The organism is Sphingomonas sp. 77B (assembly GCF_056497825.1).
Map to the genome: position 1 here is coordinate 54131 of NZ_JBWMBY010000002.1, position 210742 is coordinate 264872.

Sequence of the window (210742 nt, forward strand, 5' to 3'; positions counted from 1 at the left end):
TCGATCCGGCTGATCGACGTGCTGTGGCTTGAGAAGGCCGGCGATCATGTCGCCGCGGCGTTCGAGGTGGAGCATTCGACCTCGATCTATTCGGGCATCGTCAGGATGCTCGACCTGGCCTTGAGCGGTGGCGACCTTCACGCGACCGCGGGGCTGTTCCTTGTCGCGCCCGACGCGCGCGAGACGGACGTTCGCGCGCAGTTGCAGCGGCCCGCGTTCAGCCGCGTAGCCGACCTCGACATATCCTACCTGCCCTATGGCGAGCTGGAGAAGAACCGGGAGGCCATCGCGCGGTTCGGATCGGGACTGAAAGCGATCAAGGCCGTTTCCAGCAAGCTCGCCTAGCCCGCTCCGCGCAAGGGATGATCCGGAGAGCCGCGTATCCTCTAGCATGTAGAGGAGTGCTGCCGTGACGATGCCATCCCCGGCCCCCTGGCTCGACGCCGTGCTGATCGGGTGGTTCGTGCTGACCGCCCTTTCGGTCGCTTACGTCGCGTGGGATGCCTTCACCCGCAACCCCGAGCTGCGCGTGATGAAATGGGGGTGGCTGTTGGTCACGCTCTATGGTGGCCCGATCATGGCCGCGGCCTATGTCCTGTCCTGCCAGGAGCCGGCGAACGAGCGGCACGAGGATTTCGTTCGACCGCTCTGGAAGCAGGCGTTCGGCTCGGCCATCCATTGCATGGCGGGCGATGCAACCGGCGTCATCGCCGCAGCCGCGATCACCACGGCGCTCGGCCTGCCGATGTGGCAGGACGTGATCGCGGAATATGTGTTCGGCTTCGCGTTCGGACTGCTGATTTTCCAGGCGCTTTTCATGCGCGACATGGCGGGCGGTTCCTATTGGGGCGCGCTTCGCATGTCGTTCATCCCCGAATGGCTGTCGATGAATGCCGTCATGGCCGGCATGATCCCGACGATGGTGGTGTTGATGAGCCGCGACATGGCCGCGATGCACGCCAGCTCGCTCCGCTTTTGGGGCGTCATGTCGCTGGCGACACTCGTCGGGTTCGCAGTCGCCTATCCGATCAACCTTTGGCTGGTTGGCGTGCGCTTGAAGCACGGCATGGGCACGGTGCGCGCGCTGGGGCATGGCGGACACGAAGTCGGCGCGGACCGGCAATCGGCCACGCCGATGCCGGACATGGGACACGACGCAATGGCAGGGATGAGCGGCATGGCGGCCGGCGCGCGCGTGACCGGACCTCAGATCGCCGCAATGACAGTGTTGACGCTCATCATGCTTGGCGCGGGCATCATCGTTGCGACGCTGTTCGGTCGGTGGGCCATGTAACTTGCCGCGAACGACGGAGATCGCGGCAAGGGGTGATCGCGCGGCGCGCGTATCTAGGAACAGGCGGGGGCTCATACGGAGATAATGCGATGCACCAGATCGACCCCGGCATGAAGGCGTGCATGGACGCCTGCCACGAATGCCATGTGACCTGTCTTCACATGGCGATGAACCATTGCCTCGAAATGGGCGGCCAGCACGCCGCGCCCGAGCATATGAAGATCATGGCCGACTGCGCGCAAATTTGCGCGGTTGCGATCGACTTCATGGCGCGCAAGTCCGCCCACCATCAGCATATCTGCCGCGAGTGTGCCGAGATCTGCCGGGCTTGCGCAGCGAGCTGCGAGGCCCTGGGCGGCATGGAGGATTGCGTGGCAGCGTGCCGGAAGTGCGCCGATTCCTGCGATCGGATGGCGGCATAGCGGGGCTTGCGCGGGCGGTCGCCCGCCCGCGCAGCTATCTGCATATCAACGGCCCATGCTCGCGATCACAGCGAACAGCTCGGCCGTGAACTTGGTCAGGAGCTCGGTCGCTGCGCTCCCGAAAATCACCAAACATACGCCTAGCGCGATCAGCTTAGGCACGAAGCTCAGCGTCTGTTCGCTAATCGACGTCGCCGCCTGGATGATGCTGATTATCAGCCCGACGATCATCATCGGCACGAGCAGCACCACGCAGATCAGGCCGGCCACGGCCAGCATCCTCCCCGTCTCGTCGAGCAGGATCGACTGATCCATCAGGCGCGGCCCCGTGAACGGCCGGGGACCGCGAGGGCTCCCCGGCCGCGCATCACATCGCCGATGCAGGCGGCGCGAGCGTCCCGAGCCAGGCGATCAGCCCGAGAACCGCGATGACACAGGCGGTTTCGATCGCCAGACTTGTCCGCAGCGCGCCGAGGGCGCCCTTGTGATCGTCCGCTGCGATCGACCGCTCGAATGCCGGCGTGAGCCGGAAGCGGTTGAGCGAGGCGAGCCCTAGCATGGCGACGAACAGCGCCAGCTTTGCGATCAGGAGCTGACCATAGAGCGTCGCAGGAAGCGTGGCGAGGTTGCCGATCCCGACCAGCATCCAGCCGTTGACCAGGCCGGTGACGAGGATCGTGCCGACCACAACCGTCCCGATCGCGCCGAACCCGTGCAGCGCGCGGTGCGTCAGCCCCAGATGCGCCGCGTCTACGCGCGCCGCGGGTCGGGAGACGAGCAGGAGCAGCCCCAGTAGTGCGCCAACCCAAGCGCCCGAGGCGATCAGATGGAGAATGTCGACGATGAGGTGGACCCAGCCCATCACGGCTTCGTCCATCGCGCCGTGTCCGGTCCACGCCAGCGTTGCGAGTGCCACGGCCGAGCAGAGCGCGACGATGCTCAGCCAGATGCCGCGCCCGCCCGCGACCAGCGCTGCCAGCGCCGCGAGGGCCACCATGACCATGCGCAGCTTCCATGCTGCTCCGATCGCAGAGCCGGTGAGCAGCGCGCCGACTGCTTCACGGTCGATCGGCCAGGCCGGCGTTCCGGCCATTGAGGAGGCCATCAGCACGACCCAGGCGCCTGAAAACAACAGGCTCAGGCCAGCGCTGGCGATGAACCAGGGACGCAGCGCGAGCGCGTCGCCGCGCTCGCGCGCCCGCAGCCCATAAAGGCTGAATGCGGCAAGGCCGAACAGCGCAGCCAGCGTCACGTAGAGCGCGAAGCGGACGCCGATAAGCGACCAGTCCCCCATCGCCTCACTTCACCGCGAAGACGTAGGTTCCTGCGACCTTGTGGGTGTCGGTCGAGACGACATTCCACGCGACGCTATACCGACCCGATGGGAGCGGCGATTTCGGGGTGATGACGAGGGTCCGGCCATCGGACGAGAGCGCGGAGGCGCTGGCCATCTTCATGGCTGCCATGCCGGGCATCGCTGCCATCGTGAGATCGGCCTTGGAGAAGGCTGGCATCAGCTTCTCGCTGAAATGAAGTTCGATACGAGCGGGCTTCGCGACCGTCGCATTGGCGGCCGGCGATGCCGACACCAGCTTAGGATGGGCGTTCGCCGTTCCGGCGAACATGACGAGAGCGGCAGCAGCAGTCAGAACGGATAGGCGGCGCATAGGGGGCCTTTCGACAGGAGGGTTCCTGTCCTTCATTACGCGCCCCGATCGACCACCCCTCACGGATGGATTTGAGGGATGGGCGCGTCGCTTGCGTAATCCATGCTAGAGGGGTGGAGTGAACGACATGGACCTCGACGCAGTATTGATGAGGCTGGCGCAAGCACCCGTGCCCGCGAGCCTTGATGGCATGGAAGATCGCGTGCTGGCGCGGGTCGCCGCACGTCCAGCGGCGCGCGCCGGCTTAGGCGTTGGGGCAATGACGATCGCTGCGGCGCTCGTCATGGGCATCTTCGGTGCCGGTGTGCCCGCGAAGGAAGCCAGCGCGGCTTCGCTATCGCCCTTGGGGCCGGTGTCGCCGCTCGCGCCCTCCACGCTGCTCGTCGGCGTGCAATGAGCGGCCGCATCCGCCTTCTGCTTGGCATTGTCGCGTGCTTCATCGCCGCGATCATCGGTGTGTTCGTGGGGCGGGCGCTACTTCCGCCACGTGCCCAGCCCGGCTCGGAGCTGCACGACGTGCTGCATCATAAGCTGGCGCTGGACGCCAACCAGGAAGCGCGACTTGAAGTGCTGGAGCAGCGTTTCGCCGTGCAGCGGCGCGCATTCGAGCTGGAATTGCGGGCGAACAATGCCCGGCTCGCTGAAGCGATCGAGGCCGAGCATGGCAACGGGCCGCGCGTCGCCGCAGCGGTCGACCAGAGCCACGCCGTCATGGGCGAGCTCCAGAAAGCGACGCTGGCGCACATCTTCGCCATGCGCCAGCTCTTGCGGCCCAATCAGACCGGCCAGTTCGATCAGGCCGTGGTGAAGGCGCTCACCGACGACGCACGTTGAGGTTCGGCGCGTGAGCCTCGACTGGACCACGCTTACGGACGGCGAGCTGGCGACCCTCAGCATCGCCGGGCGCGAAGCCGCCTTCGCCGAGATCATGCGCCGCCATCGGCAGTCAATCTTCCGCATGGTGCGCGCGTGCGTCGGCGAGGCCGACGAGGCGCTGGACCTTCTGCAGGAGACCTTCGTCGCGGCGCATCAGGCCCTGCCCCGCTACGACGGCGATCGATCGATGCGCGCGTGGCTATCGACGATCGCGATCAACAAGTGCCGCGATTGGGGGCGCAAGCGCACCGTGCGGCGCTTTCTGGCGTTCGCCGCACCGATCGGCCCGGAAGCCGAAGCCATTGCAGACGACCAGGTGGCGATCGACGACGCGACGGGCGACCGACAGGAACTCGACCGCGTGACGCGCGCCATTGCGGGCTTGCCGACCGCATTGAAGGAATCCTTGGTGCTGCGCACGATCGAGGGGTTGAGCCAGGCTGAAACCGCGGCAGTGTTGTCGATCAGCGAAAAGGCGGTAGAAACCCGCCTCTATCGCGCGCGATCGAAGTTGCTGGAGCGATTGGGCGGGCGCTGAGGGATAGCGCCCTGAGCTGCGTATCAAGGCTAGAGGGACACTCCCGTTCGAGAGCCTTGAGGACCGTATGAGCCGCACTATCGATCGCCGCCAGATGCTTCGCGGCGCCGCCCTTGCTGGCGGTGGCATGGCGCTGACCGCCTATATGCCCGCGTGGGCGCAGCCTGTCTCGGGCGGGATCGTCAAACCGCTGCCGACCGTCTCGGGCACTGACATCGCGCTGACGATCGACAGTTTCAGACTTCCCGTCGACGGCAAGTCGACGCCCGCAATCGGCGTCAACGGCACGGTGCCGGCCCCTCTCATTCGCTTGAAGGAGGGGCAAAAGGTCCGCCTCTCCGTCACCAACAATCTCGACGAGGACAGTTCGATCCACTGGCATGGGCTGCTCGTGCCGTTCGCGATGGACGGCGTGCCCGGCATCAGCTTCCCCGGCATCAAGGCGCGCTCGACCTTCATCTACGAGTTCCCGATCATCCAGTCGGGCACCTACTGGTATCACAGCCATTCCGGCGAGCAGGAGCAGGGCGGACTTTACGGGCCGATCGTGATCGACCCGGCCGGTGCCGATCCGATCGCGTTCGACCGCGAGCATGTGATCGTGCTGTCCGACCACAGCCAGATGACCGGCGAGCAGATTTTCCGGAAGCTGAAGCAGATGGGCGGCGCCTATTTCAACTATCAGCGGCCGACCCTCGCGGGCTTGCTCGCGGGTCGGGAAATGCCGCTCAAGGACCGGATCGAGTGGGGAAAGATGCGAATGGACCCCGCCGACATCGCCGACGTCACCGGCTCGACCTATACCTTCCTGGTCAACGGCTACGGGCCGTATGACAACTGGACGGGGCTGTTCAAGCCGGGCGAGCGGGTCCGCTTGCGGATCATCAACGCCGCGGCGCAGACCAACTTCAACGTCCGCATCCCCGACCTGCCGATGACCGTCGTGCAGGCCGATGGGCAGAATGTCCGTCCGGTGAAGATCGACGAGTTCCAGATCGGCGTTGCCGAGACGTTCGACGTGATCGTGACGCCCGAGGACCGGGCCTACAGCTTCGTCTCCGAGGCTATCGATCGCTCCGGCATGGGCCGGGCGACGCTCGCCCCGCGTGAGGGGATGGTCGCCCCGGTCCCGCCGCTTCGTCCGCGCACGCTGCTGACCATGACCGATATGGGCATGGACATGGGGAGCATGGGCGGGATGCAGGGCATGTCCGGCATGAAGGACGAGAGCCCGGTCGCCACGCGCGGGCCGGACCCCACCTTGATGCAGAACGCCTCGCGCAATCTTTGGAAGCTGACGGGCTGGAAGGGGCCGACCGATCACGGGACGGTCGCGGCAGGCGCAGCGATGGCGGGCATGTCCGGCATGTCGGGCATGGACCACAGCCAGATGGGCGGCGCTGTAATGCCCGGGATGGACCATAGCCAAATGGCAGCGGGCGGTGCTGGCATGGCCGGCATGGACCATAGTGCCATGTCGGGCGGATCGGGCCAGGCTGGCGGCATGGCCGGGATGGACCACGGGTCGGGTGGCGGCATGAACATGAACATGCGCGACCCGAAGAATGCGCCGGGCGTGAAGATGGGGCCGGGCGTGCAGACCATCTCCCCGATGCCGAAGGACCGTAGCGGTGAACCGCCCCAGGGTCTGGAGGGCCTGGATCACCGCGTCCTCACCTATCGCGACCTCGTTTCGCTCGCGCCCAACCCCGACGTGCGCGCGCCGTCGCGTCAGTTCGAGATCCATCTGACCGGTAACATGGAGCGCTACATGTGGGGCTTCGACGGGCAGAAGCTGAGCGATCCCGCCGACCCCATCCCGTTCCGCAAAGGCGAGCGGGCGCGGGTGACGTTGGTCAACGATACGATGATGCCGCACCCCATCCATCTCCACGGCCATTTCTTCGAGCTGGTGACGGGGCACGGCAATCATGCGCCGCGCAAGCACACCGTCAACGTGCCGCCTGGAGGCAAGATGACCTTTGATCTGACCGCCGATGCACCCGGCGATTGGGCGTTCCACTGTCACAATCTCTACCACATGACCGCAGGCATGATGCGCGTCGTCACCGTTCGCCCGTTCGCGGGAGAGGCGGCATGAACCGGCTGACCGCGGCGCTCGCCGCCGCCACCATGCTCGGCATCGCCGGTCCTGTCGCCGCTCAGTCGATGCAGGGCATGGATCATTCGGCAATGCCGGGCATGACCATGCCGATGCCTGCGAAAAAGAAGCCGGTGGTGAAGCCCACGGCCAAAGGCAAGCCGGCCAAGACTAGGTCAGCTCCTGCGAGGCGACCATCAGCTTCGACGACGAAACGCCGCGCCGCGCCAACGGCCGGCATGAATGGTATGGATCACGGGACCATGCCGGGCATGGATCACTCGTCTATGCCCGGCATGGACCATGCGGCTCCGCAGGGCTCACAGCAGGGCATGGAAGCCATGCCGGGGATGCAGATGCCCGGAAACGGCCAAACGGTCCCTCAGGGCTCCCAGCAGCCGATGCAGGGCATGGACCATTCGGCGATGCCGGGGATGACCATGCCAGCCGACCAGCACAGCGGCCACGACATGCAGGGCATGTCGGGAATGGCCGGAATGCCAGGCATGGCGGCCGATGGGGTGCAGCAGACTGGCACCGCGCTTCCCGCAGGAAACGCCCCCGCCCCGCCCCTGCCGACCGACCATGCGGCCGACAGCGTTTACGGCGCGGACGCGATGGCGATGGGTCGCCATCACCTTCAGCAGCATCACGGCGGTCAAAACTTCAGCCAGGTGCTATTGAACCTCGCTGAGTATCAATTCCGCAACGGTCGTGACGGCTATCGCTGGGATGGCGAGGCGTGGTTCGGGGGTGACATCAACCGCCTCTTCATCAAGTCTGAGGGCGAGGGAGCCTTCCGCGAGGGCATCGAGAGCGCCGAGGTGCAGGCGCTCTATAGCCGGACCATTGGCCCTTATTTCAATCTACAAGCGGGTGTCCGCCAGGATTTGGGGCCGTCCCCGAAACGCACCTATGCGACCGTCGGGCTGGAGGGGCTGGCACCGGGCTTCTTCGAGCTAGAGGGCGCGGTATTCCTGTCCAACAAGGGCGACCTGCTAGGGCGGCTTGAGGGCTATTACGACCAGCGCATCACCCAGCGGCTGATCCTGCAACCGCGCGCCGAGCTCAATTTCGCTGCGCAGGACGTGCCGGAAAACCGGATCGGATCGGGCCTATCCAACGCCGAGCTTGGATTGCGGCTGCGTTATGAGATCCGGCGCGAGTTCGCCCCCTATGTCGGCGTGTCATGGGATCGCCGCTTCGGCGACACCGCCCGCTACGCGCGCGCCGATGGGGATCGCGCAACGTCCAAGAGCATCGTCGCCGGCGTTCGTGTCTGGTTCTGATCGATGGAGGAACAGATGGCTCAAGACGGCAGGCGCTCGATAAGGCAGCACTTCCCGAGCCTGCCGTTCGTAGGCGCCCTGGCGATCGTCCTGGCGCTGGGCGCAGCCGCGTTTATCTACCTTGGCGTGTATAACATCGCGGCCGACGAACCGCACACGCCGGCGGTCTATTCAATGCTCGAACGCCTGCGCGATCGGTCGATTGAGGCACGCGCGCGCGGCATAACACCCCCGGCCGATCTGGCATCGGCGCAGCGCGTGTCAGTCGGCGCGGGCCTTTACGGAGAAATGTGTTCCGGTTGCCATCTCGGCCCCGGCGTCGAGAAATCCGAGATGAGCCAGGGCCTCTATCCACAGGCGCCGGAACTCGCGCGCGCTCAAGATCTCACCCCCGCCCAGCAATTCTGGATCATCAAGCACGGGGTGAAGCTCAGCGCCATGCCGGCATGGGGCAAGACGCATCCCGACCCCCTAATTTGGAATATGGTCGCGTTCGTCCGCAAGCTCCCCGGCATGACGCCCGAACAGTATAAGGCACTGGTCGCGAGCGCCCCGGCCGATCACGACGAGATGATGAAGGACATGCCGGGTATGAAGTGACCCCGGCGACGAGGTTGAGGGAGGAGTGGTTCTGAAAAGCGCGAAACTGAGGCTGCATCTACTCGCGAGCCGCACGCACAAATGGCTCGCGATCATCATCGGCGCGCAGCTCCTGCTATGGTTCGCAAGCGGCGCCCTGATGAGCTTCCTGCCGATCGATCGGGTGCATGGCGATCACCTCGTTGACCGCAAAGCCGCGGCGCCCCTTCCCCGCGGCAGCACGTTCGCCCCACCATCGGCGATCGTAGGCGCAGCAGATGCGCCCATCGAGGCCATCACCTATCGCATGTGGCTTGGCCGCCCGGTCGCCGAGGTCGCGACAGCCAAGGGAACGCGCCTGTTCGACGCCGCGACGGGCCAAGCGCTGCCAGCACCAACGGCTCGTGAGGCCGAGGAGATCGCGCGTTTGGCATGGCGTGGCGGTGCTCGACCAGCGGCGAAGGTAGAGCGGATCGAGCGCGCCAGCCCCGAATATCGCGGCACGCTCCCCGCCTGGCGCGTCGCGTTCGCCGACCTCGATTCCACCCGCGTCTTTGTCGCGGCCGACACCGGTCGGATCTCGGCTGTCCGAACCGGCACTTGGCGGCTCTACGACTTCTTCTGGGGCCTTCACATCATGGATTGGACGAATCACGAGAACTTCAACACGCCCTGGCTGCTCGCCTTCGCGATCGGTGGGCTTGCGCTTTGGTTAGGGGGGGCAGTGCTTCTCTACATGCGATGGCCCAAAACGCGGCGTCGCAACATCGTGATCGAGGCATAATATACGCGGCTCAGGAGCGTAGCCCTCGGAAATAAAGTCCTGTTTCCTGACAATTTCTCGCGCGTTCTAGCACCCCGGGTGAGGGATAGCCGCCTCGCACGCGTAGAAGTCTTAGAACCCAGGGAGATCAATAATGCGCTTCGCACCAACATTCGCAGCTTTGGCGCTGCTCGCCACGCCCGCCCTCGCGCAGCAGAGCGGCGGAATGCAGGGCATGAACCACGGTCAGATGGCCGGCATGAACCACGACGACATGGCGGGCATGATGGCCGGCAATCCCTACGGCCAGGCCGAGATGGACATGCATCAGAAGATGATGGCGGCCAAGCAGGGCGACGCGGCCGAAATGTGGACGCGCAAGATGATCGAGCATCACCGAGGCGCCATCGCCATGTCGCGCGTTGCGGTGCGTGACGCGCGCGACGCCGAGACCAAGCGCATGGCGCAGATGACGATCACGAAACAGGAAAAGGATATTGCCGAGCTGCAGGCGTGGCTCAGCAAGCACGGCAAGCGCCCGCAATAAGGGAGCGCTGCCCCGCCCTGTCGATCCCCCTACCCCCCGGCAGGGCGGGGATTTCCTTTTAGGAGCTGATGATGAAGAATGGTGTTCGTGGCGCCGTCGCCGCCTTGCTAATGACCATCCCAGCGGTCGCATCGGCCGCGGCCGACATCGCCATGCACCGCGATCCGGGTTGCGGCTGTTGCGAGAAATGGGCGGCGCAGGTGCGTCAGCAGTTCGGCCGCAAGGTCCAGATCATCGACGATGATCGCCGTGAGGTGCTGCAGCGTAAGATCGGCCTGCCCGCTGACCTCGCGTCCTGCCATACCGCGATCATCGACGGCATGGCGTTTGAGGGACATGTCCCGATCGCGGACATGAAGCGCGCGCTGGCCCAGCATCCTAAAGGCGTGCGCGGCTTGGCCGTGGCCGGAATGCCGATGGGCTCACCGGGCATGGAGGTGCCCGGCATGAGAACCCAGCCCTATGACGTCATTGCGTTCGGTGCCGCTGGCCGGCGTGTCTTTGCTAGCCACGGCGCCTAAACGACAGGTTGTCTTGTGAGCGGCAAATCTTCCCCGGCGCTTCATGCCGGCACTACGGCACCCGGCAAACCACCCGTATTGACCTCGGCGTTGACAATTGGGATAGTATCCGGGTGTTGAAAGCTCGTCTTTCTCTCTTGCTTCTTGTTGGAGCGTTGCTTGGCCTTTTGGGCCAAGGAATTGCGTATGCGGCCGGCCCATCGCTCTCACCCAAGATGGCGATGAGCCATGTCACCCCATCCCGCATGGATTGCGCGGGTATGGCGACCCCGGATCCGTCATCGGAACACCCATGCAAAGGACTGACGCTGGCGTGTATCGCCCAAATGGGATGCGTTGTTCCCATGACGTTTGAGGAGCCGGCAAGAGTGCTGAAGCGCTCGATCGCATCTCAAATCGTTATCTGGCCTGCCAGCCGGGCACTTGCCGGCCTCAACGTCGCTCCCGAGCCCGAACCGCCTACCGTTTGATCGAGTCAAGCCGTGTCAGGCTGCAGCCGTTCGCCGGTTGCGGCTCTGCCGATTTTAAATCTCGATCAAATTGGAAAGTGACATGAAAACGTTCATCTTGGCGGTATTTGCCGCTAGCCTCGCCGCGTCGGCAGCGACGGCGGCCACATCTGAAAATAAAAGCAATGGTCATTGGGAGTGGCGTTCCAATTACCAGCCGGGCCCGCGGGCGCCGCTTCAAGCCCCACGTCGCGTATGGGTTACGGACGTTCCCCAGTCGAGCGCCTGCGTGTGCCCGATGATGGAACGCGGTCGCGACGCCTGCATGTCAATGAAGGGCGGCCAGTCAACTTAAGCTGGCGAGCCTGAACAGGTGCCGGGCTCCGATCAACCATTTGGAGCCCGGCCATCATTATGACATGAAGGGACTAGAGGGATGCGCGCATCCATGATGCTCGCGGTCGCCGCGCTCACGACGAGCGCCGCGCACGCGCAGACACTTACCTATGACCAAGCGCTGCGCGATGCGGTTGCCAACGCCCCGGGAGCGGTTGCCGGTCGCGCGGGGGTCAGCGCCGCCCAAGCCGATGCACGTGCGGCGGGAAGCCTTCCGGACCCCCGTGTGTCGATCGGAATCGAGAATTATCCTGTCTCTGGGCCACCCGCCTTCTCCCTATCCAGAGACGACATGACGATGGGGCGTGTCGGTTTCCAACAGGACCTACCCAACCTTGCCAAGCGTCATGCCGCGCAAGCGCAGGCACGCGCCGTGATCGCAACGGCAGAAGCATCGCAAGCGACCAAGCTCCGGGAGGTGCGATTGGGAGCGGGGCAGGCATGGATCGACCTTGCTTATGCCGAGCGTCGACTAGCTGCCCTCGACACCGTTCTGCTATTCCTTCGATCTCTCCCTTCCGCTGCGCGGGCCGCCGTGACGACCGGTTCGGTCCGCCCTGGTCAGACACTGACGACCGATCAGGAGATCGCGGCACTCGACGACCGCCGCGACGAGTTGATGGCCGCCGTTGCGCGCGCCCGCGCGATGCTGGCTCGCTGGACCGGCGTATCGGCGCCCGAGATTGCCGGCGATATGCCCGCGATCGATCTGGCTCCGGCGCGGCTGCGGGACGCGCTCAGCCTTCACTCCGACATGGTTCTCGCCGAGGCCGGTATTCAGCGCGCCCAGGCCGACGTGGATGCGGCGCGAGCGGAGAAGCGACCCGATTGGGGGGTAGAGGTAGCTTATCAACGCCGTGACCCCCGGTATGGCGACATGGTGTCGGCGGGAGTTTCGATGAGCCTGCCGCTGTTCGCTCGATCGCGTCAGAACCCGCGCATCGAAGCCCGCAAATCCGCACAGGCGCAGGCCGAGGCCGCGCGCGAAGAAACCCGGCGCACATTGGCAGCCGATCTGGAGGCCGCGCTGGCGGACCACCAAATGCATCACAGCCAATGGCAGCGCGCGCGCGACGTGCTCCTTCCGCTCGCTCGGAAGCGAGCCGATCTGGAGATAGCGAGCTACTCTGCCGGTCGCGCGAGTCTTGCGGATGCCATCGAAGCCAAGACCGCGCTCGCCGACGCCGAGCTGACCGTGCTCGACCGTGAGGCGCTCGTCGCCGCAGACTCTGTCCGCCTCACCATTACCTTCGGGAGCGCCGATCGATGAGCGACACTACCATTACCCGCGCCCGCCTTGTCACCGCGGTAAGCGCGCTGGTGCTGGTCGCAGGGGGCGTGGGCTTCGGGCTCGCGAAACTTGGCACGTCCTCGGCTGCCGATCAAACGGCATCCCCAGCCCCGCAGAAGAAGATCCTCTACTGGTATGATCCGATGATCCCGGGGGAGCGGCACGACGGCCCGGGTCTCTCGTCGATGAGGATGAAACTGATCCCCCGCTATGCCGACGAGGGCGCAGGCGGTAGCGCCGCACCGGGCGTAGCGATCGATCCGGCCAGCCTCCAGCGGCTCGGCGCGCGGATCGTCACGGTCGAACGCGGATCGTTGTCAAACTCGGCCTCGGCAACCGGCAGCATCGAGTTCAATGACCGCAACGTTGCGGTCGTGCAGGCACGCAGCGGCGGCTTCGTTCAGCGCGTCTATGCGCGCGCGCCAGGCGATGTCGTGCCGGCAGGCGCCCCGCTCGCCGATATCCTTGTGCCCGAATGGGCGGGCGCGCAGGCGGAGTATCTCGCCGTGCGCCGCACCGGGGATGCCGGGCTCACGCGGGCGGCACGAGAGCGCCTGTTGCTTCTCGGGATGCCCGCCGGATCGATTGCATCGGCGGAGTGGCGCGGCCGACCGCAAGGTGTGACGACGATCAGCACGCCCGTGGGGGGCGTCATCAAGACGCTCGGCGTCCGACAGGGGATGACGGTCGCGCAAGGACAGACACTGGCGGAGGTGAACGGCCTCGCCACCGTGTGGCTGAACGCGGCTGTCCCTGAGGCCCTCGCAGGAAACCTGCGGATCGGCACGCCCGTCATCGCCACGCTGGCGGCTTTCCCGGGCGAAAGCTTCAGGGGCCGCATCGCTGCGATCCTGCCCCAGGCCGAGGCAGCGAGCCGCACGCTCACAATCCGCGTCGAGCTCCCCAACCGTGCCGGCCGGTTGCGCCCCGGTATGTTCGCCAGCGTGGCGCTCGACCAGGGGAGCCGCGATGCACTCCTTGTTCCGAGTGAGGCCGTGATCCGGACCGGCCGGCGCACACTCGTCATGTTGGCAGGGCCGGGTGGACGCTTTCGACCCGCCGAGGTTCGCACTGGCGCAGAAGGCGGCGGCAAAACCGAGATAGTCGCCGGCCTGACCGAGGGTGAGAAGGTTGTCGCGTCGGGCCAGTTCCTGATCGACTCCGAAGCGAGCCTCGCTGGCCTCGATGCGCGTCCGATTGGTGTCGAAGCGTCACCCGCAACAAAGCCGGCCGTGAAACCCACCGCGTCGATCTACGAGACGGTCGGCAGCATCGAGGCGATCGATCGCAGTTCCGTCACCCTGTCCCATCAGCCCGTTCCGGCGATCGGCTGGCCGGCCATGACAATGACGTTCCGCGTCGCCGATCCCGCGTTGGTGCGTGGGTATCGCAAGGGTGAGCGGGTGCGGTTCGGCTTTGATCAACCCGCCGATGGTCCAACGCTGCGCCGCATGACGCGCGAGGCTGGGCGATGATTGCCGCGATCATCCGCTGGTCGGTCGCGAACCGCTTCCTCGTCGTCCTGGCGGCCATCGCGCTCGCCATGGCCGGGGTGTTCGCAATGCGTGCCACCCCCGTCGATGCGCTCCCCGACCTGTCCGACACGCAGGTCATCATCCGCACGAGCTGGCCGGGCCAAGCCCCGCAGATCGTCGAGAACCAGGTGACGTATCCGCTCACCACGACGATGCTGTCCGTGCCTGGCGCGAAAACCGTGCGCGGCTATTCGTTCTTCGGCGACAGCTACGTCTATGTCCTCTTCGAGGATGGGACCGACCTCTATTGGGCGCGCTCACGCGTGCTGGAGTATCTGAGCCAGGTGCAGGGACGGCTTCCCCAAGGCGCGCAGGCCGCGCTGGGTCCTGATGCGACGGGGGTCGGCTGGGTCTATGAATACACGCTGTTGGACCGCACCGGCCGCCGTGACCTGTCGCAGCTCCGATCCTTGCAGGACTGGTTCCTACGTTATGAACTGAAAACGCTGCCCGGCGTTGCGGAGGTGGCGAGCATCGGCGGAATGGTGAAGCAATATCAGGTGCTGCTCGACCCGACGCGGCTCGCCGCATTCGGTGTCACGCACACTCAGGCCGTCGATGCCATTCGCCGCGCCAATCAGGAGGCCGGCGGGTCCGTCCTCGAGCTGGGCGAAGCCGAATATATGGTGCGCGCGTCAGGTTACTTGCGCACCGTCGACGATTTCCGCGCGATCCCGCTCAAGGTCGCCGGTGCCGGCGTCCCCGTTACCTTGGGCGACGTCGCGTCGATCCAGATCGGCCCCGAGATGCGCCGCGGCATCGCCGAGCTGAACGGCGAAGGCGAGGTCGCGGGCGGAGTCGTCATCCTGCGTCAGGGCAAGAATGCACGGCAGACGATCGAAGCCGTCAAGGCCAAGCTCGCGGAACTGAAAGCGAGCCTTCCCCCCGGCGTCGAGATCGTCACCACCTATGACCGCTCGCAATTGATCGACCGCGCGGTGGAGAATTTGACGGGCAAGCTGATCGAGGAGTTCGTCGTCGTCGCGATCATCTGCGGGTTGTTTCTGTGGCATGTCCGGTCTGCGCTGGTCGCGATCGTCACCTTGCCTCTGGGGGTGCTCGCGGCCTTGCTCGTCATGCGTGTGCAGGGGGTGAACGCCAACATCATGTCTTTGGGCGGTATCGCCATCGCGATCGGCGCGATGGTCGATGCCGCGATCGTGATGATCGAGAACGCGCACAAGCGGATCGAGCGATGGGAACACGACCATCCGGGCGTGGCGCTGGCGGGCGAGGAACGCTGGCGCGTCATCACCGAGGCCGCGGCCGAGGTCGGGCCGGCGCTGTTCTTCAGCCTCGTCATCATCACGCTGTCGTTCGTGCCGGTGTTCACGCTCGAAGCGCAGGAGGGACGGCTGTTCGCCCCGCTCGCCTTCACCAAGAGCTATGCGATGGCGGCAGCGGCGATCCTGTCGGTAACGCTCGTGCCGGTCCTGATGGGATGGCTGATCCGGGGACGCATTCCGGCCGAGAACGACAACATTATCAACCGCGTGCTCACCCGTGCCTATCGCCCGGCGCTCGACCGCGTGTTGGCGCGGCCTTGGGCGGCGATCGGCATCGCCGCCCTGGTACTGGCGACGACGGCATGGCCGCTGACCCGATTGGGTGGCGAGTTCATCCCGACGATGGATGAGGGCGATCTGCTCTACATGCCGTCCGCGCTTCCCGGCCTTTCGGCCGCGAGCGCCTCGGCCCTGCTCCAGCGCACAGACCGGCTGATAAAAACCGTTCCCGAGGTCAAAACCGTGTTCGGCAAAGCCGGACGCGCCGAGACCGCGACCGACCCGGCACCGCTCGAGATGTTCGAGACGACCATCCAATTCAAGCCGCGCGATCAATGGCGCGCGGGGATGACGCCGGCAAAGCTGGTGGAGGAGCTGGACCGCACAGTGCGCGTGCCCGGCCTCACGAACGTATGGGTGCCTCCGATCCGCAATCGGATCGATATGCTCGCGACCGGCATCAAGAGTCCCATCGGGGTGAAAGTGTCGGGGTCCAACCTCTCCGAGCTGGACCGCATCGCCGGCAGCATCGAACGTGTCGCCAGGACCGTGCCGGGCGTCAGCTCGGCATTGGCAGAACGGTTGACCGGAGGCCGCTATGTCGATGTCGATATCGATCGGGTGACCGCGGGGCGCTACGGTCTCAACATCGCCGATGTGCAGGAGATTGTGTCCGGCGCGATCGGCGGCGAGACGATCGGCCAGACGGTGGAGGGCCTTGCCCGCTACCCGATCAGCGTCCGCTACCCCCGCGAGCTGCGTGACAGTCTGGAGGGACTGCGAACTCTCCCAATCGTCACCGCATCGGGTCAGCAGATCACACTCGGCACCGTCGCATCCGTGTCGATCGCGGAAGGTCCACCGATGCTCAAGACGGAAAATGGTCGACTCTCGACATGGGTCTATGTCGACGTGCGCGGGCGCGACCTGGCCTCCACGGTCGCCGATCTGCGCCGTGCTGTTGGCAAAGATGTTCGGCTCAGCCCCGGCGTCTCGATCGCCTATTCCGGACAATTCGAGTATCTGCAGCGTGCCGAGGCTCGGTTGATGCTCGTCGTGCCGGCGACACTCGCGATCATCTTCCTTCTCCTCTACCTTACCTTCGGTCGCCTCGACGAGGCGGCGCTTATCATGGGCACACTGCCCTTCGCGCTGACCGGCGGCATCTGGACATTATGGCTGCTCGGCTATGCGCAATCGGTCGCCACAGGTGTCGGGTTCATCGCGCTCGCCGGCGTGTCGGCGGAGTTCGGCGTCGTCATGCTGATCTACCTGAAACACGCATTGGCCGAGCGCGGGCCGTCACCGTCGGGCGAGCAAGTATCGGAAGCGATCAGGGAGGGCGCGCTGTTGCGGGTACGTCCCAAGGCGATGACCGTCGCTGTCATCGTCGCCGGGCTGTTCCCCGTGCTGATCGGGCATGGCGCCGGATCGGAGGTGATGAGCCGGATCGCCGCGCCGATGATCGGTGGAATGCTGACCGCCCCTTTCCTCTCCATGTTCATCCTGCCAGCCGCCTACTTGCTCTTGCGGCGGCGAGCTTCAACCCGCCCCGAAAGGAAGATCTGATGAAAGCCACTTTCTCCATGCGCGCCGCATTCATGCTACTAGTCACGCCGATCGCAGCGAGCGCTCTTGCTCAAGGCAGCAGGCCGGCTGCATCGGCTGTAAAATCCGGCAGCGGATCGGGGACGATCACTGCCGTCGACGCGAAAGGTGGAACCGTAACCATCAAGCACGGCCCGATCCCGACGATCGGCTGGCCCGCAATGACGATGACCTTCCGGGCATCCCCCCCGACCCTGCTCAAGGGACTGCGGTCGGGGCAGCGGGTCGCATTCACCGCCAAGGCGAAGGGTATGACGGCAGAAGTTACGGCGATCAGCCCGCATTGACGACGCGTGCCGACCTTCGCGTCAGTGCGCCATCGCCAGCACGGGCGGCGCAGCGATCATCCACAGCGCCATCGCGACCATCATCAGGTTTTCGGTGAGCGAGATGAAGCCGAGCGGCACGTTGCTGTCCCCGCCCACGCACGCGCATTTCAGCTCACGCTTGTCGATGTAGACGGCCTTGAACACCGACACCGCGCCGATCGTACCGATAACGAGCGCGACGGGCACCGACAGCCAGGTCAACGCGCCGGCTGCCATCAGGACGCCCGCCGCTCCTTCCGCGTAGGGATAGACATAGGAATAGGGCACCCAGCGCTTCGCGAGCAGATCGTAGTTGAGGAACATGCTCGAGAAGCTCTCGACGTTCTGGAGCTTGAGCATCGCCAGAGCGCACATCGAGAACGCGATGAACCATTCACCCGCCCGCACCGTGAAGGGCGTGCCGAGTACCGCATAGCTGGCGGCGAGCGCCATCAGCGCCGTCATCGCGAACACGGCAATCACCGGGCGATAGGTGACGGCCTTGGGGTCGCGGACCATCTTGCCGAAGAAGCGGCGCAGATCGTCATAGCCGCCGACCCGCTCCCCGGCGATAAAGATCTGCGGGGTCGTCTTGACGCCGTGCTTCGCCTTGAAAGCGTCGGTTTCTTCCCGCGTCATCAGCCAATGGTCATCGACCGCATAGCCTTCCCGGCGCAGAAGATCCTTCGCCTTCAGCCCGAAAGGGCAGGTATGTTCCGGCATCACCATCCGGTAGATCGTCGCCTGTTTGGCGGGGGCGCTCGCCATGCCGCTTCTCCAATATCCTCGCCCCGCCTATATAGGGTCCGTACCATAGTACGGAGTCAAGGCATGACCGGCATGACGATCGCGGCGCTCGCGCGCGAGGGCGGCGTCGGCGTCGAAACGGTGCGCTACTATCAGCGTCGCGGTTTGCTGGACGAGCCAGACCGGCCGACCGGGGCTGGCGCCGGAGGCGGCATCCGGCGCTACGGCACCGATGACGCCCGCCGCCTTCGCTTCATCCGCTCGGCGCAGGCAGCCGGTTTCACGCTCGAGCAGATCGGTGAGCTTCTGGCGCTGGATGCGACCGACGATCGCGCGCGTGCGCGCCAGCTCGCCCATGAGCAGATGGCGGCGCTGGATGCGAAGATCGCCGAGCTTGAACAGGCGCGTGCTTCGCTGCGTCGGCTTGCCAGCGAGTGCGGCTCGGGATCGGCAGGGCCGTGCCCAATCCTGACAGCGTTCGATTCACCGACTGAGTGATCTTTGATTAGCTCCCAGGCGGTCAGCAGGAGATTTCGGATCAGGCAAATAGATCGCCGATCGCACGCATACGGAAGGCGTTGATCCACCGACGTCGGCGATGCTCGCTGGCGTCGTGGCGCATGTGGCACCGCTGGCAGAGTGCAGCGAGGTTGCGTGGTCGGTTATCGCTCGGATCATGGTTCAGATGCGCGCTAGCAAGAACCACGCGCGTGATCCGCACTTGTGAAGGTGGATCAATGCCGACGAAGCCAGGTTGCGCGCATAAGAGGGCGTCGGGCGGCGGCAGGCGGCGAACGCACCTGCCCTGCCCGTTGCGCCACCTGCTTATGTCCTCATCCCACCAAACACCATCGCCCAGATGCAGCACATGACGACCATGCGGGCGCTGACAATGTTCGCAGCGTCCTTTGGCGCGGCCAAACCGGATGAAGGCAGATAGTTCACGCCAGTCAATCGGGTAGAGCCAGCGATGTTCACGCGCGATTGGCATAACAATTCTATGATTCAGTATCGTGGAGAACGAAAGCAGAAAACAGCAGTGACTCAACTTATCCATTACGGCTAGGTCACTAAGCGATTAGCTGACTTGGCTACTCAAGGAATGGTGTCAAAACCGTTCGGTTGTGACACTGGTTAGGAAGCCGAGCGATCAGCTGCCAAGCATTTTTCCGTCAATCTCCTGACCATAATAGTCCCCTTTGGGGTGAAACTGCTTACGTGCGCTCTCGACAGTCCCGGTCTGCCGCGGATCGCGGGGTCGCTCGCGACTATCGACATAGGCGGCGACATCCCACGCCTGCTGATCCGTCAGCGTGTTGCCCTCACCATAAGGCATGTTGGCCTTGATGAACCCGGCAGCCGACGCCAGCCCGGTCATGCCCGCACCCCAATTGTAGGAGCGCGCTCCCCACAGCGGCGGGATAGTATAGCTGCCGTCCGGGTTCGCCTGCCCTTGGCCGTTCGCACCGTGGCATGATGCGCACTGGCCGGCGAACACAATCGCGCCGCGAACCGGATCGTGCCCGATCGGGGTTGTGGCGAGCTTTATGAACCCGCGACCGGGCAGCGGCTTGCCGGATGGCGCGCCGGTCGCGAGCCAGGCGAAATAGCTCTGGAGATCGCGGTAGATATCGTCGCCATAGGGCGGCGGGGCGCCGGCTTTCGAGGCGGGCGCGTTCATCGAGTAGAGGAAGCAGTCGCGGATGCGATCCTCCATCGTGTTCACCCGGCCGTTCTTCGCGCGATAAGCTGGGTAGCTGACCCAGGCCGCCCACATCGGGGACGCATCGGCCTTCCGCCCGGCATCGAGGTGACAGTTGCTGCACGTCAGGCCGTTGCCGACGTACTGGCCGGCATGAGCCGCGCTCGCGGTGAAGATCAGTCGACCGCGCCGGATCGCGTCGCCGTCCGGCCCGGCGGGGATGGTGCTTTCCGCCGGTGGCGAAAAGGCGGCGTCCGCTGCTACCTCGACGGGTGCCTGCACGGGCGCGTCAGACTGCCCTACCTTGTAGGTGACGACGAGGACGAGCAGCGCGGCGGTAATGGCGAAGATGATACGCTGGGCATCGCCATCATCACCGGGCGTTGGCGGCGTTGGTTCGGTCATTTGCCCGCGCCGAAGTGGTTGAGCGGCACCTTGAGGAACGCTGTGCCGCACGCCTCCGGCTCCGGCAGGCGACCGCCGCGGATGTTCACCTGGAGCGCGGCAAGCATCAGGTCCGGCAGCGGCAGGGTTGCGTCGCGCTTCTCGCGGGTGGCGACGAACTCGGCCTCACCGATGCCGTTGTGCACATGGATGTTGTCACGACGCTGGTCCGCCACGGTCGATCGTCCAAAGACTTCGCGCCCGTCCTTGCCGTAGTCGTGGCCGACATAGGTCGCGGTGCTGGGCGGCAGTTCGAGGATCGCCCGGATCGAGCGCCACAGCGCGCGCGCGTTGCCGCCTGGAAAGTCAGCCCGACTGGTGCCGCTGTCGGGCACCATCAGCGTGTCGTGGACGAACGCCGCGTCGCCGACGACGTAGGTGATCGAGGCGAGCGTGTGGCCGGGCGACAGCATGACGTGCGCGTCGAGCGAGCCGATCCTGAACTGCTCGCCATCGGCGAACAGGCGATCCCACTGGCTACCATCGACGGGCAGGTCGGGCAGGCAGTAGATGTCCTGCCAGAGCTTCTGCACCTCCACGACCTTGGTGCCGATCGCGGTTTTGCCCCCTGTCTTTTCCGCGAGATACGGCGCGGCCGAGAAGTGATCGGCATGGGGATGGGTATCGAGCACCCATTCCACAGTAAGTCCCTTGGCGCGGACATATTCGAGGATCATATCGGCATTGTCGGTTGCGGTCGCACCGGCACGGGGATCGAAGTCGAGGACCGGATCGATAATCGCGGCGGTCTTCGTGGCTTCGTCGACCACGACATACTGGAAGCTGCCGGTGCGCTCGTCATGGAGCGACGCAACCGTCATGCCCTTGTGATTATACTCGATCATGTTTCGTATCCTCTCGCATCGTCAGCTTTCTTCCCGCGCACGCGCGAACAGCCGTTGGAAATCGCTGGCGTCGATCGCGCCCATCACCAGCATGGGACCGGCAAGATAACCCGGGGTGCCCGCCAGTCCGATCGAATAGGCTTCCTGTCCGTTCGCCCGCAGGCGGGCTGCGACAGCGTCCGCGTGGGCGGCAAGCCAGGTCATCGCGCGCAGCCAATCGCCGCCAGCGCGCATCACGACGTCCCGCAACACGTCGTCGTCGATCGTGCGGCTGTCCGTCATCAACGCACGATGGACGGTCGGGTAAACTCCCTGTTCGGCGCACGCGAGCGCCACGCTTGCGGCACGTTCGGATGGCGGACCGAAGATGGGCCAATCCTTGTAGATGACCCGCACCTTGCCGTCGCGTTGCACAGCCTCTTCCAGGGCGGAAAATCCATGACGGCAGGCCGGGCAACGATAGTCGGTGAACACGGCAAGCCGGAGCGTAGCATCGGCAGGTCCGTCCTCGGGCGAGCCGTTACCGGCAAGGATCAGGTCGGCGGTCGGCCCGACGTCGCGCCCGATCGGGGCGGTACGCCGTAGAACCTGCCCGACTGCCCAACCACCCACGACCACCGCGCCCAAGCCGGCAAGCTGTCTCCGATTGAGCGGCCCGGGCATGGTCAGCGCGCCGCTGGTTTTTTGCGCGCTTCCGCGACGAGACGACGCAACGTCGGGAGATCGACAGCACCGGCGACGACCTGCGAGCCGACGATCAGCGCTGGTGTTCCGTTGAAACCGATCGCCTGGGCGATGCTATCGGTGCGCGTAAGCAGCGCGTCGATTTCGGCGCCACGGTTCTTCAAATCGCGTTGCAGACGGGGCCAGTCGACCTTGGCTTTGGCAGCCGCTGCCTTGACGCCCGCGCTGTCGAGCCGCGCCGGCGAGGTCATCAGGGCCTCGTGAAAGGCGGCATGCCTGCCCTGCCATTGGCTCGCGACAGCCGCGCGTGACGCCTCACGCGAGGCAGGTCCGAAGATCGGCCAGTCCCGGTACACGACCCGTACCTTCGGGTCGGAGCGAAGCAGGGCGTTCAGCACCGGCTCCATGCGACGGCAATAGGGGCAGTTATAGTCGAAAAACTCGACAACCGTGACGTCGTAGGTCCTGCCGGCGCGCTTGGGAGCCACGGGATCGTCAACGACCGCCTTGCGCGACAGATCGGGCTGCTGGGCCATGAGAGGCGTGATCGGCGCGGCGAAGGCAAGCGCGGCCAGGAGGCCCCGAGACAACAGGTTGCGACGATTCATCGGTGTTTCCTTGCTAATTCGATTCCATCGGCGAGCGCAGCGCGTGACAATTCACCGAGCTGGAGCTGTACGATCGTGCCGTCGCCCGCAACGAAGGCCGTTGCGGGATACCCCGCCACCTTCAGGGCTTGAGAAAGGCCACGATCGGGGTCGAGCGCGACATGGCGCGCTCCGATATTTTCACGGCCGAGAAAACCGCTGACGATCGCTTGCGCCTCGCCCTGATCGGCAAGAAGGATCGGGACCTCGCCAGGGCGCGACGCAACCGCATCGAGCATCGGCAGCTCACGCCGACACGGACCGCACCATGTCGCCCACAGGTTGACCACGAAGGGCCTGCCACGGAAGCGATCGAGTGGAAGCGGCGCGCCGGACGGGGTTGTCAGGTTGAGATGATAGGGGAACGGGCCGTAGGTCACGGGAGGGATCAGCGCCTGAAGCGAGAACCAGAGGCCACCCGCAACAGCCAACGCTCCCCAGCCTGCCGCCAGCGCGCTTGAGCGGCCAAGCCGGATCGCCAGCATCGCCGCAGCGCCCAGAAGCCCTGCAACGGGGGAAAAGCCACCCTGCCACACGGCAAGGATGGACAGCGGAGCGCCGGTGTAGCTCGACCAATGCGCTGCGACGTAACCGATCCGTGCCGTGACCAGTCCAGCGACGATGGCGCTGGTGGAGACCGTCGATACGCGAGGGAAGCGGAACCGACCGGCCAGTGTCGTGAGGCCAAGGAACACGACGATGCACAGCACGGCAAGCCCGCGATCGACGGCCAGCATCAGCGGCCCGATGGCAATCGCACCCGCCATCAGAGAAACGCGGCCGCGCTTTTCCAGAGCATGTAGGCCGCCACCACGAAGATCAGGACGGCGAAGACCGTGGTGAGCGTGCCGCCCGTACCGAGGCGCTTCGCGATGCGCGTGCCGATCAAGCCGCCGACAACTCCACCGGCGATGAACACGAAAGCCAGCGGCCAGTCCACCAGACCCGAAAATGCGTAATTGGCGGCCGTCGTCAGCCCGAACGCGGTGACGGCGATCAATGACGTGCCGACGGCGTTCAGGATCGGCATGCCCGTCGATCCGATCAGGCCGGGGACGATCAGAAAGCCCCCGCCGATGCCGAAGAAGCCCGAGAACAGACCGGTGCCGAGGCCGTAGCCCAGCACCTTCGGCGCCTTTTCCCGGTTGCACTCCGCCCCCGGGTTGCCCGTGTCACCGCGCCCGCGCAGCATCAGGACGCCGACGACGACCATGACCAGTGCGAACAGGAACAGGAGCTTGCCGCCGTCGACGGCCTTGCCCGCGGTAGAGCCGAACAGGGCGCCGATGACGCCGGCGGTCGCATACATGCCGCCACAGCGCCATTTGACGTTATGCGCCCTTGCATGGCCGATCAGCCCCGTGGCGGCGTTAGCCGCGACGGCGAACGCGCTCGTGCCGATGGCGAGATGGGCGTCGGGCACGCGCACCAGATAGACCATGAGTGGGACGGCGAGGATCGAGCCGCCCCCGCCGACAAGCCCGAGGGTAAAGCCCACCAGGCTGCCGGATAACGCACCCAGCAGATACTGGATCGGTTCGAGGGTCATGCCGCTTTGCCGATCTTATGCGGAGCCGCCATCCATTCATGGCCTTTCAGCATGCCTTGCCAGTAAATCGGGGGCAGCATCCGCTCCTTCAGGAACCAGGCAGCGCGCGTCGGGCGCGTGCCGTTCAGCAGCCACGACGGAAAGCTGGGGAGCAGTTTTCCACCATAGCCGAACTCGGCGAGGACGATCTTGCCGCGCTCGACGGTGAGCGGGCACGACCCATAGCCGTCATAGTCGACAACAGGAGGCTTGCCTTCGAGTGCGGCGAGCGCGTTGACCGCCACCACGGGTGCCTGCTTGCGGGCTGCCGCAGCCGTCTTCGCATTGCTCGTCCCCGCAGCATCGCCCAAGGCAAAGACGTTGTCGTATCGCTTGTGGCGCAGCGTCGCCTCATCGACCTCGACGAAGCCGTTTGCCGCCGCGAGCGAACTTTTGGCAACGACGTCATGCGACACCTGCGGCGGCACGACGTGGAGCATGTCGAACCCGCGCTCGATCCGCTCGCTGACACCGTTCTGCTTGCGCTCGAAGGTGGCAATACGCCGATCGGCGTCGACCGCGACGAGGTTGGATTCGAGCTTGAGGTTGATCCTATACTTCTCGACATATTCCATCAGCGCAGGGACATAGGTCGCGACGCCGAACAGCGCCGCACCGGCGTTGTGAAATTCGACGTCGATCGCGGGGAGAACACCGCGTTCGCGCCAGATGTCGCAGGACAGGTACATCGCCTTTTGAGGCGCGCCGGCGCACTTGATCGGCATCGGCGGTTGCGAGAACAGCGCGCGTCCCCGCTGCAATTCCTGGACAAGCTGGTAGGTGTAGGGCGCCAGATCGTAGCGGTAGTTGGACGTGACCCCGTTGCGGCCCAACGCTTCGGTAAGCCCCGCGATCTTCTCCCACGCCAAACGCAGGCCGGGGGCGACGATCAGGACACGATAGGCGATCGTATCCCCGTCGCCCAGGGTGATCGCCTGACGCTCGGGGTCGATGGTGATCGCCGGCAGCCGGATCCATTCGACGCCCTTGGGCATGACATCGGCTTCGGCCTTGCGGGTCTGTTCGGGGGTGAAAACGCCTGCCCCGACTAACGTCCAACCGGGCTGGTAATAATGGTCCCGGGCCGCATCGACGACCGCGATCGACACCTTGGCGTTACGTTTCAGGATGCTGGCGGCGGTTGCGATGCCCGCAGCTCCGCCTCCGATGATGACGATGTCGTAGGTCATTTGCCGGTTCTTTCGGACCGGCGAGCGAGCGCCGGCTTCAGATCGGCCAGGTCGTACCCGGCTGCCTTGGCCTGACCGACGATCGTTTCGGGATCGGCATGACTCGCCTCCGCCAGCGCCCATAGGGTAGCCGCCCGCGTGCCGCTTCGGCAGAAGCCGAGCGTCGGTCCCGGCAGCGCAGTCAGCGCTTCCTTCATCCGGTCCGCATCGGCATCGGTCGCCTTGCCCGGCACGATCGGGACATGGGCGAACGCAAGGCCGTGTTCTTCGGCGATCCGGGCCATCTCGTGTGCGCTCGGCTGTCCCTGCTCCTCGCCATTTGGCCGGCTCGAAACGATCGAGCGAAACCCCGCCTGTGCGGCGGCAGCGACATCATCCCGGGTGAGCTGGGGAGCAGCCGAGAAGGACGGTGTGATCTTCTTGAAGGCCATGTAATGTCTCCTGTCCGGTCACGCCGAACGGCGTGGGATGAGTGCGAAGCGGTGGATGGCTGCGCCGAGCGCCATTGCAGCGGTGAAGAGCAGCGCGGGGGCAGGCTGGATCGCGAGCGCGGCGATGGCGGGGCCGGGGCACAGGCCGACAAGGCCCCAGCCTATGCCGAACAGGGCGGCACCGCCGAGGAGGCGCGCGTCGATCGGCGACGTGGCCGGCGTATGGAATTGCTCCGCGACGATCGGCGTAGAGCGTCCACGCACGATGAGCCAGGCTATCGCCATCGGCAGGATCGCTCCCGCCATGACGAATGCCAGGGTCGGGTCCCAGGCACCGGCGACGTCGAGAAACGCCCGTACCCGCGCAGGATCGATCATGCCGGACACGGCGAGGCCGGCGCCGAACAGCGTGCCGCTGACGAGCGAAAGAAGGCTCTGGCGCATCACGATACCACTCCCGCGAGACGCATGAGGGTCACGGTGGCGATGCCGGTCGCCATGAACGTGCCGGTCGCGACGATGGACCGCGGCGACAGGCGCGACAGGCCGCAGACGCCGTGACCGCTGGTGCACCCCGCGCCGAGCCGCGTCCCGATCCCGACGATCAGCCCGGCGACGGCGATCAGCCCGAGCGACGTCGGGAAGCGAGCTTCCACATTCACATTGGCTGCGGTCAGCGCCGCGCCCAGGGGCAGCCCCGCCGTGAAAAGCAAGGCCATCATCCAAGGCGCTCCCCCTTCAGAGAGAGCGAGGACACGCGCGAACATGCCGCTGACCCCGGCGATGCGGCCGTTGCCCAGCAACATGATCGCCGCAGCGAACCCGATCATCAGGCCGCCGATGAAGCCGGCAAGCGGCATGGCATGGGGAAATCCGGGCATCACAGCGTATCCAGTGGAATCTTGAGGTAGCGGGTGCCGTTGACTTCCGGCTCCGGCAGATGGCCGCCGCGCATATTGACCTGCACCGATGGCAGGATGAGCTTGGGCATCGACAAGGTGGCGTCCCGACTGGTGCGCATCGCGACGAAGTTGTCTTCGTCCACCCCCTCATGAACGTGGACGTTGCCGACGCGCTGCGCGCCCACGGTCGTCTCCCAGACATACCGGTCGCGCCCCGCAGCCTTGTAGTCGTGGCACAGGAACAGCCGCGTCTCGTCGGGCAACTGCATCAGTCGACGGATCGAGCGGAATAGCTGGCGCGCATCACCACCGGGGAAGTCTGCGCGTGCGGTGCCGTAGTCCGGCATGAACAGGGTATCGCCGGTGAAGACTGCGTCGCCGATGACATAGGCCATATCGGCGGGGGTGTGCCCCGGCACATGCAGCGCGATGGCCTCGATGTCGCCGATCGTAAAACGGTCGCCATCGTCGAACAGGTGGTCGAACTCGGAGCCGTCCCGTTCGAAGTCGGTGCCGGCGTTGAAAATCTTGCCGAAGACGTTCTGCACGCGAATGATGTCGCGGCCGATCGCGAGCTGACCGCCCAGCGCCTTTTGCAGATAGGGCGCCGCAGACAGGTGGTCGGCATGAGCATGGGTTTCGAGCAGCCAGTCGACCGAAAGGCCGTGCTCCCGCACATAAGCGATTACCGCATCCGCCGACGCCGTATTGGTGCGACCGGCCGCAGCGTCGAAGTTCAGGACACTGTCAACGATCGCCGCCTTTCGCGTGGCGGGGTCCCAGACGACGTAGGTCGCGGTGTTGGTCGGCTCGTCGAAGAACGAGTGAACGACCGGCGCTACCGCCGCCTTCGCACGTTCAATCTGCGCAACTGCCTCATTCAACGCCGATTCCACGATCGCCTCCAATTATTGATTTCATGGTTTATGTAGTTGTGTAATCCGCTTGCGTCAACGGGCTGCCCGTGCCATCTGAAAAGCATGGAAACGATGGATGCAGACGTACCGCGCTCGTTGCGCATCGGGGACGCGGCCCCGAATTTCACCGCCCGCACGACGCAGGGCGCGATGTCGCTCGATCAGTATCGTGGTCGTTGGGTCGTGTTCTTTTCGCACCCGGCTGATTTCACGCCGGTCTGCACCAGCGAGTTCGTGGCCCTGGCGAAGGCCGCACCGCAATTCGAGGAGCTCGACTGCGCCTTGCTCGGGCTGTCGGTTGACAGCCTGTATTCGCATGTCGCCTGGTTGCGCGCGATCAAGGATGTCTTCGGTGTAGAGGTGCCGTTCCCGGTCGTGGAAGACCCGTCGATGGCGGTGGGTTACGCCTATGGCATGCTTGACGAACAGGCCGGCGACGCCTCGGCCGTGCGCGCGACCTATTTCATCGATCCTGAGGGCATCATCCGTGCGCTCAACTGGTATCCGATGAACGTCGGGCGATCGGTCGACGAGATGCTCCGCACGGTGAGGGCATTGCAGCGATCGGCCGATGGGCAGGCCTATACGCCGGCCGACTGGCAGCCGGGTGACGACGTCCTGCTCCCGCCCGCCTTGCCGTGCAGCGCCGGTGCCGACTGGTTTCATCAGTTGAAGGCCGATCGATGACGGCGATCCATCAATCCCGCGCGATCGCCGATGCGGCGGTCGAAAAGCTGCGCGTGTTCGCTCAACCCCAGCGCCTCATGATCCTGTCCTATCTGCTGGGCGGTGAGCGGCAGGTTGCGGACATAGAGGCTGCGACCGGCGTGACCCAGCCGGCCCTCAGCCAGCAGCTTGCCGAGCTGCGCCGCGCCGAGCTGGTGAAGACGAGACGCGAGGCAAAGCAGGTCCATTACCGGCTCGCCGATGACGCAGCCGCAATGTGCGTGCGCACGCTCGAGGCGATATTCGGCGCCGATGATCTAGCCGTGCATGAGGCAGCGCCCGCTTCCCGACCGTCGCGAGCGCGCGGGGCGTCGGCTGCCACGCGGCCGCAAAATATAGGCGCAGCCGTATTTGCGAGGGTCGGATAATCATTCCGGTTTCGAAAGGACAAACCAGATGCGGCTTCCCGCTATCGCAGTTGCAGGATGCTTGGCCGTCATGAGCAGTGCCGGGTCAGCAGGCGTCACCGCGCAACAACCCGTGATTGCCGGCTATGGCAGGATCACGCCGGTAGAAGGCGCGGTTGAGCGGCCGGACCACTCGCTGCGATATCGTGTGCTGTTCAGTGTGACGAAGGCGGCGTCATCTCCCGACAAGGTCAATCCCTCGCTGGAGAAGGTCGCACGCTTCCTGAACCTGCTCGGGGCGGACGGCGTGCGGCCGGCACAGGGAGATGTGATCGTGATCGTCCACGGGCCGGCGACACCGATTATTGCCGATGATGAGGCATATGCGACGAAAACCGGTGCCACGACGAACCCCAATCTTGCCTTGATAGCGGCGCTAAGGCGGGCAGGCGTGTCCGTTCGAGTGTGCAGCCAGGCTTTAGTCGGGAATGGGATCGCTCCGGTCACGGTCGATAAGGCTATCGAAGTCGATGTCTCGGCTCTCACCACAATGGCGACATTGCAGATACGTGGTTGGGCGCTGATCCCTGACTGATCGTACCGAACTTCCTGTTTTATCATTCCAGTCCGTAACGCGGCCGGTGTCACAACCGTCCGGTTGTGACACCTGCGTAGCACCCCAGCTTTTCCGCGGGTCTACAGGTGTCGGAACCCCGTGTCAGAATGGCAGGTTGGAAGCGACTATGCGCGATTATCCTGCGGTGATACCCAGGATGCCGCTCTGCTGCTCCACGCGGAGACCAATCCGCGGTGGGGTTCGGTCTGCCACGACCCGCAGGTAAAACATGTACGGTACTCAACTAGTCTTCTGCGGCTGAGCGGCCCTTGAGCGGTGGAGCGCGGTCACGCGCTTGACGTGGGCGATGCTGCACCCGGCGAGCTCCGCGGTCTTCGCGATGCTCATGCCCGCCTCGCGCAGACCTACGATGCGCCGGTGGTGGGCGAGGTCCGGCTTGCGGCCGGTGTACCGCCCCGCCCGCTTGGCAATCTCGATGCCCTCGCGTTGCCGCTCGCGCCGGGTCTCGTAGTCATCCCGCGCCGTCTGCAGCGCGACCCGCAGCAGCATGTCCTGCACCGCCTCCAGCACGATGCGCGCCACGCCTGCGCTATCAGCTACCAAGTCCGACAGGTCCACAATGCCCGGCACCGCCAGCCGAGCCCCCCTGCCCCGGATAGCATCCACCAGCAGTTCCGCTTCCTGCAGAGGCAGGCGGCTGATGCGGTCGATCTTCTCGGCCACCACCACCTCGCCCGGCTGCAGGTCCGCCACCATGCGCAGCAGCTCCGGCCGGTCCGGTCGCGCGCCCGACGCCTTCTCCCGGTATACGGCCGCGACATAAAAGCCGGCCGCCCGCGCACCAGCCACAATGCTCTCCTGCCGCGTCAGGTCCTGCTCGTCCGTGCTTACCCGCAAATACACCCGCGCCGCCCTAACCTCGCTGCCTGCCACCTGCTCATCACTCCTACTTGGCGTTGTTGGGTATACCCATACGAGCCACGGCTGCGGCAATCGGCTCAGAATAGCAAGTCCCGATCCTGTCGAGCCTAGCTCAACAAGCCAGACCTAAGTAGCTATCGGGCGCGGACATGAACGACCACTGATCACCAAAGCCGTAGAAGTGCCCTGCTTCGCGCTACCTTTCAGCGGCAAAAGCCGGTATGGGTATGGTGGTTGGGTCAGGCAAGCGAGTTTAGTGTAGATGGAAGCACAGAGGGTCAAGATTGTGGACGGCGGTAAACTCGTGATTCCGGCGGCTATGCGCCGGGAGCTCGGGATCACTACGGGTGACACCGTTCTCGTCGATGTGGACGATGGCGAGTTGCGGGTACGTTCCGTGCCGAGAGCGCTTGAACGTGCTCGCGCCATCCTGCGCAGGTATGTGCCCGAAGGCGTCGGTTTGGCTGACGAGCTGATTGCGGAGCGCCGGCGCGAGGCGGAGCGTGAGTAGCAAGGTCGTACTCGACGCCTCCGCCCTGCTCTGCCTTCTCAACGACGAACCCGGGGCGGATCGGGTAGTCGACGTTCTCACTCGTAGCATCATCGGAACGACCAACCTCGCCGAGGTCGTCTCCAAGCTTCGGGACCGAGGATTGCCGCTCGACGAGGTACGTGAGGCGCTTGGCGGGCTGCACCTCGATGTCCGGCCGCTCTCCCCTGCCCAGGCGCTTATCATAGGCGACCTTCGGCCTCCGACGAAGGCGCTTGGTCTTTCGCTTGGTGACCGAGCGTGCCTTGCCTTGGCGATCGACCTGCAGGCGGAAATGTTCACGACGGATGGCCCGTTGGCGAGCGCGGATGTGGGAATCACCATCACCAACGTACGGCCGCTTGCGGGGTGATCGCACATTCGTGCTTTTGGGTACGGTTCAGCAGGTTGCCATGCTTGCCGTAATCTCACCAGACGAGACGATGTGAACGTCCATAGGATATGTCGAACCGATGAACGAGAAGCAGGCGCGGCAACTCTTACGAACGGCCGACGAGGATGAGCCAGTCTTGTTAACGCCAGCCGTTCTTCAGAAGCTCGACGTGAGCGATGTTCAGGACGGCTGCGGGTTTCAGATTGGTCAGATCAAGGGCGGTGTCCACCACCTAGATTGGAACGGAACCGTCTACCGGCGCGGTAGTGCTCTGGTCGGGGAAGCCGATCATACATGGACACGCAAATACTGGTACTCGCCCATTGGTCTCGAGCAGTACCTCGACCTGATTAGACGAGCTGTTGAAGCCCGGCAGAAGTCTTCCGGCGATACCGAGGTGTCCTACCAAGATGATGACGGCGCGTATGTCGCGTTGCGCTTCGAAATCACCACGGCAGAGACGAACCTCTCGAAAGCCTACCTTGCAGTCCGCAGGGTCGCCGAGCAAGTAGAGGAGGCCGCTTCAGATGCAGCAGACGAGGTAGGACAGCGCATCGCTGAGATAGCGGCGCGCCTTTCCGGTTGGGGGAGCCTGTCTCTCGACGCGCTGGTAGATGCGGTGGAGAATGCATCGAACAATCAAGCTAAGGGTCGCTCGCTCGAAGAGCTGTGCGCTCGCCTTTTCGAGACTGTGGCGGGGATGACCGTCTCCCAGCGTATCCTCACCGAGACCGAGGAGATCGACATTTCTCTTTTAAACGGCAGCAATGAGACCCGGTTGAAGCGTGAGGGAGCAATCATCCTAGCCGAGTGTAAGAATTGGTCAGGCAAGTGTGGGAAGAACGAGTTTGTTGTTTTTCGATCGAAGCTTGAGAATAGGGCTCAGCGAGCGACTCTCGGGTTTTTGATTTCATGGAACGGGTTCACCGAGACCGTCACGAAGGAGATGCTGAGAGGAAGCCGCGAAGACTTGTTAATCGTGCCGCTAGCGGGGGATGACCTTCGTCGGGCTGTTCGTGACGGCGACTTCACCAACGTCATGCTTCGAGCGTGGGACGCTTCTGTCGCAATGTAACGGAATCTGGGCCGACTTCCCCACGGATGGGTCGTCGAGAGCGGCTGAGCGCAACAAACGGCTGAATGTCTGCCGTTTAAGGCGAGTATCCACCATTTTGAGGTGCCTCTGGAAGGGGCGGCCTTGTCCACTGTTTCAGGAAAACCGACAGCTGCGGATTGGGCGATTTTCACCACCTGGTGCGCGGAGCGTAGTGAATGTCCGCTGCCCGCGTCGGCCGAGCTGGTGCGGCGCTTCGTCGCTTGGGAGGCGGATCGCGGACGCTCGCCGGCAACGATCGAGCGCCGGGTGGCGGCGATCGGGCACTATCACCGTGCCGAAAACTTGGTCGCGCCGACCGCGCAGCCCGATGCCGGCAGACTGCGCGAGACAATGGCGGGGGTCCGCAACAGCCACGGCGGCAAAAAGACGCGCAAGCGCGCGGCCGACGCTAACATCCTCGAGGCGATGCTCGGCGCCTTTCCCGGCGACGGGCTGCGCGCGCTGCGGGATCGGGCGGTGCTGGCGATCGGGATGGCCGCGGCGCTGCGGCGCTCCGAGCTGGTGGCGCTCACCGTCAGCGACGTCGAGCTCGTGGCCGAGGGGCTGCGTGTTATCATCGGGCGGTCTAAGACCGATCAGGAGCAGGAAGGCGCGGAGGTGGCTGTGCTCGAAGGGTCGCGGTTACGGCCCAAGGCGCATCTTCTCGCCTGGATGGCAGCGGCCGGGCACAACAATGGGCTGCTCTTTCGCCGGCTGACGCGCGGGGATGAGCTGACGCCGGAGGGGATGAGCGATCGGGCAGTGGCGCGACTGGTCCAGGCTGCGGCGCGTAAGGTCGGGCTCGACGAACGACAGTTCGCCGGCCACTCGCTGCGCGCCGGCTTTCTAACCGAGAGCGCCGCCCGCGGCGCGACGATCTTCAAGATGCAGGAGGTCAGTCGGCACAAGACAGTGCAGATCCTTTCGGAGTATGTTCGCTCGGCCGAGCGGTTCAAGGATCATGCGGGGAGAGGCTTCTTGTGATCAGACGCCTTATTGGGATCGTGAACGATCGGCTCCCCGGTAGTTTGTTCGCGCGAGGAAGTTTACGGCTACTGGTCGGCACAGCTGTAGCGGTCCCGATCTACAACCTTCTTGTTGTGATGCCGGATAAGTCCATCTCCGACTGGTTCAAAGTGCCGCTCTGCGTCGTCTTTGCGCTCTGTGCCGCTCTGACGAGCATTCCTGCTGGTGCGTCTCTAAGGCACAACCTTGATCAAGAAACTCGGCTACATCGCGCAGTGGGCACCTACTTCCTGTTTCTGGCTCTCCTCATCTTTCAAGCTCTCGCCTTTCCGGCGCTGAAGGCTACGTGGGAATCATCTCAGCCGACTTTCATCGCGGCGGGAACTCTTGTGGCCGTTGAAGCTCTGGTTCTGTCGTACCTTAAAAAGATAGCGTGGGACCGCGCTGTCAAACTAACCGGGGACTCAGTAGCCCATGGTCAGTGAGTGACACATGATCGATGACCATGCAGGCCGCACAACATCTTTGCCTGAGCGCTTCTGCAGATCAGGCCCTTTCAGGCGGTCCCGAAAGTGCTGAGCGATTGTGGAGTGAGCATGCGTATCGACAGCTCCCCATGTGCGCCGAGCTGCTCAAGCAGCGCAATGCTGTGGTCCTCGACGTCGCCGGGATGCTCAAAGACCTCCATCGTATAGCAACCCCGCGCCATGTCGCAGCCGGGCGTGTCCCTCGCGACGCGCGAATATGGCTCCGGCCAGCGGCAGACCAGCACCCAAGGCCACCCCTCCTCCGGCGGCTCGTAGCGGGAGATCAGGACGTTGTCGGCGACCATTGCCGACGGGCGTCGATCGAGGAGGTCAGGCGCGACCACGGCTGAGCGTGGCTCGTCGAGAAAGCGGTCCAGCTCGGCGCGTTCCTCGTCGGTTTCCAGGATGATTGCATAGTAGCGGCCGAGTGCCAGCCCCGCCCCGCGGTGTCGGACGGGCATGTCGATCAACATTACGCTCGGCGCGGCGATCATCGGCGAGGGATAGAGCATGCGCTCGCGCGCGAGGGTCTGCGAAAGGGGATACATGGTGCTGATCGGCCGTTTCCAGTTTACCTGTGCGGTCGGGGAGATATGGTCGCATGATGACCGACATCGAGCAACTCTCCGCGGAGCAATGGTGCGAACGGATCCAATCGCTTAGCGACCGTGACGTGATCGCCCTGTACGAGCGGGAGGAAGGTCGGGGGCCGATCGCCGACGTCGCCGCCGATGAGATGGAGCGTCGCAATCTCGATTACTGACGCTCGGCCGACCGGCGCTGCCACAACCCTGCTCGTGATCTTCAACGCATGGCGCTGAGGTTCAATGCCCTGCTGGACGACGCCGGCGTTGCGCCGGCTGAGGTCCGGCTCCTCCGGCATCAGACCCAGGCGGGCGCGGGCCGCACGCCTTACTCGCTGTGGCGCGACGATCGAGCGGGCTTCCTGACCTACCAGAGCCTGCAGACGGCACAGAACCGGCCGCGCCTCGCCGGCAGCTACTGGGCGAGCTTTGTTGTGACGCCTGCGGCCGCGACGCTGTTCGTCGGCTTGTATGAGGTGTCGCTGATCGGGGACGCTCCTGACGATCTGGTCGACCCCTTACGTCACAAGCTCGCCACGGAAGGCGGCGCGCGGCCGCTTGATCTCTACGCGCAGCGCTCGATCGCCGCGCTCGAGAACTTGGTCGGCCGTGTGACGATCGACTGGGGTGCCGGGACCCGCAGCTGGATCCAGCGCGCCGGCAGTCAGTCGAAGCCGATCCTCGAACTGAGCCGGTCCTTTCAGGAGGAGGCATTCCCCGGCTACGTGCGGTTCCTCGGCAACTTGTCGACTCTCGAGGCGCTGCCGAAAGGGTGGATCGCGGCGCTGGCGGCCGCGCGCGGGGTGTACCTGCTGACCTGCCCCCGCACCCGCGAGCAGTATGTCGGGTCGGCGACCGGCGAGAGCGGGTTCTTCGGCCGCTGGCTGACCTATGCCGGCGACGGTCACGGCGGGAACGTCGGATTGAAGAGCCGCGACCCGAGCGACTATCAAGTCAGCATTCTCGAGGTGAGCGGATCTAGCGCCACGGGCGAGGAGATCATCGCTGCCGAGCAACTCTGGAAAGCGAAGCTTCAAAGCCGCGAGATGGGACTGAACCGAAACTGACTTCGCGCCTGGCAGCTGGGCTGCATGGGGCGCTGTGTTTGGCTGGCGCGGAGCCAGCGTGGCAGATTGTTGTTGGCCAAACGCAGAGCAGTTCCTAGAACCCCGGAAGCATGGGGGATAATGAGCATCTCGAACTGCTCCGTCTGGTCGGAGAAGCGCTTTACGGCGAGCGGTGGCAGGCGCCCATCGCCGGCGACCTCGGGGTGTCCGACCGCGCCGTGCGATACTGGATCTCGGCCGCGAACCCGTGCCCAGAGGATCTAGGTCTCCGCCTGCTCGCCATCGTGGTTCGCAAGCGGGAGTCGCTCACCGGATTGGAGAGGGTCGTACTCGAACGGCTGAAGCTCACCGGTGAGCGGTCATGATCGATCATCGGGCAGCTGCGCGAGACGCCAAGCGCCTGCTGGACGTCACCGGCATGTCCGGCGGCAAGCCGGTGCTACTCGCCGGTGACGATAACGACCGGCGCGTCACGCTCGCAGCGCTGTCGGAGCTCGTCGGCGTGCTGCCTATCAACCTCAACGTCGCGCTCGCGCAGACGCTTATCGATTCGGCCGGCACACGGGCGGACGTGGGCGCGATCATCGCCGCGATGGAGCCGGCATCCCCCGTCCTTCTGCTCGACCGCATTCAGATCCTGTTGCTGCCGCAGCTCAGGACCAACGCCATCGACGTGCTCTGCCGCGTCGCTCGACGGCGTGCGATCTGCGCCTCCTGGCCGGGCCGGCTCGAACAGGGCCGCCTGCGCTACGCCGACCCCGACCATCCCGAATGTCTCGATGAGGACGCGACACGCGCGCTGGTCCTCGACCTGTCGACCAACGAAGGCACATACGAATGAAGTACAGCGATCTCGTTAAGTTCGAGCCGATCGAATCGGTCATCCAGCTGCTCGACGCCAACAAGGCGGACGAGGGCCGTCGTCTGGTCGCCAGCTACGTCATATCGGACGCAATGGCCGACCGCATCGCCGACGTTATCTTCCCGCAGCTCGGCTTTGACCCCGCGGTCGACCACAAGGGAATCCTAGTCGTCGGCAACTATGGCACCGGCAAGTCGCACCTCATGTCGGTGATCTCCACCATCGCCGAGGACGCCGATGTGGTGCCGGAGGTCCGTAACGAGAAGGTGTGCGCCGCCGCCGCCGCGATCGGCGGAAGGTTCCAGGTGCTGCGCATCGAGATCTCCAGCCGCATGTCGCTGCGGGACATCCTGGTGCAGGAGCTTGAGGGCTTCCTTGCCGCCAGGGGTGTCACGTTCAAGTTCCCGCCCGAGGACAAGGTCACCCAGAACAAGACTGCTCTCATCGAGATGATGGACGCCTTCGAGCAGAAGTTCCCCGGTGAAGGGCTGCTCGTCGTCGTCGACGAGATGCTCGACTATCTGCGCTCCCGCAAGGACACCGAGCTAGTCCACGACTTGTCCTTCCTGCGCGAGATCGGGGAGATCGCCAAGAACACCCGCTTCCGCTTCGTCGGCGGCGTTCAGGAGGCGATATTCGACAGCGCACGCTTTGCCTCCACAGCGGACAGCCTGCGACGCGTGAAGGATCGCTTCCAGCAGGTGCTGATCGACCGTCAGGACATCGGCTTCGTGGTCGCCGAGCGGCTGCTCCGCAAGGACGAGCACCAGCGCGAGGTGATCCGCAAGCACCTGGAGCCGTTCGCCAAGTTCTACGGCAGCATGGGCGACAAGCTCGACCAGTTCGTCCGGCTCTTCCCGGTCCACCCCGACTACCTTGCCATCTTCGAGCGGATCGAGTTCGCCGAGAACCGAAACGCGCTGTCGACGCTGTCGGGGACGATGAGGAGGATGCTGGACCAGGACGTGCCGACCGACGGACCCGGCGTCATCACCTACGACAGCTTCTGGACCGACGTGCGTACCAACCCAGCGTTCCGCGCGCAGGCCGGCGTCCGCGATGTCGTGCGTATCGCCGAAACCCTGCAGGAGAAGGTCGAGACGGCGTTCCCGAAGGGGAAGGCGATGAGCCGCCCGACCGCGCACCGGATCATCGACGGTCTGGCGATCCAGCGCCTGACCACCCCCGACATCCACGTGCCAATGGGCCCGACCTCCGCCGAGCTCCGGGACCAGCTCCTGCTGATGAACCCCATGGCGGCCGAGTTCCCCTCGGACGAGCCGGCGCAGGACCTGCTCACCTTCATCGACGCCACCATCGGCGACATCATGAAGGCCGTGAACGGGCAGTTCATCACGCGGGCGACGGGTAGCGACCAGGTCTTCCTCGATGTCGCCAAGGACGTCGACTACGACGCCGAGATCGACAAGCGCGGCGAGAGCCTCGACGACGAGGATCTCGACAACGCTTATTACCAGGCCATCGCCCACCTGATGGAGCGGACCGACGAGGCGACGCACCTGCCGGGCCACAAGATCTGGCAGTATCCGCTGGAGTGGTTCGAGCGCCGGGTCCACCGCGACGGTTACCTGTTCTTCGGCTCGCCGAATGACCGGCCGACCGCCTATCCGGCACGCGACTTCTACCTCTACTTCGTCCAGCCCTACGACCCGCCGAAGTTCAAGGACGAGGAGAAGCCCGACGAGGTGTTCCTGCGCCTCGCCAGCAAGGACGAGACGCTGACCTCGATCCTGCGGCGCTTCTCGTCGGCTTCGGCGTTGGCCGGGCTCAACAGCGGCAACGCCAAGACCGTCTACACCAACAAGGCCGAAGACGCACTCAAGAGCATGCGCAAGTGGCTGCGCGACCAGCAGACCACGGCGTTCAACGTCACCTACCGGGGCAAGACCCGCACGCTCGGCGAGTGGGCCAAGAGCTTCTCAGTGCGCGAGCGTGCGGGCATCAAGGGCGACGAGACCGTCAACTTCCGCGAATACATCAACGCGTCGGCCGGCTTCCTGCTCGCGGCACACTTTGCCGAGCAGTATCCGGAATACCCGACCTTCGGCACGATCGTGACAGACGCCAACCGGCGGATGCTCTGCACGACCGCCGTGAAGGCGCTGTCCGGCCCGGCCCGACCGAAGGACGCCGTCATGATCCTCGATGCGCTGAAGCTGCTCGACGGCGAGAAGCTCGATCCGCGCCATTCCCCCTACGCCCAGGAGATCACCGCACGTCTCTCTGCCAAGGGCGCCGGTCAGGTGCTCAATCGCGGGGAGATCTTCGAGGCGACCTCCATGGCGGAGTCGTTCGCGCCGGGCCGCTTCGGACTCGAGCCGGACCTCATCGCCGTCGTTCTGGCGGCGCTGGTCCATTCGGGCGATGTGGTCGTGTCCGTCGCCGGCAGGAAGATTGACTCGTCGAACCTCGGCGATGGCTCGGCATCGCTCGTCGAGGAACTGGCGGCGTTCAAGCACGTCGAGGCGCCGAAGGACGTCAACGTGACAGTCCTGCGCGACCTCTACGAGCTGTTCGGGCTCCCGGCCGGACAGGCGCAGGCGGCGGCCAAGGGCGACGACGCCGCGGTCCGCAACCTCCAGGCCGCGCTGGAGAAGGTCGTCGCCAGCACGCTCACTCTGGGAACGGGCCTAGAGAGCTCGCTATCCTTCTGGGGTGCGTCCGTCATGTCGCCGGAGCAGGTCCAGGACGGCAGGACGCGGATCGATGCCGCAAGAAAGTTCGCGGAGTCTCACACCGCCTACAACAGCCCGGCCAAGCTGAAGAACCTGCGCACCACGCCTGCCGAGATCGCCGCGCGGGCCGACGACTTCGCCGGCTATCGCCGCGTCGCATCGCTGGTCGGCCAGATCGAGGGTGTCGCAAAGGACGCGACCTATCTGCAGCAGACCGAGATTGTCCTGCGCGACGATGATCCCTGGCTCGAGAAGGCCCGCAAGGCCCGGCACGAGATCGCTGGCCAGCTGGGCGACGTACTAGACGCTGCAGCGATGACCGCGGTCCGCACGCGCCTCGCCACGCTCAAGAAGGATTACGTCACCCACTACATGTCGCTGCACGCGAAGGCACGCCTCGGCGTCACCGAGAGCAAGACCAAGGGGACGCTGATGAGCGATCAGCGGCTCAAGACGCTCGACCAGCTCACTCGCGTGCCTATCCTTCCCGTCAACGAGCTGGAGAGCTTCCGGAATACCTTGGCCGACCTGAAGACGTGCTCTGGGCTCGTTGAGAGCGAGCTGGCTGCACGGGCGACGTGCCCACACTGCTCCTTTACGCCGAAAGCCGACCAGCTGCCGCTGACGGCACCGGCGTCCTCCGTCCTGGCCACGCTCGACGACAAGCTCGACGCCTTGTTGAAGGCGTGGACGACCCGGCTGCGTGAGGAGCTCGACGATCCCATCACGCTCGCCGAAGGTCTTCAGCTGGTCGATGCGAAAGTGCGCGACCGCATCAAGGCATTCGCGGCAGGCGGCGACCTGCCGGAGCCGCTCGATGGGGAGATCGTGGCCGGGATCCGGGACGCGCTCTCCGACCTTGCCAAGGTGGAGATCACGTCGGCTGACCTCCGGGCGGCGCTGACGAGCGGGGGCTCGCCGGTGACTGTAGACGACATCCGGAAGCGCTTCGAGAAGCTGTTGGTCGACGAACTTAAGGGCAAGGACGAGGCGAAGGTGCGCTTTGTTATCGTCGAAGGGGCGAACTGAGAATGCCAGGTCAAAAACGAATGGACCTTGAGGCGGCAGCAAAGCCGGTCTCGTGCTTGGGGCTGACGTTCGAGAATGAGAACGCTCGTCGTGAGCACTTCCGAGATCTACTGCGAGAGCATCTGTCTAACCCGCAATTTCATGCGACGCCAGGGTTCCCCAAGGCAAGCGACGACGCAATCGTCGAGCTTTCGGATCCTCCGTACTACACTGCATGTCCAAACCCATTCATGGCGCAATTGATTGAAAACGCTGCGCCCGACGACGGTAACCCATACTACCGCACTCCTCTTGCCGTGGACGTGGCTGAAGGCAAGAACGACCCGATCTATAATCTCCATAGCTACCATACAAAGGTGCCGCCACGCGCAATCATGCGCTACATCCTGCATTATACTAAGCCAGGTGATCTGGTCCTCGACAGTTTCTGCGGGACAGGAATGACAGGCGTTGCCTCCCAGTTGTGTGGCGATGCGTCGGTGATCAAAGAGCTAGGCTTTAAGGTCGACCCGCAAGGAAAAGTATTTCAGCACGGCTCGTCCGATCCATGCTCGCAGGTGGGCGCGCGGGTTCCGGTGCTGCTCGATCTGTCTCCGGCTGCCACCTTCATCACGAACGCCTACAACACACCACAGTCTGAGGCACATTGGCAAGCCGTCGAGGCCGGTGTGGCAATGATCGATGAGGATTTGAGCTGGCTATATCGGACGTTGCATGGAGCAAGTCCTGACTCCGCTCGAAAGGCCGCCCACGCTCTTCGCGACGAGGGTGAGGTCCCTAGCGGTTTTGCATATGGACGCGTTAATTACATAGTCTGGTCAGAAATCTACTCCTGCCCGCAATGCGCGGAAACCTTCGATTTCTGGACGGTCGCTGTTGATCAGGAAGAGGGAAAAGTCAGAGATGAGTTCCCGTGTCCGCGATGCGAAAAGCACCTTAGCAAAGGCGATCTTGAGTCCGTCAAGACGTGGCTCGCAGCTCCTGACGGAGGAGAGCCCCTCGCGCGCAAGGCGCAACGGCCAGTTCTGGTCAACTACACCTATGGTAAGAAGAGGTACACCAAAGAGGCGGACGAGTTCGATCAGGCGCTCTCGGACCACGTAGGCCGACTTCCCCTCGGTGGTTGGGTCCCCACCGATCCTATCGTTCCCGGCGACAAGAGCGTCGAGGCGATTAGAGCCGGTTACAAGACTGTCGATAGCTTCTACACAGCCAGGTCACTTCAAGTCCTCGCGAAACTGCGCGGTCTGGGTCTTGGGTCATGGGCTTCGTTCAGCGCGTTGACGCCCCGGGCGACCCGGATGCACAGAATCGCTGCCAGTCGGATTGGGGGAGAGAAAAAGGGTGTTGGAGGCGCTACTGTTGGCGTGATTAATGGCACGCTGTACATTCCCTCCCTATCTGTCGAAATGAACGTTCTTGATCAGGCGCGAGAGCGCGTCAGGAACTTCTCGAGAAGTCTTCATGCGAAGTGCCATGGAATTATTTCAACTCAGTCGGGAACTCATCTAGCCACTATTCCTAGCGCATCGATCGACTACATCTTCATTGACCCGCCGTTTGGGGCTAACCTGATATATTCTGATCTAAATCAACTCTGGGAGGGGTGGTTAAAGGTCCATACCGCAAACGAACACGAGGCAATCGAAAGCGCCCATCAAGATAAGACGATTAACTCCTACCGACGGTTGATGTCCTCTGCTTTTGGAGAAGCATTCCGTGTCCTGAAACCCGGTCGTTGGATAACGATCGAGTTTTCGAACACTAGGGCGAGTGTCTGGAACGCAATACAAGTCGCTCTTCAAGAAGCTGGCTTTGTTGTAGCTAATGTATCCGCTCTTGACAAAAAGCAGGGCAGCTTCAACGCGGTAACTAATCCCACCTCTGTCAAGCAGGATCTCGTTATATCGGCGTACAAGCCTAATGGCGGCTTGGAAGAGCGCTTTGAAAAGCGGAGTTCCGACGTTCAGTCGGTCTGGGATTTCGTAACGACTCACCTAAAGAACTTGCCTGTCCTACGCACCCGGGGTGACCAGATAATCACTGTTCCGGAGCGTGATCCCAGAATCATCTTCGACAGGATGGTTGCTTGGTTTGTCTCACATGGAGTGCCAATCCCTCTCTCCAGTGGCGACTTCCAGACCGAGCTAAGGGAGCGCTTCCCATCGAGGGATGGCATGATCTTTTTGCCTCAGCAGATCGATACGTATGACCGAGCTGCGCTTCAAAAAGGCGGAGCGTCGCAGATTGAGCTGTTTGTCAGTGATGAGAAAAGCGCGATCGATTGGTTGAGTGACTTCCTTCGAGCCCGACCCTCTTCAAGGCAGGAGATTACCAACGACTTCACGCAAAAGATCGGCGCTGGATGGCGCAAGCACGAATTGAAGCCGGAGTTGATCGACCTTCTGGAGCAGAACTTCTTGATGTATGACGGTACTGGACCGGTGCCGGGCCAGATCCATGCCTATCTTTCGTCCAATTGGAAGGACCTGCGCAATCTCGTTAAGGACGATCCCCGCCTAGTCGAGAGGGCTCGAAACCGGTGGTTCGTGCCGGATCCCAACAAGCAGCAGGACGTCGAGGCCCGACGCGAGAAGGCGCTGCTGCGCGAGTTCGACATCTACAAGGCCCATAAGGGCAAGAAGATGAAGGAGATCCGGCTCGAGGTCATGCGGGTCGGGTTCAAGGCGGCGTGGGCTGCCAAGGACTACCGGACCATCATCGACGTTTCGGCCAAGGTGCCGGACGAGGTGTGGCAGGAGGACGAGCGCCTGATGATGCTGCACAGCATGGCGGAGACGCGCCTAGAGGCCGAGCGGTGAGCACCGTCGCCGCGGCGGGCGCGGCGGTCGCCCAGCGCGGTGACTGGCTGTGGCACGCTCCCCTAGGCGCCGTGCAGGTCATCGAGCGGCTGGACCGCTGGGGCGTCCAGTCTCTCCGGGTGTGGTCACCCGCATCCGGCACGGTCTCCCAGATCGATGAAGCCGCGGCCGAGCCGATCGCCGCACACGCGCCCACGCTGAATACGATCGTGCACCGGGCGGCCGCGGCGCGCGTGCAGGAGGCGCTCGCCACCGAGGTCCTGCTCGCGCCCGTGCGCTCCAGCGTGACCCCGTTGCCGCACCAGCTCTACGCGCTGGAGCGCGCCACGGAGAAGGGACACGTCCGTCACCTGTTCGCGGACGAGGTCGGACTCGGCAAGACGATCGAGGCGGGGCTCGTCATCCGCGAGCTCAAGTTGCGCGGCTTGGCGAAGCGCATCCTCGTCGTCGCGCCAAAGGGGCTCACCCCCCAGTGGCAGGCGGAGATGCAGCTCCACTTCGGGGAGACGTTCCGCATCGCCGACCCCGGCGACTTCGACGCGGTGTCCCGCTGGTCGGACGACGACAACGTCTGGCGCGCCGCTGACCAGGTGATCTGTCCGCTCGATAGCGTGAAGCCGCTCGCGAGGCGCCGCGGCTGGTCTTGGGAGCGGATCGCCGCCTACAACCAGCGGCGCTTCGAGGACCTGATCACGGCTGGCTGGGACCTGGTGGTGATCGACGAGGCGCATCGTCTCGGCGGCAGCACAGACCAGGTCGCCCGTTACAAGCTAGGCGCCGCGCTCGCCGACGCGACGCCCAACCTGCTTCTGCTATCCGCGACGCCGCATTCGGGAAAGTCGGATCAGTTCCTGCGCTTGATGCAGCTCCTCGACCGCGAGGCGTTCCCCGGCGAGGACTGCATCGAACGCGATCGGGTGGCGCCCTACGTCGTCAGAACTGAGAAGCGGCTGGCCATCGACAACGACGGCAACCCGCTCTTCAAGCCTAGGCAGACCCGGCTCGTCACCGTCGACTGGGCGCCGAGGCACGACGCCCAGCGGCAGCTCTACGAGGCCGTCACCGACTATGTGCGTCACGGCTACAATCAGGCGCTGAAGAGCAAGCAGCGCCACATCGGCTTCCTCATGGTCCTCATGCAGCGACTGGTGACCTCGTCCACCGCCGCGATCGCAGCGACTCTTGGCCGCCGCCTTCAGGCGCTGGAGGATACGCCCGCGCAGCTCTCGCTCGCGCCTGACATCGATGTTGCCGAAATGGCGGACATGGACGGGCAGTCGCAGCTCGACGAGCTGGTGGACTGGCCCGGCTGGCGGTCGGAGAAGGCTGAGGTCGCTACGCTGCTGCGATTGGCCGAGCAGGCGCTCGGAGGGACGGATGCCAAGGTCGAGGCGCTGCTTGAGCACGTCTACCGGATCCAGCAGGAGGAGGACGACCCCGACCTGAAGGTGCTCATCTTCACTGAGTTTGTCCCCACGCAGGCGATGCTCGCCGCTCAGCTGCGCGAGCGCGGGTTCGAGGTGGCGACGCTCAACGGGCAGATGGCGGTGGACGAGCGCGTCGCCGCACAGAAGGCGTTCGCCGGAACGGCACGGGTACTGATCTCGACAGACGCCGGTGGCGAGGGCCTGAACCTCCAGTTCGCGCACGTCATGTTCAACTACGACATGCCGTGGAACCCCATGCGCATTGAGCAGCGCATCGGTCGCGTCGACCGGATCGGGCAGAAGCACACGGTCCGCGCCACCAACTTCGTTCTCGGCGAGACGGTCGAGCACCGCGTCCGTGAGGTGCTGGAGGCGAAGCTGGAGGCAATCGCCGAGGAGTTCGGGGTCAACAAGGCGGCCGACGTGATGGACTCCGTCGAGGCGGAGGCGATGTTCGACGGTCTCTACATCGATGGCATCCTCTCGCCCGATGCGGTCGAGCAGCGCGCCGACGCCACGCTGGAGGAGCTGCGGGCGCGGATCGCCGCCGACCGCGAACGGCGCGAGCTTCTCGGATCCCACGCCCCGCTGGATCCCAGCGCCGCACAGCGATGGCGCCGGCATCCCATCCACTTCTGGGTCGAGAAGGCGGTGACGGCCGGGCTGGTGGACGCCGGCGGCGACGCCAGACGCAATGGAGAGACCTGGCGGATCGCCTGGCCCAACGGCTCCACCGTCGATCGAGCATGCTTCGACGCCTCCGGTCTCGACGCCGCACCCGACGCGACCTGGCTGACCCTCGACAACGATGCCGTCCGTAGCGTGATCAACGATCTTCCCGCAGAGCCGCCTGGTCGCCCGATCCCGCGCGTGTCGGTGCCGCAACTGCCGGCCGGCGTGGAGGGCGTCTGGTCGCTATGGCGGATCCGGATGACCACCGTCCGGGGTGATGACCAGCGATACATGCCGCTCTTCGTGCAGAACGCGCGCGCGTTCGCGCCTACGGCGCGCAGGCTATGGGACATGATCGTCACAGGCGAACTCGCGACAGCCGGCGACTACGCTACCGGCGCGGTAGCGAATCTGGAACGGTTTGCCGAGGCGCAGGCTGAGCCGATCTACCTGGAGCTTCGCGACGGACACCTCCAGCAGCTGGAGCAGGAACGCCAGCGCATAGCCGCCGCCTTCGACGCCCGCCGACGCGCGATAGGCCGGATCGGACTCGAGAACGTCAGACGCGCCCGGCTGGGCCGCCTTGAGGAGGAGTACGCGCGACGCGTCGGTGAGCTGCAGGACGCGGCGGCGATGATGCCGAGCCTCGAGCCGGTCACCATCGTCGAGGTGGGATCGCCATGACGGCCTTGTCCGTCCACGTCACGGCTCCGTTCCAGCGCGAGTTCGCTAACCTGTGGGTCGTTAGCGATCCCGACGAGATCCTGCTCGCCCCTACGGTCGCTCCGATCCTCGCGCAGAGAGGATTCGAGCTCGTCACTTATCGGGACCCGCTCGCCTTCCGGTATCGCTACGAGACCGAGATGCGCGATGCGGCTGAGGGCAGCGCCTACATCGTCCACGTCCGTGGCGATGCAGGCATCATCGTGCCATGGGACGTGCTGAACGAGGCGCGCGTACATGCGCTGTCAATCCCGGAGCTCTTTGGCGCGTTGGACGCGAACGCGGTACGCGCGGTCGGGTCCGAACGCTACGACGACCTATGGCAGGTCACGGCGTCCCGGCCGAGCATGCCGACGATGGGCACGGTCGCGACGAAGGACTTCCTTGCGGCCAACCTCTACCGCGTCGTGCCGGACCTGCTCCGCCGCCCCACCGATCTCTGGGAGCAGGCGTTCGACCTCTTCTTCCGCGGGTCGCCCCTCCCTCTTCCCATCGCCCGCCATGTGGCCGAGCGGGCCTGCCGGCCCGACGACATGTCGGTGGAGGTGGCGGCCTCGATCCTTTCCGACCGAGCGACCTTCATCGACCGCGTCCAACAGGATTGGAACCTGTTCGCACGGGCATCGGCATGCGGCGAGGAGCCTCCGGCCGACGTCATCCCCTTCGTCCTGCCCGGCATACGCGTGAACCTCGACAGCATGGTGCTGGATGGCACCATAGCGCCCGCGAAGGTCGACCTGATCCCGCCCTCGACCCCGGGCTGGATGCTCGTCGGCATGGTGCGGGACGATGAGGCAGCCCGCGCTCTGACCGCTCAGCGGATCGACCTGCTGCGACAGGATATTCCCAAGGACGGCGCCACGCACGGCGACTGGCTGCGGTTCGCGGAACGCCACGCCGAGATCGTCGATGCTGCGCGGAGCTTGGCCACCGGCGCCATCGATGCGGATCCGATGGCCGGAATCGCGCCAGCCATCGACGCCGCGCTGTTCGACTGGCTGGATTGCGGCTTCGACGGCCTGAGCTTCAACAGCTACGCCACCGCCCCCTCCATCGTGCACCAGATCGCGCCGCACATGGCGCATCGTCGCCGCGCCGGTGAGCGGAGGCAGGCGCTGATCGTCATCGACGGTATCGCGCTCGACCAGTGGCTTATTCTGGAGCGTCGACTTCGCGCCAACCGGCCGGACATCTTCGTCGACTCCCGGTCATGCTTCGCCTGGCTACCGACGGTGACCGGCGTCTCGCGCCAGGCGATCTTCACCGGCGATCAACCGCGGGCCTTCGCCAAGACGATCGGCAGCACTTCGCCCGAACCCGCCGCATGGCGGCGCTTCTGGGTGAACGAGGGGCTCGCCGAGAACCAAGTGTCCTATGCCAAGGGACTTGGCCACCCGGGCTCCTGCGACGAGGTCATCTGCGGCCCGATCGCCGATGGTGCCGAGGTCATCGGGCTCGTGGTGGACACGGTAGACGAGCTCCTGCACGGCGAGCTGTTCGGCAAGCAGGCGCTGGTCGGCCGCGTCGAGCACTGGCTCGGGCTCGGCGAGTGGGATCGGCTCGTCTCCTCGCTGATCGATGCCGGCTACCGGATCTACGTCACCGCGGACCACGGCAACGTGGACGTGGTCGGCATGGGCCGTCCGTCGGAAGGCAGCGCCGCGGAGGAGCGTGGCGAGCGGGCCCGAATTTACGACAGCGAGGCGCTGCGGCAGAAGTCGCACGCCACGATCGCCGGCAGCCGGATACTGCAGCCCGGTGGTCTGCCCGACACCTACAAACCGCTGTTCGCCCCGCATGGACGGGCGTTCATCCCCGACGGGCGCCGAGCCGTCGTGCACGGGGGCACATCCCTGGAGGAGGTCATCGTCCCGTTCGTCAGGCTCTCGAGGAAGGAAAAGACGTGAGCACCGCACCACCCCGGATCGGTATGGATCGCTTCGTCGCTGCCGAATGGATGGAGTTGGCCGCGTCCGTCGTCCGTGGCGAGATGCAGGCTGAGGGCTTGCACGCCCGCCTCGCTGCCGACATTCCCGGCGTCCAGGTCCAGCGCAAGACCCTCGGTATCATTAACCGCATGTGGTTCCCCGACGATCAGGGCGCACGCGAGCTTGCCGTGCGTGCGGCAAGCGTCGCGACGAGTGACGAAGCCGCCCGAACAGCCGTCTATGAAGCGGTCGCGATCAGCGCATACCCTTATTTCCGACAGGTGGTGGAGAACGTGGGGCGGCTGCTTCGCCTGCAGGAGACTTGCTCGCCAGGAGAGGTCCATCGACGGATGTTTGAGCAGCACGGCAAGCGGACCACGATCGATCAGGCGACCAGCTACGCCTTCAAAACCATGGTGTCTTGGAGGATGATTCAGCGTTGCCCGGATAAGAGGATCGCCCCCGCTGCCAGTCTAAAATTGAGCCCGCCAGCCAAGCGTTTGCTCGACGATGCCGCAAACAGGTCACGGCGGAGTGTTTCCGCCCTAACCGCTTCTGACCCCCTCCTCTTTCCATTCAGCTAGCGGTGCCGCAAGCCCAGCGTCCCTCGCTTCACCTCGTCGGGTGAAGAGCGCGCCGGGCCTCGTCGGTGATGGTGTAGACCGCCTGCCGCTGTGCGCCGCGGTTGTGATGGTCGACGCGGTAGCCCTGATAGTGCCGGCGGACAAATCCCGCCCTGACCAGCTCCGAAACGGCACGGCTGACGTTAGTCCGACCGGATTGGCGGACACGCTTGCGAACCTGCGCGTCAACGACCCGGTCGGCCGCATCGGGGTCGGTCGGGAGCGCGCGCTTGGCCTCAAGCTCCTGGCGTACCTTCGCCGCGATCGCCCGCCTGCGAGGATCGCGCTGCGCGACCGGAACCAGCGCATCGCAGAGCCAGTCGCGCACTGGGATGCGGCGGCTTCCCTCCCGGATGTACGGACCTGCCGAGCCGGTCTGCGCGCTCGCTTGGGCGATTAAGTTCAGGACCATGAAGCTGTAGCGCGGCCGCTCGCAAACGACGGTCAGCCGTTCAAGGATCGCCGGCAGATCGAGCGGACGCTTCTGCACCTCCGGCTCTACCGGCCTAGCGCGCTCCTCGAGGGAGAAGAGGTCGGGCTGAAACATGGAACATTAAGAGCACAGACGACCCGACAAGTGAATCCCGCACGACGTGCCTGAACGAAGTTTGACCGCTCGCGGCACTTCACCGGACAGGCAAAGTGCCGCTCGCGAACTTGCGTTGACCGGTCTCATGATCATCGAAATCGGTGCTAATTCCGGCTGGCGCATAGTCGAACCACCGACCCCGCGTCGGGTGAAGTGCCGCGAGTGATACGACGGCGAAGCGGCCAAAAGCGATGCCAGGTGCGTCGGTCGCGACGGCGCTGAACGTGCGCTCGATGCGCCTCCGGCGAGCGAGCGGGGACGCCGCCTCGCCTATGACGGTGTTGGTTACAATATTGGCATGCTGCGGCGATGTTGGACGCACTGTCATGGCCTCCGTCACACTTTGCGCGGAGGTGTTCCGCTGTTGCTCGATGGCGAGTGGCTTCCCTTACCGTCAGGCCCCACCTGGTCGCGAACGACTGCAGATCGAGAGGAAGGAGCCACATCGGCTGGTCGCAGTAGAAGCATAGGCCGTCCTGAGAACGGAAGCTGGCGGCTCGGTGCATTTGAACGTCGGTCATCACCTTATTCCCTGCAGGGTTAAGGTGGTGCGCCGCGGCTCTCGCCGGTTGGGAGGTGAGCTTTTGCTCGCGCACAGACGGCCTTCGGCTCGTCCCACAGTCCCATGAACGTGGCTGCTGCCTGCGCTCCAGGACAGAATGTCATGCCGGGCGGATCGCTGCAAGCCACCGCTTTGCGGCAGTCCGATCGGCTACCCCGTTCCCAAAATGTTCTCATGCGCGTTATGACGGGCCGATTGCTCGCACGAGACCCGATTCATGTATGCCGTTCGCCTGACAGAGATCCCCTATGAGATGGTCCCGCGCGAGGTCCGCATCCTGCTGTGCCGGACGCCCGCCGGCTTCCCCTCCCCTGCGCAGGACGATCTGGAGGAGCCGATCGACCTGGGCGAATGGCTGATCGAGCAGCCGGCCGCGAGTTACGTGATGCGGGTTGACGGACACTCCATGACTGGCGCCGGCATCAACGACGGCGATCTGATCGTCGTAAGTCGTGCGAAGACGCCCCGGCCGGGGCACATCGTCGTCGCCCTGGTCCATGGCGACCGCACCCTGAAGCGGCTGAAGCGGATGGATGGTCGACTTTGGCTGGTCCCCGAAGCGGAAGGCTATCCGCACACCGTCGTTGACGAATACGTCGAGATTTGGGGCGTCGTCGTCGGGCTCGCGCGTCGGTATGTATGAGCACCCCGATCGCGCTTATAGACTGCAACTCCTATTACTGCTCGGCCGAACGCGCCTTTGATCCAAGGTTGAAGGGCATTCCCGTGGTTGTCGCTTCTAACAACGACGGCTGTGCTATCGCCCGTTCCGACGAGGCCAAGGCACTCGGCATTAAGATGGGTGATCCCATCCACAAGATCAAAGACAAGATCAAAGCGCACGGCATCCATGTTCTTTCGTCAAACTACACCCTCTACGGCGACATGCAGCGCCGGGTGCTTGCAGCGGTCGAGCCGTTCGCTCGGGACATAGAGGTGTATAGTATTGACGAGAGCTTCTTGGATCTTGCGGGCTTCGAGGATCGTGATCTTGTGGCGCACGCGCAGGCGATGCGCGCCCAGGTGCTGCAGTGGACCACCATCCCGACATGCGTGGGCATCGGTCCGACGAAGACGCTAGCGAAGCTCGGCAATGCGGCTGCCAAAAAGAACCCGCTGTTCGACGGTGTCGCCGACCTCCGCGACGAGCCGATCCGCGATTGGGTGCTGGAGCGGTTTCCTGTCGAGGACGTCTGGGGCGTGGGCAGCGCAACGGCGCGCAAGGTGAAGGATCTCGGCATCCACACCGCGGCGGCGCTTCGCGACATGCCGGTCAAGCAGGCCAGGAGCATGGGGACGGTCGTGTTGGAGCGCCTGGTGGCTGAGCTGCGCGGCGTGCCGGCAGCGGTGGTCGAGACGATCGAGCCCCAGCGGAAGGGGATGGCGGTGACGCGATCGTTCGGTCAGCCGGTTACGGAATTCGACGTGCTGATGGGCGCCATTGCCCAGTACGCAATGCGCGCCGGCGAGAAGCTGCGGTCGCATGGCCTGGTCGCTGGTCGACTCACGGTCCTGTTCCACACCAACCGCTTCGCCGATCGCCCGCAGTATGGAGCGTCGAGGACGCTGAGCCTCCACCCGATGACGGCCGACGGGCTGGAGCTGGTCCGTGTAGCGCGGAAGGGAGCCGAGCATGCCTGGCGGGATGGCTACGCATACACCAAGGCCGGCGTGATGTTGGAGGATCTCGTCTCGGCCGAGCTGCGCCCGCGCACGCTGTTCGAGGACGATGTCGACACAGGGCGGCGCGAGCGGCTTATGGCAGCACTTGACGACATCAACGGCAAGTTCGGTCGCTTTACCGCCGTTCCGGGCACCCAGGGGTTCAAGCGGGAGTGGCGGATGCGGGCGGCCGCGAAGTCGCCGGCATACACAACGCGGATCTCCGACGTGCCGGTGGTGCGCGCGTAGCGACCGGGCGCGAGTCCGACCGGCCCTTGACTCCGCCCGTGAAGCGCCTCGCATCGCCGCTAAAGCAGGCCGCGTCGGCCCAGTTCGTCACGGCCGACAAGTCGCGCCAAAAGATCGATGTGTCCGGCTTTGAGTTCAAATGCTTCCTTCGTGGGATCGGCACCTGGGATCAGCGTAGCCATTTGTGCTTTCACCAGATCGCGTGCGACGCCATTTTCGATGATTGCGACAATGCCCTGGTAGGAGAAGACTCGAGGGACCCTTACGCCTGGTTGCAGCTCAAGCCCGGAAGCCGTCGCACTGGCGATGAGAGCATATGCACATCGCGGGGTAGGCGAACGAGCTTGTGGATGAGGGGTGGTAGGGAGAATGCGAGCGATCTGGTCGATGGGCTTGACCGGCACACTCCCGACAGGGCCGATCCCTTGCAGGAAGCGGTTCAACACCGCTCGCTCCGGATTGTCGAGGGGTTCGCCGGATAGCGTGCTGGCGTGCCGTTCCAGGCTGAAAGGTGCAGCACCTGCCATGTTCCCCACCCCCCCGGCGAGGTTGGTGAGGCACCCGCCCTCGTGCAGACGACGATGCCGCAGGATGAGCGCCGCTTCGCGCTCCAAACAGTCCTGCTGGCACGCAGGGTCAAACACCGCGTCGATCTGATAGAGGACTTCGCCACCATCACGAATAATCTTGCGGATGACATTGCACTTGAAAGGGTTACTCTCTCCCGTCGGGTGATGGCGGCGGGCCTCTGACTCGTGTTCCAACGCACGCTTGTTGATCCCCTTCCCTACATAGAAAGGGAGGCCATCCGGCCGGCACAGCAGATAGACGTAGTAATTGCCTGCGATCGATCGCAGGTAGGACTCGGCTGCCGAGCGGTGTCCTTCAAACCGCATGGGCGCACCTCCGGCCGGTATCGCCGACATGGCACGAAGGCGCTAGAAGCGCGGGCGAGAGGGAGTGGGGATGAAGATCGTTCACGGTGGCATGGCTATGGCGCTTGCAGTCGGAGCGCCAGCCTTGGCCGAAACGAAGGTGGGGATGGAGCCCCCGGTTGGCGTCGAACGGACCGCCACCATCGGATCACCCGTGGTCGAGAAGTTTCGCTTCGATGCCGTCAAGGTGGGGATGGCGGATAGCGACGTGGTGAAGCGAACCCTCACCGGCAATATCACAATTCGAGCTGGGGAACCACTGTATCAGGTTCAGAGCAAGGCCAGGTACAAGGCATGCTCTCAGAGCGGTCCGTGCGCCTTGGACGACGACGGCGATGGAACATTCGACCGGATCGCGCTCGACGATACCGTCGCTGCATTACGGCTCAAAGAGCCCGTGCGATACCAGATCAAGGATGCTGTCGCTCCCAGCTCGAACGGCAATTTCAAGCAGGTAGTTTCTTACTTGGGCGTGAGTGGCGACACGCTCCGACTTAGTTACCGCGAATTTCTGAACGATATGGCGCGGCCCGCCTTCACCGAAGAGCTGACCTTCCCGATTACCAAGACCTACCCGCAGGGTGTCGCCTTCAAGGACGTAAAGATGACTATCCTCGGCATCAATGGCATGGGCCTGCGCTACAGGCTCGAACAGTAGAACAGACGCGGCGCGGGGGCGCCATCCAACGGGGGGCACATGATCGTATTGCTGGTATTGTTGTTGCTCGCAGCTATCGCAGGCATCGTTCGCCCCTATATCAAGGGCGTCAAGCGGTGGCAGTTCGCGATCGCAGCGGTAGTGGTCTTCTTCTCGATCGGCGTGATCGCGCCGAAGGGCAATAAGTCGCCGGAAAAGCCGACTGTGGCGGCGGCGCCCGCGACGATGCCAGCCAAGCCTTTTTTGAGCATTGAGCCGAAGGTATTGGATGCTCATCGCGTCCAGCTCACCATCGGCACGAACCTTCCCATGCCGATCAAGGTGGCAACGTCGATCGACCTGCACGGGCAAAAGCCCGACGACACCTACATCGGCTACTCGGAATTCGTGACGCTCACCGGCGCGAACACGGTAGCGGTGTTGGACACGTCCAAGGCAGATAAGCCCCTTCCCGCGGCTGAATACGACGCAACGGTCGACTTCTTCCCGAAGTGGGGCGCGGAAGGAAACGACCTCGCGAAAGGTGCGCCCCAACTTCACGCCGAAAAACAATTTCAGCTCAAAGCGTCGGGTGGCTCGGCCAAGGACGCGGTCCTCCTGAGGGATCGTCAGCGTTGGGTGATGGAGAATGTGAACGCCAAATCTCCGTGGAGCAAAGTGACGTTCGAGCGACGCCTGGGCAAATCCGAGAAGGGCCGGTCGGATTTGTCCCACCTCCACGATGCCTATTACTTCCCCGGCGCAGATATGACGCTGCTCGTGAACCGGCTTCAGAACCAGGTGACGACGTGGAAGATGGGCAATGCAATTGTCCCTCCCAACGCGAGCAAGGCAGACTTCGAACGCCGTGGTCTTAAGTGGCCGCTTACGGTCTCGGCCGGCTACCTGGGATGCGAGGGCAGCGCCGTTTGGTTCGCGACACCCGATGGGACGACCTACGCCGTCAACGGCGCCGCAAGCGGGCGCTACAAGCCGATCGAGCCGATTTGGTCTGCTGATCAGAAGATGATGGGTGAGTTGAAGGCTGCAGGCGCGGGTAGAGGCCCGACGTTGAGGATCAATATCGGCGATCTGATTGAGGAGGGTCGAAAGCTCTGCTCCTAAAAGCTCCAGCAAGCGATCGGAGGTCGGTCCCGTGATAGTCGCATTGTTGATCCTGATCGTGCTGATCATGCTGTTCGGTGCGGGAGCCGTGAAGGGCTGGATCAAGGGCGGACTGGCCTGGGGCGCGGCGCTCGTGGTTCTGTTGCTCGCGGTCGGCTTCGTTGGGAGCCGGTACAAGCGAGCAGGAGAGGCCCGCGAACACACCGCGCTGGTGGCAGCGGCGAAGCCGATGATACTCGAGGACGTCGCGACGAAGGTTGGAAAAGCCGTTGCCGCCCTCACCGACATTGTCACTTACGACCAGGATACCGAGGTCTACCTGTGCGGATCCATCATGGGCACTGCTGGCTATGGCGGTCCGGATGGACGACAGCGGTTCCTCTCGAACGGCGGCAACACCGAATTGGAGCGCCCCGGAGCACGCGCTCAGTTCGATGAGCGTAGCGCGCTCCACTGCACCATGGACGCCACTTCGGCGACTATGCGCTAGATCGGCACTCGAATCGAACCTGCCGGTCAGCACGTCGGCCGACGTTAGGCGTCGATTTCGATCAGGTCGTCGGAGGGTGTCTCGACTTGGCGGATCATCGCGCCGCCATAGGGCCGCACCAGCTCCAATGCCTCGGCCGCGCTGCCGTCGAGCCACTGCAGGAGATCGCACGGGCGCAGGATGACGGGCATTGCCTTGGGGTGCCAAGGCTTCACGAACTCGTTTGGGTTCGTGGTTGCGAACGCATACGCCTCGCCCCGCTCGGTCGGCCGCCACAGGCCCGCGAAAAACCCGATCGGCTGATCCGGCAGCGCGAACCACATCTGGCGCGGCTTGTTGTCGTCTCCCACCCCGCCCTCGGGATGCGGCTCGGCAAACCAGGTGAACGGCACGATGCAGCGACGCTCAGCGGTCGCGAGCGACGGCTTCCACATCGGCGACGATTTGAGGTTCCTCGCGTTCGTGACGTACTTGTCGAGCTTGATCTCTGGGTTCCGCTTGCTGGGCACCTTCGTCGGAAACCCCCATTCGAGGAGCGCCATTTCGAGGGGCCGGTTGCCGGCGGTGCTGCGTCGGACGATCGGGCCGTGTCTCGCCGTCTTCTTGCCCGTCGGGAAAATCTCTCGTGCTGGCGGGAACACCTCGTCGGGCGCGTATGGCGGCTCGAACCCGCACGCGCGCATGACGGCAGCCTGTTTCGCGGAGATGCGGTAGCGGTTGCACATGCTGAATGTTCTGCCACGTTCGCGCGCGACTGTCAGGCGATCGACGGCAGGGAGACACGATGAAGCTGACCAGCGATGCCGTCGAGGTGGTGAACCGCAATGCGCTCGTCACCGTGGCTCTCAACCAGGGCTACAACGCATACCTGCCGGTCTACGACAACGGGATCGACCTGATCCTGCTCAACGAGGCGACCGGCGACACCAAGCTGGTGCAGCTGAAGGGCCGGTGGACGATCGACAAGAAGTATATCGGCCGGAACATCTGGGTCGCATTCCCCGACCGCGGGGTCTGGTACGTGGCTCCCCATGACGAAATGCTGCGCCTGGGTCAGCGCCACACTGGTACGGAGAGCTGGATCAAGGGGACCTATAGCAAGAGCCCGTTGAGCAAGAGCGATCGCGAGGAGCTTGCCGCCTATCGGTTCGGCGACCCCGATGCTGTCATGGAGGATGCTGCGAAGCTAGGTATCGGCGACTGAACCGGGCCGCTGGCTAAAGCGTCAGACCGACGCATAGCAGGAGGATCGCGGCTGTTCCGGCCGCCAGCTTCCCGCCCGCGAACACCCGCGCCCCGGGTCCGGAGCGGAACCGCTTCCCCGTCTTGTCCATGCCGGTCCGCAGCCCGAGCACGCCGTCGGCCGCCAGCACGCTCCCGATGATGAAGAGAAGCACCGAGAAGCCTTTGGCGAAGGCGTGAGGCGAGAGCCCGGTGACGACGAAGGTCGCGACCAGCCCGATCGTCAGCAGGCCGTACAGAGCGAAGCCGACGTCGAGCAGCCCGCGCAATCTCTTAGGACCGTTCCAGTCGGTCGGCCACCGCAGGAGAACCATCGGACGGAGACAGAGCTGGCAGCTCTGAAGGTTCGTGTCGCGGGGCCAGTGGTCGATCAGGTGCCCACAATAGGGGCAGCCAGGGCGACGGTAGGGGAACGCGCTCGCGGGGCTCAGCATGTTGGTCTCTCCGTTTGCGGCGCCAGGTAGTAGGCAGCGATCGCCGCCCCGTTGATCGTGCCCTCGACCGTCACCGGCGTCCCGACCAGGTGCTCGGTCGTCACGTCGCCGATCAGCCGCCACCGCATTCCGTCTGCTTCGAGCAGCATCGGACCGCGTGGCGTCATCTCTACCACGCCGGCGAGCTGGGTCGGGCCGCTGGCCGTCACTCCGCTGCCTCCGCAAAGGTCGGGGTCTCTTCGGCCGACGTGCCATTGAAGCACTCCATGGGACAGTGGAGGAGAAGCCGGCCATGCGAGCGCAGCTTGCGGCCGTCCAGCCTGATCGGGTCGCGGGCAAGTCGCTGGCACGCCTTGTTCGAGCGGTTGCGGAAGCCGCAGGGCGCGGCGAGCGGCGGGAGGGTTAGCTCGACTACTTGCTCCGGCTCGGGAGGCGGTAGCGGTTCTCCGAATAGGTCGCATTGGTCCATGACGTGCTCCGTTCAGCCCCCGAGTGGGGCCGCGTTGCCGAAGCGGTTGGCTCGGCGGGTGCCAGGCTCGATGCAGAGCCACAGCTGGGCGAAGATCGAGACCGCGGCCATGCCCATCAGGAGCGGCGCGCTTGTATCGAGCGGGTCGCCGAGCAGCGCGAGGAGCGCGATCCAGATCGTGTTGAGGCCCGACCATCCGACGTCGTGGAGCCGCTTCACCATCACCGCCGAGGCGACCCAGGCCACCATCGCCATGGAGCCGAGGAGCGCCGGTTGCGATAGACCGGCAAGGAAGTGGACGAAGCGGAGGTCGTATCGGCTCGCGAACAGCATGATCCAGCAGGACAGGGTCGTCAGTACGAACGGCACCCGACCTGCGCGGCCTCTGTATGCGAACAGCACCTCGCCAATATCCATCCTCCTCTCCTTTAGCCTGCCGAGGCGCCCTGGCCCGCTGGGAAGCCGTATTGGTTCGGCTCGCGCTGCCCTGGTTCGATCGCGAGCCAGAATCGGAAGCAAACTGTGGCGACCATGACGACGGTGGCGACGAGGTTGATCGTCAGTGTCTGCTCGATGCCCACCGCCCAAGCGGTCATCGGCAGGACTTCAAGCCACAGGACGTTCCAACCTGACCAACCGAGATCGTGAAACCTCTTCACGGTTTGCGCGAGAGCGGCCCACACGGTGACGACAAACAGGGGTATGAGCCCGATGAGCGTTGTCCCTTGGCCTGCGCGAATACCGGCCGGGGTGATCTCGTCGGGGAAGCACAAGCCCACGCCTGCAGCGGCGACGAATGCTAGGGCGTAGGGGACGCGGCCGGCGCGTCCCCGGAAGCCAAAAACTGCCTTGGCTGGGTCGTCCATCTGGGTCCTCTCACTTTGGCGGGGTCGAGGTAGACGGCGACGACGCGACCGGGGGAGCGATGCGGGCCTGTGCGTCGACCGTTAGCTTCCGGAAAGAGTCGAGCAGGGCAAGCGATGTGATCTTGCCGATGTCGGTCGAGGTATAGGCACCCTTGAGCGCGCCGACCCCGAGGCTGAGCAGGAGACCCCCTCCAACGACAGTGACGTCTCGCTTGCGCGCGGCGCCGGTCGCCACGGCCGTCTGGACGCCGGTCCGCACGTTGACGAGCGTGAGCATCGTCTGGCTCTCGAGGGTCTTGGTCTTCAGCCCGACGGCCGAGCCGAAGGTGCCGCCCACCCCGCCCCCGCCACCCCGGGCGTTGCTGTCCGAGTAGAGCACCTGGGCGGTCAGGAGGTAGTCGGCCGCGCGAAGCGTCGCCTGGTTGAGCGCAGCGCCGTTGGCGACCGAGCCACCAGCCGCAAGCTGACGTTCGCGCTGCAGCGCGTCGAAGGCGCCGCCACGCTCCACGACCTCGAAGCACCCGGAACGGGCGGTCAGGAGCTTCAGGAGAGGCAGCGGGTCGACCTTGGCGGTTGAGCCCCCGTTCTGCCTTTCGGCAAGCTGGACGAGCGCGCGCATGCCCGGAGGAAGCTGATCCTCGACGCCGGCGACGCTGCGGTCCTCGACCAGCGCGACCGTGCCGAGCGGCTGCGCGCAGCGGGGCAGCTCGGACGTCTCGTCGACGCCCGTGCCGCCCTTGCCCAGCTTCTGTGCGATGGCCGTTGAAGGGGTGACGGCCGCGAGAGCGGCCGTCACGGCGAGGAGAACAGCCCGGTTAGGCACGCTTCTTTGCCGCATGCTTGGCCGGATCGCAGATGCCGCCACGGTCGTCGGCTGATGCGACGGTCTTCTTCGCGTCGTCGCAGTTTTTGCAATCGGCGCAGTCCGCGCAATCCGCGCAGTCGGGGCAGTCCTTGCAGTCGCCCTTCGCGTGCGCGGCGGCGTGTGCCTTCCAGTGCGCCTTCTTCAGGCTGACCTTGGCGACCGAGTCTTCACCGGCCTTCTCGCCGGCATAGCTCGCCATGGCGAGCAGGACGGGGCTGGCCGGCATGGCGCTGGCCGCTGCGGGCATGCCGACCGCGAGGGCGAGAGCCTCCAACGCGGCGAAACGTCGTAGCATCATGATAGTCGTTCCTTCCTTGCTCTGAAAAGACCGCGGCGCATCCGCAGCCTTGGTGGGATCACCACCATTCCCGCGAGCCAATCCTGGCCCGTCGAGCTTCTTGCCGGTGCGATCGCGCAGCCGGGCGTTTGTTGGCCGGGGATCTCCGCGCCGGATGGTTGTCGCTGAAGGCGATCCACCGACATCACAGCGGCTCCGGGCCGGAGACGTTAAGCCGTGTTTTCAGATTGCCATCCGGACGACGGCGCAGATCGATGATCTGCGTCGCCCGACGCTCGAAGGTCATCGGTTTGACGACGGTCTCGAAGCTCGTGTTCGGTCCGAAGTAGCGCTCGGTCCCATGCCACTTCTGGCCTTCGATCAACCGCATCTGATAGGTGCCACGGGGCACCGGCACGCGAACACGGTCATCGCCCGCGACGTAGATCGATATGACGTGCTCGCGGGTGTCAGGGTCGATCAGCTGAACGACAGCATTGGCGTTGCTGGTCTGTACCTCGAGCCAGCTCGTAACGCGTTTCGTACTCAGCGACCTAGCGACGGTGACGCTCCCCGATTCCGGAAAAGGTTGGGTCGATGCCAGGTCTGGGATCCACCCATTCCGCTTCGCGGCGAGGTACATCGGGATCAGCGTCAGCACGGCCGATAGACCGAGGATGAGCCCCTGAAGCGGATGTGCCTTGAGCCGGGGCCCCGCGCGATGCCGACTTTTCTGGTAATCGTGGCCGCGGTTCTTCGGGCTGAACCAAGGTTCGGTAAACTCCACCCGCGACTTGCCATCGACCCATGAGGCGCTTCCCAGCGGGACGGACTTAGCATCGCGAGCTTTTGCAGCTCGCGCATCTCGCGCGGCCTTACCAAATCCCCAACGGACCTTGCCGGCATCAACCCCCTGCCGCTGGCGATACCGCTCCCGCATGTAGTCGCGATCGTCGAGCCCCATCTCACTCCCCCTGCTTTCGATGATCGTTGCCCGGCGGGACAAAGGTGCCGCCCTCTGTATGGAGGCTGGCCCCCACGAAGCCGCACCCGATCGCCCAAGCGCCAGTGAAGGCGCCGAGGACGGCCGTACCGATCAACACGAGACGGAGCGGCGAACGGTGCCGGCGAGCGGCGCGGATCATGACGGGGCGGGCGGGCCTGCCTTCGAGGACGACACCGTCGATCGAGCGCCCGTCCATTCGGGTCACACGACCGGGTCGAGCGGCTCTCATGTAATCGCGGTCTGCGAGGCTCACGCGCCGCCCCCGGCTTGACCGCACACGCCGTGATCGCGGTGCATCGCGATCTTCAGGAACACGAGGCTCTCGACCAGCACCGCCATCAGGGCGGCGCACTCGGCCCATCCGATCGCCGGCGACGTGTCCGCCAGCCCGGCCCATGTGAGCACGGCGACGCCGGCGGCGGTTCCGAGCCGGACGCCCAGGCGCAGCCCGCCGGGGAGCTCGCAGGCGTTCGGGCGCCGCATCCACGCAGGGCCGGCGAGATTGCCGCCAAGGTACAGCAGCGCCGCGGCGTAGATCGCCAGGACGACTTGGGTGTCAAGCATGGCTCGCCTGCCGATCCGCGATCGAGACCGCACCGACGGAGCCTTCGGGATGGAGCAGCGGAGCGAGCGCCTGCCGCACGTTCGCCAGCGTCGGCTTGGTCCGGCCGGGAATGCGGAGGGTGGTGTAGCCCGCGCGTGCCGTCATCGCGTCGCGCTTCGCGTCGTGGGCGGCATTGTGCGAATAATCGTCGACTTCGATCAGCGCGACGATCGCGCCGCTGTTCCGGTCCTGAACCACGAAGTCGACGATCTTTTGCGAGAAGCTGTTGCGGTCGGCGTAGGAGGGCCTGCGGCCGAGGCGACGTGGAACCTGCAGGAGCGCGCCCATCGCCACCTGGGCGTGGATGCGGTGCGCCGGCAGGATGCGCTCGATCGCGGCGAGCATGGCCAGCTCGCGGTCTGTGAGGAAGCGCTTTGCGACAGGGGCGGGTGGCCCGCCGAGCCCGAGCGTGTTCTTCAACAGGCTGAGCAGCGCGACTGCGCAGACCATGAAGATGAGCAGGGCGAAGGGCGAGCCGGCGAGGTGGGTCATTGCTCCCGCGCCCCCGCCTTACGGACCGGAGCCAGTTCACCGTCTTGAGGGCTGACCGCCATCCACTCCCTCTGGCTTAGGCCGTGGTCGACGATCCCGTTGCCGCTGTGGGCTCGCGAGCTGAACTCGCTCGGCCACCAGAACCACGCGACGAATGCGAGTGCGCCGGCGAAGGCCGCGCGCGACAGCCATCGTCTCGAACGAACCCTGTCCGCTGCCCGGAACTCCAGGTCGGGCTCGTCCTTGATGGTGTAAGCCGGCTCTGCAGCGCGATCAGTGCTCTTGAAGACGGCCTCGACCATGTTGGGGTGGGTCGTATGACCGGCAGCGCGGTCAGCCCTCTCGGCAGCGCGAACGGTCCGCTCTGTCTCGTGGCCTGTCATCCAGACTTCGTGAGCCGTGCGCTCCCGAGACTGGCCGATGGTCTGCAGGACCCGCGAGATCCGGTAAAGTGGATCGTCGCTTCGGTATCTGGCTTGCTCGGCAAGCGCGCTGGCTAGGTCACTCAGATCGCGACCCTGGAGTTCCAGCATCGCCGCTCTCTGTCGCCAATCGAAGTTGTCATCTGAATACATGACTCGTCCCCGCAAAGGCGGCGCGGCCGGCGGACCGGGACCGCGCCGGCCTGCCTGTCACCACCCGTCGCGCCGGCCCTCTCCGCTGTCCTTCAGCTCGCGGCGGTCGAGGTTGGAGCGCCGGATCTCCAGCTCCACGCCGTCGCCGGTATCGCGGGTGCGGACGTCCCGCACGTCCACGTTGTTGCGTTTGGCGAAGTCCTCGGCCGCCTTGGCGCTGCCGAACTTGCCAACCTCGTCGAAGTCCCATCCACTCATCGTCGTCTCCTTGCGTGATCCGGCGGTCCGGCCGGGCGGTCGTCACAGGTCGAGCCCCAGGCTGCGTTCCGGCAACGGCGGCAGAATGTCGCCGCGGTCGGGCTTGAGGTCGGGCGGTGATTTCAGGTCGTCGACCTTGGGCAGCGGCGCCATGCCGTTGCCGTCGGCCGCGGGCGGGGCCGGCTCGCCGGGCAGCGGCGGCAGGTCCTTGAGGTCGATCGGGCCGGGGTCGAACTTCTCGCGCGGGCCGGAGCCGGGCGCCTGCGCGCGCTCCCGGTCGACATCGAGCCGGCCGATCGTCTCCAGCGCGGAGGTCTTGTTGCCGGCGTTGTTGTCGAGTTGCCGCTCGAGCTTTTCCTTGTCGTCGACCACCATGGTCAGCTCGTCGCGGACGCGGGTGACGCCGACGTTGAACAGGCGCTGGTTGGAGAGATTGCGCTCCTGGCTCGACATGACGGTGATCGCCTTGTCGGTCGTGATGCCCTGAGCCATGTGCATGTTGAGCGAGTAGGCGAGGTCGAGGCGCGACAGCATCGGGTCGCCCAGGTCGAGGGTCAGCCGCTCCTTGCCGGCGGTCTCGACCGTGACGCCGTTGGCGTCGATCGTGAGGACGCGCGCGAGCGCCGAGTTGTGGAGGTCGCGGTCCTTGTCGTTGGCGGTCCAGCGGATGCGGTCGCCCTCGCGGAGGTGGAGGTCCTTCTTCTCGCTGAGCTGCAGGCGGTCGCGCTTCTCGGTCGGCGACAGCTTCTGCGGGTCGAAGCGGATGCGCTTGGTGCCGAGTTTCAGGTCGACCTTGCCGTTGGGGTGGACCTTGTCGACGTCGTAGCGGCCTGCGACCAGGCCGACGTCCTGCCCGCCTCCCCTGCCCACCTCGAGCGTTTGCCCGGGCTGGTAGGTCGAGGCGTAGCGCAGCTCCTCGCGGGTGGTGTTGACGCGCTCGTAGACGGTGAGGTGGATGCCCTCGCCGCGCACGCTGCCTTCGCTGGCAAGCCCGTCCTGGATGCGCTGGTTGATGATCGCGCGCGAGGAGCGGCCGGACGCGAACACCGCGGTCGCCTCGCGCTCCTCGGGCGAGAGACCGAGCCACATCTCGGCCGCGTGGAGAGCCGGGCTCCGATGCTCGATGACGCTGTCGCCGAGCACCTTCATCGCCTGTCCCGCCTCGCCGACATTGGCGAGGGCAGCGACCGTGCGCAGCTGGTCGGTGCGCTGGCGGATATTCTCGTCCATCCGGGCCATCGTCCCGCCGCCCGCCTGGATGAGCGCGAACGACTTGCCGGCGTCGATCGAGGAGAGCTGCTGCCGATCGCCAACGAGGACGAGCTTGTCGACGCCGAGTGCGGCCGAGATCTGGTGCAGCTTCAGCATGTCGTCGCTCGACACCATCGAGGTCTCGTCGACGACGAGCATCTGGCCGGCGAACGTGGCGCGCGCCTGATCGTAGGCGTCGCTCTGCCGGTTGGTGAGGTGCCGCTCGTTGGCGAGGATGAAGGAGGCGATCGTCTGCGACTTGATCCCGGCACCCTCGGCCAGGTCGGCGACCATCTTGTTCTGGAAGGCGAGGCCGGTGACGGTGCGGCCCTCGGCCTCCGCGACGCGCGCGACCGACTGGAGCATGGTCGACTTGCCCGCGCCGGCGATGCCCTGCACCACCACAGTCCGATCCTCAGACGAGACGATCAGCGTCGCGGCCGCGAGCTGGCCGGGGTTCAGTTCGCGTTCCGCGACCGCCTGTAGCCGCTCAGGAGCCGCGCTGGCGTCGATCATGGGGGTAGCCTGCCCCCTGCCCTGTTCGACCGCCTTGAGGATGCTCTCCTCGGTCCTGAGCGCCTCTTGCGTCGTCACCACCCGAGGGCGCGTGTCGTTCTCGCGCGCCTGCCCGGCGATCAGCTGCCCGCGTTCGACCAGCTGCCCGATGCGACGCTCGACATGATCGATCGTGACGCCTTTCAACCCGAGGTCGAGGGCGGTCTTGCCGAGCAGGTTGACGTTGAAGGCCGCCTCCCGCTCCGACAGCATCCGGACGGCCGACGCGACGGCAAGCTGCGCGCGCGCCTCGGCCGGCGATTGGGTGATGCGGCCAAGGCCGCGGTCGACCAGCGGATCGTGCGGACGAAGGACCCCTCCCAGCTTGTCCCACGCGCTCGTGACCGCGTCCGTGACGGCCCGATAGCCACGCTCGAGGGCACTGCCGGGCGCCCGTTCCTGCGAGCGGGCAAGTGCCGCGTTGAGCAGCCCCTTGCCATCGAAGCCGAGCGCCGCGGCCTTCTCGATCCAGTCCCGCTGCAGTCCCTCGCGATCCTCAACGTTCAGCTTTGGATCGCGGGTGTTGGTGGTGACGCCGTCACGACCCTTGGGCGAGGTGATGCCAAGCTCGGCCGCCTTCTCCAGGATCGCCTCCCGGCGCTGGCTGAACGCTTCGATGACCGCCTTCGGCACGCCGGCGATCTCGAAGGTGCCGTGCTTGCCCTTGAGCTCCACCTGGTAGCCGAGCTTCTCCATCTCCTCGCGCAAGAAGGCGTGGTAGATCGAGCCGATCACGGAGTTGTTGCTCCAGATCTTGTCGGCATGGAGCGCCTGCCACTTGCCGTCGGGCATCTTGGTCAGGTTGGCGATCACGGCGTGGATGTGCGCCTGCGGGTCCAGCGCGCGGCTGGTGTCATGCTGGAACAGGGCGAAAACGAGGTTCCCGGTCTTCACCGGCACCTTGCGGCCCTCGACGTCCTTGCGGCCCTCCGCGAGGTTGCTTTCGATCCACCCCATTGCCCGCGCCGCGGCCTTCATGGTGGCGCCGTTCTCACCGAGGATGCGCTTGTCGCCGGTGATGTAGGCCAGCACCGATACCGACTTCGGCGCGGAGAAGGTCAGGTCGACGCCTGAGCGCCGATTGTCGACCTGAGCTACGGCCTCGCCGCTCGGCAGCACGCCGTTCAAGATGCTCTCGAACGCGTCCTTCGTGACCTCGCCCGACAGCCCCAGATCGGCCGCGCCCTCGCCGCCCCAGGCGCTGATCTCCGAGCTGCCCTCGGCCGTGTAATAGTCGTCCTTCGCGAAGTATGTCGCGGCACCGGATGCGGAGCGGACGGAAGCGACGGAGAGCACCGGCTAGATCCCCATGTCCATGCCGTCGGAGTCGCGGCCGGCGGAGAAGTCTTGGCGTAGTTCGACAATGGTCTGGTCCTCGACCTGGGGGGCGGCGTGGTGGCTCCGGGCGTCCCGCCGATCGTCGCGATCGCGGACCTGCGCGGTCTCCTGATCCGGCCCGCCACGCGCCGCCTGGGCGCGGTCGGCGGCATGCTCGCGGGGCGTGTCCCCTTCGTTCCGATCGCTGTTGTTGTCGCGGGTCCGGACGGTGCCTTCCTTTTCCTCCTCGACCTCGCTCAAGAGGATCCGGGCGGCCATGTCCTTCGCCACGTTGACCGGGTCGGAAGCCTCTTCGATCACCTGCAGCGAGCCGTCACGCCCGCCGGCTTCTTCCCCCTCCTCCCCATCGAACACCGCATCTCCGCGCTTGGACCGCACAGGCTTCATGTCGGGGCGCGGCAGGAAGCCGTCGGCGACCTGCGGGTAGTCTTTCCAGACGAGCTTGATGCGGGCGGCGGGGAAGCCGTCGGGGAACTTCACGAAGCCGTTCATCGACGGCAGGTTCGTGATGTCGTCGGCGATAACGAGTGGCTCGACCTGCTTGCGTGGGGTCAGGGTCGAGGCGTCGCGGGTGTTGTTGTAGCCGTAGCTATAGGCCTCATCCATCTGGCGGACCTCGCGGTTGCCGATGTACCGGGCGCACTGCTCGGCCGTGTCGAGATCGGCCGTCGCGAGGATGAGCTTGGAACGGGCGAGCGAAGCGAGATTTCGGGCACCCTGTTCGCCATAGACCTCGACCAGTTTCTCGAAGCTGTGGATCCCCAGGATCATGGCGCCGCCGAAGGCGCGGGCGGTCTGGAGGCCGTTCTCGATCGCGGGCAGACGGTGAAGCGCGCCGAGCTCGTCGAACATGAACCAGGTCCGCAAGGAGCGGGTCCGGGGCATGGTCATCAGGCGATTGATGGCGAGGTCCATCCAGAGCGTCAGCAGCGCCCGGTTCATCGGGAGGTCGACGTAATTGGACGTGATGAACAGGATCGAGCCGGGCTTCTTTTCGCCGGTAATCCATTCCCGGATCGAGAAGCGCGGACCCTCGTCGGGGAGGAAGCGGAGAACCTGCGCGTTGGTGTTGAAGACGGCACGGATCGACTCCGCCATCCGTGCCGCTTCGGGGGCGGTCAGCGGGTCCGCGATCGTGTTCTGGAGGTAGCGGTGGACCCGCTTCAGGTCGGCCGTCATCAGGTGCTCGGAGAGCGCCAGATTGGTGGTTTCACCCTTCTCGATCAGCTTGACGCACATCTCGATGAAGAGGGTCCGCGCGGCGAGCGCCCAGAAGGGTTCCGACGAGCCGCCATCGGACGGGATCAGCGCCGCTGCGGCGGCGGTGAACTCGCTGTGGGTCTGGCAGTCGTTGAAGATGGACCAGGCGGGGCAGCGCCGGTCCATGGGGTTCAGGATCGTGTCCCGGTCAGGGTCGTAGAACGCTTCCACATAGGCGCCGGTCAGGTCGAAGATGACGGCGCTGTCGTGGCGGTCGCGCATCTGCTTCACGAGGCTGCGCAGCTCGGTGGTCTTGCCCGAGCCGGTCGTGCCGATCAGCATCGTGTGCGACTGCTCCATCCGGTGCGGAAAGGGCACGCCGGCGAGCGTGTAGGGATGGTGGAGTCCGCCCGCCTTCCGTTCGACGAACGGCAGTTGCAGGACCCGCTTCGGCGGCACGCCCGGGAAGCACTCGCGGGCTTCCTTCTCGAAGGCCGCGTAGTTGTGCTGGGATACCTCGGCGAGCAAGACGTCGCGCTCGACCAGCATGGCTCCGCGCTCGTGCCGCTCCTGCAGGATCGACTTGCCCCGGCGGCGTGAAATATCGACGAACCAGATGGTCAGCGGAATGGTCAGGAAGATGCTGACCAGGAACGCGCCCAGCAGCCCGCGCATGGCGACGCTCCATGCCCGCTGGACGTCGGGAATGTCCTGCACGACGGCCATGATCGTGTGCCGGATTTCACCGCTCGGAAGGGTCACGTTGACCTTCTTGGTCGGGTCGAAGCCGATCCAGTCCCACAGCATCGCGTAGAGCTTCATGCAGATGAGCTGGAAGCCGTGCTCGTCGAGCTTCAGCCCCATGATGATGAACCATGCTGCGGCGAAGGCGAAGAACCAAAGGACGACGGGCATTTTCGCGCCCGAGAACCACATCAGAAGCTCGTGGGTGAGCAGCTGGCTTCCCCGGGTGAAATTGCCCGAGTTGCGCTGGATTTTGCCCCTGGCGGAGTGGTGATGAAGCGGGATCGCCCGGCCGTCGGTGCGGATGTCGCTACGCGCCATGGTACTGCTCCAGGCGCTTGTCGGCGTTGGCGATGATCCGTTCGCGGAACTCGGGATATTGCTCGCTGATGATGACGTCGAGCGCGAGCTGCATGAACTCGCTGATGCGCGCCATGCGGCGATTGCTGTTGGTGACAACGGCGGCGGTGCCGAGGTATGCCGCGACGGCCGTCCGGATCACCTCGGAGGGCTTGCAATTCTGGTTCGCCGCGAGCGCGAGGATGCGCTCATACTGCTCGCGTTCAAAGCGAACGGTGCAGTGCCGTGTCGTTGAGGACAAGCCAACCTCCTAGCAGGGAGGCTGGTGGGGATCGAAGAAAGCGGTGGCAGCTATACCCGATCGCGTGGACCGCGGCAAAGAAAATCAGTATAGGTCAGGCCGTGTGTTACGACGTGGGACGCCTAAGCAGCTGTAATCACACGACAATCGCGTCCAGCCAGAGCTGTCCCACATCGTCCCACACGTTCCGCGAACTCTAAGCCGCTGTAAACACAGGCAAAACCAGCACCTTCAGGTGCGTAGGGTGTGCATATCTTATAGGACTGATCAGTTGGTCCTGGGTCGTGTTGGTTAGCCATTCATGGGGGTCGTTCCGGGCTCCGGCTGGGCATCGTCCGCCCTGTGGGCGGAAGGGCTCGTGTCGCGATTCCGGTCGCGGAAACGGGGGCGGAGTGACCCCGTCCCGCGCGCCTGGTCGCCAGACCAAGCGCGCTCATCGAGCCCGGAGCAAGGCGACGGGATCGGCTCGGCAGGGATCGTCACCCGAAGAGCGAAGACGGCGCAAGGCGACGGCTTCGTGAGCGGGCCAGAGGCCCGCGAATAGAGCCCGTGCGGCGGACCCGGAGGGACCGCCGAGCCGCCCGCAACCTTCTCCTTCCGAACCGGCATCTCAACCGCTACAACAGCCTCGTTCGCAGCCCGATCAGCTATGAACAGCGAGGCCATCATGGCGCGTACATTGGAACAGGAACGGCAGGCGCTCGAAGAGGAAGAGCGGCGGCTCGCGGACAAGCGAAAGCTGCTCGTGAAGCGGGAGCGTGAAGAGGCGATCAAGGCCGTCGAGAAGGCGGGTTTGTTGAAGCTGGGATCGAAGCGTCTGGAGGAGCTGACGGGGCGGATCGAGTCTCTCGGAATCGAGGAAGTCGAGAAGCGCCTCGCGGCATGAACCGGGTCTGCCGCGACGTCAGTCGCGGCACGGGCATGGGGGGCTCGATGCCCCTCATGCCCGTGTACCCCGGCAGCAAAAAAAGGGAGAGGCGTTGCCGCCCCTCCCTGTCGTTCAGAACTCGTCGGACATGCCGCCCGGGACCGTGTGAACCACGCGGTCGATGATCCCCATCGGCAGGGCGTCGTAGTCCCCCTCGTCGATGGCGATGAACCCGTCGTCACCGTCCTCGATGACATGCTGGTCGAAGAAGCTGTGGAGGGCCCGGCGCTCCGCGCAGGCGACCGCGGCGAGATAGTTGGCGTGGTCGTTCATGGCGGTGTTCGTGGTGATCTGCATGGGAGCCTCCTGCTGTCTTGAGTGACAGCGGAGCGGGCGTCGGGCGTCCGAGGTCGGGTCAAGGACCGCCGGCATCGCCGGCGGCCGCGAAGCGGGCGACGGGGGTGCCGATTTTGTCGTGGTTGCCGTGGAGCGCAGCGGAGCGGCGGCCGCGGCAAAATTGGGGGGACCGTCGATCCTTGAGGCGGTCTCGGACGCCTGACAGAATTGGACGTCAGTGAGAGATATTCATTCCTCCGGCCCGGCCGATGCGTAGCGACGTGCGGCCCGGCGGGGCCGTGCGGAAGCGAGCGAGCCGGGTCGGACGCCGGACCCCGGAGCTCAAGCCTAGCTGGCATGAAAAAGGGGCGCCACGCCGATGCGCAGCGCCCCTCCGCGGTGTCGAGCGAGGGAGGCTCAGGCCCACTCGAACCGCGAGCTGTCGTCCGTCTCCGCGGTGGCGATCAGTCGCTCCAGGCGGTCGGCATAATGGTCGATGTTCTGTTCCCTCATCCGGCGTCGAACGGCGGGGTTGTCGAGGCGTTTGTGGACCTCCGCGACGGGCAGCTCCCCGACACTGTCGGGGCGCAGTCCGAGGCTCTCCAGCAGCACATGGGCATTGCCGCTGGCGAGGTCCATCTCGACGCCGAGGTCGGACGTGATGGACGGTCGCATCGCGACCGGACCATCCGGCCGGCGGCGGTAGAACGAGACGCGCCGGCTGCGGAACTGCGCCTCGTCCAGGACCGCGATCACGTCGGCGGCGAAGTCGAAAACGCGTGCCATGCTGGCGAGAGCCAGCGGGCAGACGCGAGCCTCGAAGCTGTAGGCGAGAGCCGTCTCCTCGTCGTCATCGGGGTCGATCAGCGCCAGCCCGAGACGGCTTCCCTCCGCGCGTAGCAAGGAGCGGAAGGCGGCGAGCTGGCGGGCGTTGATCGTGGCGGTCGGACCGTCGCGATCGTCGGCGGCAGTGGCAATGCGAAATACGATGGACATCTCGACCTCCCTTGGTTCGATCACATCCCTCGTTCCCCCTCCCCTTTGCTTCCCCGGGACGTCGCATTGCGGGGGTGCCGACGGGCGGGCGACGTGTGAGCCAAGCTGGCAACCCAAAGGGGTTGCCGCGATGCGAGCGAGCCCGTCCGTCGGCGGGTCAGAGGCACTGGGCGTCCGGTGTCGCCGGGCTGTCGTCACGGATCTCGATGGTCTCGCTATAGCCGTCGTCGCGCACGAGGGCGGGCTTGCCCGAACGAGCTGCGTCGACGGCGGCGTCCTGTGGCCAGGCGCCATATTCGCGCAGCACCTTGGTCATGTGCGATTCTGCGGCGAGCCGGTGCGGATGATCGGTGATGATGGTGTCGAAGGAGAGCGACTGGTGGACGGTCCGGATCGGCATGACTGGCTCCGTTGGGTGGTGCAGGAAGGATCGCCGGCGAGGCGTAGCGAGTGGCAGGCGCCGGCCTGCCGCGACGCGAGCGAGCCGGGCGATCGTGGTTGGAGCGCAAGCGCAGTCTCAGGCGGTGCGATGGGGCTCGATGCCCCGGAGCGCCGCACCGGCATGACGAAAAAGGTTGGGAGGAACGCCGGCCGAAGCCGACGTCCCTCCCGGGTTGCGCTCAGGCCTGCTTGGCAGTCGCCTGGTGCGCGAGCTTCACGATGTGCAGCGGCACCCCGCCTTGACGCAGCTTCTGCGCGAGGTTGGCCTGGATGCCCGTGCCCTCGCAGACGACGGCTTCGACCGGCTTCAGCCCCAGGATGCGCTCGTTGCGGATGAACGCTGCCCGGTTGCCCGCGCTGCGGTCCAGCATGAACTTGATGACCTTCACGCCCCGGGATGCGGCCCAGGCGTGCGCGATCGCGTCGGCACCCTTGGACTGTGCGGTGGTCGCGAGGATCATTTCCGGGATGCGCGCCTTGATCTTGTCGAGGCCGCGGAAGAGCAGGTCCGCGTCGTTCCAGTCCTTCTGGCCGCCGGAGAAGGCAACCACCGGACCCTCGGGGGCGAACTGCTCCCGGCGTTCCCGGCTGCGTGCGGCGAGATAGTCCCGCGCGTCGATCATCGAGGCGGTCAGGCCGCTCGAGACCCGGCTCCCACGGACCGGCGAGAAGGGCTTGCCCGTTTCGACGCGGTACACCTCGGCGGCATGGTCGCGCATGCACTCCATCGCCTCGCGGCAACCCTGCAGCGTCTGGCAGAGCGTCTGCGTCTCCTCCAGCTCGGTCGCGTAGATCTCGCTGGGGTCGAAGGCGCGTGCGAGATCCCGCAGCTTGTTCGCCGCGTCGTCCTCCCGTCCCTCGATGCGCTTCGCAACGACGTGGAAGCTGTTGGCGAAGCCCCACGCGAGGTCTGCCGCGAAAGGCTCCATCCGAGTGTCGCGCAGCACGTCGAACATCGTCGCCATCATCATTTCGACGGCGGCCCGCACCTGCTCCGGATCGGGCATGTCCAGCTGCTCCGGCGCGTCGACGACGCTGAGCTTGGCCATCTCGCTGTGCTCGATGAATGCACCCTCGTAGGTCTGCGTCAGGGTGTCGTTGCGGCGCTCGACGGCAACGAAGCTGGCGAGATCGGCGAAGTTCGTGAAAGTGGTCATTTGAGCCTCCAAGGCGTGATGTTCTCATCTTCTTGATGAGGCTCCTCCCCCGGCATTCGGTGGTCAGGTCGGTCAGGGACGTTAACCGGGAAGCCGGCGAGCCTCGTGCTCGCCGGACCCCGGTTAACGCCGCGAAGCGGGGCGTGGGGGAGCCGATTTTCTCGTGGTCGGCCCGGCACGGGTCGGCCGCGTGAAAATTGGGGGAACCGCGCATCCTTGACCGGCCTGAATCCCCGGATGCCAAACTAGGAGGTCAGAGAGAGAGTTATTGGTTTGAGGTGAGGTACGACGACTGCCGAGGGGACCCGGCCGCCCCAGCGGCCGGTGCCACGATGGCGTCGTCGGATGCGGTTGGCAGTTGAAGTCCTGACCAGACGCCGCCCGACGGCGAGCGGGGTGTCAGTCGCTATCGCCCCCGCAAGGGGATCGTTACCCGAATGGGCGGAAACCCGCGTGCGGGGTTCCGGTCGGCGCAGCCGACTAGAGCCCCGGTCCCGGCAACGCCGGGATGCGCCGCATCACTCCCCTACCCTTCACCCTCTCCTCGACCTGGCAGCCTCGAAAGGCCCCGGTCCTCCTCCCCTCTCAACCCCGGGGCGGCCCCTGGCCGGAGAGGTCAGACCGTTCGTGCCGGGGTGTCCTGGCGGCGACGGGGGAGGGTTCGCACGCGGAGGTAGCGGAGCAGGAGGTGGACGCCCATCCAGCCGAAGAAGGCGATGACGGCGGGCGGCCGGGCGGCGCTCTCCGGGTCGATACGCGTGATCGCGATGACGCCGAGGCAACCGAGGAACAGCATGCGGCCCGAGCTGGCGTCGCGCTGGAACAGGGTGGTGGCGAGAACCTCCAACGTGCGTCGCATGGCGAGCTCCTCCGCTTGGGACCTGTTGGCGGTAGCACCAGCGCGAAAGAGCAGCCAGCGGGTGCCTTTGCATTGCGCGAGCAAGCGGAAAGGGGCGGCTTCCGCCGCCCCCGCGGGTCAGTAGAATTCGACCCGGTCGGCGATGATCTCGCAGCCGTAGCGATCGACGCCGTTGTCCTGCCACTTCGTGTAGTGGAGCCGACCCGCGACGGCGACCAGGTCGCCCTTCTTGCGGTTGTTGGCGATCGCCTTGGCGAGGCCGTTGAAGGTCGTGACCTTGTGGAACTCGACCTCCTTCGCGGTGAAGCCGGTCTGCGGATCCTTGTAGGTCTTGCCCTCCTTGTCGAGCTTGGGGCGGTCCGTCGCGACGATGATGGTGGTGATGTCGGTGCGGCCCGCGGTACGCAGCTCGGGGTCCTTGGCGATGCGGCCGACCAGGTTCACGTTGTTCATGTAAGCCTCCTTGGGTGCCGGCGGCCTCCCCGCCGGTGCCACTGATGGGCGGCGGCCGGGATCGCGTCGCACCGCGCGGGCGCAGCCCGCGCGGGGAACCTCCGGAGCGAGCTGGCGCGGGCAGGCGCGCCGAAGGCGCGACAACACGGGCTCGTGAAGGGGGTTGCGACGCGGTCGCGGTCGCCGCAGGTGGCACTGCGAGGCGGGGCGGCTTCGCCGGCGCCTCAGAAGAGGCTGGAATGGGCAACGTGGACCGACCAGGGCGGTTCAGTCGCCAAGAGTCTCCCGGGCGATCAGCGCAGCGCGGGTCGCGCCGGCATTGGCATCTGCGCGCCGGACCGGCGAGACGAGGCAAGCCCTACAGCGAGCCGCGATCGGCCGCGACGGAGGTCGTGGGCCACTCCGGTCGCGGCACGGCCCGCCGGCGGATGCCGGCAATCGCAAGCGAGGCGCTGGCGTCGAGGGTGGCGCTCGCGAGGTGGCGACGGCGGCGCCGACTGCCGTGCGAGAGCGCCTTTGAGTCGTTGCTGACCTGCAACGGAGCCTCTGCCGTCCCGATTGTGCAGGCGAGCGTCATCACCGCAAGGGGATCGTCACCCGCATGGGCGGAAACCCGCGGGCGGGGTTCCGGTCGACGCAGCCGACTAGAGCCCCGGTCCCGCCCGGGCTGAGCGAGGCGAAGGACCGGGCGGGATGCGCCGATCAATGCGGCGTGTAGTCCCGCGGCTCGCGGGTGATGCGGAGGATCGAATCCGGGCCGGACGCGTCTGGACCGGCGTCGGCGGACCAACGGCCGAGATGGTCGATGTAGAGCCAGAGGCTCGCCAGGTCGTCGTTGATGAGGTCGTCGGTCATCGACGCTTCGCGCGCGAACTGCTCCTCGAGGGCGGTCCAGTCGAGGGCGTCGAGGAACCGCTCGCGTCGAATCGCGAAGCGGGAGAGCGCGGCGTAGTCGCGTGTCGCGATGGCGATATGGTGTTCGAGGGAGATCGGCACGGCGGCGGCTCCTGTCGGTGAGCCCGTAAGGGCGAACAAAGACAGGGCCCGCCTCGCCGGGGGAGCGAAGCGAGCCCTGTAGGTCCGCGCGCGGGGGCTTGGACGCGCGGTGGGGAGGAGAAAGCCGGGGTGGGAGGCACCCCGGCCGGTCGGTCAGACCGTCTCGGGCTCGGCCGGCTGCGCGGCGCGGCGGCGGCCGCCCTTGGCGGGCGTCTCCGGCGCGGCGCCGAAGGCGTCGCCGGCGGTGGATTCGCCGAGGCCGTCGCTGGCGGTGCCGGCGGGCTCGCCCGCGCCGGTGCCGTCCTCGGTGCCGGGGAACGGCGGCAGGCCGTCGTCGCCGCCCTTGGGCGCCATCGCGGCCGTCACGTCGCGGCGGCGCTGCGGGCGCTGCCAGACGAGGTTGTACGAGCCGTCCTGCTGGCGGAACGCCGAGATGTAGAGCGGCTGCGCCAGGCTCGGATCGTCGATCCGGCCGTTCAGGAACGCCTCGCCGGTCGCGCTGGCGGTCAGCTCGAACAGCGCACCGACCTGCACCCACGACCGCGACGCCTGGTTGAGCGCGTGGACCTCGTACTTCGGCGCCTTCGGGTTGGAGCTGCGCACCTCGCGCAGCGCGATCGTCATCACGACGGTCAGGGTCGACACGCGGCCGATGAAGATGCCGGCGTCGTTCTGCTTGATGGAACCGATGTTCATGGGGAAAACCTCCTGGTCGATGCTCTCGAACCCCTTGTCCGAGACACCTCACTCTCACCCACTCCTCTCCCCGGCCTCCGGCCGGGCAGGCGCGCAAGCGCCCTCATCGCCAGCGCACTTCGCGCGGCGATGGTCGTCGGTCCGGAAACGTCAGGGGCCGATTGGTCGGGTTCTACGGTTGCACGGATCGGCGCGAGGTGGCATATACATGGCATATCCCAGGAGATTGGCCATGGCTCAGGCAATGTCGGCTACCGGCGCTCGCGCAGCGAAGCTGTTCCGCAACAATCGTAGTCAGGCGGTGAGGATCCCGGCCGAGTTCGAGATGCCCGGAACGACTGTCCTCATTCACAAGGTTGGCGACAAGCTCGTGATCGAACCCGAACCGAGAGCGGACCTCGCTTCGGTCCTGCGGTCGCTCTCTCCTCTCGGGCCTGAGGATCAGCTTCCGGACGATTTTGACGAGGGCTTGGTGCCGTTGCGAAGTGTCGACCTGTGAGCGGTAAGCGCTACATGCTCGATACGAACATCGTCTCGGATATGGTTCGCGATCCGCAGGGCCGTGTGTACAGCAAGGTGGTCGAACTCGACGGTGAAGCGCTCTGTGTCAGCATCATCACCGTTGCGGAGCTGCGTTATGGCTGCGCAAAGAAGGGGTCGCCCAAGTTGCTCGCTCAGGTCGAGGCGATCCTCGGAGGCTTGGAGGTACTCCCGCTCGAAGTGCCGGCCGACACGGAATATGGCGGTCTGAGGGCTGAACTGGAGGCGGAAGGCAAGACGATCGGTCCGAATGATCTGCTCATTGGTGCACATGCGCTCACGGTCGGCGCAACGCTCGTCACCGACAATGAGAAGGAGTTCCGACGCATTCGGGGCCTTGAAGTCGAGAACTGGCTTGGCTGAGCTTCTCAGCGGTGGCGATCGAGCAATAAAGGGGCCGAGGCCTCTTGGATCAGCCGAGGCCGATCATCTTGAGGGCCAGCGGACCCACGGTCCCGCCGATTGCGGCGATCCCGAGAATGGCGGCCAGTTGGACCCGGCTGAGCGTGATGCGGTTCTCGAACTTGCCGTCGATGTTGTCGAGCTTGCCGTTCATCGTCTTGAGCTGCGCCACGAGATCGCGGTTCGCGGTATCGACTGTCCTCACGATGAAGTCCTCCGTGACGTCGCTCAGATGTTGCGCCTCGTCGGGACCGATACCCGCCTTTAGCGCCGCGCGAAAGAAAGTGATTTGAAAGCCAGCCATGTGAACCTCCATGATTTGATGGCGGTTCCGCCGGGGCATGCGTCTCCAGGCCGTCAGGGTCGCCGTTCGCGGCGCCGCGGAGCGGGCGGTGGGGGAGCCGATTTCGTGACCGCGCAGCGGGTGCGAAATTGGGGGCACCGCCGATCCTTGACGGCCGCCATGAGGCGCATGTCATGCTGGGCGGACCAGCGAGACCCATCCACCCTGACCTTCAGGTCGTTAGGTGAACGGCAACCTTATTTCTGTTAACCGTCCGCGCGGGCTCGAACCGATCCGTTCGTCGCGGGTTGTTGCGGCATGCCCTTCGATGGGGACCGGCGTTCCTGCCAGGGCGTCGGTCCTTTTCGCAAGCGGATCGTCACCCGATAGGGCGGAGACCCGCCCGCGGGGCTCCGGTCGGCAAAGCCGAGTAGAGCCGCGGTCCCGGTCGGCGCTTAGGCGACGGGCGGGATGCGCCGCCCTTCCCTGCTACAGGTCGCCGATCTCGGCGATCAGCGTTTCGGCATGAACCGCAGGAACGATCCAATTGCCGTATTTCGGCTTCCACGCCGCCCGGCCATCGATGATCTCGACGACGGCAGGTCCGACGCGGGCGCGATCGGGCCACCAGAGCGCGGCGTCGCCGTTGTCGAAGTGCGTTACCCAGACCTTGCCAAGGCTGGTCTCGATCGTGGACTTCGTGGTCACGCGAACAATCCTGCGACTAGGTGCCAGAGCGCGATCGCGTTTGCGTACCAGCCATAGGCGGTGAGCAGGCAGACGATGACGATGAAGATCTTGGTGCCGAGCGACATTGGCTCGGCCGGCTCGCGATCCTCGAAGTCGATCATCATGGTCAGGCGGCGTCCTCGTTGGTGATCCCGCGCCAGCGGGCGAGGAGGTCCATGACGTCGCCGCGATAACCCAGGCTGTCGGCGTAGACCGCGCCCGGGTGTCGGCCGAGAAAGCGGATAACGGCGGTGATGTCGTCTGCGATCGCGCGATCGAGACCGAAGAGGTCGGCGATCGGAAAATGGCCGAGATCGACGCCGTTCCACCATGCCAGGAGGAAGTTCGCGACGCGGGCCGACTGGCCGGTGTCGGACTTGGCGATGGCGAAGAGCCGGTCGAGCGCCGCGGTCGGGGGCTGTTCGGCGTGCGTCTTGGGATGACGGCGGAAGCTCAGGAGGTGATCGGCGCACACGCGCAGCGTGGTGTCCGAATAGTCGGTGCCGATGAGGTCGCGGAGCAGCTCGCGCGCCGCGTTTTCCGCTTCGGCGCGTTCGGCGGGATCGATCGGGATGGGTGTCGGCATGTCGGTTCCCCCTATTGGGACTGTACCGCTGAAACGCGACCGGCGCGACCCGCATCTGCGTCAGCAGTAGCGGGGCCGTTCCGCGGGGTAGGCCGGCGGTGCCGTCGTGGTGAAGACGTGCGCGCGATGGCGACCGCCCGTATAGGTGGCGGAGTGGACCGGGCGCTTGTGGCGCTGGAGACGGTCGAGCAGCCGGTTCGCGCGCGCGGCGATGGCGACGGCGGCCTCGTTGGTCGGGGCGAGCGCGAGCGGCCGGCGAAGCTCGCCGGTGTCGTACCGTAGGGTAGGCAGGGTGGCGTCTACGAGAGAACACCCCACTGCCCCCCTCCGAACCGGACGTGCAACTTTCACTGCATCCGGCTCTCCGCTCCGGGCACTGTCGAACGAAAGTCCGGCAGCTTCCCTGCATGAAGGAGTTGATGACAGGGCGCGCAAAGCGGCCTCGTCTTCCGGGCCCGTTCGGCGTGAAGCCTCCGGAACACCGGCCCATCCCTCATGCGACGCACGGGGTTGCTGTGGTGAAGATGGAACGGTCCATCGGTGCCGCCACATGCGGAGCATGCTTGGGCGAGCACTCGGTCAGTCAGGTTGGTCCTGCTTAACCGAAGAGCTTCCGTGCGAGGCGTGTTGTCGACCGACGGCCAGAACACCGGCCTACGATCGAGTTCCGCCAGTCGCCAAACCGCGATCCTCCTCTCATCCCTCCCAACGCCGATACGCACTACGTACCTGCCCGGGCCAACCCTGAGGCGCCGGAGCGAAGCCATTAGGCTTGTCCGATGCTTGTGCGCGAGCGTCTTGAACAGACTACCGCGCCAGAGAAACTCGAGCTTGTTGAGTGCGCCTTTCACATCCACGGCCAAGGCATAGTAATTTGCAAAGCCGCGAAGTTCGGCGTTGTAGACCTTGACGATCTCCGCATCATCCATGTGAAGCAGGCCCGGACGGTGCACAGCCCGTCCCAAGTCGAACTGACCATAGCCGTGCCTCTGGCTGAACGATTGCACCTTGTCGCGCGGGACCAGCAACTGAATTTGATCCGTCACCGTCCGCTTGACTGCGACGATGCCCGTCCGTGCCCGTTGTTTGACGAGCCGGTCGGACGCCGTGCGAGTGCGCACGTCGTAGCCAAGGAACCTTGCTCCCTTCCGAGCCTCGCGGATCCCGCTTTTCAACGGGGACGTTCGGAGCTCAAGCTCGCTCGCGAGGAAGCCCTCGATGGCGGCCTTGATCTCTTCGGCCTCGGCCCGGCTGCCGATAACCCCCAGAAGGAAGTCGTCGGCGTACCGGACGTAGCGAAGGCGTCGAAAGTCTGGATCGAACGGGTCCGTCGCGGGTAGCTTGCGCATCGCCGCGAGCGTCTCCTTTATTCGGTCCAGCCATGGTTGGATTTCATCAACCTGCCCTTTGTCACGCAGCGCAGCCACGCGCTTCCGGGCGTACTCGGAACGGCGCTGAAGGTGCCTGTATTCCGCCGATTTGCGACGTTGGGCACCCTTGTCGAAGCCAGCGACGAGCCCTTCCACATAATGGTCAAGCTCGTGCAGGTAGACGTTCGCGAGCAGAGGCGAGACGATGCCTCCTTGCGGCGTGCCACTATAGGTTTCGTGGAAACGCTGCTGCTCCAGATACCCTGCCTTCAGCATCGCACTGATGAGAGCGGTAAACCGCCTATCATCAATGCGACGTTCAAGCAGGCTCAACAATTTCTCGTGAGAGATGTTGTCGAAGTATCCTTCGACATCGACTTCGATCAGCCACTTCACGCCCTTCCATGTCTTGCGGACATGGTCGAGCGCCGTGTGACACGACCGCCCCCGTCGAAAGCCGTGTGACCGATCAGAGAAGATCGGTTCATAGACTTCGTTCAGGATCATCCTGACCACTTCCTGCACCAGTCGGTCGGTTGCAGTCGGGATGCCGAGCGGTCTTGTTTTACCGTTGGTCTTGGGGATGTGGACGCGCCTGACCGGCTGCGGGCGATACGTGCCCGCCGAGAGTTGCGCGATCACCGCATCGATCCGGCTTTCGTCGAGATCGGTTACGGCCTCACGGTCGATGCCGGGGGTCTCTGCCCCACGGTTCTGTTGGATGCGGCCCAAAGCTTCCACCCACAAGGAGCGGGATAGCAGCAGTCGGAACACACCGTTCACACGTTTGCCGGTCAAGGCAATCGTTCCAAGTGATTCCAGCCTTTTCAAGGCGGCACAGGGTTGCATCAGCAGACCTCCGCCCTGGTTCGATGCTGGATCGAAGCTGCCGCACTTCCCCCGCTCGGTTGCGCTTTCGCTCGGGTCACCCCGAACTTATACGGCCGACCGTCCCTCACCGAGGCAAGGGCTGTCCCGGCAATTACGCCGGGTGTTCGGGTAATATTGCGGCTCCGCCGCCATACAGGTCGATAACTCGACCAGCTACAGGCGGTCCCGTAGTTACGCGTGAAAGGAGATAAGCTAACGGTCTTAGGTGGCCTTTTCATCTCTAGTCCTCCGAAGGAGGTCACGCCGACAAGGTTGGCCGGTCAAGTCGATGGTACGGACTTGGCCGCTTCTCGGGTCCGAGCTGGTAGAGTGGACCCGACGCGTCGGTGCGGGGTTTCAGTCGCTTTCCTCGCCGCCAAGGGTTTAGGCCGCGAGAGATTGGGCTTCACGCAGTGTAGCGTTCACCATAACCGTCTTGCCCTGACCCGTTGCTTCAATGCGACTATTCACTTTGGGCCTTTTCCGAGCATGCTATGGTCCCGTTCTCCTTTCGAAGTTTCAGCCCGAGGGCACCGGTAAGCTCGGTGGGCAGATGCCATTGCCAACAAGCATCACGTCATCAGACGCACTCCTTTCTCGCGCCACAACGGCGCACACCAGCCACCTTCCTCGGGACCGCCGAAGGCACGGTCCACCTCGTACAGGGCAATAATGAAGCGCATGGTTCCGTCCTCAGGTCAGGGGGGCGGGCATGGCGAGCCATTCCGGCTCGTCGGCGGCGATCGGCTTGTCGAAGCTCGCGGCCTCGGCCTCGGTGAACACCGTCGCGTCGCGCAGCCGCCCGAAGCCGGTGTCGTTGTTCCAGAAGCTCAGGCCATATTCGGGGTGGCGTGTGGTCAGCACGAAGCCGTCGACGCCTTCCTCCTGGTCGCGCTCGAGGGCGCGCTCGAGCTGCCGGGCGGAGTTGCCGAAGCTGACGCCCGCGGGGGTGATCGCGGCGTAGCCGCCCCCGAACTCGCCGGGGCGCAGCCGATCGCAGTCGAGCGCATATTCGAACCCGCATGGCAGCGCGGATTTGCAGGCCGCGAAGATGAGGAGCGCGACGGCATCGACGCTGACCTGGTCGCCGTGGAAGAACACCTGGATCCTGCCCGCCTCGTCGGGCGTGTCGTCGACGTCGATCCGGCAACTGAACACGGGGAAGTCGGCGTCGTCGAAGAGCGCAAGGAAGCTGCCGAAGGGATCATCGTCGGTCGGCGGGAAGGCCGCGGCAAATGCCGGGCCGAGCCCGTCGAAGGCCTCGCGACGGCCGAGCGCGTCATCGTCGTGGTTCTCGAGCATGTCGCTCGCGTCCTTCGCGAGCTGGAGCAGCTCGGCCTCGTCGGGCTGTACCATCAGGAGGAAGCTGGCCTTGGTGTAGTTGTTGGACATGGGCACATCCTCAGTGGGAGGTTTCGAGGCCGGGGCTGTCGGCAGGGTTGCCGCGAAGCATCCACGGGGCGGGCTGGATCTGACGCGCCCAGTCGGCGAAGCTCGGGATGCGGCCGAGATCTTCGGTGACGTGCTGCTCGCCGATCAGGCGAACGGGCACGTCGCGGCCGTCGCTGTTGCGGATCGTCACGCCGAAGATCGTCTCCAGCATGAAGATGCCCTCGGCATGGTGGCGGAGCGCGCGGTGGCGGGGGTCGGCGATGATCATCTTGGACTCGTCGAACCACGAGTGCAGCGGGAGGTAGTCCTCCGGCTTCCCGCCCCAGCGCTTCACCGAGCTGAGCGCGTGGTAGTAGCAGTGGGACATCGCTCAGAGCTCCGATACGGTGGTATCGAAGGTCTCGATCCGCCAGTTGTGGGTGAGCGTTACCGTCTTCGGCGCGGTGAGGATCTCCAGCTCGCCGCAGGAGCCGGCGTTGTCCTCCCAGCCCATGTAGAGCGCGCAGAGCGCCTCGGTCGCGAAGCTGTCGAGCGCGCTGGCGAGGTCGGTGACGTCGCTGGCGACCGTTCCGTCGAAGCCGAGCTGGTGGCGTTCACAGTCGACCGGGGGAAGGTCGGCCTGGTCGCCGGCCTCGTCGAAGGCGGCGACGTCGTTGACCTGGCCCTCGTCGCCCTCGCCGTTGTAGCCGATGGTGACGCGCGCGATGCCGTGCGCCGCGAGAATGGGAAAGAACGCCTGCTTGCAGGCGTCGAAGGCGCTGCCGGCGGCGGGCGGCGCGGCGGTGGCGGTGTCGCTCATGCCGGCACCTGTTCGAGACGGGCCTTGGCCTCGGCCGCGATCTGCGGATACGCGGCGGCGAGGTTGCCGTTGAGCAGTTCGAAATCAGCGACGGGAAAGCTGCCGTCGGCAGCGGGCCGCGTTGTCATCATCGCGCCGAGGATCACTTCGTCGAGGCTGCGCGGGCCGGTGGCGCTGTGGCCGTCGTCATAGCGGACGGGGGCGGTGAAACCCGCCTCGATCCAGCTGCCAAGGCCGTCCTCGATCTCGGCGACATAGGCGTCCACGGCCTCGTTGCGGGCGACTTCCCAGACCTTCAGGCCGAGCGTGTAGTAGGTCCCGAAGTCGTGCCGGTTGGTCAGCACGACGAGCGTGCAGCCTTCGGGTGGCGGGCCGAACCGCCGTGATCGCGTCGCGGTAGCATTCGACCTCGAGCCGGTTGATGCGGGAGAAATCTTCGGTGTGGCCGAGCTGGGCGCACGGCTCGTTGGCGGGTGTCCCGCCGAGATCGTAGGTGTCGTACATCGTCGGACTCCACTGGTTCGCGTGATCCGAGACCCCGATCCCCCTCCCCTCGATCTTGGTCCGGAGGGACCAAGCCGGAACGAGGACAGGGCCCGCTTCGGGATGAAGCGAGCCCTGTCGGAGGGGTCGGTGGTGGCGGGGTCAGCCGGCGAACGCGCCGGCGGTGGATTCGCCGAGGCCGTCGCTGGCGGTGCCGGCGGGCTCGCCCGCGCCGGTGCCGTCCTCGGTGCCGGGGAACGGCGGCAGGCCGTCGTCGCCGCCCTTGGGCGCCATCGCGGCCGTCACGTCGCGGCGGCGCTGCGGGCGCTGCCAGACGAGGTTGTACGAGCCGTCCTGCTGGCGGAACGCCGAGATGTAGAGCGGCTGCGCCAGGCTCGGATCGTCGATCCGGCCGTTCAGGAACGCCTCGCCGGTCGCGCTGGCGGTCAGCTCGAACAGCGCACCGACCTGCACCCACGACCGCGACGCCTGGTTGAGCGCGTGGACCTCGTACTTCGGCGCCTTCGGGTTGGAGCTGCGCACCTCGCGCAGCGCGATCGTCATCACGACGGTCAGGGTCGACACGCGGCCGATGAAGATGCCGGCGTCGTTCTGCTTGATGGAACCGATGTTCATGGGGAAAACCTCCTGGTCGATGCTCTCGAACCCCTTGTCCGAGACACCTCACTCTCACCCACTCCTCTCCCCGGCCTCCGGCCGGGCAGGCGCGCAAGCGCCCTCATCGCCAGCGCACTTCGCGCGGCGATGGTCGTCGGTCCGGAAACGTCAGGGGCCGAAGAGCTGCTGTTTCAGGCGGGTCTGCCAAGGGCTGTCGACCTGGTCCGCGGTCGCGGCTCGGTCGGCGTCGAGCGTCGCTGCCATGTGCTCGGGGATCTCGGCATAGCCCGCCGCAAACGCGATCGCGGCCTCGGGCGTGGGAAGCTCGCCGGGAACGGTGCCGCGCCATTCGAGGACGCGGTCCTCGCCATCGCCGTCTGCGGTCGCGAACGCCTGAAAGAAGAAGGTTGCGAGCGGGCGGTCCCATCCGATCGCGGCCTCGGCGACGTCGGGGCGGTCGGCGCGCGGCTGCAGCGTGTGGCGGCTCATGCTGCCTGGGTCCGGCGGATGCGGTGGCGGACGTGGCGCTCGGCACCTTCGGCGCTCTTCATCGCGGTCGCGACCGCGCGCGCGGCCTTGGACGCACCGGCCTGGCGGAGCAGGTTGCGAGCCTCGCGCAGGCAATCGATCGAGGTCAGGATCGCGGTCGCGTTCTGCTCGGTGGCGGGTCGTATCGTGGACATGGGCTGCTCCTTTCGCTGATGGGACATTGCCGATGCGCGCGCCGGTGATAGGCTGAGCGTCTCAGGAGGGTGGCCATGGCGACCGATGCGATGAGCGTGCCGGGGACCGGCCGCGCGAAGCTGTTCTCGGGGTGGATCGTCGCAGGGCTTCTGGCGCTGCATCTCGTCACGTTGACGGTCGTCCACTATGTCGCCGGGCCGATGCTCGGTCTCTCGCCGGCATCGCCCGATCTGATCGCGGCGACGATCGCCATCGGCGCGGCTGTCGTTCTGGCGCTCGTCGCCCGCGACCTTGGCGCTGCCGATCGCCGGGTGCGAACCCTGGCCGTGTTGCCGAAGCCGGACGGTAGGACCGTCCTGACGACGGTCGGCGGTCTGGCGATCAGCCAGATTCCGCTCGCGATCCTCGCGCTCCAGGGCAACACGATATGGCAGATGGGCGCGGCCGAGAAGCTGGCGATCGGGAAGGCGCTCGCGGCCTCGGGCGGCGCGTCGTCGATCGGGCTGGTGGCTGCGACCGTCGTCGTCGCGCCGGTGGTCGAGGAGCTGCTCTACCGCGGCTATCTGCTCGGCGCGCTGCGCGAGCGGATGCCGGGTTTCGCCGCGGTGCTGGTGTCGGCGCTGCTGTTCGTCTTTGTGCTCCACTTCGAGCCGGCGAACCTTGTCGCGGCGCTCTGCCTGGGGCTGGCGACGGGATGGTGTGCGCTGCGGAGCGGATCGCTGCTGCCCGGGATCATCGTCCACATGGCGAGCAACGCGTTCGGGCTGTGGTATCTGTCGCTCGCGGCGGGCTGAGGTCCGCGGCCTCGAGTCAGTAATCGCGGGCGAGCATGATGGTGAGAACGCGCGTCGTGATCGAGGCGTCGGCCGGGTCCTCGGAGCCGAACTCCATCGCCCCGTCGTAATAGTCGATTTTGAAGAAGATCGTCTCGCTGTCGAGCTCGAGCGAGCCGAAGTCCCGTTCGGAGCGGTCTCCCGGCGCGAATCGATAGTCGCGCACCGCCTTCAAGAGGCGCGCCTGGGCGATGATCATGTCCATGTGCCGGTCGCCCTTGGCGATGGTGGCGAGGCAGTCGTGCGTGGCGACGATGCGTGCGGTGCGGTCCAAGCCCATCCGGCAACGATCGTTGAGGTCGGCGATGCGGGTGTTGGGCGGTGCGAGCGTTGCCATCATGCGGCCTCCTTCAGTCCGGCGTTGAAGCGGTCGAGCCAGTCCCGCATGGTCGGACGCTCCTCGAGCGGGATCGAGGCGGCGACGTCCTGGAACCGGATCAGCTCGAGCGGCGCATCGCGCTCGATCGCGTCGATCTCGGCGGCCGGGAGCAGCCCCTCCCAGCGGATGAAGTCGCTCATGCGGCCGGGACGCGCCCGGGTTGTCTTGCGCCAGAGGCCCTCGACCGTGCGGAGCCGCGGGGCGGCGCGAGCCTCCACGAGGACGATCAGGCGCAGGCACCAGCTCGGGAGCGCGCGGACTTCTTCCGGCGTCATGCCGATGCAGAACCAGCAGCTCGACTTCGGCGGCACCGGGAGGCCTTCGGCCTCGATCCGGCGCTCGCACGCGCCGCGGTCCCAGCGCCATTCGCGCAAGGGGTACTGGCAGTCGTAGAGCGGATCGTCGATCGTCGCGGCGTGGGTGTAGCGGATCGTGTCGCGCTTTCCCGCGTCGAACCCGATCAGCCGGACGACGCGCTGGCCGCGCGCCCATGCGTCGATCGCTGGCTGCCAGGTGCGCAGGAAGGCGTCTTGCGGCGCCTTCTTGTATTTGAGGCTGCAGCTTGAGCCGCCCAGCGACTTGCTCGGCAGCGTGGCGTTGGTGAGCGCCATTTCGAGCAGCGAATAATAGGGCGGCCAGTGCTTGAATCGCTTGGGCGTGTACGACACGATTTCGTGCCGGATGCCGTGCGAGCGGAGCCAGGGTCCGATTACATCGAGATAGGCGTAGGTCTCCGGCTTCTCGACACCGGTGTCTGCGGTCAGCACCAGGTCGGGAGCCTCGCCGCGGGCGACCTTTTCGACCAGCAGCGCGGTGCTGTCGACGCCGACCCCGTAGGCGAGCACGACCGGCGGAGGCGCGGCGACCATGATGATGTCGGGGTTACGGGCGGCGGTTGAGCCGTCGTTCCTGGCGTCGGGCCTCGTGCCGGAGCGGGCGTCGACGGCCGAGGCGGCGATTGCGTCGTTCGCGGCGCGAACCGCGGGCATCGTGCTGGTCGTCGGCATGGAGGCGCTCCGGGCTCTGTTCGATCACATGATCGACCAAGCCTGCGCCCCCTCCCCTTTCCGTTGGCGCGTCGAGCGCCAGGATGTCGTCCAACGTCGGTGTGGGCGTGACGCGCGTGCGGCGGCCGAAGCGGATGCCGTGGTTGGTCGCGTACTTGCTGACCGAGCACGCCTTGCGGTCGAGGGCGGCGGCAAGATCGGCGATCGCGATGCCGTGGCGGAACGCGAGATCGAGCGCTCGCGTCTCGTCGGCGCTGAACGGCCGGATATAGCCGTGGATGAGCCCGAGCAGGTTGGCTCGGCTGAACATGGCGGCCTTGGTGCGGCCGAGCTGCGCCGCCAGTGCGTCGTTCGGCATCTTGCCGTAGTGCTCGCGCAGGAGCGCCTCCTGGGCCTCCGTCCAGTCCGGACCCATGCGCCAGCCGTTCCTATTGGCGTGGGTGCCGCGCAGCCCGAGATATTCGGCGCGCCAGCGCAGCGAGCAGGCGGTACGGCCGAGCCTCGCGCGCAGCGGCGTCAGGCTCGCGGCCGCCTCGTAGGCGTGGCGCAATAGCGCATCCTCGTCGGGCGTCCAGGCGCGGCCCCAGCCGCGACCGTTGCCGAGCTTGCGAATGACCTGCCCAAAGCCGGAGAGGGTTCGGGCGGGGAAGCCCTCCGCCGCCATCATCGCGATGATCTGGGTGTAGCGATAGCCCTCGGTCGCGAGGTCGAGCGCGCGCGCCATCTCGGCCTGCCCCCAATCCGGCGGGTGGCTGGCGTGGGTGATGCCAAGGAGTCCGGCGCGACCGGAGAGACCGCTGAGCGGTCTGCCGATCAGGGCGGCGAGTTGCAGGAGCGGGACGCTGCGAGCGTAGCCGGCGCGCAGTTGGGCGTCCTCCCAAGCTGTCCATTCCGGGGCGTTGCCCTCGGTCAGGCCGAGACAGCCGGCGCGCGCGTAGATCGCGCTGCACGACCGCCCGAAGTCTAGCGCGAGGGTGGCGGTCGCCTCGGCGCCGTAGCGTCGGCGCAGCTCGTCGTCCTCGAGGTCGGTCCACGGCCTCGTCGAGTTGCGACGGAGGCCGAGCGTCGCGACCTTGTCGGCGACGCCGGCACGGCCGCGCCCGATGGCGTCGGCGATCTCTTCGAGCGAGACGTCCTGCCGGAAGAGGGTGACTAGGCGCTCGATCTCGGACGAGGTCCAGGCGTTCGCCTGGAAGGCGATCTCGCGGAGCGGGGCTGATGCGGTCCTGGGCCTCGGGCAGGGCTCCAGCTCGACGATGGTGGCGTCAAGGTCGAGCATGTCACGCCAGTCCCACGACGGCGACGTCGCTGATCTTCGCGCGAAGGCGGGCATGGAGGCGAGCGATCCGGTCGTCGCCGCGGGGCATGGTATCGACCGCGGAGAGGGCGGCGAGGATGTCCAGGCCCGCGTCGACCGCGTCGCGAGCGGCGCCGAGGTGCGAGGCGAGATCCGCGGCGGTGGTGGCGTTCGGCGCGATGCGACGGAGGACGCCGACGATGGCGGTCGCGGTCGGTGCTGCAGGTTCGAGCAGGAAGGCATCGAGCGCCCGCAGGCCCTTCATGGTGAGGCTGGAATCGCGGGCGCCCGATTGCACCTCCTTCAGGGCGGCGAGGTCGAGAAGGCGCGCGGCCTCGTCACCGTCCACGTCGGCTGCGCCCTTCAGCTCCGGCGTCGCCCCGAGGTGTTCGGTGATCGTCGGGTCGATCTTGGCGAGGAGCGGCAGCGGGGCGAGCGCCGGGCCCATGGCGAAGAACTCGCCCGGCGCGAGCTTGCGCAGCTGGTCGGCATCCTTGGCCGAGAAGCCGAGCAGGTCGGCCGCGCGCGCGATGTCGCGGTCGAACACGTTGAGGCCGACAAGGAAGTTCTGCAGTTCGGATACCACCGACGACGACAGCTTCGCGAGGCGCTGGGTGGCGATGATCGGCGCGATGCCGCGCTTGCGGCCTCGGGCCGCGAGATCGGTCAGGGTGGCGACACCGAGACGGCGGGTCTCCGCGTCGCGGGCCGATCCGGCGTGATGCGGGGCAAGGAGATGACCTTCGTCGATGCAGACGAGGACGGTGTGCGCCCAGTCCTCGCGCGGGGCGCCGATCAGGCCGGCGAAGAAGGCGGCAGCCTTGATGATCCGCTGATCCGGATCAAGGTCGGTCAGATCGAGGTGGAGGGGGAGCCGGTGGCGCCGGCCGCGCGTGGCGGCGGCGGTCAGCCCGTCGGCGGTCAGCTCGGCAGCGCGGAGCGTGGTGGCGCCGATGTGTTCGGCGAGGTTCCCGAACTCGCCCTCGGGATCGACGATCATCGTCGTCACGAAGTCGAAGGCTTCCTCGATGATGCGGCGCAGGGTCCGGCTCTTGCCCGCGCCCGAGCTGCCCTGAATGAGCAGGCGGCCCGCGAGGAGGCGATCGAGATCGAGGCTGAGCGTGCCGGTGGAATGGCTTCCGATCGGCACGCGGTTGTCGGGTTCTTGGGGATGAAGGGTGTGGACGGTGGCCATGGCGAGGCTCCTTGGCAGGCTCGGACTCCAGGCGAGCCCGAACCTCCGATCCCCCTCCCCTTTCGCCGGGTCTCAGAGCATGTAGAGGTCGGGTCGCTCCGATCGTGCGGCCGCGTCATAGCCACGCTGCCAGGCCGCCCGGAGACGGGAGCCGCGGCGGTAGCTCGGGTTCGCGTTGCCGAACACGAAGCATCGCCATCCGAGCTTCTCGGCCTCCCACTCGGGGTCGCGCGGCGCGGGCGCGAGCAGCGCCATGAGGTTCAATCTCATGCGGCGATTCCCTTGTCGATTTCGGTTGCTGCGCCCGAGAAGATCGGGAGCATCGGATGCGGCCGTGGCAGGACCTTCGGGTAGGGTAGCCGGGGAAGGTGGCGGCCCTCGCGGCGCGCGTTCCGCGTCAGCTCGAAGCAGTAGGCGTAGAGCCCGTCCTGCCGATGGCGGAGCAGCACCCGTTCGCGTTGAAGGCGGTCGAGCCATGCAGCGGCCGTCTCTTGAAGGCGCGGTCTGGGCGCTCCGAGACGAAGGAGCTGGTCGACTCCTCCGGCAGCGCCGCGTTCGCCGGTGCGGATCTTCGACAGCGTGCGGCCCGAAACCGTCGTGCCGTTCAGTCGGAGAACGATCCGGGGCTTCGTGACGCCGCGGTGCGCGCCGCTGAGGGCGGCATAGACACGGCCGATGTGTCCCGCCTGGGGGTCACTGTAGGAGACGACGGCCTCGACCGTCGGGCGCTCCCGGCGCAGCACATCGAAGGCGCGGGCGACGAAGAAGCTCTCGCCGTTCTGGGGAACGCCGTCGAGGAGCATGAGGCGCGCCAGAACGGTGCCTTTGGCCGGGTCGGTGAAGCCGGTATGCGCCGTGATGACGGCGTCGACGGCGGGGCGCGCGAATACGGCGACGCCGGCGAGCGCCCCGCGTGGGCCGAACAGTCCCACGGCGACCTGCGCCGCGGGATAGTTCGGCAAGTAATGGTGCGCGTTGATGAAGGCACTGGCGACGTCGTGCGCGATCAGGTCGACGCTGTAGGCGCGTGGGTCGATGACGGTCTCGTCATCGGTCCAGAGCGCCCGGCGCTCGCGCCAGCGCTGGCTACGGCTGGTGTCCATGGGGATGTCCTCAGGCGGCGGTTGCGAAGAGCGTCGGCGCGAGTCTCGTCGCACCACCGAAGGCGCGCAGCGCCGTTGCCATTTCCTGACGCATGCGCGACTTGTTCCCGAAGGTGATGTGCGGATTGAGCGGGCGACCATCCGCTGTGACGAAGCCGAGCGCCGGTGTTCCCGATGTTTCGACGACGATGATGTGGCCGGGATGGTCCTGGGCCTTGCCGGCGTAGCGGACGGTGACCTCGCCGAGCTTGCCGCTCAGGCCCTTGGCGAGCTTGCTCCAGCGTATGTGGCCCGCGCCGACATTGCCGTCGCCTGTCGCGGCGCGATCGAGCCACGTCCGTAGGTGGGCGCGCTGCTGCAGGATCGTGTTCCGGGTCCGCTCCATCGTCCGGCACAGCGGCAGCGCGGCGGCGTGGGCGTCGACGACGGCCATCGCATTGTCGGGCGCGGCGATCAGGATGTCGTCGATCGTCATGTCGGCGACGAGCGTCCGGAGGCGTGCCGTCTGTTGCGCGTCGCGCGCGAGGGCCTGACACCGGCCGGTGGTCAGTGGCGGCGCGTCCGGCGTGATCGTCGTGCTGAAGCCGTCGGCGGCGCTCAGCACGATGATGTTCAATCCCTCGGCCTCGGGCCTTGCGCGTATCTGGTCGACCAGCGCCGCGGTCGGCCCGTTCCCGAGCGCGGGATCGTCAGCGAGGATCAGGAGGCGGCGGGTCCAGCGTACCGGGCGCGGTTCGTCGGATGGCTTGGGCCAGCTGCTCGGAAGTGGCCGTGCGGCGAGTGCGGGCGCGAGCGGGCGCGGCTGGTTGCCGGTCCGTTCGGCGGCTACGTTGCGTCGGCGCGCGGCGTCGAACAGATCGTCCGTATCCCCCCCGCCATCGGTGAAGCCGCGGTCGTAGGCGGCGCGGTGCGCGGGCAGCCGGCTGCTGATGTCCGGTCCGCCGTGGGTCCATCCGGCGTGGGCCGCGTACCATCCCCGGCTGTAGCAGACGGCCGTATCCCAGTCGTAGCCATAGGTGTCGCGGCTGCGCAGGATCGCGAGGTCGCTGTCGCCGATCGAACCACTGGCGGCCTTGCTTTCGACGTGGAGGAAATTCCGCCGCTGTCGTTCGGCTTCCGATGCCAGCTGGATGGCGTCATTGACCGGGCGCATCGCGACCACGCGCGCGCGGGTTCGCGCCATGCGGTCCTCGAGGGCGGCAGTCGGCGGTAGGTCGGGGAAGTCGCGCCATGCCTGCGCCAGGGCTTCGGCGTGCTCGGGCGAGCGGCCGCGCGCGATCCAGGTCGCGGCGTCGCTTGGGTCGAAGCGATCGTCCATGGTCAATCTCGGCTGAACCGACGCGCCGCGAAGGCGCGGTAGCGCGCGAGGGCACGATCGAGGTGGGGGGCGGTGCGCGCGTAGAGCATGGCTGGAGTGTCGCCGGCGAGCTGCAGTTGCGAGGCGTCGAGCAGCGATGTGGCCTGGTGGCCGATCTGCCGCCCATGCTCCGCGCGAAGGACGGCGCGCAGTGGTGCGCCCTCGGGCTCGGGGTCGGATGCGATGCGCCAGAAAAGGCGAAGTTCGACGCTCAGCTGCGCAGGGGTGTCGTCGTTGCGGGGGTGCAGCCGCAGCGTGATCGGGGCGCCGTGAGCGACCGACGCGATCGCGTCGCCTCGATACCAGTGCAGGGCGAGTGGATCGACCTCCCAGCGGTGCCGCTCGGGCGGGTCGATCTGGCGGAGCAGGCGGACCATCTCGCAGAAGTCGGCCGTGATCTGCGCCTTGGCGTCGGGCGGAGTCATGCCGCGGCCTTTCGCAGCCGATCCAGGCCAAGGTCGGCTGCGGTGAGCGTATCGAGCCGTGCGGCAAGTTCGGCGAAGCGGCCCGTCAGGTCGTCGGTGCGCGTGAAGATCTGCCCGTCGTCGAGTTCCTCCAGGGCGCGGCACAGCGGCGGGACGACTGGGTAGATCATTTCGGGATAGAGGCCCGTCACCAGCAGGGCCTCGATGCGGCGCCCCACGCGATAGATCTCTCTACCCAGGCGGTGCTTCTCTAGGCCCGGCGGCAGGCGGAGATAGTCGATCGGCGCAATGACCTCGGGCAGACGCGCATGCGGACCGCCGTGGCGCTTGCCCCCGAAGTCTGTCCGGTAGTGGATGCAATCCTGCCGCTCGTAGGAGAGCTGGTCGAAGGGAACGAGGAGCAGGTACTGGTACAGGGGTTCGGCACCCGCGGAGCGGGTGCGCGTGCAGACGATCTGCATGGGGACCTCCGTCAGGCGAAGAGGCGTGCCGGCTCGGCGACCGGCGGGGTGAGGGCGAGCTCGGTGCGGATGCGTGCCGCGAACCTGTCGGGGGCGAGCAGGTCCCGGACAGACGCCCGTCGGTTCCGATCCCCCAGATGGTCGCTGCGCCCGCGCACGCGCCGGTAGATGATCTCGTTGTCCGGCCCGAGTGCGCTGAGCGACAGCTGCACCCAGACTTCCTCGCCGTGGAGCGTGATCTCTCCCGAAACCGCGGGACCGGCCTTGTTCGAGCGGATGTCGTAGCCGCCCTCGTCGAGGCAGAGCGCCTCTGCGAGGCGGCGCATCGCGGTACGTCCCTCGGCATGGAAGACGCGCTTCGCCGCCTCGTCGTAGGCGACCCCGCGATAGGCGAGCGTCCGGAGCGCCGGGAAGCGGCGTAACTCGGCGATCTCGGTCATGCAGTGTTGGCGCAGCACGGCGTCCTCGGCGCGGTCGGCGGAGACGGCGGCCAGATGACGGGTCAGCAGGATAACGGCGCTATCCGTCTCGACATCCTTGCCGGCGTTCCGGCAGTCGGTGATCGCTGCCTGGATGGCGTGCAGCGCTGTCGTGATCGTGGTCAGGGCGCTGGGATCGAGCGCCTGCTGGTGGCGGAACGCGACGTCGTAGGTCATACCGAAGCTCCTCGAGCTCCTCACGAGCTCGATCGGCCAGGCCCCCCTCCCCTTTTGGCGCGGTGTTCAGGGGAACCGTGGTAACTGAACGGGGAATGACGACGTTGTAAGTGGATTGGCGCGCGTTAAGAAGTTACATCCAATTCGGATGCTGTTGATGGGGGGTATCGATTGGCCGCGCTCAGCCTTTTGTCGTGTTGGCAAGGGGGCGTCATGGACGTCCGTTTGCCTGGGATCACCGCAGAGGGCGAGACGGCGCGAAGTCTGGGGCCTGCTGCAACGGGCATTCTGACGGTCGTCGGACCGTTCCACGTCGAGGTGGTGGCCGAAGCGCTGCAGGCGCTGGTCGTGGAAAGGATCGTGCCGCTGCGCAGCGATCCGGTATCGATCGAGGCGAAGTTCGTCCTCGCGCAGCCCTGGAACCACGACAGGATGATCCGGGCCGTCCAGCTCCGCCAGCGGGAGATTGCGGCGGGACCGATCAGGGTAAGCCGGGTGGTGATCCCCAACCTGCCCGACCACTACATCGTCGGCGAGGGCGTGCATCGGAGTTTTGCAGCGCGTCAGCGTGGCGACCTGGTCATCGACGCGATGGTGACGGCGACGCTTCACGCCGCTCCCGAGCAGTTCAGTGTCGTCGGCGACACGCTGATGCGCTGTACGTGTGACGGCACGTTCCCGGTGTCGCCGTCCGGATCTGCGGCTCGGCCGGTCGGCCGGGAGGCGGCACGTCTGTCGCGCGATGTGATCCACGTCCTCGCGGCGTTGGGGTGCGCGGTCTATCCGGAAAGCCAGTATAGGGTTGTAAGCCAGGGGCTTTGCCCCTGCTTCAAGGTGGTCGGGCTCTAGCCTGCTTCCGGGGCGTCGTCCTGGATCAGGAGCAGCTCGACGGCGCGCGTGATGACAGCCTCGTCCCCATCGTTGAGAACCTCGGCATCGGGTTTGCTTTTGCGGATCGCCGCGATAATCGCCGCGGGAGGCCTGCCCCTCAGGGGGTAGGTGTAGACCGCGCCGCTCTCGATGGTGATGACGCTGGTCCGCAGCCTCCGCCTTATGGCCTTGGTCTGCTCGGCGACGTCCATCAGATGCGCGACCTCGTGCTCGAGGTTCGGCTCGAGCGTCACGCCGCGGTAGACGCGGACGGTCCGGTTCGCCCGCAGCCAGTCGTTGACCTCGGCCTCGGTGACGGACCCGAGCCGGTGATAGTCGTCGGCACCCCCATGGCCGCGGTTGCTGGCGGCGAAGCTCCGGACGCCGTCGATCCAGATCTCGGCGGTATAGCAGGCTGTCTCTTCGGACAGGGCGGCGACGACGCGCAGCTTGCGCAATTCGATGTGCATGATGGTCTCCTTAAGGGTCGCGGATTATCGGCGACGCGGGGCCGGGCCGATGCTTCGGGCGATGTGGCCGGCGTAGACCGCGCACGCGGCCCAGTAGGCGGCGACGGGAGGCTTGCGCGTATGCCAGCTCTTGTCCGCCTTCAGGCGCGCTTCGTCGCGGATTTCCAGGAGAAGTCGCTGCAGGGCGATCCTGGCCTCGGGGTCGAGGCGACGGAGAGCCTGGACCGCGGGTAGCAGAAGAACCGGGTTGCGGACCTCGGCACGATTGCTGCGGGCGCTCATTGAAGGGTTCCCGCGAGCGTGCTGGTGTCGAACCCGTCCATCTCGAACGCGGGTTGGCGGCTGTCGATGGTCAGGGCGAGCGCGCCCGGCTTCACCCAGATGTCGCGCGCCGAGAGCGTGAAGGTCTTGCCGGTCCCGGCGAGGAGCAGCGTCTCGCCGATCGTCTCCGCCATGCCGCGCGCGGAATCCGCGGGAATGGCGTTTCCGATCCATTCGCGTCGCTGGGCGTCCGACCCGCCGAGCAGGTCGAAGAAGTCGCGCGCGCTGACGATCGCCTGCAGGGCCGCGAGTTCGAGCGTGGTGAACGGCCGATGCCAGGTCTGATCCATCGCGACGATGCGGGCGACCAGTCGGTCGTCCGGATTCGGGAGCGCGACGGGCGCCTCGTCGAGGATCGGCTCGCGCGGGTCGGCGATCGACCATGGGCCGGAGTTGTCCTTGGCGGATGCGGGCACCGCGCCGGTCGAGCCGCTCCAGCCGACCACGCCGTAGTGGCCCTGGGTCAGGTACTTGTCGCGATCGGCGCGCATCAGGCACGTCGGCCTCGGGTCCGCGACGGAGAGCGCGCCGGAGCCGACCCTGTCCGATCCCGTCACGGTCGGGCAGGCGGCGGCGGCCGATACGACGCGCATCTTGTTGGCGTGTGCGCCGAGCGAGACGCCGGCGTATTTGGGGTCGGCGACGACGAAAGCGCCCATGCCGGTGGTGCTCGCGCCGATGACGGCGTTCGCGGCCGAGCGATAGCCCGTGACGCGGTACTTGCCGTTGACGTGGCGACCCTCCGGCGCGCGCGGGTCGGCGACGGCGAGGCCTCCACCAGGTCCGCCGGGTCCGGCGATGGCCGCGGATGCGCCGTCGAAGGGGACGATGCGGAAGGTGTTGTTGAAGCGCGGCTTGCCCTCGATGCGCGGGTCCGCGATCGCGTTCGGGCCTGAGCCGACCCACATATTTCCGGTGACGACACCGGCGGGCCTCGCCCACTCGCGGACCCCGCACTGGACGCTCGACGGATGTCCGTCGATCCGGGGGTCGGCGACGCAGTGCGCGCCGCCCGTCGGCTTGGGATTGCCCGTGACCACGCCGCTCGCGGCCGACCAGGCATGGACTCCGAGAACATGACGGTGGGTGTCCGGCCCGTAGGCCGGGCGCGGGTCCGCGATCGAGAAGGTGCCGTTGGTCGACCCGCTCTTGCCCTGAACGACGCCGGTCGGCATCGACCAGGAAAGGACGCCGAGGGTACAGTCCCGCTTCTCGCCATAGCGCGGATCGGCGACGCTGAGCGCGCCCCCTGCGACGTGGACCGCGCCGCTGACGACGCGGGTCGACTGGTCGAACGACGTCACCGACAGCAGGTTGGTGTGCGTGGCGGGCCCATAGCCCGGACGCGGGTCGGCGATGGCATAGCTACCGTTGGTCGGCCCCCCGCGGCTGCTGATCGTCCCGACATGGCCGATCCAGTTGTTCACGCCGAGGAAGCCCGAGCCTTCGCGCGTCGTGAACGGCCGGGGGTCCGCGACGGAGAAGCGGCCCTGCCCCGGGGCGCGCGCGCTGGTCACGAGCGGGCCGCGGTCCTCCCAGCGGCAGACGCCATAGGCGTTCTCGCACATGTCGGGCTCGGGGACGATGCCGTAATCGGCAAGCACGCCGTTCTCGACGCGAAGCCGGTTGAGCGAGCGCCAGTCGGAGCCGGCCTCGACGAAGGCGAGGCGCACCCAGGTCTTCCACTGCAGCGCGGGAACGCGGTGCATCGAGCCTGCGCGCGGGTCGCCCGGGAGGGGCAGCTCGCCGATCACTTCACCGACGCCGCGCAGGGGGTAGAGCCGGGGCTGGTAGATGAAGGGCGGCACCTTGTCGGGATGGCGCGCGATCAGGAGGAAGCGTTTCCGGCTTTGCGCAAGGTTGCCGATCAGGCCGCAGTCGTGAACATCCTCGTTCACGCTGTAGCCGTAGGCGTGGAGCAGGGCGATGATCTGGTCGAGCAGCCAGCGCCCGCGCGTGGCGATCCGGGGCACGTTCTCGAACAGCAGGATCGGGATCGGGTCGTCCTTGTACGCCTCGAGCGTGAGCCACATCCCCCGCAAGGTCAGCGCGTTCAGCGCCTGGTACTTCGCGGTGAGGCTGACTGCTTGCGACAGGAGGGAGCTGAAGCCCTTGCAAGGGTAGGATGCGAGGCAGACGTCGACGTGGCTGAACACGGCGCGGACGTCGGCGGGGATCGCTTCCCGCCAATCGGGTCCGGGATCGCGGCCGTGGAACGCGCGGTACTGCTCCCGGTTGAACAGGTCCATGACCGTGCCCTTGACCCCGGTCAGGCGTTCGAAGTTGCGGATGGCTCCGGGATCGACGTCGATCCCGCCGGCGCATTCGAAGCGGGCGCGTAGATGGCCGACCCGCGGCTGCGCGCCGTTGAAGCCGCGCGCGCCGGAGCCGATGCCGCAAGCCATGTGCGCGTGCCGGAAGACGCGCTCTGTGACGGGAGAGAAGTGCATGGGGATCTCCTTGGGGTCCGGCGCGGGCTCATCGTCGCTTGCTCGGCCGCCCTCCCCCCTCCCCCTCGCCTCGCTCAGGCCGCCAACCGGCGGTCCCGATAGAGATCGGCCGCCCATTGCTCGACCCAGGCTTCCGTGACCCCGTCGTGGTCCAGGTCGCCGCTCTCGATCAGCGCGCGGATCTCCGCCCGAGCCGCAACGATGGCCGCCTCCCAAGGATCGCTCGTCGCTGGCACGTCGGGCGACGGTGCGATGAGGGGGAGCCGTTTCGCAGGCTCGCTGAGGCGGGCGAGCTGAACGCGGGTCCAGCGCTCCAGGTGGGTCGCCACGAGCTCATCGCTCTTGGAGACCCGCCGGCGCCGCGCGTCGTGACGGGCGGCGATGCCGTAGGCCTGGGAGTCGATCGAGGCGAGCCGATGCGCGAAGGGTGTCAGATACGGGAGCGCGGAGCCCTTCACGCCGAAGGCGTGCAGCCGGATCGATGCCGGTAAGTGGCGGTCGAGATGCTCGATAACGGCAACGAGGCCCTCGGGTCCGCTGATCTCACGTCGGCACATGCTTCCAACCCCGATCACGGTGCCGGGGACGAGCGACCAGCTCAGCGCGTCCGCGCAGCGGATGTAATCGTCGGGGCGACGGCCTTGGATCACCGGCATGAAGCGGTCGATGATGCCGAGGTCGAGCGCGCGATCGCGGCAGTCGCGGTTCGCCCGGATAGTGCGCGAGATGCGGTCGAGGACGGCCTCGCGGTCGCCGGCGAGCTCGGGTTCGACGCACCAATCGATACTGGCGAAACGGCGGAATGGATAGGAAGCGGCGAGCGCCATGTATTGATCGACGGTCCACGGCATTCCGCCATACCGGACGGCGCAGACATAACCCCCACTGTCGAGGTCTAGGCTCGGCAGTCCGTGCGCGTTGCGGAGCATCTGCGTCTGGAAGCCCTGCCAAGCGGGCCAGCCCCGCGCGCGGGACCAGCGGGACAGGCAGTTCGCGGAGATGAGCACCGGCTGCTGGAGCAGGCGCGCACGTTGCAGGATCGGCCCCTCGTTGAGGTGCGGGAGCCCGACGACAATCTCGATCGTCATGATAGCGGTTCGACGTCGAGCGCGGCGAACGCGTTGGGGCTCTTGCCGCTGTCGTAGCGATCGGCTGCTACGAGTCCGCGATGCTCCGGACCTTCGTAGGTCGGCCACCCGAGATAATCGACGGAGGCGACCTTGCGGCCGACCACGCCGACTTTCCCGTCCGGCACCCATTCCGCCCAGGAGCCGGATGCCGAGGTGACAACGACGCTGCCGATCAAAGCCTCGTAGGCCGCCCGCCTGCGCATGACGTGGCTCTCCCGCGGCTCGATGGTCGTGCCCGTGAAGGCAGCATAGGCGTCCGGCCGCCAGTTGCGGGCGATGTCGTGGGCAAGCTGGAGCATGGTACTCGTGCCGACCGCGGCGGCGTTGGCGAACTCCGACTCGAACGCGAGCACCGGAAGTGACCAGAGCACGTCTTCCTCATACTGCGGGACGTCGTGCCGGAGCGCCTCGGGCATCGCGGCTTGCCGCTCGTCGGAGAGGACCAGGCCCCCATGCGTCGGAGTCTCGACGCGCCAGATACCGGGCAGGACCTGCTCGGCGATCACGATGGCGCCCCAGAGGCTCTGGCGTGGCTGTGGTGACGTGGCGAACGGCATCTCTGCTCTCCCTTCAGGTTCGCAGCCGCCCTCCCCCTCTCCTCTGTCGGATCGCTTGACGGTTGGGTGCGTTCACGTTACGTTCTGCGCGCCAGGAGGTCCGCCATGGGTAAGTTGAAGGCTACGCGTTTCCACGACCGCTTCGATCTTGACGTGACGCTGCGCGACGCGTCGTTCGACGAGCAGCTGACGCCCACGCAGCGGATGATCGCGGGTGCGTCGATCGGTAAGCCGGTGGAGGACGCCTATTACTCGGTTCGCGAGCTGCGGGAGGCGGCCGTCTGGGTGCATGAGGGCGATCCCGACGGCAAGCCGCGCCTGGCGAGCATCCTCAGCAACGACGGGACCGACGATTACCAGCGTTGCATCTACTACTGCCTCGCGGGCCGCGGGGTGGTCGCGATGCTGGACGATCTCATGTGGCTCGAGGACCTGCTGGAGGCGCGCGGCATCGTTGCCGGCAAGCTGATGCGCGCCAAGGTGCGACAGATGCCCGCGATGGATCCTTACGTGTCGGCCGAGCCAGATGGCCCGGTCGGGGTCGTGTCGGACGATTTCAGGCAGGGTCCGTCGTGGTGGATGGACCCGACGCTGGCGGAGTGACCGGCGCCTCGAGCGCCGGCAGCTCTTCTGCCGAGAGGATCGTCCAATCGTCGGCGAACCAGTCGGCGCGGCGCGGCGAATAGGGCTGGTCGAGGATCGCGCTGCCCTGACGGTAGCGGAGCATCGGCTCGGCCATGCCCTGTCCTTCGGGCACGTAGATGTAGATGAGGCCGTTGTGCCAGGCGGGGCGACGCGCGCGGGCGCCCTTCCTGATCTGGCCGAGAATGTCTGCGAGGGTCATCGCTCGCACTCCAGTCGTTCGCCGCGCCGCCACTTCGCGGGATCGAGCCAGGTTCCGGCATGGGCACCGACATGGCCGCGCTCGGCCGCATCGTAGGCGGCCGCATAGGATGAGGCCCGTTCGGGGTCGTGGCGGAGATACTTCATCGCGGGGATCGCCAGACCGGCGCGGATCATGGACTCGCCAAGGTCCTTGCCGTCGACCATGACGGTGGCCACGGGGCGCCCGTATGTCTCATCGGGGGTCAGCGTGAACGCGACCGAGGCGTTGCGGACCTGCCGGGCGGCGAGGTCCTGCGCGGCTTTCCCGCACGCCCAGCACGCGCCGTCACGCTGGCAGAGCTGCTTGCGCTCGAAAGCATCGACGCCGAGCAGGCGGAAGTCGACGCTCACCGTGTCGCCGTCCAGCGCCCGCGCTTCGGCCTCGAAACGGGGCGCTCGCTGGTCGGCATCGCCCCGGGCCGCACCGCGGCTGTCCGCTGCGCCGCACGACGCCAGCATCCCGAGCAGGAGGCAAAGCGGGGTCAGGCGCACAGGACCATCTCCACCTCGTCGCTCCGGGTCGGCACCTCGACGGCGCGATAGGGCTGGAGCGGATGGCCGGTCCGCACGACGCAGGCACGGCGGTTCTGGTCAAAGATCTGCGCGGCGACGCGAGCGGCGTTCTCGCGGCTGCAGAGCAGCAGGCGCTTGGTCGAGAAGACCGGGATCGAAGCGAGCTGGGTCATGGGGGGTCTCATAGCCGGGGGTTGTCGCAGATGGTGAGCGTCAGGCGAAGATCGTCTTGTGGACCTTTGTCTGGGGCACGACGGTCCACGCGCGTTCCATAAAGCCGCTGATGCGATAGCCGAGCCGGCTCGTCGGATCGCGAAGCACGACCCGGCGGCCGCGCTTCTCGACGATGAACTCGTCGCCCTCATGGCCGTCGGTGAACTTCATCGGCGCGGCCAGCTTGATGCGGTCCCCATCCTGGAGCTTGCGCGATCGGCGCTGCAGGTTGGCGAGGCAGCGTTTTCGCCAGTCGAGGGCATGTTCGTTCTGGGTCGGCGTCAGCAGCTTGAGGATCGTCTCGGGGCACGATGCCTCGTTCGGCCCCATCGTCTCGTCCAGTCGGGTAGGATTGGTGCTGCTCATGGAGTCAGCCCTGATCCCCCCGCCGAACCGCACGTGCAGCTTTCACCGCATGCGGCTCTCCACTGTGACGAACCATCACTTTGCCGTAGATCGGGCAGGCGGCCTCTGTGAGTATCCCAGTGGCATTGCTCGCACAGGACCACCGTCCTGCGGGCGCGTGCCACCTTCATTCTCACGACAAAACCGCGGTGCGAAACATCGGCCATCCCCCGGATATGGTGCACCTGACACGGAACATCGGATCGACCGCAAGCCTCGCATTGCTTGGCATTCTGACGATCAACCCAGTCCGTACGTGAGTGGGTGAACACCTGCGTCCAAGGCTGGATATCAATCCTGGACGAGGTGGCCGGATCACGTTTCAGATGAGCCAGTTTCCAGACTTTGACCGATCGGGGCTGGCCATCGACGTCGTAGCCGATGGTGAATTCCTGCCCCGTCCTCATGCGGGCCACGACCGCTCGCACATTGGTTTTGTGCTTGCTGGCCAAGGTCTTGAACAAGCTCCACCGCTGGAGAAACTCAAGCCTGTTCAGCTTGAAGCTCACATCCTTGGCGAGAGCATAGTAGTTCGCAAAACCCCGCAATTCGGCGTTGTAAGCTAGGACGATCTCAACGTCGCTGCAGCTGAGCAGCAGGCTACGATGACGCGGCTTCAACACCGACAGATCACCATAACCTTTTGCAGAAGCGAACGCGTGGACCTTCTCCCAAGGGACATGCAGCTGCATCACTTCCGACGGCGGCCTACGAAGGAAGCTGACGGAACCTTGTCGGCTCCGGACAACCCGTTGGCGTGTCGTATATGTGCGGACCTCATATCCAAGGAAGGCGGCTCCATCGCTCGCCTTGCGGATACCGCTTTTCTCCTCGGACACCGCGAGCGCCAGCGCCTCGGTCAGGAATGCCCTGACTTCGGCGAACACGCTTCGTGCATCCTCCTTGCTACCGATAACCCCAATCATGAAGTCGTCCGCGTAGCGACAGTAACGAAGTCGGCGATAACCGGGGTCCATCGCGTCTCTCGACGGGATGGACCGCTTTTGCGGCAGTAAGGTTTGGATTTTGGCCAAGGAGGCCGCAACCTTCACCTCGTCGACATTGTCTTTGGCCCGCAGCATGGTGACGCGCTTCCGTTGTTTCTGGATGCGCCCAGCCAGTCGCCCATATTCCGGGTTCGTGGCACGGACCTTCCCCCTCTCGAAAGCCGCGATCCGTTCCGCCATGAACATATCGAGTTCATGGAGGTAGATGTTGGCCAAGATTGGAGAGACGATACCGCCCTGCGGAGTGCCGCTGTAGGTCCGGGTGTGAACCCGGTCTTCCATAACACCCGCCTTAAGCATGCCGCCGATCAAGCCGATGAATTTCTCGTCATCGATCCTTTTCCGCAACAGCCGCAGGAGGATGTCGTGGTCGATGTTCTCGAAGAACCCCGCGACATCCACATCTACGAGCCATTTCACCCCCGTCCATACGGCTTTGACGTGTTCAAGCGCCGTATGACACGACCGGCCCGGCCGGAATCCATGGGAGGCGTTCGAGAACACCGGTTCATAGATCCGTTCGAGCAGTTGCCGCGCCACTTCCTGAACGAGGCGGTCGTCGCGCGTGGGAATGCCCAGCGGACGCCGTTTGCCCTTGCCTTTCGGGATAAACACCCGACGCACTGGTTTGGGATCATAGGTCCCTGCCGTCACGCTGGCGATAATCGGGTCGAGGTCTTCCGGTCCGAAGTCCGCGAAGGTCTCGCCGTCAATACCCGGCGTCATCGCACCCTTGTTGGATTCGATCTTCTGGAGCCCCTCCTCCCAAAGGAGGCGAGACCCCATCAGACGATAGAGTCCATTCACCCTTTTGCCCGACGCAACGAGCGCCGGAATGGCCTCCAACCGGCCTTTCACAGTTTCTGGCAGCATCAGCACACCCCATGATCGGTGGTTGAAGAATCACAGCTGCCGCCCTTCCCCCGGTCTTCCCCGCTTTCGGCCCGATCGCTCGAGACCTTATACAGTTGCACCGCCGCCTCCGAAGAGGTCGATGTCCCGGGCATTACCCCGGGCATTTGAGTAATATGGCGGCTCCGTACCCATGCAGGCCGGCAGAAGCCGCCTGTTTAGGGCATCCCGTAGTTACGCTGAATGGAGATGCGGCGCGGTTAGGTGTCCCGTTCGTCCACTAAACCCCTCGACGAGAGGCGCACCGGATGGGCTGAGAAACAGGCGGCCAAGACATGAGACCGCTGTCATCATCCGGACCTGGCGTGACAGTCGCTTTCGCCAGTATCGCTATATAGATTGCTGCAGACTGGGATTTAAGCAGTGTAGCCTTCACCATACGCACCTTGCCCTGACCGTCATCGCCTCCATTTGCGACTAAGACGCATCTGGCCTTTTCCGAACATGCTATTGTTCCCCGTCCCTTTCGGGATTTCAGACCTTGTGAGGCCCGAGGTTAGTCCGGCGAGCAGAGGCATTCTCAACTTACCTCATCATCACTGATACTCCATTTCAGCGCCGCAACGGCGCACTGTCCTTGTAGCCGAAGATCATCCCCTCCTTGTCGTTGGGGTTCCAGCGGACGAGGCAGACGATCGCGAAGATTTCTCCGCCGATGCCGTTCGCGAGGACCTGCGCAGCGGCGTAGTAGACGCGATTGCCTGGGCAGGACGAGGCAATCACCTTCAGCCCTCGGGTCGAGCCGTCGTCCTGGTCGCGGGTGTAGGTGAACTGGTCGTCGAGATAGGCCGTCGGCGAGGCGTGCCTGGCCATCGAGCAACGCGGCATGTATAACCATCCCATGTCGGGTCTCCTGCAGGATCGGATTACCAGTCGTGCGTCGGGAGCGCGGCGATGGGCTCGCAGTCCCGGTCGAATTGAAGCCAGTCGGCGCCCGCGGCCTCGGCCGCATCGAGGCAGGCGCGCAGGGTGTCGGGCATCCGGTCGCGGCCGTCCGACCCGACCCAGATCCACCAGCCATAGTCGCGCCAGCGCTCGGCGACGATGAGGCTGTGCCAGGTCGCGTCGCCTCCGGCGATCGGCGCGATGCCGGCAACCACGCCGTCCAGCTGGCGGGCGACATCGGCGGAAAGGTGGGCGGTCGAGAGACATGCGAGCCGCTGGAGCTCGATCGTGTCCATCATGCCGCCTCCAGAAGAGCCGGCACCTCGAGGTCTTCGGCCTGGTCGGTCACGATTGCGGCGGGCTCGCCGAAGGCGCGGAGATAGTTGTAGGCCTGTTCCGCCTTCGAGGCTGCATGGATGATGGCGGTCTTGTCGGCCCGGAGGATGCCGAGCCAGTGCGCGACGTAGCTGGCGTGATTGTCGTGAAGCTCGTTGGGGAGCCCGATCTCGGCGCATGCGAGGCCAGCACCGATCTCCGCGACAAGCTCCTCGAAGGCGTAAGCCTTGTCGCCGAACCGCTTGCCGAACTTGCGGCCGAGCCGCGAAGCGTGCCCCGACCAATGGACCGTCTCGTGGAGTCGGGTGCTGGCATAATGGTCCATCGAGCGAAACGCGCTTGGCGACGGCATCTGGATGTAGTCGAAGGTGGGCGAGAAGAACGCCTCGTTACCGCCGTGGCGTACATCGGCGGGGATGGGATCGACAAAGGCGTCGATCGCCGCTTGGCGCTCCGACGGCGAGATCGGCGTCTCGATCGGCGGGGGAGCGTAGAAGTAGGCCGGCAGGCCGTCGATCTGGTCCGCGTTGAACACGATGTAATGGCGCAGGAAGCGGATGTTTTTCTCGCTCTCCTGGCCGGTGACGATGTTCGTCTCGGTCTTTTTGAACGAGGAATAGTAGACCGAGACCGCGCCGCGTTCGCACTTGCGGACGTGCGCGCCGAGCTCCTCGGCCTGGCGGAAGGTCATCCAGAAGCGCGAGCAGTAGCCGCGAACGTCGCCCAGCGCCCACAGGTAGAGCGTGTTGATCCCCGTGTACGGGGTGCCGCAGTGTCGCAGCGGGCGCAACCCGCCGCTGCCCCCACGCGAGCGCCAGGGGCGGTTCCAGGGGGCGACGCCGGCTTCCAGCTTCTCGATGATGAGGTTCGTGATTTCGGCCGCCACATCGCGGCTCGGTTTGTTGTGCCCGGGCATGGTCTGTTGTCCGATCTGGGGGCAAAAAAGAGCCGCCGACGCGGGGAAGCGCCGGCGGCTCAGTCGCCCAGGAGGAGGTAGGAGGGTCGTCAGGCCGCTGCGGCGGTCTCGCCCTCGAGCAGGTCCTCGCCGTCGCCGGCGTCGGGCGTGTCAGAGCGCTCGGCGGTTTCGAGCGGTACGCTCTCGCCGTCGGCGTCGTCGCCGGCACCGGACTGGTCGAGGTCCTCGTCATCGGCGATGGAGAGGGTGTCGTCCGTCGCATCGTCGAGGAAGCGCATCGTCGCCGGCACCCAGGCGAGCGCCGCCTCCTTCACGTCGGCCTCCACCAGCGCCTCGCCGGCGAACAGCTTGTGGCACGACGCCGAGATGTCGGGCTTCTTCGAGGCGGCGTACCGACCCGAGAGCGCGGGACCGCCGACGTCGTGCAGGAGGGTGAGCAGCGAGCCCTTAGGCACCCGGTCGAAGAAGTTCTGCGACGTGGGCCGCCACCAGGCTGCGACATCGACCTCCATGATCGAGGCGAGCCGGTTCTGGAGCGGGTTCTGCGATGGGCCGGAGAAGCCGTCCTTCGCCTCCAGCGAGACCGCGACCACATAGGCGAGCCACGCCGCCTTGCTGTCGTCGTCGAGCTCGCGGAAGGCCTCGAACCGCTCGACCGCGGTTGCGTGGCCCATCCAGTCGCTGACCAGCCCGTCGTGGCACTCGGCCAGATACTCGCGCGCGCGGGTCGACGGCATCTCGCCCACCGACGGGTCCATCGGCCCGCGGGCGCGGACGGTGGTGCCGTAGTAGGTCGAGCCGTTGTTGCGCGCGTCGATCATCACGAAGATCGCGTAATCGAGCGCGAGTCCCGGATGCTGGACGAGGTTCGCGGCGAGCACGTCGCGGCGCTGCACCGCAAGCTCGTCCTGGAGGCGGGCGGTCAGCGGCTTCCCGCCCGGGGCGATGGTCTCGGGACGGGGTGCCGGGTCGCTGCCGACAGCGCCGCTCCCGCCGGTGACGGTCGCCGTGGGATCGCCTCCTCCGGCGCCGCCTGCCTCCCCGTCGGGCGCGACGTTGCCGTCGGCGCCGAGCCGGATCGGCTTCTCGCTGTAGTAGGTGGTGTCGAGCATCATCTCGCCGCGCTGGCTGAGGGTCAGGAAGGCGCCGACCAGCGGCCGCAGCTCGTCGGTGAGGATGCTCGGGCGACTGTTGAGCGTGTTGCGCTCCTCGTCGAGGCGGTCGAACTCAGCATCCAGCTCGGCATAGGCCTCCTGCGTGATGTCCTCGTCCTCCATCTCGGACTGGATCGCCTCGAGGCGGTCCTCGATCTCGGTGACGCGCGCGTCTTCCTCCTCCGTCATGGGGACGGTCGGGAGGATCACCCGATACAGGCCAGAAGCGGCATTGTAGGTGTGGTGCGTCGCGATCGGACGGATCCAGGCCAGGCCGGTCTCCTCGCCGATGCGGGTCGCCTCGGCCTCCAGCTTCGCCGCGGCGAGGCGTTCGGCGATCTCGGGGTCGACCCAGCGGTCGCCGTCCTCGGAGAACAGGTCCGCGACGATCTTGCCGCCCGCTGCGAGATAGGCGGCGTCACCGACGAGCAGCGCGACCGGATCGGTCGCCTTCATCGTCTGGTGGACGATCGCGCGCCGGATCGTGTCGGCGTTCACGTAGCTGTGGCCGCTGTAGCTGTTCCAGACGAGCAGCTGCTTGTCCTGGCTGTCGGTCGAGGCGTAGGCCTTCGCGATCTCCAGGCTGATCTCCCCGGCCGCGAGGGCGTCGAAGATCGGCTGCGCGAGCGTGGCGAGCCGGAGACGGCCCTCGATGAAGCGGCGGGTCTGTCCGAACCGCTTGGCGACCGCGTCGATGTCGCCGTCGACCCCGAGGAAGTGCTGGAACGCGCGGCACTCCTCCGCCGGCGTCAGCTTGAGCTGGTGGAAGTTCGCCGCGAGGGAGGTCTCGCTGAGCGCCGCGACATCGGCCTTCACGACGAGGACCGGAACGTCGTACTCCTCCGGGTTGATGGCGCCGCTCTCGGCGAGCATCGACAGCGCGCGCCAACGGCGGCCGCCATCGAATACCTCGAACATGCCGCGGGGCTTGGTGACGGGGGTGACGAGGAGGTTCTGGAGAACGCCGCGCGCGCCGATGTCGGCCGCCATCTCGGGGATGCGCAGCTGGTCATCGGAAACGGTACGGACGTTGATCGGCGAAAGCCGGAGCTTCGCCAGCTTGACGGTCTGAAACATTGGGGCAACTCCTTCTGGCATCCGGTCCATCCCGGACACCCTCCTCGACCCCCCTCCCCTTTCCCTCAGGCGTCCTTGAGCACCGCGGAGAGGACGTCGGCCGCCCGGTCGACGGGCACGAAGACGCGCGTGCGGTACTGGATGATCTCGGTGAAGCAGCCCTGCGCCTTGAGCCATGCGATCTGCTCGGCCGGGGCGCCGCTGATCTCGACGCGAGGCTTGCCGTTCACGATCGCGCGCTTGACCGTCATCGGGAACGGGCGGGTGAGGTCGACGCTTCTCCCACCCAGGACGGACCCGGCGATGTCGGCGGGCGGCATGTTGTCCGCCTTGTCGATCCCGAGCTTGGTGAAGAGCGAGACGACGTGGGAGTCGAAGACGAGGCGTCCGAGCCAGGAATTGCCCTCGCCGTCGACGATTCGGTTCACGACGAGGTGATCGGAGGGGAGCGAGGACCAGATCGGCAGGAGAAGTCCGGTCGCGAGCCGGATCGTCTCGGTGTCGACCGTGTCGAGCGCCTCCGCAACCTCGGCAGTCCATAGGTCCACCAGCTCGTCATGGCTGATCGGCTCCCATGCGGATTCGAACAGGTCCTCCTCCCGGAAATACTCCTTTCGGGTTGGGCGGAGCAGTTCGACACGGGGTATCGGTGCGCCATCCTCGCTCATTCCGGCACGGGCACGGGTCTGGACGGCGACCCTTCCCGACTTGGCGTTCTTCATCGGGATCGCCGTCGCGTCCGTCTCGACGATGCGGAGGATCCGCTCGAGCGTCACCGGGTTCCGGCGTCGCTCGATCTCGATCGTCAGGAGGTGGGACGTGGCCCCGCTCACCGGGTCGGTGCGGAGCAGCGTGTCGTCGCGGACCGTCGCCCGGTCGACCATGATCGTCTCCACGCCGACATCGAGCGTGCCGGCATCCCGCGCAGCGGCGATGCGCGTCTCCACGAGCGCCAGGAACTCGTCGAAGATGCGGTTCTGCAGGTCGATCGGCAGCGCGAGGAGGCGGTTCAACCAGCGCTGTATCGGAGGCAGTTCCTCCTTCAGCACGCCATCCTGGTCGCAGAGCTCGAGGCCGGTGCGATCCTGGAACTCGCCGAGCGTGGTGCTGGTCAGCTTGCCCGCGTGGAGCAGGTGGAACCAGCTGATGAGCGCGGCGCAGGCGTACTCGCTTTCGAGGTTGTCGGCCGGGTCGAACAGGTTCTGCCCGCCTGTCTGCCGCTGGCCGCGGGTCAGCGCGCCGAGGCTGTCGAGGCGGCGGGCGATGGTGCTGGTGAAGCGCAGCTCGCCCTTGCAGTCGGTCGTGACGGGCCGGAACAGCGGCGAGCAGGCCTGATGCGTGCGGTGGGTGCGCCCGAGGCCCTGAATGGCCCGGTCGGCGCGCCAGCCCGGCTCCAGCAGGAGGTGGACGCGCTGCTGCTGGTTCTTGGCATCGAGCGAGGCGTGGTAGGACCGGCCGGTGCCACCCGCGTCCGAGAAGACGATGACGCGCTTGCGCCCTTCCATGAACGCCGATGCCTCGACCTGGCTGGTCCGCGTCGAGCGCGACTCGAGCTTCTGGCCGCCATCGCCGCGGCTGACGAGGCGCTTGGTGCGGCCCGTGATCTCGGCGACGTTGTCGTGCCCGAAATGCTCCAGCATGGCGTCCAGCGCCGACATGATCGGGGGCAACGCGCAGAGGTGCTCGATCAGGCGCTCGCGCGCCGCTTCGGCCTCCGGGTTGTAGACCGCGTTGCCGTCGTCATCGACCATCGGCATCGAGCGCGCGGTGCCGGTGTTGTCGGTGAAGACCTTCATCTGCCGGGTCGGGAAAGCCCGCTGCAGGTAGTCGATGACGTATTCCCGCGGCGAGAGGTCGATCTCCAGGTCCGCGCGCTCGTCGGGGCTGAGTTCGCCGAGACGCCGGTTGAGGATCGATTCCGCGGTGGTGACGAGCTGGAGCACGACGGACTTGTCATCGGCTAGGTGTTCCTCGACCGCGGCGATGACGGTGGGCAGCTTCAGGCTTAGAAGTACCTGGCCGAAGAAGCGCTGCTTGGTCGACTCAAACCGCGAGCGTGCCGAAGCCTTCGCCCCGCTGTTGAGCGTCGCGTTCTCGAGCGCGTCGACGACGCCGGTGAGCTCGAGCGCCTGCTCCATGTTGCGGTGGATGATCCCCCACGCATCGGCATAGGTGTCGTAGATCTTGATCTGGTCGGGGGTGAGCGCGTGCTTCAGGATGTCGTACTCGACACCGGCGAAGCTGAGCGCGCGCGCCATGTAGAGGCCGGTCGCCTTGAGGTCGCGCGCGACCAGCTCCATCGCCGCGATCCCGCCCTTGCGGATGCCGCTGATGAACTGCTCGCGGTCGGCGAAGGCGGTCTCCGGCCCCCAGAGCCCGAGCCGCACGGCGTAGGCGAGGTTGTTCACGTCGCTGGCCCCGGTCGCCGATGCGTACAGCACGCGGGCGCCTGGCAGGTGGTTCTGGAGGAGCACTCCGCAGATCCCCTGCTGCGACCCCTTCTTGGCGCCCAGCGCGCCCTCCCCGCCGGCGACGCCGCCCATCTCGTGCGCCTCGTCGAACGCGATCACGCCGTCGAAGTCCTCGCGCGCCCAGTCGATGAGCTGCTTCAGGCGGGTGTGGTCGCTCCTCGCAGATCGGAGCGCCGGATAGGTCACGAAGATGACGCCCTGGTCGAGCTTGACCACGTCGTCGATCTTCCAGTTGGTGAGGGGCTGGATGTCGGCCGACATGCCGCCCAATGCGATCCAGTCGCGCCGCGCGTCCTCCAGCAGCGGCTCGTTCTTGGTGATCCAGATGTGCCGGCGCCGGCCTTGGAGCCAGTTGTCGAGGATGCAGGCGGCGATCTGCCGCCCCTTGCCCGCGCCCGTGCCGTCACCCAGGAAGAAGCCCTTCCGGTACTCGCAGCCGTCGTCGGCAAGCTCGAGCCCGACGCCTTCCTTGCTGGGGCGGAATTTGCCCGGCAGCATCTGGGTCCAGGCGTCGCCCGCGTAGACGACGGTTTCGAGCTGCGAGGCGGACAGAAGCCGATCGGCGACGGTGCGCTCGGGCAAGCGCGGGACATGGTGGGGGACCGGCGCCGGGATCGATCCCATCGCGACGGACTCGACCAGCGCCGTCGGATGCTCTCCGGCGGTTGTGAACACGAGGCGGCTCGGACGGTACGGGAGATAGACGCCGGTCTGCTCGAGGATCGGCGCGGGGGTGTCCAGCGGCGTGAACTCGACGGGCAGGACCTCGTTGCGGGTCGGAGCGTGGAACGCGCGGGGCTCGGCCGGGCGGGTGCTCTTCACGGCCCGGAACAAGGTCGTGGTCCCGGTCTTGCGGACAGGCGGAGCCGGGACGTCCATCTTCGGCTTGAGCCGGTCGACGATCGTGAGGACGTCCAGGAACTCAGCGACGGAGGATCTCTGGATCGTGGATGGCACACTGGTCCCGGGCGCCTTGTCGATGACGTAGAGGCGCACGGCGATCGACGTGCCGTGCTTGGCGTAGCACTTCTCGAGGCGGAGGGAGGTCCGCACTGCCACGTCGCGCAGCGTCGCCTCGTAGAGATCGCGGAGGCGAGCGCTCGGGCCGAACCAGTCGGGCATGATCGCCACGAGGCGACCGCCCGTCCGGAGCCGGCGCAACGCCGCCTGCAGATGTCGCACGGCCGCGAGATCGTCGGCCCCGCGGCCGAGCGATCGGGAGAACGGCGGGTTCATCAGCACCAGTGTCGGGCGTTCGGATGCCGCCATCAGCGAAGTGATCGCCGCGCCGTCGTGCCCCGAAATCTGGGCACCGGGGAAGCTGTGGGCGAGCCGGGCGCGTCGGGCGGGGTCGAGCTCGTTCAGCTGTAGGGTAACGTCCTGGCGCAGCTGGGCCAGGAGGAGGCCGTTGCCGGCGCTGGGTTCCAGCACGACGTCGCCGGGCTGTGCATGGGCGAGGAGGACGGCGAGCGCGGCGATGTCTGCCGGCGTCGAGAACTGCTGCCATTCGAGCTGTTCTTCGCTTCTGACCGTCTGGGTCGGCAGGCTCGCCATCAGCCGGATCGGAGCGACGACGTCGGCGAATGCTTGGAGCTCATAGGGCCGTGTCCGCAGGTGGAGCGCGAGGGCGTGCTCCAGCACCTCGAAGCTCTCGCGCTGGGTCCAGCGGCCCTGCGCGTCGCTGCCGCCATAGGCCTCCGTCATCGCGGCGTTGAGAACGGCGCGGGTGATCGTCTCACCCGACCGGAATCGATCCTGCAGCAGGAGCGCGGCGCATCGGTCGGCGTTCGCTGCCGTCGAGAAAAGGTCGGTCATGGGGGTCTCCTGGATCGGCCGCCCAATCGGCAGCATCACCCACTCGACCCCCCTCCCCTTTCCCGTTCGCGTTCGAGAGCGACCGCCCAGTCCTTGATGCGCCCGGGTGGTGGCGCACGCCGGATGGCCAGGTCGGGACGTGCGTAATGCGCCTCAGCGCGGTCAGCCGCACCCTTGCCCTCGAGATCGTTGTCCTCGGCGATCAGGAGCGTCGACACGCCGGGAGGCAAGCGGAGCTGATCGAGGCGACGCGCGCCAAGGCTCGCCCAGCACGGCACGCCATGGATGGTGGTGAAAGCCGCCGCGGTCTCGAAGCCTTCGGCGATCGCTATGGTGTCGCCGGTCAGCGGGCGCCCTTGCCAGGCCCCCTGCCCCGGCTGGCCGAGCATCACCTTGCAGTCGTAGCGGCCTGTAGCGGGGTCGATGAAGATCCGCTGGAGGGCGACAAGGCGTCTGACCTCACGGACCCCGACCAGCAGTGCCGGCCGGAAGACGGTGTGCGGCTTGGGGCCGAGCGGGCATCGCGGGTGGAAGCGGAGATCGGCCGGACCCAGGTCGATATGTCGACCGATCAGGTAACGCTCGGCAAGCGTACCCTCCACTGGCCCCGCTTGATCCCAGAGCCGTTCGACGTTTTCGGTGCCGCGGCTAAGGTTCGCCTTCGGCGGCTCGAACCTTCGGGTGACGGGGACGCGCCTCAGCTCGCGCAGCACGTCTTCGGCATCACAGCCAGCGAAGCAGGTCACGAGAATGCCCCAATCGCCCTGTCGGAGGGATAGGCTCGGTGTCTTGTCGCAATGCGCGGGACACCGGCACGAGGCGACATAGCCGTGCCATGTACCACCGAGCGCGCCCACGATGTCGGCAAGTTCTTGGCTGGGTTTCAAGGCGGTATAGGGCATCCTGTCAGTTCCTTCGCAAGTCTGCACCCCCTCCCCTTCTCCCGGTCAAGTCCGGTAGCATTTGGTACCATAGGCATTCCGGGGCATCGCATTGGCATGCCAAGACCCGCACGTCATGCCGCCGAAGGCGTCGGCAACTAATGGCCGGCGTAGCAGTGGCTACCAAGGCGGGGCGATGTGTAGCGCTCTAGTGCCGGGGAATGTGTGGCACTGTATACGCCGTTCTAGGCTAGCCCCCGCGTGGCAACCAGGCGCAGCGCGGGCGTGGCATTGCGTCGCCGGGCGGTGTCTGGCATAGCAGGGCGATTGCGGGCGGTTGGTGCGCCCCGCAAGCAGGGCGGGGCGATGTTGTCGCCAGCGTACCGCAGCGATGGTTAGGAAGGCTTGCGATGCCAGTTATCACTTTTGCGAGCCCGAAGGGCGGGGTGGGGAAGAGCACGTCGGCGTTGGTGCTTGCCAGCGGGCTGAGCGTTGCTGGTGCGTCCGTCACGGTGATCGACGGTGATCCCAATCGGACGCTGGAGACGTGGGCGCGAGAGACGCGCGAACCCGGATTTGTGTGCCGCACGCTGCCCACGGACGACGTGGTGATCGACGAGATCGAGGACGCGGCTGCGGCCAGTCAATTCGTCATCGTCGACCTGGAAGGAACCGCAAACCGGGCCATGTCCCATGCGATCTCGCGCACGGACCTGGTGATCATCCCACTGCAGGCGTCGCCGGTCGACGCGCGTCAGGCAAGCAAGGCCATCAAGCTGGTGGTGGGCGAGGGGAGGGCGATGCGCCGCGAGATCCCCTACAGGATGCTATTTACTCGGGTGAACCCAGCGATCGCGACCCGGGACGAGAAGGAGATCCGGTCGCAATTCAAGGAAGCCGGTATTCCGACGTTCGAGACGGCGCTCAACGATCGCGCTGGCTTCCGTGCGATGTTCACGCACTACACTTCGCTCTGGAACCTCGGGGATGGTCAAGCGGCGGGGCTCGAGAAAGCCCGCACCAACGCATCGGCCTTTGTTCAGGAGGTCGTGACCGAGATTAGGCGGCAGCAAACCGTGGAGCAGACGGCATGAGCAGTGGGATCAACCTTGGCCTTGATGATCTCTCGGACATCAAGCCCACGGCACGGCCGGAGCGCAGTCGGTCGGAGCAGCGCCGGGAGGTGGCTGCGATCGACGACGTGGGTCGGGAGCATGGGTTCACCAAGCCCGCCGCGCCCGCAGGACCGCCCCGCCGGCAGAAGTCGGCTTATGCGGGCGAGCAGCTTCACCAGATTAGCGTCAAAGGCCCTGTGAGCGTCATGGGGCGGTTCGTTGAATATTGCGACCGAGAGCGACTGCCGTACTGGCAGGCCATCGAGAAGCTGATGGACCAGGCGGAGAGGGCAGGGGACTAGGCTCCCGGCAATGTCGCGACCACCTCTCCGATCAGGTAGAAGGAGTCGGGCAGCAGGAAGAAAGCCTCGACGCGGGCGTTGTCGCCGGCGGGAGCCTCAGTGCCGATGAGCCTCGACCATCGCTGGTCGATGTATCGAAGCAACGCGGTCCATGCGGCATCGTGATCGGCGTGTATCGACAGCTCGTCCGTTTCGCCGGCAAGGCTGATCATCAAGGGGTGAAGCGGCATAAGCGAGCTCCTGCGAGCTGCGCCTGGACTGGAGTCCCGGCAGGGGAGGGGCAGGGGGCGCGGGACGTAGATCTCGAATGCCCGCCTTTCCCGACCCTTCTCACCTTGTCGGATCGTTCCGCGCTCAGCGCAGGAGAACCGCCGCGACCTGCGAATAGTAATGAGGATGTATCCGGTCCCGTGTTTCGAACCGAGCCAGGTCAAGCGTCTCGTCGCCGAACCGCGCGGCGACAGAACTGACAGTATAGGCCTGCGGCCGGGCATAGGGCAGAAGCCAGATGACCCGGCGAAAGCACACGGTTGAGCGGATCTTCGCCAGTTTGCCGGCGAGAGCGGCGCCAGCCGGATCGTTGGAGCCCATTGCGAGGATGCAGGTCCCGTAATCCTTGCCGGTCTTGCGCCATGCGAGGATCTGCGCCGCTGTGGCGCGCTCCCCGGCTTGCACGTCGCACTGCCGAGCATAGCGATGGTTGATCGCTTGGGCCGCGCCCACGCCGGTACTGTCCCCCAGGATGAGGCACTCGAACATTGCTGGCTCCCGCTCACGGGACCTTACGACGTCTGGATATAGCAGGGGAAGGGGCGATCGGCGGTCAGGCCAAGGCGTTTTGCAGCTCGGAAACGTCGGCGTCGATGATCGCGTAGAGATCGTCCGCGTCGTTGCGGAAGAATTGGTCGGCGCGCGCCTCCGGCTCGATTGGGGAGGGGGTGCGGCCAAACCGCGCTTCCCAGCGTCGGTCGACGAATTCCATCAGCTGCCGCCATGCCTGCGCTTGCGTGGCATGGAGCGTGACCTTGCGCACGCCCTCGTAAATGATGACCAGGACGACGACGCCGGGATGCATCACCAGCCCGTGTCCGGGGCCTGGCCGCGACGCGTCGACCGCAACCCCGAATGGCTAGACATGCAGGGTCGGTTAGCGATCATTGGCTTGTGGTGTGGCGGGAACTTGCGTCACTTTCGTTGCGTGGGAGGGTTAAGTGAATCCTCACCAGCCTGTTGTAAACAGATAGGGTCGGTCCGGAACCGGCCAAGGGTCGGCGACATTATTGCACCGGGGCGGTGATGAGGCTGATCATGGCGCACCTGACCCAAGTCGAGTTGATCAACTGGATCTCACTCTACACGGCGACCGGCCTGTGCTGTGCCATCGCGATGGTCCTGTCGGTGTCGGTCGCCGGCGTCCGCCTCTATCGCGAGCAGTCCTGGCAGGAGGTCCGCACCCTTCGCGGCGCTCTGCTCTTCCTGCCGAAGACCTGGTGGCGCTGGCAGAAGCTCTACCTCTTGTCGACGCCGGTGACACTGGCGATCGTCGTCTCGTTCGGAATGAGTCTGACCTGGAGCTGAGCCGTCAGATGTCGAGCGCGCCGGCGATCTGATCGCAAACCCGCTCGCCTTCGATGTCGCTCGGCTGGATGGTCAGCAGGGGACCGAGAAGGCGCATCCGGGGGTGCGTTGTCGCCTTGGTGGCAAGATAGTCCTCGTCGCTGAACCCCATGGCCTCCACGACGAGCTGCTTGATCTCGCCCGTGACGCGCGAGCGCGCCTCAAGGAGGAAGTCCGGCCTGCAGGCGCCGTGGGTCGTGAGCCGATCGAACACGGGCTTCTCGATCGCGAGGTCGACCCCGGCCCTGTCCAGTTGCCGTCGCACCTTGAAGAGCTCGCGCAGCACCGATCGCTCGAACTGGGAGTCGACCGGGATGAAGCGCTGCCCGGACAAGATCGGCTGGGCGTAGGCGCGCAGCGGCGCGTAGCCGTGAGCCTCGGGATATTCGCCGGCGACGATCATCACCAGGAACGGACCCTTGATGAGATTGCCGCGCACGGAGGGAGACTGGACCCGGTTCGCGACGTGGATAGGCTCAGCTCCGGGGACGTCGACGACGTGGCCGCGGACGTGGGGCGAGAACAGCACCATGAAACCCTGCGGTGCGTGGCCGCTCGGCCAGCTCTTCGCGAGCTGCCGCAGCATCGCATAGGCGCGCCGGCTGTGGAGGGCGTTGGCGTGTGTCCAGAACGCTCGGCCGAGTTGGATGCCGGGGGCGATCTCGATCTTGGCGGCGGCTCGGCCGAGGGCCTCGAACTCGCGTTTGATGGAGGCCGGCTCGGGTTCCTGCTGCTCGGGCGGCACCCGGTTGGTGCCGGCAGCATCGATCAGGCGCCATAGGAGCCGCGCCAGACGTGGAACCGACGCATGGCGGGTCCGATCGTCGCTGGCGTCCTCCTCGGGCCTCTGGGCGAGCTTCTCCGGGGCAGGGCGCAGCACTTCGAAGAAGCCGGCCGGGGGGTCGGCCGGGGTCTCGCGCGAGCGGATCTCGGTGATGCGATGCGTCACCTGGTCGCGGAAGAAGGGGCACTCCTCGCGGTGTTCCGGACGCTTGGTGCTGGTGAGGCGCCGTAGATAGTAGGTTTCCGCCTCCGAGAGGAACGCCGGCGTCAGGATCGGCGGGGCCTCCTCGGCCGCCAGGCAGTCGCAGGCGATCCATTTCGCTCCGATGCGCGCGTTCTGGACGAGGGTGATGCCGGCTTCCTCGTCACCGCGGGATCCTTCGCCGACGTACCAGCGCACCAAAGCCTCCCGCAGGGGTGGGGGGAGGGGGATGCGACGTCCTCCGACGCCGTTCGTGTCGCGGTCGATGAGCCACATTTCGATCGATCCAACGGCTCGGTTTGAGACCAGTCTCACCCAGGTCGGGGGGATTGACAACCAAGAATCCGTCGATCTCACTCATCAGGAACGGGGTCGGGAGGACCAGATGCGAGCGTTTTTTCTTGCCGGAGCGGCACTGATTTCGATGATGGCGACCGTCGCGGCGGCGGGGGCGCAGCCCGCCCGATCCGTCCGGACTGTCCAGCTGATCAGCATGACGGGCGCGCCCTCGCCGGCACCGGAGGAGGCCCCGGATCGGTCGTCCCAACCGGCGCCGGCCGCTGCCCCCGCAGCCTTGCCGCCCGAGGCCGCGGCGCTCCCCGAGGCGTTCCGGGTCCACGACCTCAGCCGGCAGTGGGTCGCCTACCAGATGGCGAGCAGCCTCGCGTCGCAACCGGCGGTTGGAGGGGCAGGGTCGAGCGCGATCGGGAGCGAGGATCCCTTCGCTCCGGTCGGGGTGGCCCAGCCTGGCGTCCCGGCCTACGCCTCCGCGGTAAGCGTCGCGCCCGTCTCGGGCATTTCGGTGCCCTTGTGGATGCGTGGCGGCCAGGTCTTCGCCGCGGCGGCCAATTCCTATGTACCGGGATGCGTTCCGACCGACTACCGGCCGAGCGGGCTACTGCGCCCCGATGGCGAGCTCCGACGCCTCGGCTACTTCGCGATGATGTCGAACATTGCCTGTCAGTACGGCCTCCCGGTCGGCCTGTTCGACGCGATGATCATCCGGGAAAGCCGCTACAACGCCTCGATCTACTCGCCGAAGAACGCGTTCGGCTTGACGCAGCTGATGCCCGACACGGCCGCTGGTCTCGGCGTCAACCGCTACGATGTGGAGCAGAACCTCAGGGGTGGCGCGCGCTACCTGCGCCAGCAGCTCGACAAGTTCGGCCAGTATCACCTGGCGCTCGCCGCGTACAATGCGGGGCCGGGGAGGGTGAAGAACGGCCGTGTGCCGCGCATCGTCGAGACGCAGGACTATGTCTCTAATATCCTGTTGAACTGGTCGCGGCTGACGGGGCTCTCGCGTGTGGCGACGATCCAGTCACCCGGGAGTGCAGCGCCGGTCCCGCCCACCTTCTCGCGCGCGGCGATGGTGTCGTCCTTCTAAGGTCAGGCGATCGCTTCGAGGGTCTGCTGGACGTAGGGGCATTCGGCTTTCGGGGGCCGTTCGGAGAAGGTGACGATCGTCTCGTTGGCGCGCGCGCGGACGCGGTTCCCGTCGATCTCGTCGCGCATGGCGATGCTGTAGTGGGGCAGGGTATCAGACTGCTGAATGTCGCTGATGTGCTGCTTGAAGCGGCGTAGCGCGCTCCTGCTGCCGACCGTCTTGAGAAGCGATTCCAGGTCGACCTCGAACGGACCTTCGTCGCAGTGCGAGCGCGCGATCTCGTACAGCCGCCGCTCGATCAGGCCGAGCTTGAAATATTCGTGGTGGTACGAATACATCGACACGTCGCGCTCGATCGCGCGAAACAGGAAGTCGCAGAGGCGGATCTTCACCGCCTGGAGCCGCTCATACCCCTCGGGCATGTCGTTGTAGATGACCTGGGCATTCTCCACCCAGGAGAACCATCCACGATGGCCGGCGCCGCCCGTCTTGAGGTTGGTCTGGATCTGGGTGCCCTGGAGGCGGGACATGGCATCCGTGAAGCGCGCATAGTCTCGCTTGCCCGGGTTGGGCGTGCCGGTCGCGCGGAAGAAGTCATGCGCCGTGAAGGTGATCTCCTGCGAGAGCGCCATTCCCCGCGCTTTCTGCTCGAAGATGATCGAGGCGACGTAGAGGATGATCTCCTTGTCGTACATCGTGGCGATGCCGCCCTCGCCGGCTCGGATCGTGATCGACACGTTGCCGATCTTGTGTTCGATGATCCCGGTCTGGGGCTTCTTCTCCAGTGCGAAGAACGGGAAGTCCATGACGCTCCGGTCGCCATGAATGTCCCCCCGCAGCGGGCAGTCCAGCGCCAGCAGGCCTTGTACCTCGGTATTGGTCCGCTTTCTCGCCATCGCGTGGGGTCTCCTTGACTCGCATTCATGTTAACGCGTCGGACACTGGCAGGCCACCGGGCAGAGCCGCTTCGCACCTAAAAGCACTAGGAATCGTCGATGGATGCGCCGCGAGCTGGCAATCGCACCCGAAATCCGGCCTGGTCTAGGTGTAGCGCCTGTCGATCGCACCCGAAAACTCGCCCTTACGCTAGAAAACATCGTGCTTTTGGGTGCGTAAGCCCCACCGCTTGCCCTTGAACCGCGATTTCCTCGTGCCTTTGGGTGCGATTGCTCGTGCTTTTAGGTGCGTTCCGCCCCTGAGCTGCCGGTCGCGGCGTCCGCATCGTGCTTTTGGGTGCATAGACCGGCGGGCTCAGCAGTCGGCTGCCCGCGCTTCGCGCATGCCGTGGAACGTCTTGCCGAGGTTGAGTTCGCCAGCTGCCGCCTTTGCGGTCATGCCGCGCAGATAGGCACCGGGGGAGCGGACCTCGCCGCTGACCGACTTAGCAACGGTCGCGATCACGGCCGCCGCGGCGCCGCGCTGACCCATCAACCGGCAGGCCTCGCGCCAAGCGTGCGGGCCGATCGCGTACTGGCCTGTCAAACCCTCGGCGATGCTCACCAGTCGACCCCATGCCCGCGGTCCTGGATCAAGGTCCCAGATCAGCTCGGGCGCGGCCTTAGCGACGAACTTCGCGTCGACGCCGTGGCGCTCGAGATCGGCTTCGACGTTGCTCTGCGGGGCGAGAAGGGCGATGTCCCAACCCTCACTACTCTTTCTTGCAAAGCCTCTACCCGTAACTGCGTGAGCAGTTTTAAGTTGGGTTGTAGTTGTAGAGTGGACGAACTGAGGTTCGCCCTTGGGTGAACTATCAACAGGACAATCGACAGCACTTTCAACGTCGGAACCAGGGCTTAGCGCCTCGAGAGCCGCATCGACCTTCGCCTGAAAGGTATCGACGCGCGCCGTCACCTGGGCAAGGCAGCGGATCAGGGCATCGAGATCGCGGCTTCCCTTCACATGGTCTAGCGCCATGCGGACGAGTTCGACCTCGCGCGCTGCATCCACGTCGCCGATTTCGGCATCCAGAACCGCGTTGGCGAGCGTGCGGGTGCGGCGCCGCGCTGCCGACAGCGCGCGCTTCAAACGATCGATCTCGCGATCCTCGGCGTAGCCTTTGGCGGCGATTGCATCGAACTCGGCCGCGCGCGTGCCAAGCGGTCGCAGGTCGAAGCCATAGCCCCACAGTATGTCACCGGCGGCGTTGCGTTTGCCGCCCCGATGCCCGTTGGGGCTGTCGTGCGGGACCATCAGGCCGAACTCGATCGCCGCCCGGATCGTCTTCTGCACCTGGCGAACAGAGACGCCGAGCTTGCGCGAAAGCGTCTCGTTGCGGGGCCAGACGAGCGGCACCCGTCCGGGCAGCCAGTCCTGCGGCTTGGAGTGGGGGATGAGGGCGTCCATGAGCGCCAGCACAGCCGGGGAAATCCCGATGTACGGAGCGGCGCATTTGAGCTTCCCGAGCAGGCGCGCCGGCGAGACCTTCTCCTGCCCGACATAGCCCTTGGCGAGCCGATCCACGACAGCGTTGAACTGGTTGTAGCGGCGCATGCCGCCCGACCGCTTCGGCACATGACTTCCCATTCGTCACTCCCTGGGGGGAGTGCCGTTCGGACGAACGAAGGCGTGGCGCGAATCGCGCTTCGGCCTTGTCTGTTCAAGGGAGGTCAGCTAGAACCGGGTTTGCAGACAGGTTTAGCGACCACCCGAAAAGCCCGGCCTAGCGCCGGGTTTTTCATGTCCTCACGACATCTCCGTTCCGCACGTTGGTCCCTGAGCGATCGGCGCGGTGCGGGCGCGTCGACGCTCACCCCGCCTGATTCGCCGCTATCGTCGAATCCGCCGGGGCCGTGGGACCAGTGTTAACGGTCGTTAAATGCTGAGCGAGCGCGATTATTAGTGCTTTTGAGGACGTTTCCCCGGACGCACGAACTATTTCCAGTGCTTTTAGGGCCGCGCGTTAGTGCTTTTAGGTGCAGTGCAGGTCCAAAAAAAAAGCCACTAGGCAGTTAGAACATCGTGGCCTTGCCCGATTCGAGGTCTGATCGTCGCTGCAGGACCATGCTGATTTCGGCGACCATCTTCTTGATCACCGCCGACTGGAAATAGGTGCCCCATTCCTTGTGGACCTCGGTGCCGTCCAGTCCCTCCAGCTCGCGCAGAGCTTCGACGATACGATGGGGCAGGCCGTTGAACAGAGTGCTGAGCATCGAGACGAGGGTCGCGAACCGTTCGTCGCCCATCAGCTCGAGGTCGCGGGCCATCTCGACGCTGATGATCGCGTGCATGACGTCGATGTTGAGCGCGCGAAGAATTGACTGGAACTCGGGCAGCGTCATGGCCGAGCGCTTGGTGGGATCGCGGTGGAGGATCGTACCCAGGCGGCTCTTCTTGATGTTCACCTTGAGGGCCATTTGGCGAATGCCAAGGTCCTGGGTCTCCATGGCCCGCATGATGAGCGGCACGTAGTCCGGTTCGTCAAGTGACGCGAAATCCCTCTCGCGCTGGGTGGCGATCGTAAGCGACTCCGATTCTATCACAGCTGCGGACTGCACGGCTTTTGGCCCCCCCGAAGACCAGTTCGGACTCAGCCAGAAAACCAAACTCTTAGGAAGTTGGCAACCCTAAGTTACAACCCGTTCGGACGAATCCCCCGCCGGCTAACTACTTGAGACGCACGACGTTATCGGTTTTCTCCAAGCCGTCGCTCGGCCTGTCGCACGACTGGCTCGCCTCATCGACACCGAGCTTGGAGAGGAGCTTTGCGGCGCTCTGATCGACGACGAAATCGAACAGCAGCATCGAGATCGCGTCGCCTACCGTCAGGCTCGATCCGAGTTCCTTGGCGAGGCGCTTCTTCGCCTCGATCAGGTTGTCGGCGCTCGTTTTCGTGATGTGGAGGTGGATGCGGATCGGCCCCTTGGTTGGGATCTTGCTGAGGTGCTGGCGCAGGGTCTCGACGTCGTGCTGAGCGATCGCCTCGGCGGCCCCGGGACCGGCGAGCTGGTTCACCATGCTGGTCAGGCTGTGGTAGCGCTTGGTCTCGTTGGACAGGAGCCGCAGGCTCTCCGTGGTCAGGCGGAACAGGTACTCCGATACGTCGAGCGAATATCCGCGAGTGTCCCCGGTCATTCCTGCACGTCCCTAGCCTCGATCCCGCTTCCTCCCGGCTAAGCCGAACATCGCTGAGATGTGATGAACGCGCCCTATACGACTCAGAGGTCGCACGTCGATTCTACTCTTTTGAGAGCCGTCCGCCAATCGGGACACCTGTCCATCCTCACGGACGCCTGCCCGCGAGGGCGGACGCTGGTCCGCCCTCGCGGACATTTCCGCAGCCTAAAACGGCGGAACCCACAAATATGTTTGTCGGGGCAGATTGTTCCGACCGCATCGGATTGTTCGCCGAATCCATCTCGGCTCACCTTTCCTTGGGCGCGGACGAGCCGCGTCTCCATCGAAGGGAACTCAACATGCAGTTCGTGCTGAAAAAGAGCGGCCACATGGAGATGGCGGTTTTCGCCCTCGCCGTGCTGGCGTTCGCGCTCTTCTATTTCGCCGGTCCGGCCTTCGCCGGTGCCGACACGACGTTCGACACCGCTTTGACGAAGTTCACGGACTTCCTCGAGGGTTCGGGCGGCAAGGTCATCACCGTGCTGTCGCTCGCGGGCGGCATCGTGGCGCTGGCCTCGGGCCGCTTCTCCATGGGCCAGATCGCGATCCCGGTCGGCGTCGGTGTCGGCGCCGGCACCGGCATTCCGATCGTCACCTCGACGGTGACGGCGACGATCTGACGCAACCGTTCGGGCCGGTCGGGGTGGCAGCTCCGGCCGCGCTCGCGGGGAGGGTGGCGCAATGGCTGCAGACAAGTACGCGATCCCATCTCATCTCGACGACCCTGAGCTGATCGGGCTGTGGACGTTGGATGAGTTCCTGGCGATGGTTCTGCCATTCGTCTGGGGGATCATGACCCAGCACATCGTCATCGGCATCATCGCGGCGTTCGCGGGCTGGTGGGGATTGAAGAAAGCAAAAGCTGGTCGTGCCGCGTCTTGGCTGCTTCACTTGGCCTATTGGCATCTGCCGGCCGGTTTCACCGGCCTGAGAGCCACGCCGCCCTCATACCTTCGATTGATGGCGGGGTAACATGGATCTCTCGTACAGCCACGCGCAGAACCAGCGCGTCCTCAAGCAGCGCAACCTCCTGGTGGTTGTCGCGGCCGCGCTCGCCGGGCTGGCGGCGCTCCTCCTTACCCTCGGCATCTCGCGCGACCGCGAGGTCGTGCTGCAACCAGTGTTGCAGTCGCCGGTGACGGTCAGCAGCGCAGGTGTCTCGCGCCAGTATCTCGAGATGATCACGCGCGACGTCGTCGTCCTGACGCTCGATCGCAGCCCGCAGAACCTCGAATACTGGATGAACCAGGTCCTCGCGATCACCTCGCCCCGCGCGCAAGGCAAGATCAAGGGCGACCTGCTGAAGATCGTCAACGAGCAGCGCGGGTCGTCCATCGCGCAGTTCTTCACGATCCAGTCGATGGAGATCGACCCCAAGAACCTCCGCTCCGAGGTGACGGGCGAGTTGCACACCATCGTCGGCAACAAGGTGATCTCGAACGAGCGCCGCACCTTCCGGTACGACTGGGAGTACGAGGGTCTGTCTCTCCGTCTCGTCGGCTTCGGAATGGTCCGCACGGGCAAGGAGCTAGACCAATGACCGCTATTTACGCCGTCGGCAGCGCGGCGGTTGGTACCGTCCTGATGTCCCGGATCAGCTGCATCCTGAGCAGAATGATTGGCGCCTGCCTGTTCACGCTCGCGATCCTCTTCTTCGCGCAGCCCGCCTGGGCCGATCAGACGATCATGGCGGCCGACAACGCACAGGTCGACTGCCAGGCGTCCGCGAAGGACCTGACGCGCATCAGCCTCGTCGAGGACGAGTTCGCGAGCGTGTCGAAGATCTCGACCGGCAACCCGCAGGACGACTTCTCGGTCGTTAACGAGCCGGTGCGCGGCGACATCTACCTGAGCGTCCCCGAGGGCTACGGCCGGCAGGCGCTGTCGTTCTTCGGCACAACCAAGCGGGGCTACGTCTACAAGTTCATGTGCCGGATCTCGGGCGACGCGGCGGCGCAGGTGTTCGTGTCGAATCCGGCGATCGACAAGGAGAAGGCTGCGGAAGCCGCTCCGCAGCAGGTTGCGGCCGGGCCGCAGGACGCGGCGGTCGAGCTTGTGCAGGCGATGTATTCGAACAGCGTCGCCGACGGCTACGAGATGCGCCAGCGAGCGCTCAAGCCGGTCTATGTCGGCAAGCTCAAGGTCCAGATGATCGCCGAATATCGCGGTCAGGACCTGACCGGGAAGGTGCTGCGCATCGAGAATACGGGCGACGCTCCGACTGAGCTCACCGAGCGCACGGTGGCTCCCGCCAGCGCGCTCGCCGTCTCCATCGCCGAGCCCATGCTCGCCCCGGGGAAGGTCACGACGGCCTACCTCGTCTCCCAGAATGTGAGGTAAGCCATGGCCTTCACCGACATTTTCAAGCGCTCCCGCAAGCCTCTCGACGAGCCGGAAGGCGAGGGGGTCTCCCCGGTTGGCGGCGAGCTCGCCGGCAACGAGGCGGTGCGGCGCAGGCAGCGCATGCTCCTCGCCGGCGTGGCCGGCGTCGGGCTGGTCGTCTCCTCCATGTGGATCTTCAGCGGCGACGACGGGAAGAAGGTCGCCGACACCGACGGCGCGGAGAAGGTCGAGGTCTCGACCAAGGACATGGTCAACCGCAACCTGTCTCAGCAGGAGTGGATGGCGCTCTCCGAAAACCGCTTCCAGTCGACGGAAAACCAGCTGAAGTCGGTCAACGGCCAAACCGCGCGCGTGGACAACCTCGCCGCGCAGATCGAAGCGCTGAAGGGCCAGAACCAGGCGATGCAGGCGGACGGGCAGCGCGTCCTCTCGGCCTACCAAGCGGAGAACGAGCAGCTCCGCAAGCAGATCAACGATCGTCCCGCGGCCGTGGCGCCTGCCCCCGGGCCTGCCGCGATGTACGGCCCTCGGGGTCCGCAGGCCTATCAGCGGCCGGACGGGTCGGGGGCCGGGGGCGATGGCGCGGCGCCGGTCGGCCGCCCGGCCGAGGTCAAGATGGTCAGCTTCTCGACCACCGACACCGGCACCGCGTCGAAGGTCGCCAAGGGCAACACGGTCTATACCGACAGCCCGAATTACCTGCCGCCCAACAGCTTCGCGTCGGCGAAGGTGATCGTCGGCGTCGACGCCGCGGCGGGCGTCAACAGCCAGACCGATCCGCTGCCCGTCGTGCTTCGCGTCACCGGGCCGGCGCGGTCGGTGCTCCAGAACGGCAAGCTGCTGACCACCAAGATCCAGGGTTGCCTGATCAACGGTGCCGCCCGCGGGGAGCTCAGCTCGGAGAAGGTGTACGTCAAGCTGCAGAAGATGACGTGCCCGCAACCGGGCGGCCGCTACGCCGTCTCCGAGGTGAAGGGCTTCATCGCGTTCGGCGGCAAGACGGGCGTGCGCGGTCGGGTCGTGTCGCGCGAGGGCGGACTGGTGAGCCAGGCCTTCATCGCCGGCTTGGTGGGCGGCTTCGGCCGCGGCTTCTCGGCCAATGCGAACTCGCTGTTGACGCAGCCGAACGTCACCGTGAACGGCCGGCGCGAGCAGCTCGGTCTCGGCGACATCGCCCAGGGCGGGTTCGGCGAAGGCGTCTCCCAGAGCGGCGACATGGTCTCGAAATATCTTATCGAGCGCGCCGAGCAGTACCAGCCGGTCATCGAGATGCCGACCGGAATCGACGTGGAAATTGTCTTCCTGGAGGGTGTCTATGTTCGGAATTGATCGACTCCGTCGGCGCCTGCCGACCAAGGTGGCGGCGTTGCTCGTCGCCGTGCCGGTGATCGGCGCCGCGAGCATGGCCGTCGCCGGCCAGATCGCCAGCCCGAGCAGCGTTCAGGTCACGAACCTTCTCAAGACGCGTCTGCCAAAGACGCAGCTGAGCCAGGTCAACTGCGAGAAGGTGCATGGCCTCTGCGAGGTCACGGCCGGGTCGAACCTGTTCTACGTCGACGCGGGCGCGCGCTACCTGATCATCGGGCGCGTTTACGACATGGAGACGCGCCAGGACCTGACCGCGGCGCGCCTCCTCGAGATCAATCCCGACATGCTGGTCGGTGGAGCGGCAAAGGCGAACGCCGCAGCGGCCGAAGGGGACGGGGATGCGGAAGGCGCGATCGCGCCGGCGCCGGGCAAGGTCCAGAAGACCTCCGTGCCGACCCGGCCGGCTGTCCTCTCGCTCGACGGCCTCCCGAAGGACGGTGCGATCGTGTGGGGCAACCCCGCTGGCGAGACCGTCACCGTCTTCACGGATTTCCGGTGCGGCTATTGCCGCGCGCTCACCAACGTCCTGCGCGGCATGAACGTACGGGTGGTCGAGCGGCCGATCTCTGTGCTGGGCAGCCGCGACATCGCGGATCGCGTCTACTGCGCCAAGAACCGCGAAGAGGCGCTCCATGCGGCCTATGCCGGCGAGCCCTTCAAGGGCGGCGCGAGCTGCAACACCTCGGGGCTCGATGCGAACGAGGCCTTCGCCCACAAGCACGGGCTCAGCGGGACGCCGGTGATCGTGCGGGCCGACGGGGCAATGCTCGAGGGCTACCGGCCCAAGGAGTTCCTGCAGAGCTGGATCAAGGGTGGTCGCTCGTGAGCGGGCGTCGCCACGGCCGTCAGGCCGCCCTCGCCGCGGTGAGCCTCGCTGCGCTCGCCGTCCTCAACGGCTGCGCCACCCTCGGCGGCAACGTCAAGGGGAGCTTCTCGTGCCAGGCGCCGGACGGCATCTGCGCGCCTTCCTCGACGATCGACGATCGCGCGCTGGCGATGATCTCGGGCGACGCGGGCGACACGGTGATCCCGGCGGGTCCGTACCAGGCGCCCGCCCCGCAGCCCCGCGCGATGCGGACCGCGATGACGACGCCGGCGCCGATGGCGGACCGGAGCGCCGCCGCGGCGCCGCGGACGCGCGAGAAGGTCCTGCGCGTCGTCTTCCAGCCCTACATCGACGATCGCGGCAGGCTGCATGAGGCGACCGCGGTCCACACCGTCGTCCAGTCGGAATGGCAGGCGCAGGCGCTCGCCGACGCCACGCCCATCCCCGACAGGAACCCCGCGGCACGCGCGGCGGAGGTGAGCCTGGCCGACGCCGTCGATCGCGACGCGCCCGGCTATCTCGATGTCGCAGCGATCGATCCTAACCTGCCCGACCCCGCGGTGGTCGCGGCCGCGCGCGCGCGCAAGCCGGTCCCGGTCGAGGCGATCAAGGCGGACGTCCAGACCCGTCTCGGCCAGCGGGGCAGGCGGCGGGCGCCCGTGTCGGGCACGCGCACGTCGTCGCCGGTCCCCGTCGTCCGTCCGCCGGCGAGCGCGCCAGCCCCGGTCGTCGCCCGCGCTGAGCCCGCTCCCAAGCCTTTTCAGGTCGCCAGCCACGGCGGCGTGACCGTCCATCGCGGCTCGGCCCCGGCGGCGACCGGGCAGCAGGCCCCGATCGCCGCAGCGCCCAAGACCACGGTTGGGGCCGCGACGGTGGCGCGCGTGAAGGCGAGCGAGGCGTACCGCACCGCGCAGCAGCATGTCGGGGAAACGGCGCGCAGCGCTGGCGCCGCGGACCCCGCGGTCGGGCTCAAGAGCCTGGCCAGCCCGACCATTCGCGCCGCGAGCTTTCCCGCGTCGGTTCCGGAGGACAAGTGAGATGAGCGAAAAGCCCGGCTTCTTCGACAACCTGCTCTCCGGCGTCTTCGGAGACAGCAAGCGTCCCGACGCGCAGCGGCCCGACCTGGCGGTGCCCATGCTCGCGCATTGGCTGCCCTACCGCAGCTACGATCCGAAGACGGGCATCTTCTACAACTCGGCGTCCCGCGGTTTCGTGATCGAGGTGTCGCCGCTGGTCGGGGCGGACGAGCGGACAGGCGAGATCCTGACGCAGTTCCTCTCGGAAGGCATCCCGGCGCCGGGGTGCCTGCAGTTCCACGACTGGATGAGCCCGCGTATCAGCGAGCGCCTCTCGAAGTGGTATCTGCCGCGCTACTCCGCGAGCGGCGTGTACGAGCGCATGGCGAAGCACCGCGTCGACTTCCTGACCGACGGCGTCTGGAGCTCGCTCTCGGCGGACGCGCCGTTCTGCCTTCGCAACCACCGCGTAGCGATCTCCTACTCGACCCCCGAAAATTCGAGCGTGTCGAACGAGGAGATCGTGGCCGTGATGGAAGGCCTCATCTCGGTTCTCGGGTCGATCGGCGTCTCCGCGCGCAAGATGGATCCGGTCGCGCTGATCGGCTGGATCGACGACATCACGTCGCCGACCACCGCGGCCGGCGAGGACGTGGTCAACTACAACCCCCTCGATCCGATCTCCGACCAGGCGGTGCGGCGCGACATCGAGATGAAGATCGATCCCGACCGCATCCTGCTGCGCACCGAGCGGTTCCGGCCGACCGGCAAGGAGATCGACGGCGCGCCGGAAATCGGCGAGATCTATCCCGACGTCTTCGACGTCCGGTCCTTCTCGGTTCGGAACCTGCCCCAGCGCTGGGCGCCCTGGGACTGCGCGCGCCTGATCGGCGATATGTTCGCGGACAAGCTGCGCATGCCGTGCCCGGTGTCGACGAACCTGTGCCTCGACTTCCCCGACCCGCAGGCCGCGACCAACAAGGCCAGCTACAAGTTCATGCGGACGACGAGCCTCGCGGATTCGAAGTCCGCCCGCTTCCTCCCGCAGCTCCGCGATCAGTCGCAGGAGTGGAAGTTCGTCAATGACGAGATCCGGCAGGGTCGCAAGCTGGTGCGCCTGTTCTACAGCGTCACGTCCTTCTCGCCGAAGGGGAAGGGTGACTCGAACGAGCGCATCCTGAAGTCGGTGTACCGGGCAGCGGGCTGGGACCTCCTCGACGACCGCTACCTGCAGGTCATGGGGCTGCTCTGCGCCATGCCGATGACGATGGCGAACGGCCTCTCCAAGGACCTCGAGCGCATGAAGCGCATGCGGACGATGCTGAGCACGACCGCGGCCAACCTCGCGCCGATCCAGGGGGAGTATCTGGGGGGCCACACGCCGCACCTGCTGCTGATCGGTCGGCGCGGGCAACCGTTCTTCTGGAGCCCGTTCGAGAATGCCGCCGGCAACCACAACGTCGCCGTGTTCGGGAAGAGCGGCAGCGGCAAGTCGGTCGCTCTGCAGGAGCTTTGCGCCTCCCTGTGCGGCGCCGGTTCCAAGGTGGTGGTGATCGACGACGGCCGTAGCTTCGAGCACTCGGCGAAGCTCCAGGGCGGGGCCTTTGTCGAGTTCACGATGAGCTCGGGCTTCTGCCTCAACCCGTTCTCGATGATCGACGAGCGTCAGGCCGCTGAGGACGACGACTACCTCCTCGACTGCATGGCGATGCTCAAGGCCATCGTGAACCAGATGTCCCGCCACATCGACCGGCTCACCGACACAGAGCGCGGCCTGATCGACGGCGCGGTCAACCGGGTCTGGGAAGCGAAGGGGCGTAACGGCTCGATCGACGACGTGATCGCCGCGCTGAACGAGACGGGCAACGAGCTGGCGTCGCATCTCGCCATCGCGATGATGCCGTTCTCGAGCGCGGGCACCTACGGCAAGTTCTTCAAGGGCGAGGTGTCCTTTGAGCTGCAGGCGCAGCTCACGGTGTTCGAGTTGTCCGACCTGTCCTCGCGCGAGGAACTGCGCAGCGTCGTCCTGACGGCGATCATGTTCATGTCACAGCAGATGATGCGGAAGGTCGATCGCTCGATCCCCAAGGCACTGCTCCTCGACGAGGCGTGGCAGATGCTGCGGGGCGGCGCGATGGCCGACTTCATCGAGACCTATGCCCGTACCTGCCGCAAGTATGGCGCGTCGCTCGTCACCGCCACCCAGTCGCTCAACGACTATTACAAGTCGGCGGGCAGCATCGCGGCGTTGGAGAACAGCGACTGGTTCGTGATTCTCCAGCAGAAGCCGGAGACCATCGCCGACTTCAAGAAGCACGATCGCTTCGAGATGGACGACTATACGGACGCGCTCCTGCGCTCGCTCAAGCGCAACGGCTTCGAATATTCGGACATCATGATCAAGGGGCCGGAGACGCTGGCGGTCGGCCGGCTCGTTCTCGATCCCTTCTCGGCCGCGCTGTTCTCGTCGAGCCCGCGCACGTTCGCGGCGATCGAGGCGCTGGTGGCGCAAGGCCTCACGATGGACCAGGCGATCGAGCGGATCGCCTACCCCGACAACCCCGAGAAATGGGCGATGCCTGCCGATGAACCGGCCGCCATCGCGGCGGAGTGATCTTCATGGCGACGATCCCGGCGGATGTCGACGGCGCTACGAAGGCCCCCCGGCCCAAGGTCGACGTCGGCTTCCTCCTCTACTTCTACCTGCACATGGCGGGGTTCCTGGCGACCACGCTCCTGATCACCTGGGGGCTGTTCGTCCTGTTCTTCCTCGCGATCGGCGGTCTCTCAGTCGACGGCATGATGCACCAGCTCAACAACATGGCGAGCCGGTACGTCGCGGCCGACGCGGCGCGTATCGCCTCCTTCAAGCACGTCCTCATCGTCGCGCACCTGGCTCTGTCGGCCGCGGTCATCTTCTTCCGCCGCCGCAGCATCCTCCCCTCGCGCGACCCCAAGCGGAGCAAGGCCAATGGCTGACCAGCCCGAACTCGACCTCCCTTCCCCCGCGACCTCCGCCGCCCCGGCGCCGATCGTCCGCGCCAAGCGCGGGTTCGGCGGGTTCACCCGCGCGCAGCTCGTCCTGGGCGCAGCGCTCGTGGTCGCGCTGATCTGGTCGATGTGGGTGACGAAGGCGCTCGTCGCTCCGCGCGAGGAGCATATCGTCAAGGCGAGCCTCTCCAGCATCGTCGGCGAATATGTGACCGCCCAGGCACGCGCCGCGTCGCCACCCGCTCAGGTCGAGGCCGAGATGCGGACCTTTATGTCGTCGCTCAAGCACGAGATCCAGCGGCGCAGCGCCAACGGTCAGGTGGTCCTCGTCGGCGAGGCGGTGCTCACCGAGAACGTGCCGGACATCACCGACAGCCTGAAGAAGGCGGTCTATGCCAGTGGCGTTCACCAGCCGCGGCCGGCGAGCGCGCAGGAGATGCAGCAGCTTCAGCAGCAGCTCGCCCCGGCCGCAGCGGCGGTTCCGCAGGCCTATGCCGTCCCGCCCGCGATGATCGGTAGCAGCGCGACGATCGATCCGATGTCGGCGGCGCCACCTGTCGCCGGCGGGCAGCAGCCGATGCAGATGCCGTCGGCGATGCAGGGGGTGCCCTCGGGCGTGCCCGCGGCGATGACTTCGACCTTCGGAGGTCCCAATGGCAACGGCGGTCAGTGACCTCGCGCCCCGGACCAGCGGCCGCAAGCTGCGCTGGGGTCTGTTCGGCGCGTTCGTCGCCGGCAGCGTCATCCTCGGTGCGATCAGCGACTGGCGCGACAAGCACGCCCTCCTGATCAACACCACGGACTCGCTGCCGAATTGGGCGTTCGTCATCCACAAGAACCAGGTGCCGACGCGCGGCGAATACGTCTTCTTCCTGCCTCCCAAGAGCGACCTCGTCCGCCGGCATTTCGGCTCCAAGCCGGAGATGTTCGGCAAGATCGTCTACGGGATGCCCGGGGAGACGGTCCGTCACTGGGGCAGGCTGGTCACGGTCAACCACCGTGTCGTCGCCTATACCAAGCCCTTCACCAAGGCGGGTGAGCCGCTGGCGATCGGTCCGAGCGGGGTGATCCCGTCGGGCTGCTACTATATCGGAACACCGCACAAGGACGGTTTCGACTCCCGGTACGCGGCCATCGGGTTCGCGTGTCAGCGCCAGATCGTCGGCACCGGCGAGGCGATCCTATGAAGCGGGCGACGCTCTTGTACCTCGGCGGCACCGGTCTGGGCAGCGGGCTGCTCTTTGCGGCAGCGTTTCTGCTGGTCGGTGCTGTGCCCGGCCAAGCCCGTGATTTCGGGGAGCTCGGGCAGACGTTCCCGATCGCCGAGGCCGATCTCCTCACCACGATCGAGGCGCGCCTTCAGCGGGCGCAGGCGTCGGGCGAGATGGACCGCGTCAATGCGACGTTCGCCAAGCGGGTTGAGGCGAAGGTGCGCCGTCCGGCCGCTGTTGCAGGCATCACCGCGGCCGAAGAGCCGCGGACCTGGGACTATGACCCGACCATCACCCTCGAGCGCGAGATTCGCGATCACAAGGGTCAGCTGATCGCGGCGGCAGGCCAGCGGATCAATCCGCTCGATTTCGTCTCGATGCGCCAGAGTCTCGTCTTCGTGGACGGCGACGACGCCGCGCAGGTCGACTGGGCCACAAAACGGTACACAGAGCTCAACGCGAAAATCATCTTCGTCAGCGGCTCGCCGATCGAGTCCATGACCTCGCGCAAGCGCCGGTTCTTCTTCGACCAGGAGGGCCGCCTGACCGGCAAGTTCGGCATCCGCCACACGCCGGCGGTCGTCGTCCAGACGGGCAAGCTGCTGCACGTCTCAGAGACCGTCCTCAAGCCGGGAGCGAAGAGCTGATGCCGTTGTGGCTGGACCTGCTCCGGACGCCCATGGCTGCGCCGGAAACGCCCGCGCTTCGCCGGATGCGACGCACCTTGCAGGGGCTGTGCCTGTCGGTCGCGCTGATGGTCGGCTTCTTCGCACAGATCCACGCTGCGATCGGCCGCGCCGCTCCGTGTTTCGCGGCCGCGCTGCTCGTCGGCGCGGGCCTCTATACCGCGCTGTACCTCCGCCGGAAGAACGCGGCCGACAACGCGTTCCTCGAGCGGGCAGGGGAGCCAGGCTGATGCGCTGGTTGCGTGCCCTGATGGGCGTCCTGGGACTGCTGCTGGTGACGGTCGCGCTGACGCCTCGCGCCGAGGCGGCGCCGACCTGCACCGGCAAATTCGTGAATCCGATAACGGACGTTTGCTGGAGCTGCCTGTTCCCGCTCTCAATCGGAGGCGCGAAGATCTGGCCGGGGAACCGCCCCGACCCGAAGAACCCTGCCTCCCCGATCTGCGCCTGCGCCGACCCGCTGCCGCGCATCGGCATCTCGGTCGGTTTCTGGGAGCCGGCGCGGCTCGCGGACGTGACGATGAAGCCGTGGTGCTTCTCGAACCTGGGCGGGATGCGGATCGCCCCGGGCTTCGACATCGGCCAAGGCTACCTCGCCGGGCCATCGATGGTCGGGGGACGCTCCCAGAGCACCGCCAAGTGGCACATCCACTGGTACGTCTACCCGCTCCTCTACTGGATGGAGATCCTGACCGACTTCGTCTGCTTCGAGCAGGCGTCGTTCGACATCGCCTACATGACGGAGGTCGACCCTCTCTGGCAGGATGACTCGCTGACGGCGATCATCAATCCGGAGGCGATCGTCTTCGCCAACCCGATCGCGCAGGCGGCGTGCGCGGGCGACTGCGTCGCCGGCACCGCCAACCTGCCGCTGGACTCGCTGTTCTGGTGCGCGGGCTGTCAGGGGCCGATGTACCCGCTGAACGGCAACGTTCCGGCCTCCATCGGCCACGTCCAGTCGTCGCGGCTCGCGCTCTCGCGGTTCGCCTACAAGATGCACCGCGAAGGTCTCGCGTGGGGGACGATGGGCTCGGAAGGGCTCTGCAAGAAGTACCTCATGCCGATCATGCGAAAGCAGCAATACCGCTTCCAGATGGTCAACCCGATCCCGACGGTCAGCGGTCGGTTCGCCTGCTCCGCGATCGGCGCGTCGACGATGCCGCCCGAGGCCGGTCGCGCCTTCCCGGCCGGTGGCGAGGACATGGGCTACCTCGTCTGGCGCAAGCGCAACTGTTGCGTGTTGTGAGGAGAGAAGCATGCGCTTTCTGACATTGGGGCTCGCCGCGCTTCTCGGCACCGCGGGGATGTCCGCGATCCTCGCCCAGACCGTCGACGGCCTCGACGTCGAGGCGGTGAAGAAGCGGGCGGCGGACCTGCAGGCGGAGGCGCAGGCCTTTGTCGACCAGGTGAAGGGCCGTGGCGACGATTTTCGGGAGCAGGCGACCGTCGTCCGCAAGTCGGGCATGGACAACATGCAGCGGGTCGCTGCGACCGACCTTCCGAAAGGGCCTGACGGCAAGATCGACTTCGACGAGCTGGTGCAGGGCGCGGCCTCCAACGCCAACACGCCGGGCGGCGACGCCCCGCAGTTCATGGTCTTTGCGAGCCTCTCCATGCCGCCGGCATCTCTCAAGCAGCTGATCGCCGACACGGCGCGGGCAGGTGGCGTGGTCGTCTTCCGCGGCTTCCCGAACAACTCGGCCAAGGAGTTCGTCAACCGCCTCGGCCAGGTGGTCCAGAAGGACGACATGCCGAACATCGGCATCGACCCCCGGCTGTTCCGCGCCTTCAACGTGCAGGCCGTGCCGACCTATGTGGCGGTGTCGTCGACATTCGACCTGTGCGCCGGCTTTCACTGCCAGACCAAGGTTCCGCCCTACGACCGGATCGAGGGCAACGTCACCGTCGACTATGCGCTCAACACCTTCGCGGGTGCGAACGGGCCGGGCGCGCGGATCGCGTCCGTTGCGCTGGGCAATCTCGCGCGAAGCCGCCAGCAGTGACGCTCCGCCCGCTCCTCAGCACGTTTCTCGGCATCTGCCTGGTCGTCGGCCCCGCGGCCGCGCAGCAGATGACGGTCGAGCAGGCGCGCGAGGAGGGAAAGGCGCTCGGCAATGCCAAGCGGCAGGACGGAAGCCTCGTCCCGACCACCGATGCGCAGGCGAGCGCGGTGCCGGGCTATACCGGGACTGACCAGCCGCAGAGCACCTATTTCGACGACCCGGATGCGCTCGTAGCGGCCGGCACGGCGCAGCGGTCGACCAACGACGCTTACCGGACCGCCACGGACCAGGGCCATACGCGCGCGACGTTCAGCAACTCCGAGATCCTCGCGACCACCAGCCGCGCGACCGCGGTCGAGAACGACCCTGAGGCATATCTCCAGGGGGAGAGCATCGGCGCCGAGAGCGGCCAGTGCCAGCCGCTGCCGCCGGGATCGGGGACCAACGGCTATTACGAGGCGACGTGCAACCAGGGCACCAAGGTCACGGAGGAGCCGCGGTCCTGCAGCATCCGCATGGTCCCCCATATCGTCAACACTGAGCGCTGGTTCTACTTCGGAGCGCCGGACTCGAACGAGGGTAACGGCTTCGCGAAGAACTCGCTGATGCAGGCCAAGGTCGCGCAGGGTATCTGCCGCGCCGAGCCCGTCTCCATGCACGTCTGCGACGCGCAGATCGAGCTGGGGGCCGGCGGCGACGACGTCGAGGGATATCGCCGCTATTGCAAGCGGCTGTCCTCAATGAACAAGGGGCCGGCGCAGCTCTACTCCTGCTCGTCCGCGATCCCCGATGGCGAGATCCCTGCCCACCAGAACTACAAGACCGGCACGAAATATTACAAGAAGGAGGGCGAGTCCTCCGTCAGCGTGACGCGCGAGGAGAGCGGCTGCTCCGCCCTGGCCTCTGACAGCCTGTGTACCCAGACCTCGGGCGAGGATGTCTGCACGGAGGGGCCGGAGACGCGGGTCTTCGACGGCGTGTCCGTCACCCAGGCCTGCTGGGCGTGGAAGCGGGACTTCTCATGCCATGTGTTCACCGCGGGCAACGACTGCGGCGATCTCGAGGGCAACCGCCAATGCACTTACCTGCGCGACGAATGCCTCGACGATCCGCGAGACGGGGCGTGCAAGGTCACGGAGAAGGTTTACAAATGCCCGATCCCGGATGGCGCCAATCCTGCCGATAAGCAGTATATCTGCGGCGACGACGTCTACTGCATCAACGGTGATTGCGAGCCGATCGTCCGCGAGGCCTCGACCGAGTTTAAGGACGCGCTCGTGGCGCTTCACTCGATCGATCAGGCCGGCAAGGAGTTCGACCCCAACAATCTGACGGTCTTCTCCGGCGAGCGGAATACCTGTCACAAGCCCGTGTTTGGGCTGGTGAACTGCTGCGCGGGCAAGACGTCGGGCCTGCTGACCGCCGCGGCGGGCGGCGCCGCTCTCGCCGGCGGGCCGGCGGCGATCGCCGCGCTTGCGACGCCCTTCCTGTCGGTCTTCATGTGCTCGCAGAAGGAGATGCAGCTCGACATCAACGACCGCATGGGGTTCTGCCACAAGGTTGGCACCTACTGCAGCGACAGCTTCCTTGGCGTCTGCACCTCCAAGTCGACCGCCTATTGCTGCTTCGAGAGCAAGCTCAGCCGCATCCTTCAGGAGCAGGGCCGACCCCAGATCAACAAACTTTGGGGTGCCCCGAAGAAGGAGCAGTGCAAGGGCTTCACGATCGACGAGTTCGCGCGCCTGGACCTGTCCGTGATGGATTTCACCGAAGTCTACGCCGAGTTCATCGACGCCGCGAAGCTGCCGGACGAGGTCCAGACGATGACCGAGATTCAGCAGAAGATCCAGAACTACTACGACCTGCACGGGGGTCAGCCATGATCGGGGGGCTAAGTGATCGATATGACGGCTGTGGCGAATGACCTTGTCTCCGCCGGCCCTCCAGCCTGCGACTGGTCGATGACGGTGTTCGAGCTCGCCATTTTCATGTGCGTGTTCCGGGCCAGCCGTCCGCCGCGGGTGGAGGAGATCTGCCAGGTGATCGGGTCGTGGTTCGAGTGTGCCGTCGACCCGCCGGCCGCTTCGGCGCCGATCGAGAACATGCTCGCGAACCGCTGGGTATCGGAAGACGGCCCGTGCTTTTGGGCGACTGAAGAGGGCCGCCGAGCGGCCCGCCCGCTGGTGAACGGCATGATCCGGCTGCTCGATCAGGGAACGCGCCTGATCGACGTAGCCCTGATGATGTCGGTGCTGCGCTTGTCGAAAGGAGAGCTGGACAATGGCGTTCGTGATCGTTGAGCCCGCGCTCGTCGCCGCGCTGCTCGCCGCGGCGGCCCCGGCCCCGACCCCTCCGGCCACACGACCGGTCGCCGTCCCAGGCTGCGGTGCGGGCCAAGCCTCCACCACCGCTTTCGACTGCTGCCTCCACCTCGCGAGGTTGAGCGCACCGGCCTCCACCACCCCCACCACTCCCGCGCAATCGTCATCGGACGTCGCGGCCGATCAGAAGGAAGGACGATAACCATGTCGAGGATGGCGAAGCTGGCGATGCTCCTGCTGACGGTCGCACCGATCGCGACACCGTCGTTCGCGCAGGAGGCGCAGGACCGGGATGAGAGCGTCGAGGCGACGGGTCGCGGGGATGACTTCTACTGCGGGCAGCGCAAGCTCGGTCAGTGGTTCTATTGCACGCGGCCGAAGCCGGCCGAGACCGCGAAAATCCAGCCTCAGGTGCCCGAGAAGAGCGCGGCCGAGCGCCTTGCGGCGATCACGCACCAGCTCGACGAGCTCAAGGCCAAGGCGATCCTCGACCCGTCGGAGGAGAACGTCATCGCCTATGTGCGCTTCCAGCGCGAGCAGCTCGACCGCGCGTCGACCTTCTCCGACACCTGGCAGCGGGCGCTCTGGCAGAACCCGGACATTGACTACACGCTGCAGCGGCCGGTCAACACGGTCGCGAAGCGCGCATGGCTCGACAACCGCAAGGCCGACCGCGACCAGGTCCTGACGAACCTCAGCCAGCGCTACGGCCTGTTCTACTTCTACGCGCAGAGCTGCGGTGCCTGCGAGGTGTTCGCGCCGATCCTCCGCTCCGTGGCGGACAGTCACCGCATGGCGGTGATGGCGGTCTCGATGGACGGAGGGCCGAGCCGCGATTTTCCGAACTACGTGGTCGACTCCGGGCAGCGCGCCCGGATGGGCATCTCGGGCAACGAGACCCCGGCGCTCGTGCTGTTCGACACCGCCACCAAGCGGACGATCCCCGTCGGCTACGGCATCCTGAGCGCGGATGAGATCATGGATCGCATCTTCATGCTCACCAACACCAAGGTCGGGAGCGACTACTGATGGCCAGTCCGCGCCAGCATGGCCGCCTGCGGAGGTTCGCGCGGCGCGCGGGCACCGCCCTGACGATGGTCGCCGCGACGCATTTCGCGCTGATCGGCGTCGCTCGGGCCGACGTAGCCTCGGAGATGAACGGCTTCTTCAACGATGCCGGCGGCGCTGCCAACGTGACCGGCCCGACCGCCTTCCAGGGGCAGTCGGCCGGCTACTATTCGCTCGGGAACGTGTGGACGCGCTTCCCGCAGAAGAGCGTGTCGCCCTTCAACCTCCAGCTCCCCAGTGCGCGTGCAGGCTGCGGTGGCATCGACCTCTTCTCGGGTTCGTTCAGCTTCATCAACGCGAGCGAGATCGTCGCGATGCTGAAGGCGACCGCCAACAACGCGCTCGGGTTCGCCTTCAAGTTGGCGATCGACAGCGTCTCGCCCGAGATCGGCAAGGTGATGGACGAGTTCAGCCAGAAGGCTCAACTCCTCAACCAGATGAACATCTCCAGCTGCGAGACGGCTCAGGCGCTGGTGGGCGGTATTTGGCCCCAGATGGAGACGACGCGGTCCACGATCTGCGAAGCTGTCGGCAACAGCCAGGGCGTGTTCTCCGACTGGGCGGCTTCGCGGCAGGGCTGCAACAACGGCGGTCAGCGTGACGGTACGCTCGCTGGCAACACCGATCCGCACATGAAGGATCAGATCGTCGGCGATCCTCACAACTATACCTGGGAGGCATTGAAGAAGTCCGCGAAGTTCGGTGCTTTCGACCAGGACTTCTCCGAGTATGTGATGACGCTCGTCGGAACGATCGTCACCACGCCGCCGGCGGACAGCAGCAGCGGGCCGAAGGTGGTAATCTACGGTCCGGCCGAGGAGGCGGTGGTCACGGCGCTGCTCGACGGCACGGCCAATGCTCCGCCGGTCAAGATCCTGAAGTGCAACAACGACCCTTGCACGGACGTCTCGGACCAGACCTTGAGCATTCCCGAGGCGACCGCGCTACGGCCGCGCATCGCGACGATGATCAAGAGCATGAGCTCGAAGATCCGGAGCGACACCGCGCTGAACGCGGCCGAAAAGCAGCTCCTGAACATGGCGACGGTGCCGGTCTACAAGATCCTCGCTGTCCAGGCCTACGCCCACTATGCGCTGACCGACGGCGAGATCCAGACGCTCTCCGAGATCGTGGCGGTCGACCTGCTCAACGCCATGCTCGACAACATGCTCGATCGCGTCGAGCAGGCGAAGGTCTTCTACCAGACCGCGGACCAGGAGACGGCCGGGCAGTGGCGTCAGCAGATCGCCGCGACACGCGCCAAGTTCGCGCAGCGCGACGTAAAGCTGAGCAACAAGCTCCAGGTGACGATGCAGATCATCAATCGCAGCATCATGCTGGAGTCCACCCTTCAGAACACGATGACGCCGGGCATGTCCTCGGCGCTCAACTTCTCGCGGGGGCTGAACGCGCAGGGCTTGCTCTAAGCGCGTAGAGGGAGGGTAGCGACGTGCTTGAAGTCTTCACCGTCGGCGGGGGCGAGTATCTCGTCAACACCTTCAACGCCGTCGCCGCCTGGGCCGGGGGAGGGGGCTATCGCTCGCTCCTCCGCGTCGTGATGGTGATGGGCCTCATCTACTCGTTGCTCGTCGTCGCCTTCACCCTCAACTTCCGCGCCTGGATGAACTGGTTCCTGCAGGCGACCGGCATCTACCTGTGCTTGATGGTGCCGACGATCGACATCAAGGTCACGGACCGCATCAACCCGAGCCTTGCGCCGGCGACGGTCGCCAACGTTCCGCTCGGGCTGGGCGTGCTAGCGAGCTTTACGACGCAGATCGGGGACTGGCTCACTCGCACCGCGGAAACCGTCTTCGTGATGCCCGGGGAGCTGAACTACACGACGAACGGGATGGTCTATGGCGCGCGCCTGTTCGAAGCGACGCGCAACTTCGTCATCCGCGACGCTGAGTTTTCCACCAACCTGGAGAACCACTTCAAAAATTGCCTCTTCGGCGACGTGATGCTCTACCAGAAGTCGCTCACCAACCTCGCCAAGGCCACAGACCTGTGGGCCGCTATTGGGCCGGGGTCGGAGCCGCGCTCGCAGGAATGGCTGGAGAGGCAGGGGGACGGCACCGTCCAGAACTATATCATCACCTGCCGGCAGGCGTACCAGACGCTCGACGGGCAGTGGACGGCGATGATCGAGGCCAACGCCGAGCCGTGGGCAAAGGAGGTCTATCCGAAGCTGAGTAACGCCGTCGCGGCCGCGAAGCTGAAACACGACGTCCCGATCGTGAACCAGGCTTTCACCGGATCGGGGAACGACTTCACCGGCGTCATGCGCCAGAACACCGCAATCAACGCATTTATGCAGGCGCGCAACTCGATGGCGGGTGGCAGCGGCGCTGCCGCTATCGACACCTTCGCGCAGACGCGCGCCGACATCCAGGCGCGCAACACCTACAACTCGATCGCTCAGCAGGCGATGGCGTGGGTGCCGATCCTCAACATAGTGCTGACCGTCGTGTTCTTCGCGATGTTCCCCGTGATCTTTCCGCTCTTCCTGCTGCCCCAGACAGGTCTCAGTACCTTGAAGGGCTATGCGATGGGGTTCTTCTATCTCGCGTCCTGGGGACCGCTTTACGTCATCCTCCACATGATCTGCATGACGCGAGCCGAAAGCGCCGCCAACGGCGTCGCGGCCGGTGGCATGTCGCTTGGTAGCTATGCCGGAATTGGCGCGGTGAACGGGGAAACCGCGACGATCGCCGGCTTCATGCTGATGAGCATCCCGTTCCTCGCGGCCGGTCTCGCGCGCGGGGCGATGTCGATCGCCGGACAGGCCACGTCGATGCTGGCTCCCGCGCAGAACGCGGCTGAGGCGGCCGCGGTCGAGCAGACCACCGGCAACTATTCCTACGGGAACGTGAGCTGGGCCAATTCGACCTCGAACATGCGGCAGGCCGATCAGTGGTCGACTGCCCCCAGCTTCATGGGCGGCGCGGCGAGCGTCGGGTGGCGGCAGGACAACGGCGCCGTCATCAACGGTTTCGGCAACGGGCAGGACGTGTTCGATACCAGTGGCGCGATCTCCCGGCTGGGCTTCACGCCGACCGTGTCGACGGGCACCGTGTCGGAATGGCGACAGATGGCGAGCGAGGCGCACCGCCAGTCGCAGGCCTTCGACAACGCCGCTCAGGAGATGCTCACCTGGACGAAGATGGATCGCAGCGCCTACGGCACGTCGAGCGAACGGTCCTCGGGTTGGGACTCGAGCAGTGGCCGTTCGGCGAACACCTCGATTGAGCAGTTCGACCGCACGACCGGGAGCAGCTCGCAATTGCTCGAGGATAGATCGTCCACGGGTCAGAGCCAGAGAGTCTCGGATGGGCACGATCGCAACGCCGGGACCGTGGACCAAGTCGGTGGACGGCTCGATGCCGGGATCGGCGGGAACCGCGGCGGCGGTGGCGCAAGCGGCGGCAGACGAGGCGGCGCCCTTGGTCGGGTGCTCGGTGCCCTGCCAGGCGCGGGAGTCTCCGTCAGCAAGACGGGAAGCCAGCAAGACACCCTTCGGCACGGCACTGACAACACACGATCGTCGGACAGTTCAAGCACTTCTAGCAGCGGGGTTCGAGATGAGCATTCGAACGGAACGGGTGCGACATCCTCCGATGGTACTTACGACCGCTCGGGCGTCTTCAGTCGCGCGTCCAGCACATCGAGCTCGTCGCTGACCCACGAACAGGCGCTTGCTCGCGCCCGGTCCTACACGGAAACGGCTCGGAAGCTTGAGGAGCTGTCGCAGTCGCTATCGCGTGATGCCAGTTATGCCGAGACTCACGGCATGCAGCTGAGCGAGAACATGAGCCAGGACCTTGCGCAATGGTATCGGGCACAGCAGGTTTCCAATCCCGGCCTCGATGCTCCGGAACTCTGGGCGACCGATCTGAGCGATCATCAGCGCGCGGTTCGCGGCGAGATGATCACACGGTGGATGCGCGAGAAGCAGGATGGCATCCGAGAGGAGATTGCCGGGAAGCTGCAGGAGCCGGACCTCGTCCAGGTCCACAGGCCCGGGGTCGACAGTGCGGCCGACGTCAGCGGGTCGTACCGGCCGCACGGCGTATCGGGCATCCCTGCTGGTCCTGCAGGCGGGAACGCCGGAGCGGCGCAAGCGATCATCGAACGGGGTGGCGAGCAACTTGTGGGCGACCGAGTGGCCGCTCGTGCGGCGCGCACCGGCGCTGTGCAGGGTTCCGTTGACGTGCAAAGCGAAGTGAACCGCGACCACAATCGCGGCTTCTTCGTAGATCCGAAGCTGCGAGAGTGATCACGGTGTTAGATCGCCAGCGTCATGTAGACCCCAAGCGCGATGACGATCGCGATGCCAAGGATTTGGCCGATTGCGGTTCCGACAGTCTGAGGCGCATCGGCGTCAGCGACCACCGGAGCATCTTCGATCAGCAGAAGAGGCCCAGATGGCCGGTCTTGCGTGACCAAGAGAGTATGCGTGTCCAGCATGTGACGAACCTCCGAACCTTTCCAACATACAAGGTTCGAGGTTTGTTCACAAGCAAAGCAGGGAGAAGCTGAATGGCGACGCGGCAATCCCGGCCAGAGGATCGGAAAAGCCCGCTGGACGAGCTGAACCTCGCCGACACGGCGGTTTTCGGGTTCTCGTGGATGTTGGTGATGGCGGTCGGTCTCGTGCCGATCGTCGAGGCGAGCCTGAAGCGCTCGCCGTCGATCTCGATGCCCGTCACCATCGCGTTCTTCGTCGCGGTCGCGAGCGGGATCGCGCTTCGCCGTCGCTACGGCTGGATGGGGCTCGTCCTCCACATCTTCGGCCAGATCGTGATCTGGCTCTCGATCTTCTGCATGTCTCTGGCGATCGCGCTCTATGCGACCGGGTAGGTCGGGTTCGGGCGAGAGTCGTGATCGCCATCGGATCAATCGGGTCTGGCAGGGCTATCGCGAGTCCGTGTGGAGGTCGTTGCATTTGATGCTCCGTATTCAACGCGAAGCCCGTAGCCCTGGACGATGGCAGCTTCCGACGGCTTTTCAGTCATTCGGGCTCCAATCGAACCGGCATAAAAGCGAACATTTCAACCTACGATTCCTGTTCTCGAAACTTCGCTGAATAACGTGGGTCGGTCGGCGGTGTCGCAACCGGCCAATTTTGACCTCCCGCAGTACAGCGCTTTCAGTAAGGGCGTCACCCGCGTGGTGTGGGCGAGGTGCCCCATCGTGCTTGTCGTTCTACCCGACCGCCCCAAAGATTGCGCCCACGGCAGAGGTAACCGCCATCGCGAGAGCGCCCCAGAACGTCACGCGGACGGTGGGTTTGAGGGTTCCCGCGCCGCCGGTCCGCGCGCCCAGCGCACCCAGGATCGCAAGAAACACGAGCGAGCCGGCTACGACCAGCGGCACAAGCAGCCGCGGCGGCGCGATCGCTGCCATCAGCAACGGCATCGCCGCCCCGACCGAGAAGGTCGCTGCCGAAGTCAGCGCCGCCTGGATCGGCCGCGCCGCGGATCCCGGTGTCAGGCCAAGCTCGTCATGGGCGTGCGCGCCTAGTGCGTCTTTTTCCATCAGTTGCCGCGCCACTTCGCGCGCCAGCCCGGCATCGAGACCGCGGCGCATGTAGATGCCGGCCAGTTCGGAATGCTCGGCTTCGGGCCGGTCCGCTATCTCCTGCGCCTCGCGCGCGAGATCGGCGGCTTCGGTATCGGACTGCGAACTCACCGACACATATTCGCCCGCCGCCATTGACATCGCCCCCGCGACGAGCCCGGCGACTCCGGTCAGCAAGATCGCGGAAGGCGTCGCCGACGCCGCCGCGACACCAACGACGAGGCTCGCGGTCGAGACTATGCCGTCATTGGCGCCGAGGACTGCGGCGCGCAGCCAGCCGATGCGGGCGACAAGATGGTTCTCGGGGTGAAGACGGCTCATGGACGGGTCCGATCACGAAGCGTTGCGGGGAAAGGTGCGAGGCGACCGCCGCACCCGAGGACGGTCGCCTTCAACGGCTTAACAGAGAAGGTCAGCCGGCGTAGGCTCGGCCATACCAGGACTTGTACCAGCCCTTCATATCGCGGACGTCCTTGGACTGGCCGTCGAAGATGCCCTTGGCGACCTTTTTGACGCGCGCGTCGCGGCCGCTGCGCATCTCGGTCCGCGCCATGGAGATGGCGGCTTCGTGGTGTGGTATCATCATCTCGATAAAGTCGCGATCCTGGTTGCCCCTCATCCGCATCTTGCCCGTCGCACGGTCCATCTCCCGCATGTCCTCAAGCATCGCGGCGGAAGGCGACCCGGCTCCGACCGGTCCGGCGGTCGTCTTCCAACCGCGCAGATACTTGTGCATCGACGCATTGTCCTTGCGCTGGTCGGTGACGTCCTGCGCCGCCATCTTGCGCAGCTCGGCATGCTTGCCCAGCCGCGCCTGCGCCTCGGACATCTGGATGCCGGCATCGTGATGCGGGATCATCATGGTCATGAAGTCGCGATCGACGTCACCAGTGGGTCGCGTCTTAGCGGTGACGGGGATCATGCTGCGCATCGCACCCATCATCGCACGGTCACCCGCGGACGGCGCGGGCGGACGGTTCTGGGCGGACGCGCCCGCGGACACGAGCAGGGAAGCGGATACAAGGGCGAGAACCCCCGCTTTCAACGTAGTCATTTCGAATCTCCTTAACAATTTGAAGTTGTGATGCCGGCCGGAACAGGGGGGAAACCGGCCGGCACCACGCGCTGGCTCATTTTTGGGCGGTCTTGGCCAGCGCAGCTCGGTAGGCACGGAGATGCGTGCCCTCATCCTCGGCGATCTGCCGGAACATCGCGGCGACCTTCACGTCGCCGCTCGCCTCCGCCTGCTTGGCGAAGTCGATGTACATCTTCGTGTTCTCGTAATGCTCGCCCGCGATGGCATCCTCAAGATTGACCTTGGCGGTGCTGCCAAGTTCGAGTGCCTGGGCTTCGCGATCGAAATGCTCGTTCGCCTCGACATTGGCCGAGTTGCGGAAAAGCGTGGCGAGCTCGGGATTGCCCGCCGCCTCGGCCTGATCGGCATAGCGCAGATATTTGAGGTTGGCATAGGCTTCGCCCTTCATGGCGGCCTCAAGGTTCTGCCTGGTCTGCGCGGCGAGCGGTTTGCCATCGGGTGCGGCGGTCGCCACGGCGGGAACGAGAGCGGCGAACAAGAGAGCAGCGGATGTGATCGTGCGAATATTCATGATGATATCTCCAGCCGGGTTAATGGAAACGACAATCGGCTTCTGGCCCCTCGAACTGACAAGGTCCTGACCGAAGCAAAGAATCTTTTCTGGGAGAGGCGGAAATATTTTTCCGACCGCCGTCAGCTTCACGTCAGAACGTCGCGCCATCCTTGGGCTTGTCCGACGCCTCGGACCGCACAAGGAGACAGATCATGAAACCGCTCGTTATTAAGACCGCGCTTGCCGCCGTAGCGATCTCGCTCGCCTCCGCAGCGTCGGCCGCGCCCGTTTGCACCACTGCGCCCAAGGCCAAATGGATGTCCCCCGCCCAAATGAAGGCTCGTGTCGCCAAGATGGGCTACAGCAAGGTCAAGGTCTTCCAGCAGGCAGGAAGCTGCTACGAGATCTATGCGCAAACCAAGGACGGTCGCCGCGCAGAGGTCTATTTCAACCCGGTGAACGGCAAGATCGTTCAGAACAACGTCGATTGATCGATGATACCGTCCCGATCGCCCCGCGACGCAGCCGACACGCCTCCTCCTTTGAAAGGCAGGGTCAAGGTCTGGGACCCAGTCGTCCGGCTGTTCCACTGGACGGTCGCGGGCGGCGTGGTCGCGAACCTGACCTTTCTCGAACATTCGCGCACACCACATCGCTATGTCGGCTATGTCGTGGTGGGGGCGGTCGCCGTCCGCATCCTGTGGGGAATAGTCGCGAAGGGTCATGCGCGCCTGGCCAGTTTTGTCCCAGGGCCGCGTGCATTCGCAACCTATGCCCGCTCGCTAGTCGCGCGGCGGGACGCGCGCTACCTCGGCCACAACCCTGCTGGTGCTGCCATGGCGATCCTGCTCGTCCTGCTAATCATCGTTCTTGGTGCCACAGGATACATGATGGGAACCGATCGCTTCTGGGGGGTCGGCTGGGTGGAGCAGGTGCATGAAACCGCCGCGAACGCGGTGCTTGTCGCATCGCTGGTCCATGTCGCGGGGGCGCTCATCGAAAGCGTCCGCCACCGCGAGAACCTCGTGCTGGCGATGATTACGGGCACCAAGCGCGCCGCAACCGGAACGGACATCGATCATGCGCCTACTTCTCGTCGAGGATAATGGGCGGCTCGCCGGACTGATCCGCGAAGGTCTCGACCGGCAGGGCTTCGCCGTCGATTGGTGCGAGACGGCCGAGGGCGCGGAGGCCGCGCGGCAGGTGAGCGGCTATGACCTCGTGCTGCTTGACCTCGGACTGCCCGACGCGGACGGGCTCGATCTGATCCGCGGAATGCGCCGGGCCAGGGATGCGACGCCGATCCTAGTGTTGACCGCGCGCGGCGGGCTCGACGACCGCGTCGCGGGACTCGACGCGGGCGCGGACGATTATCTCGTTAAGCCGTTCCAGATTCCCGAACTCGCGGCGCGCTGCCGCGCGCTGCTGCGGCGGCCTGGCGCGACGCTTGGAACGACGCTGGCGGTCGGCAATGTCGTGATGCACCCGGCGGAACGTACCGTCAGTGTTTGCGGTCGCGTTATCGACGCTACCCCGCGCGAGGTCGATCTGCTCGAACATCTGCTCCGCCGCGCGGGCCGCGTCGTACCCAAGCCGGCGCTCGAAAGCGCGCTGTACTCGATGGACGCCGAAGTCACCGCCAATGCGCTCGAAGCCACCGTGTCGCGGCTGCGCAAGCGCCTGACGCAGGCAGAGGCTGATGTTCTGATCCGTACCGTCCACGGTGTCGGCTACGCACTGTTCGGGCCGCCGGCATGACGAACCCGCGCCGTCTGCCGGTTACCGGCCCGACGCTGTTCAGCCAGATAGCTGTGCGGCTGGGGCTGTTCGCACTCATCTTCGCGCTGCTCGACATAGCCATCGTCGTCGCGACCTATGCGCGCCAGCCCGAAGCGCTGGCGCAGGAGCTGCTGACGCTGGAGGCGGCGCGCATTGCCAATTCGCCCGATAAGACGCCAGGGGCGTTCGCCGGCCCTCCTGGCGCGCGGCAGTGGTCTGCGGGCTATATCAACGCGGCGTCGGCGAGCATTCGAGGTGCCGGTGGCGGTCCCACTACATTGCGCCCGGCAGCATTGGTCGACTGGACACAGCGCGAGCGGGTCGGCGCAGGCTACCGCGTCACCGGGGTGAGGTCGATCCGGGAAGGCGAGGAGACGCGCTGGCTGCTTATGCGTTTCGAAGGCGAGGGACTGCGCCCCTACGTGCCCGTCATCTTGAACGAACTCACCCAGCATGTCGCGCTTCCGCTGATTCCGCTCTCGCTGCTGCTGTTTGCGTTCAACATCGTCGCGGTAAGACGAGTGCTGCAGCCTTTGAAGCGCGCGGAGGACGAGATCGACGCGCTAGAAGCCGAGCATATGAGCGTGCGCGTGTCCGAGCCGCGCGCTCCGCGCGAGGTAGGGACGCTGGTCCGCGCGGTCAATCGCGCGCTCGACCGGCTCGACGAGTCGATGGCGGTGTTGCGGGGCTTCACCGCCAACGCCGCGCACGAGCTGCGCACCCCCTTGTCGATCATGCAGCTATCACTCGACCGCCTGCCGCCGGGCCAAGTCCGGCAGGATCTCGAAGCCGACACCGCCTACATGACGCGCCTGGTCGGGCAGATGCTCGACCTTGCTCAGGCGGACGCGATGTCGATCGATACAGGCGCGACCGTCGATCTCGCCGATATAGGCCGGGCGGTCGTCGCGATGCTCGCGCCCAAGGCATTTGAGGCGAACCGCGAGCTTCGCTTCGAGGATCGCGGCGACACGCGAGTTCGGGGCCATGAGGAAGCGATCTTCCGCGTCGTGCGCAACCTGATCGACAACGCGCTGATACACGCGCCTGGGGACACTCCAATCGAAGTCGCCGCGGGTCCAGGCTCGCAGATCAGCGTCCGCGACCGCGGCCCTGGCGTCCCTCCGGAGGATCGCGAACACATCTTCGAACGCTTCTGGCGCGCCGACCGCCGCGCCAGTGACGGCGCGGGGCTCGGGCTTGGCATCGTCAAGCGTCTCGTGGAGGCCCACGGCGGCAACATCGCGGTCGAGGATGCACCCGGCGGCGGCGCCCTTTTCCGCATTCGGTTCGCGACGGCGGAACCTGTTCATACCGATTGATGACGGCCCACCGCCATAGCGTGCCTGAAACGGAGTATAGAATGACGATCGAAACGACCCGAGCGGGCGTGGTTTCTCCATTCCCCTCGGAAAGCGCAGCCACCGCTGCTGCCCGCCAGCGCATCCGGCCGGGCTGGTTCGGGGCCTTCGCCTTCGACCGCGGGCGTGTCATCCTGCGAAAGACCGGCAATTCCGCTCCGCTTGACATCACGCTAGCCGACGAAGTGGCGAGATGGCTGCTTTTCCAGATCGTTCTCCAGGTTCTGGCAGCGCTACGCCGCGCAATCAGGCCGGCAGGGCCGGCGATCTGGTTCACCCCGGACCGGCCCGGACCCTGGTACATGGTCCGCGCTGCGGCCGCCTGGGCCGGCGTCCGCATCGCGGCATCCCCCGATCAGGCCGATGCCAGCTTCTTCTTCGAGGATGCGACAACCAGCCGCCCGCAGCGTCTCCAGCACCAACGCAGCTACAATTTCGGCTGTACCGACATTTCCAAGAGCCACGTCGCCGCTGTTTTCGCCGAGGTGTTCGGTTATCCACTCGCGCTCGACCCGCTGGCGGCGACGGGCCGCGCTGTGGAGAAAGGCGAAGTTAACGGTGCCCATGACGGTCGCATCGTCCAGTGTCCCACGCCGCCCCTGGCCGGCAAGACGTACCAGCGCCTGATCGACACGGTCGAGGAGGACGGCTGCGCCCGCGACCTTCGGACGCACTGCATCGACGGCAGGCCCGTGATCGTCTGGGTCAAGCGCCGCGCGGCCGACCAGCGTTTCCTGCCGCCTAACCTGTCGGTCACGATGCATGAACCGGCCAACATCTTCTCGCCCGAAGAGATCGCGTCAATCGGACGCTTCGCGGTTGCGATGCGGCTAGACTGGGGAGGCCTCGACATCCTGCGCGACCGGGCTGACGGCCGCATCTACGTCGTCGACGTCAATAAAACCGACGCGGGGCCGATCACTTCGCTGTCGCTCCGTGACAAGCTCCGCTCGACTGCTGTCCTCGCGAACGCTCTCTTAGCAATGGTGGCAACCCCGACACGGTCGAGGCGCAGGACGACCAAAATGCGCACCACAGAGGGGCAGGCCGAACCGTTGTGACAGGTAAAAACGGCGAAGCGATCTTGGTAACACAGTTAACGCGCCCGCCAACGCCCCGGACTCGTTATAATGATCTGCTATCAGCACAGGACCTGATCATGGCGACAACACAAACCGGCCCTCAATCGTATGACGTGCCGCAGAAAGCGTTTCACTGGCTCACCGCCGCGTTGACCGCGGCGCAGTTCGTGATCGCTTGGACGATGACGGACCCGCCCGAGGGCTCACCCCCGATTGGATTGATGAACCTGCACCTGTCCGTCGGCTCGACGATACTGATGCTCACCATCATGCGCCTGCTGTGGCGGCTTACCCATGCGGTGCCCGCACCACCGCGCGACATCCCGCGATGGCAGCAAGCGGCGTCGCGTGCGACGCACTTGAGCTTCTATGTTATCCTGATTGCGATGCCGATCGCCGGCTGGACCTGGGCCTCGGCCAAGGGGTGGCCCGTGACGCTGTTCGGCATTGTGCGCCTCCCCGCGCTCACGACGCCCGGCAACGGCCTTGGCGAAATTGCGGGTGAGATACACGAACTTCTCGGCATCGCGCTCCTTGCCCTACTGGCCCTGCACGTCGCGGCCGCTCTCCGCCATCACTTCCTCAAGGACGGCATTCTTGCGCGTATGCTGCCCGGCTCATCCACAAGAACGAATGCTGCATGAGGCGCGGGGAGCCTTAAGGCGGCTGCGCTGCCGACGTTCTAGAGTTCGGCCGCGACGGTAGCCATAGCGATAGTTCGGCGCTTCAATTTCGAACACCGGAACACGCGGCCGCGCTTCTCGGCCACTAGGGGGAGGTTGCATTGTTCTCCAAGCAATCGAGCATGGCGGCGGATCAAGCTCCGGCACCGTTGCCGGAAACGAACACCGGGAACGCGAGAGGAGGGTTGTCATGGGCAAGCAGCCATGATCGCGCCTGATCCTCGTCGAAGAAAAACTGTGCTCCTCGACCATGGGCGGCGAGTTGGGCCTGCATGCTCGCCAGATTTGTCACGATGAGGAAGGCGAGGCGCAGCGCGCGCGGTTCGCGCTGCAACAGTAGCTGGCCGAACGCAGCGAAGCCGCTTAACCCTTGAGGCGTCATTTGCCGTATGTCCACGAGCGCGAGGTGGCGATTCTGCTCTGAGGTCAAGGCGTGGAATGCTCGGTCGCGCTCGACGATCAACCGTTCAACGTCCGCGGCCGCGAAAGTGCCGGCAAGTCGGAAGCAGGCGAGATGGAGATCGGGTTCGACATCGATCGTGAAACAGCAGCTCGCCACTTTCGCCCCCGTTGCTTAAGCGTCATGCAAGAGGTCAACGATCGCAGGACCGAACTCAAGAGCGAGTTGGGAGCCTCCCCCGACCGGGCGGGCGTTGAGTCGCACAGGTTCGTGCTTTCGGGTGCGGAACCTACGCGATCTCCCGTCGGGCCGGTTAGAACGATCACCGCATTTTTGCGCGTAGGCGCGCCGCTTGAGAGGAGATCCGTCAACACGCGCGCCTCAGGCTTGGCTGTCCGATTGTCGGCATTCCAAGGCTGTCCGCGACTCCTTGAGCCGGACGAAAGCGATTTCGCCTGCAGCCCTCTCCTTCACGATCGTCGAACCCATCGATCCCGCCGAAAAATGCCGGCGTTGATGTGGTCGAGCAACTTGGTTGTCTCACAAGCGGCAGCCACTATGATTGCATACGATCAACCGGAGAATGCCTCGTATGAACACGTCCGACCTCGCGAAGAAGATCGCTGCCATAACCGACTTCACCGAGGCGCAGGCGAAGGCGACGATACAGGCCGTCTTTATCGAGATCGCTGAGGCGGCCGGACGCGGGGAGGAAGTATCGATTCCTGGCTTCGGCAAGTTCTCGGTGAAGGACCGCCCGGCACGCCAGGGCCGTAACCCCGCGACCGGGAAGCCGATGGACATCGCTGCCTCCAAGAAAGTATCATTTGCGGCTGCCAAAGCCCTTAAAGACAAGCTCTGAGCCTTGTTGGCAGTAGTGGATGTGCCGATACCGCCGAATGGCGATCAACTTAGCTAGTCTTTCGCCACTATCGTCTACACCTTTGCGATCAGATTCGTCAGCCCGCGTGCGCGATCGACTGCTCCGACTTAAAACATCGGTGAGGACGCTGGTGCATCCATCGTGGGGGAACACTGCGTTAGTTTGACCGCAGCGGGGTTAATCGGCACCATGACTGAAGAGGCCGGCGGAGGCGCCGAGGACGGGTCGGTCACCTTGGCATGTGACGGCGACGACGCGTGCAACGCGTCGATCTCACGCTGCCGTTTCCGAAGATAAAAATCGCGACGCGCAACATAGGGATCTGCGCTCGCACGAATGCGCTGCAGGTCTTCATCGAACTCAGCCCGTCGGTCGAGCACGCCCAGCCCTGTTGCTGGCACGACATACGCAGGCTGATTAAATGGCGGTCCGCCGATACCCGGTACGACCGCGCGGTCGATCAACCCGCCGATGGCATCACGCACCGTGGTCGGACCAAAAAAAGGCAAGAATATGAAAGGCCCAGGTTTTACCCCATAATAGCCCAGGGTGTATGCAAATCCGTTCGGCCGCCGAGGTAGATTAAATGGTTTGCGCTTCGCCATATCGACGAAGCCTGCCACGCCGATCGTCGTGTTCACCGCGAAGCGACCAGCAGTCTCGGCGGCCTTGCCGGGTTTAAGCTGCAGAACGTAGTTCACGAAAACGACTGGCTCGCGCAGGTTTTTGAAGAAGTTGCGCAGGCCGCTTCGAACAGGGCTCGGCATGGCCCGCTTGTATGCCAAAGCGACAGGACCGAACACGGCCTTGTCGACGGCCTGCGTCGCCTCAAAGGACCTCGCGTTGATCGCCTCAAGCGGGTCACCTGCCGACCGACGACGACCAGTCACGACAATCTCCCCGGTCGCGTCGGGCTGGGAGGGCCCCGTCGGCACGGTCTGCGCGATGTCGGTCGCGGCGGTCGGCGGCGATGCCGGAGGCAGCGCGGAAGCGGACTGGTCAGTTGCCACGTCCGGGGATAGCGGACCGACAGGCTGAACCATCGCAGAAAGCGGCATCGTTATCAGCATACGGTCGTTCTCCGGCGAGGTGCGCAAGGTATCGCCCGTCGGTTGGCGAACGTCTCCTTCCATGACCTCGCAGCCGGACGGCACGGTGAGTGCCTTGCCGCAGTCGCCCGGTCGAAAAAACGTTCGCAACCGGGTTGTCGGTAGAAACTTTGGCCCATGCTTCGGATGAGGCCCCGACTAATCGAGCCGCGGCCGCCACGTCCAACCTGCTGTGAGACCTAGCGGGGCGGACTGCGGTAGCGCCGCACAGCATCGTCTTGCCTTTATGGACCGTTCCTTCATCGCATTCGGGGACAGCGGCGACGTCCGCCAGCTCATCAGAATCATCCGGGCGTTCGCCCTTGCGGGCAAGCTAGGCGAGCGGCTGACGATCGTCGGTTGCGCGCATAAGCGGCGCAAAATGGCGAAATGGGTCGAGGCGCTTCGGGTCGACGGTGTCACCTCGTTCGCCGATGCAGACGACAGAGATTATTGGATTGGCGATCCTCGCGCCGTATTTATTTTCGCGCGGTTGCATGACGGGTATGAACACCGGTTGCTCGATGCCTTGGCTCACGGGGTTCCCATCGTCGCGCTACGTTGCGATCGCCGATCAAATCTTTTCGGAAGTTATGGCCCGATGATCGACGTACCGTCGTCGGACGATGTCATTGGGCTTTCCAATAGCATGTTGACCGTGCGTCGCGACGAACGTCATTTCCTTGTAGCAGGCGCGCCACAAGCGGCGGGTCGGCAAGCATCCACTCAGGTGATCGGATTGCCGTGACACAGCGGAACCGATCGGTCGAACAGCGCCCGTGGATCATCGGGGGTCTGTCCCTTGCCGGTCAATGGTACAAACATCGCCCAACCAAGCGAGCAGCGGCTTAGCGAACCATCGAGTTGCTTCGTAATGACCAGGAGCTGCTCGAAGACCTGCGACTTTCCAATCGGCATGACGAGCCGACCGCCAGGCTTGAGTTGGTCGATCAACGGCTGCGGTACGGTTGCAGAGCCTGCAGCAACGATGATCCCGTCGAAAGGCGCGCTCTCAGGCCATCCGGCGAACCCGTCACCGCTTCTGACGGCGACGTTGCGATAGCCCATTCGTTTCAGGCGTTTCGCCGCTGCCTTGGCGAGTGGATCCACGATCTCGATCGACCAGACCTTGGCAGCCAAGCTCGAAAGGACAGCCGCCTGGTATCCCGAACCGGTCCCAACATCGAGGACATTGGCAGCCGGCGGAAGGTCGAGCGCCGCGGTCATGATCGCGACCACATAGGGGTCGGAGATCGTCTGCTCATATCCGATCTGCTGCGGTGTATCGACATAGGCGAAGCGGCGACCCTCGGGCGCCACGAAGTCCTCGCGGGGCAGCTTACCGATTATTTCCAGCGCGCGGTCAAGCGCGGGCGTGGCGGCGCTTGGGGCGCTCTTACGTACATCGGTGCGGATCCGCTCGACCATTAGCCGGCGTTGCTCGGGAAGCGGGAGCGCGAGGCGCTGCTGAAGCGTCGGTGCCTGGGCCAGCGCCGCGGCAAGGAGGAAGGCGATCATGGGGCGGTGACGGCACCGTTCTTGCGCGACCGCAGTGCAAGGAGCGCCGCCGGCAGGAACAACAGGACGAGCGGTACGGCCGCCGTCAGTCCGAAGATGATCGCGGTCGCGAGCGGCTGCTGAAGACCGGCGCCACGGCTGAGACCCAGCGCCAGCGGGCTGAGTGTCAGGATCGCGATGAGCGCCGACATGACGATCGGTCGAAGCCGTTTGCCGGCGGCTTCACGCAAGCCGGCGGCGTCTAGCGGGTTTGAGGGATCGAGTTCGGCCAAGAGGAAGATCACGAGTTCTGTCACCATCCCGACCACCATCGTGAGGCCCATCAGCGCCGAGATGTTTAGTTCGATCCCGGTAACCCACAGGCCGATCAGGACTGCCGCAGCCGACAGCAACACGGTTCCGACCGCCGCGATCGTCCACATCGGCTGCTCGAACAAGAAGGTGATCAGCAACGCCACGAGCAGCAACGCGGCGACGAACACCAACGTCAGGTCGGCGAAGCTCTGCTTCTGCTGCGTGTAGAGACCGCCATAATCGACCCGAACGTCGGCGGGCAGCTTGAGATTGGCGACGGTCTTGCGGACTTCGGTCATCGCGGAGCCGAGGTCGCGCCCTTCGAGCCGGGCCGTCACCGCTACGAACGGCGCCAGATCCTCGCGCGTCAATTGCTTCTGGCCGCCGACGATGGAAACCGTTGCGACCTGGCCGACGCGAACGAGATGACCATCTGGTGCGACGAGCGGCAGCCGGGCGATCTCGTCTGCGCGCGACCGCAGGGCTTGAGGAGCGCGCACGCGCACCGTCACCAGCTGTTCGCCGATCCGGACCTGCGTCGCCTGCGTGCCGCCGATCAGCGTTTCCAACTGCCCCGCGACGCCGGTCGGGTCGAGACCCTGTTGCAGGGCAAGCTGCGGATTTACCGCGATCGACACGGTGTCGCCGGCGACCCGAAGCCCGTCGACGACTTCAACCACCCCGCTGATGCGGCCGATGGCGTCACCGACCTGCTTTGCCGCCGTCGCCAGCACCGCGGGATCATCCCCGAACAGCTTGACCTCGATCGGCTGCGGAACCGCGGTGAGATCACCGATCAGGTCTTCCATGAGCTGCGCGGTCTCGACCTGGAGACCGGGGACGTCGGTGTCGATCTTCTGGCGGATATCGGCCATCACCGCGTCGATCGGACGCCGCGACCCGCCCTTCAAGCGAACGAAATAGTCTCCTTCGTCGGCTTCGCTGAGCCCGCCGCCCAGCTGGGCGCCGGTTCGCCGCGAGTAACTCGCCACTTCCGGCGTGGCCACGATAATCCGCTCAACCTGGCGCAACAGCCGGTCGGTGTCGCTCAGCGCCGCGCCGGGCTGTGCTTTGTAGTCGAGAATGAAGCCGCCCTCGTCCATTGCAGGCATGAAACCCGACGGAACATGCCGCCAGGCCAGCCAGCCGGCCGCCACGAACACCAGTGCTACGACGGCCGCGAACATCGCCGGACGCCCGAACGCTCGGTCGGCTGACCATTCATAGCTGCGGCCGAGCCGGGCGAGGACGCCACCGGCCCGCTCGGCCGCCTCCGCCTCTCGTGCACCAACCCATCGGGCCGCCGCAATCGGGAGGACGAAGCGCGTGAACAGCAGCGAGAGGCCAAGCGCGGCCACCATCGTCAGCGCGAGGGCCTTGAAAAATCCTCCTGTGACGCCCGTCACGAACGCCAAGGGCAGGAAAACGACCATGGTAGCGGTCGTTGATCCAACGAGCGGGCGAGTCATCTCTGCGGCTGCGTCAAGGATGCTGCGCCGGTCCGAGGCCTGGCCTTCCTGAAGCCGGCGCATGATGTGTTCGAGCATCACCACGGCATCATCGACGACGAGACCGACCGCCGCGGCCAACCCGCCGAGCGTCATCATGTTGAAGCTCATGCCGAGCGCGAGCAGAACGAGGCACGTTCCCGCAAGGACGGCCGGCAGCATCAGCCCCGTGATGAGCATGAGGCGAGCCGAGCGGAGGAAGACGAACAGCACCACTCCGGCGAGCACGGCACCGAGCAGGATCGCATCGCGCACCGCATTGGCAGCCCCCGTCACCAGTTCCGACTGATCATAGAAGGGCGTGACCGTGACGCTCGGCGGAAGCCCCAGCGTCTTGAGCCGGGCCGCGGTTTCCCGAACGATCCCGACCGTGTCCCCCGTCAGAGACTGGCGCACGTTGACCAGCACCGCACTTTTCCCATCCGCGGTGATCCGCGTGTAGCTGGGGGCGACCGATGGCGTGATCGTTGCGATCTGGCCAAGCGTGACGATCCCTGCAGCTGCCGTCTGACCAGCCTTGACCGGCGTGGCGGCGAGGTCGGCGATCGACCCAAGCCGGTTCTCTGCTAGCACCAGATAAAGCCTGTGGCGATCCTCGAGCCGCCCGACGCCTTGAACCGCATTGTCCTTGCCGATCGCGGTCGCCACGTCGGCGAGGCTGAGCCCGAGTGCGGTGGCGTGTGCGGGATCGACATCGACCGCGAACTCGCGCGCGCTTCCGCCCAAAACATCGACCCCGGCCACGCCCGACACGGCGAGCAGGGCGGGGCGAACCTTCAAATCGGCAAGCTGACGCAACGCCTGGGGATCAAGCGAGGATGAAGTGAGTGCGACGCCCAGGACGGGAAACAAAGTCGGATCTGATCGGCGTACTTCGAAGCGCGCGCCCGCCGGAAGATCGGGCAAGACCGTTGCGAGTGCACCCTGGGTCGCCATCGTGGCGCCGGCCATATCCTGACCCCAGGGGAAAGAGAGCGCAACCTCCGCCGAACCACGACTGGTTGTTGATCGCACATGCGTCACGCCCGGCACGCCGCGCAGTGCGATCTCGATCGGGCGGGTGATCTGCGCCGCCATCTGCGCGGGGTCGCGTTCGCCGGCGTCGACCGCCACCACGACCCGAGGATAGCTGATGAAGGGGAACAGGCTGACCGGGATGCGCAACGCTGCTGCGGCACCCCCGGCAACGATGATGAGGGCGGCCAGAATAAGCGCGTTTGCGTGGCGGGACAGGACGCTCACCGGGTGCGGACCTTCATGCCGTCCTCGATCGCGGTGCCACCTTCGACCACGACCCGGTCGCCGACCTTGACACCCTCAACAATCGCAACGGTCCTGCGATCACTCGCCCCGGTCCGCACGTTGCGCCGGTGCGCCGTACCGTTCGCGACGACGAAGACATAGGGCTGGCCGCCGTCATCCATCAGTGCGGCATAGGGAATGCTCGGGAGGCCCGAGCCAGCGCTGGTCGTGACGGCGCCTGTGAGGATCTCGCCGGTGCCAATCCGCGCGCCGACCGGAAGTCGCGCAAAAACGGCGGCAAGCCGGGTTTGCGGATCAACGACAGGATCGACCGCATCGATCGGCACCGTCAGCTGGCCGCGGGTTCCGTTACCCTCGATTCTGATTGGCTGACCGGGTCTCAACGATTGCGCGATCGCCGGATCGATCCCGAAGCGAGCGCGGACGACGCCGTCCCGGACGATGGTGGCAATCGAGGTGCCGGGCTGGACGAGATCGCCCGGCGACCCGGTGACCGCTTGGACAATGCCGGGTGATGGGGCGGTCAGGGCGAGCGATGCGGTGCGCTGCGCAAGACTGGACCGGGTTGCGCCGGCGGTCGCCGCGGCTGCGCGGGCCTGTTCGACCTCGGCATTGCCGACCAGGCCGTCCTGACGCAGGCGTCCAGCCCGCGCATAAGCGGCCTCGGCCGCGCGTGCATCGCTGTTCGCCTTGACGAGATCAAGGCTCGCGGTCGGCCCGGGCGCGAGTTGCACGACGAGCTGGCCACCCGAGACCCGCGTCCCAACCGGTGCCACGATCCTGACTATCCGCGCCTCCTCCGAAGCCACCAGCGTTGCGGTGGCACCGGCGCCTGGCTCCGCCGCGCCATAGACCGCGGTCTGTTCTGATACCGCGCCGTTCGTCACGGGTGCGAGCTTGACCAGCGCCACCGGGTCCGCGGCCTTCTGGGTGTCGGTGCCAGAACCGCTGCAGGAGGCGAGAGCCGTGCCCACCAGCACGATCGCAATCCGGCCGCTCACTTCAGCCACTCCGCGCGGGGCATGCCGGTCAGGAGTTCGAGTGCGATCATCTGTTCCCCCAGGTCCTGGCTTGTCTGTGTCACCACTAGTTCGCGGTCCCGCGAAGCTTGTTCGGCTGTCTCGGCAGTGGCTGCGGCTAGGTCGCCTCGGTTAGCGGCGCGGCGACTGGCGGCCGCGAAGCGGGTCAGTGCCGGGAGGTCAGCAAGTGCCGTGGCGCGCTGACGTTCGGCGACCGCGATGCCGCCGACTGCTGCGGCGATATCCGCCCGCGCCTGGACCAGGCGCGCCTCATATTCCGCCTTCAGCGCCTCGCGCGTCGTGCGCTCAATGGCGATGTTGCCACGGTTGCGATTCCACAGCGGCAGTGTGAAGGCGACTGCGGGGCCTGTCAGGACATTACCAGCAGAATCCCGGTTGGCGTTAACCGTCAGGTCCAACGTCGGGAATTGTTGGATGATGGCAAGCCGGACCGCAGCCTCCTGAGCGGAATAGCCTTGCCGCAAGGCGGCCAAGTCGCTACGCGCACTCCGCGCGAGGGCGAAGAGACGCTCGGCGCCCGGCGGAGCGCCAGCATCGGCGGTGATCGCCAGACGAAGGATTGAAGCCGGCGGCAGCCCGAGCAGCTTCGTCAGGGCGAACCGCGCAACGTTCAGGTCGCGTTCGGTGGTCCTTGCCTGCTGCTCGGCGGTGAATGCCGCGACCCGGGCGGCCTGGATCTGATCGCCAGACAGGTCGCCGCGGCCTGCTGCGCGCAGGGTGCGCGTCAGGAGTGACCGCGATGCGTCCCGTGACGCGGCCGTGATCGCTTGTGCACGCTGCAGTCCGACAACCCGTACCGCCTGAAGGCGGGCCTGACCGGCGGTCTGCCATTCAGCCCAGGCAAGATCGAGCCGGACCTGACGGGCTTGCGCCTCGGCTTGAGCGATCCGTGCGCCGCGGGTGCGAAGTGACTGGATATCGAACCCGAGTGCGGAAGCAAGGTCAAGCAGGACATCGGGTCCCGACAAGACCTTGTTGGCGCCGATGTTAAAGGTCGGGTCGGGCAGCAGCCGGGCGGCAAATGCCTGCGCATCCGCAACGCCAGCGCGAACCCGCTGCGCCTTCAGATCCGGGTTGGCGATGACGGCGATCGTCGCGATCGCGTTCAGATCCAACGGCTGTGACAGGTCGATCGTCGTCGGCTGGAGATAGGGGCGTTTGAGCTCCGCTGCCGCTGCCGTCAGTCCTTCCGAGGAAGGGACGGAAAGCGGGACGTCCACGCCGTTCTCGAGCGGCAGCGGCGTGTAGTGCGCGCACCCTGTCAGAGCACCTGCCAGGCACAGGAGCGAAAAGCCGGTCTTCATCGAATCAGCTCCGGAAAGACGAGAGTGGCGGCCAGTCCCGGATGCGCGTCTTCGAGCACGAGGCGCCCGCCATGCGACTTTGCCACAGCAGCGACGAGGTTCAGTCCGAGTCCGTGACCCGCTGAAGATCGTGCGGGATCGAGACGCACGAACCGGCGGGTCACCCGCTCGCGATCGTGTTCCATGATGCCTGGCCCGTTGTCGACGACGCTGACGCAGACGTTTCCGTCCGCGCTAGATGCCGTGATGGTGATCGCCGTTCCTGGCGGCGTGTGTGCCTGCGCATTGTCGAGGAGGTTGATGATTGCCTGTGCCAGAAGCTCGCGGTCTCCCTTCACGGTCATACCCGGGGCGGCCTGGCACGACAGCGAGCGGTGGCCATCGTCAACCGCTGGCGTGCATGCCTCGCAGATATCGTCCACCAAGGCGGTCACGTCGACCGGCTTGAACGCTATAGGGGTCGATCCCTCGACCTCGGCGATGCGAAGGATGCCGCCAAACAACGACAGCATCGCATCCCCCTGCGTGACAGCCTCGTCGATCGCCTTTCTCTGGCCGACCGGATCCTTCTCGCGCGCCGCCTCCAGTGTCGTTCGTAGCCGCGACAGGGGCGTGCGGAGATCGTGCGCAATATCCAAGGACACCTGGCGGAGGTTCTCCATCAGTTGCTCGATCCGGTCGAGCATCGCGTTGAGCGTCGCGCCAAGCGCGTCAAACTCGTCGCCTCGCTCGGATACCGCCACGCGCCGCGTCAGGTCACCGCCCACTATCGCACGCGCAGCCGCCTCGATCCGCGAAAGACGCCGGCGCAGATAGGCGCCCAAAATCAGCGCACCGGCAATGCCGACCATGACCACGATCCCAAATGCGCCTATGAAAAGGCCAAGGATGGTGCGGTCGATCCGCTCCAGCCCCTCGGTATCGATCGCGACGACCAACCGCTCGCCGGAAGGCAGGATAGTGGTCATGGCGCGTGCGGCGTCCTGACCCTCCTCGGGATCGCGAAAGTGGATGTCGTGAAGGCCCGGCGGTGGTGGTCGGGTGTCGAGATCCCCGGCGATGCGCCGGCCATCACGATCGAACATCGCGTATCCGAACGCGGCAATGCCCTTGGCGTCGCCACGGGCCGCCAGCGCATCCAGCAGATCGGACACCCCTTCTGCGCGATAGGCCACCACGAGCTGCTTTGTCTCGTCGGCCAGCGCGACGTCCTGCTGATGCCGGAAGGCGGCATCAGCCGCCACGAACACGATGGCGCCGAGCACCGCGATCGCCAACGCGAATGCGGCCGAATAGACGAAGGCGATACGATAGGCGGCGCTTCGCCAGAGCTCACCCATCCCGTCGCATCCGGTAACCAACCCCGCGCAGCGTCTCGATCGGATCTACGGCGAAACCGGCGTTAAGCTTGGATCTCATCCGGCTCAGATGGCTCTCGACGATGTTGGTCTGGGGATCGAAGTGGAAACCCCAGATCGTCTCCAGCAGCATCGTCCGGGTCACGACTTGGCCCGCATGCCGCATGAGGTGCTCGAGGATTGCGAATTCGCGCGGCTGGAGGCGGATCTCCCGGCCGTCGCGCCGCACGTCGCGGGAGAGCAGATCGAGCATGATGTCCCCAACCTGAAAGCGGGTCGGCTGGGTTGTGAGCGGCGGCCGGCGCAGGAGCGCGTCGACCCGGGCCGCCAGCTCCGCCAGCGCGAACGGCTTAACCAGATAATCGTCCGCACCGGCACCAAGCCCGGTAACCCGGTCGGCGATGCCGCCAAGCGCGGTGAGCATCAGCACCGGCAAGCGGATGCCAGCGGCTCGCCACGCACGCACAATGCCAACGCCATCAAGCGATGGCAGCATTCGATCGACGATCGCGAGGTCGAATCGTTCTTCGATCGCATAGGTGCGCGCACTGTCGCCGTCAGCAACCATCGTCACGTCATAGCCCCGGCCGGTGAGATCACCGGCAATAAGCCGTGCCGTGTCGATATCGTCCTCGGCGAGCAGCACGCGCATCATGCAACTCAATCCTTCGCGCCCAAGGCTTCGAACTTGTCTTCGACGATCTTGCCGGTGTGCGCGTCGACACCGATCTCATGAATGCGGTTGCCCTGGCGGATGTCGAACGAATAGCGCCAGCCTCCGCCTTCCTTCTCGTACTCCGACTTCTGGACGCGGCCAGGCGCCGCCTTCAGCGCGATCGCCCGCGCCTTCGCCATTCCGAGCTTCGCGGTCGGCATGGCGGCGTTGACCGAGACGGTGGCGAGCGCGGCGGTAGCGGCCGCGATCAATGTCTTCCTGATCATGACTTCATCTCCTGCGTGCCGGATCGGGCACGCTTTTCTCTCTACGCCACCCTAGTTTGCACCAAGGTTGGGCGTCAGTTTAGAAATCCCAATGTAGATGAACGAGCAGTCGCCGCTAGCACTATACCGTAAGCGTTGTTCGTGCCTTTCCCTTCGCGAGGTAGAGGAGAGGACTGACGAGCTGACGATCGATCAATCGATCTACAAAGCCTGGTCGTGTCCGTCAACGTGGTGTAATTTCAGGTGTGCCACCGGGCCGCATCGTTCAGGCGGCCTTGGGTGTAATCTGTAGGGGCGGTACCTCCTCGATCTGTGGTGTGGCGAGAGCGGTCATGCCTTCGATCTGCATGTAGCGGTTCTGGAGCTGGTATTCGTCGTTCTGCTCGAGGAGCACGGCGCCGATGAGGCGGGTGATGCTATCCTCGTTGGGGAAGATGCCGACCACGTCGGCGCGGCGCTTCACCTCCTTGTTCAGCCGTTCCAATGGGTTGGTGGAGTGCAACTTCGTGCGATGCTGTTCGGGGAAGGTCATGTAGGCGAGCACGTCGTGCTCGGCGTTGTCCATGCAGGCGCCGAGTTTCGGCCAGCGGGCGCGCAGCTGGTCGGCGACGTGACGCCAGGTCTGGGTGGCTGCGGCATGATCGGGCTGGAGGAAGACCTGCCGGATGGCGGCAGCCACCATGGTGTTCTGGCCCTTGGGCACATGAGCCAGCGCGTTGCGCATGAAGTGGACGCGGCAACGCTGCCAGGTGGCGCCGACGACGCGGGTGATGGCGGCCTTCAAGCCCTCATGCGCATCGGAGATGACCAGCTTCACACCCTTCAGGCCGCGCCGGACGAGGTCGCGCAGGAAGGTCGACCAGAACGGCTCGGCCTCGCTGGGGCCGATGTGCAGGCCGACGATCTCGCGCTTGCCTTCGGTGGTGACGGCGACGGCGATTATGGCTGCCACGCTGACGATGCGGCCGCCCTCGCGCACCTTGAGGTAGGTCGCGTCCAGCCAGAGATACGGCCACTCGCCGGCGAGCGGGCGCTTCAGGAAGGCGTTCACCCGCTCGTCGATGTCCTTGCACAGTTTCGACACGCTCGACTTCGAGATGCCACTCATCCCCATCGCCTGCACCAGATCATCGACGCGCCGCGTGCTGACGCCGGCGATCCAGGCCTCCTGGATGACGCTGACCAGCGCCTTCTCCACCGTCTTGCGGGGTTCGAGGAAGCCGGGGAAATAGGCGCCGGTGCGCAGCTTGGGGATCTTCAGGTTGAGCGTGCCCAGTCGCGTATCCAGGGTGCGGTCGCGGTAGCCATTGCGCCAGGTGCTGCGCTCGCCGGAGCGCTCGTGGCGACCGGCGCCGATGAGGCCGTCGACGTCGGCCTCCATGATGATCTGCAACACGCTCTCGGCGACGCTGCGCAGAAAATCGCCGTCTCCGGTCTTCGCCATCAGTTCGGCAAGCGGTAGTCTGTCGTCGGTCATCGGGAAAAACTCCTCGGGTGTTGGTGAAGCTCGACACTTCCACCTTAACCGATGAGCCCGGTGGCCACCGAGACGCCGACGCCGGGGTGGGGCCTCGGCCCCACCCCGGCATACACCGTCATCTACACCGGGAAATTACACCACGACCGCGGACGCTACCCAAAGCCTGGTCCGGATCTGATTTCGAGCCGCCAAAGCAGACCGGCTGCTCCGCCGATCAGCAACATCAGCACGCCGCTGGCGAAGACGGGTCGCTGCAACGAAGAGCTTTCCACGAAGGACGCCGCGCGGACGAACCCGACGATCATCAGGATACCCAATACGAGTCCCGCCCCGGACCTTCCGCGCATGGGAGGTGATCCAAGCGCGAGCCCTAGGATCGGAACGACGAGGGCCATGAGGCTGTAGGTCAGCCGTGACGCGATCGAGGCGAGCGCCGGCATTGAGGTTTGGGATTTCGAGGTCTCGCGCATCGCCAATTCGACGATTTCGTCCAGAGGAAGACGATCGAGCGCGGGCAGACTTACGGTAGACGTCTTCTCGTTTGTGGTTGCGATGCGAACCGTTAGATTTCGAAAGGACAGGACGTTGAACCCGTCACGTCTGCGTGTCAGTCCTCGACCATTCTCCAGCCTAAGCACGATTGTGCCGAACCCATCGTGAGTCGCGCGTGCCCGCGGAGCCGTGAGCGTTACCTCGGGCATGGCAACGAATACCCCGGTCAACATACCCGTCGCGCGATCATGGCCGTCGATCGTGACCGTCACGCCGTTCGGAAAGCTGACGATCGAGCGGATCGTCGCACCGACGCCGTGTCGACCGAGCCGAACCTCGTCTAACAATTGATCGAGCCTGCGCTCTCCGACGGGTCGATAGTGGAAGTTGATGGCGGTCTCTGCGGTCGCGCCGACCGCCCCGAACATCATTGGTATCAGGAGAAGCCGGGTCGGCGACACGCCGGTCGCAGCGAGAATCTGCCATTCTCCCGCGAGGCTCAGCGATCGTACGGCGAGCGCCGTCGAGAGAAATATCGCTACCAGGATGCCGAGCCCAAGATATTCCGGCACGAGCGCGAGCAGGAACTGAAGCAGAAGAGAAATGGGTTCTTCCACGTTCTCCAGCAGATGCAGGAGTCGTGAGAGGTTTTCGAGTAACAACAAGGCGACGATGATCCCGCATATTGCGGCAAAGTTGCGCCAGGTCTGCGCGAAGATGTATCGGTCGATCAGCTTCACGTCGATAGGTCGCAACCGAACCACGACATCGTCAGGCGGCCTGCTGCAGGATCGGCGCGCCGCGTCGCGTGGCGCGATAGGTCGCGAGCAACGCATCGAAGTGCGCTTGCATGTCTGTCACGCTGTCAGCGGCGGAGGAGGCGCGCCTCAACATTGTCTCGCCTGCGTCAATCTGCCGCACTATGGCGTCGGCAAGCGATGCAGCCGAGCGCGCCACGTATTTCTCGCCGAAGCCGGGGCGCAGCTGATCCGCAGCCCCGCCAAGATCGGGTACGATAATCGGGATGCCGCTGGCACGAGCTTCCGCGGCTGCCATGCAGAACGTTTCCGCTTCGCAACCATGGACCAGTGCGTCTGCGCTGGCGAGGATCGTGGCAAGGCGCGGTCGGTCAAACACCGGGGCGCCGAGGTGAACATGCGGATTGCCCTTCGCCGCACGGACGACGGTCGCCTCGTCCCGTCCGTGCCCCAACAGGAGAAGCCCCACGGGCCGACGGCTCCCGGCGGCCGCGACGGCCTCGATCACCATGGGCCAGCGCTTTTCGGACGCATGTCGGCCTAGGCCGATGAGAAGGGTCGCATCCTCGGGCAAATCGCACCGGGCGAGTAGATGCGCGCGGAGCGCCGGATTGCGCAGGGAGGGAGAGAACAGACCAGGAGTCACGCCCATCGGGATCGTCATCGCTTTGGTGACCCCGCCCTGGATCATGCGTCCAGTCAGTCCCTCACTGGCGCACACCACGAGGTCAAACGCCTCGTTGAGCCTCCGAAGATGGCGCCAGAATATTTCGAAGCGCCGATCGATCGTATGGCGCGCTGCGATCGATCCGAACCACCTGTACGCATAGGCGGAGAGCGGATCGGCATGCATCACCAGCGATCGCAGCGCCGTCCCGCGCCACCGGGCGACCATCGCGGGACTTCCCCACGGCGACGACACCTCGACGACGTCCGGCATCAGGTCGTCGAGAACGCGATGCATCGCCTCCTCGTCATTGAAGTAACGGTATCTGGTGTCGAGGGGAAAACGCGGACCCGGAATCGATACGATCGTGCCGCCCTCCGTGACCGCCCATTCGAGGCGCTCGCCGGGAACGACGACCACGATCTCGTCACCCCTTTGACGGGTCGCTCGCATCTTGCCTTCGATATAGGTCCGGACACCTCCGCCATGAGGAGTCCAAAACGCACAGACATCGACGATGCGCATGGTCAGTCCTTTATAGGTCCGAAGGAGACAAGCCCGCGGCGGTAGTTCATGATGATCCGGATGCGCGCCAGGCCGCTCCCGACGCTCGCGCTCGCGTCATTCGCGCGAGGCTTCGACCAGCCCAGCTTGGGATTGCCGGCAAATCCCACGCCATCGTTCGACAGTGCGAAGCGCCGGTCCCCGTCGCGGTCGTGAAGGATGCTGATCGCATAGCGACCGGGTCCGGGCGCGCGGATACACATATCTACCGGACCGGAGCTTGGCACCGGGATCTCCACCCGTCGGAAGGTCTTGCCTGCAGCAAGCAATACATTGTCGTCGGCAAGAAAGTCGCCATCGCGATCCGGATAAAGCTCGAGTTTCAGCAAGCCCCTGCGATCTTTCAGACCAACGATCTCTACCAGAAAGGCAGAACCATCTTCCGCGGGGCGGCAGCGCCCTGCGCTCTTTCCCAAGTCAGGACTTGAGCCCATAGCCTGCGCTGCGAGTAGGAAGAGAACGCTCATTGGGCGAGCATCCTAGCCAAGCTGCTCGTGCCGAGCAGCACGCCACACAGGATCAATCCAGCGAGCGACGTAGCGGCTACGAGAGTGACGGCGTCGGCGATGGGCGAGGTCGCACCGACCAGAAACGTCGCCACGCCGGCAAAAACGACATCGTGGTTGGGCATGAACGGCAATCGCGACAGCAGCAGTCGCGTGGCGGCAAGGACGATCCACCATTCGAGCGCGACTGTGGGCAGGAGCAGATGCCACAGCGTTGCCGCAAGCAATGTGGTGGTCGCGATCCGCGCGGTATGGACAAATATCACGAACCGCAGATCGGGCCGCGAAAGGCTGAATAGTCGCCGGCGCAGCACTAGGATGACGGTCGAAGAAGCGATGACGACCGCAATTGAGGCAGCCAAGTGACGTCCATCGGTGCCGAGGGACAGGCCTCGGAACAGCGGCGCGGCAGCAAGCACGAGAATTATCGTGACGACGTTACCGACCAGCGCGCTCAACATGGCGACGTCCTTGATCGCGGCAAACGGCGACGTGGCGAGCTTCAGATGCCGCCTCGCCCAGTCGTAAAAATAGATCTCGCCGGAATAGCTTAGCAGCATTTCGTTGCTTACGAGCTTTCGGAGGAGAGCGGGGAAGCCGATCGCCGGCAAGTTCCACAGCCGCCGGTAAATGCACCACTCCAATGCCGGTCCGGCGAGGAAATAGCAGGTGAAGGTCAGCCAGAACGCGCCACTACTCGGCAGCATCGCGGCCAGATCCGGCAGATTGACCGTGCGCAGCTGCCACGCGACCGCACAAAAGATCAGCAACGACAAGGCGCCCCCGAGGGTCGCGGACCATTGTCGACGTCCTTCCAGGAGAGGCTTGGGTTCGAGCTGCAGGATGGTGCGAGCATCAATGCTCGCGGCAGGGCTCAGGGCGGATACGACCGGTGGCATATTGCTCTCAGATTGGAGGCTGATCGTCAGGCGATCGTGGGGGCGGTGCCGGTCGGGGCCAGCGTCGTCGCGCTCGCGGACCGTGTCGCTCGCTGGAAGCTGGCGGCGTATAGCTCGGCGGACCGCTCGATCGTGAAGCGCCGCGCCTGATCGAGACTGAGCTGCTCGTTCCGGGGCGGCCATTCGGCGCTAATGGCAGCGGCGAGTGCCGCGGTGTCACCGGGCGGCACCAGCAATCCGAGACGGCCATCAGCGAGCAGTGTCGCCATGCTCCGGCTGCAATCGGTCGCAATCACCGTCAAGTTGGCGGCGAGCGCTTCGAGGACGACCGCCGGCACACCTTCGTAGTTCGACGAAAGCAGGAGGGCGTCGAAATGGCTGAAGAGGCTCGTCGGATCTGCGACGTAGCCGGTAAAAGTCACCGCCTGATCGACACCGAGCCGTGCAGCCAGAATTTCGAGCTTCGGACGTTCCGGGCCATCACCGACGATGGTGAGGTGATCGCCGGCCTGTGCGCCCCGCTGGAACGCGCGCAGCATGAGCGCGACGTTCTTTTGGGGAACGAGGCGTCCGACGGCGAGAAATCGACGACCTTGCGTGACCGCAGGCGTGCGCGCACCTTTTTTGCGCAAATCCCGGATCATGGCGTCGGAGAGGGCTGGATCGGGGACTATGTCGATGCGTGTTCTAGCGATGCGAAGGTATTCGGCGATCTCGCCAACCATCGGTTCGGCCATGGCGACAGCCCGATCGATGAACACCCCTTGGAAGCGGAGCCACAGGCGGTAGCCCATACGACCGGCTCGGGGCTGATCGGCTCGGTCGAGGTCGTTGCTGATCTTCGCGACGATGCGAGGACAGGCCCGGCCCAGCAGCAGTTTCATCGCGACCGCGACCACGACATAGGTGTTGCCCGCACAGAACAGTGCGTCGGGTCGTGTCCGTCGAATGAAGCCGGGTAGCGTGACGATCATCCAGATCGTTTCCCACCACCCCGAACCGATCCGCGGCTGTCGCGGGCTATGATAAACGAGATCGACCCCGACATCGTCGCGCATCGCGCCGTCGGTCCGGCCCATGAAGAGCGGCGCATCATAGCCCGACGCGCGCCACTCGCGCACGAGCCGCAGCGCGATGCGTTCGACGCCACCGGGTTCGAAACTGTGCAGGAAGGTCAAAATCTTCATGACTTAAGCCTTCACCAGATCGGCGTAGCGCGCGGGTTCATGGGTTCGGACGAGCCCGGCGACAGCGCGTTCGATGCTGGTCATGATCGCCGGGACCCGCGCATCTCCCGGATGCACGCCGATGCGCGCGGTCGGCAGGAAGCGCATTGCCAAGGGAAGGGTGCGCGCCGCCGCCAAGGACGACAGGATGCGGGACCGGCTGCGGCTCGCCCAGGTCAACACCGGATCACGCGCCAGCGTCCGGCCCGTGCCGGGTTGCCAGACCCTGAAATGGTTCTCCGCGAGGGCAAAATTCATTTCGGCGAGCGCGGCCGAGGTGCCGGGACCATAGAGCCATGCTGGGGCGATGAAGCCTGCGACCGGGGTGCCCGCGATATCTTCCAGCAGGCTCTTGCCCGCCTGCATCTTGATACGCGCAGCGGTCTCGTCGATGCCGAGGAACTCGCCTTCTCCCGCGGTCATCTGCGTTGCCTTCAGGCGGGCGAGACGACCTTCGTGCTTACTATCGTCCCGATGGAAATAGCCGTGCAGGAACAATTCTGCGCCACGGTGCGCGAGATCGCGTAATTTGGTCGCAAAGGGGCTGCCCGGTGTGATCGGTGACGTGCCCCAGTGGTTCGGGACGACGAGCAGCGCGATGCGATCGACGGGTGCGTAGCGGCTCAACAGGTCGTGCAGGCGGTCGACCTGGGACTCGAAGCGCGGGCTGACGTCATGGATCGAGAGAAGCAGGCGCTTCGATGGTGCGCTCGGCGTCATTCATGCACCGCCGCGCAAGAAGAGGGCGTCAGAGGTGTCATGCGACGCATTCGTCTATAGTTTCGCCCAGCTTTCATCGACCGCCCGTCCCTCGTTGACGGGGTAAAACGGCACCACAGCGGCCCACCGCAGTCAGCGGATCAAAAATTCTTCGGCAATGGTCGACTGCGGCTGCTGCTGCTGCGTGCCGTCCTTCGCTCAGCTGGAGGCAGAAGGCATGATCGGGCGTTTGGGTGCAGCAGCATTGGTCATCACAGCGGCAGTCGCGCTCGCCGGCGCTGCCGGTGGTCGGGCCAGCCCAGCGGCGCGGATACCATCGCGCGCGCCGCGCATCGCTCACGGCGTTTCCCTTTTGACCTACAATGTGAAAGGGTTGCCGTGGCCTGTCGCAGGGGGCCGTGTCGCTGCGCTGCAAAGCATCGCCGCTACCCTGCGATCAATGCACCTGCGCGGAGATGCGCCGGAAATCGCTGTCGTCCAAGAGGCATTCACTGAAGGCGCACGCGAAATGATCCGCGCGTCAGGCTATCGATATGCCGCGCTGGGGCCGGGAACCGATTCAACGACGGAAGGCCGGCCATCTACCGACGAGCGGGTTTTCGCCGCTGCCGCGCGGTGGTCGGTTGGTGAGACTGAGGGCAAATTTGTCGGCAGTGGACTTGCCATAATGTCGGACTACCCGATCCTCCGCGTCCGTAGCATGACATTCCCGCATTATGACTGCGCCGGCTACGACTGTCTCGCGGCAAAGGGCGCGATGATCGCGACGATCGCAACACCGGACGCCCCCGGCGGGATCGACGTTTTGACCACGCATCTGAACAGCCGCGGTGCGTCGGGCGTGCCAGCCGAACGGGCCGACGCCGCCTGGAAGCGGCAGTTCGCTTCCCTGACCGCGTTCATCGCCAGAATGCATGATGCGCGCCGCCCCCTGATCGTCGCCGGAGACCTCAACGTCGGGCCGGTGCCGGCTCGCCAGGTCCCGGTGCTGGCCGCTGTGCGGCGCTGGACGGCACAACCCGTGGTGCGCGACGCCCTGCGGCAGGTGGCGGCAACAGGGGGTGCTCTCGACCGCGATGCACGCTGGTCGCTGCATCGGGCCCGTGATTGGCAGCTTCACTTCGACGGCGCCGACATGGCGCTCGACGCGGTCCGCATCACGACCCCGTTCGGCCGGGATGCGTCGGGCAGCATGCTGTCGGATCACGTCGGTTACGTTGCGACCTACCGACTGCGTCCGATCACCAGGAGCGTGACACCGACAGCGTGACGGTCCGGGGTCGCAGGGGTGTGAACTGGCGTTCTTTCAAAAACGGATTGCCGAATGCGAACGTATCTGCGGTCGTGTCGAGCAGATTGTCTATTCGGCCAGTGACAGTCCACTGCTCTCTGCTCATCTGCGCGTTGGCCGACAGCAGAGCATATCCTCCCATCGTGCGATCGGCGGCGGGGTCGAAGGTCAGATGGGCATGGCCGACGTAATTCGCTTGTCCTCCCAAGGACCCCGACCAGTGTCCGACGTTGAAACGCCAGGCGGCGACGAGCCGGGCGCTGAGATCCGGCGTGATCGGCAGCCGGCGATCATCGACTTCCACGCCACCCTCGCTTCGCGTCAGCCTGGCGTCGACATAGCTTGCGCCTGCCGAAATGCGCAGCCTTGACGATGCGTCCCAATCCACGCTGATCTCTGCGCCGAGCACGGCTGCGCTGCCGGCATTGCGTGTCGATACCAGCCCGTTCGGAAGCAGATAATCGCTCTGGATGCCGGACCAGCTCGTATGAAAGGCGCCGACGTCGAAGCGAAGCGTGTCACCGTGCAGATATCCCCGATAGCCCAGTTCGGCAGATCCCAACTCGTCGGCATCGAAGCGCGTCGCTTGCGTGGTCGCATTGGGCGCGAGGCCGCCTGGACGCACAGCGCGGGCGTAACGCAGATAGACCAGTCCCCTGCCGGGCGGGCGCCACGATATGGCGAGGCTGGGGGAGAGCGTCGTTTTCCCGATCCGGCTGACGGTAGCGCCAGCTTCCTCCGCAGTTTCGTCCTCGTCGACCGTGTGCGAGACGCGGGCGCCGACAGTCGCCTGAACGCGCGGCGCGACGTTCAGGGTCGCATTACCAAACCCGGCAATCTCCACCACGCGCCGCGACCGGCTTTGCACCTGGGTTGAATTCGGATCGCGGCTGACCGATTCCATCGTTCCGGTTTCATCGCTCACAGCGCGCATGTACGAGGCGCCGATCAACCATGCGCCCGGCGTCGCCGACGACAGTCGCGCTTCGTGATTGCGGACGGAGTAGCGTCGCGTGTCGCTGAAGCGAAGGGGGCCGACACGGCCGAACGCCGGCGCGGCATCGGTCGCGTCTTGGACATAGTCGACCGCGTGATCGACGTAGCTGGAAGACACCAGAAGCCTTAAATCCCCGATATGACCTGCGAGCGATCCACTGAGCGCCGAAAAGTCGTTGTCACTGGGTTCGGTGATGCCGGCCGGGCGGCGGACCACATCCTCCTGAACCACATACCGGCTATCCCGCGTGTTCACATTCTGCAGGGTGCCGGCGACGTCCAGTGTCCAGACCGGATCGGGCTGCCAGCGCAGCGCCAGCCGAACCCCGGTCGTTTCGGCGCGATTGGCGTTCCTCTTCTGTCCAACGCGGTCGATCCAACCCGCCTCGCGCGACGCATATCCCACGCCGCGTATGGCCAGGCGATCGTCGGCCAGCGGCAGGTTGACTATTCCCTCGATGCCGGCGCCCACCCCGCCGCCCTGCACGATCTCGGTCGAGACACTCGTGTGGAACTGATGTGCGGCGAGGTCGGGTTTCCTCGTCACCATGTGATAGACGCCGCCCAGCGCACCCGAGCCGTAGAGCGGTCCTTGCGGCCCTTTCAGCAGTTCGATCCGCTCCATATCGACCAGTCGCAAATCGGGGTCGGGCGCGTCGAAGGTGATGCGCGCCTCGTCGAGGACGACCGCGACGGTCGATTGGCTAGGGCCATTGAACGGACTGTCGGCGACCCCGCGGATAAATTGCCGATTCCGGCCTGGTCCCAGGTTCGTCAGTGACAGCCCCTCCAGCCCGAAGGCGACGTCGGTCGACGCGACACCGAAGCGGCCGCCCGGAAGCCTGGTGCCTTGCAGGACGGCAATCCCGCCCGGAACGCCGCTGACCGGCTCGATGATCTTTCGCGCCGTGACGACGATTTCCTGTTGCTGCAGCTCTTCCGGGACCGCGATGGGCGGCGCAGCGCGGGTCGCGCGCGGCACCGGTTGCGTCTGGGCCCGCAGATTCCCGCGGGATTCGATGCGATATGTTCTGGGCCCGACCTGCGTGACCGTCAGTTTTGTTCCAACCAGCAATCTCCGCAGGGCAGCCAGCGGTGTCAGCCGCGCGCGGAGCCGTGGGACCATGGCTTTCGGAAGCGGACTGGGCCACGCGACCGCGATGCCCGCCTGCTGCGCGAGCAGTGCGACGCTTGCTTCAAGCGTGCCTTCCGGCAGGTCGATGGTGGCGGTAGATTTTCCGGGTCGGACCGATGTCTGTGCAACCGCTTCAGCGCTCACCGACAGGAACGAAGCGGACACCAGCACCATCAGGGCGGCTTGAAATAGACATGAGCTCTGCAAGATCGCGAAACATCCCCGGACCGTTGGCAATCGCTAGCACTCCCGAGAATCTGCGGTTTCGCAGCCTTTGATCGACGCTCACCCGCTTTCCCGTATAACGAGAGAGGTCGGCAACGACGACATCGAGCGGCGCGTTGGCATATACGAGCCGGCCGCGTCGCCAACTGGCGACGTCGGATGCAACCACCGTCGAAAGACGAGCGCGGCCGCGCCCGCGCTCGGCGAGAAGCTGTTTGCCGGCCGGAACGGCCGCGGCGTTGCCCGTCTGCGGCTGGACGGACACATTTCCCTCTGCAACGGCAACGGTCAGGAAGGACGGCGTAAGATTGACCGAGAATCTCGTACCGATATCACGAACGTCATAATCACCCGCCCGGATCGACAAGGTCCGACCGGCGACATGAGGCACGGCAAAATAGGCCTCGCCCGCTGCAAGCCGCAGTTTCGTCGGATCGCCAGCCTGAACGACAAGGCTCGACCGCGGAGCGAGCGTCACGCGCGTGTCGCCGGCGAGCGTGATGCTCCGAGATTGTGCGGCGGCGTGATAGACCACGTCGGCCGGGGTCTTCGTCAGCATGGGCAAGGCGATCGCTGCCGCGAGCGCTGCGGCGATCGAGCCTCCGATCCAGAGGGGCTTGCGCGTGTTTTGCGGGGCATGATCGGCGACGCCCGTGTCCTCTTCGCGCTGCAGCGAAGGAGCATGATCCTCGATCATGCGGTCCAGCAATGCGACCTCATCGAAGGTGACCCGGTGAGCTGGATCCTGGTCGAGCCATGACATGTACGCGTCCCAATCGGCGTCGTCACGCGCGAGGGCGCGGTGCCAGGCAACGGCCTGATCGAAGACGTCGTCGTCACTTTGACGGGGCGCGCTCATTGCGCGGTAGCCTTTCCGAAAAATCCTAAGCGCTCAAAGACGACACGCATATCGTTCGCCCTCAGTCGGCCAGCGCGCGACGAAGATATTTCATCGCAACCGCCATGTGCTTTTCGACACCGCTGTGGGAGATGCCCAGCTGGGCGGCAACCTCCGCGTGCGACAGTCCTTTCAACTTGTGCAGATCAAAGACCCGACGCGCTCCGTCGGGAACCGTTTCGATCGCCTGCGACAAGCGAGCGAGCTCCTCGCGGTCGATCAGCGCTTTCTCGGCGTCACGCGAGGGATCGACGCGTTCCTCGCACGCGGCGCTGGGTGGTGCCCCGTCGTCGATCCACAACCGCTCACGCCGCATTCGGCGTTGCCGTTCGCGTGCGCGATCGACGATCAGGTTTTGCGCCATACGGAACAGATAGGCCCGACCATTCGCCGTCGGACCAGCACTGCCGCGGTTTGCCTTGAGCCAAAGATCTTGCACCAGATCCTCCGCTTCGGACGCGTCGCCCGTGCGCGAGATGAGAAAGCGCAGCAACTCGGCGCGATGAACGCCGTAGAGGACGTCGAGCGGCAGGTCTTCAACGGGCTCGATCATCTCCACCTAACTCGCGCCTCCCGCCGCCGAAAATGGAAAACTTCGAGGACGATGACAATCGAACACTCGGCCACATTGGGGAATCGTAATTTTGGCGGGGATGCTACCATCGCCGTGGTCCGTCAGGCAGGTTTCGGACCGACCTCGACGGTCGGAAAAGCGAGGATCACCGCGAACCCCGGTCCGCTATCGATCCGGGCGTCACCTCCCATCGCGGAAACGACCGCAGCCACCAGTGCCAGCCCAAGGCCGTTGCCGGGGGATGCCCTGGCATGCTCGACCCTCACGAACCGGCGGAACAACGTGCTGGGGTCTGCCACCGCTGCGCCCGGTCCGTTGTCCCGCACCGTGACGCTCGCAGTCCGGCCATCGGTCTTGCTGACGAGTCGCACCAGGGTTCCTGCTGGCGTATGGCGCAAGGCATTGTCGAGCAGGTTGGCCACTGCCTGACTGAGGAGCCGCTGATCGCCGTGGATAACGGCGCCGGGGCCTGCATCGACTTCGAAGCGATGTCCGTTCGCCTCGAAATCGGGCGCGTAGGTTTCGCCCATCTGCTCCACCAAGGCCGTCAGGTCCACTGGCTGTCGCCGGGATCGATCCTGCATGCCTTCGATCTCGGCGATGCGCAGCAGCGCCGCAAAGATCTCCAGCAATTCAGCCGCTTCGTTCCTCGCCGCCTCGATTGCGGCCCGCTGCGGCTCCGCCTCATGACCCGAGAGCGCGCCATCCAGACGATTGTAGAGCCGCGTGAGCGGCGTACGCAGGTCGTGTGCGACGTCGCTCGATACCTGCCGCAGATTATCGAGCAGGGTATTGATCCGCTCGAGCATCGAATTGATGGTCCGGGCGAGGCGATCGAACTCGCTCCCCGAGCCGTCGACCGGCACCCGGCGCGTGAAATCGCCTGCGATGATCGCCTTTGCGGTCGCGTCGATCCGCGCAAGCCTCCGCCGCGTAATCCAGCCGACGAGCAGCGCGGAAACGCTGCCCATGAGCAGCGTCACCGCCAGAGCGCCGGCGAACAGCTGCATGAGCGTTCGATCGATCTCGTCGAGCCCGCTTCGATCCGCCGCCACGATCAACGTGCCGGCCCCAAGAGATGTCGTCAGCGCCTGGGCGACCCCAACGGCTCTCCCGCGTCGATAGTGCAGGAACTCTTCGTATCCGGGAGCGACGGGATGATCGGTCAGGATCGTCGCGGCGATTGCATTCCCCTCACGATCGAGGAGGATATAGTCGAGACTAGAGGTCGACTGTGCCGCGCTTCTGCGCTCGATCGCGGCGGTGAGGCCCGGCATCGTACCGCGGCTTTCCGCAATCAGCGAGCGCATCTCCGCCTCGATCCGATGATCGAGTTGCTGCTCCAGCGCCTCGTGCGTCACTTCGTAGGCGACCGTACCGATGACAGCCGTCGCCATGCCGAGAAGGAGCGCAACGAGGGTGACGAGGCCGGAGGTCGAGCGCCTGAAGCGGTTCAGCATCATTCGGCCCGCAGCACGTAGCCGGCGCCGCGAACGGTCTCGATCGCATCCCTCTCGAAACCGGCATTCAGCTTCGATCGCAGGCGGGAGAGATGGGTTTCGACGATATTGGTTTGCGGGTCGAAATCGAAATCCCAAACCCGCTCGAGCAACATGGTACGGGTCATGACGCGGCCAGGGTTGCGCATCAGCTCGGCGAGCAAGGCGAACTCGCGGGGCTGCAGGACAATCCGACGACCGTCTCGCTCGACGGTCCGCCGATGCAGATCAAGCGCGATTCCGCTGACGGTGAGAATAGGTGACTCCACCCGCGCGGCAGGCCGCCTGCCCAGCGCGTTCAGCCGCGCCGCAAGCTCCGAGAAGGCGAAGGGTTTTACGAGATAGTCGTCGGCGCCGCCCTCAAGCCCCTCCACCCGGTCGGCAATGCCGCCGACCGCGGTCAGCATGATGACCGGCGTCGCGTCGCCGGCTGCCCGCAGCGCCTTGATGACTGCCAGGCCGTCGAGGCCGGGCAGCATCCGGTCAAGCACGATCGCGTCGAAGTCGCCTCCGGTGGCTTGAAACAGTCCATCTCGCCCATCGGCGCACGTACTAACCTGATGGCCGGCCTGGCTCAGACCTTTGGCGACGAATTGATTGGTTTCGAGATCGTCCTCGATGATCAGGATGCGCATAACCATATTCTACTCGGAAGCCGTTCCCGTTCGCCACCCGCCGCCGAGCGCGCGGAACAATGCGACCTCTCCCTGCGAAACTGCCAGATCGGACTGAGCCTGCTGGAGCGTGGCGGCCGCAGTCGCGCGCTGCGCGTCGACCTGGAGCAGGCCCGTTGCGTCGCCGAGGCGGACGCGAGCCGCGGCCCGGCGGGCATAGGCCTGTGCTTCCCGTGCGGCCGTTTCCAGATCGCGGTTGCGGCGCGTCTCCGCATCGTAGGTAGCCAGCGCCGTCTCGACTTCGCGCAGGGATCGCAGCACGGCGACGTCCCAGCCGGCAAGCGCGGCGCGTTCCGTCGCACGCGCCTGCTCGAGCCGCGCGCGGGCCGGCGCCTGGTTCGGGAACGCCCATGTGACGAGCGGCGAGGCGACCGCCTTGATCCCGCCGGAGAGCAGCCCCAACGCGCCGCCGAGATTGACGCGCGGGTATAGGTCCGCGCGGGCGACACCGACCCGCGCCGCCGCGGCGGCAAGGCGGCGCTCCGCCTCGCGCACGTCGGGGCGACGCAGCAGCAGGGCAGTCCCATCGCCGACCGGCGCGGCGGTGCGCAAGCGGGGCGCGGCGGTGCAGGCGAAGCTGTAGCCGCGTGCTTCAGCGGGTGGCCGCCCCTGCAGCGTGGCGAGGCGGTAGAGCGCGTTGGCACGCTGCGCCTCGAACGGCGCGATCGCGGCGCGGGTCGCGGCGGCGATCGTCGCGACCTGCGATACCTCCAGTGGTGACACCTCACCGGCGCGGAGCTGTTCGCGCACGAGACCGACGGAGCGATCCTGCGCGGTGGCGACCGCGCGCGCGGCGGCCATCGCGCGGGTCGACCCGCACAGGTCGACATAGGCGAGGACGGTGTCGGCGACGACCGCGACCCGCAGCCCGTCGACGACGGCGGCCTGCGCGTCGGCATCGGCACGCGTCGCGGTCGCAGCGGAGCGCAGCCGACCGAACAGATCGATATCCCAGCTCACCGTCGCGGCGATATCGTAATCCGTTGTGGGCACGTTGCCCGATGCGCTCGGCTGCGAGGCGGGGTTGTCGACGCCCAGCGCGCTTTCGATCGTGGTCTGCGGGAGGCGCGCGGCCCGAGCCTGACGCAGCGCGGCGCGCGCGCCGTCGAGATTGGCGTAGGCGACGCGCAGATCGGCATTTGCGGCCAGTGCCGATCGCACCAGCCCGTCCAGCACCGGATCGTCGTAGAGCCGCCACCAGTCGTCCGGGACCGGCGCGATGGACGCGACGGGGAGCGTCGCGAAGCCGCCCATGGCGCTCCCTGGTGCGACCGTGGGCGGCGACCTCGGCACGCTCATGCACGCCGAAGCGAGCAGTGCGAGGATCGGCGTCAGGCAGCGATGCGTCATGCCAGCGCCTCCTTGCGCTCGGGCGAGGGCGAGGCCGCGCGTTCCTCTCCGTAGCGGGCGTAGAGCGCCGGCAGCAGCAGCAGGTTGAGCGCGGTAGACGAGATGAGGCCACCGAGGATCACGATCGCCATCGGGTGTTCGATCTCGTGCCCCGGCGCGTTGCCTGCGACGATCAAGGGCACGAGCGCCAGGCCGGCACACGCTGCGGTCATCAGGATCGGTACCAGCCGCTCCTCCGCACCGCGCAGCACCAGTTCGCGCCCGAACGCCACGCCTTCGTGACGTTCCAGATGCTGATAATGCGAGAGCAGCATGATGCCGTTGCGCGCCGCGATGCCGATCACGGTGACGAACCCGACGAGCGAGCCTAGCGACAGCACACCGCCGGTGAGCGCCACCGCCGCCACGCCCCCGACCAGCGCGAAAGGCAGGCTGACGCCGACGAGCGCGGTGATGCGGCGTGAGCGGAACTCGATCCACACGAGGAGCAGGATGCCGATCAGGCAGAACCCGCCGGTGGACCAGAGCCGCTGACGCGAATCCTTCAGCGCGGCATATTCGCCCAGCACCTGGGGGTGATAGCCGGTGGCGAACGGCACCTTGGCGACCTCGGCGTCGACCGCCTGCGCCGCCGTTCCCAGGTCTGCGCCCGCGACGTTCATCGTCACGTCCAGCCGGCGCTGGCCGTTCTCGCGCTTCACCTCGTTGGGGGCGGGGACGATCTCAACATCGGCGATATCGCCGAGCCGTACCGGCGCACCGGCGCCCGACCCACTGCCGCTACTCGGCAGCGCGCCACCAAGCGTCGGAGCCTGGATCATCAGATCGCGCAATGCGTGAATGTTGTTGCGGACGGCCGGCTCGCCCCAAACCGCGACGTCGAACGCTTTCTGGTCGCGATAGATTTCGCCGACCTTCTGCTGCGCCACGAGAATCTGAGCTTGCCGCCGGACCTCGCCGGCCGACAGCCCGAGCCGCGCCAGTTCGGCCGGTTTCGGGCGGACACGAATTTGTGGTACGAGCACCTGGCTTTCGAGCTTCAGGTCAGAAATGCCTTGTATGCCCGCGATGGCCGACCGGACCCGCGCGCCCGCCGCGCGCAGCTCGTCCTGATCTGGACCGTAGATGCGAACCACGATCGTGGCCCCGGCGCCGGTCAGCACCTCCTTGATGCGCTCGCGCAGATAGGTCAGCACGTCGCGGAAGAGACCCGGATAGCCCTCGACCACGTCCTTGATGCGCTTCACCGAAGCGTCATAGTCGGCGTTCTCGTCAAGGCTGATCCACAATTCGGTAAAGTTGGGGCCGACTACCTCGTCGGCCTGTTCGGCGCGGCCGATGTGCGCGCCGAAATTGCGCACGCCAGGGATCGCGCGCAGTTCCTTAGAGGCTCGGATCGTGATCCGGTCCATCGCCTCGATCGAGGTGCCGGGCTTCTCGACGAAGTGCATCAGGAAGTCCGTTTCGCGGAAATCCGGAAGAAACTGATCCTTGAACGTCTCATAGCCGACCCCGGCGAGCAGTAGCCCGCCTGCGACGATGCCGACCGCGAGCGACGGCCGCCCGACGACGCGCGGCAGGAAGCCGACGTAGCGACGCTTAAGAGCGGCAACGAACCGGGTGTCGCGCTCCTCCTTGAGCGGCGCATTCGGGAGAAGGAGCAGGCACATCGCCGGCGTGACGGTCAGCGCGACGAGCAGCGACGTGCCGATCGCCAGCACATAGGCGACGGCGAGCGGCTGGAAGAAGGTGCCGGCGACGCCGCCGAGAAAGAAGATCGGCACGAAGACCAGCATCACGATCAGCGAGGCGAACACCACAGCCGAACGCACCTCCAAAGAGGCGGCGAGCACCACGTCGAACGCAGGCTTCGGATCGGCGGATTCGCGGTTCAGCCGCAGGCGGCGCGCGATGTTCTCGACATCGATGATCGCGTCATCGACCACTTCGCCCAGCGCGATGACGAGCCCGGCGATGATCATCACGTTGATCGTCGCTCCAGACCACAGCAATGCTAGGCCCGCGCCGAGCAGCGACAGCGGAATCGCGACGAGGCTGATCGTCGCCTGCCGCCAGTCGCGAGTGAACAGGAACAGCACCACCGCGACCAGCACACAGCCGATCAGGAGGGCGCGGGTGAGGTTGTCGATCGACCGTTCGATGAAGGTCGCGGGGCGGAAGATCGTGGTATCGACCTTCACGTCCTTCAGGCCCGGCTTCAGCTCGGCGAAGGCGGCCTCCACCGCGCGGGTCAGTTCCAGCGTGTTGGCGGTCGGCTGCTTCTCGACGATCAGCATGATGCCGGGGCCGTCGTCGATGATGGCGTTGCCGATCGGCGCGGCGAAACCGTCGACCACGCGAGCGACGTCGCCGATGCGGACCGGCGCTTCGCCCGCCTGCTTGACGATCGCCTGCCTCAGGTCGGCCGCAGTCTGGACCGTGCCCGCCTGCTGGACCGCGAGGCGCTGGTTGGGCGTATCGACGAACCCGCCGCCGCCGACCAGCACCGCGTCGCCCGCTGCGGCGCGGACCTCGGCCAGCGTCACGCCGGCGGCGCGCAGGCGGTCGGGATCGACCAGCACCTGAAGCTGGCGATCGCGCTGGCCCCATACCGCGACGTTGGCGACGCCGGGGACGGCCATCAGCCGCGGCCGGACCGTCCAGCGCACCAGCTCGGATATCTGCATCTGGTCGAGCTTCTTCGAGGACAGCCCGACCTTCATCGCGCGGCTGGTCGAGGACAGCGGCGGCATCAGCACCGGCTGACGCGCCGCGAGCGGCAGGCGCGGCTGGACCTGCGTGATCCGCTCACCGACCATCTGGCGCGCGCGGACCACGTCGGACCCGCGCTCGAATAATATCTGTACCGACGATAGTCCCAGCACCGACTTGGAGCGCAGCGTCATAAGGCCGGGCACGCCGTTGACCGCCGTCTCGATCGGCACCGTCACCAGGCTCTCGACCTCCTCGGTCGACAGGCCCGGCGCCTCGGTCTGGATTTCGACCATCGGCGGGGCGAATTCGGGGAACACGTCAAGCGGCACGTCTCGCCCGGCGCCGACGCCAAGCACGACCAGCAAGGCGGCGAGCGCGAGGACGAGGACGCGCTGCGCAAGCGCGAAATGGACGAACCGGCCGAGCATCAGTGCGCCGCCCCGAATTCGGTCCCGAACAACTCCGCCGCGCCATCGGTCACGACCTCCGCGCCCGACGCCAGCCCGCGCGCGAGTAACGCCCAACCGCCACTCTCCGATGCGACCTCGACGCGCTGACGGACGAAGGTGTCGGGCGCGGTCTTCCGATAGACCCACTCGCCGCCATAGATATCGCGCAGGATCGCGGCCGACGGCACCGAAAGTCCCTCGATCTGCCCGGCGAGCGGCAAGTCGACCGCAACACGCTGACCGACCCGGAACGCCCGGTCGCGATTGTCGACCGCATAGTAGAGATCGACGGTGCCTGCGTTGGTGTTGGCCGATGGCGGAGCCTGCACCGGTCGTGCGGATCGCGGCGCACCGCCTTCACCCAGGTTGCGAACGGTTGCGGCGCCGTCACGGCGGACATTGCCCACGTCGCTGCCAAACACCGATGCGCGCACCCACAGGGTTGCCTGGGACCCTATCGACGCGACCGTCGGTCCGAGGAGCTGTCGCTGCTGGCGTGCGGCGCCGAGCGCGGCCTGGGCGGCAGCCAGCGCCGCGGCGGCCTCGTCGCGACCGCGCACGCTGCCCGCTTCCTCGCGCACCAGGCTGGCGGCGCGGTCGAGGGCGATCCGCGCCAGCCGCGCCTGTGCGGTCGCGCGCGCCAGTTCGGCGTCCGCCGCGGCCTGCTGGCTGCCGATCTGCTGAAGATTGGTGGTCGAGTTGACGGGCACGCCGTTAGCGCTGGTCGGCGGTACCACGATCTCGCCGGCCACCTGTCGCGCGGCGCTGACCGAACCGCTCGCGACGCGGACGAGAGCGATCCCGAGTCGCTGCTGGGCCTGCGGCGTCAGCGTCAGCTTCAGCAGTTCGGCCTCGTGCGCGACCGGCTCGGCATGGGCCGGCGGACCTGCGGGCGACTTGGACGGTTCGGTGCCGCAGCCGGCGATGATTAACGGGACGAGAAGAAAGGGTGTGCGCATGGCGCCGGCATAGGTGCAGTCGATTGGCTCCGACTTGCCGGAACTATACAATCTCCCAATACACGCCGCAAAAACCGGCACTCGGCCCCTAAGATTGGGAAATCACAATCCTGCGGCCATTCCCTGGCCGCGCCATCGGTCTAATTGGTGAACGATGGACAGCTGGATCCAAGACCTGATCGCGCAGCTCGGATACCTCGGTATCGCGGCTTTGATGTTTGCAGAAACGGTGTTCCCGCCACTGCCTTCCGAGGTGATCATGCCATTTGCGGGCATGGAGGCGGGTCGCGGCGTGATGGCGCTGCCGGGAGTGATCGCCGCAGGAACCGCGGGTGCGATGGCAGGAAACATCGCCTGGTATCTCGTCGCACGCGCGCTTGGCATTACGCGGTTCGACGGTTTGATCGAACGGTATGGCCGATGGCTCACTATAAGCCGGAACGACGTCGACCGCGGGCAACGCCTCTTTGCCAACGGGGGAGCGCTCTTCGTTTGCGTGGGACGTCTCGTGCCGACGATCCGCTCGATCGTATCGATCCCGGCAGGACTTCTGGCGATGCCATTCGGCCAGTTCGTTTTCTGGTCTCTCCTTGGTACCACCGCCTGGACGTCGATCTTAGCCGTCGCCGGCTCTGCCTTGGGGCAGGGCTATGGCGCGGTCGAGCGTTTCGTCGGACCGATCTCGCTTGGAATCATCGTCCTTCTCGTGGTTGCCTATGTTTGGCGGGTAGCGACATGGCGACGTTAACGATGGCGTGGGACCGTTTGCGGCGCCGGCCTGAGCTCCTGTTGATGGTCACGTTGGCCGTGGCTGCGATCGTCGGCTTCGTTGTCTGGAAACTCGGCTCCGAGATCCGGGAAGGCGAAACAAATGCCTTCGATCGTTCAGCCCTTTATTGGGTGCGAGACCATCTGGGTGGCATCGCACCCCTACGTGCCGCGATGCTTGATCTCACCGCATTGGGGGATACCGCAACCCTGACCCTCGTCGTGATGCTCACCGCCGGTTTCGCCGCCGCCAGTAGAAAAACGGCTCTGGCTGCCTTCGTTGTAGCCGAGGCAGGTGTTGGGACGTCGATCACAGCGCTCGTGAAACCCTGGTTCGGCCGGGCGCGTCCCGATGTGGTGGAGCACTGGGCGCCTTTCAGTTCCGCGAGCTTTCCAAGCGGCCATTCGGCGAACTCGGCGATCGTCTATCTATCGATCGCCCTGCTAGCCGCGCAATGGGCACCGACCCGTGGTGGCCGCGTGTTCCTTGTCGGCGCATCGATCGCATTGGTCATGGGCATTGGCTTTTCGCGCGTGTTCCTCGGTGTTCATTGGCCAACGGACGTGCTTGCAGGCTGGGCAGTGGGATCGGGTTGGGCACTCGTCTGCCTGACGATCCTCTACGTATACGGTCAGAAACGCGCTTTAAGGTCGGTCGAGGACGGGTCGCGCTAACTCATTGCTATCAAATGCAGGGCCAATCGACGGTGAGGTGGTCTCGCCTTTCTGGTTAGTTTGGCGGCTGAGCTAAGCTATACCCCAGTTGGATTACGCCGCCATTCTGGTGAACGCCATATCCGGGGCATGCCCCGGATATGGCGTTGCCGCGATCTGCCCGTACACCTCGTCCGGCGTTCTGCCGCCGAGGCGAGAGTGAGGCCGCTGCCCGTTGTAACTGGCCGAGCCCGGTCCGCAGCTCGGAGCCGGTCTCGAACGCGTTCAGGTAGACGCACTCTTACTTCAGCGACCGCCAAAGCCCCTCGATGAAGACGTTGTCCATCCAGCGGCCACGTCCGTCCATGCTGATCCGCACCTCGGCATCGCGCAACACGTCGGTGAAGTCGGCGCTGGTGAACTGGCTGCCTTGATCCGTGTTGAAGATCTCGGGCCTGCCGAAGCGCGCCAACGCTTCCTTCAAAGCCTCGACGCAGAACTCCGCGTCCATCGTGTTCGACAACCGCCAGGCGAGCACCCTCCGCGACGCCCAGTCCATGACGGCGACGAGATAGAGGAAGCCCCGCCGCATCGGCAGGTACGTAATGTCGGCGCACCAGACGTGACCCGGCCGGGTGATCTCCAGATCGCGCAGCAGGTACGGGTAGATCCGGTGCTCCGGGTGCGGATCGCTCGTCCGTGGGCGCTGGTAGATGGGCGCAAGTCCCATCTTCGTCATCAGCCGCCGCACCCGCCGACGCCCGACCGCGTGGCCGAGGCGGCACAGGTGCCGCGCCATTTGACGGCTGCCATACCAGGGGTAGTCGAGGAACGAGGCGTCGATCACCGCCATCAGCGCCAGCGTCTCGGCCGTCTCCGGCGTCGGCACATAGTAAAATGACGACCGGCTGATCGACACCAGCCGGCACTGCGCCGCGATCGACAGGCTGGCATGCTCCCGCTCGATCATCTGCCGCCGTCGCGCGACACTCATCGCGCGAACCCCTTGGACAAAAATCCCGCTCCACCACCAGTTGCCCGATCTTGGCGTGCAGCTTCTCGATCTCGGTGTCGCCCGCGGCCTTCGCCGCCTCGGTCGCACCCGAGAAGGTCGCGGCCATGCCGTCAATCGCCTGCCGCTTCCACGTCGCTATCACCGTCGGGTGAATGCCATGCTTCGTCGCCAGCTCCGCCAGCGTCAGGTCGCCCCGGATCGCCTCCAGCGCCACCTTGGCCTTGAACTCGCCCGTATACCGCTTCCGCGTCGTCTTCATTGCCGTCCATCCCTCACGTCCGGGATAGCTTAGCCTCCTGTCCAGAGAACCGGCACCACCTCAGAGTTCGCCAATCCACTCCGCCCCTTGCAGCGGTTGGTGTTCAACAAACGTCGGTAAGCGCCCAAGGCGGAGAGGCAGCTCTCGAACATCGCGCCGCTCCGCTGCTATGAGTCACCTGCAAGCGCCGCAGCGAGTCAGTTTCGATGCCACCACCACCGGAACACGCGGCCGGGTTGCTCAGCTGATCGGGAAGTCGGGCGATACGCTCGGCCGGACGAAGGGCGATCGAGGCATCCGGGCCGTGATCGCCCAGAGCCGGGCGCCGCGCAACGGCCCCACGAGAGCCTTGCGGCTCGAGTGGGCCTGAGATCGACGGCGGTCCTTCGGCGGGTGGGGGGAGAGCCGTCGTTTATCCCGCCTCCCGAGCTTTCGCGGGTGCGACGACGGGGAATGCAAGAGGCGGGGCGTTGTGGGCAAGCAGCCAGGTCCTCGCTTGTGCCTCGTCGAAGAAGAATTGCGCCCCGCGCCCGTGCGCGGCGAGCTGCGCCTGCATGCTCGCAAGGTTCGTCACGATCAGGAAGGCGAGGCGCAGGGCGCGCGGTTCCTGCCGCAACAGCAGCTGGCTGAAGGCGGCGAACCCGCTCAATCCCTGGGGCGTCATCTTCCTGATGTCGGCAAGAGCGACGTGTCGGTTCTGTGCCGAGGTCAGGGAGCCGAAAGCGCGGTCGCGTTCTGCAATCAGGCGTTCAACGTCTTCGGCCGCGAAGGTGCCAGCAAGTCGGAAGCAGGCGAGATGGACATCGGGTTCGACGTCGACCGTGAACCAGCAGCTCGACACATCTCCCATCCCATGTCGTCGGCGTTCGGCTGATGGTCGATCACACCACGCCCGAACTCAAGGGAGAATGGGGCTGACGTGCGACGTTCAACCCGTCAGGTCGTCATCATGGCGCATCGATTCGTGCTTTTGGGTACGAATTGGCGATTAGCCCGCGTTGAACGGTGGTCATCGGGTTGCTTCAACCACCCGACGGCTCCGGTTATGGTCACGCACTATGACCAAGCTCCGTCACGATCGCCCAGCCTTACGTTAGTCCGACAATGTTCGTCGGGAGCTGCAACGATCGTCGCTTCCTGGGGCCGCAGCTCCGGTGGCCGTGACGGAAGCCACTCCTCGACGTCTTCTACGTCCTCGCGATGACAGAGCCTATGATAGGCACTTGGCTGCATTCGATCAGCTTCCCGAGGGAGCACGGGCAACTCTCGACCAGCTTTTCGCGCGAGCAGGGCAGATGATGGAGTCGCGTTTAGCCTATGTGGGGAGCATAGGCACTCGAAAGCGCCATGGTGAACGGTCAAGCGCCTATGAGGCTGACAAGCAGGCGCTTTACGCCGCATGTTGCATCTACAATGCTTATTGTAGAGATGAGGTTCAGGACGGTCGGTCCGTGACGCGCGAATGGTTCACTAGATTGCGCGTAATAATGGGTGCCGATTGGGATCATTTCAGCGAGCTTGACGAGCTCCTTGCGGAGACGCGAAACGGCTGACCCCATCAGGCTTCAGCTGTTCCAACTGATGCTCAGCACCTTTTCGAGAACTTAAGATCGGGATGGAACGGCGGAAGGTCGACAAGCTGCAGGAAGCGCGACTTCATCGACGCCATGTTAGGTCAACGCCGGAAGCGGACGCGAAGCCGCCGTGCTCGTTCGCGGAAGGCGTGCTCGCCGCCTTCCAAGATCTCGCAGACGCGTTCTCGAATGGCCGCGTCCTCCAAGCCGCCCGCCATGTAGCTGATCTCCGGCAGGCCGCCCGCCTCACGTGGCCCGGCTTCCGCAATGATGATCTGATCTGCGTCCGTGTTGACGACGAGGTTGGCATTGTGCGTGACCATGATCACCTGGCGCTTGGCCTTGGCAGCAATGAACAGCCCGACGAGCTCGTCAAAGATGGACTTGGGATCAAGGTTCTCTTCGGGTTGGTCGATGATCAGCGGGCGATCGTCTTCCGTGTCGAGCGCGAGATAGAGCAGGAGCAGCACGATCCCGCGCGTGCCGGGGGACAGGCTCCGGATGTCGGTGCCGTCATAATCGACACTGTAGCGAACCTGGATGTGATCGGTGCTATAGAGCCACTGCGCGAACCGCTTGAGCCACGCCCGGTAGTCGACGGGGTTGCCCTTCGGCACACGCGCAGCCTCCAGCAGCTCGTCCTGGTTGTCGTCACGGAACGAGGCCATGGCCGCTGTCACCGCTGCCGCGTTGCCGGTGCGCCACGCCGACTCCAAGCCACGCTCGGCTCGCTCCGCCACGGAGCCGCGGCCCTGAAACTTCCCGGTATGGCGAAGGTCGAGCAGCTTCTCCCCAGCCGTGGCCCAGCGTTCCACATCGACCGACCGGCGCACGCTAAATGACAGTTTGCCGAGTGTGCCTTTCTCGGCCTCCAGCCTCTGCCGGATTGGTGCATATAGATCCCGCAGGACTTGCTCTTCGGCGAGGATGAAGTCGAAGACCCGCGCATAGCCGCTTTCCCGGTCTTGCAGCAGCGGTGGGATACGATCCTTGGCGGCCTGATAGTCCGCCAGGCGATCAGACAGCATGCCGAGCTCGATGTTCTCGGCCGCGATCTTCTGTGTCAGGGCGGTGAAGCGCTTTTGGGTGTCGGTGTCGAGCGCCACCAGCTTTGTGAGCCGTGCGACTTCGGCGTCGAGCAAGGCTTGCGTCTGCTTCGACAGGTCGGCGTCGGCGGCGATTAACGGGACGGTCATGTCCGCGGGTACGGCCACCGGCTTTCCACGCCAGCCCGCGGCGCCGGAACGGGCGCTCGCCACCTCGGCCGTGATGAGAGCATCGACGTCGCCTTCATAGTCCAGCAGGAATGGTGCCCAATCCGGCTCCTTGATCCGACTGGCCTTATGACGCTCCTTCGTGGCGCGCAGCGTGGCCGGTGCGCGGTTGGTCCGCAGGTCGGCCACTTCGTCGCGCAGGACGAGCAGCGCCGCCTCGCGGTTGGTGAACCATCGCACATTGCCTGCCGCCTTCTCCGCAGCCGTTGCGACTTCCGCCAGACGCTCGGCTCTTTCTTCCGTCCCCTTCGACACGAGCCGCGCACGATCGGCGGTGTACCGGGCGACCGTCTGGCGTTTGTCCTCGACCTGCTTGGCCAAGGCAGCCACGCCTTTGGTCTTCTCGATCTCGCTGCCGATGCGGTCGGACAGCGAGATCAGCGCCTCTTCCTCACGTTCTCGTGCGAGACGGTGGCGGCTGACCCGGGCTTCCAGGAGATCCTGGAAATCTACTGCGCCATCACGGCTGGTCGCGTCGTGGGCATCGAACACGACACGCTCGACCTCGGCGAGCAAAGCGTCGGTCATGCCGTCGGCCGAGCACAGGCCGTCGACAAATTGCTGAGACAGGTAACGGGCTTTCGGATAATCCGAGGCGTCGGGATCATAGCTGCCGTCGAGTGGCCGCGTGTCGGTCGTGCCGTCACCCCAGGTCAGGCGGACGCTGTTGCCGGCGAGCAGCTCGGAAGCGCGCGCCAGGAACGATATGGCATTGGGTGGATCCTCGGTTGCGTCGCACCCGTGCGCGATCGCGTCGGCGAGTGCGGTCTTTCCGGAGCCACGCGCACCGATGATGGCGACAAGTCCGGGGTTTAGCGGGATTCGGGGCGTCACCGCCCATGGCGCATCGACCAGATCGACGGTCGACAATACTTGAGAAAAGCTTGCGATCGCAGGCGGTGCGTCCCCGATCCACGCCCGGCCGGCTGGCTCGATCTGCGCCTGGCGCAAGGCGTCGAAGTGTGGTGCTCCCTTTATCCACGAGTAGCGGTTGAGGTCGGGAGCCGCCACCTTCTCCAGGCTGTGCGCGTCGCTGCCGTGGAGGCAGGGCTTCAGCGCGCCGTAGCGGCCGATAATGTCCGCGGTCGACGACTTGTAACCCAGCCAATAGTCCCGCTGCGACGGTGTGCTTGCGAAGATGATGTGCGCAAACGCCTCGATCTCCTGGCGAAGCGTCCGATCGGCTGCGTCGCGCACGCCCGAAGCGCCATCGGTGCTGCCGCCGGCGACCGCGATCAGCACGTTCTCCTGCGCCCAGTCGCTGTTCGCATAGGCGTCGCGCAGCTGGTCGAGCGAGACCTTGAATTGCCGTGACCCTTCCGAGAGCGCCGTTACCGTGTCCCGGATCTCGGGGTCGCTGCGGCGTCCCAGCGCCGCCAGCTCCTCAGGCGTGCAGGCGAACGTCTCGCCATGGGCACGGAAGGTCAGGCGGGTGAGCAGGCGTTTGATCTGGCTGACATGATCGTAGGTTTCAGGGCTGACCAGAAGATGCACATTGACGAAGGCGTTCCGGACCGTGCCGATCCCAAGGCGCATCTCGATGTTCGGAAACAGCAGGGCGCAGTCAGGAAGCCGCCCGGCGCTCTTATCCGCGCGGAGGCGTTCATAGCAGTCCAGGCTGTAATAGTCGGTCACGCCGATCGCGCGCAGCGTTGGCTGCGCCTGCTCGAGTCGACCGAGATAGTCGTCCCATGAGGTGGCGCCGCCGAACTGGTCGTTCAGCTTGGTGCCGGGCGCGTGAACGTGCGGGTCCCAGCGATGCCATTGCGCGCCGATCGTCAATGACGCGCCTGCGTTGGGATCAGGCATCACCGGATCGCCACGACCTTGACGCCGGCAGCGTCGGCGACCTTCTTCCAGTCGAGATCGCTGGTCCAGGCGGGCAGACCGTCGCGCTGCGCCAACGCGAGACAGACCCGGTCGCCCAGGCTCAGCCCCGCTTCGGCTGTGACGGCACGAAGCCGGCCGGCAAGCTGAGCGAGACTCTTATCGACCGGCACCACACTCATCGGCAACGGATCGAGCATTGCGTCGACCTCGCGGGCAGGCATGCCGGCATGGATAAAGTGGCTGACAACCTCGGCATAGTTCACGCTGCTCACCCGCGCGTCGGCGATGGCACCGGCCACCTTCGCCGCGCCGCGCTCGCCTTTGAGCATGGCGATGAGGGCAGACGCATCGAAGACGACGCTCATTCGCCGCTTTCGTCGCGTCGGCGGGCAAGGAAGGCGTCGACCGACGCCTCGGGGTTGCCGCCGGTGAATTGTTTGGCGAGCGCCTGAGCGCGCGCCACGGCCTGTGCTGCAGTGCGGAGCACAATCCCGTCGTCCGTCTCGTCGACATATACCGCGCCGCCTTGAGCAAGCCCTAAGCGTTTTCGGATGTCAGCCGGAAGGCTCATACGACCACTGGCCGTCACTGTGACCTGTAATGTCATCGCAAACCCTCTTTGCCTTGTTGTGGCGGACGGGTTCTAGTGTGGCGTGTTCTGCCCGATGAGGCAAGAGCCCCGCCTTAAGCCAAGACGGCCTTTGTCCGATAAACTGCCTTATCGGACACTGGACAGCAGACCGAGGAGGAGGCAGTTTCGCGGAAAGAAGTTTCCGAAAACCGGCAACTCGTTTCCGAACTGGCCCGCCTCGTGCAAGACTCGACCGACTCCGAACCGTTGCCAACCTCGCGCGCGCTCGTCGTCGTCGAGCCGGCCGAGCTGGTGCCGGTCGCGACCAACCTCGTGCTGCGACTAACGCCGACGCTTCCCGGGATCGTCGACCTCGAGACCGAGCGCGCCGACGCCTATGCGCGCGCCGCCCGCGCCGCCAACACGCACCGAGCTTACGCTGCTGTCAGTTGTCCTGAAACGATGGACGCACATCACGACCGTCGCCTGGCACCCGTCGGCTCCTGAAATGGTGGACATTCTCCTCAAAAGAGCGGACGCTCGCCAAGCTGGATCAGCCGAGGCGTCGTGCCATGCGAACCGCGGACCTGAAGACGGCGAGCGACGCTGATTGGGCAGAAGCGCACCGCCGCGAGAAGATCATCCGCCCACTTGCTGCGCTGGCTCGCATTCCGGGCAGCGCAGCCGCCGAGGCGCTGGGTCAGCTTGGGCTGGGTCGCGCCCGTTTTCACGAGCTTCTCCAGCTTTATCGGGCGTCGCCCGTCGCCGCCTCGCTGTTGCCGCGCCCGCGAGGGCGGGAGAGGGGAGAGCAGCGGCTCTCATCTGCGGCCGAGCAGCTGATCGCCCGAGGCATCGCGGAGTGTTACCTCACCCTCGAGAAACCAAGTGTGCAGGCGCTCCGCCGCTGGCTCCGACATGAGGGGCAGAAGATCGGGCTGAGGGTGCCCAGCACCAAAGCAATCCAAGCGCGATTGGACAGACTGCCTCCCCAGACCGTCACGGCGCGCAGGCAAGGCGCCAAGGCCGCTGCTGACAAATGGGAGCCGACACGCGGTGTATTGGAGGCCAGCTATGCGCTGGAGCTCGTTCAATCGGACCACACGCTGGTCGATGTGATCGTCGTCGACGATCTGTATCGCAAGCCCATCGGTCGGCCGTGGCTCACGCTGATGGTCGATATCGCGAGCCGCACGATACCGGGGTTCCACCTCGACATGCTCGCACCCTCGGCCGTGTCGGTTGGAATGTGCATGCGTCAAGCCGCTCTCCCCAAGGCCGACTGGTTGGCCGAGCGCGGCATGGAGGCACCTTGGGACAATCAGGGTCTCATGGATCGGCTACACCTCGACAATGCGCGCGAGCACCGCTCCGATGCTCTGAAACGGGGCTGCCGTGCCCACTCGATCTCGCTGGAGTATCGTCCGGTTCGGCGTCCGCACTTCGGGGGCCATATCGAGCGGCTGATCGGGACGGTGATGGGCGCCGTCCATCTTCTGCCCGGCACGACGTTCTCCAACGTGGCGGAGCGTGGCGACTATGACTCCGAAGCCGAGGGGTGCATGACGCTGGGCGAGCTGGAAGTCTGGCTCGCCGCGCAGATTATTGGGCCGTATCATGCAGAGCGGCACCGTGGCATTGGTGTTCCGCCCGCACTCGCCTGGGCCGAAGCCATGGGTCGGCGGCCGGAGCTGATGCGGCTGCCGGTTGATCGCGCCAGCTTTCTCTTCGACTTCCTGCCTTGCGAACTACGCGCGGTGACCCCGCACGGCATCGAGCTCTTCCATACGCATTATTGGGATGACGCGCTGTCCTGCTGGTACACACGACCCGGGCAGACGATGCCGATCCGATGGGATCCGCGTGACGTTTCTCGCATCTGGCTTGAGCTCCCGCATGGCGAGCACCTCGAGGTGCCCTATCGTGACCTCCGGCGGCCGGCGATCACCCGCTGGGAACAGAAGGAGGCAGTTCGCACCCTGCGCGAGCGCGGTCAGCAAGCGGTCGACGAGACGCTGATCTTTCAGGCGGTGGAGACGCAGCGGCTGATCGTGGCGGAAGCCGCTCACAAGACGAAGGCAGCACGTCTCGCGCTCCAGAAGACCAGGGCGGCCCTGGCCGATGCACGGCGCGCCAGAAGCAGGGGCAAGCCCACCATTCAGGAGGACAGACTCACAGCTCTGCCGGCCTCGAGAAAGCGTAAGAGCGGTGATCGGCAGGCGCTACCGTACCTCGTCGAGGAGATGCCCAGATGAGCGATCTTTCGCACCTTGCCGAGGACTACCGCGAGCGCGCGATGTGGGCCGACAACGAGCGGATCGCCTGGATCCGCATGGATCGATGGCTCGGCTTCCCGAAGGCGGAGAACGTGCGCACGACCCTGGATACGATGCTACGCTATCCGCCGCGTACGCGCATGCCGTGCCTCCTGATCTACGGCCAGACAGGGATGGGGAAGTCCCGCATTGTCGAGCGTTTCGAGGCAGGAAACCCGCGAGGGTTCAACGACACAACGGAAACGGCGACGATCCCGGTCGTGGCCGTTCAGCTGCCGCCACAGCCGACCGATGGCGAGTTCTACGGGGAGGTTCTCGAGAAGCTCGGCGCCGGCTTTGCGGGGCGCGGCGACGTCCAGCGAGCTCGGCAGCTCACCCGCCGGATCATGGGGCAGGTGGGGGCTCGGATGCTCATCCTGGATGAGATCAACCATATGCTGGCCTGCACGCCACGGCAGCAGCGCGTCTTCCTTAACACCCTTCGCTATCTGGCCAACGACCTACAGATCCCCATCGTCTGCACCGGCAACCATGAGGCGCGCGCGGCGCTGCTCACGGATGCTGCGCTCGCCGAGCGGTTCGACGCCGTCGAGCTCGTCCGGTGGCAGAACGATGAGCCATTTCGGCTGCTGATGGTCACGTTTGCCGCGATCCTGCCCTTGCGTAAGCGATCTCAGTTGGAGGAGGAGCGGTGCCGCACCGCCATCCTCGACCTTAGCGATGGGAACACCGGCCGCATCTTCCGGCTCGTCGAAACGCTGGCGGTGCGGGCAATCGAGAACGGCGCCGAGCGGATCGAGACAGGAGATCTCGACGCGGACGACCTCGTACTCCCTTCCGTCAGCATGAAGGCACTGGCCCAGCGCCGTGGCCGCGGGCGAGAGAAGGCAGCTGCTTGAGCCATGACTGCGGTGGCGCTGCCGATCGCGCCCCGTCCTCGTCCCTACGAGCTGTTATCGTCCTGGCTTGCGCGAACGGCCGCCTGCTACGACGTGACAGCCAGCGAACTACGGCAAATTCTGTGCCCGGGCATTCGGCAAACTGGCGCGCGGCCGGACGTACGATGGAACCGCGCCGAGGCAAGTGCCGCGGCCAGCCGCCTCCGGATCGACACCGACGTGATCATGAGCCTTGGTCTCAAGCGTCGCTGGCCCAAGCTGGCCCAGAACTGGCTGCCGAGCACCGACGGAACGGGACGGGCTCGGGGCGATATCGATCTCGCCTGGTGTCACCTGTGCCTCGCGGAGGGACATGCGGATGGCCAAGCCTATCTGGACGCGGAGACGGCGCTGCCGCTCATCTTTTGTCATCGGCATCGTAGCTGGCGACAGGATTTCTGCCGCCACTGCCGACCCTATCACGCGCCTCGCTTTGCCTGGCTCGGCCGGATTGAGCTTGTCTGCTCCGACTGTGGTGTCCCGCTCAGGGCGAACATCTGGAACGGGCCGAGGCCGGCCACCGACAGCCCGCCGGAGCAGACATCCGAGGCGATGGATCACCTGATCGCGTTCGACGGCGAGTTCCGCCGAGCGCTACTTGGCCGCCCGGCATGCCTGCCCGGCGTGGGACGGGTAGCTGCGCGTCAGTTCCTCACCGTGCTGCGCGACCTCTCACAGGCGCTGCTGGCACCCGACATGTTCCGAAGCAGCCGGACGAACTTCTTCAACAGCCCGCTGGTCCCGAACATGCCTGACCACGAGCCCAGGACATGGGAGGAGCGGCCATTCCAAGAGCTTCACCCGCTTCAGCGCGCCCATGTGGCGTGTGCCGTCATCGCGTTGCTCTCCAACGAGCAGATTAGCCGCCTTATGTCGGGTTCGCGACCAGTTCATGACTGGCTATCGCTGGAATGGCTGCTGAACAGCACGCCTAAATGGGTGCAGGCCACGCTGATCCGCAACAGCATCGACTGGCCGATGCCGCTGCGCGTCCGCGTGGAGGCGCATCACTCGCGGACCGGCATGGACGCCGAAGACATTCTGTCTCAGTTTCGTGCTTGGCGGGCAGAGCTTGATCACCGAGAAAGCGAACGTGTATCGTTGATCGGCTAAACGCCGGGAGGACCGACAACGCCTTCAGACTAAACAAAAATCTCTGTTGCCGCTAGTTAGAAAAGGCACATCCTGCGCCAGATAGAAATGACACCCCTTGGTAGCAGCGGGGGCAGCGTGGAGCCATCCAAACAGCGCAGCGCTGCCCCCGCTGATGCGATCACCTCTCGGCTCCTGACCCCGGACCCGCTGCGCCAGCAGCGGGCTCGGTCACGCCAGTTTTCGAGCGCTCGAGCTTTCCCGAAACTCCGTCTCCGATGCCGCATTTCGGGAAAAGGCAATCGGGAGCATATTTCGGGAAAATCAGCCCCCGATCCGCGAGGCGTAGCCGGTTTGCGGCCCAGGATCTCGATTGACCTTCCCAATCGGGAAGGCTGATAACCGGCTCACCCATGGAATAAACCCGGACGAGCGTCGTCTATGCTTTCAGGACTGATGCGCCGGAGGCTTATGCGTAGACGATATTGGATGCTCGGTCTGACTGCTTCGGCCCTGCTCACAGGCGCAGTCGCGGCCGCCCCTGCCGGTGGTTACGCCAGCATGGTGGCTGCCGCGATGGACCGGATGATGGCGGGCATGATGGTCAAGCCGTCCGGCGACGTCGACCGCGACTTCGTCACGATGATGCTTCCGCATCATCAGGGTGCCATCGATATGGCGGTGGCGGAGCTTCGCTACGGCCACAACGAGCAGCTCAAGCGCATCGCGCAGGAGATCATCATTGATCAGCAGCAGGAGATCGCCGCCATGAAGCTGGCGATCGGTCAGCCGCTACCCCCTTCGACGCCAGCCCCGACGCAGGGCGGCGACCACCACAGCCATATGGAGCACTGACATGATCCGGACCATCCTGCGCTCGGCCGCCTTGCTGATGAGCGCCGCACCGGGGATCGCCATGGCCCAGCAGGCGCCATGGAACGCCAGGGACGTACCCGTCAGCCACCGCGACCGCGTCTATGCGTCCGAACAATTCTCCAACACGGTGTCGGTGACGGACCCGGCCGACAACCGGCTGCTCGGCGTCATCAAGCTGGGCGATCCCCAGCCGATGAACTTTTCGCCGCTCTACAAGGGACAGGTGCTGGTCCACGGCCTCGGCTTCTCGCCGGACGGGAAGACCTTGGCAGTCGTGTCGATCGGATCGAACGCCGTGTCGTGGATCGACACCGCCACCAACACCGTCAAGCACACGACCTATGTCGGGCGCAGTCCGCACGAGGCGTTCTTCACGCCAAACGGCAAGGAGGTGTGGGTTACGGTACGCGGCGAGGACTATATCGCCGTGCTCGACCCTACGACGTACAAGGAGACGGGGCGCATCAAGACGCCCGGTGGTCCGGGCATGACGATCTTCTCTCCCGATGGCCGGTACGGCTATGTCTGTTCGTCGTTCAATCCGGTGCTGGCCGTGTTCGATGTCGCGACCCACGCGCAGGTCGGACAGGTGGCACAGCCAAGCCCGTTCTGTCCCAATATTGCCGCGACGCCGGACGGCAAGCAGGTGTGGTTCACGCTGAAGGACATCGGCAAGACGGTCGCATTCGATGCGAGACCACCCTTCGCGATCCTGAAGGTGCTGGATACCGGGCCGATCACCAACCATGTCAACTTCGCCCGCACGGCCAAGGGGCAGTTCGCCTATGTGACGGTCGGCGGAGAGAATGCGGTGAAGGTGTTCCGCACATCCGACTTCGCGCCCGTCGCCACCATCCCGGTCGGCAAGATGCCGCACGGTGTCTGGCCATCGGGCGACGGCCGGCGCATCTACGTCGGGCTGGAGAATGCCGATGAGCTCGCCGCGATCGACACCGCTGGCAACACGGTCGTTGCCACCGTGCCGGTCGGACAGGCACCGCAGGCGATCGCCTATGTGTCGAACGCAGTTCCGACAGGCCCCGGCACCGACAATCTCCAGCCGCTCGGCACGGCCGGCAAGGCGTTGCATCTGACCATGGGGCCGATCGGCGGCAAAGGTACAGCAAGCAGCATCACCCTCTTCGACCAGGGCATCATTCAGGTCGTGCAAAGTGCCGTTACCGGTTTGCAGCCCAAAAAGCCTTACATGCTCGTGCTGACCGCCAATGCGGACGGCAGTGGTGCGGTAGAGCCGCTTGCGAACTTCATGAGCAACCCGGCAGGTGCGGCGATCGTCAACGCATCGGGTCCGATCCGGCAGATCGTTCAGGGCAGCACCGCGACGCCCCGCCGCTTTCTGGCGGTGGCGGAGGTGGTGAACGGCGCGCCTGGACGCATCGTGCAGGTGCAGCGCGACTGAAATGGACCCTCTTGCCGCCGCGATCGAACCCCTGATCCCCGGCCTGCGCCGCTATGCCCGGTCGTGGCTGCGCGATCGGGCGATGGCGGACGACGTGGTGCAGGATTGCCTCGAGCGCGCGGTCGGGCGATGGCGACAGCGGCGCGGGGTGGAGGTTCGCCCATGGGTCTACGCGATCCTGCACAATCTGTTGGTCGACCATCAGCGGCAGCGTAGCCGGCGAGGCACGGCGGTTCCGCTCCACCTCGTGGATGACGCCGCGCTCGGCCGTCCGGCCGATCAGGACACAGGCCTGCACCACCGCGACCTGCTGCGCGCGCTTGATGCGTTGCCTGAAGAGCAGCGAACGGTGCTGCTCCTCGTATCGGTCGAGGGTCTGCCCTATGCGGAGGTCGCTGCCGTCGTCGGCGTGCCGCTGGGCACGGTGATGTCGCGCATATCGCGGGGGCGCGACCGTCTGGCGACACTCCTCCGGGAGGGTGAACGGCCGCGATTGAGGAGCGTGCAATGACCAGCCCGATCGGCGAGGACGATCTGGCCGCATGGATCGATGGCAGGTTGTCGCCCGAGCGGCAGCGCCTGGTTGACGCCTACCTTAAAGGCCAGCCGGATCTGCATGCCCGTTTGCGGGAGCAGGCGGAGCAGGCGCGAGCCCTTGCATCCCTGTTCACCACGATCGCGGACGAACCCATTCCGGCGACGATGCGCGTGGCAGCGATCAGGGGACGGCAAAGGCAACCGCGTTGGCAACTCGCCATTGCCGCGTCACTTCTGCTGGCGTTGGGGTTTGGCGGGGGCTGGTCGAGCGCGCGGTGGAGCGGTGAACCCCGCGCGGGCATCGCGGCGCTGGCCAACGAGGCGAGTGACAATTTCCGTGTCTATGCCGCCGACCGGATACGACCGGCGGAAATCGGCCCCGACCAGCGCGCCATGCTGATCCGGTGGACCTCCGCCCGACTGGGTGAGCGCGTCACCATCCCGGACCTCAGCACAGCCGGCTATCGCTATGGCGGGGGGCGATTGGTCGCGACGCCTCACGGCCCTGCGGCACTGCTCCTCTACGACGGACCGCAAGCGTCGAAACTCGCGGTGCTGACGAGGCCTATGCAGATCGACAAGACCGCGAGCATGACCAGCACGTCCAGCGGGACCATGGGCCGGGTCACATGGGCGGTTGATGGGATCGGCTATAGTGTGGTGGGCGAGCGACCCGCGGCCGAGTTGCATCCGATCGCCGACGAGGTCCGGCGCCAGGCCGATGCGGCGCTGGTGTCCTGATTGCACCTTGCCGCTTCCCGACGCCGACAGGCACCGGGCGATCCAGCGGGATCACGGCTTGCGCTCGACGTCCTTCCTGTCGGCCTCGGCCGGCGTCCGGCGAGCCCGCTCGCGGATGCGGCGTTCCAGCGGCGCACCGACGAACAGGACGAGCATTGCAAGGCTCACCCCGCCGATGATGAGCGGCCACACTGCCAACCCCGCTGCCGCGCCGATCGTGGCCGTCACCCAGATGCACGCGGCGGTCGCCAATCCATGCACTTCCTGACCCTGGCCGACCCGCAGCACCGCGCCGGCACCGATGAAACCGACGCCTGTCAGAATGCCCTGCATCGCCCGCCCTGCGGCGTCGGCGTTTACATTTGGCAGGCCACTATGCACGACCGCCTGCACGGCGATGCAGCTCGCCAGACCGACCAGACCCAGCGTTCGCAAGCCCATGATCTGCCGGTTCTCGCGCGAGCGTTCCCAGCCGAGCACCATCCCGGCCGCGGTCGCCACCACCAGCCGCCCGATCGCATCGATCCAGAAGCCGATGTCCGATGCCGCTGACGCTTCGATCATTCGACCAGCACGTGGACGTGATGCCAGGCGGTGCACAGATATCCGGCGAAGTTCCACATCGTGTCCGGCCGTTCGGGCTGTCCCTGTCCAGCCCCGTCGAAGGCGCGCACGACAAGGTGCTGGCGACCTTTGGCAAGCGTGGCGTCGAGGGTCCAGCGCCGCCAACCCCAGTGCGTCTCCGGATCATCGGCGAACGTCGCCTGTTGCCACTCGCGACCACCGTTTACCGACACTTCGACCCGAGAGACGCGGCGATCATAGGCGATGGCATAGCCCTCGATCCGCACCTCCCCGGCCGGCAGGCTTTCGCCAGAGCCGGGCACGCAGATCGCGGCGTTGAGCGGCATGGCGTTGATCGTCAGACCCTGGCTCCAGTCGACGGTGTCGCTCGTCACATCGGCGGGAAACAGCTTGTAGTCGTGCGCCTGGATCGGTGCGTCGGAAGGCGTGTCTCGCACCTCGATCCGTGTCAGCCATTTGGCGCTGCGCACGCCTGCATAGCCCGGCACCACCATGCGGAGCGGGGCGCCATGTTCGGGCGTCAGCGGCTCGCCGTTCATCGCCCAGGCAATGAGGACGTCGGGTTGCCGCGCCTTGTCCATGGCGATCGAGACCCCGAACAAGGCTTCTTCGCCCTCCACGTCCACCTCGTCGGCGCCGGTGAACGCCACGAACAGGTTGGACGCATCAGGCGCGCCAACTGCATCGAGCACATCGGCCAGGCGTACGCCGGTCCACTCCGCATTGCCAATCGCGCCGACATCCCAAGGATCGCCCGACGTCTTGCCGACCTGCTGGAGGTCCGTGCGCCGGTTACCCGCGCATTGGAGCACGGCTGTCACCGAGTGCGTGGAAAACGTAGCTTTCAGTTCCTCTACCGAGAAAGAGCGGCTCGCCATGCCCGTCCCGCTCACCTCGATCCGATGATTGGCGGGCAGATCCGGCACTGGCCCGTGGCTGCGCACGTAGAACAGCGCCTGCGGCGTCAGGAACCGCTCGATCAACGCACTGGGCGTCGGCTCGGCGTTGTAGGGATCGGATTTGCGCTCGATCATATCGGTCATGGACGAACAAACGCCGCAAGCGCGCGGATCGCTTCAAGTCTTCAAGACCATCACAGACGAAAGGCTGCCGATCGTTCCGATATCCAGATTGGAATGAGCAGATCAAACGGTTGGTCGTATCGATCAGATTGCGCGATATAAGCTGCATGACCCTGGAGCAGCTCAGAATATTCGTCGGTGTCGCGGAGCGCGAACACGTCACCAAGGCAGCGGAGGTGCTGAACGTCACGCAGTCTGCTGCCTCCGGCGCGATTGCTGCCCTCGAAGCGCGCTACGGGGTTCCTCTGTTTCACCGCGTCGGGCGTGGCATCCAGCTGACCGAAGCAGGCCGCGGCTTTCTGGAGGAAGCGCGCGCGGTGCTGGGGCGGGCAGCGCATGCCGAGACGATGCTGGCGGACTATGCCGGGCTTGCCCGTGGTTCATTGCGGATCGTCGCCAGCCAGACGATCGCGAGCTACTGGTTGCCGGCAAAGCTCGCCGCCTTCCACGAACGCCACCCGCAGATCGCGGTTGAGCTCGCGATCGACAACACCGAAGGTGCGGCAGCGCAGGTCCTGAGCGGCGCGGCGGAACTCGGCTTTGTCGAGGGCGAGGTGGACGAACCGGCACTCGCCCACTGGACTGTCGGGCGTGATCCGATGGTGCTGGTCGGCCGCGAGGACGCCGAACGTGTCGACGAGGCCTGGCTGCGCACTGAACGCTGGATCGTCCGTGAGCTGGGATCCGGTACGCGCTCGACCTTCGAGGACGTGCTGCGAACGCGCGGGTTTGATCCGGCCCAGCTGACGATAGCGATGACGCTGCCGTCCAACGAGGCGGTGCGTACCGCGGTCGAGGCCGGTGCCGGCGTTGCCGTCTTGTCGCGATTGGTCGTAGCTCGTGCGCTCAAGGCCGGTGACCTTGTCGAGCTGCCGCTCGGGCTGCCCGACCGCGCCTTTCACGCGCTGCGCCACAAGGAACGCTATCGCACCCGCGCGGCCGACGCGCTGACGGACCTCATCAAGGAGCAGGTCGCATGACTGCCGACACGCACTCCGTTCTGAGCGGCCTCAAGCCGCTCAGCCGGCTCGATCACCCCCGCGAGATGATCCGCCAGTTCACGCCCAACTGGTTCGCCGCGACGATGGGCACGGGCATCCTCGCGCTCGCACTGCCGCAGGTACCCGGCATTGGACCCTCGCTGAAGCCATTCGGCGAGGTGTTGTGGTTCTTCAACATCGCACTCTTCGCGCTGTTCGCCGGCCTCTATGGCGCGCGCTGGGTGATGTTCGGGCATGAGGCGCGGCGCATCTTCGGGCACAACACCGTGTCAATGTTCATCGGGACCATCCCGATGGGGCTGGCGACAATCATCAACGGCTGCCTCGCCTTCGGCATCGCGCGGTTCGGGAATGGCATCGTACCGGTCGCGCAGGTCTTGTGGTGGATCGACGTCGCCATGTCGCTCGCCTGCGGCGTGCTGATCCCGTACCTGATGTTCACCCGCCACGAGCATAGCCTGGACGGCATGACCGCGGTATGGCTGCTGCCGGTCGTCGCTGCCGAAGTGGCGGGTGCCAGCGGCGGGCTGCTCGCGCCGCATCTGGCCGATCCCCACGCGCAGCTAGTCACGCTTGCGACCTCCTATGTGCTGTGGGCCTATTCAGTGCCGGTCGCGTTTGGCATCCTCGCCATCCTCATCCTGCGCATGGCACTCCACAAGTTGCCGCATGAAAGCATGGCGGCATCCTCCTGGCTGGCGCTGGGGCCGATCGGCACGGGTGCTCTGGGCATGCTGGTGCTCGGCGCGGATGCGCCGGCGATCCTCACCGCGCACGGGCTAGCCGGCGTCGGCACCGTCGCGCAGGGGATCGGCGTTGTCGCCGGGCTCTGCCTGTGGGGTTTCGGCCTGTGGTGGCTGGCGCTCGCGACGCTTATCACCATCCGCTACTGGCGCGCTGGTGTGCCGTTCAACCTGGGCTGGTGGGGCTATACCTTTCCGCTCGGCGTCTACACCGTCGCCACCTTCCGCCTCGGCACGACGCTGAACCTCGGCTTCTTCGGCATAGCTGGCACGGTGCTGACAGTCGCGCTTGCGGCGATGTGGCTGCTGGTCGGTGCCAAGACGCTGGCTGGCGCATGGCGGGGCAACCTGTTCGTCTCGCCCTGCATCGCCACCCCGAACTGATCCGCCGTGGTGATCGGATCAGTCGGTTCGATCACTTGCAGAACGCCCCTTCGATCCGCCAGCGTGGCTGGCCACAGGAGAGCCTTGTCATGGACAATTTCGACGCCGGGCTGGCGAGTGAGACCAGCCGTCGCCGCTTTCTTAGGCATGCCGCGCTCGGCAGCGCCGGCCTTGCCGCAGCACCTGCGCTGGCACAGCAGCTCGTCGACCTGAAGCTGCCTGGCGGCAATGCCGAACGGCCGATGACCAGCGCCTTTCCCGGCAAGGGCAGCATGATCCTCCAGCGTGTCCATCCGCCTTTGCTGGAAACGCCGATGGACGTGTTCGACAAGTCGGTGTTCACGCCCAACGACCAGTTCTTCGTCCGCTGGCACTGGGCCGATATCCCGACCTCGATCGATGTCGAGACTTTCCGCCTCAACGTCTTCGGCCACGTCAACCGGCCGCTGTCGATCAGCCTCGCTCAGCTGCTGCGCCTTCCACGGGTCGAAATGGCGGCGGTCAATCAGTGCTCGGGCAACAGTCGCGGGCTATTCCAGCCGCGCGTCGCCGGCGCGCAATGGGGCAATGGCGCGATGGGCAACGCCAAGTGGCTCGGCGTTCGCCTGCGCGACGTGCTCGACCTCGCCGGGGTCAAGGCAGGCGCGGTGCAGGTGCGCTTCGGCGCTCTCGATCAGCCGGTCGTGGCGGGCGCTCCTGACTTCGAGAAGGCACTCGACATCGACCATGCCCGCGACGGCGAGGTCATGATCGCCTTCGGCATGAACGGCGAGCAACTGCCGCTCCTCAACGGCTTTCCCTGCCGGCTGATCGTGCCGGGCTGGTACTCGACCTATTGGGTCAAGATGCTGAACGCGATCGAGGTACTGCCCGGCCCTGACGACCAGTATTGGATGGCCAAGGCCTACAAGATCCCCGCGACACCCGGCGCGAATGTCGCCCCCGGTGCCAAGGACTTCCCGACCGTACCGATCAATCGCATGATCCCGCGTAGCTGGATGACCAGCCTGCCCGATGGTCAGGCGATCGCCTATGAAGCGTCGATCCCGGTCGGCGGCATCGCAATGGGCGGCGATTGCGGCGTCGCCAAGGTCGATGTGTCGTCGGACGGTGGCCGCACCTGGTACAGGACGACGCTCGGAGCGGACGAGGGCAGGTACAGCTTCCGGCGCTGGGACGGGCGGGTGCCGCTGAGACGCGGGCCTAACCCCATCATGGTGCGCTGCTGGAACACCAACGGTGTCGCTCAGCCGATGAAGCCGATCTGGAATCCCGGCGGGTTCATGCGCGGCAACATTGAAACCACCACCATCATCGCGGCCTGAGGAGCGAGCAAATCATGAAGACTCCGTCTCCCGGCGTGATGGCTGCTGGCCTGATCGGCCTGACCGGCATCATCCTCGTCTCGATCGGCGCGCCGAGCAGCCGCAAGGCGCCCGTTCCGATCTCCGAGATGTCTGAGCCGGCACCGGCCGCCAGCGTGTCAGCGCGCGGCTTCTCGCTTGCCTCGACCAGCGTCGACCTGCCGGCCGACGACGCGACCTACCCCGACGGTCCGCACGCCGACGTCATCAATGCCAATTGCACCTCGTGCCACTCAGCCAGCATGGCGCTGACCCAGCCTGCGCTATCGGCGGATCAGTGGAAGGCGACCGTCACCAAGATGCGTGAGGTGTATAAGGCGCCAGTGGCCGAGAAGGACGTCGATGCGATCGTTGCTTATCTCACCGCTATGCCGAGCCAGAAGGTGGCACCCGCGATCGGCAAGGCGCAGGACCCGGACCCCAAAGTGGCTCCTGATGTCTCAGGTGGAACCGGCTAACCGATCTACTTCCATAATCCCGAAATACCATCGTTTTTGAGACGCTGGCAGGCGTAGCTCCGGGTCATCCTGTTTGCTGGCGGACATACTCGCCGAGGCCGCGCGCGACGAGTTCGTCGTTGGAGAGGCGAGGGCCTCGCTTCAGGCGCTGATTGCCGAGTTTGCGGCGGTCCAGCTTCGGCCCGGGTAGTACGGGCGAGGGGGCCTTGAACACCCCGCCGGGCTGAGCGGTACGCGCCGGTTCCTTGTTGTTGCGCCTCGCGTGGTGCGGCTGCACCTGCTGAATGGCGTGGGCGAGCGCCAAGGCAGCGTCGAGGTGCTTGTTGTCGACTACCGGCGCCTGGTTCACCCGGCGCATCTTGTCGAAGATCCGATAGGGCAGGGCCTCACCCTCGTGCTGGATCTCAAGCCGTCCGTCCGGGTACTCGCACACGTCGACCTTCTTGCGCGCAAGCCCCTGTGCGACCGGGGTCGGCTCCAGGATGAACATCGCCTTGTTGTAGTGCAGGGTGAGGGCGCCGGTGACGGTGCGCTGCTCGCGCCAGACCATCTCGGCTTCGAGGTTCTCGTGGATGGCGAGCGGCCGATGCAGATCGCGCGGATCGAAGGGCGCCTTGGCGAACCGCTGATTGTGCTGCGCCATATAGGAGGGGAGGAAGGCGCTGGCTTGGTCGATGGTGTTGATGCGATGAAGCCGCATGGCCTTTACGAGCCGGTCCTGCAGCGTCGCGTTGGCCCGCTCTACACGCCCCTTCGCCTGCGGTGAGTTCGCGCAGATCAGGTCGATGTTCAGCCGGTCGAGCGCGCGTCCGAGATGGGTCATCCCGTCGCCATTCGCCGAGGCCGTGTTGTTGCGGAACGCACTGTGCTTGTCCGTGTAGAAGGCGACCGGCTTGCCGTGCCGCTCGAGGTACGTCCGCGTCGCGCGCATGTAGGAGAAGGTGCTTTCGCTCTCGACCATCTCGAGGTGCATCAGCTCGCTCGTGGCGTCGTCGATGAACACCAGCAGCGTGCATTGCGGGCCGCGGTCCTCGAACCACCAGTGTCTCGAGCCGTCGACCTGGACCAGTTCGCCGCGACAGTCGCGCCGGTAGCGGGGCTGATACGGGCGAGGGCGCCTGGCGGCACGGTCCTTCCAAAGGCCGGCTTCCATCATGATCTGCCGCAGCGTCTCGCACGACAGGCCAAGGCCATGGCGCTCGGCAAGGTACTCGCGCGCGAGCGTCGGCCCGAAGTCGGCATAGTTTTCTCGCACCAGCGCGACCACCTGGGCGCGGAAGGCATCACTGTAGCGCCGGTTGCTTGGCCGCCCGCGCTTGCGCGACACGAGGCCCGCAGCGCCTTCCTGTCGAAGGCGGTAGAGCAGCCGGTAGATTTGCCGCCGTTGGAGGCCCAGCAGCTCCATCGCGTCCACCATCCGGATCTCGCCGCGGTCGAGCCGCATCAGCGTGTCGAACCGGGTAATCTCTGCAGCACTCATCGTCAGCACCGTCATACCATGCGCGTCCTCGTTGCCGAGGAAGGCTATGACACCGGCGACGCGCTGACAGCACCGGCAGTGCCGTTTCTATCTAGCGGAGTGGTGTCATTTGTATCTGGCGCCTACACTAAACAAAAATCTCTGTTCCCGCGATTTAGAGAAGACATAATCGTCACCAGATAGAAATGACACCGTCTGGTAGCAGCGGGGGCAGCGTGGAGCCATCCAAACAGCGCAGCGCTGCCCCCGCTGATGCCATTACCTCACGGCTCCTGACCCCGGACCCGCTGCGCCAGCAGCGGGCTTGGTTACCCTGGTTTTCACGCGGCTGACCTTTCCCGAAACTCCATGTCCGATGCCGCATTCCGGGAAAATACAATCGGGAACATATTTCGGGAAAATCAGCCCCGGAGCCGCGAGGCGTAGCCGGTTTGCGGCCCAGGATCTCGATCGACCTTCCCAATCGGGAATGTCGGGGGCGAGCCTTGGCTGGGGAGGCGTTGTAACCCATCTCCGTCCCGCTTCGTAAGCGCTCCCAAAGGGGAGATTTATGACGACTAGCTACGTTCCGAACGACGCCACCACCATCGCTGCGTTGCGATGGTCGATCGTCATCGTTTTCGCATTATTCGGCATCGCCAAGTTCGCGGCATATGAGGCCGAGGGCGTGGCAAAGATCGCAAGCCACTATCCGCTCTTTAGCTGGATGTATCCGATCTGGGGCGAGCGTGGCGCAAGCAACGTCATCGGTACTATCGAGTTGCTGACAGGAGCAATGATCGCGCTCGGCGCTCGCTATCCGTTCGCAAGCCTCGCCGGCGGTGCGATGGGCGTATTCACCTTTTGCGTCACGCTCAGCTTCTCATTGGGTGCGCCCGCGTTCTGGCAGGCGGGATACGGCGCTCCGTTTCTCGGGTCGACCGGCCAGTTCCTGATGAAGGACGCCGTGCTGCTGGCAGCCTGTTACGCACTCGCGGTCGACGGACAACGCCGAATGCCGCGCGGCGACTGACGCACGCGGTCACCAGCGCAGGAGCCTTGGACCCATCAGCGCTCCTACGCTGGCGGCGAGGGCAATTCCTAGTGTGTACCAGGTAAGCACGAAGATGGCCGATACCTCGGGGCAGTGAAGGCAGTAGATCGTCGCCGCCCATCCCCCGGCGCTCAGTCCCGCTGCAGCACCGGCGGCCCTGAAGTGTGTCGGCGCGAGACGCCGGAACGACCACAGCAATCCGGCGAAGATCGGGATCGACAGGGTCAGGACGTGCCACGGACAGCTCCGCCAGCTTTGGCCCAGCCACATCGCCAGCCAGTCGCCAGAGGGCGTCGAGGCGAGTTCGACCACCCCGACGCCTGCCAGGAGGAGCGCCGGCACCGCCAGCAGCCATAGGCCGCGCGGGACGCTCGCGTCCGGACGAGCCAGCTTCACCGCCGTGGACATCGCCACCATCGCGATCGACAGGGTGTAGGCGGCCTTGATCCAGAAGGACGATCCTTGCATCGCCGCATCCAGATCGGGGCGAACGCCGATCGTGGCGCCCATGTAGAGAGCCGCAAGGACGCATCCGGTCGCGATCCCGATGGCGATGCGCCGCGCGACGGCGTTAGGCGGCACACGCGCTACGTCGCGGCTGAGCTGTCGGATCAACTGTTCGGTGCTCTCAGTGCTCATTGCCGTCACCCTTTCAGCCGGGCGGCGAGCGCACGAAGGCCGCGATGCACGGAAATCTTGACGTCGGACTCCCCGATCCCGGCTCGGGTAGCGGCCTCCGCGATGCTTTGTCCGTCGATATGCGTGTCCCGAATGGCTCGCGACTGCTTGGGCGGCAGCGTGCCCAGCAGACGGGCGACATCGATCCGGGCATTCGCGGATGCTTCGAAACCCTCCGTCACCAGCATTGCCTCCACGTCCTCGATCGGGATGTGCCGGCGCTGTCGGCGCAGGTGATCGATCATGCGATAGCGTGCGATGGCATAGAGCCACGCCGTGAAGGGGCGGCCGCGATCCCAGGTCGCCCGGCGGCCATGCACGGCGATCAAGGTTTCCTGCACCAGGTCATCCACTTCGTTGCTGCCGGCGAGCCGCCGGCGATAAAAACGTTCCAGCAGCGGGACGAGCGCGCGCAGTAGCGCAGCGTGAGCGGCAGCGTCGCCATCCAGCCCCCCGATCATCAATGCCTTGAGCTGATCTTCGCTTTGCCCCATCTACACCCCGCAACGCCGCGTCGATCAGTATCGAGCGGGATATTGCGAATGATCAAGGGGCATAGCGTCCAAGCATAGTCCGGAACGACCAGCGTTCGTCACCGGCACCTGTTCGTCGTCCATGCAGTCCTACCCTCCAACGCGCCGGTGCACGGACTACGCGGGAGCGCGGCGTTTGGTTACAACGGCATCTTTTCATTCATGTGCCGTGTAACCGGCTTCCTGGTTGTCCCGTAGTGACAGGAACCATCAAGGGAGGTCACCGATGCGTTCCATGTTTCTGTCCGTCGCCGTCATCGCCGCGCCCATCACGATCGCGGCGCCCGCCCATGCGGCACCGACCGTCAAACCGTTCAATCAGGCCGCGTTCGATGCAGCGCAGAAGGCGGGCAAGCCGATCCTTGTCTGGGTCCATGCCCCGTGGTGCCCGGTATGCCGTCAGCAGGCAAAGACGATCGAGCGTGTCATCGCCGAACCCGCCTATCGCGACATGCAGGTCTTCCGGATCGACTATGACACGCAGAAGCCGCTTTGGCAGAAGTTCGGCGCGACGATGCAGTCGACCCTGATCGGCTTTCGCGGCAAGCGCGAAACCGGCCGCATCGCTCACGAGACCAACGATGCCAAGGTATCCGCGGTGATCCGCGGCGCGCTGGCCTGATCCTCTAATGGCCTCGGCGTTGAACCCCGCGCTCGCCTATGTGGCGGGCGCGCTCACCATCCTGTCGCCGTGCGTGCTGCCGCTGGTACCGATCGTCCTGTCGTCGGCGGCGCAGCGTCACCGCTTCGCGCCCGTGGCACTTGCGGCGGGACTGGTGCTGGCGTTCACCGCGACCGGCTTCGTCGTCGCCGCGTTCGGGCAGGCGCTCGGGATCGATACGCTTGTCGTCCGGAACGCCGGCGCGATCATCCTGTGCCTGGTGGGCATCGTCCTGCTGATACCTCGCCTTCAGGACGGGCTTTCACGGATCGCCACGCCTGCCGCAGCCTGGGCGAGCCGACAGCAAAGCGCACTCGACGACCGCGCCGGGTTGTGGGGTCAAGCGCTGATCGGGGCATTGCTCGGCATCGTCTGGGCACCCTGTGTCGGCCCCACGCTCGGCGCGGCGGTGGCGCTGGCGGCGGAAGGGAAGGATCTGGGCGAAGTAGCGCTGGTGATGGCGGCCTTCGGACTAGGTATCTCCACCGTGCTGCTGGTCATCGCCTTTGCCGCTCGCGGCGCGCTCGCCCGCTGGCGGGGGCGGATGATGGCAGCGGGCGGTCGCGGCAAGATCGTGCTTGGAGGACTGCTGTTAATCGTCGGCATTTTCATCCTGACAGGGGTGGATCGCCAACTCGAAGCCTTCCTACTCGATCATCTGCCCGACCGGGTAACCGAATGGTCGACCGCCTTTTAACATTCGTACTCTCCCACCGAGGCACTCTGCATGACGCACAACATCCTCTCCCTGCTGTCCCTGTTAGCGCTGGCCGGCTGCGGGCAGGCGCCCGCCGGAGCTGCCGCACAGCCCCGCCCGGTCAAACCACTCGTCGTCGGGACGCCCGCCGCGCCTGTGGTGGTCGAACTGTTCCAAAGCCAAGGCTGCTCGTCCTGCCCGCCTGCCAACGCCAACGTGAACGCCATTGCGGATGCGCCGGGCGTGCTCGCCTTATCCTTCGCCGTGACCTACTGGGATCGGCTCGGCTGGAAGGACACTTTCGGCTCCCCCGCCTGGACCGCGCGGCAATGGGACTATGCGCGTGCCGCTGGTCGCCCACAGGTGGCGACACCGCAGGTGATCATCAACGGCGGGCCCACTATCGTTGGCAGCAATCGTGCCCAGCTCGAAGCGGCTATACAGCGCGCCGGCCCTGCGCGTGGCGGTCCTGCCATATCGGTGCGCAATGGAGCCCTGACTCTGGCTGCCGGCAAAGACGTTCCATCGACGATCTGGCTGGTCCGCTACGATCCGCGGACGGTCGAGGTGCCGATCCGCGCCGGAGAGAATGGGGGGCGGACGCTCCCCCACCGCAATATCGTGCGGGAATTGGTAAAGCTGGGCAATTGGTCCGGCGCGGTGACGGAGTTGCCGCTGCCCAGCGCACCCCGCGGGCTGAGCTCCGCCGTTCTGGTGCAGCAGGGTACGGGCGGGCCGATCACCGCAGCGCGCAAGCTGTAAGCCGTTGGCGGTGCCGTCCGCGGCTGGGGATCGGCCGAGTTAGCGAGGCTGCACATCGGCCGACGATATTTCATCGGCCGTGTAACTCCGGCCGGTCAGCGATCGAAGTTGGGATTATGATGATGGGAATTTTCCACTCCATGCGCTCGACACGCCGGACCGGCGCTTGGGCAGACCACCCGGATGCAGGCCCCGGGTTACAAAACCCTCGCGACTATCGGCACGAAGCCGATGGTGTGCGGTACCGAGGAGGCTGCAGATGATCGAGCCGCTATCGACTTCAGCCACCGAGACCCGCGAGCGTGCAGAGCACGGCGGCGAACTGGTGTACCGGCATCGATTGCCGACAAGGCTTTGGCATTGGACCAATGCGGTGGCGATCATCGTCCTGCTAATGAGCGGGTTGATGATCTCGAACGCCCACCCGCACCTTTATTGGGGTGAGTATGGCGCGAATTTCGATCAGCCGTGGTGGTCTCCGCCGCGCTTTCCGGGCTGGGCAACAATCCCCTCAACATACAATCTGGCGCTTGCTCGCCACTGGCATCTGTTCTTCGCTTGGATTCTCGCGTTTGGCCTGCTTGCTCATCTGGTCATCAGTCTGGTCAACCGGCACATCCAGCGTGACCTGACGCTACGGCGCAGCGAACTTGCTCCTTCCCACCTCTGGCAAGACGTGAAGGATCATGCGCGCCTAAAATTCCCCACTGGTCAAGAAGCGCTCCGGTATAACGTCCTACAGAAGATCGCGTATATTTCGATCGTATTCGTCGTTATCCCGCTGCTGATCCTGACCGGGCTGAGCTTGTCTCCCGGATTCAACGCAGTCATGCACTGGCCGCTCGATCTTTTGGGCGGTCGCTCGTCGGCCCGCTCTCTGCATTTCATTTGCGCTGGTATCATAGCTGCGTTCATCGTCGTTCACCTGACTTTGGTGCTACTGGCGGGTCCGATCAACGAGGTCCGTTCGATGTTGACCGGCTGGTTCCGAGTGCCACCCGATCCCGACAAACATATCGCCAAGCTCAAGCGGACCTTGGACACGCAATGACAACGATTCTCACACGCCGCGCTCTTGTCGGCAGCCTTGCAGCCGGCGCCGGCACGATACTCTCAGGCTGCGACCGTCTAGGGCAAAATGAGCAATTTCGCGCGCTCCTCGCATCCGGCGAGCGGGGCAACTATGCCTTTCAGAGGCTATTGCAGGACCGGACGGCGCTAGCTGAGGAGTTCGCTCCTTCGCAGCGCTCGCCCGTTTTTCGAGCGAATGGCACCCGGATGCCGGGCGGAACCGATTATGCACGGCATCTTGCCGTCAACTTCAACGATTGGCGGCTGGTGGTCGACGGCGCTGTCGCTAACCCGCAAGCCTTTTCGCTCGACCAGATCAGGGCGATGCCGACCCGAACCCAGATCACACGTCATGACTGCGTGGAGGGCTGGAGCGCGATCGCGAAATGGCACGGTGTGCCCCTAAAGCTGTTGCTGGATCGCGCAGGTGTCAGTCCGCAAGCCCGTTTTATCGTGTTTCATTGTGCCGACCCACAGACCAACGGGACCATGTACTATGAATCGATCGACCGGATCGACGCCGTTCATCCGCAGACGATCCTGGCTTGGGGGATCAACGACCAGCTGCTTCCGGTCCAGAACGGCGCGCCGTTACGTCTCAGGGTAGAGCGGCAGCTCGGCTATAAACACGCGAAATATGTCCAGCGGATCGAGGCGGTCCCAAGCCTTGCCGGCATCTATGGCGGCAAGGGTGGGTATTGGGAGGATGCTGCAGGATATGAGTGGTACGCAGGACTCTGAGAGATCGCGATCACACGATAAATTTCTATGCTGGCGGTGGTTTGGACGTTGAACGTGTCCGACATTCCGCCAGCGAAAGCTGACATTCCCGTTTCACCATCCTTTGTGAGACGCTGGCAGGGGCGCCATGCAGTTATCCCGTCTGTTGGCGGACATACTCGCCCAAGCCGCGCGCGACGAGTTCGTCGTTGGAGAGGCGGGGGCCTCGCTTCAGGCGCTGATTGCCAAGTTTGCGGCGGTCCAGCTTCGGCCCGGGTGGTACGGGCGAGGGGGCCTTGAACACCCCGCCGGGCTGAGCGGTACGCGCCGGTTCGTTGTTGTTGCGCTTCGCGTGGTGCGGCTGCACCTGCTGGATGGCATGGGCGAGCGCCAGCGCCGCGTCGAGGTGCTTGTTGTCGACCACCGGTGCCTGGTTCACGCGGCGCATCTTGTCGAAGACGCGATAAGGCAGGACCTCGCCCTCGTGCTGGATCTCGAGGCGGCCGTCCGGGTATTCGCACACATCCACCTTCTTGCGCGCTAGCCCCTGAGCGACCGGGGTCGGCTCCAGGATGAACATGGCCTTGTTGTAGTGCAGGGTGAGGGCGCCGGTGACGGTGCGCTGCTCGCGCCAGACCATCTCGGCTTCAAGGTTCTCGTGGATGGCCAGCGGTCGGTGCAGATCGCGCGGGTCGAACGGCGCCTTGGCGAACCGCTGGTTGTGTTGCGCCATATAGGAGGGGAGGAAGGCGTTGGCTTCGTCGATGGTGTTGATGCGGTGGAGCCGCATCGCCTTGACGAGCCGGTCCTGCAGCGTCGCGTTGGCCCGCTCGACGCGCCCCTTCGCTTGCGGCGAGTTCGCGCAGATCAGATCGATGTTCAGCCGGTCCAGTGCCCGCCCGAGATGGGTCATCCCGTCGCCGTTCGCCGAGGCTGTGTTGTTGCGGAACGCGCTGTGCTTGTCCGTGTAGAAGGCGACCGGCTTGCCGTGCCGCTCGAGGTACGTCCGCGTCGCGCGCATGTAGGAAAAGGTGCTTTCGCTCTCGACCATCTCGAGGTGCATCAGCTCGCTCGTCGCGTCGTCGATGAACACCAGCAGCGTGCATTGCGGGCCGCGGTCCTCGAACCACCAGTGTTTCGAGCCGTCGACCTGGACCAGTTCGCCGCGACAGTCGCGCCGATAGCGGGGTTGGTAGGGGCGCGGGCGCCTGGCCGCGCGGTCTTTCCAAAGGCCCGCCTCCATCATGATCTGACGCAACGTCTCACACGAGAGGCCCAAGCCGTGCCGCTCCGCAAGGTATTCGCGCGCGAGCGTCGGCCCGAAGTCGGCATAGTTTTCCCGCACGAGAGCGACGACCTCGGCGCGAAAGGCGTCGCTGTAGCGGCGGTTGCTCGGGCGTCCGCGCTTGCGCGACACGAGTCCAGCAGCGCCTTCCTGTCGAAGGCGATCGAGCAGCCGGTAGATTTGCCGCCGCTGGAGGCCAAGAAGCTCCATCGCGTCCGGGATCCGGATCTCGCCGCGGTCGAGCCGCATCAGCGTGTCGAACCGGGTGATCTCAGCAGCACTCATCGTCAGCACCGTCATACCATGCGCGTCCTCGTTGCCGAGGAAGGCTATGACACCGGCGACCCACTGAAAGCACCGGCAGTGCCGTTTCTATCTAGCAGGACGGTGTCATTTGTATCTGGCGCCTACA

Annotated in this window: 231 protein-coding genes and 1 pseudogene (1 of these 232 only partly in view); 102 read left to right on the forward strand and 130 right to left on the reverse strand. The window is 65.6% G+C overall.

Annotated elements, in window-relative coordinates:
• The 3 genes from AC1GI4_RS17450 to AC1GI4_RS17460 all read left to right on the forward strand — a co-directional run.
• A protein-coding gene (locus AC1GI4_RS17450) for a hypothetical protein (RefSeq protein WP_017980793.1) crosses the window boundary here: on the forward strand, positions 1-345 show its 3' portion. 969 nt of this gene lie to the left of the window's left edge; 345 of the gene's 1314 nt are visible here — the last part of the coding sequence; its start codon lies beyond the left edge, outside the window; the stop codon is at positions 343-345.
• Positions 346-415: 70 nt separating this feature from the next.
• Positions 416-1294 (forward strand): DUF4396 domain-containing protein, encoded by an 879-nt coding sequence (locus tag AC1GI4_RS17455; RefSeq protein ID WP_017980792.1) that lies wholly within the window; start codon positions 416-418, stop codon positions 1292-1294.
• A gap of 89 nt (positions 1295-1383) precedes the next feature.
• Positions 1384-1716: a four-helix bundle copper-binding protein gene (locus AC1GI4_RS17460; protein WP_017980791.1), complete on the forward strand. Its 333-nt coding sequence runs from the start codon at positions 1384-1386 to the stop codon at positions 1714-1716.
• A gap of 45 nt (positions 1717-1761) precedes the next feature.
• On the opposite strand, the gene AC1GI4_RS17465 is transcribed toward AC1GI4_RS17460, so the two are convergent.
• The 3 genes from AC1GI4_RS17465 to copC are packed head-to-tail and all read right to left on the reverse strand — an operon-like array spanning position 1762 to position 3383.
• Positions 1762-2031: a flagellar biosynthetic protein FliQ gene (locus tag AC1GI4_RS17465; RefSeq protein WP_017980790.1), complete on the reverse strand. Its 270-nt coding sequence runs from the start codon at positions 2029-2031 to the stop codon at positions 1762-1764.
• A gap of 52 nt (positions 2032-2083) precedes the next feature.
• A complete protein-coding gene (gene copD, locus AC1GI4_RS17470; RefSeq protein ID WP_017980789.1) occupies positions 2084-3010 on the reverse strand; it encodes a copper homeostasis membrane protein CopD in 927 nt (308 codons plus the stop codon).
• A gap of 4 nt (positions 3011-3014) precedes the next feature.
• Complete coding sequence (gene copC, locus AC1GI4_RS17475) at positions 3015-3383, reverse strand: copper homeostasis periplasmic binding protein CopC (protein WP_020486671.1); 369 nt, start codon at positions 3381-3383, stop codon at positions 3015-3017.
• A gap of 127 nt (positions 3384-3510) precedes the next feature.
• Between copC and AC1GI4_RS17480 the strand changes: the two genes are divergently transcribed.
• The 13 genes from AC1GI4_RS17480 to AC1GI4_RS17540 all read left to right on the forward strand — a co-directional run bounded on the left by AC1GI4_RS17480 (position 3511) and on the right by AC1GI4_RS17540 (position 17668).
• Positions 3511-3780, forward strand: coding sequence for a hypothetical protein (locus tag AC1GI4_RS17480; RefSeq protein WP_020486670.1), 270 nt, complete (start codon positions 3511-3513; stop codon positions 3778-3780).
• The gene (locus tag AC1GI4_RS17485) at positions 3777-4217 is read left to right on the forward strand and encodes a periplasmic heavy metal sensor (RefSeq protein WP_017980786.1); all 441 of its coding nucleotides are present in this window, start codon (positions 3777-3779) and stop codon (positions 4215-4217) included. Before AC1GI4_RS17480 ends, AC1GI4_RS17485 begins: the two co-directional genes overlap by 4 nt.
• Before the next feature lie 10 nt (positions 4218-4227).
• Positions 4228-4797, forward strand: coding sequence for an RNA polymerase sigma factor (locus tag AC1GI4_RS17490; protein ID WP_018251214.1), 570 nt, complete (start codon positions 4228-4230; stop codon positions 4795-4797).
• A gap of 67 nt (positions 4798-4864) precedes the next feature.
• The gene (locus AC1GI4_RS17495; protein WP_018251213.1) at positions 4865-6898 is read left to right on the forward strand and encodes a copper resistance system multicopper oxidase; all 2034 of its coding nucleotides are present in this window, start codon (positions 4865-4867) and stop codon (positions 6896-6898) included.
• Complete coding sequence (locus tag AC1GI4_RS17500) at positions 6895-8187, forward strand: copper resistance protein B (RefSeq protein ID WP_043060765.1); 1293 nt, start codon at positions 6895-6897, stop codon at positions 8185-8187. Before AC1GI4_RS17495 ends, AC1GI4_RS17500 begins: the two co-directional genes overlap by 4 nt.
• A gap of 15 nt (positions 8188-8202) precedes the next feature.
• Positions 8203-8787: a c-type cytochrome gene (locus AC1GI4_RS17505; RefSeq protein WP_024310687.1), complete on the forward strand. Its 585-nt coding sequence runs from the start codon at positions 8203-8205 to the stop codon at positions 8785-8787.
• Between the two features lie 25 nt (positions 8788-8812).
• A complete protein-coding gene (locus tag AC1GI4_RS17510) occupies positions 8813-9550 on the forward strand; it encodes a PepSY domain-containing protein (RefSeq protein ID WP_017980780.1) in 738 nt (245 codons plus the stop codon).
• A 133-nt stretch (positions 9551-9683) separates the two neighbouring features.
• Positions 9684-10076, forward strand: a complete 393-nt coding sequence (locus AC1GI4_RS17515) for a DUF305 domain-containing protein (RefSeq protein ID WP_042469554.1) — start codon at positions 9684-9686, stop codon at positions 10074-10076.
• Between the two features lie 68 nt (positions 10077-10144).
• A complete protein-coding gene (locus tag AC1GI4_RS17520) occupies positions 10145-10597 on the forward strand; it encodes a DUF411 domain-containing protein (RefSeq protein ID WP_017980778.1) in 453 nt (150 codons plus the stop codon).
• An 897-nt stretch (positions 10598-11494) separates the two neighbouring features.
• Positions 11495-12712, forward strand: coding sequence for a TolC family protein (locus AC1GI4_RS17525; protein WP_018251210.1), 1218 nt, complete (start codon positions 11495-11497; stop codon positions 12710-12712).
• Complete coding sequence (locus AC1GI4_RS17530) at positions 12709-14208, forward strand: efflux RND transporter periplasmic adaptor subunit (RefSeq protein WP_043060764.1); 1500 nt, start codon at positions 12709-12711, stop codon at positions 14206-14208. Before AC1GI4_RS17525 ends, AC1GI4_RS17530 begins: the two co-directional genes overlap by 4 nt.
• On the forward strand, positions 14205-17342 hold the full coding sequence (locus tag AC1GI4_RS17535) for an efflux RND transporter permease subunit (RefSeq protein WP_018251208.1): 3138 nt from the start codon (positions 14205-14207) through the stop codon (positions 17340-17342). The genes AC1GI4_RS17530 and AC1GI4_RS17535 overlap by 4 nt, the downstream gene beginning before the upstream one ends.
• The gene (locus AC1GI4_RS17540; RefSeq protein ID WP_017980774.1) at positions 17342-17668 is read left to right on the forward strand and encodes a copper-binding protein; all 327 of its coding nucleotides are present in this window, start codon (positions 17342-17344) and stop codon (positions 17666-17668) included. The genes AC1GI4_RS17535 and AC1GI4_RS17540 overlap by 1 nt, the downstream gene beginning before the upstream one ends.
• A gap of 21 nt (positions 17669-17689) precedes the next feature.
• Here AC1GI4_RS17540 and AC1GI4_RS17545 read toward each other — a convergent pair whose 3' ends face one another.
• Positions 17690-18457, reverse strand: coding sequence for a glutaredoxin family protein (locus AC1GI4_RS17545; protein ID WP_017980773.1), 768 nt, complete (start codon positions 18455-18457; stop codon positions 17690-17692).
• A gap of 72 nt (positions 18458-18529) precedes the next feature.
• Between AC1GI4_RS17545 and AC1GI4_RS17550 the strand changes: the two genes are divergently transcribed.
• Positions 18530-18934, forward strand: a complete 405-nt coding sequence (locus AC1GI4_RS17550; protein ID WP_101750172.1) for a MerR family DNA-binding protein — start codon at positions 18530-18532, stop codon at positions 18932-18934.
• A gap of 40 nt (positions 18935-18974) precedes the next feature.
• Here the strand turns inward: AC1GI4_RS17550 and AC1GI4_RS17555 are convergent, their stop codons facing one another.
• From AC1GI4_RS17555 to AC1GI4_RS17610, 12 genes are all read right to left on the reverse strand, one after another.
• Entirely contained in the window at positions 18975-19493 is a 519-nt protein-coding gene (locus tag AC1GI4_RS17555; RefSeq protein ID WP_231376781.1) for a hypothetical protein, read from the reverse strand.
• 93 nt (positions 19494-19586) lie between these two features.
• Entirely contained in the window at positions 19587-20543 is a 957-nt protein-coding gene (locus tag AC1GI4_RS17560) for a c-type cytochrome (protein WP_018251203.1), read from the reverse strand.
• Positions 20540-21427 (reverse strand): MBL fold metallo-hydrolase, encoded by an 888-nt coding sequence (locus AC1GI4_RS17565; RefSeq protein WP_018251202.1) that lies wholly within the window; start codon positions 21425-21427, stop codon positions 20540-20542. The genes AC1GI4_RS17560 and AC1GI4_RS17565 overlap by 4 nt, the downstream gene beginning before the upstream one ends.
• 21 nt (positions 21428-21448) lie before the next feature.
• Complete coding sequence (locus AC1GI4_RS17570) at positions 21449-22090, reverse strand: DsbA family protein (protein ID WP_026189135.1); 642 nt, start codon at positions 22088-22090, stop codon at positions 21449-21451.
• A gap of 2 nt (positions 22091-22092) precedes the next feature.
• Positions 22093-22719: a DsbA family protein gene (locus AC1GI4_RS17575; RefSeq protein WP_056432835.1), complete on the reverse strand. Its 627-nt coding sequence runs from the start codon at positions 22717-22719 to the stop codon at positions 22093-22095.
• Positions 22716-23495 (reverse strand): TlpA disulfide reductase family protein, encoded by a 780-nt coding sequence (locus AC1GI4_RS17580; protein WP_234419289.1) that lies wholly within the window; start codon positions 23493-23495, stop codon positions 22716-22718. The genes AC1GI4_RS17575 and AC1GI4_RS17580 overlap by 4 nt, the downstream gene beginning before the upstream one ends.
• A gap of 29 nt (positions 23496-23524) precedes the next feature.
• Positions 23525-24307 (reverse strand): sulfite exporter TauE/SafE family protein, encoded by a 783-nt coding sequence (locus tag AC1GI4_RS17585; protein ID WP_018251198.1) that lies wholly within the window; start codon positions 24305-24307, stop codon positions 23525-23527.
• Complete coding sequence (locus AC1GI4_RS17590; protein WP_018251197.1) at positions 24304-25536, reverse strand: NAD(P)/FAD-dependent oxidoreductase; 1233 nt, start codon at positions 25534-25536, stop codon at positions 24304-24306. The genes AC1GI4_RS17585 and AC1GI4_RS17590 overlap by 4 nt, the downstream gene beginning before the upstream one ends.
• Positions 25533-25967 (reverse strand): protein tyrosine phosphatase family protein, encoded by a 435-nt coding sequence (locus tag AC1GI4_RS17595; RefSeq protein ID WP_018251196.1) that lies wholly within the window; start codon positions 25965-25967, stop codon positions 25533-25535. Before AC1GI4_RS17595 ends, AC1GI4_RS17590 begins: the two co-directional genes overlap by 4 nt.
• 18 nt (positions 25968-25985) lie before the next feature.
• On the reverse strand, positions 25986-26411 hold the full coding sequence (locus tag AC1GI4_RS17600; RefSeq protein ID WP_018251195.1) for a DUF6691 family protein: 426 nt from the start codon (positions 26409-26411) through the stop codon (positions 25986-25988).
• On the reverse strand, positions 26411-26848 hold the full coding sequence (locus AC1GI4_RS17605) for a YeeE/YedE family protein (protein WP_170172224.1): 438 nt from the start codon (positions 26846-26848) through the stop codon (positions 26411-26413). The genes AC1GI4_RS17600 and AC1GI4_RS17605 overlap by 1 nt, the downstream gene beginning before the upstream one ends.
• Positions 26848-27777, reverse strand: a complete 930-nt coding sequence (locus AC1GI4_RS17610; RefSeq protein ID WP_018251193.1) for an MBL fold metallo-hydrolase — start codon at positions 27775-27777, stop codon at positions 26848-26850. Before AC1GI4_RS17610 ends, AC1GI4_RS17605 begins: the two co-directional genes overlap by 1 nt.
• Positions 27778-27849: 72 nt before the next feature.
• Between AC1GI4_RS17610 and AC1GI4_RS17615 the strand changes: the two genes are divergently transcribed.
• From AC1GI4_RS17615 to AC1GI4_RS17625, 3 genes are all read left to right on the forward strand, one after another.
• Positions 27850-28473: a peroxiredoxin gene (locus tag AC1GI4_RS17615; protein WP_018251192.1), complete on the forward strand. Its 624-nt coding sequence runs from the start codon at positions 27850-27852 to the stop codon at positions 28471-28473.
• Positions 28470-28880 (forward strand): ArsR/SmtB family transcription factor, encoded by a 411-nt coding sequence (locus AC1GI4_RS17620; protein ID WP_018251191.1) that lies wholly within the window; start codon positions 28470-28472, stop codon positions 28878-28880. The genes AC1GI4_RS17615 and AC1GI4_RS17620 overlap by 4 nt, the downstream gene beginning before the upstream one ends.
• Positions 28881-28950: 70 nt before the next feature.
• On the forward strand, positions 28951-29454 hold the full coding sequence (locus AC1GI4_RS17625; RefSeq protein WP_018251190.1) for a DsrE family protein: 504 nt from the start codon (positions 28951-28953) through the stop codon (positions 29452-29454).
• 261 nt (positions 29455-29715) lie between these two features.
• Here AC1GI4_RS17625 and AC1GI4_RS17630 read toward each other — a convergent pair whose 3' ends face one another.
• Positions 29716-30339 (reverse strand): recombinase family protein, encoded by a 624-nt coding sequence (locus AC1GI4_RS17630; protein WP_170172280.1) that lies wholly within the window; start codon positions 30337-30339, stop codon positions 29716-29718.
• A 280-nt stretch (positions 30340-30619) separates the two neighbouring features.
• Here AC1GI4_RS17630 and AC1GI4_RS17635 point away from each other — a divergent pair, with 280 nt between their 5' ends.
• From AC1GI4_RS17635 to AC1GI4_RS17655, 5 genes are all read left to right on the forward strand, one after another.
• On the forward strand, positions 30620-30868 hold the full coding sequence (locus AC1GI4_RS17635) for an AbrB/MazE/SpoVT family DNA-binding domain-containing protein (protein ID WP_056366715.1): 249 nt from the start codon (positions 30620-30622) through the stop codon (positions 30866-30868).
• Complete coding sequence (locus tag AC1GI4_RS17640) at positions 30861-31259, forward strand: type II toxin-antitoxin system VapC family toxin (RefSeq protein WP_082545427.1); 399 nt, start codon at positions 30861-30863, stop codon at positions 31257-31259. The genes AC1GI4_RS17635 and AC1GI4_RS17640 overlap by 8 nt, the downstream gene beginning before the upstream one ends.
• Positions 31260-31359: 100 nt before the next feature.
• On the forward strand, positions 31360-32355 hold the full coding sequence (locus AC1GI4_RS17645) for a restriction endonuclease (protein ID WP_170172278.1): 996 nt from the start codon (positions 31360-31362) through the stop codon (positions 32353-32355).
• Positions 32356-32478: 123 nt separating this feature from the next.
• Positions 32479-33360, forward strand: coding sequence for a tyrosine-type recombinase/integrase (locus tag AC1GI4_RS17650; RefSeq protein WP_240955085.1), 882 nt, complete (start codon positions 32479-32481; stop codon positions 33358-33360).
• 20 nt (positions 33361-33380) lie between these two features.
• The gene (locus AC1GI4_RS17655; protein WP_170172277.1) at positions 33381-33827 is read left to right on the forward strand and encodes a hypothetical protein; all 447 of its coding nucleotides are present in this window, start codon (positions 33381-33383) and stop codon (positions 33825-33827) included.
• Between the two features lie 71 nt (positions 33828-33898).
• Here the strand turns inward: AC1GI4_RS17655 and AC1GI4_RS17660 are convergent, their stop codons facing one another.
• Positions 33899-34417 (reverse strand): hypothetical protein, encoded by a 519-nt coding sequence (locus AC1GI4_RS17660; RefSeq protein WP_170172276.1) that lies wholly within the window; start codon positions 34415-34417, stop codon positions 33899-33901.
• 53 nt (positions 34418-34470) lie between these two features.
• Between AC1GI4_RS17660 and AC1GI4_RS17665 the strand changes: the two genes are divergently transcribed.
• From AC1GI4_RS17665 to AC1GI4_RS17705, 9 genes are all read left to right on the forward strand, one after another.
• Positions 34471-34632 carry a hypothetical protein gene (locus AC1GI4_RS17665; RefSeq protein WP_170172275.1) on the forward strand — a complete coding sequence of 54 codons (162 nt, stop codon included), beginning with the start codon at positions 34471-34473 and terminating at the stop codon, positions 34630-34632.
• A 48-nt stretch (positions 34633-34680) separates the two neighbouring features.
• A complete protein-coding gene (locus tag AC1GI4_RS17670; RefSeq protein ID WP_170172274.1) occupies positions 34681-35520 on the forward strand; it encodes a GIY-YIG nuclease family protein in 840 nt (279 codons plus the stop codon).
• Positions 35521-35630: 110 nt separating this feature from the next.
• The gene (locus tag AC1GI4_RS17675; protein ID WP_206379119.1) at positions 35631-35885 is read left to right on the forward strand and encodes a hypothetical protein; all 255 of its coding nucleotides are present in this window, start codon (positions 35631-35633) and stop codon (positions 35883-35885) included.
• A complete protein-coding gene (gene brxF, locus AC1GI4_RS17680) occupies positions 35882-36361 on the forward strand; it encodes a BREX-3 system P-loop-containing protein BrxF (RefSeq protein WP_170172273.1) in 480 nt (159 codons plus the stop codon). Before AC1GI4_RS17675 ends, brxF begins: the two co-directional genes overlap by 4 nt.
• A complete protein-coding gene (locus AC1GI4_RS17685; protein WP_479630450.1) occupies positions 36358-40107 on the forward strand; it encodes a DUF6079 family protein in 3750 nt (1249 codons plus the stop codon). The genes brxF and AC1GI4_RS17685 overlap by 4 nt, the downstream gene beginning before the upstream one ends.
• Before the next feature lie 230 nt (positions 40108-40337).
• Positions 40338-42929 (forward strand): DNA methyltransferase, encoded by a 2592-nt coding sequence (locus AC1GI4_RS17690; RefSeq protein WP_479630452.1) that lies wholly within the window; start codon positions 40338-40340, stop codon positions 42927-42929.
• Positions 42926-45712 carry a DEAD/DEAH box helicase gene (locus tag AC1GI4_RS17695; RefSeq protein ID WP_206379102.1) on the forward strand — a complete coding sequence of 929 codons (2787 nt, stop codon included), beginning with the start codon at positions 42926-42928 and terminating at the stop codon, positions 45710-45712. Before AC1GI4_RS17690 ends, AC1GI4_RS17695 begins: the two co-directional genes overlap by 4 nt.
• A complete protein-coding gene (gene pglZ / locus AC1GI4_RS17700) occupies positions 45709-47658 on the forward strand; it encodes a BREX-3 system phosphatase PglZ (RefSeq protein ID WP_170172221.1) in 1950 nt (649 codons plus the stop codon). The genes AC1GI4_RS17695 and pglZ overlap by 4 nt, the downstream gene beginning before the upstream one ends.
• Complete coding sequence (locus AC1GI4_RS17705) at positions 47655-48263, forward strand: hypothetical protein (protein ID WP_170172220.1); 609 nt, start codon at positions 47655-47657, stop codon at positions 48261-48263. The genes pglZ and AC1GI4_RS17705 overlap by 4 nt, the downstream gene beginning before the upstream one ends.
• 28 nt (positions 48264-48291) lie before the next feature.
• Here the strand turns inward: AC1GI4_RS17705 and AC1GI4_RS17710 are convergent, their stop codons facing one another.
• Both AC1GI4_RS17710 and AC1GI4_RS17715 read right to left on the reverse strand, forming a co-directional pair.
• Positions 48292-48849, reverse strand: a complete 558-nt coding sequence (locus AC1GI4_RS17710; protein WP_170172219.1) for a hypothetical protein — start codon at positions 48847-48849, stop codon at positions 48292-48294.
• Between the two features lie 146 nt (positions 48850-48995).
• Positions 48996-49412, reverse strand: coding sequence for an HNH endonuclease (locus AC1GI4_RS17715; RefSeq protein ID WP_479630453.1), 417 nt, complete (start codon positions 49410-49412; stop codon positions 48996-48998).
• Between the two features lie 258 nt (positions 49413-49670).
• On the opposite strand from AC1GI4_RS17715, the gene AC1GI4_RS17720 reads away from it, so the two are divergent.
• Together AC1GI4_RS17720 and AC1GI4_RS17725 are read left to right on the forward strand one after the other, a co-directional pair.
• Positions 49671-50096 (forward strand): LexA family protein, encoded by a 426-nt coding sequence (locus tag AC1GI4_RS17720; protein ID WP_240886026.1) that lies wholly within the window; start codon positions 49671-49673, stop codon positions 50094-50096.
• Complete coding sequence (locus tag AC1GI4_RS17725) at positions 50093-51364, forward strand: Y-family DNA polymerase (protein ID WP_479630454.1); 1272 nt, start codon at positions 50093-50095, stop codon at positions 51362-51364. The genes AC1GI4_RS17720 and AC1GI4_RS17725 overlap by 4 nt, the downstream gene beginning before the upstream one ends.
• A gap of 59 nt (positions 51365-51423) precedes the next feature.
• On the opposite strand, the gene AC1GI4_RS17730 is transcribed toward AC1GI4_RS17725, so the two are convergent.
• Complete coding sequence (locus tag AC1GI4_RS17730; protein WP_479630455.1) at positions 51424-52260, reverse strand: GIY-YIG nuclease family protein; 837 nt, start codon at positions 52258-52260, stop codon at positions 51424-51426.
• 70 nt (positions 52261-52330) lie between these two features.
• Here AC1GI4_RS17730 and AC1GI4_RS17735 point away from each other — a divergent pair, with 70 nt between their 5' ends.
• From AC1GI4_RS17735 to AC1GI4_RS17745, 3 genes are read left to right on the forward strand one after another with little or no spacing between them, the layout of a single operon-like run.
• Positions 52331-52957 (forward strand): hypothetical protein, encoded by a 627-nt coding sequence (locus tag AC1GI4_RS17735; RefSeq protein ID WP_479630456.1) that lies wholly within the window; start codon positions 52331-52333, stop codon positions 52955-52957.
• Positions 52958-52996: 39 nt separating this feature from the next.
• Positions 52997-54061 (forward strand): hypothetical protein, encoded by a 1065-nt coding sequence (locus tag AC1GI4_RS17740; protein ID WP_479630457.1) that lies wholly within the window; start codon positions 52997-52999, stop codon positions 54059-54061.
• A 46-nt stretch (positions 54062-54107) separates the two neighbouring features.
• Positions 54108-54551, forward strand: a complete 444-nt coding sequence (locus AC1GI4_RS17745) for a hypothetical protein (RefSeq protein ID WP_479630458.1) — start codon at positions 54108-54110, stop codon at positions 54549-54551.
• Between the two features lie 44 nt (positions 54552-54595).
• Here AC1GI4_RS17745 and AC1GI4_RS17750 read toward each other — a convergent pair whose 3' ends face one another.
• Positions 54596-55276, reverse strand: coding sequence for an SOS response-associated peptidase (locus AC1GI4_RS17750; protein ID WP_479630459.1), 681 nt, complete (start codon positions 55274-55276; stop codon positions 54596-54598).
• A gap of 59 nt (positions 55277-55335) precedes the next feature.
• Here AC1GI4_RS17750 and AC1GI4_RS17755 point away from each other — a divergent pair, with 59 nt between their 5' ends.
• Positions 55336-55755, forward strand: coding sequence for a hypothetical protein (locus tag AC1GI4_RS17755; protein WP_479630460.1), 420 nt, complete (start codon positions 55336-55338; stop codon positions 55753-55755).
• Between the two features lie 13 nt (positions 55756-55768).
• Here the strand turns inward: AC1GI4_RS17755 and AC1GI4_RS17760 are convergent, their stop codons facing one another.
• The 14 genes from AC1GI4_RS17760 to AC1GI4_RS17825 form a co-directional block, all read right to left on the reverse strand.
• Positions 55769-56062: a hypothetical protein gene (locus tag AC1GI4_RS17760; protein ID WP_479630461.1), complete on the reverse strand. Its 294-nt coding sequence runs from the start codon at positions 56060-56062 to the stop codon at positions 55769-55771.
• Positions 56063-56220: 158 nt separating this feature from the next.
• The gene (locus AC1GI4_RS17765) at positions 56221-56394 is read right to left on the reverse strand and encodes a DUF5818 domain-containing protein (protein WP_479630462.1); all 174 of its coding nucleotides are present in this window, start codon (positions 56392-56394) and stop codon (positions 56221-56223) included.
• Positions 56395-56708: 314 nt separating this feature from the next.
• A complete protein-coding gene (locus tag AC1GI4_RS17770) occupies positions 56709-57113 on the reverse strand; it encodes a DUF805 domain-containing protein (RefSeq protein WP_479630463.1) in 405 nt (134 codons plus the stop codon).
• 11 nt (positions 57114-57124) lie between these two features.
• Entirely contained in the window at positions 57125-57562 is a 438-nt protein-coding gene (locus tag AC1GI4_RS17775; protein ID WP_479630464.1) for a DUF805 domain-containing protein, read from the reverse strand.
• 10 nt (positions 57563-57572) lie between these two features.
• The gene (locus AC1GI4_RS17780) at positions 57573-58358 is read right to left on the reverse strand and encodes a CsgG/HfaB family protein (protein WP_479630465.1); all 786 of its coding nucleotides are present in this window, start codon (positions 58356-58358) and stop codon (positions 57573-57575) included.
• Between the two features lie 19 nt (positions 58359-58377).
• A complete protein-coding gene (locus AC1GI4_RS17785; RefSeq protein ID WP_479630466.1) occupies positions 58378-58725 on the reverse strand; it encodes a hypothetical protein in 348 nt (115 codons plus the stop codon).
• 184 nt (positions 58726-58909) lie between these two features.
• Complete coding sequence (locus AC1GI4_RS17790) at positions 58910-59668, reverse strand: hypothetical protein (RefSeq protein ID WP_479630467.1); 759 nt, start codon at positions 59666-59668, stop codon at positions 58910-58912.
• A 291-nt stretch (positions 59669-59959) separates the two neighbouring features.
• On the reverse strand, positions 59960-60274 hold the full coding sequence (locus AC1GI4_RS17795; protein ID WP_479630468.1) for a hypothetical protein: 315 nt from the start codon (positions 60272-60274) through the stop codon (positions 59960-59962).
• Entirely contained in the window at positions 60267-60806 is a 540-nt protein-coding gene (locus AC1GI4_RS17800; protein WP_479630469.1) for a DUF2726 domain-containing protein, read from the reverse strand. The genes AC1GI4_RS17795 and AC1GI4_RS17800 overlap by 8 nt, the downstream gene beginning before the upstream one ends.
• Positions 60803-61381: a hypothetical protein gene (locus AC1GI4_RS17805; protein ID WP_479630470.1), complete on the reverse strand. Its 579-nt coding sequence runs from the start codon at positions 61379-61381 to the stop codon at positions 60803-60805. The genes AC1GI4_RS17800 and AC1GI4_RS17805 overlap by 4 nt, the downstream gene beginning before the upstream one ends.
• Before the next feature lie 57 nt (positions 61382-61438).
• Positions 61439-61639 (reverse strand): hypothetical protein, encoded by a 201-nt coding sequence (locus tag AC1GI4_RS17810; protein WP_240886044.1) that lies wholly within the window; start codon positions 61637-61639, stop codon positions 61439-61441.
• Between the two features lie 42 nt (positions 61640-61681).
• A complete protein-coding gene (mobF, locus tag AC1GI4_RS17815) occupies positions 61682-64741 on the reverse strand; it encodes a MobF family relaxase (protein ID WP_479630471.1) in 3060 nt (1019 codons plus the stop codon).
• A gap of 3 nt (positions 64742-64744) precedes the next feature.
• On the reverse strand, positions 64745-67048 hold the full coding sequence (locus AC1GI4_RS17820; protein ID WP_479630472.1) for a type IV secretion system DNA-binding domain-containing protein: 2304 nt from the start codon (positions 67046-67048) through the stop codon (positions 64745-64747).
• Positions 67038-67328 carry a hypothetical protein gene (locus tag AC1GI4_RS17825; protein WP_479630473.1) on the reverse strand — a complete coding sequence of 97 codons (291 nt, stop codon included), beginning with the start codon at positions 67326-67328 and terminating at the stop codon, positions 67038-67040. The genes AC1GI4_RS17820 and AC1GI4_RS17825 overlap by 11 nt, the downstream gene beginning before the upstream one ends.
• A gap of 667 nt (positions 67329-67995) precedes the next feature.
• Between AC1GI4_RS17825 and AC1GI4_RS17830 the strand changes: the two genes are divergently transcribed.
• The gene (locus AC1GI4_RS17830) at positions 67996-68214 is read left to right on the forward strand and encodes a hypothetical protein (protein ID WP_479630475.1); all 219 of its coding nucleotides are present in this window, start codon (positions 67996-67998) and stop codon (positions 68212-68214) included.
• Between the two features lie 114 nt (positions 68215-68328).
• On the opposite strand, the gene AC1GI4_RS17835 is transcribed toward AC1GI4_RS17830, so the two are convergent.
• From AC1GI4_RS17835 to AC1GI4_RS17875, 9 genes are all read right to left on the reverse strand, one after another.
• The gene (locus AC1GI4_RS17835; RefSeq protein ID WP_479630476.1) at positions 68329-68553 is read right to left on the reverse strand and encodes a hypothetical protein; all 225 of its coding nucleotides are present in this window, start codon (positions 68551-68553) and stop codon (positions 68329-68331) included.
• A 396-nt stretch (positions 68554-68949) separates the two neighbouring features.
• Positions 68950-69528: a hypothetical protein gene (locus tag AC1GI4_RS17840; protein WP_479630477.1), complete on the reverse strand. Its 579-nt coding sequence runs from the start codon at positions 69526-69528 to the stop codon at positions 68950-68952.
• 157 nt (positions 69529-69685) lie between these two features.
• Positions 69686-69928 carry a hypothetical protein gene (locus AC1GI4_RS17845; RefSeq protein WP_479630478.1) on the reverse strand — a complete coding sequence of 81 codons (243 nt, stop codon included), beginning with the start codon at positions 69926-69928 and terminating at the stop codon, positions 69686-69688.
• Positions 69929-70148: 220 nt separating this feature from the next.
• The gene (locus AC1GI4_RS17850) at positions 70149-71126 is read right to left on the reverse strand and encodes a DUF2493 domain-containing protein (RefSeq protein ID WP_479630479.1); all 978 of its coding nucleotides are present in this window, start codon (positions 71124-71126) and stop codon (positions 70149-70151) included.
• 616 nt (positions 71127-71742) lie between these two features.
• A complete protein-coding gene (locus AC1GI4_RS17855) occupies positions 71743-71985 on the reverse strand; it encodes a hypothetical protein (RefSeq protein ID WP_479630480.1) in 243 nt (80 codons plus the stop codon).
• 117 nt (positions 71986-72102) lie between these two features.
• Positions 72103-72438, reverse strand: a complete 336-nt coding sequence (locus AC1GI4_RS17860; protein WP_479630481.1) for a single-stranded DNA-binding protein — start codon at positions 72436-72438, stop codon at positions 72103-72105.
• A gap of 358 nt (positions 72439-72796) precedes the next feature.
• Complete coding sequence (locus AC1GI4_RS17865; protein ID WP_479630482.1) at positions 72797-73015, reverse strand: hypothetical protein; 219 nt, start codon at positions 73013-73015, stop codon at positions 72797-72799.
• Positions 73016-73140: 125 nt separating this feature from the next.
• Complete coding sequence (locus tag AC1GI4_RS17870; RefSeq protein WP_479630483.1) at positions 73141-73434, reverse strand: hypothetical protein; 294 nt, start codon at positions 73432-73434, stop codon at positions 73141-73143.
• Between the two features lie 153 nt (positions 73435-73587).
• The gene (locus AC1GI4_RS17875; RefSeq protein WP_479630484.1) at positions 73588-74130 is read right to left on the reverse strand and encodes a DUF736 domain-containing protein; all 543 of its coding nucleotides are present in this window, start codon (positions 74128-74130) and stop codon (positions 73588-73590) included.
• Positions 74131-74362: 232 nt separating this feature from the next.
• Here AC1GI4_RS17875 and AC1GI4_RS17880 point away from each other — a divergent pair, with 232 nt between their 5' ends.
• A complete protein-coding gene (locus AC1GI4_RS17880) occupies positions 74363-74629 on the forward strand; it encodes an antitoxin (protein ID WP_479630485.1) in 267 nt (88 codons plus the stop codon).
• A gap of 14 nt (positions 74630-74643) precedes the next feature.
• On the forward strand, positions 74644-75033 hold the full coding sequence (locus tag AC1GI4_RS17885; RefSeq protein WP_479630486.1) for a PIN domain-containing protein: 390 nt from the start codon (positions 74644-74646) through the stop codon (positions 75031-75033).
• Between the two features lie 49 nt (positions 75034-75082).
• On the opposite strand, the gene AC1GI4_RS17890 is transcribed toward AC1GI4_RS17885, so the two are convergent.
• From AC1GI4_RS17890 to AC1GI4_RS17950, 13 genes are all read right to left on the reverse strand, one after another.
• Positions 75083-75376, reverse strand: a complete 294-nt coding sequence (locus AC1GI4_RS17890; RefSeq protein WP_479630487.1) for a hypothetical protein — start codon at positions 75374-75376, stop codon at positions 75083-75085.
• Between the two features lie 468 nt (positions 75377-75844).
• The gene (locus AC1GI4_RS17895; RefSeq protein ID WP_479630488.1) at positions 75845-76063 is read right to left on the reverse strand and encodes a hypothetical protein; all 219 of its coding nucleotides are present in this window, start codon (positions 76061-76063) and stop codon (positions 75845-75847) included.
• Positions 76060-76209 (reverse strand): hypothetical protein, encoded by a 150-nt coding sequence (locus AC1GI4_RS17900; RefSeq protein WP_479630489.1) that lies wholly within the window; start codon positions 76207-76209, stop codon positions 76060-76062. Before AC1GI4_RS17900 ends, AC1GI4_RS17895 begins: the two co-directional genes overlap by 4 nt.
• A 2-nt stretch (positions 76210-76211) precedes the next feature.
• The gene (locus AC1GI4_RS17905; protein ID WP_479630538.1) at positions 76212-76541 is read right to left on the reverse strand and encodes a DUF7673 family protein; all 330 of its coding nucleotides are present in this window, start codon (positions 76539-76541) and stop codon (positions 76212-76214) included.
• A 189-nt stretch (positions 76542-76730) separates the two neighbouring features.
• A complete protein-coding gene (locus AC1GI4_RS17910) occupies positions 76731-76988 on the reverse strand; it encodes a hypothetical protein (RefSeq protein WP_479630490.1) in 258 nt (85 codons plus the stop codon).
• Between the two features lie 29 nt (positions 76989-77017).
• Positions 77018-78838, reverse strand: a complete 1821-nt coding sequence (locus tag AC1GI4_RS17915; protein ID WP_231729953.1) for a reverse transcriptase domain-containing protein — start codon at positions 78836-78838, stop codon at positions 77018-77020.
• Positions 78839-79603: 765 nt separating this feature from the next.
• Positions 79604-80302: a hypothetical protein gene (locus AC1GI4_RS17920; protein ID WP_479630491.1), complete on the reverse strand. Its 699-nt coding sequence runs from the start codon at positions 80300-80302 to the stop codon at positions 79604-79606.
• A 10-nt stretch (positions 80303-80312) separates the two neighbouring features.
• Positions 80313-80669, reverse strand: a complete 357-nt coding sequence (locus tag AC1GI4_RS17925) for a DUF6915 family protein (protein ID WP_479630492.1) — start codon at positions 80667-80669, stop codon at positions 80313-80315.
• A gap of 3 nt (positions 80670-80672) precedes the next feature.
• A complete protein-coding gene (locus tag AC1GI4_RS17930; RefSeq protein WP_479630493.1) occupies positions 80673-81101 on the reverse strand; it encodes a DUF6878 family protein in 429 nt (142 codons plus the stop codon).
• Complete coding sequence (locus AC1GI4_RS17935) at positions 81098-81445, reverse strand: hypothetical protein (protein ID WP_479630494.1); 348 nt, start codon at positions 81443-81445, stop codon at positions 81098-81100. Before AC1GI4_RS17935 ends, AC1GI4_RS17930 begins: the two co-directional genes overlap by 4 nt.
• Positions 81446-81746: 301 nt before the next feature.
• Positions 81747-82220 (reverse strand): DUF736 domain-containing protein, encoded by a 474-nt coding sequence (locus AC1GI4_RS17940; RefSeq protein ID WP_479630495.1) that lies wholly within the window; start codon positions 82218-82220, stop codon positions 81747-81749.
• 150 nt (positions 82221-82370) lie between these two features.
• Complete coding sequence (locus tag AC1GI4_RS17945; RefSeq protein WP_479630496.1) at positions 82371-82691, reverse strand: hypothetical protein; 321 nt, start codon at positions 82689-82691, stop codon at positions 82371-82373.
• On the reverse strand, positions 82688-82885 hold the full coding sequence (locus AC1GI4_RS17950) for a hypothetical protein (RefSeq protein WP_479630497.1): 198 nt from the start codon (positions 82883-82885) through the stop codon (positions 82688-82690). Before AC1GI4_RS17950 ends, AC1GI4_RS17945 begins: the two co-directional genes overlap by 4 nt.
• A 75-nt stretch (positions 82886-82960) precedes the next feature.
• Between AC1GI4_RS17950 and AC1GI4_RS17955 the strand changes: the two genes are divergently transcribed.
• Positions 82961-83680: a lysostaphin resistance A-like protein gene (locus AC1GI4_RS17955; protein WP_479630498.1), complete on the forward strand. Its 720-nt coding sequence runs from the start codon at positions 82961-82963 to the stop codon at positions 83678-83680.
• 16 nt (positions 83681-83696) lie between these two features.
• Here the strand turns inward: AC1GI4_RS17955 and AC1GI4_RS17960 are convergent, their stop codons facing one another.
• The 10 genes from AC1GI4_RS17960 to AC1GI4_RS18005 all read right to left on the reverse strand — a co-directional run bounded on the left by AC1GI4_RS17960 (position 83697) and on the right by AC1GI4_RS18005 (position 91599).
• Positions 83697-84059 (reverse strand): DUF3768 domain-containing protein, encoded by a 363-nt coding sequence (locus AC1GI4_RS17960; protein WP_479630499.1) that lies wholly within the window; start codon positions 84057-84059, stop codon positions 83697-83699.
• Positions 84056-84967: a hypothetical protein gene (locus AC1GI4_RS17965; RefSeq protein WP_479630539.1), complete on the reverse strand. Its 912-nt coding sequence runs from the start codon at positions 84965-84967 to the stop codon at positions 84056-84058. The genes AC1GI4_RS17960 and AC1GI4_RS17965 overlap by 4 nt, the downstream gene beginning before the upstream one ends.
• Before the next feature lie 13 nt (positions 84968-84980).
• Complete coding sequence (locus tag AC1GI4_RS17970) at positions 84981-86384, reverse strand: hypothetical protein (RefSeq protein WP_479630500.1); 1404 nt, start codon at positions 86382-86384, stop codon at positions 84981-84983.
• A gap of 1 nt (position 86385) precedes the next feature.
• The gene (locus AC1GI4_RS17975) at positions 86386-87597 is read right to left on the reverse strand and encodes a helicase HerA domain-containing protein (protein ID WP_479630501.1); all 1212 of its coding nucleotides are present in this window, start codon (positions 87595-87597) and stop codon (positions 86386-86388) included.
• Between the two features lie 72 nt (positions 87598-87669).
• On the reverse strand, positions 87670-87867 hold the full coding sequence (locus AC1GI4_RS17980) for a hypothetical protein (protein ID WP_479630502.1): 198 nt from the start codon (positions 87865-87867) through the stop codon (positions 87670-87672).
• Complete coding sequence (locus AC1GI4_RS17985) at positions 87864-88700, reverse strand: Mom family adenine methylcarbamoylation protein (RefSeq protein ID WP_479630503.1); 837 nt, start codon at positions 88698-88700, stop codon at positions 87864-87866. Before AC1GI4_RS17985 ends, AC1GI4_RS17980 begins: the two co-directional genes overlap by 4 nt.
• Positions 88701-88710: 10 nt before the next feature.
• A complete protein-coding gene (locus AC1GI4_RS17990) occupies positions 88711-90018 on the reverse strand; it encodes a hypothetical protein (protein ID WP_479630504.1) in 1308 nt (435 codons plus the stop codon).
• 2 nt (positions 90019-90020) lie between these two features.
• A complete protein-coding gene (locus AC1GI4_RS17995) occupies positions 90021-90482 on the reverse strand; it encodes a hypothetical protein (RefSeq protein ID WP_479630505.1) in 462 nt (153 codons plus the stop codon).
• The gene (locus AC1GI4_RS18000; protein ID WP_479630506.1) at positions 90479-90943 is read right to left on the reverse strand and encodes a hypothetical protein; all 465 of its coding nucleotides are present in this window, start codon (positions 90941-90943) and stop codon (positions 90479-90481) included. The genes AC1GI4_RS17995 and AC1GI4_RS18000 overlap by 4 nt, the downstream gene beginning before the upstream one ends.
• An 11-nt stretch (positions 90944-90954) precedes the next feature.
• Entirely contained in the window at positions 90955-91599 is a 645-nt protein-coding gene (locus AC1GI4_RS18005) for a hypothetical protein (protein WP_479630507.1), read from the reverse strand.
• 213 nt (positions 91600-91812) lie between these two features.
• Here AC1GI4_RS18005 and AC1GI4_RS18010 point away from each other — a divergent pair, with 213 nt between their 5' ends.
• Positions 91813-92448: a hypothetical protein gene (locus AC1GI4_RS18010; RefSeq protein WP_479630508.1), complete on the forward strand. Its 636-nt coding sequence runs from the start codon at positions 91813-91815 to the stop codon at positions 92446-92448.
• Here the strand turns inward: AC1GI4_RS18010 and AC1GI4_RS18015 are convergent.
• From AC1GI4_RS18015 to AC1GI4_RS18035, 5 genes are all read right to left on the reverse strand, one after another.
• Positions 92445-92939: a hypothetical protein gene (locus AC1GI4_RS18015; protein WP_479630509.1), complete on the reverse strand. Its 495-nt coding sequence runs from the start codon at positions 92937-92939 to the stop codon at positions 92445-92447. The genes AC1GI4_RS18010 and AC1GI4_RS18015 overlap by 4 nt on opposite strands.
• Before the next feature lie 24 nt (positions 92940-92963).
• Complete coding sequence (locus AC1GI4_RS18020; RefSeq protein WP_479630510.1) at positions 92964-93221, reverse strand: hypothetical protein; 258 nt, start codon at positions 93219-93221, stop codon at positions 92964-92966.
• Positions 93218-95710, reverse strand: coding sequence for a DNA cytosine methyltransferase (locus AC1GI4_RS18025; RefSeq protein WP_479630511.1), 2493 nt, complete (start codon positions 95708-95710; stop codon positions 93218-93220). The genes AC1GI4_RS18020 and AC1GI4_RS18025 overlap by 4 nt, the downstream gene beginning before the upstream one ends.
• A 74-nt stretch (positions 95711-95784) precedes the next feature.
• Positions 95785-96798 (reverse strand): deazapurine DNA modification protein DpdA family protein, encoded by a 1014-nt coding sequence (locus AC1GI4_RS18030; protein ID WP_479630512.1) that lies wholly within the window; start codon positions 96796-96798, stop codon positions 95785-95787.
• Positions 96795-97397, reverse strand: a complete 603-nt coding sequence (locus AC1GI4_RS18035) for a DUF7007 domain-containing protein (RefSeq protein ID WP_479630513.1) — start codon at positions 97395-97397, stop codon at positions 96795-96797. The genes AC1GI4_RS18030 and AC1GI4_RS18035 overlap by 4 nt, the downstream gene beginning before the upstream one ends.
• Before the next feature lie 105 nt (positions 97398-97502).
• Between AC1GI4_RS18035 and AC1GI4_RS18040 the strand changes: the two genes are divergently transcribed.
• Entirely contained in the window at positions 97503-98000 is a 498-nt protein-coding gene (locus AC1GI4_RS18040) for a hypothetical protein (protein WP_479630514.1), read from the forward strand.
• Here the strand turns inward: AC1GI4_RS18040 and AC1GI4_RS18045 are convergent.
• The 11 genes from AC1GI4_RS18045 to AC1GI4_RS18095 all read right to left on the reverse strand — a co-directional run bounded on the left by AC1GI4_RS18045 (position 97954) and on the right by AC1GI4_RS18095 (position 110888).
• Positions 97954-98241, reverse strand: coding sequence for a Thoeris anti-defense Tad2 family protein (locus AC1GI4_RS18045; protein ID WP_479630515.1), 288 nt, complete (start codon positions 98239-98241; stop codon positions 97954-97956). The genes AC1GI4_RS18040 and AC1GI4_RS18045 overlap by 47 nt on opposite strands.
• Complete coding sequence (locus AC1GI4_RS18050; protein WP_479630540.1) at positions 98238-98741, reverse strand: thermonuclease family protein; 504 nt, start codon at positions 98739-98741, stop codon at positions 98238-98240. Before AC1GI4_RS18050 ends, AC1GI4_RS18045 begins: the two co-directional genes overlap by 4 nt.
• 23 nt (positions 98742-98764) lie before the next feature.
• Positions 98765-98968 (reverse strand): hypothetical protein, encoded by a 204-nt coding sequence (locus AC1GI4_RS18055; protein WP_479630516.1) that lies wholly within the window; start codon positions 98966-98968, stop codon positions 98765-98767.
• Between the two features lie 40 nt (positions 98969-99008).
• Positions 99009-99374: a DUF6927 domain-containing protein gene (locus AC1GI4_RS18060; RefSeq protein ID WP_479630517.1), complete on the reverse strand. Its 366-nt coding sequence runs from the start codon at positions 99372-99374 to the stop codon at positions 99009-99011.
• The gene (locus AC1GI4_RS18065) at positions 99371-101293 is read right to left on the reverse strand and encodes a reverse transcriptase domain-containing protein (RefSeq protein ID WP_479630518.1); all 1923 of its coding nucleotides are present in this window, start codon (positions 101291-101293) and stop codon (positions 99371-99373) included. Before AC1GI4_RS18065 ends, AC1GI4_RS18060 begins: the two co-directional genes overlap by 4 nt.
• 591 nt (positions 101294-101884) lie before the next feature.
• Positions 101885-102175, reverse strand: coding sequence for a hypothetical protein (locus AC1GI4_RS18070; protein WP_479630519.1), 291 nt, complete (start codon positions 102173-102175; stop codon positions 101885-101887).
• A 23-nt stretch (positions 102176-102198) separates the two neighbouring features.
• Positions 102199-102516 (reverse strand): DUF5983 family protein, encoded by a 318-nt coding sequence (locus tag AC1GI4_RS18075; RefSeq protein ID WP_479630520.1) that lies wholly within the window; start codon positions 102514-102516, stop codon positions 102199-102201.
• On the reverse strand, positions 102513-103469 hold the full coding sequence (locus AC1GI4_RS18080) for an ArdC family protein (protein WP_479630522.1): 957 nt from the start codon (positions 103467-103469) through the stop codon (positions 102513-102515). Before AC1GI4_RS18080 ends, AC1GI4_RS18075 begins: the two co-directional genes overlap by 4 nt.
• Positions 103470-103558: 89 nt before the next feature.
• The gene (locus tag AC1GI4_RS18085) at positions 103559-105700 is read right to left on the reverse strand and encodes a ParB/RepB/Spo0J family partition protein (RefSeq protein ID WP_170172215.1); all 2142 of its coding nucleotides are present in this window, start codon (positions 105698-105700) and stop codon (positions 103559-103561) included.
• 65 nt (positions 105701-105765) lie between these two features.
• The gene (locus tag AC1GI4_RS18090) at positions 105766-109986 is read right to left on the reverse strand and encodes a strawberry notch-like NTP hydrolase domain-containing protein (RefSeq protein ID WP_479630523.1); all 4221 of its coding nucleotides are present in this window, start codon (positions 109984-109986) and stop codon (positions 105766-105768) included.
• Between the two features lie 35 nt (positions 109987-110021).
• Positions 110022-110888: a DUF7146 domain-containing protein gene (locus tag AC1GI4_RS18095; protein WP_170172226.1), complete on the reverse strand. Its 867-nt coding sequence runs from the start codon at positions 110886-110888 to the stop codon at positions 110022-110024.
• A gap of 389 nt (positions 110889-111277) precedes the next feature.
• Between AC1GI4_RS18095 and AC1GI4_RS18100 the strand changes: the two genes are divergently transcribed.
• Positions 111278-111961: a ParA family protein gene (locus AC1GI4_RS18100; protein WP_170172227.1), complete on the forward strand. Its 684-nt coding sequence runs from the start codon at positions 111278-111280 to the stop codon at positions 111959-111961.
• Positions 111958-112284, forward strand: coding sequence for a hypothetical protein (locus AC1GI4_RS18105; RefSeq protein ID WP_479630524.1), 327 nt, complete (start codon positions 111958-111960; stop codon positions 112282-112284). The genes AC1GI4_RS18100 and AC1GI4_RS18105 overlap by 4 nt, the downstream gene beginning before the upstream one ends.
• Here AC1GI4_RS18105 and AC1GI4_RS18110 read toward each other — a convergent pair.
• The 3 genes from AC1GI4_RS18110 to AC1GI4_RS18120 all read right to left on the reverse strand — a co-directional run bounded on the left by AC1GI4_RS18110 (position 112281) and on the right by AC1GI4_RS18120 (position 113362).
• Complete coding sequence (locus tag AC1GI4_RS18110) at positions 112281-112496, reverse strand: hypothetical protein (RefSeq protein ID WP_454277698.1); 216 nt, start codon at positions 112494-112496, stop codon at positions 112281-112283. The two genes, AC1GI4_RS18105 and AC1GI4_RS18110, sit on opposite strands and share 4 nt — an antisense overlap.
• A gap of 142 nt (positions 112497-112638) precedes the next feature.
• Positions 112639-113043, reverse strand: a complete 405-nt coding sequence (locus AC1GI4_RS18115) for a hypothetical protein (protein ID WP_170172230.1) — start codon at positions 113041-113043, stop codon at positions 112639-112641.
• A gap of 64 nt (positions 113044-113107) precedes the next feature.
• Positions 113108-113362 carry a hypothetical protein gene (locus tag AC1GI4_RS18120; RefSeq protein WP_170172231.1) on the reverse strand — a complete coding sequence of 85 codons (255 nt, stop codon included), beginning with the start codon at positions 113360-113362 and terminating at the stop codon, positions 113108-113110.
• Positions 113363-113580: 218 nt separating this feature from the next.
• On the opposite strand from AC1GI4_RS18120, the gene AC1GI4_RS18125 reads away from it, so the two are divergent.
• Positions 113581-113862, forward strand: a complete 282-nt coding sequence (locus AC1GI4_RS18125) for a hypothetical protein (RefSeq protein WP_338124155.1) — start codon at positions 113581-113583, stop codon at positions 113860-113862.
• 4 nt (positions 113863-113866) lie between these two features.
• Here the strand turns inward: AC1GI4_RS18125 and AC1GI4_RS18130 are convergent, their stop codons facing one another.
• On the reverse strand, positions 113867-115162 hold the full coding sequence (locus tag AC1GI4_RS18130) for a hypothetical protein (protein WP_170172232.1): 1296 nt from the start codon (positions 115160-115162) through the stop codon (positions 113867-113869).
• Here AC1GI4_RS18130 and AC1GI4_RS18135 point away from each other — a divergent pair.
• Positions 115152-116273 carry a lytic transglycosylase domain-containing protein gene (locus AC1GI4_RS18135; protein ID WP_240955067.1) on the forward strand — a complete coding sequence of 374 codons (1122 nt, stop codon included), beginning with the start codon at positions 115152-115154 and terminating at the stop codon, positions 116271-116273. The genes AC1GI4_RS18130 and AC1GI4_RS18135 overlap by 11 nt on opposite strands.
• 2 nt (positions 116274-116275) lie before the next feature.
• On the opposite strand, the gene AC1GI4_RS18140 is transcribed toward AC1GI4_RS18135, so the two are convergent.
• The 4 genes from AC1GI4_RS18140 to AC1GI4_RS18155 all read right to left on the reverse strand — a co-directional run bounded on the left by AC1GI4_RS18140 (position 116276) and on the right by AC1GI4_RS18155 (position 120344).
• Entirely contained in the window at positions 116276-117169 is an 894-nt protein-coding gene (locus AC1GI4_RS18140; protein ID WP_170172233.1) for a replication initiator protein A, read from the reverse strand.
• Between the two features lie 355 nt (positions 117170-117524).
• Positions 117525-118763 carry a plasmid replication protein RepC gene (repC, locus tag AC1GI4_RS18145; RefSeq protein ID WP_278434522.1) on the reverse strand — a complete coding sequence of 413 codons (1239 nt, stop codon included), beginning with the start codon at positions 118761-118763 and terminating at the stop codon, positions 117525-117527.
• 458 nt (positions 118764-119221) lie between these two features.
• Positions 119222-119767: an XRE family transcriptional regulator gene (locus tag AC1GI4_RS18150; protein ID WP_479630525.1), complete on the reverse strand. Its 546-nt coding sequence runs from the start codon at positions 119765-119767 to the stop codon at positions 119222-119224.
• Positions 119768-119876: 109 nt separating this feature from the next.
• Entirely contained in the window at positions 119877-120344 is a 468-nt protein-coding gene (locus tag AC1GI4_RS18155) for a hypothetical protein (protein WP_240955068.1), read from the reverse strand.
• Positions 120345-120685: 341 nt separating this feature from the next.
• Here AC1GI4_RS18155 and AC1GI4_RS18160 point away from each other — a divergent pair, with 341 nt between their 5' ends.
• From AC1GI4_RS18160 to AC1GI4_RS18260, 21 genes are all read left to right on the forward strand, one after another.
• Complete coding sequence (locus AC1GI4_RS18160; protein WP_170172235.1) at positions 120686-121006, forward strand: TrbC/VirB2 family protein; 321 nt, start codon at positions 120686-120688, stop codon at positions 121004-121006.
• Between the two features lie 61 nt (positions 121007-121067).
• Positions 121068-121358, forward strand: a complete 291-nt coding sequence (gene traL / locus AC1GI4_RS18165) for a type IV conjugative transfer system protein TraL (protein WP_064311467.1) — start codon at positions 121068-121070, stop codon at positions 121356-121358.
• A gap of 1 nt (position 121359) precedes the next feature.
• Positions 121360-121926: a type IV conjugative transfer system protein TraE gene (locus tag AC1GI4_RS18170; RefSeq protein WP_170172236.1), complete on the forward strand. Its 567-nt coding sequence runs from the start codon at positions 121360-121362 to the stop codon at positions 121924-121926.
• Positions 121923-122726, forward strand: a complete 804-nt coding sequence (locus AC1GI4_RS18175) for a type-F conjugative transfer system secretin TraK (protein WP_170172237.1) — start codon at positions 121923-121925, stop codon at positions 122724-122726. Before AC1GI4_RS18170 ends, AC1GI4_RS18175 begins: the two co-directional genes overlap by 4 nt.
• Before the next feature lie 3 nt (positions 122727-122729).
• Entirely contained in the window at positions 122730-124058 is a 1329-nt protein-coding gene (locus tag AC1GI4_RS18180; RefSeq protein ID WP_454264929.1) for a TraB/VirB10 family protein, read from the forward strand.
• The gene (locus AC1GI4_RS18185; protein WP_170172239.1) at positions 124045-124923 is read left to right on the forward strand and encodes a DsbC family protein; all 879 of its coding nucleotides are present in this window, start codon (positions 124045-124047) and stop codon (positions 124921-124923) included. The genes AC1GI4_RS18180 and AC1GI4_RS18185 overlap by 14 nt, the downstream gene beginning before the upstream one ends.
• On the forward strand, positions 124920-125960 hold the full coding sequence (locus AC1GI4_RS18190; RefSeq protein WP_170172240.1) for a TraV family lipoprotein: 1041 nt from the start codon (positions 124920-124922) through the stop codon (positions 125958-125960). Before AC1GI4_RS18185 ends, AC1GI4_RS18190 begins: the two co-directional genes overlap by 4 nt.
• 1 nt (position 125961) lies before the next feature.
• Positions 125962-128553 carry a type IV secretion system protein TraC gene (gene traC / locus AC1GI4_RS18195; RefSeq protein WP_479630526.1) on the forward strand — a complete coding sequence of 864 codons (2592 nt, stop codon included), beginning with the start codon at positions 125962-125964 and terminating at the stop codon, positions 128551-128553.
• A gap of 5 nt (positions 128554-128558) precedes the next feature.
• A complete protein-coding gene (locus AC1GI4_RS18200; RefSeq protein ID WP_479630527.1) occupies positions 128559-128918 on the forward strand; it encodes a hypothetical protein in 360 nt (119 codons plus the stop codon).
• A complete protein-coding gene (locus tag AC1GI4_RS18205; RefSeq protein WP_479630528.1) occupies positions 128911-129603 on the forward strand; it encodes a type-F conjugative transfer system protein TrbI in 693 nt (230 codons plus the stop codon). The genes AC1GI4_RS18200 and AC1GI4_RS18205 overlap by 8 nt, the downstream gene beginning before the upstream one ends.
• Positions 129584-130117 carry a S26 family signal peptidase gene (locus tag AC1GI4_RS18210; protein WP_479630529.1) on the forward strand — a complete coding sequence of 178 codons (534 nt, stop codon included), beginning with the start codon at positions 129584-129586 and terminating at the stop codon, positions 130115-130117. The genes AC1GI4_RS18205 and AC1GI4_RS18210 overlap by 20 nt, the downstream gene beginning before the upstream one ends.
• Positions 130114-130788 (forward strand): type-F conjugative transfer system protein TraW, encoded by a 675-nt coding sequence (traW, locus tag AC1GI4_RS18215; protein WP_479630530.1) that lies wholly within the window; start codon positions 130114-130116, stop codon positions 130786-130788. The genes AC1GI4_RS18210 and traW overlap by 4 nt, the downstream gene beginning before the upstream one ends.
• Positions 130788-131057, forward strand: coding sequence for a hypothetical protein (locus tag AC1GI4_RS18220; protein WP_479630531.1), 270 nt, complete (start codon positions 130788-130790; stop codon positions 131055-131057). The genes traW and AC1GI4_RS18220 overlap by 1 nt, the downstream gene beginning before the upstream one ends.
• Positions 131057-132073 carry a conjugal transfer pilus assembly protein TraU gene (gene traU / locus AC1GI4_RS18225; RefSeq protein ID WP_240885994.1) on the forward strand — a complete coding sequence of 339 codons (1017 nt, stop codon included), beginning with the start codon at positions 131057-131059 and terminating at the stop codon, positions 132071-132073. The genes AC1GI4_RS18220 and traU overlap by 1 nt, the downstream gene beginning before the upstream one ends.
• Before the next feature lie 10 nt (positions 132074-132083).
• On the forward strand, positions 132084-132830 hold the full coding sequence (gene trbC / locus AC1GI4_RS18230) for a type-F conjugative transfer system pilin assembly protein TrbC (protein WP_170172242.1): 747 nt from the start codon (positions 132084-132086) through the stop codon (positions 132828-132830).
• Entirely contained in the window at positions 132827-134713 is a 1887-nt protein-coding gene (locus tag AC1GI4_RS18235) for a conjugal transfer protein TraN (RefSeq protein WP_170172243.1), read from the forward strand. Before trbC ends, AC1GI4_RS18235 begins: the two co-directional genes overlap by 4 nt.
• A 21-nt stretch (positions 134714-134734) precedes the next feature.
• On the forward strand, positions 134735-135130 hold the full coding sequence (locus AC1GI4_RS18240; RefSeq protein ID WP_479630541.1) for a hypothetical protein: 396 nt from the start codon (positions 134735-134737) through the stop codon (positions 135128-135130).
• On the forward strand, positions 135111-135353 hold the full coding sequence (locus AC1GI4_RS18245; RefSeq protein ID WP_206379105.1) for a hypothetical protein: 243 nt from the start codon (positions 135111-135113) through the stop codon (positions 135351-135353). Before AC1GI4_RS18240 ends, AC1GI4_RS18245 begins: the two co-directional genes overlap by 20 nt.
• A gap of 2 nt (positions 135354-135355) precedes the next feature.
• A complete protein-coding gene (locus AC1GI4_RS18250) occupies positions 135356-136180 on the forward strand; it encodes a conjugal transfer protein TraF (RefSeq protein ID WP_064311451.1) in 825 nt (274 codons plus the stop codon).
• 65 nt (positions 136181-136245) lie between these two features.
• A complete protein-coding gene (locus tag AC1GI4_RS18255) occupies positions 136246-137646 on the forward strand; it encodes a conjugal transfer protein TraH (protein ID WP_170172252.1) in 1401 nt (466 codons plus the stop codon).
• A gap of 23 nt (positions 137647-137669) precedes the next feature.
• Entirely contained in the window at positions 137670-140498 is a 2829-nt protein-coding gene (locus AC1GI4_RS18260; RefSeq protein ID WP_170172244.1) for a conjugal transfer protein TraG N-terminal domain-containing protein, read from the forward strand.
• Positions 140499-140506: 8 nt separating this feature from the next.
• Here the strand turns inward: AC1GI4_RS18260 and AC1GI4_RS18265 are convergent, their stop codons facing one another.
• A complete protein-coding gene (locus AC1GI4_RS18265) occupies positions 140507-140689 on the reverse strand; it encodes a hypothetical protein (RefSeq protein ID WP_170172245.1) in 183 nt (60 codons plus the stop codon).
• A 72-nt stretch (positions 140690-140761) separates the two neighbouring features.
• On the opposite strand from AC1GI4_RS18265, the gene AC1GI4_RS18270 reads away from it, so the two are divergent.
• Positions 140762-141082 (forward strand): hypothetical protein, encoded by a 321-nt coding sequence (locus tag AC1GI4_RS18270; protein WP_170172246.1) that lies wholly within the window; start codon positions 140762-140764, stop codon positions 141080-141082.
• Between the two features lie 345 nt (positions 141083-141427).
• Here AC1GI4_RS18270 and AC1GI4_RS18275 read toward each other — a convergent pair whose 3' ends face one another.
• From AC1GI4_RS18275 to AC1GI4_RS18285, 3 genes are all read right to left on the reverse strand, one after another.
• A complete protein-coding gene (locus AC1GI4_RS18275; RefSeq protein ID WP_064311303.1) occupies positions 141428-142123 on the reverse strand; it encodes a VIT1/CCC1 transporter family protein in 696 nt (231 codons plus the stop codon).
• 91 nt (positions 142124-142214) lie between these two features.
• Positions 142215-142856 (reverse strand): DUF305 domain-containing protein, encoded by a 642-nt coding sequence (locus AC1GI4_RS18280; RefSeq protein WP_170172247.1) that lies wholly within the window; start codon positions 142854-142856, stop codon positions 142215-142217.
• A gap of 76 nt (positions 142857-142932) precedes the next feature.
• Entirely contained in the window at positions 142933-143541 is a 609-nt protein-coding gene (locus AC1GI4_RS18285; protein ID WP_232318430.1) for a rubrerythrin family protein, read from the reverse strand.
• 62 nt (positions 143542-143603) lie between these two features.
• On the opposite strand from AC1GI4_RS18285, the gene AC1GI4_RS18290 reads away from it, so the two are divergent.
• The 6 genes from AC1GI4_RS18290 to AC1GI4_RS18315 all read left to right on the forward strand — a co-directional run bounded on the left by AC1GI4_RS18290 (position 143604) and on the right by AC1GI4_RS18315 (position 148257).
• Positions 143604-143882 carry a PepSY domain-containing protein gene (locus tag AC1GI4_RS18290; RefSeq protein ID WP_064311300.1) on the forward strand — a complete coding sequence of 93 codons (279 nt, stop codon included), beginning with the start codon at positions 143604-143606 and terminating at the stop codon, positions 143880-143882.
• 51 nt (positions 143883-143933) lie between these two features.
• Positions 143934-144497 carry a cytochrome b/b6 domain-containing protein gene (locus tag AC1GI4_RS18295; RefSeq protein ID WP_232318429.1) on the forward strand — a complete coding sequence of 188 codons (564 nt, stop codon included), beginning with the start codon at positions 143934-143936 and terminating at the stop codon, positions 144495-144497.
• Positions 144472-145149, forward strand: coding sequence for a response regulator transcription factor (locus AC1GI4_RS18300; RefSeq protein ID WP_064311298.1), 678 nt, complete (start codon positions 144472-144474; stop codon positions 145147-145149). Before AC1GI4_RS18295 ends, AC1GI4_RS18300 begins: the two co-directional genes overlap by 26 nt.
• Entirely contained in the window at positions 145146-146492 is a 1347-nt protein-coding gene (locus AC1GI4_RS18305; protein WP_064311297.1) for a sensor histidine kinase, read from the forward strand. Before AC1GI4_RS18300 ends, AC1GI4_RS18305 begins: the two co-directional genes overlap by 4 nt.
• A gap of 41 nt (positions 146493-146533) precedes the next feature.
• Positions 146534-147592 (forward strand): ATP-grasp domain-containing protein, encoded by a 1059-nt coding sequence (locus tag AC1GI4_RS18310; RefSeq protein WP_198356648.1) that lies wholly within the window; start codon positions 146534-146536, stop codon positions 147590-147592.
• A gap of 98 nt (positions 147593-147690) precedes the next feature.
• A complete protein-coding gene (locus tag AC1GI4_RS18315) occupies positions 147691-148257 on the forward strand; it encodes a cytochrome b (RefSeq protein ID WP_064311296.1) in 567 nt (188 codons plus the stop codon).
• Positions 148258-148429: 172 nt separating this feature from the next.
• Here the strand turns inward: AC1GI4_RS18315 and AC1GI4_RS18320 are convergent, their stop codons facing one another.
• Positions 148430-148855 carry a hypothetical protein gene (locus AC1GI4_RS18320; RefSeq protein ID WP_064311295.1) on the reverse strand — a complete coding sequence of 142 codons (426 nt, stop codon included), beginning with the start codon at positions 148853-148855 and terminating at the stop codon, positions 148430-148432.
• Positions 148856-149288: 433 nt separating this feature from the next.
• On the opposite strand from AC1GI4_RS18320, the gene AC1GI4_RS18325 reads away from it, so the two are divergent.
• Positions 149289-149558 carry an HU family DNA-binding protein gene (locus tag AC1GI4_RS18325; RefSeq protein ID WP_064311294.1) on the forward strand — a complete coding sequence of 90 codons (270 nt, stop codon included), beginning with the start codon at positions 149289-149291 and terminating at the stop codon, positions 149556-149558.
• A gap of 128 nt (positions 149559-149686) precedes the next feature.
• Here the strand turns inward: AC1GI4_RS18325 and AC1GI4_RS18330 are convergent, their stop codons facing one another.
• Positions 149687-150733, reverse strand: coding sequence for an MlaA family lipoprotein (locus AC1GI4_RS18330; protein ID WP_064311293.1), 1047 nt, complete (start codon positions 150731-150733; stop codon positions 149687-149689).
• A gap of 181 nt (positions 150734-150914) precedes the next feature.
• Between AC1GI4_RS18330 and AC1GI4_RS18335 the strand changes: the two genes are divergently transcribed.
• Complete coding sequence (locus AC1GI4_RS18335; RefSeq protein ID WP_064311292.1) at positions 150915-151415, forward strand: glycosyltransferase family protein; 501 nt, start codon at positions 150915-150917, stop codon at positions 151413-151415.
• Here the strand turns inward: AC1GI4_RS18335 and AC1GI4_RS18340 are convergent.
• The 14 genes from AC1GI4_RS18340 to AC1GI4_RS18405 form a co-directional block, all read right to left on the reverse strand.
• Complete coding sequence (locus tag AC1GI4_RS18340; protein ID WP_064311291.1) at positions 151394-152185, reverse strand: protein-L-isoaspartate(D-aspartate) O-methyltransferase; 792 nt, start codon at positions 152183-152185, stop codon at positions 151394-151396. The two genes, AC1GI4_RS18335 and AC1GI4_RS18340, sit on opposite strands and share 22 nt — an antisense overlap.
• Positions 152182-155229, reverse strand: coding sequence for an efflux RND transporter permease subunit (locus tag AC1GI4_RS18345; protein ID WP_170172120.1), 3048 nt, complete (start codon positions 155227-155229; stop codon positions 152182-152184). The genes AC1GI4_RS18340 and AC1GI4_RS18345 overlap by 4 nt, the downstream gene beginning before the upstream one ends.
• Positions 155226-156260 carry an efflux RND transporter periplasmic adaptor subunit gene (locus tag AC1GI4_RS18350; RefSeq protein ID WP_170172119.1) on the reverse strand — a complete coding sequence of 345 codons (1035 nt, stop codon included), beginning with the start codon at positions 156258-156260 and terminating at the stop codon, positions 155226-155228. The genes AC1GI4_RS18345 and AC1GI4_RS18350 overlap by 4 nt, the downstream gene beginning before the upstream one ends.
• Complete coding sequence (locus AC1GI4_RS18355; RefSeq protein WP_170172118.1) at positions 156248-157594, reverse strand: TolC family protein; 1347 nt, start codon at positions 157592-157594, stop codon at positions 156248-156250. The genes AC1GI4_RS18350 and AC1GI4_RS18355 overlap by 13 nt, the downstream gene beginning before the upstream one ends.
• On the reverse strand, positions 157591-158934 hold the full coding sequence (locus AC1GI4_RS18360; RefSeq protein WP_170172117.1) for a sensor histidine kinase: 1344 nt from the start codon (positions 158932-158934) through the stop codon (positions 157591-157593). Before AC1GI4_RS18360 ends, AC1GI4_RS18355 begins: the two co-directional genes overlap by 4 nt.
• A complete protein-coding gene (locus AC1GI4_RS18365) occupies positions 158927-159604 on the reverse strand; it encodes a response regulator transcription factor (protein WP_170172123.1) in 678 nt (225 codons plus the stop codon). The genes AC1GI4_RS18360 and AC1GI4_RS18365 overlap by 8 nt, the downstream gene beginning before the upstream one ends.
• 8 nt (positions 159605-159612) lie before the next feature.
• Positions 159613-159894, reverse strand: a complete 282-nt coding sequence (locus AC1GI4_RS18370; RefSeq protein WP_170172116.1) for a PepSY domain-containing protein — start codon at positions 159892-159894, stop codon at positions 159613-159615.
• 265 nt (positions 159895-160159) lie between these two features.
• Positions 160160-161371, reverse strand: a complete 1212-nt coding sequence (locus AC1GI4_RS18375) for an IS256 family transposase (protein ID WP_062127151.1) — start codon at positions 161369-161371, stop codon at positions 160160-160162.
• A 155-nt stretch (positions 161372-161526) separates the two neighbouring features.
• Positions 161527-162606, reverse strand: a complete 1080-nt coding sequence (locus AC1GI4_RS18380; protein WP_479630532.1) for an LptF/LptG family permease — start codon at positions 162604-162606, stop codon at positions 161527-161529.
• A gap of 31 nt (positions 162607-162637) precedes the next feature.
• On the reverse strand, positions 162638-163816 hold the full coding sequence (locus AC1GI4_RS18385) for a glycosyltransferase (protein WP_170172114.1): 1179 nt from the start codon (positions 163814-163816) through the stop codon (positions 162638-162640).
• Between the two features lie 2 nt (positions 163817-163818).
• Positions 163819-164322 (reverse strand): DUF2141 domain-containing protein, encoded by a 504-nt coding sequence (locus AC1GI4_RS18390; protein ID WP_170172113.1) that lies wholly within the window; start codon positions 164320-164322, stop codon positions 163819-163821.
• Positions 164319-165260 (reverse strand): hypothetical protein, encoded by a 942-nt coding sequence (locus AC1GI4_RS18395; protein ID WP_278434515.1) that lies wholly within the window; start codon positions 165258-165260, stop codon positions 164319-164321. Before AC1GI4_RS18395 ends, AC1GI4_RS18390 begins: the two co-directional genes overlap by 4 nt.
• Positions 165261-165286: 26 nt before the next feature.
• On the reverse strand, positions 165287-166447 hold the full coding sequence (locus AC1GI4_RS18400) for a glycosyltransferase (protein ID WP_170172111.1): 1161 nt from the start codon (positions 166445-166447) through the stop codon (positions 165287-165289).
• A gap of 3 nt (positions 166448-166450) precedes the next feature.
• Entirely contained in the window at positions 166451-167206 is a 756-nt protein-coding gene (locus AC1GI4_RS18405) for a DUF2334 domain-containing protein (RefSeq protein ID WP_170172110.1), read from the reverse strand.
• Between the two features lie 217 nt (positions 167207-167423).
• On the opposite strand from AC1GI4_RS18405, the gene AC1GI4_RS18410 reads away from it, so the two are divergent.
• A complete protein-coding gene (locus AC1GI4_RS18410; RefSeq protein ID WP_170172109.1) occupies positions 167424-168476 on the forward strand; it encodes an endonuclease/exonuclease/phosphatase family protein in 1053 nt (350 codons plus the stop codon).
• Here the strand turns inward: AC1GI4_RS18410 and AC1GI4_RS18415 are convergent.
• The 8 genes from AC1GI4_RS18415 to AC1GI4_RS18450 all read right to left on the reverse strand — a co-directional run bounded on the left by AC1GI4_RS18415 (position 168448) and on the right by AC1GI4_RS18450 (position 179971).
• Positions 168448-170802, reverse strand: a complete 2355-nt coding sequence (locus tag AC1GI4_RS18415) for a TonB-dependent receptor (protein WP_170172108.1) — start codon at positions 170800-170802, stop codon at positions 168448-168450. The genes AC1GI4_RS18410 and AC1GI4_RS18415 overlap by 29 nt on opposite strands.
• Entirely contained in the window at positions 170762-171712 is a 951-nt protein-coding gene (locus tag AC1GI4_RS18420) for a FecR family protein (RefSeq protein WP_170172107.1), read from the reverse strand. The genes AC1GI4_RS18415 and AC1GI4_RS18420 overlap by 41 nt, the downstream gene beginning before the upstream one ends.
• Before the next feature lie 61 nt (positions 171713-171773).
• On the reverse strand, positions 171774-172304 hold the full coding sequence (locus AC1GI4_RS18425) for an RNA polymerase sigma factor (RefSeq protein ID WP_206379057.1): 531 nt from the start codon (positions 172302-172304) through the stop codon (positions 171774-171776).
• A gap of 122 nt (positions 172305-172426) precedes the next feature.
• Positions 172427-173788, reverse strand: coding sequence for a sensor histidine kinase (locus tag AC1GI4_RS18430; protein ID WP_240954925.1), 1362 nt, complete (start codon positions 173786-173788; stop codon positions 172427-172429).
• Entirely contained in the window at positions 173785-174459 is a 675-nt protein-coding gene (locus AC1GI4_RS18435) for a response regulator transcription factor (protein ID WP_170172106.1), read from the reverse strand. Before AC1GI4_RS18435 ends, AC1GI4_RS18430 begins: the two co-directional genes overlap by 4 nt.
• 9 nt (positions 174460-174468) lie before the next feature.
• Entirely contained in the window at positions 174469-175848 is a 1380-nt protein-coding gene (locus tag AC1GI4_RS18440) for an efflux transporter outer membrane subunit (protein WP_479630533.1), read from the reverse strand.
• On the reverse strand, positions 175845-178991 hold the full coding sequence (locus AC1GI4_RS18445; protein ID WP_170172104.1) for an efflux RND transporter permease subunit: 3147 nt from the start codon (positions 178989-178991) through the stop codon (positions 175845-175847). The genes AC1GI4_RS18440 and AC1GI4_RS18445 overlap by 4 nt, the downstream gene beginning before the upstream one ends.
• On the reverse strand, positions 178991-179971 hold the full coding sequence (locus tag AC1GI4_RS18450; RefSeq protein WP_170172103.1) for an efflux RND transporter periplasmic adaptor subunit: 981 nt from the start codon (positions 179969-179971) through the stop codon (positions 178991-178993). The genes AC1GI4_RS18445 and AC1GI4_RS18450 overlap by 1 nt, the downstream gene beginning before the upstream one ends.
• Before the next feature lie 154 nt (positions 179972-180125).
• On the opposite strand from AC1GI4_RS18450, the gene AC1GI4_RS18455 reads away from it, so the two are divergent.
• Positions 180126-180719, forward strand: coding sequence for a DedA family protein (locus AC1GI4_RS18455; protein WP_064311274.1), 594 nt, complete (start codon positions 180126-180128; stop codon positions 180717-180719).
• 59 nt (positions 180720-180778) lie between these two features.
• Positions 180779-181414, forward strand: a complete 636-nt coding sequence (locus AC1GI4_RS18460) for a phosphatase PAP2 family protein (RefSeq protein ID WP_479630534.1) — start codon at positions 180779-180781, stop codon at positions 181412-181414.
• Positions 181415-181507: 93 nt separating this feature from the next.
• Here the strand turns inward: AC1GI4_RS18460 and AC1GI4_RS18465 are convergent.
• Positions 181508-182667 (reverse strand): annotated as a pseudogene (locus AC1GI4_RS18465) (IS3 family transposase).
• A gap of 496 nt (positions 182668-183163) precedes the next feature.
• Between AC1GI4_RS18465 and AC1GI4_RS18470 the strand changes: the two are divergent.
• A complete protein-coding gene (locus AC1GI4_RS18470) occupies positions 183164-183541 on the forward strand; it encodes a hypothetical protein (RefSeq protein ID WP_170172101.1) in 378 nt (125 codons plus the stop codon).
• An 801-nt stretch (positions 183542-184342) separates the two neighbouring features.
• On the opposite strand, the gene AC1GI4_RS18475 is transcribed toward AC1GI4_RS18470, so the two are convergent.
• The 3 genes from AC1GI4_RS18475 to AC1GI4_RS18485 are packed head-to-tail and all read right to left on the reverse strand — an operon-like array spanning position 184343 to position 187952.
• Positions 184343-187324 carry a TrlF family AAA-like ATPase gene (locus tag AC1GI4_RS18475; protein WP_170172100.1) on the reverse strand — a complete coding sequence of 994 codons (2982 nt, stop codon included), beginning with the start codon at positions 187322-187324 and terminating at the stop codon, positions 184343-184345.
• A complete protein-coding gene (locus AC1GI4_RS18480) occupies positions 187324-187710 on the reverse strand; it encodes a type II toxin-antitoxin system VapC family toxin (protein ID WP_064311444.1) in 387 nt (128 codons plus the stop codon). Before AC1GI4_RS18480 ends, AC1GI4_RS18475 begins: the two co-directional genes overlap by 1 nt.
• Positions 187707-187952 carry an AbrB/MazE/SpoVT family DNA-binding domain-containing protein gene (locus AC1GI4_RS18485; protein ID WP_115381690.1) on the reverse strand — a complete coding sequence of 82 codons (246 nt, stop codon included), beginning with the start codon at positions 187950-187952 and terminating at the stop codon, positions 187707-187709. The genes AC1GI4_RS18480 and AC1GI4_RS18485 overlap by 4 nt, the downstream gene beginning before the upstream one ends.
• Before the next feature lie 231 nt (positions 187953-188183).
• Between AC1GI4_RS18485 and AC1GI4_RS18490 the strand changes: the two genes are divergently transcribed.
• The 8 genes from AC1GI4_RS18490 to AC1GI4_RS18525 all read left to right on the forward strand — a co-directional run bounded on the left by AC1GI4_RS18490 (position 188184) and on the right by AC1GI4_RS18525 (position 195793).
• On the forward strand, positions 188184-188423 hold the full coding sequence (locus AC1GI4_RS18490; RefSeq protein ID WP_454277724.1) for a hypothetical protein: 240 nt from the start codon (positions 188184-188186) through the stop codon (positions 188421-188423).
• Positions 188424-188488: 65 nt separating this feature from the next.
• Positions 188489-190168 carry a Mu transposase C-terminal domain-containing protein gene (locus AC1GI4_RS18495; RefSeq protein ID WP_170172098.1) on the forward strand — a complete coding sequence of 560 codons (1680 nt, stop codon included), beginning with the start codon at positions 188489-188491 and terminating at the stop codon, positions 190166-190168.
• A complete protein-coding gene (locus tag AC1GI4_RS18500) occupies positions 190165-191088 on the forward strand; it encodes a TniB family NTP-binding protein (RefSeq protein WP_170172097.1) in 924 nt (307 codons plus the stop codon). The genes AC1GI4_RS18495 and AC1GI4_RS18500 overlap by 4 nt, the downstream gene beginning before the upstream one ends.
• Before the next feature lie 12 nt (positions 191089-191100).
• Positions 191101-192240 carry a TniQ family protein gene (locus AC1GI4_RS18505; RefSeq protein WP_479630535.1) on the forward strand — a complete coding sequence of 380 codons (1140 nt, stop codon included), beginning with the start codon at positions 191101-191103 and terminating at the stop codon, positions 192238-192240.
• Between the two features lie 468 nt (positions 192241-192708).
• On the forward strand, positions 192709-193074 hold the full coding sequence (locus AC1GI4_RS18510; protein WP_206379054.1) for a DUF305 domain-containing protein: 366 nt from the start codon (positions 192709-192711) through the stop codon (positions 193072-193074).
• Between the two features lies 1 nt (position 193075).
• Positions 193076-194515 carry a YncE family protein gene (locus tag AC1GI4_RS18515; RefSeq protein ID WP_088368484.1) on the forward strand — a complete coding sequence of 480 codons (1440 nt, stop codon included), beginning with the start codon at positions 193076-193078 and terminating at the stop codon, positions 194513-194515.
• A gap of 1 nt (position 194516) precedes the next feature.
• Positions 194517-195026, forward strand: a complete 510-nt coding sequence (locus AC1GI4_RS18520; protein ID WP_088368483.1) for an RNA polymerase sigma factor — start codon at positions 194517-194519, stop codon at positions 195024-195026.
• Positions 195023-195793: an anti-sigma factor family protein gene (locus AC1GI4_RS18525; protein WP_058733713.1), complete on the forward strand. Its 771-nt coding sequence runs from the start codon at positions 195023-195025 to the stop codon at positions 195791-195793. The genes AC1GI4_RS18520 and AC1GI4_RS18525 overlap by 4 nt, the downstream gene beginning before the upstream one ends.
• Positions 195794-195844: 51 nt before the next feature.
• On the opposite strand, the gene AC1GI4_RS18530 is transcribed toward AC1GI4_RS18525, so the two are convergent.
• Both AC1GI4_RS18530 and AC1GI4_RS18535 read right to left on the reverse strand, forming a co-directional pair.
• A complete protein-coding gene (locus AC1GI4_RS18530; protein WP_058733712.1) occupies positions 195845-196357 on the reverse strand; it encodes an MgtC/SapB family protein in 513 nt (170 codons plus the stop codon).
• On the reverse strand, positions 196354-197421 hold the full coding sequence (locus AC1GI4_RS18535) for a molybdopterin-dependent oxidoreductase (protein WP_097064887.1): 1068 nt from the start codon (positions 197419-197421) through the stop codon (positions 196354-196356). Before AC1GI4_RS18535 ends, AC1GI4_RS18530 begins: the two co-directional genes overlap by 4 nt.
• Positions 197422-197567: 146 nt before the next feature.
• Between AC1GI4_RS18535 and AC1GI4_RS18540 the strand changes: the two genes are divergently transcribed.
• The 4 genes from AC1GI4_RS18540 (at position 197568) to AC1GI4_RS18555 (ending at position 201410) form a co-directional block, all read left to right on the forward strand.
• Positions 197568-198440, forward strand: coding sequence for a LysR family transcriptional regulator (locus AC1GI4_RS18540; protein ID WP_058733710.1), 873 nt, complete (start codon positions 197568-197570; stop codon positions 198438-198440).
• The gene (locus AC1GI4_RS18545; RefSeq protein ID WP_097064886.1) at positions 198437-199588 is read left to right on the forward strand and encodes a TDT family transporter; all 1152 of its coding nucleotides are present in this window, start codon (positions 198437-198439) and stop codon (positions 199586-199588) included. Before AC1GI4_RS18540 ends, AC1GI4_RS18545 begins: the two co-directional genes overlap by 4 nt.
• 89 nt (positions 199589-199677) lie before the next feature.
• Positions 199678-200913 (forward strand): molybdopterin-dependent oxidoreductase, encoded by a 1236-nt coding sequence (locus tag AC1GI4_RS18550; protein ID WP_058734566.1) that lies wholly within the window; start codon positions 199678-199680, stop codon positions 200911-200913.
• A 14-nt stretch (positions 200914-200927) separates the two neighbouring features.
• A complete protein-coding gene (locus AC1GI4_RS18555; protein ID WP_170172095.1) occupies positions 200928-201410 on the forward strand; it encodes a c-type cytochrome in 483 nt (160 codons plus the stop codon).
• Positions 201411-201474: 64 nt separating this feature from the next.
• On the opposite strand, the gene AC1GI4_RS18560 is transcribed toward AC1GI4_RS18555, so the two are convergent.
• Positions 201475-202905, reverse strand: coding sequence for an ISNCY family transposase (locus AC1GI4_RS18560; RefSeq protein ID WP_479630537.1), 1431 nt, complete (start codon positions 202903-202905; stop codon positions 201475-201477).
• Positions 202906-203440: 535 nt separating this feature from the next.
• Here AC1GI4_RS18560 and AC1GI4_RS18565 point away from each other — a divergent pair.
• Positions 203441-203902, forward strand: coding sequence for a YkgB family protein (locus tag AC1GI4_RS18565; protein ID WP_066760141.1), 462 nt, complete (start codon positions 203441-203443; stop codon positions 203900-203902).
• 9 nt (positions 203903-203911) lie between these two features.
• Here the strand turns inward: AC1GI4_RS18565 and AC1GI4_RS18570 are convergent, their stop codons facing one another.
• The gene (locus AC1GI4_RS18570; RefSeq protein WP_066760187.1) at positions 203912-204562 is read right to left on the reverse strand and encodes a DUF1109 domain-containing protein; all 651 of its coding nucleotides are present in this window, start codon (positions 204560-204562) and stop codon (positions 203912-203914) included.
• A gap of 5 nt (positions 204563-204567) precedes the next feature.
• On the reverse strand, positions 204568-205095 hold the full coding sequence (locus AC1GI4_RS18575; protein WP_066760140.1) for a sigma-70 family RNA polymerase sigma factor: 528 nt from the start codon (positions 205093-205095) through the stop codon (positions 204568-204570).
• A 265-nt stretch (positions 205096-205360) separates the two neighbouring features.
• Here AC1GI4_RS18575 and AC1GI4_RS18580 point away from each other — a divergent pair, with 265 nt between their 5' ends.
• From AC1GI4_RS18580 to AC1GI4_RS18600, 5 genes are all read left to right on the forward strand, one after another.
• Positions 205361-205756, forward strand: coding sequence for a thioredoxin family protein (locus tag AC1GI4_RS18580; protein WP_082731213.1), 396 nt, complete (start codon positions 205361-205363; stop codon positions 205754-205756).
• Positions 205757-205763: 7 nt separating this feature from the next.
• Positions 205764-206492, forward strand: a complete 729-nt coding sequence (locus tag AC1GI4_RS18585) for a cytochrome c biogenesis CcdA family protein (RefSeq protein ID WP_066760139.1) — start codon at positions 205764-205766, stop codon at positions 206490-206492.
• A gap of 30 nt (positions 206493-206522) precedes the next feature.
• Positions 206523-207254: a DUF1223 domain-containing protein gene (locus AC1GI4_RS18590; RefSeq protein WP_066760138.1), complete on the forward strand. Its 732-nt coding sequence runs from the start codon at positions 206523-206525 to the stop codon at positions 207252-207254.
• Between the two features lie 259 nt (positions 207255-207513).
• Positions 207514-208305: a cytochrome b/b6 domain-containing protein gene (locus AC1GI4_RS18595; RefSeq protein WP_066760136.1), complete on the forward strand. Its 792-nt coding sequence runs from the start codon at positions 207514-207516 to the stop codon at positions 208303-208305.
• Positions 208302-209066 (forward strand): molybdopterin-dependent oxidoreductase, encoded by a 765-nt coding sequence (locus AC1GI4_RS18600; RefSeq protein WP_066760134.1) that lies wholly within the window; start codon positions 208302-208304, stop codon positions 209064-209066. The genes AC1GI4_RS18595 and AC1GI4_RS18600 overlap by 4 nt, the downstream gene beginning before the upstream one ends.
• 133 nt (positions 209067-209199) lie before the next feature.
• Here the strand turns inward: AC1GI4_RS18600 and AC1GI4_RS18605 are convergent, their stop codons facing one another.
• Positions 209200-210630 (reverse strand): ISNCY family transposase, encoded by a 1431-nt coding sequence (locus AC1GI4_RS18605; protein ID WP_066760133.1) that lies wholly within the window; start codon positions 210628-210630, stop codon positions 209200-209202.
• Positions 210631-210742 lie beyond the last annotated feature (112 nt).

What these genes read in the sequence shown, in the direction of transcription:
- AC1GI4_RS18060 (WP_479630517.1), bottom strand. Translation starts at nt 99,374, where the DNA reads ATGAGCAGCACCAATCCTACCCGACTGGACGAGACGATGGGGCCGAAC.
- AC1GI4_RS17855 (WP_479630480.1), bottom strand. Translation starts at nt 71,985, where the DNA reads ATGCGACGCACGTTGGAGGTTCTCGCCACCACCCTGTTCCAGCGCGAC.
- AC1GI4_RS18040 (WP_479630514.1), top strand. Translation starts at nt 97,503, where the DNA reads ATGGGTAAGTTGAAGGCTACGCGTTTCCACGACCGCTTCGATCTTGAC.
- AC1GI4_RS18105 (WP_479630524.1), top strand. Translation starts at nt 111,958, where the DNA reads ATGAGCAGTGGGATCAACCTTGGCCTTGATGATCTCTCGGACATCAAG.
- AC1GI4_RS17615 (WP_018251192.1), top strand. Translation starts at nt 27,850, where the DNA reads ATGGAAACGATGGATGCAGACGTACCGCGCTCGTTGCGCATCGGGGAC.
- AC1GI4_RS17770 (WP_479630463.1), bottom strand. Translation starts at nt 57,113, where the DNA reads ATGGATATTGGCGAGGTGCTGTTCGCATACAGAGGCCGCGCAGGTCGG.
- AC1GI4_RS17750 (WP_479630459.1), bottom strand. Translation starts at nt 55,276, where the DNA reads ATGTGCAACCGCTACCGCATCTCCGCGAAACAGGCTGCCGTCATGCGC.
- AC1GI4_RS18425 (WP_206379057.1), bottom strand. Translation starts at nt 172,304, where the DNA reads ATGATCGAGCCCGTTGAAGACCTGCCGCTCGACGTCCTCTACGGCGTT.
- AC1GI4_RS17835 (WP_479630476.1), bottom strand. Translation starts at nt 68,553, where the DNA reads ATGCAGATCACCACGAACACCGCCATGAACGACCACGCCAACTATCTC.
- AC1GI4_RS17600 (WP_018251195.1), bottom strand. Translation starts at nt 26,411, where the DNA reads ATGCGCCAGAGCCTTCTTTCGCTCGTCAGCGGCACGCTGTTCGGCGCC.
- AC1GI4_RS17635 (WP_056366715.1), top strand. Translation starts at nt 30,620, where the DNA reads ATGGAAGCACAGAGGGTCAAGATTGTGGACGGCGGTAAACTCGTGATT.
- AC1GI4_RS18100 (WP_170172227.1), top strand. Translation starts at nt 111,278, where the DNA reads ATGCCAGTTATCACTTTTGCGAGCCCGAAGGGCGGGGTGGGGAAGAGC.
- AC1GI4_RS18560 (WP_479630537.1), bottom strand. Translation starts at nt 202,905, where the DNA reads ATGACGGTGCTGACGATGAGTGCTGCAGAGATTACCCGGTTCGACACG.
- AC1GI4_RS18140 (WP_170172233.1), bottom strand. Translation starts at nt 117,169, where the DNA reads ATGGCGAGAAAGCGGACCAATACCGAGGTACAAGGCCTGCTGGCGCTG.
- AC1GI4_RS18075 (WP_479630520.1), bottom strand. Translation starts at nt 102,516, where the DNA reads ATGATGGACACGATCGAGCTCCAGCGGCTCGCATGTCTCTCGACCGCC.
- AC1GI4_RS17995 (WP_479630505.1), bottom strand. Translation starts at nt 90,482, where the DNA reads ATGACTCCGCCCGACGCCAAGGCGCAGATCACGGCCGACTTCTGCGAG.
- traL (WP_064311467.1), top strand. Translation starts at nt 121,068, where the DNA reads ATGGCTGCAGACAAGTACGCGATCCCATCTCATCTCGACGACCCTGAG.
- AC1GI4_RS18255 (WP_170172252.1), top strand. Translation starts at nt 136,246, where the DNA reads ATGGTCGCCGCGACGCATTTCGCGCTGATCGGCGTCGCTCGGGCCGAC.
- AC1GI4_RS17720 (WP_240886026.1), top strand. Translation starts at nt 49,671, where the DNA reads ATGTATGCCGTTCGCCTGACAGAGATCCCCTATGAGATGGTCCCGCGC.
- AC1GI4_RS18420 (WP_170172107.1), bottom strand. Translation starts at nt 171,712, where the DNA reads ATGAGCGCGCCCCGTCAAAGTGACGACGACGTCTTCGATCAGGCCGTT.
- AC1GI4_RS18035 (WP_479630513.1), bottom strand. Translation starts at nt 97,397, where the DNA reads ATGCCGTTCGCCACGTCACCACAGCCACGCCAGAGCCTCTGGGGCGCC.
- AC1GI4_RS18535 (WP_097064887.1), bottom strand. Translation starts at nt 197,421, where the DNA reads ATGACCGATATGATCGAGCGCAAATCCGATCCCTACAACGCCGAGCCG.
- AC1GI4_RS18110 (WP_454277698.1), bottom strand. Translation starts at nt 112,496, where the DNA reads ATGATCAGCCTTGCCGGCGAAACGGACGAGCTGTCGATACACGCCGAT.
- copC (WP_020486671.1), bottom strand. Translation starts at nt 3,383, where the DNA reads ATGCGCCGCCTATCCGTTCTGACTGCTGCTGCCGCTCTCGTCATGTTC.
- traC (WP_479630526.1), top strand. Translation starts at nt 125,962, where the DNA reads ATGAGCGAAAAGCCCGGCTTCTTCGACAACCTGCTCTCCGGCGTCTTC.
- AC1GI4_RS18575 (WP_066760140.1), bottom strand. Translation starts at nt 205,095, where the DNA reads ATGGGGCAAAGCGAAGATCAGCTCAAGGCATTGATGATCGGGGGGCTG.
- AC1GI4_RS17500 (WP_043060765.1), top strand. Translation starts at nt 6,895, where the DNA reads ATGAACCGGCTGACCGCGGCGCTCGCCGCCGCCACCATGCTCGGCATC.
- AC1GI4_RS18220 (WP_479630531.1), top strand. Translation starts at nt 130,788, where the DNA reads ATGCCGTTGTGGCTGGACCTGCTCCGGACGCCCATGGCTGCGCCGGAA.
- AC1GI4_RS18455 (WP_064311274.1), top strand. Translation starts at nt 180,126, where the DNA reads ATGGACAGCTGGATCCAAGACCTGATCGCGCAGCTCGGATACCTCGGT.
- AC1GI4_RS17660 (WP_170172276.1), bottom strand. Translation starts at nt 34,417, where the DNA reads ATGTATCCCCTTTCGCAGACCCTCGCGCGCGAGCGCATGCTCTATCCC.
- AC1GI4_RS18015 (WP_479630509.1), bottom strand. Translation starts at nt 92,939, where the DNA reads ATGCACATCGAATTGCGCAAGCTGCGCGTCGTCGCCGCCCTGTCCGAA.
- AC1GI4_RS17940 (WP_479630495.1), bottom strand. Translation starts at nt 82,220, where the DNA reads ATGAACATCGGTTCCATCAAGCAGAACGACGCCGGCATCTTCATCGGC.
- AC1GI4_RS17875 (WP_479630484.1), bottom strand. Translation starts at nt 74,130, where the DNA reads ATGAACATCGGTTCCATCAAGCAGAACGACGCCGGCATCTTCATCGGC.
- AC1GI4_RS18170 (WP_170172236.1), top strand. Translation starts at nt 121,360, where the DNA reads ATGGATCTCTCGTACAGCCACGCGCAGAACCAGCGCGTCCTCAAGCAG.
- AC1GI4_RS17820 (WP_479630472.1), bottom strand. Translation starts at nt 67,048, where the DNA reads ATGGCGCGTAGCGACATCCGCACCGACGGCCGGGCGATCCCGCTTCAT.
- AC1GI4_RS18445 (WP_170172104.1), bottom strand. Translation starts at nt 178,991, where the DNA reads ATGCTCGGCCGGTTCGTCCATTTCGCGCTTGCGCAGCGCGTCCTCGTC.
- AC1GI4_RS17555 (WP_231376781.1), bottom strand. Translation starts at nt 19,493, where the DNA reads ATGGATAAGTTGAGTCACTGCTGTTTTCTGCTTTCGTTCTCCACGATA.
- AC1GI4_RS17930 (WP_479630493.1), bottom strand. Translation starts at nt 81,101, where the DNA reads ATGAGCGACACCGCCACCGCCGCGCCGCCCGCCGCCGGCAGCGCCTTC.
- AC1GI4_RS18580 (WP_082731213.1), top strand. Translation starts at nt 205,361, where the DNA reads ATGCGTTCCATGTTTCTGTCCGTCGCCGTCATCGCCGCGCCCATCACG.
- AC1GI4_RS18540 (WP_058733710.1), top strand. Translation starts at nt 197,568, where the DNA reads ATGACCCTGGAGCAGCTCAGAATATTCGTCGGTGTCGCGGAGCGCGAA.
- AC1GI4_RS17850 (WP_479630479.1), bottom strand. Translation starts at nt 71,126, where the DNA reads ATGACCACTTTCACGAACTTCGCCGATCTCGCCAGCTTCGTTGCCGTC.
- AC1GI4_RS17765 (WP_479630462.1), bottom strand. Translation starts at nt 56,394, where the DNA reads ATGACGCCACGCGGTCCGATGCTGCTCGAAGCAGACGGAATGCGGTGG.
- traU (WP_240885994.1), top strand. Translation starts at nt 131,057, where the DNA reads ATGCGCTGGTTGCGTGCCCTGATGGGCGTCCTGGGACTGCTGCTGGTG.
- AC1GI4_RS17725 (WP_479630454.1), top strand. Translation starts at nt 50,093, where the DNA reads ATGAGCACCCCGATCGCGCTTATAGACTGCAACTCCTATTACTGCTCG.
- AC1GI4_RS17520 (WP_017980778.1), top strand. Translation starts at nt 10,145, where the DNA reads ATGATGAAGAATGGTGTTCGTGGCGCCGTCGCCGCCTTGCTAATGACC.
- AC1GI4_RS17580 (WP_234419289.1), bottom strand. Translation starts at nt 23,495, where the DNA reads ATGCTGGCCGTCGATCGCGGGCTTGCCGTGCTGTGCATCGTCGTGTTC.
- AC1GI4_RS18485 (WP_115381690.1), bottom strand. Translation starts at nt 187,952, where the DNA reads ATGACATTACAGGTCACAGTGACGGCCAGTGGTCGTATGAGCCTTCCG.
- AC1GI4_RS17795 (WP_479630468.1), bottom strand. Translation starts at nt 60,274, where the DNA reads ATGCTTGACACCCAAGTCGTCCTGGCGATCTACGCCGCGGCGCTGCTG.
- pglZ (WP_170172221.1), top strand. Translation starts at nt 45,709, where the DNA reads ATGACGGCCTTGTCCGTCCACGTCACGGCTCCGTTCCAGCGCGAGTTC.
- AC1GI4_RS17730 (WP_479630455.1), bottom strand. Translation starts at nt 52,260, where the DNA reads ATGCGGTTTGAAGGACACCGCTCGGCAGCCGAGTCCTACCTGCGATCG.
- AC1GI4_RS17665 (WP_170172275.1), top strand. Translation starts at nt 34,471, where the DNA reads ATGATGACCGACATCGAGCAACTCTCCGCGGAGCAATGGTGCGAACGG.
- AC1GI4_RS17990 (WP_479630504.1), bottom strand. Translation starts at nt 90,018, where the DNA reads ATGGACGATCGCTTCGACCCAAGCGACGCCGCGACCTGGATCGCGCGC.
- AC1GI4_RS18245 (WP_206379105.1), top strand. Translation starts at nt 135,111, where the DNA reads ATGGCGTTCGTGATCGTTGAGCCCGCGCTCGTCGCCGCGCTGCTCGCC.
- AC1GI4_RS18520 (WP_088368483.1), top strand. Translation starts at nt 194,517, where the DNA reads ATGGACCCTCTTGCCGCCGCGATCGAACCCCTGATCCCCGGCCTGCGC.
- AC1GI4_RS18365 (WP_170172123.1), bottom strand. Translation starts at nt 159,604, where the DNA reads ATGCGCGTGCTGCTCGCCGAGGACGATATCGACACGGCACGGCTTATT.
- copD (WP_017980789.1), bottom strand. Translation starts at nt 3,010, where the DNA reads ATGGGGGACTGGTCGCTTATCGGCGTCCGCTTCGCGCTCTACGTGACG.
- AC1GI4_RS18310 (WP_198356648.1), top strand. Translation starts at nt 146,534, where the DNA reads ATGACGATCGAAACGACCCGAGCGGGCGTGGTTTCTCCATTCCCCTCG.
- AC1GI4_RS18565 (WP_066760141.1), top strand. Translation starts at nt 203,441, where the DNA reads ATGACGACTAGCTACGTTCCGAACGACGCCACCACCATCGCTGCGTTG.
- AC1GI4_RS17860 (WP_479630481.1), bottom strand. Translation starts at nt 72,438, where the DNA reads ATGAACAACGTGAACCTGGTCGGCCGCATCGCCAAGGACCCCGAGCTG.
- AC1GI4_RS17840 (WP_479630477.1), bottom strand. Translation starts at nt 69,528, where the DNA reads ATGTCCATCGTATTTCGCATTGCCACTGCCGCCGACGATCGCGACGGT.
- AC1GI4_RS17740 (WP_479630457.1), top strand. Translation starts at nt 52,997, where the DNA reads ATGATCGTATTGCTGGTATTGTTGTTGCTCGCAGCTATCGCAGGCATC.
- AC1GI4_RS18045 (WP_479630515.1), bottom strand. Translation starts at nt 98,241, where the DNA reads ATGACCCTCGCAGACATTCTCGGCCAGATCAGGAAGGGCGCCCGCGCG.
- AC1GI4_RS18595 (WP_066760136.1), top strand. Translation starts at nt 207,514, where the DNA reads ATGATCGAGCCGCTATCGACTTCAGCCACCGAGACCCGCGAGCGTGCA.
- AC1GI4_RS17535 (WP_018251208.1), top strand. Translation starts at nt 14,205, where the DNA reads ATGATTGCCGCGATCATCCGCTGGTCGGTCGCGAACCGCTTCCTCGTC.
- AC1GI4_RS18065 (WP_479630518.1), bottom strand. Translation starts at nt 101,293, where the DNA reads ATGCTGCCAGAAACTGTGAAAGGCCGGTTGGAGGCCATTCCGGCGCTC.
- AC1GI4_RS18325 (WP_064311294.1), top strand. Translation starts at nt 149,289, where the DNA reads ATGAACACGTCCGACCTCGCGAAGAAGATCGCTGCCATAACCGACTTC.
- AC1GI4_RS18600 (WP_066760134.1), top strand. Translation starts at nt 208,302, where the DNA reads ATGACAACGATTCTCACACGCCGCGCTCTTGTCGGCAGCCTTGCAGCC.
- AC1GI4_RS17985 (WP_479630503.1), bottom strand. Translation starts at nt 88,700, where the DNA reads ATGGACACCAGCCGTAGCCAGCGCTGGCGCGAGCGCCGGGCGCTCTGG.
- AC1GI4_RS17455 (WP_017980792.1), top strand. Translation starts at nt 416, where the DNA reads ATGCCATCCCCGGCCCCCTGGCTCGACGCCGTGCTGATCGGGTGGTTC.
- traW (WP_479630530.1), top strand. Translation starts at nt 130,114, where the DNA reads ATGAAGCGGGCGACGCTCTTGTACCTCGGCGGCACCGGTCTGGGCAGC.
- AC1GI4_RS17685 (WP_479630450.1), top strand. Translation starts at nt 36,358, where the DNA reads ATGAAGTACAGCGATCTCGTTAAGTTCGAGCCGATCGAATCGGTCATC.
- AC1GI4_RS18280 (WP_170172247.1), bottom strand. Translation starts at nt 142,856, where the DNA reads ATGACTACGTTGAAAGCGGGGGTTCTCGCCCTTGTATCCGCTTCCCTG.
- AC1GI4_RS17900 (WP_479630489.1), bottom strand. Translation starts at nt 76,209, where the DNA reads ATGATGATCGACTTCGAGGATCGCGAGCCGGCCGAGCCAATGTCGCTC.
- AC1GI4_RS18025 (WP_479630511.1), bottom strand. Translation starts at nt 95,710, where the DNA reads ATGCACTTCTCTCCCGTCACAGAGCGCGTCTTCCGGCACGCGCACATG.
- AC1GI4_RS18525 (WP_058733713.1), top strand. Translation starts at nt 195,023, where the DNA reads ATGACCAGCCCGATCGGCGAGGACGATCTGGCCGCATGGATCGATGGC.
- AC1GI4_RS18085 (WP_170172215.1), bottom strand. Translation starts at nt 105,700, where the DNA reads ATGTTTCAGACCGTCAAGCTGGCGAAGCTCCGGCTTTCGCCGATCAAC.
- AC1GI4_RS18300 (WP_064311298.1), top strand. Translation starts at nt 144,472, where the DNA reads ATGCGCCTACTTCTCGTCGAGGATAATGGGCGGCTCGCCGGACTGATC.
- AC1GI4_RS17735 (WP_479630456.1), top strand. Translation starts at nt 52,331, where the DNA reads ATGAAGATCGTTCACGGTGGCATGGCTATGGCGCTTGCAGTCGGAGCG.
- AC1GI4_RS17480 (WP_020486670.1), top strand. Translation starts at nt 3,511, where the DNA reads ATGGACCTCGACGCAGTATTGATGAGGCTGGCGCAAGCACCCGTGCCC.
- AC1GI4_RS18030 (WP_479630512.1), bottom strand. Translation starts at nt 96,798, where the DNA reads ATGACGATCGAGATTGTCGTCGGGCTCCCGCACCTCAACGAGGGGCCG.
- AC1GI4_RS17880 (WP_479630485.1), top strand. Translation starts at nt 74,363, where the DNA reads ATGGCTCAGGCAATGTCGGCTACCGGCGCTCGCGCAGCGAAGCTGTTC.
- brxF (WP_170172273.1), top strand. Translation starts at nt 35,882, where the DNA reads ATGATCGATCATCGGGCAGCTGCGCGAGACGCCAAGCGCCTGCTGGAC.
- AC1GI4_RS17845 (WP_479630478.1), bottom strand. Translation starts at nt 69,928, where the DNA reads ATGCCGATCCGGACCGTCCACCAGTCGCTCTCCTTCGACACCATCATC.
- AC1GI4_RS17460 (WP_017980791.1), top strand. Translation starts at nt 1,384, where the DNA reads ATGCACCAGATCGACCCCGGCATGAAGGCGTGCATGGACGCCTGCCAC.
- AC1GI4_RS17945 (WP_479630496.1), bottom strand. Translation starts at nt 82,691, where the DNA reads ATGAGCCGCCACACGCTGCAGCCGCGCGCCGACCGCCCCGACGTCGCC.
- AC1GI4_RS18270 (WP_170172246.1), top strand. Translation starts at nt 140,762, where the DNA reads ATGGCGACGCGGCAATCCCGGCCAGAGGATCGGAAAAGCCCGCTGGAC.
- AC1GI4_RS17670 (WP_170172274.1), top strand. Translation starts at nt 34,681, where the DNA reads ATGGCGCTGAGGTTCAATGCCCTGCTGGACGACGCCGGCGTTGCGCCG.
- AC1GI4_RS18250 (WP_064311451.1), top strand. Translation starts at nt 135,356, where the DNA reads ATGTCGAGGATGGCGAAGCTGGCGATGCTCCTGCTGACGGTCGCACCG.
- AC1GI4_RS18070 (WP_479630519.1), bottom strand. Translation starts at nt 102,175, where the DNA reads ATGGGATGGTTATACATGCCGCGTTGCTCGATGGCCAGGCACGCCTCG.
- AC1GI4_RS18335 (WP_064311292.1), top strand. Translation starts at nt 150,915, where the DNA reads ATGGACCGTTCCTTCATCGCATTCGGGGACAGCGGCGACGTCCGCCAG.
- AC1GI4_RS18155 (WP_240955068.1), bottom strand. Translation starts at nt 120,344, where the DNA reads ATGACCGGGGACACTCGCGGATATTCGCTCGACGTATCGGAGTACCTG.
- AC1GI4_RS18510 (WP_206379054.1), top strand. Translation starts at nt 192,709, where the DNA reads ATGCTCGGTCTGACTGCTTCGGCCCTGCTCACAGGCGCAGTCGCGGCC.
- AC1GI4_RS17810 (WP_240886044.1), bottom strand. Translation starts at nt 61,639, where the DNA reads ATGAGTGGATGGGACTTCGACGAGGTTGGCAAGTTCGGCAGCGCCAAG.
- AC1GI4_RS18130 (WP_170172232.1), bottom strand. Translation starts at nt 115,162, where the DNA reads ATGTGGCTCATCGACCGCGACACGAACGGCGTCGGAGGACGTCGCATC.
- AC1GI4_RS18160 (WP_170172235.1), top strand. Translation starts at nt 120,686, where the DNA reads ATGCAGTTCGTGCTGAAAAAGAGCGGCCACATGGAGATGGCGGTTTTC.
- AC1GI4_RS18395 (WP_278434515.1), bottom strand. Translation starts at nt 165,260, where the DNA reads ATGCCACCGGTCGTATCCGCCCTGAGCCCTGCCGCGAGCATTGATGCT.
- AC1GI4_RS18125 (WP_338124155.1), top strand. Translation starts at nt 113,581, where the DNA reads ATGAGGCTGATCATGGCGCACCTGACCCAAGTCGAGTTGATCAACTGG.
- AC1GI4_RS17975 (WP_479630501.1), bottom strand. Translation starts at nt 87,597, where the DNA reads ATGGCCACCGTCCACACCCTTCATCCCCAAGAACCCGACAACCGCGTG.
- AC1GI4_RS18495 (WP_170172098.1), top strand. Translation starts at nt 188,489, where the DNA reads ATGCGAACCGCGGACCTGAAGACGGCGAGCGACGCTGATTGGGCAGAA.
- AC1GI4_RS18005 (WP_479630507.1), bottom strand. Translation starts at nt 91,599, where the DNA reads ATGACCTACGACGTCGCGTTCCGCCACCAGCAGGCGCTCGATCCCAGC.
- AC1GI4_RS18210 (WP_479630529.1), top strand. Translation starts at nt 129,584, where the DNA reads ATGGCAACGGCGGTCAGTGACCTCGCGCCCCGGACCAGCGGCCGCAAG.
- AC1GI4_RS18275 (WP_064311303.1), bottom strand. Translation starts at nt 142,123, where the DNA reads ATGAGCCGTCTTCACCCCGAGAACCATCTTGTCGCCCGCATCGGCTGG.
- AC1GI4_RS17590 (WP_018251197.1), bottom strand. Translation starts at nt 25,536, where the DNA reads ATGACCTACGACATCGTCATCATCGGAGGCGGAGCTGCGGGCATCGCA.
- AC1GI4_RS17980 (WP_479630502.1), bottom strand. Translation starts at nt 87,867, where the DNA reads ATGAGATTGAACCTCATGGCGCTGCTCGCGCCCGCGCCGCGCGACCCC.
- AC1GI4_RS17970 (WP_479630500.1), bottom strand. Translation starts at nt 86,384, where the DNA reads ATGCTCGACCTTGACGCCACCATCGTCGAGCTGGAGCCCTGCCCGAGG.
- AC1GI4_RS17960 (WP_479630499.1), bottom strand. Translation starts at nt 84,059, where the DNA reads ATGATGGCAACGCTCGCACCGCCCAACACCCGCATCGCCGACCTCAAC.
- AC1GI4_RS17525 (WP_018251210.1), top strand. Translation starts at nt 11,495, where the DNA reads ATGATGCTCGCGGTCGCCGCGCTCACGACGAGCGCCGCGCACGCGCAG.
- AC1GI4_RS17885 (WP_479630486.1), top strand. Translation starts at nt 74,644, where the DNA reads ATGCTCGATACGAACATCGTCTCGGATATGGTTCGCGATCCGCAGGGC.
- AC1GI4_RS17950 (WP_479630497.1), bottom strand. Translation starts at nt 82,885, where the DNA reads ATGTCCACGATACGACCCGCCACCGAGCAGAACGCGACCGCGATCCTG.
- AC1GI4_RS17715 (WP_479630453.1), bottom strand. Translation starts at nt 49,412, where the DNA reads ATGACCGACGTTCAAATGCACCGAGCCGCCAGCTTCCGTTCTCAGGAC.
- AC1GI4_RS18440 (WP_479630533.1), bottom strand. Translation starts at nt 175,848, where the DNA reads ATGACGCATCGCTGCCTGACGCCGATCCTCGCACTGCTCGCTTCGGCG.
- repC (WP_278434522.1), bottom strand. Translation starts at nt 118,763, where the DNA reads ATGCGCCGCTACAACCAGTTCAACGCTGTCGTGGATCGGCTCGCCAAG.
- AC1GI4_RS17690 (WP_479630452.1), top strand. Translation starts at nt 40,338, where the DNA reads ATGGCGCAATTGATTGAAAACGCTGCGCCCGACGACGGTAACCCATAC.
- AC1GI4_RS17505 (WP_024310687.1), top strand. Translation starts at nt 8,203, where the DNA reads ATGGCTCAAGACGGCAGGCGCTCGATAAGGCAGCACTTCCCGAGCCTG.
- AC1GI4_RS18290 (WP_064311300.1), top strand. Translation starts at nt 143,604, where the DNA reads ATGAAACCGCTCGTTATTAAGACCGCGCTTGCCGCCGTAGCGATCTCG.
- AC1GI4_RS18410 (WP_170172109.1), top strand. Translation starts at nt 167,424, where the DNA reads ATGATCGGGCGTTTGGGTGCAGCAGCATTGGTCATCACAGCGGCAGTC.
- AC1GI4_RS18400 (WP_170172111.1), bottom strand. Translation starts at nt 166,447, where the DNA reads ATGAAGATTTTGACCTTCCTGCACAGTTTCGAACCCGGTGGCGTCGAA.
- AC1GI4_RS18200 (WP_479630527.1), top strand. Translation starts at nt 128,559, where the DNA reads ATGGCGACGATCCCGGCGGATGTCGACGGCGCTACGAAGGCCCCCCGG.
- AC1GI4_RS18375 (WP_062127151.1), bottom strand. Translation starts at nt 161,371, where the DNA reads ATGACCGACGACAGACTACCGCTTGCCGAACTGATGGCGAAGACCGGA.
- AC1GI4_RS18605 (WP_066760133.1), bottom strand. Translation starts at nt 210,630, where the DNA reads ATGACGGTGCTGACGATGAGTGCTGCTGAGATCACCCGGTTCGACACG.
- AC1GI4_RS18000 (WP_479630506.1), bottom strand. Translation starts at nt 90,943, where the DNA reads ATGCAGATCGTCTGCACGCGCACCCGCTCCGCGGGTGCCGAACCCCTG.
- AC1GI4_RS17675 (WP_206379119.1), top strand. Translation starts at nt 35,631, where the DNA reads ATGGGGGATAATGAGCATCTCGAACTGCTCCGTCTGGTCGGAGAAGCG.
- AC1GI4_RS17485 (WP_017980786.1), top strand. Translation starts at nt 3,777, where the DNA reads ATGAGCGGCCGCATCCGCCTTCTGCTTGGCATTGTCGCGTGCTTCATC.
- AC1GI4_RS18550 (WP_058734566.1), top strand. Translation starts at nt 199,678, where the DNA reads ATGGACAATTTCGACGCCGGGCTGGCGAGTGAGACCAGCCGTCGCCGC.
- AC1GI4_RS17920 (WP_479630491.1), bottom strand. Translation starts at nt 80,302, where the DNA reads ATGTCCAACAACTACACCAAGGCCAGCTTCCTCCTGATGGTACAGCCC.
- AC1GI4_RS17800 (WP_479630469.1), bottom strand. Translation starts at nt 60,806, where the DNA reads ATGACCCACCTCGCCGGCTCGCCCTTCGCCCTGCTCATCTTCATGGTC.
- AC1GI4_RS18050 (WP_479630540.1), bottom strand. Translation starts at nt 98,741, where the DNA reads ATGCTGGCGTCGTGCGGCGCAGCGGACAGCCGCGGTGCGGCCCGGGGC.
- AC1GI4_RS18305 (WP_064311297.1), top strand. Translation starts at nt 145,146, where the DNA reads ATGACGAACCCGCGCCGTCTGCCGGTTACCGGCCCGACGCTGTTCAGC.
- AC1GI4_RS18475 (WP_170172100.1), bottom strand. Translation starts at nt 187,324, where the DNA reads ATGCCTGATCCCAACGCAGGCGCGTCATTGACGATCGGCGCGCAATGG.
- AC1GI4_RS18415 (WP_170172108.1), bottom strand. Translation starts at nt 170,802, where the DNA reads ATGGTGCTGGTGTCCGCTTCGTTCCTGTCGGTGAGCGCTGAAGCGGTT.
- AC1GI4_RS18240 (WP_479630541.1), top strand. Translation starts at nt 134,735, where the DNA reads ATGACGGCTGTGGCGAATGACCTTGTCTCCGCCGGCCCTCCAGCCTGC.
- AC1GI4_RS18080 (WP_479630522.1), bottom strand. Translation starts at nt 103,469, where the DNA reads ATGCCCGGGCACAACAAACCGAGCCGCGATGTGGCGGCCGAAATCACG.
- AC1GI4_RS18020 (WP_479630510.1), bottom strand. Translation starts at nt 93,221, where the DNA reads ATGAGCGCCCGCAGCAATCGTGCCGAGGTCCGCAACCCGGTTCTTCTG.
- AC1GI4_RS17925 (WP_479630492.1), bottom strand. Translation starts at nt 80,669, where the DNA reads ATGTCCCACTGCTACTACCACGCGCTCAGCTCGGTGAAGCGCTGGGGC.
- AC1GI4_RS17540 (WP_017980774.1), top strand. Translation starts at nt 17,342, where the DNA reads ATGAAAGCCACTTTCTCCATGCGCGCCGCATTCATGCTACTAGTCACG.
- AC1GI4_RS18515 (WP_088368484.1), top strand. Translation starts at nt 193,076, where the DNA reads ATGATCCGGACCATCCTGCGCTCGGCCGCCTTGCTGATGAGCGCCGCA.
- AC1GI4_RS17710 (WP_170172219.1), bottom strand. Translation starts at nt 48,849, where the DNA reads ATGTTTCAGCCCGACCTCTTCTCCCTCGAGGAGCGCGCTAGGCCGGTA.
- AC1GI4_RS18090 (WP_479630523.1), bottom strand. Translation starts at nt 109,986, where the DNA reads ATGACCGACCTTTTCTCGACGGCAGCGAACGCCGACCGATGCGCCGCG.
- AC1GI4_RS18570 (WP_066760187.1), bottom strand. Translation starts at nt 204,562, where the DNA reads ATGAGCACTGAGAGCACCGAACAGTTGATCCGACAGCTCAGCCGCGAC.
- AC1GI4_RS17595 (WP_018251196.1), bottom strand. Translation starts at nt 25,967, where the DNA reads ATGGCCTTCAAGAAGATCACACCGTCCTTCTCGGCTGCTCCCCAGCTC.
- AC1GI4_RS18435 (WP_170172106.1), bottom strand. Translation starts at nt 174,459, where the DNA reads ATGCGCATCCTGATCATCGAGGACGATCTCGAAACCAATCAATTCGTC.
- AC1GI4_RS17805 (WP_479630470.1), bottom strand. Translation starts at nt 61,381, where the DNA reads ATGTATTCAGATGACAACTTCGATTGGCGACAGAGAGCGGCGATGCTG.
- AC1GI4_RS18370 (WP_170172116.1), bottom strand. Translation starts at nt 159,894, where the DNA reads ATGATCAGGAAGACATTGATCGCGGCCGCTACCGCCGCGCTCGCCACC.
- AC1GI4_RS17755 (WP_479630460.1), top strand. Translation starts at nt 55,336, where the DNA reads ATGAAGCTGACCAGCGATGCCGTCGAGGTGGTGAACCGCAATGCGCTC.
- AC1GI4_RS18185 (WP_170172239.1), top strand. Translation starts at nt 124,045, where the DNA reads ATGTTCGGAATTGATCGACTCCGTCGGCGCCTGCCGACCAAGGTGGCG.
- AC1GI4_RS17465 (WP_017980790.1), bottom strand. Translation starts at nt 2,031, where the DNA reads ATGGATCAGTCGATCCTGCTCGACGAGACGGGGAGGATGCTGGCCGTG.
- AC1GI4_RS18385 (WP_170172114.1), bottom strand. Translation starts at nt 163,816, where the DNA reads ATGCGCATCGTCGATGTCTGTGCGTTTTGGACTCCTCATGGCGGAGGT.
- AC1GI4_RS18450 (WP_170172103.1), bottom strand. Translation starts at nt 179,971, where the DNA reads ATGCGCACACCCTTTCTTCTCGTCCCGTTAATCATCGCCGGCTGCGGC.
- AC1GI4_RS18175 (WP_170172237.1), top strand. Translation starts at nt 121,923, where the DNA reads ATGACCGCTATTTACGCCGTCGGCAGCGCGGCGGTTGGTACCGTCCTG.
- AC1GI4_RS17785 (WP_479630466.1), bottom strand. Translation starts at nt 58,725, where the DNA reads ATGATGCTACGACGTTTCGCCGCGTTGGAGGCTCTCGCCCTCGCGGTC.
- AC1GI4_RS18115 (WP_170172230.1), bottom strand. Translation starts at nt 113,043, where the DNA reads ATGTTCGAGTGCCTCATCCTGGGGGACAGTACCGGCGTGGGCGCGGCC.
- AC1GI4_RS18430 (WP_240954925.1), bottom strand. Translation starts at nt 173,788, where the DNA reads ATGATGCTGAACCGCTTCAGGCGCTCGACCTCCGGCCTCGTCACCCTC.
- AC1GI4_RS17575 (WP_056432835.1), bottom strand. Translation starts at nt 22,719, where the DNA reads ATGAATCGTCGCAACCTGTTGTCTCGGGGCCTCCTGGCCGCGCTTGCC.
- AC1GI4_RS17955 (WP_479630498.1), top strand. Translation starts at nt 82,961, where the DNA reads ATGGCGACCGATGCGATGAGCGTGCCGGGGACCGGCCGCGCGAAGCTG.
- AC1GI4_RS17570 (WP_026189135.1), bottom strand. Translation starts at nt 22,090, where the DNA reads ATGCCCGGGCCGCTCAATCGGAGACAGCTTGCCGGCTTGGGCGCGGTG.
- AC1GI4_RS17560 (WP_018251203.1), bottom strand. Translation starts at nt 20,543, where the DNA reads ATGACCGAACCAACGCCGCCAACGCCCGGTGATGATGGCGATGCCCAG.
- AC1GI4_RS17965 (WP_479630539.1), bottom strand. Translation starts at nt 84,967, where the DNA reads ATGGTCGCCGCGCCTCCGCCGGTCGTGCTCGCCTACGGGGTCGGCGTC.
- AC1GI4_RS18055 (WP_479630516.1), bottom strand. Translation starts at nt 98,968, where the DNA reads ATGACCCAGCTCGCTTCGATCCCGGTCTTCTCGACCAAGCGCCTGCTG.
- AC1GI4_RS17645 (WP_170172278.1), top strand. Translation starts at nt 31,360, where the DNA reads ATGAACGAGAAGCAGGCGCGGCAACTCTTACGAACGGCCGACGAGGAT.
- AC1GI4_RS18265 (WP_170172245.1), bottom strand. Translation starts at nt 140,689, where the DNA reads ATGCTGGACACGCATACTCTCTTGGTCACGCAAGACCGGCCATCTGGG.
- AC1GI4_RS18340 (WP_064311291.1), bottom strand. Translation starts at nt 152,185, where the DNA reads ATGATCGCCTTCCTCCTTGCCGCGGCGCTGGCCCAGGCACCGACGCTT.
- AC1GI4_RS17620 (WP_018251191.1), top strand. Translation starts at nt 28,470, where the DNA reads ATGACGGCGATCCATCAATCCCGCGCGATCGCCGATGCGGCGGTCGAA.
- AC1GI4_RS17625 (WP_018251190.1), top strand. Translation starts at nt 28,951, where the DNA reads ATGAGCAGTGCCGGGTCAGCAGGCGTCACCGCGCAACAACCCGTGATT.
- AC1GI4_RS18315 (WP_064311296.1), top strand. Translation starts at nt 147,691, where the DNA reads ATGGCGACAACACAAACCGGCCCTCAATCGTATGACGTGCCGCAGAAA.
- AC1GI4_RS18545 (WP_097064886.1), top strand. Translation starts at nt 198,437, where the DNA reads ATGACTGCCGACACGCACTCCGTTCTGAGCGGCCTCAAGCCGCTCAGC.
- AC1GI4_RS18405 (WP_170172110.1), bottom strand. Translation starts at nt 167,206, where the DNA reads ATGACGCCGAGCGCACCATCGAAGCGCCTGCTTCTCTCGATCCATGAC.
- AC1GI4_RS18355 (WP_170172118.1), bottom strand. Translation starts at nt 157,594, where the DNA reads ATGAAGACCGGCTTTTCGCTCCTGTGCCTGGCAGGTGCTCTGACAGGG.
- AC1GI4_RS17515 (WP_042469554.1), top strand. Translation starts at nt 9,684, where the DNA reads ATGCGCTTCGCACCAACATTCGCAGCTTTGGCGCTGCTCGCCACGCCC.
- trbC (WP_170172242.1), top strand. Translation starts at nt 132,084, where the DNA reads ATGCGCTTTCTGACATTGGGGCTCGCCGCGCTTCTCGGCACCGCGGGG.
- AC1GI4_RS17565 (WP_018251202.1), bottom strand. Translation starts at nt 21,427, where the DNA reads ATGATCGAGTATAATCACAAGGGCATGACGGTTGCGTCGCTCCATGAC.
- AC1GI4_RS18095 (WP_170172226.1), bottom strand. Translation starts at nt 110,888, where the DNA reads ATGCCCTATACCGCCTTGAAACCCAGCCAAGAACTTGCCGACATCGTG.
- AC1GI4_RS18480 (WP_064311444.1), bottom strand. Translation starts at nt 187,710, where the DNA reads ATGAGCGTCGTCTTCGATGCGTCTGCCCTCATCGCCATGCTCAAAGGC.
- AC1GI4_RS17890 (WP_479630487.1), bottom strand. Translation starts at nt 75,376, where the DNA reads ATGGCTGGCTTTCAAATCACTTTCTTTCGCGCGGCGCTAAAGGCGGGT.
- AC1GI4_RS17775 (WP_479630464.1), bottom strand. Translation starts at nt 57,562, where the DNA reads ATGGACGACCCAGCCAAGGCAGTTTTTGGCTTCCGGGGACGCGCCGGC.
- AC1GI4_RS18555 (WP_170172095.1), top strand. Translation starts at nt 200,928, where the DNA reads ATGAAGACTCCGTCTCCCGGCGTGATGGCTGCTGGCCTGATCGGCCTG.
- AC1GI4_RS18360 (WP_170172117.1), bottom strand. Translation starts at nt 158,934, where the DNA reads ATGGGTGAGCTCTGGCGAAGCGCCGCCTATCGTATCGCCTTCGTCTAT.
- AC1GI4_RS17790 (WP_479630467.1), bottom strand. Translation starts at nt 59,668, where the DNA reads ATGGGGCTCGACGATCGCGACTACATGCGGGAGCGGTATCGCCAGCGG.
- AC1GI4_RS17530 (WP_043060764.1), top strand. Translation starts at nt 12,709, where the DNA reads ATGAGCGACACTACCATTACCCGCGCCCGCCTTGTCACCGCGGTAAGC.
- AC1GI4_RS18585 (WP_066760139.1), top strand. Translation starts at nt 205,764, where the DNA reads ATGGCCTCGGCGTTGAACCCCGCGCTCGCCTATGTGGCGGGCGCGCTC.
- AC1GI4_RS18010 (WP_479630508.1), top strand. Translation starts at nt 91,813, where the DNA reads ATGGACGTCCGTTTGCCTGGGATCACCGCAGAGGGCGAGACGGCGCGA.
- AC1GI4_RS18500 (WP_170172097.1), top strand. Translation starts at nt 190,165, where the DNA reads ATGAGCGATCTTTCGCACCTTGCCGAGGACTACCGCGAGCGCGCGATG.
- AC1GI4_RS18390 (WP_170172113.1), bottom strand. Translation starts at nt 164,322, where the DNA reads ATGAGCGTTCTCTTCCTACTCGCAGCGCAGGCTATGGGCTCAAGTCCT.
- AC1GI4_RS17830 (WP_479630475.1), top strand. Translation starts at nt 67,996, where the DNA reads ATGGCGCGTACATTGGAACAGGAACGGCAGGCGCTCGAAGAGGAAGAG.
- AC1GI4_RS17585 (WP_018251198.1), bottom strand. Translation starts at nt 24,307, where the DNA reads ATGACCCTCGAACCGATCCAGTATCTGCTGGGTGCGTTATCCGGCAGC.
- AC1GI4_RS17550 (WP_101750172.1), top strand. Translation starts at nt 18,530, where the DNA reads ATGACGATCGCGGCGCTCGCGCGCGAGGGCGGCGTCGGCGTCGAAACG.
- AC1GI4_RS18530 (WP_058733712.1), bottom strand. Translation starts at nt 196,357, where the DNA reads ATGATCGAAGCGTCAGCGGCATCGGACATCGGCTTCTGGATCGATGCG.
- AC1GI4_RS17545 (WP_017980773.1), bottom strand. Translation starts at nt 18,457, where the DNA reads ATGGCGAGCGCCCCCGCCAAACAGGCGACGATCTACCGGATGGTGATG.
- AC1GI4_RS18590 (WP_066760138.1), top strand. Translation starts at nt 206,523, where the DNA reads ATGACGCACAACATCCTCTCCCTGCTGTCCCTGTTAGCGCTGGCCGGC.
- AC1GI4_RS17865 (WP_479630482.1), bottom strand. Translation starts at nt 73,015, where the DNA reads ATGACGCTCGCCTGCACAATCGGGACGGCAGAGGCTCCGTTGCAGGTC.
- AC1GI4_RS18135 (WP_240955067.1), top strand. Translation starts at nt 115,152, where the DNA reads ATGAGCCACATTTCGATCGATCCAACGGCTCGGTTTGAGACCAGTCTC.
- AC1GI4_RS18180 (WP_454264929.1), top strand. Translation starts at nt 122,730, where the DNA reads ATGGCCTTCACCGACATTTTCAAGCGCTCCCGCAAGCCTCTCGACGAG.
- AC1GI4_RS18205 (WP_479630528.1), top strand. Translation starts at nt 128,911, where the DNA reads ATGGCTGACCAGCCCGAACTCGACCTCCCTTCCCCCGCGACCTCCGCC.
- AC1GI4_RS17495 (WP_018251213.1), top strand. Translation starts at nt 4,865, where the DNA reads ATGAGCCGCACTATCGATCGCCGCCAGATGCTTCGCGGCGCCGCCCTT.
- AC1GI4_RS17605 (WP_170172224.1), bottom strand. Translation starts at nt 26,848, where the DNA reads ATGCCCGGATTTCCCCATGCCATGCCGCTTGCCGGCTTCATCGGCGGC.